Annotated in this window: 165 protein-coding genes, 8 tRNA genes, 1 other RNA gene, 13 pseudogenes and 1 riboswitch (1 of these 188 only partly in view); of the genes and pseudogenes, 80 read left to right on the forward strand and 107 right to left on the reverse strand. The window is 72.7% G+C overall.

Annotation, left to right across the window (positions count from 1 at the left end):
• Positions 1–154, forward strand: the final stretch of a protein-coding gene (locus BS72_RS14840; protein ID WP_051951126.1) for a sialidase family protein. The gene continues 1133 nt to the left of window position 1, outside the view; only the last 154 of its 1287 coding nucleotides appear in the window; its start codon lies beyond the left edge, outside the window; its stop codon occupies positions 152–154.
• A 76-nt stretch (positions 155–230) separates the two neighbouring features.
• On the opposite strand, the gene BS72_RS14845 is transcribed toward BS72_RS14840, so the two are convergent.
• Complete coding sequence (locus BS72_RS14845; protein WP_037911006.1) at positions 231–707, reverse strand: hypothetical protein; 477 nt, start codon at positions 705–707, stop codon at positions 231–233.
• 15 nt (positions 708–722) lie between these two features.
• Positions 723–1982 (reverse strand): helix-turn-helix domain-containing protein, encoded by a 1260-nt coding sequence (locus BS72_RS14850; protein WP_232792409.1) that lies wholly within the window; start codon positions 1980–1982, stop codon positions 723–725.
• 275 nt (positions 1983–2257) lie between these two features.
• Between BS72_RS14850 and BS72_RS14855 the strand changes: the two genes are divergently transcribed.
• Positions 2258–2713 (forward strand): ATP-binding protein, encoded by a 456-nt coding sequence (locus BS72_RS14855; RefSeq protein ID WP_078901377.1) that lies wholly within the window; start codon positions 2258–2260, stop codon positions 2711–2713.
• Between the two features lie 175 nt (positions 2714–2888).
• Here the strand turns inward: BS72_RS14855 and acs are convergent.
• From acs to BS72_RS14910, 9 genes and pseudogenes are all read right to left on the reverse strand, one after another.
• Positions 2889–4853, reverse strand: a pseudogene (acs, locus tag BS72_RS14860) (acetate--CoA ligase); the annotation flags it as partial.
• Positions 4850–5488, reverse strand: a complete 639-nt coding sequence (locus BS72_RS14865) for an acetate uptake transporter (RefSeq protein WP_037911011.1) — start codon at positions 5486–5488, stop codon at positions 4850–4852. The gene BS72_RS14865 and the pseudogene acs, both read right to left, overlap by 4 nt.
• Before the next feature lie 322 nt (positions 5489–5810).
• Entirely contained in the window at positions 5811–6443 is a 633-nt protein-coding gene (locus BS72_RS36520) for a PIN domain-containing protein (protein ID WP_157856238.1), read from the reverse strand.
• A 54-nt stretch (positions 6444–6497) separates the two neighbouring features.
• On the reverse strand, positions 6498–7721 hold the full coding sequence (locus BS72_RS34140) for a helix-turn-helix domain-containing protein (protein WP_198545896.1): 1224 nt from the start codon (positions 7719–7721) through the stop codon (positions 6498–6500).
• Positions 7722–7951: 230 nt separating this feature from the next.
• Positions 7952–9901 (reverse strand): sodium/solute symporter, encoded by a 1950-nt coding sequence (locus tag BS72_RS38300; RefSeq protein ID WP_063836076.1) that lies wholly within the window; start codon positions 9899–9901, stop codon positions 7952–7954.
• A complete protein-coding gene (locus BS72_RS38305) occupies positions 9898–10485 on the reverse strand; it encodes a hypothetical protein (protein WP_232792410.1) in 588 nt (195 codons plus the stop codon). Before BS72_RS38305 ends, BS72_RS38300 begins: the two co-directional genes overlap by 4 nt.
• Before the next feature lie 140 nt (positions 10486–10625).
• Positions 10626–11396: pseudogene (locus tag BS72_RS14900) on the reverse strand (LytR/AlgR family response regulator transcription factor); the annotation flags it as partial.
• Positions 11397–11511: 115 nt separating this feature from the next.
• Complete coding sequence (locus tag BS72_RS14905; protein WP_198545897.1) at positions 11512–12702, reverse strand: sensor histidine kinase; 1191 nt, start codon at positions 12700–12702, stop codon at positions 11512–11514.
• A 147-nt stretch (positions 12703–12849) separates the two neighbouring features.
• Positions 12850–13779, reverse strand: coding sequence for a PhzF family phenazine biosynthesis protein (locus tag BS72_RS14910; protein ID WP_078901822.1), 930 nt, complete (start codon positions 13777–13779; stop codon positions 12850–12852).
• Positions 13780–14348: 569 nt separating this feature from the next.
• Between BS72_RS14910 and BS72_RS14915 the strand changes: the two genes are divergently transcribed.
• The 5 genes from BS72_RS14915 (at position 14349) to BS72_RS14935 (ending at position 21507) form a co-directional block, all read left to right on the forward strand.
• Positions 14349–16100, forward strand: coding sequence for a TIGR03767 family metallophosphoesterase (locus tag BS72_RS14915; RefSeq protein ID WP_037911018.1), 1752 nt, complete (start codon positions 14349–14351; stop codon positions 16098–16100).
• Positions 16101–16518: 418 nt separating this feature from the next.
• Positions 16519–16593 (forward strand) — tRNA-Asp (locus BS72_RS14920).
• A 4-nt stretch (positions 16594–16597) separates the two neighbouring features.
• Positions 16598–16671 (forward strand) — tRNA-Phe (locus tag BS72_RS14925).
• 333 nt (positions 16672–17004) lie between these two features.
• Positions 17005–21075, forward strand: coding sequence for an ATP-dependent RNA helicase HrpA (gene hrpA, locus BS72_RS14930; protein WP_037911022.1), 4071 nt, complete (start codon positions 17005–17007; stop codon positions 21073–21075).
• Between the two features lie 357 nt (positions 21076–21432).
• Positions 21433–21507: transfer RNA gene (locus BS72_RS14935), tRNA-Asp, on the forward strand.
• 1042 nt (positions 21508–22549) lie between these two features.
• On the opposite strand, the gene bldC is transcribed toward BS72_RS14935, so the two are convergent.
• Both bldC and BS72_RS14945 read right to left on the reverse strand, forming a co-directional pair.
• Positions 22550–22756 (reverse strand): developmental transcriptional regulator BldC, encoded by a 207-nt coding sequence (bldC, locus tag BS72_RS14940; RefSeq protein ID WP_003949541.1) that lies wholly within the window; start codon positions 22754–22756, stop codon positions 22550–22552.
• Between the two features lie 593 nt (positions 22757–23349).
• Positions 23350–24195 (reverse strand): hypothetical protein, encoded by an 846-nt coding sequence (locus tag BS72_RS14945; RefSeq protein WP_037911024.1) that lies wholly within the window; start codon positions 24193–24195, stop codon positions 23350–23352.
• A 434-nt stretch (positions 24196–24629) separates the two neighbouring features.
• Between BS72_RS14945 and BS72_RS14950 the strand changes: the two genes are divergently transcribed.
• Together BS72_RS14950 and BS72_RS14955 are read left to right on the forward strand one after the other, a co-directional pair.
• Positions 24630–25787 (forward strand): Leu/Phe/Val dehydrogenase, encoded by a 1158-nt coding sequence (locus BS72_RS14950; protein ID WP_107498794.1) that lies wholly within the window; start codon positions 24630–24632, stop codon positions 25785–25787.
• A gap of 402 nt (positions 25788–26189) precedes the next feature.
• Entirely contained in the window at positions 26190–26450 is a 261-nt protein-coding gene (locus BS72_RS14955) for a DUF3073 domain-containing protein (protein WP_037911027.1), read from the forward strand.
• Between the two features lie 90 nt (positions 26451–26540).
• Here BS72_RS14955 and purM read toward each other — a convergent pair whose 3' ends face one another.
• The 7 genes from purM to purS form a co-directional block, all read right to left on the reverse strand.
• Entirely contained in the window at positions 26541–27614 is a 1074-nt protein-coding gene (gene purM, locus BS72_RS14960) for a phosphoribosylformylglycinamidine cyclo-ligase (protein WP_037911029.1), read from the reverse strand.
• A gap of 176 nt (positions 27615–27790) precedes the next feature.
• Positions 27791–29308: an amidophosphoribosyltransferase gene (purF, locus tag BS72_RS14965; protein WP_037911033.1), complete on the reverse strand. Its 1518-nt coding sequence runs from the start codon at positions 29306–29308 to the stop codon at positions 27791–27793.
• Positions 29309–29507: 199 nt separating this feature from the next.
• Entirely contained in the window at positions 29508–30320 is an 813-nt protein-coding gene (locus BS72_RS14970; RefSeq protein ID WP_037911034.1) for a sterol carrier family protein, read from the reverse strand.
• Positions 30321–30550: 230 nt separating this feature from the next.
• A complete protein-coding gene (locus BS72_RS14975; protein ID WP_037911036.1) occupies positions 30551–30754 on the reverse strand; it encodes a DUF4177 domain-containing protein in 204 nt (67 codons plus the stop codon).
• Between the two features lie 190 nt (positions 30755–30944).
• The gene (gene purL / locus BS72_RS14980) at positions 30945–33194 is read right to left on the reverse strand and encodes a phosphoribosylformylglycinamidine synthase subunit PurL (RefSeq protein ID WP_037911039.1); all 2250 of its coding nucleotides are present in this window, start codon (positions 33192–33194) and stop codon (positions 30945–30947) included.
• On the reverse strand, positions 33191–33871 hold the full coding sequence (gene purQ, locus BS72_RS14985) for a phosphoribosylformylglycinamidine synthase subunit PurQ (RefSeq protein ID WP_037911041.1): 681 nt from the start codon (positions 33869–33871) through the stop codon (positions 33191–33193). The genes purL and purQ overlap by 4 nt, the downstream gene beginning before the upstream one ends.
• Positions 33868–34113 (reverse strand): phosphoribosylformylglycinamidine synthase subunit PurS, encoded by a 246-nt coding sequence (gene purS, locus BS72_RS14990; RefSeq protein ID WP_037911043.1) that lies wholly within the window; start codon positions 34111–34113, stop codon positions 33868–33870. The genes purQ and purS overlap by 4 nt, the downstream gene beginning before the upstream one ends.
• Before the next feature lie 383 nt (positions 34114–34496).
• On the opposite strand from purS, the gene BS72_RS14995 reads away from it, so the two are divergent.
• The 4 genes from BS72_RS14995 to BS72_RS15010 all read left to right on the forward strand — a co-directional run bounded on the left by BS72_RS14995 (position 34497) and on the right by BS72_RS15010 (position 35924).
• Positions 34497–34814, forward strand: a complete 318-nt coding sequence (locus BS72_RS14995) for a histone-like nucleoid-structuring protein Lsr2 (protein ID WP_037911046.1) — start codon at positions 34497–34499, stop codon at positions 34812–34814.
• Between the two features lie 395 nt (positions 34815–35209).
• A tRNA-Gly gene (locus tag BS72_RS15000) sits at positions 35210–35281 on the forward strand.
• A 61-nt stretch (positions 35282–35342) separates the two neighbouring features.
• A tRNA-Gly gene (locus BS72_RS15005) sits at positions 35343–35418 on the forward strand.
• A 430-nt stretch (positions 35419–35848) separates the two neighbouring features.
• Positions 35849–35924 (forward strand) — tRNA-Gly (locus BS72_RS15010).
• 126 nt (positions 35925–36050) lie between these two features.
• On the opposite strand, the gene BS72_RS15015 is transcribed toward BS72_RS15010, so the two are convergent.
• The 8 genes from BS72_RS15015 to purD form a co-directional block, all read right to left on the reverse strand.
• Entirely contained in the window at positions 36051–36710 is a 660-nt protein-coding gene (locus tag BS72_RS15015) for a response regulator (protein ID WP_037911049.1), read from the reverse strand.
• Positions 36707–37996 carry a sensor histidine kinase gene (locus BS72_RS15020; protein WP_037915945.1) on the reverse strand — a complete coding sequence of 430 codons (1290 nt, stop codon included), beginning with the start codon at positions 37994–37996 and terminating at the stop codon, positions 36707–36709. Before BS72_RS15020 ends, BS72_RS15015 begins: the two co-directional genes overlap by 4 nt.
• 136 nt (positions 37997–38132) lie before the next feature.
• Positions 38133–38969, reverse strand: coding sequence for an ABC transporter permease (locus tag BS72_RS15025; RefSeq protein ID WP_037911051.1), 837 nt, complete (start codon positions 38967–38969; stop codon positions 38133–38135).
• Entirely contained in the window at positions 38966–39952 is a 987-nt protein-coding gene (locus BS72_RS15030; protein WP_037911053.1) for an ATP-binding cassette domain-containing protein, read from the reverse strand. The genes BS72_RS15025 and BS72_RS15030 overlap by 4 nt, the downstream gene beginning before the upstream one ends.
• 249 nt (positions 39953–40201) lie before the next feature.
• On the reverse strand, positions 40202–41104 hold the full coding sequence (locus BS72_RS15035; protein WP_037911056.1) for a phosphoribosylaminoimidazolesuccinocarboxamide synthase: 903 nt from the start codon (positions 41102–41104) through the stop codon (positions 40202–40204).
• A 185-nt stretch (positions 41105–41289) separates the two neighbouring features.
• Positions 41290–42795 carry a N,N-dimethylformamidase beta subunit family domain-containing protein gene (locus BS72_RS15040; RefSeq protein WP_037911058.1) on the reverse strand — a complete coding sequence of 502 codons (1506 nt, stop codon included), beginning with the start codon at positions 42793–42795 and terminating at the stop codon, positions 41290–41292.
• 718 nt (positions 42796–43513) lie between these two features.
• Positions 43514–45256 (reverse strand): hypothetical protein, encoded by a 1743-nt coding sequence (locus tag BS72_RS15045; RefSeq protein ID WP_037911060.1) that lies wholly within the window; start codon positions 45254–45256, stop codon positions 43514–43516.
• A 539-nt stretch (positions 45257–45795) separates the two neighbouring features.
• Positions 45796–47061, reverse strand: coding sequence for a phosphoribosylamine--glycine ligase (gene purD / locus BS72_RS15050; protein ID WP_037911062.1), 1266 nt, complete (start codon positions 47059–47061; stop codon positions 45796–45798).
• Between the two features lie 363 nt (positions 47062–47424).
• Here purD and BS72_RS15055 point away from each other — a divergent pair.
• A pseudogene (locus tag BS72_RS15055) lies at positions 47425–48218 on the forward strand (SLATT domain-containing protein).
• Between the two features lie 170 nt (positions 48219–48388).
• On the opposite strand, the gene BS72_RS15060 reads toward BS72_RS15055, so the two are convergent.
• A complete protein-coding gene (locus tag BS72_RS15060; protein WP_037915947.1) occupies positions 48389–49036 on the reverse strand; it encodes a hypothetical protein in 648 nt (215 codons plus the stop codon).
• A 245-nt stretch (positions 49037–49281) separates the two neighbouring features.
• Positions 49282–49968, reverse strand: coding sequence for a GntR family transcriptional regulator (locus BS72_RS15065; RefSeq protein ID WP_037911064.1), 687 nt, complete (start codon positions 49966–49968; stop codon positions 49282–49284).
• Positions 49969–50466: 498 nt separating this feature from the next.
• On the opposite strand from BS72_RS15065, the gene BS72_RS15070 reads away from it, so the two are divergent.
• Positions 50467–52191, forward strand: a complete 1725-nt coding sequence (locus BS72_RS15070; RefSeq protein WP_322942258.1) for a serine/threonine-protein kinase — start codon at positions 50467–50469, stop codon at positions 52189–52191.
• Between the two features lie 154 nt (positions 52192–52345).
• Here the strand turns inward: BS72_RS15070 and BS72_RS15075 are convergent, their stop codons facing one another.
• On the reverse strand, positions 52346–53629 hold the full coding sequence (locus BS72_RS15075; RefSeq protein WP_037911067.1) for an adenylosuccinate synthase: 1284 nt from the start codon (positions 53627–53629) through the stop codon (positions 52346–52348).
• A 134-nt stretch (positions 53630–53763) separates the two neighbouring features.
• Here BS72_RS15075 and BS72_RS15080 point away from each other — a divergent pair, with 134 nt between their 5' ends.
• The gene (locus tag BS72_RS15080; RefSeq protein WP_232792411.1) at positions 53764–54588 is read left to right on the forward strand and encodes a diacylglycerol kinase family protein; all 825 of its coding nucleotides are present in this window, start codon (positions 53764–53766) and stop codon (positions 54586–54588) included.
• Between the two features lie 187 nt (positions 54589–54775).
• Here the strand turns inward: BS72_RS15080 and BS72_RS15085 are convergent, their stop codons facing one another.
• From BS72_RS15085 to BS72_RS35525, 6 genes are all read right to left on the reverse strand, one after another.
• Positions 54776–56083 carry a cytochrome P450 gene (locus BS72_RS15085; RefSeq protein WP_078901379.1) on the reverse strand — a complete coding sequence of 436 codons (1308 nt, stop codon included), beginning with the start codon at positions 56081–56083 and terminating at the stop codon, positions 54776–54778.
• The gene (locus tag BS72_RS15090) at positions 56080–56817 is read right to left on the reverse strand and encodes an MBL fold metallo-hydrolase (protein WP_051951928.1); all 738 of its coding nucleotides are present in this window, start codon (positions 56815–56817) and stop codon (positions 56080–56082) included. Before BS72_RS15090 ends, BS72_RS15085 begins: the two co-directional genes overlap by 4 nt.
• Positions 56818–56931: 114 nt before the next feature.
• Positions 56932–57858 carry an NUDIX hydrolase gene (locus BS72_RS15095; RefSeq protein ID WP_107498795.1) on the reverse strand — a complete coding sequence of 309 codons (927 nt, stop codon included), beginning with the start codon at positions 57856–57858 and terminating at the stop codon, positions 56932–56934.
• Between the two features lie 74 nt (positions 57859–57932).
• Complete coding sequence (locus tag BS72_RS15100) at positions 57933–58259, reverse strand: DUF952 domain-containing protein (protein ID WP_037915958.1); 327 nt, start codon at positions 58257–58259, stop codon at positions 57933–57935.
• A 242-nt stretch (positions 58260–58501) separates the two neighbouring features.
• Complete coding sequence (locus BS72_RS15105) at positions 58502–58969, reverse strand: RidA family protein (protein ID WP_037911072.1); 468 nt, start codon at positions 58967–58969, stop codon at positions 58502–58504.
• On the reverse strand, positions 58966–59130 hold the full coding sequence (locus BS72_RS35525; protein ID WP_107498797.1) for a DUF4177 domain-containing protein: 165 nt from the start codon (positions 59128–59130) through the stop codon (positions 58966–58968). Before BS72_RS35525 ends, BS72_RS15105 begins: the two co-directional genes overlap by 4 nt.
• A gap of 277 nt (positions 59131–59407) precedes the next feature.
• Here BS72_RS35525 and BS72_RS15110 point away from each other — a divergent pair.
• Together BS72_RS15110 and BS72_RS15115 are read left to right on the forward strand one after the other, a co-directional pair.
• Positions 59408–60415: pseudogene (locus tag BS72_RS15110) on the forward strand (ArsA-related P-loop ATPase); the annotation flags it as partial.
• 302 nt (positions 60416–60717) lie between these two features.
• Positions 60718–62097 (forward strand): ArsA family ATPase, encoded by a 1380-nt coding sequence (locus BS72_RS15115; RefSeq protein WP_037911074.1) that lies wholly within the window; start codon positions 60718–60720, stop codon positions 62095–62097.
• Here BS72_RS15115 and BS72_RS15120 read toward each other — a convergent pair.
• Positions 62079–62411, reverse strand: a complete 333-nt coding sequence (locus BS72_RS15120; protein WP_037911076.1) for a WhiB family transcriptional regulator — start codon at positions 62409–62411, stop codon at positions 62079–62081. The genes BS72_RS15115 and BS72_RS15120 overlap by 19 nt on opposite strands.
• A gap of 634 nt (positions 62412–63045) precedes the next feature.
• Here BS72_RS15120 and BS72_RS15125 point away from each other — a divergent pair.
• On the forward strand, positions 63046–65445 hold the full coding sequence (locus BS72_RS15125) for a transglycosylase domain-containing protein (protein WP_063836079.1): 2400 nt from the start codon (positions 63046–63048) through the stop codon (positions 65443–65445).
• A gap of 223 nt (positions 65446–65668) precedes the next feature.
• Here BS72_RS15125 and BS72_RS15130 read toward each other — a convergent pair whose 3' ends face one another.
• The gene (locus BS72_RS15130) at positions 65669–66130 is read right to left on the reverse strand and encodes a GatB/YqeY domain-containing protein (RefSeq protein WP_037911080.1); all 462 of its coding nucleotides are present in this window, start codon (positions 66128–66130) and stop codon (positions 65669–65671) included.
• Positions 66131–66294: 164 nt separating this feature from the next.
• Here BS72_RS15130 and BS72_RS15135 point away from each other — a divergent pair, with 164 nt between their 5' ends.
• Positions 66295–67218 carry a metallophosphoesterase gene (locus tag BS72_RS15135; protein ID WP_078901381.1) on the forward strand — a complete coding sequence of 308 codons (924 nt, stop codon included), beginning with the start codon at positions 66295–66297 and terminating at the stop codon, positions 67216–67218.
• Positions 67219–67303: 85 nt separating this feature from the next.
• Positions 67304–67377, forward strand: a tRNA-Pro gene (locus tag BS72_RS15140).
• A 77-nt stretch (positions 67378–67454) separates the two neighbouring features.
• Here BS72_RS15140 and BS72_RS15145 read toward each other — a convergent pair.
• The 3 genes and pseudogenes from BS72_RS15145 to BS72_RS15155 form a co-directional block, all read right to left on the reverse strand.
• Positions 67455–68300, reverse strand: a pseudogene (locus BS72_RS15145) (tyrosine-type recombinase/integrase); the annotation flags it as partial.
• Positions 68301–68340: 40 nt separating this feature from the next.
• A pseudogene (locus BS72_RS15150) lies at positions 68341–69616 on the reverse strand (IS256 family transposase).
• Positions 69617–69991: 375 nt separating this feature from the next.
• Positions 69992–70219 (reverse strand): hypothetical protein, encoded by a 228-nt coding sequence (locus tag BS72_RS15155; protein WP_198546039.1) that lies wholly within the window; start codon positions 70217–70219, stop codon positions 69992–69994.
• Positions 70220–70295: 76 nt separating this feature from the next.
• Between BS72_RS15155 and BS72_RS15160 the strand changes: the two genes are divergently transcribed.
• From BS72_RS15160 to BS72_RS15190, 7 genes are all read left to right on the forward strand, one after another.
• Entirely contained in the window at positions 70296–70730 is a 435-nt protein-coding gene (locus BS72_RS15160) for a very short patch repair endonuclease (RefSeq protein WP_037911084.1), read from the forward strand.
• 275 nt (positions 70731–71005) lie between these two features.
• Positions 71006–73558: a Z1 domain-containing protein gene (locus BS72_RS15165; RefSeq protein ID WP_037911085.1), complete on the forward strand. Its 2553-nt coding sequence runs from the start codon at positions 71006–71008 to the stop codon at positions 73556–73558.
• Complete coding sequence (locus BS72_RS15170) at positions 73555–74580, forward strand: PD-(D/E)XK motif protein (RefSeq protein WP_037911087.1); 1026 nt, start codon at positions 73555–73557, stop codon at positions 74578–74580. The genes BS72_RS15165 and BS72_RS15170 overlap by 4 nt, the downstream gene beginning before the upstream one ends.
• A complete protein-coding gene (locus BS72_RS15175) occupies positions 74577–76541 on the forward strand; it encodes a hypothetical protein (RefSeq protein WP_037911089.1) in 1965 nt (654 codons plus the stop codon). Before BS72_RS15170 ends, BS72_RS15175 begins: the two co-directional genes overlap by 4 nt.
• Positions 76538–77437, forward strand: a complete 900-nt coding sequence (locus BS72_RS37260) for a hypothetical protein (protein ID WP_198545898.1) — start codon at positions 76538–76540, stop codon at positions 77435–77437. The genes BS72_RS15175 and BS72_RS37260 overlap by 4 nt, the downstream gene beginning before the upstream one ends.
• Positions 77434–79278 (forward strand): DNA cytosine methyltransferase, encoded by a 1845-nt coding sequence (locus BS72_RS39545; protein ID WP_322942259.1) that lies wholly within the window; start codon positions 77434–77436, stop codon positions 79276–79278. The genes BS72_RS37260 and BS72_RS39545 overlap by 4 nt, the downstream gene beginning before the upstream one ends.
• Before the next feature lie 9 nt (positions 79279–79287).
• Positions 79288–80646 carry a DNA cytosine methyltransferase gene (locus tag BS72_RS15190; protein WP_037911092.1) on the forward strand — a complete coding sequence of 453 codons (1359 nt, stop codon included), beginning with the start codon at positions 79288–79290 and terminating at the stop codon, positions 80644–80646.
• Between the two features lie 1052 nt (positions 80647–81698).
• Here the strand turns inward: BS72_RS15190 and BS72_RS36525 are convergent.
• From BS72_RS36525 to BS72_RS15235, 9 genes are all read right to left on the reverse strand, one after another.
• The gene (locus BS72_RS36525; protein WP_157856240.1) at positions 81699–81869 is read right to left on the reverse strand and encodes a hypothetical protein; all 171 of its coding nucleotides are present in this window, start codon (positions 81867–81869) and stop codon (positions 81699–81701) included.
• 456 nt (positions 81870–82325) lie between these two features.
• Positions 82326–83540: an SWIM zinc finger family protein gene (locus BS72_RS15200; protein ID WP_078901383.1), complete on the reverse strand. Its 1215-nt coding sequence runs from the start codon at positions 83538–83540 to the stop codon at positions 82326–82328.
• A 117-nt stretch (positions 83541–83657) separates the two neighbouring features.
• Positions 83658–86654 carry a DEAD/DEAH box helicase gene (locus tag BS72_RS15205; protein WP_232792616.1) on the reverse strand — a complete coding sequence of 999 codons (2997 nt, stop codon included), beginning with the start codon at positions 86652–86654 and terminating at the stop codon, positions 83658–83660.
• 297 nt (positions 86655–86951) lie between these two features.
• On the reverse strand, positions 86952–89507 hold the full coding sequence (locus BS72_RS15210) for a GmrSD restriction endonuclease domain-containing protein (RefSeq protein ID WP_037911097.1): 2556 nt from the start codon (positions 89505–89507) through the stop codon (positions 86952–86954).
• A gap of 185 nt (positions 89508–89692) precedes the next feature.
• Entirely contained in the window at positions 89693–94618 is a 4926-nt protein-coding gene (locus BS72_RS15215) for a DUF3320 domain-containing protein (protein WP_051951129.1), read from the reverse strand.
• 411 nt (positions 94619–95029) lie between these two features.
• Entirely contained in the window at positions 95030–95893 is an 864-nt protein-coding gene (locus BS72_RS15220) for an aldo/keto reductase (RefSeq protein WP_037911099.1), read from the reverse strand.
• A 78-nt stretch (positions 95894–95971) separates the two neighbouring features.
• Positions 95972–96883 carry an MBL fold metallo-hydrolase gene (locus BS72_RS15225; protein ID WP_051951130.1) on the reverse strand — a complete coding sequence of 304 codons (912 nt, stop codon included), beginning with the start codon at positions 96881–96883 and terminating at the stop codon, positions 95972–95974.
• 86 nt (positions 96884–96969) lie between these two features.
• Positions 96970–97935: a D-2-hydroxyacid dehydrogenase family protein gene (locus BS72_RS15230; RefSeq protein ID WP_232792412.1), complete on the reverse strand. Its 966-nt coding sequence runs from the start codon at positions 97933–97935 to the stop codon at positions 96970–96972.
• A complete protein-coding gene (locus tag BS72_RS15235) occupies positions 97928–99346 on the reverse strand; it encodes an MFS transporter (protein ID WP_063836080.1) in 1419 nt (472 codons plus the stop codon). The genes BS72_RS15230 and BS72_RS15235 overlap by 8 nt, the downstream gene beginning before the upstream one ends.
• A 189-nt stretch (positions 99347–99535) precedes the next feature.
• Here BS72_RS15235 and BS72_RS15240 point away from each other — a divergent pair, with 189 nt between their 5' ends.
• A complete protein-coding gene (locus BS72_RS15240) occupies positions 99536–100159 on the forward strand; it encodes a TetR/AcrR family transcriptional regulator (RefSeq protein WP_037911101.1) in 624 nt (207 codons plus the stop codon).
• A gap of 236 nt (positions 100160–100395) precedes the next feature.
• Complete coding sequence (locus BS72_RS15245; RefSeq protein WP_037915993.1) at positions 100396–101541, forward strand: glutathione-independent formaldehyde dehydrogenase; 1146 nt, start codon at positions 100396–100398, stop codon at positions 101539–101541.
• A gap of 142 nt (positions 101542–101683) precedes the next feature.
• Here BS72_RS15245 and BS72_RS15250 read toward each other — a convergent pair whose 3' ends face one another.
• Both BS72_RS15250 and BS72_RS15255 read right to left on the reverse strand, forming a co-directional pair.
• The gene (locus tag BS72_RS15250; RefSeq protein ID WP_037911103.1) at positions 101684–102313 is read right to left on the reverse strand and encodes an MBL fold metallo-hydrolase; all 630 of its coding nucleotides are present in this window, start codon (positions 102311–102313) and stop codon (positions 101684–101686) included.
• On the reverse strand, positions 102310–103395 hold the full coding sequence (locus BS72_RS15255; RefSeq protein WP_037911106.1) for an S-(hydroxymethyl)mycothiol dehydrogenase: 1086 nt from the start codon (positions 103393–103395) through the stop codon (positions 102310–102312). The genes BS72_RS15250 and BS72_RS15255 overlap by 4 nt, the downstream gene beginning before the upstream one ends.
• A gap of 497 nt (positions 103396–103892) precedes the next feature.
• On the opposite strand from BS72_RS15255, the pseudogene BS72_RS38320 reads away from it, so the two are divergent.
• The 3 genes and pseudogenes from BS72_RS38320 to BS72_RS15265 form a co-directional block, all read left to right on the forward strand.
• A pseudogene (locus BS72_RS38320) lies at positions 103893–104324 on the forward strand (ATP-binding cassette domain-containing protein); the annotation flags it as partial.
• 213 nt (positions 104325–104537) lie between these two features.
• Positions 104538–105674 (forward strand): annotated as a pseudogene (locus BS72_RS38325) (ATP-binding SpoIIE family protein phosphatase); the annotation flags it as partial.
• A gap of 326 nt (positions 105675–106000) precedes the next feature.
• Positions 106001–106801: a VOC family protein gene (locus BS72_RS15265; RefSeq protein ID WP_037911108.1), complete on the forward strand. Its 801-nt coding sequence runs from the start codon at positions 106001–106003 to the stop codon at positions 106799–106801.
• Between the two features lie 263 nt (positions 106802–107064).
• On the opposite strand, the gene BS72_RS15270 is transcribed toward BS72_RS15265, so the two are convergent.
• The 3 genes from BS72_RS15270 to BS72_RS15280 all read right to left on the reverse strand — a co-directional run bounded on the left by BS72_RS15270 (position 107065) and on the right by BS72_RS15280 (position 111766).
• On the reverse strand, positions 107065–108570 hold the full coding sequence (locus BS72_RS15270) for a hypothetical protein (RefSeq protein WP_157856241.1): 1506 nt from the start codon (positions 108568–108570) through the stop codon (positions 107065–107067).
• A 373-nt stretch (positions 108571–108943) separates the two neighbouring features.
• Positions 108944–110350, reverse strand: a complete 1407-nt coding sequence (locus BS72_RS15275) for a hypothetical protein (protein ID WP_051951132.1) — start codon at positions 110348–110350, stop codon at positions 108944–108946.
• 519 nt (positions 110351–110869) lie between these two features.
• The gene (locus BS72_RS15280) at positions 110870–111766 is read right to left on the reverse strand and encodes a phosphorothioated DNA-binding restriction endonuclease (RefSeq protein WP_037911110.1); all 897 of its coding nucleotides are present in this window, start codon (positions 111764–111766) and stop codon (positions 110870–110872) included.
• A gap of 479 nt (positions 111767–112245) precedes the next feature.
• Here BS72_RS15280 and uppS point away from each other — a divergent pair.
• Together uppS and BS72_RS15290 are read left to right on the forward strand one after the other, a co-directional pair.
• Positions 112246–112910: pseudogene (gene uppS, locus BS72_RS15285) on the forward strand (polyprenyl diphosphate synthase).
• Entirely contained in the window at positions 112907–114574 is a 1668-nt protein-coding gene (locus BS72_RS15290; protein WP_078901386.1) for an oxygenase MpaB family protein, read from the forward strand. Before uppS ends, BS72_RS15290 begins: the two are co-directional and overlap by 4 nt.
• Before the next feature lie 139 nt (positions 114575–114713).
• Here the strand turns inward: BS72_RS15290 and BS72_RS15295 are convergent, their stop codons facing one another.
• Positions 114714–118205: a hypothetical protein gene (locus BS72_RS15295; RefSeq protein WP_051951133.1), complete on the reverse strand. Its 3492-nt coding sequence runs from the start codon at positions 118203–118205 to the stop codon at positions 114714–114716.
• Between the two features lie 522 nt (positions 118206–118727).
• Here BS72_RS15295 and BS72_RS15300 point away from each other — a divergent pair.
• Entirely contained in the window at positions 118728–119966 is a 1239-nt protein-coding gene (locus BS72_RS15300) for a serine hydrolase domain-containing protein (RefSeq protein ID WP_407638977.1), read from the forward strand.
• Positions 119967–120025: 59 nt separating this feature from the next.
• On the opposite strand, the gene BS72_RS15305 is transcribed toward BS72_RS15300, so the two are convergent.
• The 3 genes from BS72_RS15305 to BS72_RS15315 form a co-directional block, all read right to left on the reverse strand.
• Positions 120026–120808 (reverse strand): methyltransferase, encoded by a 783-nt coding sequence (locus BS72_RS15305; RefSeq protein ID WP_037911114.1) that lies wholly within the window; start codon positions 120806–120808, stop codon positions 120026–120028.
• Positions 120809–121056: 248 nt separating this feature from the next.
• A complete protein-coding gene (locus BS72_RS15310; RefSeq protein ID WP_037911116.1) occupies positions 121057–121647 on the reverse strand; it encodes a GNAT family N-acetyltransferase in 591 nt (196 codons plus the stop codon).
• Between the two features lie 128 nt (positions 121648–121775).
• Positions 121776–122687, reverse strand: a complete 912-nt coding sequence (locus tag BS72_RS15315; protein WP_265736823.1) for an NAD(P)-dependent oxidoreductase — start codon at positions 122685–122687, stop codon at positions 121776–121778.
• Positions 122688–123144: 457 nt separating this feature from the next.
• Between BS72_RS15315 and BS72_RS36530 the strand changes: the two genes are divergently transcribed.
• Together BS72_RS36530 and BS72_RS15325 are read left to right on the forward strand one after the other, a co-directional pair.
• On the forward strand, positions 123145–123420 hold the full coding sequence (locus BS72_RS36530) for a hypothetical protein (protein WP_157856242.1): 276 nt from the start codon (positions 123145–123147) through the stop codon (positions 123418–123420).
• A gap of 568 nt (positions 123421–123988) precedes the next feature.
• A complete protein-coding gene (locus BS72_RS15325) occupies positions 123989–124561 on the forward strand; it encodes a TetR/AcrR family transcriptional regulator (RefSeq protein ID WP_037911121.1) in 573 nt (190 codons plus the stop codon).
• A gap of 339 nt (positions 124562–124900) precedes the next feature.
• Here BS72_RS15325 and BS72_RS15330 read toward each other — a convergent pair whose 3' ends face one another.
• Positions 124901–125350, reverse strand: coding sequence for a universal stress protein (locus BS72_RS15330; RefSeq protein ID WP_037916015.1), 450 nt, complete (start codon positions 125348–125350; stop codon positions 124901–124903).
• Positions 125351–126007: 657 nt separating this feature from the next.
• Here BS72_RS15330 and BS72_RS15335 point away from each other — a divergent pair.
• Positions 126008–127843, forward strand: coding sequence for a S9 family peptidase (locus BS72_RS15335; protein ID WP_407639041.1), 1836 nt, complete (start codon positions 126008–126010; stop codon positions 127841–127843).
• A 426-nt stretch (positions 127844–128269) separates the two neighbouring features.
• On the opposite strand, the gene BS72_RS15340 is transcribed toward BS72_RS15335, so the two are convergent.
• From BS72_RS15340 to ffs, 10 genes are all read right to left on the reverse strand, one after another.
• The gene (locus BS72_RS15340) at positions 128270–129205 is read right to left on the reverse strand and encodes an SURF1 family protein (protein WP_063836081.1); all 936 of its coding nucleotides are present in this window, start codon (positions 129203–129205) and stop codon (positions 128270–128272) included.
• 397 nt (positions 129206–129602) lie between these two features.
• Positions 129603–131153 (reverse strand): hypothetical protein, encoded by a 1551-nt coding sequence (locus BS72_RS32365; protein WP_051951134.1) that lies wholly within the window; start codon positions 131151–131153, stop codon positions 129603–129605.
• Entirely contained in the window at positions 131150–131701 is a 552-nt protein-coding gene (locus tag BS72_RS15350) for a SigE family RNA polymerase sigma factor (RefSeq protein ID WP_051951932.1), read from the reverse strand. Before BS72_RS15350 ends, BS72_RS32365 begins: the two co-directional genes overlap by 4 nt.
• A gap of 800 nt (positions 131702–132501) precedes the next feature.
• A complete protein-coding gene (locus tag BS72_RS15355; RefSeq protein WP_037911126.1) occupies positions 132502–133776 on the reverse strand; it encodes an aspartate kinase in 1275 nt (424 codons plus the stop codon).
• 377 nt (positions 133777–134153) lie between these two features.
• Positions 134154–134900 carry a DUF5063 domain-containing protein gene (locus tag BS72_RS15360; protein WP_078901825.1) on the reverse strand — a complete coding sequence of 249 codons (747 nt, stop codon included), beginning with the start codon at positions 134898–134900 and terminating at the stop codon, positions 134154–134156.
• Between the two features lie 91 nt (positions 134901–134991).
• On the reverse strand, positions 134992–135591 hold the full coding sequence (gene recR / locus BS72_RS15365) for a recombination mediator RecR (protein ID WP_037911128.1): 600 nt from the start codon (positions 135589–135591) through the stop codon (positions 134992–134994).
• A gap of 306 nt (positions 135592–135897) precedes the next feature.
• On the reverse strand, positions 135898–136236 hold the full coding sequence (locus BS72_RS15370) for a YbaB/EbfC family nucleoid-associated protein (RefSeq protein WP_078901387.1): 339 nt from the start codon (positions 136234–136236) through the stop codon (positions 135898–135900).
• 546 nt (positions 136237–136782) lie between these two features.
• Entirely contained in the window at positions 136783–136920 is a 138-nt protein-coding gene (locus BS72_RS38330; protein ID WP_232792415.1) for a hypothetical protein, read from the reverse strand.
• Positions 136921–137353: 433 nt separating this feature from the next.
• The gene (locus tag BS72_RS15375; RefSeq protein WP_051951135.1) at positions 137354–139306 is read right to left on the reverse strand and encodes a DNA polymerase III subunit gamma and tau; all 1953 of its coding nucleotides are present in this window, start codon (positions 139304–139306) and stop codon (positions 137354–137356) included.
• A gap of 176 nt (positions 139307–139482) precedes the next feature.
• Positions 139483–139579, reverse strand: an RNA gene (gene ffs, locus BS72_RS33205) — signal recognition particle sRNA small type.
• Positions 139580–139651: 72 nt separating this feature from the next.
• On the opposite strand from ffs, the gene BS72_RS15380 reads away from it, so the two are divergent.
• From BS72_RS15380 to BS72_RS36535, 4 genes are all read left to right on the forward strand, one after another.
• A tRNA-Ser gene (locus BS72_RS15380) sits at positions 139652–139739 on the forward strand.
• A gap of 241 nt (positions 139740–139980) precedes the next feature.
• Positions 139981–140781: a hypothetical protein gene (locus tag BS72_RS15385; protein WP_157856243.1), complete on the forward strand. Its 801-nt coding sequence runs from the start codon at positions 139981–139983 to the stop codon at positions 140779–140781.
• Complete coding sequence (locus BS72_RS15390) at positions 140778–141221, forward strand: hypothetical protein (RefSeq protein WP_037911132.1); 444 nt, start codon at positions 140778–140780, stop codon at positions 141219–141221. The genes BS72_RS15385 and BS72_RS15390 overlap by 4 nt, the downstream gene beginning before the upstream one ends.
• 27 nt (positions 141222–141248) lie before the next feature.
• A complete protein-coding gene (locus BS72_RS36535) occupies positions 141249–141896 on the forward strand; it encodes a hypothetical protein (protein WP_157856244.1) in 648 nt (215 codons plus the stop codon).
• A 396-nt stretch (positions 141897–142292) separates the two neighbouring features.
• On the opposite strand, the pseudogene BS72_RS15395 reads toward BS72_RS36535, so the two are convergent.
• Positions 142293–143668, reverse strand: a pseudogene (locus BS72_RS15395) (IS1380 family transposase).
• Positions 143669–144045: 377 nt separating this feature from the next.
• On the opposite strand from BS72_RS15395, the gene BS72_RS36540 reads away from it, so the two are divergent.
• The gene (locus BS72_RS36540) at positions 144046–148383 is read left to right on the forward strand and encodes a hypothetical protein (RefSeq protein ID WP_157856245.1); all 4338 of its coding nucleotides are present in this window, start codon (positions 144046–144048) and stop codon (positions 148381–148383) included.
• Positions 148384–148904: 521 nt separating this feature from the next.
• Here BS72_RS36540 and BS72_RS15410 read toward each other — a convergent pair.
• Entirely contained in the window at positions 148905–149666 is a 762-nt protein-coding gene (locus BS72_RS15410; protein ID WP_232792416.1) for a DUF4365 domain-containing protein, read from the reverse strand.
• 137 nt (positions 149667–149803) lie between these two features.
• On the opposite strand from BS72_RS15410, the gene BS72_RS39230 reads away from it, so the two are divergent.
• The 8 genes and pseudogenes from BS72_RS39230 (at position 149804) to BS72_RS15445 (ending at position 160420) form a co-directional block, all read left to right on the forward strand.
• The gene (locus tag BS72_RS39230; RefSeq protein ID WP_265736799.1) at positions 149804–149935 is read left to right on the forward strand and encodes a hypothetical protein; all 132 of its coding nucleotides are present in this window, start codon (positions 149804–149806) and stop codon (positions 149933–149935) included.
• 82 nt (positions 149936–150017) lie between these two features.
• Positions 150018–151109, forward strand: a pseudogene (locus BS72_RS15415) (IS630 family transposase).
• Positions 151110–151656: 547 nt separating this feature from the next.
• A complete protein-coding gene (locus BS72_RS15420) occupies positions 151657–152277 on the forward strand; it encodes a phosphotransferase-like protein (RefSeq protein ID WP_051951136.1) in 621 nt (206 codons plus the stop codon).
• A gap of 300 nt (positions 152278–152577) precedes the next feature.
• On the forward strand, positions 152578–153477 hold the full coding sequence (locus BS72_RS15425; RefSeq protein ID WP_037916033.1) for a helix-turn-helix domain-containing protein: 900 nt from the start codon (positions 152578–152580) through the stop codon (positions 153475–153477).
• A 198-nt stretch (positions 153478–153675) separates the two neighbouring features.
• A complete protein-coding gene (locus BS72_RS15430; RefSeq protein WP_037911139.1) occupies positions 153676–154641 on the forward strand; it encodes an SMP-30/gluconolactonase/LRE family protein in 966 nt (321 codons plus the stop codon).
• A 404-nt stretch (positions 154642–155045) separates the two neighbouring features.
• Positions 155046–156440 (forward strand): hypothetical protein, encoded by a 1395-nt coding sequence (locus BS72_RS15435; protein ID WP_157856246.1) that lies wholly within the window; start codon positions 155046–155048, stop codon positions 156438–156440.
• A gap of 428 nt (positions 156441–156868) precedes the next feature.
• Complete coding sequence (locus BS72_RS15440) at positions 156869–158107, forward strand: metallophosphoesterase (RefSeq protein WP_407638978.1); 1239 nt, start codon at positions 156869–156871, stop codon at positions 158105–158107.
• A gap of 615 nt (positions 158108–158722) precedes the next feature.
• A complete protein-coding gene (locus tag BS72_RS15445) occupies positions 158723–160420 on the forward strand; it encodes a choice-of-anchor P family protein (RefSeq protein ID WP_037911143.1) in 1698 nt (565 codons plus the stop codon).
• Positions 160421–160668: 248 nt separating this feature from the next.
• Here the strand turns inward: BS72_RS15445 and BS72_RS15450 are convergent, their stop codons facing one another.
• Entirely contained in the window at positions 160669–160950 is a 282-nt protein-coding gene (locus BS72_RS15450) for a hypothetical protein (protein WP_037911144.1), read from the reverse strand.
• Positions 160951–161708: 758 nt separating this feature from the next.
• Between BS72_RS15450 and BS72_RS15455 the strand changes: the two genes are divergently transcribed.
• Entirely contained in the window at positions 161709–162716 is a 1008-nt protein-coding gene (locus tag BS72_RS15455; protein WP_051951933.1) for a PucR family transcriptional regulator, read from the forward strand.
• Here BS72_RS15455 and BS72_RS15460 read toward each other — a convergent pair.
• From BS72_RS15460 to BS72_RS38335, 4 genes are all read right to left on the reverse strand, one after another.
• Positions 162647–167566: a DNA repair ATPase gene (locus BS72_RS15460; RefSeq protein ID WP_051951137.1), complete on the reverse strand. Its 4920-nt coding sequence runs from the start codon at positions 167564–167566 to the stop codon at positions 162647–162649. The two genes, BS72_RS15455 and BS72_RS15460, sit on opposite strands and share 70 nt — an antisense overlap.
• Positions 167567–167625: 59 nt before the next feature.
• On the reverse strand, positions 167626–169728 hold the full coding sequence (locus BS72_RS15465) for an SPFH domain-containing protein (protein WP_078901388.1): 2103 nt from the start codon (positions 169726–169728) through the stop codon (positions 167626–167628).
• 141 nt (positions 169729–169869) lie between these two features.
• Positions 169870–170586, reverse strand: coding sequence for a hypothetical protein (locus tag BS72_RS15470; protein ID WP_232792417.1), 717 nt, complete (start codon positions 170584–170586; stop codon positions 169870–169872).
• 520 nt (positions 170587–171106) lie between these two features.
• Positions 171107–171310 carry a hypothetical protein gene (locus BS72_RS38335; RefSeq protein WP_232792418.1) on the reverse strand — a complete coding sequence of 68 codons (204 nt, stop codon included), beginning with the start codon at positions 171308–171310 and terminating at the stop codon, positions 171107–171109.
• A gap of 19 nt (positions 171311–171329) precedes the next feature.
• Here BS72_RS38335 and BS72_RS38340 point away from each other — a divergent pair.
• Positions 171330–171719 (forward strand): annotated as a pseudogene (locus BS72_RS38340) (DUF4232 domain-containing protein); the annotation flags it as partial.
• A gap of 688 nt (positions 171720–172407) precedes the next feature.
• Positions 172408–173640 (forward strand): DUF4041 domain-containing protein, encoded by a 1233-nt coding sequence (locus tag BS72_RS15480; protein ID WP_232792419.1) that lies wholly within the window; start codon positions 172408–172410, stop codon positions 173638–173640.
• A 158-nt stretch (positions 173641–173798) separates the two neighbouring features.
• On the opposite strand, the gene BS72_RS15485 is transcribed toward BS72_RS15480, so the two are convergent.
• Together BS72_RS15485 and BS72_RS15495 are read right to left on the reverse strand one after the other, a co-directional pair.
• Complete coding sequence (locus tag BS72_RS15485; protein WP_037911151.1) at positions 173799–175271, reverse strand: MFS transporter; 1473 nt, start codon at positions 175269–175271, stop codon at positions 173799–173801.
• 573 nt (positions 175272–175844) lie between these two features.
• On the reverse strand, positions 175845–176894 hold the full coding sequence (locus BS72_RS15495; RefSeq protein WP_157856247.1) for a glycoside hydrolase family 16 protein: 1050 nt from the start codon (positions 176892–176894) through the stop codon (positions 175845–175847).
• 437 nt (positions 176895–177331) lie between these two features.
• Here BS72_RS15495 and BS72_RS15500 point away from each other — a divergent pair, with 437 nt between their 5' ends.
• Positions 177332–178522, forward strand: a complete 1191-nt coding sequence (locus tag BS72_RS15500; RefSeq protein ID WP_157856248.1) for a glycosyltransferase family 2 protein — start codon at positions 177332–177334, stop codon at positions 178520–178522.
• A 13-nt stretch (positions 178523–178535) separates the two neighbouring features.
• On the forward strand, positions 178536–178730 hold the full coding sequence (locus BS72_RS15505) for a hypothetical protein (RefSeq protein WP_037911156.1): 195 nt from the start codon (positions 178536–178538) through the stop codon (positions 178728–178730).
• A 205-nt stretch (positions 178731–178935) separates the two neighbouring features.
• Here BS72_RS15505 and BS72_RS15510 read toward each other — a convergent pair whose 3' ends face one another.
• Positions 178936–179601 (reverse strand): winged helix-turn-helix transcriptional regulator, encoded by a 666-nt coding sequence (locus tag BS72_RS15510; RefSeq protein ID WP_051951142.1) that lies wholly within the window; start codon positions 179599–179601, stop codon positions 178936–178938.
• Positions 179602–179671: 70 nt separating this feature from the next.
• Here BS72_RS15510 and BS72_RS15515 point away from each other — a divergent pair, with 70 nt between their 5' ends.
• Complete coding sequence (locus tag BS72_RS15515; RefSeq protein WP_037911158.1) at positions 179672–180886, forward strand: pyridoxal phosphate-dependent aminotransferase; 1215 nt, start codon at positions 179672–179674, stop codon at positions 180884–180886.
• Positions 180887–181068: 182 nt separating this feature from the next.
• Here BS72_RS15515 and BS72_RS39550 read toward each other — a convergent pair whose 3' ends face one another.
• Together BS72_RS39550 and BS72_RS39555 are read right to left on the reverse strand one after the other, a co-directional pair.
• Positions 181069–181284 (reverse strand): MBL fold metallo-hydrolase RNA specificity domain-containing protein, encoded by a 216-nt coding sequence (locus tag BS72_RS39550; protein ID WP_322942586.1) that lies wholly within the window; start codon positions 181282–181284, stop codon positions 181069–181071.
• Between the two features lie 66 nt (positions 181285–181350).
• Positions 181351–181509: pseudogene (locus tag BS72_RS39555) on the reverse strand (hypothetical protein); the annotation flags it as partial.
• Positions 181510–181918: 409 nt separating this feature from the next.
• On the opposite strand from BS72_RS39555, the gene BS72_RS15525 reads away from it, so the two are divergent.
• Positions 181919–182458, forward strand: a complete 540-nt coding sequence (locus tag BS72_RS15525; RefSeq protein WP_037911162.1) for an EF-hand domain-containing protein — start codon at positions 181919–181921, stop codon at positions 182456–182458.
• A gap of 96 nt (positions 182459–182554) precedes the next feature.
• Here BS72_RS15525 and BS72_RS15530 read toward each other — a convergent pair whose 3' ends face one another.
• The 5 genes from BS72_RS15530 to BS72_RS15550 all read right to left on the reverse strand — a co-directional run bounded on the left by BS72_RS15530 (position 182555) and on the right by BS72_RS15550 (position 187531).
• Positions 182555–183394: an ABC transporter permease gene (locus BS72_RS15530; RefSeq protein WP_051951143.1), complete on the reverse strand. Its 840-nt coding sequence runs from the start codon at positions 183392–183394 to the stop codon at positions 182555–182557.
• Complete coding sequence (locus tag BS72_RS15535) at positions 183394–184404, reverse strand: ATP-binding cassette domain-containing protein (RefSeq protein WP_051951144.1); 1011 nt, start codon at positions 184402–184404, stop codon at positions 183394–183396. The genes BS72_RS15530 and BS72_RS15535 overlap by 1 nt, the downstream gene beginning before the upstream one ends.
• A gap of 157 nt (positions 184405–184561) precedes the next feature.
• Entirely contained in the window at positions 184562–185452 is an 891-nt protein-coding gene (locus tag BS72_RS15540) for a DUF4097 family beta strand repeat-containing protein (protein ID WP_037911165.1), read from the reverse strand.
• Between the two features lie 134 nt (positions 185453–185586).
• Entirely contained in the window at positions 185587–186123 is a 537-nt protein-coding gene (locus BS72_RS15545; RefSeq protein WP_037911167.1) for a hypothetical protein, read from the reverse strand.
• Positions 186124–186559: 436 nt separating this feature from the next.
• The gene (locus BS72_RS15550) at positions 186560–187531 is read right to left on the reverse strand and encodes an alpha/beta fold hydrolase (protein ID WP_037911169.1); all 972 of its coding nucleotides are present in this window, start codon (positions 187529–187531) and stop codon (positions 186560–186562) included.
• 386 nt (positions 187532–187917) lie between these two features.
• On the opposite strand from BS72_RS15550, the gene BS72_RS15555 reads away from it, so the two are divergent.
• Positions 187918–188568 carry a DUF4241 domain-containing protein gene (locus BS72_RS15555; protein ID WP_157856249.1) on the forward strand — a complete coding sequence of 217 codons (651 nt, stop codon included), beginning with the start codon at positions 187918–187920 and terminating at the stop codon, positions 188566–188568.
• A gap of 115 nt (positions 188569–188683) precedes the next feature.
• Positions 188684–189058: a hypothetical protein gene (locus tag BS72_RS15560; protein WP_037911173.1), complete on the forward strand. Its 375-nt coding sequence runs from the start codon at positions 188684–188686 to the stop codon at positions 189056–189058.
• A gap of 55 nt (positions 189059–189113) precedes the next feature.
• Here the strand turns inward: BS72_RS15560 and BS72_RS37265 are convergent, their stop codons facing one another.
• Entirely contained in the window at positions 189114–189647 is a 534-nt protein-coding gene (locus BS72_RS37265; protein ID WP_198545900.1) for a hypothetical protein, read from the reverse strand.
• Positions 189648–189725: 78 nt separating this feature from the next.
• Between BS72_RS37265 and BS72_RS15570 the strand changes: the two genes are divergently transcribed.
• Together BS72_RS15570 and BS72_RS34160 are read left to right on the forward strand one after the other, a co-directional pair.
• The gene (locus BS72_RS15570) at positions 189726–190307 is read left to right on the forward strand and encodes a hypothetical protein (protein ID WP_037911175.1); all 582 of its coding nucleotides are present in this window, start codon (positions 189726–189728) and stop codon (positions 190305–190307) included.
• Between the two features lie 272 nt (positions 190308–190579).
• A complete protein-coding gene (locus BS72_RS34160; protein WP_078901391.1) occupies positions 190580–192442 on the forward strand; it encodes a discoidin domain-containing protein in 1863 nt (620 codons plus the stop codon).
• 170 nt (positions 192443–192612) lie between these two features.
• On the opposite strand, the gene BS72_RS15580 is transcribed toward BS72_RS34160, so the two are convergent.
• Entirely contained in the window at positions 192613–193356 is a 744-nt protein-coding gene (locus tag BS72_RS15580; protein ID WP_037911177.1) for a hypothetical protein, read from the reverse strand.
• Positions 193357–193501: 145 nt separating this feature from the next.
• Entirely contained in the window at positions 193502–193960 is a 459-nt protein-coding gene (locus BS72_RS15585) for an ATP-binding protein (RefSeq protein WP_232792420.1), read from the reverse strand.
• Positions 193961–194262: 302 nt separating this feature from the next.
• On the opposite strand from BS72_RS15585, the gene BS72_RS15590 reads away from it, so the two are divergent.
• The 3 genes from BS72_RS15590 (at position 194263) to BS72_RS15600 (ending at position 195646) form a co-directional block, all read left to right on the forward strand.
• A complete protein-coding gene (locus BS72_RS15590) occupies positions 194263–195090 on the forward strand; it encodes a helix-turn-helix domain-containing protein (protein ID WP_037916064.1) in 828 nt (275 codons plus the stop codon).
• The gene (locus BS72_RS15595; protein WP_037911179.1) at positions 195090–195299 is read left to right on the forward strand and encodes a DUF397 domain-containing protein; all 210 of its coding nucleotides are present in this window, start codon (positions 195090–195092) and stop codon (positions 195297–195299) included. The genes BS72_RS15590 and BS72_RS15595 overlap by 1 nt, the downstream gene beginning before the upstream one ends.
• 134 nt (positions 195300–195433) lie before the next feature.
• Positions 195434–195646, forward strand: coding sequence for a DUF397 domain-containing protein (locus BS72_RS15600; protein ID WP_037911182.1), 213 nt, complete (start codon positions 195434–195436; stop codon positions 195644–195646).
• A gap of 134 nt (positions 195647–195780) precedes the next feature.
• Here BS72_RS15600 and BS72_RS15605 read toward each other — a convergent pair whose 3' ends face one another.
• Entirely contained in the window at positions 195781–196851 is a 1071-nt protein-coding gene (locus tag BS72_RS15605; RefSeq protein ID WP_157856250.1) for a hypothetical protein, read from the reverse strand.
• Complete coding sequence (locus BS72_RS15610) at positions 196848–197438, reverse strand: RNA polymerase sigma factor (protein ID WP_232792421.1); 591 nt, start codon at positions 197436–197438, stop codon at positions 196848–196850. The genes BS72_RS15605 and BS72_RS15610 overlap by 4 nt, the downstream gene beginning before the upstream one ends.
• A gap of 264 nt (positions 197439–197702) precedes the next feature.
• On the opposite strand from BS72_RS15610, the gene BS72_RS15615 reads away from it, so the two are divergent.
• Entirely contained in the window at positions 197703–198503 is an 801-nt protein-coding gene (locus BS72_RS15615; protein WP_037911186.1) for a VOC family protein, read from the forward strand.
• Positions 198504–198623: 120 nt separating this feature from the next.
• On the opposite strand, the gene BS72_RS15620 is transcribed toward BS72_RS15615, so the two are convergent.
• Positions 198624–199115, reverse strand: coding sequence for a MarR family winged helix-turn-helix transcriptional regulator (locus BS72_RS15620; protein WP_232792422.1), 492 nt, complete (start codon positions 199113–199115; stop codon positions 198624–198626).
• 131 nt (positions 199116–199246) lie between these two features.
• Between BS72_RS15620 and BS72_RS15625 the strand changes: the two genes are divergently transcribed.
• The 4 genes from BS72_RS15625 to BS72_RS15640 all read left to right on the forward strand — a co-directional run bounded on the left by BS72_RS15625 (position 199247) and on the right by BS72_RS15640 (position 203615).
• A complete protein-coding gene (locus tag BS72_RS15625) occupies positions 199247–200191 on the forward strand; it encodes an amidohydrolase family protein (protein WP_037911187.1) in 945 nt (314 codons plus the stop codon).
• Between the two features lie 431 nt (positions 200192–200622).
• The gene (locus BS72_RS15630) at positions 200623–200991 is read left to right on the forward strand and encodes an SAV_915 family protein (RefSeq protein ID WP_037911190.1); all 369 of its coding nucleotides are present in this window, start codon (positions 200623–200625) and stop codon (positions 200989–200991) included.
• A gap of 308 nt (positions 200992–201299) precedes the next feature.
• Positions 201300–202643, forward strand: a complete 1344-nt coding sequence (lysA, locus tag BS72_RS15635) for a diaminopimelate decarboxylase (protein WP_037916071.1) — start codon at positions 201300–201302, stop codon at positions 202641–202643.
• A 414-nt stretch (positions 202644–203057) separates the two neighbouring features.
• Positions 203058–203615 carry a hypothetical protein gene (locus BS72_RS15640; RefSeq protein WP_157856251.1) on the forward strand — a complete coding sequence of 186 codons (558 nt, stop codon included), beginning with the start codon at positions 203058–203060 and terminating at the stop codon, positions 203613–203615.
• Between the two features lie 129 nt (positions 203616–203744).
• Here the strand turns inward: BS72_RS15640 and BS72_RS15645 are convergent, their stop codons facing one another.
• Both BS72_RS15645 and BS72_RS15650 read right to left on the reverse strand, forming a co-directional pair.
• Positions 203745–204695: a D-2-hydroxyacid dehydrogenase family protein gene (locus tag BS72_RS15645; protein ID WP_037911192.1), complete on the reverse strand. Its 951-nt coding sequence runs from the start codon at positions 204693–204695 to the stop codon at positions 203745–203747.
• A 209-nt stretch (positions 204696–204904) separates the two neighbouring features.
• Positions 204905–205720: a helix-turn-helix domain-containing protein gene (locus BS72_RS15650; protein ID WP_037911194.1), complete on the reverse strand. Its 816-nt coding sequence runs from the start codon at positions 205718–205720 to the stop codon at positions 204905–204907.
• Positions 205721–205821: 101 nt separating this feature from the next.
• Here BS72_RS15650 and BS72_RS15655 point away from each other — a divergent pair, with 101 nt between their 5' ends.
• Positions 205822–206730, forward strand: a complete 909-nt coding sequence (locus tag BS72_RS15655; protein WP_078901827.1) for an SDR family oxidoreductase — start codon at positions 205822–205824, stop codon at positions 206728–206730.
• 51 nt (positions 206731–206781) lie between these two features.
• On the opposite strand, the gene cobN is transcribed toward BS72_RS15655, so the two are convergent.
• On the reverse strand, positions 206782–210576 hold the full coding sequence (cobN, locus tag BS72_RS15660) for a cobaltochelatase subunit CobN (protein WP_037916075.1): 3795 nt from the start codon (positions 210574–210576) through the stop codon (positions 206782–206784).
• 54 nt (positions 210577–210630) lie between these two features.
• A riboswitch (cobalamin riboswitch) is annotated at positions 210631–210706 on the reverse strand.
• Between the two features lie 302 nt (positions 210707–211008).
• Between cobN and BS72_RS15665 the strand changes: the two genes are divergently transcribed.
• The 3 genes from BS72_RS15665 (at position 211009) to BS72_RS15675 (ending at position 214867) form a co-directional block, all read left to right on the forward strand.
• The gene (locus BS72_RS15665) at positions 211009–212520 is read left to right on the forward strand and encodes a hypothetical protein (RefSeq protein WP_232792423.1); all 1512 of its coding nucleotides are present in this window, start codon (positions 211009–211011) and stop codon (positions 212518–212520) included.
• A complete protein-coding gene (locus tag BS72_RS15670) occupies positions 212517–213158 on the forward strand; it encodes a precorrin-8X methylmutase (RefSeq protein ID WP_037911197.1) in 642 nt (213 codons plus the stop codon). The genes BS72_RS15665 and BS72_RS15670 overlap by 4 nt, the downstream gene beginning before the upstream one ends.
• A 155-nt stretch (positions 213159–213313) precedes the next feature.
• A complete protein-coding gene (locus BS72_RS15675; protein ID WP_063836179.1) occupies positions 213314–214867 on the forward strand; it encodes a precorrin-2 C(20)-methyltransferase in 1554 nt (517 codons plus the stop codon).
• A gap of 128 nt (positions 214868–214995) precedes the next feature.
• Here the strand turns inward: BS72_RS15675 and BS72_RS15680 are convergent, their stop codons facing one another.
• Both BS72_RS15680 and BS72_RS15685 read right to left on the reverse strand, forming a co-directional pair.
• Positions 214996–216075, reverse strand: coding sequence for a hypothetical protein (locus tag BS72_RS15680; RefSeq protein WP_037911202.1), 1080 nt, complete (start codon positions 216073–216075; stop codon positions 214996–214998).
• 116 nt (positions 216076–216191) lie between these two features.
• The gene (locus BS72_RS15685; RefSeq protein ID WP_037916082.1) at positions 216192–216965 is read right to left on the reverse strand and encodes a cobalt-precorrin-6A reductase; all 774 of its coding nucleotides are present in this window, start codon (positions 216963–216965) and stop codon (positions 216192–216194) included.
• Between the two features lie 26 nt (positions 216966–216991).
• On the opposite strand from BS72_RS15685, the gene BS72_RS15690 reads away from it, so the two are divergent.
• Together BS72_RS15690 and BS72_RS15695 are read left to right on the forward strand one after the other, a co-directional pair.
• Positions 216992–218212, forward strand: coding sequence for a cobalt-precorrin-5B (C(1))-methyltransferase (locus BS72_RS15690; protein ID WP_037911204.1), 1221 nt, complete (start codon positions 216992–216994; stop codon positions 218210–218212).
• A gap of 80 nt (positions 218213–218292) precedes the next feature.
• Positions 218293–218706: a hypothetical protein gene (locus BS72_RS15695; RefSeq protein ID WP_037911207.1), complete on the forward strand. Its 414-nt coding sequence runs from the start codon at positions 218293–218295 to the stop codon at positions 218704–218706.
• Between the two features lie 162 nt (positions 218707–218868).
• Here BS72_RS15695 and cobM read toward each other — a convergent pair whose 3' ends face one another.
• The 8 genes from cobM to BS72_RS15735 form a co-directional block, all read right to left on the reverse strand.
• Positions 218869–219612 (reverse strand): precorrin-4 C(11)-methyltransferase, encoded by a 744-nt coding sequence (gene cobM / locus BS72_RS15700; protein ID WP_037911209.1) that lies wholly within the window; start codon positions 219610–219612, stop codon positions 218869–218871.
• Positions 219609–220958 carry a precorrin-6y C5,15-methyltransferase (decarboxylating) subunit CbiE gene (gene cbiE, locus BS72_RS15705; RefSeq protein ID WP_407638979.1) on the reverse strand — a complete coding sequence of 450 codons (1350 nt, stop codon included), beginning with the start codon at positions 220956–220958 and terminating at the stop codon, positions 219609–219611. The genes cobM and cbiE overlap by 4 nt, the downstream gene beginning before the upstream one ends.
• Before the next feature lie 241 nt (positions 220959–221199).
• Positions 221200–221769 carry a dihydrofolate reductase family protein gene (locus BS72_RS15710; protein ID WP_037916087.1) on the reverse strand — a complete coding sequence of 190 codons (570 nt, stop codon included), beginning with the start codon at positions 221767–221769 and terminating at the stop codon, positions 221200–221202.
• Positions 221770–222001: 232 nt separating this feature from the next.
• A complete protein-coding gene (locus BS72_RS15715; protein ID WP_037911210.1) occupies positions 222002–222403 on the reverse strand; it encodes a rodlin in 402 nt (133 codons plus the stop codon).
• A gap of 133 nt (positions 222404–222536) precedes the next feature.
• Positions 222537–222920 (reverse strand): hypothetical protein, encoded by a 384-nt coding sequence (locus BS72_RS32385; protein WP_051951148.1) that lies wholly within the window; start codon positions 222918–222920, stop codon positions 222537–222539.
• A gap of 477 nt (positions 222921–223397) precedes the next feature.
• Positions 223398–223865, reverse strand: a complete 468-nt coding sequence (locus tag BS72_RS39560) for a chaplin (RefSeq protein ID WP_051951149.1) — start codon at positions 223863–223865, stop codon at positions 223398–223400.
• 136 nt (positions 223866–224001) lie between these two features.
• A complete protein-coding gene (locus BS72_RS15730; RefSeq protein ID WP_037911212.1) occupies positions 224002–224241 on the reverse strand; it encodes a chaplin in 240 nt (79 codons plus the stop codon).
• A gap of 385 nt (positions 224242–224626) precedes the next feature.
• Complete coding sequence (locus BS72_RS15735) at positions 224627–225037, reverse strand: rodlin (protein ID WP_037911214.1); 411 nt, start codon at positions 225035–225037, stop codon at positions 224627–224629.
• A 491-nt stretch (positions 225038–225528) separates the two neighbouring features.
• Between BS72_RS15735 and BS72_RS15740 the strand changes: the two genes are divergently transcribed.
• The 3 genes from BS72_RS15740 to BS72_RS35535 all read left to right on the forward strand — a co-directional run bounded on the left by BS72_RS15740 (position 225529) and on the right by BS72_RS35535 (position 230387).
• Positions 225529–226782, forward strand: coding sequence for a glycosyltransferase (locus tag BS72_RS15740; RefSeq protein ID WP_051951150.1), 1254 nt, complete (start codon positions 225529–225531; stop codon positions 226780–226782).
• An 80-nt stretch (positions 226783–226862) separates the two neighbouring features.
• Positions 226863–228815, forward strand: coding sequence for a sugar transferase (locus BS72_RS15745; RefSeq protein WP_407639042.1), 1953 nt, complete (start codon positions 226863–226865; stop codon positions 228813–228815).
• A gap of 162 nt (positions 228816–228977) precedes the next feature.
• Positions 228978–230387: an O-antigen ligase family protein gene (locus tag BS72_RS35535; RefSeq protein ID WP_051951151.1), complete on the forward strand. Its 1410-nt coding sequence runs from the start codon at positions 228978–228980 to the stop codon at positions 230385–230387.
• The last annotated feature ends 299 nt before the right edge of the window (positions 230388–230686 follow it).

The raw sequence follows: 230686 nt of genomic DNA on the forward strand, positions 1-230686 counted from the left end.
TACGGCGCTGACCCTCTCCACCGCCCCGGCCGGCTACAGCGACCTGGTCCAGCTCTCCCCGACGGAGGTCGGCCTCCTCTACGAGACCGGCACCTCCTCCCCGTACGAGCAACTGACCTTCGCCCGCATCCCGTTGTCGACCCTCACAGACTGAGGGCGCGGCCTTTGGCGGGAGCGGCACCGAAACCGAGGGAGCGGAGACCATGGCCGGTACGCGGCCGGGACCCCGCTCAGTCCCGGGTCGCTCCCTCGGGCCAGACGATCCTGACCGCGACCCCGACGCTCTCTGCGTAGCGAACGACATCGGCCGTACCGCCGTAGCCTCGCGCCGGCCGGCCGTCCCAGACGGCGATCACCTCGTCCACGAGGCCGACGAGGATCTCACTGGCGGCCATGTACGCCGGGTCGTCCGACTCCGAGAACCCCGTCGCGTGGACCTCTGACGCACGGCCGACGAGGCTGTCGTACACGGCGTCGTGCCACCGTGGGAGCACCCCGCGGTAGTCCTCGGCGGGGATGACCACCTCAAGCCGCCCCCCGTGGTCGAGTACCGCCTGCGCGAACCACGCGTCAGGGCCATCCGCGACGCACGACACGCCCGTGAGCTCCGCGGCGCGGTAGTCACCGACGATGGCGCGTAGTTCGGATCGGACCAAGGCAGCCGACCTCTCCGGCAACCCGCGATGCCCGGTGATTCCGACGCGCATGGGCAATCCCTCCTGTCACATATAAGCGTGGTGCAACCGTTCGTCGAAGTCGCGGACCACTCTCGGCGGCGTCTTCGAGGAGTACGCCCTACGGAAGCTCCGCGCCCGCTCGACAACACGACCGGAGCGATACCGCAGCCCGGTCTCGACTGCCCGGGTGGCGAGAAGGTATGCGACCTCCAGCCGCCCACTGGCCAAGTGACCCGCCGCAAGGTCGAGTTGCAGTATCGCGCGCTGTTTGGCATGGGCGGCCGCCGCGACAAGCATCGCCTCGTCTCCCGACTCGAAGACCCACGCGGGCAGACCGAGGCGCGCGCCACAGGCAAGCCGACACGCCAGGACCTTCGCCTCGTTGAAGGTGAAGACCCAAGGCCACGGAGGTGGCTCCTCTGCCGGAATGCGATTCACCTCAGAACGGCTTCGCACCAGGGCGCGGTCGCTGGAGCGCTCGTCTCCCGCTGCCGCATGGGCAAGCGCCTCCACGGTGCTCAGCCATGCGTCGGCGATCACGATCTCCTGCGGACCGACTTGGCTTCGCGCGAGACGAACGAGGTCGAGCGCTTGCGCGACATTCCCGGCGTCCGCCTCCATCTGGGCAAGGCTGCCCACCTGATACGCGACGAGCAGGCTGTTCCCGGAGCGCCGGGCCGCTTTGATCGCCGATCCGTACCACGTGCGAGCCGATCCGGCGTCACCCATGTCCCAGCTGAGCCAACCAGCCAGGCTGGCCACTTCGCTACCGACCGCAGCAAGCCGTAGCTTCTGCGCTTCCTTCGGCTCGTCCGCCGCAACCGCCTGCACAAGACCAAGGTGAGACCGGACGACTTCGGACAGTTGTCGGGACGACGTGGCGCCGTCCATCCGGCGGTACGCAGTGGTGGCAACCCTCAGCGTGGCCGCCTGACCTGTCTCGGCATGGTGCTTCGGTGCAGCCAGAGTTGCGAGTGCAGGTGTGGAGACAACAGCGGCTGCTCCTGTGAGAAATTCCCGGCGTTCCACGTGCTCCGTTCCGTCCGTGCGCGCCATTGCCGACGAGTCGGCGAGACCGACCAGCCGACGAGGCATGTCCAGATACGCCGCGGCCCTGGCCAAGACGGTCATGTCGTACGGGCCTGCTGAACGGGCTTCGAGCCTGGAGACAGCAGACTGCGTGACGCCGCATCCCTCACCGAGCTGGCGTTGGGTGACCCGTAACTCCCTTCGGGCGATGTTGATGACGCGGCCGTAGTTGCCCTCACGTGAGGCATCCAGGATCGCCTGCTTCGACCAGTTCATTCGTTCCACTTTTTCTGGACGGTACGCCAGCGGCCCACATGAGTGGGCCCTTCGTATCCGCAGCGCGCATGCGTGCATGCACTGCGTGCATCAAGTGTGGCCGATGCGAAGGCCGAACTGCTTTGGTCCGGTCAAGAAGACCTGGAAGGGGCCTTCCAGTTCACCAGAAGGCTTCGGTATCTCCGGGCGGACGGCCCGGCGTGGCCACGGCTTACAAGGAGCGCCGACATGCGCGAGCACCATCACCATCCGGTCGGAAGCCCGGGGGTCGAAAGATGACGACGCCGGCACCGATCGACGGGGAACATCCTTCCGTTGTCGTGAAGTCCTGGCCACAGGGACCGCGTTCGGTGGGCCGAGCAAGGCGCTTGCTGGTCCGCAACCTTGACGTCTGGGGCTTGGCTCATCTCGCGGACGCGGCGGCGCTGGTCGTCTCTGAGCTGGTGACCAACAGCGTCCGGCACGCGCGTGAGCCGCGCGGACACCTGATCCGCACACGCTTCGAGCGCCTGCGGGACGGTGTGCGGATCGAGGTGCACGATGCCAGCGACAGGAAGCCGGAACACCGTGAGGCGTCTTCGTACGCGGAATCCGGGCGGGGTCTGGCCCTGGTGGAACTGATCACCGCCGGTCGCTGGGGAGTGAGCGACCGGGAGGGGATCGGGAAGATGGTGTGGGCGGTGTGCGCCGACGGCAGTACGGATGTCGGCGCGGACGGGGCCTCGGCGTAAGCGGAGCCACTCGTCGTCCGGCCACGAGGAAACCGGCACCTGAGCTCGGCCCATGTGCCGTCCGCCCACCCCTGCGGCGCACGTCGGGCGGCCCGAGGCTCCGCGTCGGAGCCTCGGGCCGTCCGGGTCCGGCCGAGTCCGGCCGGGAGGGTGGGCTACTCCTCCTCGGCGGCGGGGCGCCGGACTGAGGGAGGCCGGCGCGGATCGCGTCCATCACCGTGGAGTCGGTGAGGGTGGTGACGTCGCCGAGGTCGCGGTTCTCGGCCACGTCCCGCAGCAGGCGGCGCATGATCTTGCCCGAGCGGGTCTTGGGCAGCTCGTCCACGCGCAGGATCTGGCGGGGCCGGGCGATCGGCCCGATCTCCCTGCCCACGTGGGCGCGCAGTTCGCGGGCCAGCCCGTCGCCGCCCAGTCCGGCCGCCGCCTCCTCGCCCTCGCCGCGCAGGATGACGAACGCGACGATGCCCTGCCCGGTGGTGGCGTCCGACGCGCCGACCACCGCCGCCTCCGCCACGAACGGGTGGGAGACCAGCGCGGACTCCACCTCCGTCGTCGAGATGCGGTGGCCGGAGACGTTCATGACGTCGTCCACCCGGCCCAGCAGCCAGATGTCGCCGTCCTCGTCCTTCTTGGCGCCGTCGCCCGCGAAGTACATGCCCGGGAAACGCGACCAGTACGTGTCGACGTACCGCTGCTCGTCGCCCCAGATCGTGCGGAGCATCGACGGCCACGGCTGGGTGATGACCAGGTAGCCGCCCGAGCCGTTGGGCACGGGGGTACCGGTGTCGTCGACGACGTCGGCGAAGATCCCCGGCAGCGCGCGCAGCGCCGAACCCGGCTTACAGGTGCTCGCGCCGGGCAGCGGGCTGATCATGTGCGCGCCGGTCTCGGTCTGCCACCAGGTGTCCACGACCGGGCAGCGGTCGCCGCCGATCGCGCGCCGGTACCAGACCCACGCCTCGGGGTTGATCGGCTCGCCGACGCTCCCCAGCAGCCGCAGGCTCCCCAGGTCGAAGCGGGCCGGGATCTCCTCGCCCCACTTCATGAACGTGCGGATCGCGGTGGGCGCGCAGTAGAGGATCGTCACGCCGTACCGCTGGACGATCTCCCACCAGCGGCCCCGGTGCGGGGTGTCGGGCGTGCCCTCGTAGAGGACGGAGGTGACGCCGTTGGCGAGCGGCCCGTAGACGATGTACGAGTGGCCGGTGACCCAGCCGATGTCCGCGGCCGTCCAGTAGACGTCCCGCTCGGGCTTGACGTCGAAGACCGCCCAGTGGGTCCACGCCGCCTGGGTGAGGTAACCGCCGGTGGTGTGCAGGATGCCCTTGGGGCGGGCGGTGGTGCCCGAGGTGTACATGATGTAGAGCGGGTGCTCGCTGTCGAACGCCTCCGGGGTGTGCTCGGCGGGCTGCGCGGCCACCAGGTCGTGCCACCACAGGTCCCGCCCGTCGGTCCAGTCCACGTCCTGGCCGGTGCGGCGGACCACGAGCACGCTGCGCACGTCGGGGCAGCCGGTCAGTGCCTCGTCCACGGCGGGCTTGAGCGCGGAGGGCGCGCCCTTGCGGTAGCCGCCGTCGGCGGTGATCACGACGTGGGCGTCGCAGTCGAGGATGCGGCCGCGCAGCGCGTCGGCGGAGAAGCCCCCGAAGACCACGGTGTGCGGGGCGCCGACACGGGCGCAGGCGAGCATCGCCACGACCGTCTCGGGGATCATCGGCATGTAGATCGCGACCCGGTCGCCGGCCGAGACACCCAGCGCTGTCAGGGCGTTGGCGGCCCGCGCGACCTCCCGCGCCAGCTCGGCGTAGGTGAGGGTGCGGGTGTCGCCGGGCTCGCCCTCCCAGTGGAAGGCCACCCGGTCGCCGTTCCCGGCCTCGACGTGCCGGTCCACGCAGTTGTACGCGGCGTTGAGCCGGCCGCCGGTGAACCAGCGCGCGAACGGGGCGCGGCTCCAGTCGCGCACCTGCTGCCAGGGCTCGGCCCAGCTCAGCCGGGAGGCAGCCGCGGCCCAGAACGCGTCCGGGTCCGCGGCGGCCTCCCCGTACGCGGCGGCCGTGACGTTGGCCTGCTCGGCGAGGGCCGCCGGCGGGGGGAACCGGCGGCCCTCGGAGAGCAGGTTGGACAGGGTCTCCCCACTCATGCGTGGGTCTCCGCGACGGGCCCGCCACGCCGGCCCGGCCCCTCGGGCAACGGGCCGACCGGCACCACGACCCGCTTCCAGGTGGAGTTGGTGACGACGGCGAACGAGGCGTACCAGGCGAGCACCGCGGTGACCAGGCCCAGCCAGCCGCCGATCTTGGTGGTGGCGGTGGACTGGGCGAACTCGCCCACGGCCAGCAGGATGAAGGTGAGCGACAGGGTGGTGAAGACCGCGAGCAGCGCCGCGTTGGTGCGCAGCGCGGCCACCGTCATGTACACGGTGAAGATGGCCCAGACCAGCAGGTACAGCCCGGTCGCCTGGTGGGCGGTGGAGGCCGGCAGGGTGGCGACGATCCACTTGACGTAGCCCGCGTACGACAGCCAGAACGCGCCGTACGAGGCGAACGCGGTCGCGCCGAACGTGTTGCCCTTGCGGAACTCCCACATGCCGGCGAGGAGTTGGACCAGCCCGCCGTAGAAGAGGGCGAGCGGCAGCACCACGGTGAGCAGGTTCTGGTCGATGAGGTGGGCGTTGAAGGCGCTGAGGACGAAGGTGGTGGCGGCGAAGCCGGCGAGGCCCAGCGGCCCGGGGTCGGCTATGCCGTTGGCGGCGGGGGCTGAGGTGGGGGTGGACATCTGCGGGTTTCCTCCTCGTCGAGGAAGGCAGTGGCTGGCGGTCCCGAGGACGCCCGCCCGCGCCGGCGCCTCACGGCCGACCCGGTCCGGGCCGAGCGGCCCCGCTCCACGCTAGGTCCACCTCTTGCCCTCATCCCCTCCACGGCACCTCGCCCGTCGCCCAACGGTCCCCCCGGATCGCCGAAGGGTCACCCGCGTGCGGCGGGCGGTCGAGCGGGAGGGGCAAGCGAGGGCTCTGGCGCGGCGGCTGCCGAGGACGGACCGCGGGTCGGTGCCACAGCGGACGCGCGTCGGGGATGCCCGCAACCGAGCTCCGGTCCGCCTACCGTTCCCGCCATTCCTTGAAGGAGACGCTCAACAGGGTGTGCTGGTAAGGAGGAAGACCGTCCCCGAATTGGCGCAGTTTTCCATAGACTCTCTTCAACTCCCCCTCGGATTCGAAGTGCCCGAACCGAATGGCCATCCCCAGAACATCCTCCACAGTGATCACCTGGAGGTCCCGTTGGGCAGCAAGGGCCTGGCCACCCTGATCATCGATGGCAACGAGCACCTCGTAGCCCAGATCCTGGTAGTGAACCCCGTGGGCGACCACGACCGCTTCACCAAGATCCTTCGAGTCCCGCAGCGCATCCTCCAGTTGACGCCCCCGCACGTCTGCGAACACTTCCACCACGCGAGGGGGCGCCGTCAGGGCCTCGATCGCCGGAAGGACCTGTACGTATCGGCTCCCCCGCAGTCGGTCCCAACGGAGTCCGAGGCCCTGGTACTTCCTGTCCTTCCGGGCCACCTCATCACAGACCTCCTGCGGTACGAGGAGGGTCAACTCGGCCTTCTGCAGTACATCAACAAGCAGGTGATGGAGGTTGGCCCCGACGAAGTGCACACAGATGACCGCGTCAAGGATGCAGACCGGTGCTTGCTGCTCCGCCCGAACACCTTCGTCGGATGCTTCCACGTGCTCTTTGGGCAAGCCCCCCCACCCTTCGGTATTCCCCGCGCGGGAAATACCCTACTCGTCGTTGGCCGGCCCGCGTGACTCGTCCTTGGCCAGCCCGCGGGCGACCAACCGCGAAAGGTCGGCACGTTTGGCGGTCGGAGGGGTGGGGACGATCCCAGCCGCCTTGAGCTTCGCCTCAGCCGCTTCCGGTGTACGCCCTTCGAGCATGGCCAATGCGCGCACGCCGATGAGGTTCCGCCGGTACGCCTCTACCGCTCGCTCCAGAATACGGCGAGGAGCCCGTACAGCTTGGGCTGCCTCCTGCTCCTGCTCGTATGCCGGCCCCCATCCGTATCGCTGAGCCAGCTGAACTCCCGTCGGCCCCCAGAGGTCCTTCTTCTGCTCAGCTGTGATCAGGGTCATCGACTCCAGCTGAATGAGGACCACCGGAAAGCTGACGCGAAAATGTCGGGCAAGCAACGCGGCGGTACGTTCGTCCACTCGGCCACGCCGAGGAAATCCCTCGCCTGAAAGCCACTCATTGATGCCTTCCTCCGGCGCCAGCAAGTGGCGGGCAAAGGCATCACATCGCTTCTCGCCCGGTGTTCTTCCATCGTCCAGCTCATGGACCTGGGCGCCGTCGCCCCAGAGCAGGTGCCCCAACTCGTGGGCGAAACTGAACCGCTGCCGCTCGGGCACGTCACATGCGCGAACAGCGATGAGGGTCGTCTCGCGCACCGGATCGGTGACCGTAAACCCCTCGGTTGTTCTCGGCCAGTTCAGGACCGCCGTGTCCACCCCGGTGAGCTGTTCGATCAACTCGTCAACATCAGCGATGGGCGCGCAGCCGAGATGAAGCACGGTCCGCACCCGATGAGCCAGTTCTTTCGCCTGCTGCTCCAGATCCAGGAACTCGTCCGGCAGGGGCAAGCGCCCTTCGGGTTTCCGTTGCTGAGCGGCACGCCCTCCCAGCTGATCCAGGCGGGCGTCCAATTCCAGCACTTCGAGGGTGTGCCGAAGCGCCGCCTCCCGCTCCGCCTCCACCACCTCGTTCATTCTCGCCGCGATCTGTACCCGCTGACGTACGGGATCACCGCAGGTCAGCAGCCGGACGGGAACGTCGAGTGAGATCGCGAGACGATCCAGCTCAGCGAGCGTCAATGAGTTGCGTACGCCATTCTCGATACGGGTCAGAGTCGGTTGGGAGAGCTGTGCGCGTGCGGCGAGCTCGCGCTGACTGAGTCCAGCGCGCTCACGTTCGCGGCGGATCCGCTCCCCCACAAGCACGAGATCCACTGAGCACCTCCTTCTTGAATCTAGTCTACTGACGTGATTCAGCATGGCCAGTGACAGGTGTATCACCGCCCACCGACAAGGGGTCGCTCGGCGTGATCGGACACGCGGCGAAAGCAGCTCGATTCACCTCTGACCTGGTCGTTCGCGGAGGATATTGGGCTCTGTAGGCCGTTCGGCCGACCAGGGGTCGAGGCCCGGTACCGGCGTCACCGACAGAGACGGCAGCGCGCCTACCGCGGCCTCCCGAGGCGGTGCTCGGCGGGGAGGTGCGGCCCGGGAGGGGCGCTGGGTTGGGGGAGGTCGGGGACGCGGGGGATGTCGGTGACCTCTTCCGGGAGGTGCATCCGCAGCATCGCGCGGTCCACCGCCTCGGGAACCAGGCGGCGACGGGTCGCCCAGGAGACCGCCACCATCACGCCGAAGGCGACCGGGACCGTCCAGGCGGCCGGCTCCTCCAGCAGCGCCGCCGGCCAGCCCCGGCCGGGCCCGCGCACGCTGGTGACCACCACCGCCGTGGCGGCCAGGCCGCCGCCCGCGACCAGCCCGGCCAGCGCGCCCCGGTCGGTCAGCCCGCGCCACCAGATGCCGAGCACCAGCAGCGGGCAGAAGGAGGACGCGGCCACCGCGAAGGCCAGCCCGATCGCGTCGGCGACCGGCAGCCCGCCGGTGACCACGGCCATGGCCAGCGGCGGCAGCACGGCCAGCAGCGACGCCCAGCGGAAGCCCCGGGCCGAGCCGCGCAGCAGATCCTGCGAGACGACGGCGGCCGCCGACACCGTCAGCCCGGACGCGGTGGAGACGAACGCGGCGAACGCCCCGGCCGTGGCCAGCGCGGACAGCAGCCGCCCCGCCTCCCCCGCCTGCGCGATCTGCGGCAGCACCAGTACGGCGGTGTCGGTCCGCCCGGTCAGCAGCAGTTGCGGCGCGAAGACCCGCCCGAGTGCCCCGTACACGGGCGGCAGCAGGTAGAAGCCGCTGAGCAGCACCAGGACGAGGACGGTGGTGCGCCGCGCCGCCCGCCCGTCGGGGTTGGTGTAGAAGCGGACCAGCACGTGCGGCAGGCCCATGGTGCCCAGGAACGTGGCCAGCAGGATCGAGTACACCGCGTACAGCGGGTGGGCCCGGCCGCCGGCGCCGGACAGCGGAGCCGCCCAGGCCGCTCCGGTGGCGGGGCGCAACCCCGTCTCGTGCGGGACGACCGCACCGCGGGGGAAGGCCAGTCGGGCCCCGGCAGCGGCCTCGTGGGTCCCCGGAGCCAGCCGCACCCGGGGCCAGCCGCGCACCGACGGCCCCGGCCCGCCCGTGTCGGCCCGCGGCCGCTCCGCCGTCCTGTCGCCCCCCGTCACGTCCCCGCCCGTCACGTCCCCGCCGACGGGGTCACCGGCCACCGGGGCCGCCACCGGGTACGGCGTACGGTCCGGCGCGGGGGTGTACGCACGGCCGTCCAGGCCGCCGCGGACGGCCACCGTGACCGGGGTGCGCACGTCGAACCGGACGGCGTCCTGGACCCGCACCACCGTGGCCCGGGGAAAGGTCGGCACGTCGGGGCCGGTCAACGCGGGCGAGCCGGCCGACCGCCAGGCCAGCACCAGGAAGACGGCGGGCACCGCGATCGCGGTCAGCTTCAGCCAGAAGTGCAGCCCCTGGACCAGCGTGACGCTGCGCATGCCGCCGGTCGCCGAGACCCCCACCACCACCGCGGCCACCACCACCGCCCCGACCCAGCGCGGCACCCCGGTGACCGTCTGCAACGTCAGCCCGGCGCCCTGGAGTTGGGGGACGAGGTAGAGCCAGGCCACGACCGCGACGAGCACGCTCGCCACCCTCCGCACGGCGACGGAGTCCAGTCGGCTCTCCGCGAAGTCGGGCAGCGTGTAAGCGCCGGACCGGCGCAGCGGCGCGGCGACGAGCAGCAGCAGGACGAGGTAGCCGGCCGCGTAGCCGACGGGGTACGCGAGCATGTCCACCCCGTACGCCATCACCAGCCCGGCCACGCCCAGGAACGACGCCGCCGACAGGTACTCGCCGCTGATCGCGGAGGCGTTCCACAGCGGCGAGATCTCGCGGCTGGCCACGTAGAAGTCGGACGTCGCCCGCGACAGCCGCAGCCCGTACGCGCCCACCCCGACGGTCACCGCCAGCACCACCGCGAGGGCACCCAGCCCGAGCCCGGGGTTCACCCGGCTCCCGCCTCTGGCCCTGGCCCTGGCCCTGGCCCGGTTCCGGGGTCAGTTCCGGGGCCGGGGCCGGGGCCGGGGCTGGAACCGGGGCCGGGGCCGGGGCCGGAGTCGGTTCCGAGGCCGGGTTCCGCCGCCGGGTCTGCCCCCTCGGACGCGGGCGCCGCCCGCTCGGCTCCTCCCGGCGCGGCGGCGGCCGGCTCCGGCCCGCCCAGCAGGTCGGTGAAGTCCCGCTCGACCCGTTCGGCGTGCCGGACGTGCAGAAGCGCCGCCCCCACCAGCACCGGGTACACCACCACCCCGAGCAGCAGCCACGCCAGGCGCACGCCCAGCAGCGAGGCCGTACGCAGCTCCGGCAGCAGCGCGAACGCGGCGGGCAGCCCTCCGAGCATCACCGCGAGAACGACCAGCACGCCCAACGCGAGCCTCAGTTGGTCACGCACCAGGGAGCGCACGTAGACCTGGCCCAGCCGTGGCTGCGCGTGCAGGTCGGCGACGGCGGTCCGGGCCGACCACTTCCCGGCCGCCCGCACCCTGCGCGGCGCGGTGACGGTCACCCGGCGCGGCGGGCCCGGGGAGCCGGTCACCACGCGCCGTCCCGGCCGGGCGGAGCGGGCGGCCCGGACGACGGCCGCAGCGGGAAGGGTGTCGCGGGCGGCGGCACGGGCGGCCGCGGGTACGGGTCCGGCGCGACGGACGGCGAAGGGGAGGACGAGGACGGCGACCAGCGCAGCAGCAGGTCGCGCAGCTCCCGCGAGTGCCGTCGGCTGACAGCGAGTTCAGCGCCGCCGACCCGTACCGTCCAGTGCCCGGCGTCCGAGCGCAACGCCTCGACGTGCCGCAGCGCCACCAGGTAGCTGCGATGGATACGGACGAAGCCGTGAACGGCCCAGCTCTCCTCCAGCACCGCCAACGGCACGCGCAGCAGCGGGCGGTGCGGGCCGGCGTGCAGCCGCACGTAGTCGCCCTGCGCCTCGACGTAGGAGACGTTGTCGCGGAGCACGAACCGGGTGACCCCGCCGAGTTCGACGGGTATGCGCTCGTCTGCCCGGCCGTCGGACGACTCGGCCGGCTGGCCGTCCGGCACGCCAAGGGCCGGGGCGCCGTGAGCCGAGGCGCCAAGGGCCGGGGCACCGCTGTCGATCAGCGCCGCCACCCGCCGCACCGCCTCGGCCAGCCGCTCCTGGCTGACCGGTTTCAGCAGGTAGTCGCAGGCGTTGAGGGCGAACGCGTCGACAGCGAAGTCCTCGTACGCGGTGACGAACACGACCGCCGGCGGGTGCGCGAAGCGGCCGAGCACCCGCGTCAGCTCCAGACCGTCCAGGCCGGGCATGCGGATGTCGAGGAAGACCGCGTCGACGCCGCCCTCCTCCAGCAGCCGCAGCGCCTCCGTGCTGCCGCCGGCCGCACGCACCTGGCCGACCCGGCGGTCGCGGCGCAGCAGGTACGCCAGCTCCTCCAGCGCGGGGGGCTCGTCGTCGACCGCGAGGACGCGCAGCGGGTTCACCGCGGGGCCGCCGTGTCCGTGGAGCCCGAAGGCGGCAGCCCCAGGGCGCGTCCGTTCCCGGGACGTGGCTCCGCCCGCTCTCGGCCTCCGTTGCCCAACCACAGCTTCACCTGGCGTGCACTCCGTTCCTGAACTTGGGCACGCGGATGTTGATCTTCGTCCCGGCGCCGCGCTCGGTCTCCACCACCAGGCCGTAGTCGTCGCCGAAGACCCGGCGCAGCCGCTCGTCGACGTTGCCCAGGCCCAGCGACTGTCCGCCCGCCCGGCCCGCGAGCTGGGCGCGGACCTGCTCGGGGTCCATACCCACACCGTCGTCCTCGACGCTGATCCGGCACTCGGAGCCCGCGTCCTCGGCCCGGATGGTGATCCGGCCGGAGTCCGGCTTGGGGCCCAGCCCGTGCCGGACGGCGTTCTCCACCAGCGGCTGGAGGCACAGGAACGGAACGGCCACCGGCAGCACTTCGGGCGCGATCAGCAGGTCGACCCGCAGCCGGGCGCCGAACCGGGCCCGCTCCAGGCGCAGATAGCGGTCCACGGAGTGCAGCTCCTCAGCCAGGGTGCTGAACTCCCCGTGCCGACGCAGGCTGTAGCGGGTCAGCTCGGCGAACTCCAGCAGCAGCTCCCGGGCCTGGTCCGGGTCGGTACGCACGAACGAGGCTATGGCGGTGAGGGAGTTGTAGACGAAGTGCGGGGAGATCTGGGCCCGCAGGGCGCGCAGTTCGGCCTCGATCACCCGGGTGCGGGACCGGTCCAGCTCGGCCAGCTCCAGCTGGGTGATCACCCAGAGCGCGACCTCGCCCGCAGCCCGCACCAGTCCGGCCGACGCCTGCCGGGCGTACACCGACAGCGCCCCCACCACCAGGCCGTCCACCACCAGCGGGACGACGACCGCGCTGCGCAGCGGGCAGTCCAGGTCCCCGCAGTCGACGGCCTCGGCCGGCACCACCCACGGCCGCCCGGAGGCCATGGCCTCCCTCGCGTGCTCCACCGCCTGCGCGGCGTGCCGCCGCCCCGGGCCCTCCCACGCGAGCAGGACCCCCTCCCCGACCACGGCGAGAGCGGGCGTACCCAGCAGGGCCCGCAGGTGGCGGGCGGCGCGGCGGGCCGACTCCACGCCCAGGCCGTCACGCAGCGGCGGCGCGGCCAGAGAAGCGGAGTGAAGGGTCTTGAACGCGGCCCGCTCAGCGGGGGTGTTGAACCCGCGCCGCCCCCGGACCAGCCAGAACAGGGCCGCCCCGGCGCCGGCGATGACCAGCACAACGGACACGACGGTGACAACCGACCCCATGGTGCGCATTATGGACGCCTCATCCGGCCCGGGACAGGGTGTTGCGCCCACCCCTCCCGAACCGCCGAGCAGGACCGACCAGCACTGATCAGAGTCGGTCGACACCGGTCGGAACTGGTCGGAGCCGGTCGGCACCGAGGCCGGAAACCGTAGCCGTCAGGCGTCGGCCTCCGCGCGCCCGGCGGGCCCAGCGGGCTCAGCGGGCTCAGCGGGCTCAGCGGGCTCAGCGGGCTCAGCGGGCTCAGGCCACGGGATCACGGCCGCGGTCCCGCTGACCCCGATGCCGCTTCCCGGCCGGGCGGGAACCCGGACGGTGATGGTGCTGGGCCGCCCCATGTCGTCGCCCTGGCGGACGGTGAGAACCGCCGGCACCTCCACCAGCCCGAGCTCGCGCAGGTAGCCGCCGAAGGCGGCCGCGGCGGCGCCCGTGGCGGGGTCTTCCACCACGCCGCCGGGCGGGAACGGGTTGCGCGCGTGGAAGAGGTCCGGCGCCTCACGCCAGACCAGGTCGACGGTGGTCCAGCCGCGCCGCTCCATCAGGGCGCCCAGCGCCGCCATGTCGTAGTCCAGCGCGGCCAGCCGCTCCCGGCCGGCCGCCGCCAGTACCGGGTGCCAGGCTCCGGCGTAGGCGGCCCGGGGCGGCAGCGACGGGTCCAGGTCGCCCGGCTGCCAGCCGAGCGCGGCGAGCAGCGCGGCCAGGTCCTCCGCGGCGATCGGCTGCGTGCGCGGTGCGACGCTGACCAGTTCGGCGTGCCAGGCCCCGTCCGCGGCCCTGCCGGTGGCCACGGTCACCACGCCCGCCTGGGTGTGCAGGACCAGGTCGCCGGCTCCGTGGCGTGTCGCCCAGGCCACCGCGGTGGCGATGGTGGCGTGCCCACAGAAGGGCACCTCCGCCCTGGGGCTGAAGTACCGCACGTCGAGTCGGCCGTCGGGCCGGGGTACGACGAACGCCGTCTCGGAGTAGCCGACCTCCGCGGCCACCGCGACCATTTCCGCCTCGCTCACACCCGTCGCGTCGAGCACGACCCCGGCGGGATTGCCGCCGGCGGGGTTCGCGGAGAACGCCACGTACCTCAGGATTTCCATGCCGTGCACGGTATCGACAGGCACCCGAGGACCGCTCTGCTCCGGCTCAGGATGTGTCCGGCGGTCCGGCAGTCCGGCAGTCCGGCAGTCCGGCGGTCCGGACGGGCGACGGCGACCGGGGAGCGGGGAGCGGGGAGCGGGGAGCGGGGAGCGGGGAGCGGGGAGCGGGGAGCGGGGAGCGGGGAGCGGGGAGCGGTAGGCGAAACGGTGCGACCGCGCGCCCGGTTCCCGTCCTCGGCCGGCAGGGCGGCGAGCCGCTGCCGCACCTCGGGGCCGGAGCGGAGGCCGTGGACGAAGACCGCGGGCACGTTCAGCCCCGGCACCAGCGCTGTTCGTCCGAGCACGTCCCCCTCCCCCACGCGCGGGCGGACGCCCCCACCGGGGATACGGCCGCCCCATCGGGGATACGGCCGCCCAGCCGGGGATACGGCCGCCCCGCCGTCACGGGCCCTTCATGTGGTGGCCGAACGGCCGTGGCACGCCTGCGCCACTCTGGCCGACGGGCGTTACCGGCTGGTAATACGGGAGCGCTCCTCGTCCGTGCCGGCCGATCGTCATCAGGAGACGTCATGCGTTCGTCGCACCACCGCACTCGACGACAGTTCCTCTCCGGGGCCTCAGCCGCGGCCGCGGCGGCCGCGCTCACCGTGGCCGACGGCCGCTACGCCTCGGCCGCCGAACGGGACAGCGCGGTGGCCGCCTCGGCCGCGCGGGCGGTCCAGCCGGCCGGCACCACGCTGGAGCAGGCCGCCACGACCACCGGCGGCACCGGGTACCTGCGGCTGACCGCCGGCCCCGGCTGGCCGCTCGTGGTGCGCCCCGAACTCGCCGCCGGCTCCGCCGGACGCGACGACCGCCGTACCGGCCTGGCCTCGTTCGTGCAGTTCACCGACCTGCACCTGGCCGACACCGAGTCGCCGGTGCGCTTCGAGTACCTGGCCCGGTACATCGACTCCGCCTACCGCCCGCACGAGGCGCTGACCGTACGGGGCGCCGCCTCCCTCGTCGACCGGGTCAACTCGCTGGCCGGCGGCCCCTACACGGGGTTGCCGTTCTCCCTGGTGATGGCCACCGGCGACAACACCGACAACCACGAGCAGGTCGAACTCGACTGGTACCTCACGGTGATGAGCGGCGGCGCGATCACCCCGAGCACCGGCGACACCGCCCGCTACGAGGGTGTGCAGAACTCCGGCTCGGCGCAGTACTGGAACCCCGAGTCGTCCTTCCAGGACACCTACAAGGCGGCCGGGTTCCCGCAGGTCCCGGGCTTCCTGGCGGCGGCCGGCCGGCCGTTCACCGCCACCGGGCTGAGCACGCCCTGGTACACCACGGTCGGCAACCACGACGACAGCATCGAGGGCACCCTGCCGGACCTCGGCCTGCTCTCCTCGCTCTACACCGGCGGCGGGAAGATCGAGGGCGTGGACGACGCGACCGCCGCGAAGCTCGCCGACGCGATCCAGCACGACCCGGCCGCGGCCGTCGGGCTGCTGCTCACCCTCCTCGACAGCGGACCGATCCGCCAGGTCACCCCCGACGCGCGGCGCGCCCCCTTCACCCCGAAGCAGTTCGCCCAGGCCCACCTCGACCCCGCCCGCACCGGGCCGGGCCCCTTCGGGCACGGCTTCACGCAGGCCGCGGCGTCCAGCGGCAAGCTGTACTACACCTTCCCCGTCGCCGAGGGCGTCCTCGGCATCAGCCTGGACACCACCAACCGCGCCGGCTGGGCCGACGGCTCCATCGGCTCCGCCCAGCTGAAGTGGCTGGAGTCGGTCCTCCAGAGCTACAGCACGCACTGGTACGACACCGCGGGCAACGTGGTGCGGCGCGGCTCGCAGGACCAGCTGGTCATGGTGTTCAGCCACCACACCAGCACCACCATGGGCAACACCCTGCCCGACCCGTACAACCTGCTCGACGGGCGGCACACCGGCGCCGAGCTGGTCGACCTCCTCCAGCGCTACCCCAACGTCGTCGCCTGGGTGAACGGCCACACCCACGCCAACCTGATCACCGCGCACGGCCACGCCGTTCCGGAGCGGGCGTTCTGGGAGGTCAACACCGCCTCGCACGTGGACTACCCGCAGCACGCGCGGGTGATCGAGCTGGCCGACAACGGCGACGGCACGCTGTCGCTCTTCACCACCCTGCTGGAGTCCGCCGCCCCCTACGCCACGGACTTCGGGTCCACCTCCGAGGACAACCTGGCGGCCCTCTACCGCGAGCTCTCCTTCAACGACCCCTACGCGACACCGGCGGCCAAGCTCGGCGGCTCGGCCGACCACAACACCGAGCTGCTCCTGCCCAAGCCCTTCTGACCGGCGCCGCCCAGAGCCGGCACCCTCCGTGCGCGCCCCCGGCCCCGGGCCGGGGGCGTCCGAGGGGGTGATCCACCGGGTCCTCCCGCAGGCGCCCGCGCCCCACCCGCGGCCGCATGCCCGCCCCACCCGCGGCCGTATGCCCGCCCCGCCCGCGGCCTTACGCGCGCCCCGGACGCAACCGTGTGCGCGCCCCGGACCAGGCCGTACGAGCACCCCCGGACCGGGTCGGCACCGCGCGCGTACGGGAGGCACCCGCGATTCTGATACGCTGATCCAGCGAAACCGGCCCACCGAAAGCCGCTCCGCCGGACGGACTCCCCAGGGACTCCGCCAGCAGGGGAGGGCGCGGCTCCGGTCCGCGAAACCCGTGCGAGAGCAGGGCACAGTATGTGTCAGAATGTTCTCGCACAAGCAAGGTCCTGTGGAGCAGTTTGGAGTGCTCGCCACCCTGTCAAGGTGGAGGCCGCGGGTTCAAATCCCGTCAGGACCGCTGCGGCTGGGTAGCTCAGTTGGTACGAGCGACCGCCTGAAAAGCGGTAGGTCGCCGGTTCGACCCCGGCCCCAGCCACCGCACGACGAAGGGTCCGTCTCCTCCGGGAGCCGGACCCTTCGTCGTTCCCGCTTCTCCACCGGTGTTCTCCCGTTCCCGCCGGTGTTCTCCCGTTCCCCGCCGGTGTTCCGGCCCTGTTCCGCCGTGCGCCACGCTGTGCGCCACGCCGTAACCGGAACCGCGCCCGGCCGCGGGCCGCCGCGACCACCCGGCGTCCCACGCCCTCCCCCGCGGGTCTCCCGCCGCCGGTCCCACGCCCCGCCCGCCCCACCCGGCCCGGGAACCCGCCGCGCACCACGCCCGTAAACCGGTTCGCCGCCGCTCCCCGCCAGGTGCGATGCTGGACGGCGTATGTCCACTCAAGCCCCCTCCACCGCCGAGCTGGCCGGCCGTCTGCCCCTGCTCTCGCTCCGCGACGAGCTGCGCCTCGGCCGCCGCCTCGACGGCGCCCGCCGCATCCGCAAACCGGAGGCGCGCGCGGCCGTGCTCGCCGAGATCGGCGCGGAGATCGACAAGGCCGAGACCCGGATCGCCGCCCGCCAGGCCGCCGTACCGCGGATCGACTACCCCGAGCTCCTTCCGGTCAGCAAGAAGAAGGACGACATCCTCGCCGCGATCCGCGACCACCAGGTGGTGATCGTGGCCGGTGAGACCGGCTCCGGCAAGACCACCCAGATCCCGAAGATCTGCCTGGAGCTGGGCCGCGGCGTGCGCGGCCTGATCGGCCACACCCAGCCGCGCCGGATCGCGGCCCGCACGGTGGCCGAGCGGATCGCCGAGGAGCTGCGCACCCCGCTGGGCGAGGCGGTGGGCTGGAAGGTCCGCTTCACCGACCAGGTCGGCGACTCCACGCTGGTCAAGCTGATGACCGACGGCATCATGCTGGCCGAGCTGCAGACCGACCGCGACCTGCGCGCCTACGACACGATCATCGTGGACGAGGCCCACGAGCGCAGCCTCAACATCGACTTCATCCTCGGCTACCTGGCCCAGCTGCTGCCGCGTCGCCCGGACCTCAAGGTCATCATCACCTCGGCGACGATCGACCCCGAGCGCTTCTCCCGGCACTTCGGCGACGCCCCGATCATCGAGGTCAGCGGCCGCACCTACCCCGTCGAGGTGCGGTACCGGCCGCTGCTCCAGGAGGACTCGGCCGACCCCGACCGGGATCAGGTCACCGCGATCACCGACGCCGTGGACGAGCTGCAGCGGGAGGGGCCGGGCGACATCCTGGTCTTCCTCTCCGGCGAGCGGGAGATCCGCGACACCGCCGACGCGCTGGAGAAGCACCTCAAACGCGGCGGCGCCGTCCGCGCCGCCACCGAGGTGCTGCCGCTGTACGCGCGGCTCTCCTCCGCCGAGCAGCACCGCGTCTTCCAGCCGCACGGCGGCCGGCGCGTCGTCCTGGCCACCAACGTGGCCGAGACCTCGCTCACCGTGCCCGGCATCCGCTACGTGATCGACCCGGGCACCGCCCGCATCTCCCGCTACAGCCACCGCACGAAGGTGCAGCGGCTGCCGATCGAACCGATCAGCCAGGCCAGCGCCAACCAGCGCAAGGGCCGCTGCGGCCGTACCTCGGACGGCATCTGCATCCGGCTGTACGACGAGGAGGACTTCCTCTCCCGTCCGGAGTTCACCGACGCGGAGATCCTGCGCACCAACCTCGCCTCGGTGATCCTCCAGATGACCGCGGCTGGCCTCGGCGACATCGCGAAGTTCCCGTTCATCGACCCGCCGGACAGCCGCAACGTCAAGGACGGCGTGCAGCTGCTGGAGGAGCTGGGCGCGCTCGACCCGGAGCAGAAGGACCCCCGCAACCGGCTGACCAGCACCGGCCGCCGCCTCGCGCAGCTGCCCGTCGACCCGCGGCTGGCCCGCATGGTGCTGGAGGCCGAGCGCAACGGCTGCGCCGCCGAGGTCATGGTGATCGCCGCGGCGCTGTCCATCCAGGACCCGCGCGAGCGGCCCGTCGACAAGCAGGCGCAGGCCGACCAGAGCCACGCCCGCTTCAAGGACGAGACCAGCGACTTCCTGTCCCTGCTGCACCTGTGGACGTACCTGCGGGAGAAGCAGCGGGAGCTGTCCTCCTCGGCGTTCCGCCGGATGTGCCGCTCGGAGTTCCTGAACTACCTGCGCATCCGCGAGTGGCAGGACATCTACAGCCAGCTGCGCGCGGTCGCCCGCCAGCTGGAGATCGAGGTGCGCGAGCCGGCGCCCGGCGCCGAGTCGGCCGACCCGCAGCGGGTCCACGTCTCGCTGCTGGCCGGGCTCCTGTCCCACCTGGGCCTGAAGGACACCGACAAGAACGAGTACCTGGGCGCGCGGTCGGCGAAGTTCGCGGTCTTCCCCGGCTCCGCGCTGTTCAAGAAGCCGCCGCGGTGGATCATGTCGGCCGAGCTGGTGGAGACCTCCCGGCTGTGGGCTCGGGTCAACGCCCGGATCGAGCCGGAGTGGGTGGAGCCGCTCGCCCAGCACCTGGTCAAGCGGAACTACAGCGAACCGCACTGGGAGAAGGACCAGGCGGCGGTGATGGCGTACGAGCGGGTCACCCTCTACGGCGTGCCGCTGGTCGCCCAGCGCAAGGTCAACTACGGCCGGATCGACCCGGAGACGTCCCGGGAGCTGTTCATCCGCAACGCCCTGGTGGAGGGCGACTGGCGCACCCACCACCAGTTCTTCCACGACAACCGCAAGCTGCTCGGCGAGGTCGAGGAGCTGGAGCACCGCGCCCGCCGCCGCGACATCCTCGTGGACGACGAGACGCTGTACGACTTCTACGACGAGCGGCTGCCGGAGCACGTGGTGTCCGGCGCGCACTTCGACTCGTGGTGGAAGCACAAGCGGCGCGAGGCCCCCGAACTGCTCAACTTCGAGCAGTCGATGCTGATCAACGAGAACGCCGAGGCGGTCACCAAGGCCGACTACCCCGACAGCTGGCGGCAGGGGCGGCTGCGGTTCCACGTCACGTACCAGTTCGAGCCGGGCGCGGACGCCGACGGCGTGACCGTCCACGTCCCGCTCCAGGTGCTCAACCAGGTGGAGCCGGACGGCTTCGACTGGCAGATCCCGGGCCTGCGCGAGCAGGTGGTCACCGAGCTGATCCGCTCGCTGCCCAAGCCGGTGCGGCGCCACTACGTGCCGGCGCCCAACCACGCGAAGGCGTTCCTCGCCTCCGAGGAGGCCGCCGCCATCCTGCGGAAGCTGGACGGCGCCGGCGACGGGACGGACGTACCGCCGCTGACCTCCGTGCTCGCCCGCGGGCTCCAGCGCTCGGTCGGCGTGGCCGTCGACCCCGAGGACTTCGACTGGACCAAGGTGCCCGACCACCTCAAGATCACCTTCCGGGTGGTGGACGAGCGGCGCCGCAAGGTCGCGAACACCGGCGCGAAGGGCGGCACCGGCGGGGCCGGCGGAAACGGGCGGGACGCCGAGGACAAGGACCTGGAGGCGCTGCGGCAGCGGCTGCGGCCGCGCACCCGGGCGGCGATCACCAAGGCCTTCGAGCGGTCCGCCGATCCGGCGCTGGCCTCGGTGGAGCAGCGCACCGGCCTGACCTCCTGGACGATCGGCGCCCTGCCGCGCACCTTCGAGACGCGGCGGGCCGGGCAGCCCGTGAAGGCATACCCGGCACTGGTCGACGAGGGCACCTCGGTGGCGGTGCGGCTGTTCGACACCGAGGCCGAGCAGGCCGAGGCGATGTGGCGCGGCACCCGGCGGCTGATCCTGCTGGGCGTGCCGGTCAACCCGGCGAAGTTCGCCGCCGACCGGCTCTCCAACCAGCAGAAGCTGGCGCTGTCCCGCAACCCGCACGGCGGGGTGCAGCCCCTCTTCGAGGACTGCGCCACGGCCGCGGCGGACCTGCTGGTCGCCGGGCGCGGCGGCCCCGCCTGGGACGAGGAGGGCTTCCGCAAGCTCTTCGACGCCGTCCGCGCCGACCTGGTGGAGCTGACCGTCCGGGCGGTGCAGCAGGTGCAGCAGGTGCTGGCCGCCTGGCACGCCTGCGAGCGGCGGTTGAAGGACACCGCGAGCCCGGCGCTGCTGGCCAACACCAGGGACGTACGGGAGCAGCTGGACGCCCTGGTGCGGCCCGGCTTCGTCACCGAGACCGGCCTGAAGCGGCTGCCGGACCTGATGCGGTACCTCACCGCCGCCGACCGCCGGCTCCAGCAGATGCCGACGGGCGTGCAGCGCGACGCCACCCGCATGGAGAAGGTGCGGGAGATCCAGGGCGAGTACGCCGAGCTGCTGGCCGCGCAGCCGGCCGGGCGGCCGGTGCCGGCCGCGGTGCGGGATCTGCGGTGGATGATCGAGGAGTTGCGCGTCAGCTACTTCGCGCACGCCCTCGGCACCGCCCACCCGGTCTCCGACAAGCGGCTGTTCAAGGCCCTGGACGACGCGTGGGCGGCCGTCCGCGGCTGACCGCGGACGGGGGCTCCGGCTGACCGCCGTTGACGGCAGCCGGTCCGTTGACGGCAGCCGGTCCGTTGACGACGGTTGACGGCGGCCCGGGTGGGCTGGCCAGGGGCCGTCCACCCCTCCGCCGAGGGCCGGGTGACCTCCAGGGTTCCCGGCCGCCCCTCAGCAGCCGCCAGAGACCCTGAGCGGCCCTCCTCAGCCCCTCACGGCCCCTGGCCAGCCCCTGGCCAGCCCTGCCAGTGCCCCGGGACGGCCCCGCTGCGGCGGGCGTTCCGGCGAGGTCCGGGGCTGCCCGGGAGGGGAGCTGGCCCTCAGTTCGACCTCACCCCCTGACCTGCGGTACAGTCATCACGCACACGAGGTCCTGTGGAGCAGTTTGGAGTGCTCGCCACCCTGTCAAGGTGGAGGCCGCGGGTTCAAATCCCGTCAGGACCGCAAGCGCGCAAGCAGCGTGACGACATGTGAGGCGGCCCGTCCCCGATCCGGGGGCGGGCCGCTTCGTCGTGTGCGACGCCCACCCGACGCCTGGCGTGCCCACCCCCGCACGCCGGCGGCGGGCGCCGCGAGCGACCTGGCACCACCGGGCGCCGTCGGGACAGGCACCGCCGGCGGGCAACCGGAACCGTCCGGAGACAGCCGAGCCAGCCGAGCCAGCCGGGGACCCGACCAACTCCCCTGCCCCGAGCGGGTGTTCGTGGCGTCCGCCGAACGGGTGTCCATTACCCCATGAGGGAGCGACACCTCAAGAGTCCGACATGTGACGGGAGTCACGTGAAAAAGTGGACAAGGGGCGGGAATGCGAGCCCTCCAGAGGGATCGCAATTTAATATGTGCAATGGTACCGGCGCATCCACGTGTGAGCGGGCGCACAACCGACGCCCCCCAGGGGGCCGCCAGACCCTCCCGCCGGCACACGATTCGGACATCGAGGCACCCCGCGGCACCGGGCGGGCACAGGATGCGCACAGAACCCACCGCCGGGCATACGCGTCCGGCACGCCGGGACGGCACCCCCGGGAGGGATATGCGGCTGAACCGCCCCTGGCGGCCCCGTAGACGGGCGGGACGGCCCGCGTGGCGGAAGGGTGGGGCGGGCGGGCCCGAAGGGCGGCAGAGGCGGGCAGCGGGCCGCGGCGCGCGGCGGAGGGCCGCGGAGGCAGGGCGGAAGGCGGCACGGAGGCGCGTGGCGGCACCACGGGCGCCGCGGCGATCACGTCCCAACAGGGCGCCGTCCAGCACCGGAACGGCACCGCGACGACACCGCGACGACACCGGAAGGAGCCCGGGGGCTGCCCCGGAGCGGCGCGCGAACGGTGTCGGGCACGCAAAAGGGCCGCACCGGACCCGGCGGAGTCCGGTGCGGCCCTCGTCAAGCTGAGGTGGTGCACCCTCGGGGCCGTCCGATGGGGGCGGCCGGTCCCTCAGGCGGGCGGTGTTCGCGGGGTGGGGGCCCCGACTACCGCCCGGGAAAGGGCTGTCAGGCCTCGCTGCGCTGCTGCGGGATGCCCGCCAGAAGCGCGCGGACCTCCGCCTCGCGGTAGCGGCGGTGCCCGCCCAGCGTGCGGATGGACGTGAGCTTGCCGGCCTTCGCCCAGCGCGTGACCGTCTTGGGGTCGACGCGGAACATGGTCGCGACCTCGGCGGGGGTAAGCAACGGCTCGGCATCAGGGGTGCGAGCGGTCATGAGCGGCCTCCTCGAGAGAACCGAACCAACGCGGTTCTTTCCTCTTAAATTCTGCACCTTGACCCACGTTGCCCGATATGGCGCAACGCGGGCCGAGTCGGTAATAGGACGAACGGCTTGTCCTCGGCACTACAACTACACCATCCGTCCAGCCGCGTCGGCCAAACCGATGGATTTGCCCTCTCAGGTGTTCAAGCTCGACGGAAGCCGATGGACCGGTCCATAGCGGACAGTCACACCTGCGATACGATCAGTCACAGGGCAACCACACGCCACATCCCCACCTTCGATGCGGGCCCGAGGCAGACCCGATGTCCCATTTTGGCATGACAGATGGTGATGCGGGCAAGGGTTCAGATACGTGCTCTGCGTCACGCTTGGGCCATGCATGCCGTATGAGCCCATGGCATCACCGGGAGTGGGGCCAACCCCACAACTCCGCGCAGGAGACAACACCTCACGTCGCGGAAGACAACAACGACGCCGCGCACCACAGACCGGCCCCCGCACCCCGCACCCCCGGGGCACCGTCACACCCCCGCGGCCCGCGCCCGGCGCCGCCACCCGACGGGCCGTCAGCCCCGTCCGCCCGGTCAGTTGGCGAACTGGAGCTCCCGCACCGCCCGCCAGCGCTCCGTCAGCCGCTCGTACGCCCGCCCCGCCGCCTCGGAGTCGCCCTCGCGCAGCGCCGCCAGCCCCTCCGCCACGTCGGCCGCCGAACGGTCGGCGGCCAGCCGGTCCGGGCCGACCACCTGCGTCAGCCCGCCGTAGTCGAGTTCGACCATGGAGCGCGGGTGGAACTCCTCCAGCCACCGCCCCACGTCGACCAGCCCGTCGATGAGCGGGCTCTCCTCCAGCGTCTCCTTGAGCACCCGCAGCCCCCGCGCCACCCGGCGCCGCGCCTGCACCATCGGGGTCCGGTAGCGCAGCACCGGCTGCTTGGACTCGCCCGCCCCGGCCGGCTCGTACTCCCGCTCGTCGTCGCCGACCAGGACGAACCAGCGCACCGGGACGTGCCAGACGGCCTGCCGGATCCACGGCCGCGCGTCCGGGTTCCGCTCCCGCCACGCCTCGAAGTCGGCCGCCGCCTGCCGGCGGACCACCGGCGGCAGCATCGCGTCGAGCACCGGGGCCGGCAGTTCGCCCTCCAGCCGCTCCAGCGCCATCCAGCCGCGCAGCCGGGTCCGCCACGGGCAGACGTGGACGACGTCGCCGATCACCGCCGTGAAGGCCTCCCGGCTCTCGTGCACCGGCACCGGCATCGGCGGCACGGGCACCAGGCCGGCCAGCGACTGCCGCAACTCGTCCTGCGCGCCCCGCTCACGGCCCGCCTCGGCGTACCGGAGCCAGTGCGCGCGCTCGGCTTCGGGAAAGGCCGCCAGCGGCTCGTACACGCGCAGATACGCCGCATACGGGACCAGTACCGGAGAACCGCTCACACCCGCTCCCTCGCCGCCTTCCCGACCCGACGATCGTCCCACGACCCCCGCCCACCCGGAGCCGATCCCGGCCACTGCCGCGCCGAATCCGCCCCCGAAGCACCCGAAACCGCGCGAACCGCGCCCCGGCCGCCCCGGCCGCGCGCCCTCACGCCCCGGCGCGCCGCCGGCGTCCCGAAGCCTCCCCGCGCCGCGCCGGGCCGCCACTCCCGCCCCGGTCCCAACCGGTCACCCCTGGTCACCGCCGGCCGTCCTGCCTCGCTCCGGCTCGCTCCCGCCCACCCCTACTCACCCCTGGAGCACCACAGGTCACCCCAGGCCGACGTGCCGCCGGTGCCGCCGCCCGACCCGGCAGGGCCTACGCTGTGGCCGACGGACCCTCCGCCACCCTCCGGGGGGCTCGGGCACCCCAGACACAGGGACCCATTCGACCTATGGGAGTCACCACCGTGACCGACGTACGTCAGACCGAAGCGATCGCCGCGCAGCCGGACGGCACCGCCGGAGTCGTCTCCAAGCTCTTCCGCTCCGACCAGGGCGGACACGAGCAGGTCCTGCTCTGCCAGGACCGCGCCACCGGCCTGCGGGCCGTCATCGCGCTGCACTCCACCGCCCTGGGCCCGGCCCTCGGCGGCACCCGCTTCCACGCCTACGCCTCCGACGAGGAGGCCGTCGAGGACGCGCTGAACCTCGCCCGCGGCATGTCGTACAAGAACGCGCTGGCCGGCCTGGACCACGGCGGCGGCAAGGCCGTCATCATCGGCGACCCGGACACCCTCAAGACCGAGGAACTCCTGCTCGCCTACGGCCGCTTCGTGGCCTCCCTGGACGGCCGCTACGTGACCGCCTGCGACGTCGGCACCTACGTGGCCGACATGGACGTCATCGCCCGCGAGAACCGGTGGACCACCGGCCGCTCCCCCGCGAACGGCGGCGCCGGCGACTCCTCGGTGCTGACCGCCTTCGGCGTCTTCCAGGGCATGCGCGCGGCCGCCACCGCCCGCTGGGGCGAGCCCTCGCTGCGCGGCCGCCGGGTCGGCGTCGCGGGCGTCGGCAAGGTCGGCCACCACCTGGTGGCGCACCTGCTGGAGGACGGCGCCGAGGTCGTCGTCACCGACGTGCGGCCCGAGGCCGTGGCCAGGGTCGTGGACGGGCGCCCCGGGGTGACCGCGGTGGCCGACACCGCCGCGCTGGTGCGCTCCCCGCTGGACGTCTACGCCCCCTGCGCGCTGGGCGGCGCGCTCGACGACGAGACGGTCGCCGCCCTCACCGCCACCGTGGTGTGCGGGGCCGCCAACAACCAGCTCGCCCACCCGGGTGTCGAGAAGGACCTCGCCGACCGCGGCATCCTGTACGCGCCGGACTACGTGGTCAACGCCGGCGGCGTGATCCAGGTCGCGGACGAGCTGCACGGCTTCGACTTCAACCGGGCCAAGGCCAAGGCGGCGCGGATCCACGACACCACGCTGGCGATCTTCGAGCGCGCCAAGGCCGACGGGGTGCCCCCGGCTGCGGCCGCCGACCGGCTCGCCGAGCAGCGGATGGCCGACCGCGCACCGGCCTCCCAGTGGCTGCGGCCGACCCTCGTCTGACGCCTGCCCGTCACCCGGCCGACGCCCGACCGCCCCTCGCCCGACCTCCGTCCGGCCGCCCTCCGGCCCCGATCCAGCACCGGTCCGGCCCCGGCCCGGCCTCCGTTCGACCCGCGTCCGGCCCCCGGTCGGCCGCTCGGTTGGGCCCTCGGCGTGACCGACAGCACGGCCCGATAGCAAGTTCGCGCTAGAAGAAGGTAAAATCGGGCTTGACCAGGCAGGACAGGGTCGCTCATGTCCCTTGTTCCGACGCGCGTCGTGCGGGCGGCGTACCGTGCGGCGTCGGAAGCAGGTACCGTTGAGGCCCTACGGACCGTCCTCTCCTCGGGGAGGCCGTCCGGGAATCATGAACGCGTGTCAAGACTCGGGGCCGTTGAGCCCCGCCGTTGAGGGGGTCGAGCCATGGGGCGCGGCCGGGCCAAGGCCAAGCAGACGAAGGTCGCCCGCCAGCTGAAGTACAACAGCGGCGGCACTGATCTCCACCGTCTGGCCGAAGAGCTGGGCGCATCGCCGTCGATGCCGGTTAATCCGCCTGTCGACGACGATGACGACGAGTTGGACGATGACCCGTACGCTCAGTACGCGGATCTGTACAACGACGACGAGGACGACGAGGACGAACAGTCCGAGCCGTCCCCCTCGTCTCAGCGCCGTCGCGCTTGACGCCGCCGACACCCTGACCCGGTCCTGGGCTTGCCCCGGACCGGGTCTCGTCGTGGTCCGGGGGCGTCACACCGGGTGACCGGGCGGCTCTCAGGCGCCCTGGCCGTGGTCTCCGACCAGCTCCACGGCAGGGGCGCCGCTCACGCGTGCCTGGACCTCGCCCATCACCCATGCCTCGACGTCGCGGTCGGCGAGCACGGTCAGCGCCGTCTCGGCCGCCTCGGCCGGCACCACCGCGACCATGCCGACGCCCATGTTCAGGGTCCGCTCCAGCTCCGCGCGGGCGACCCCGCCGACCTCGCCGACCAGGCCGAAGACCGGGTCCGGGGTCCAGGTGGAGCGGTCCAGCCGGACGGAGAGGTGGTCGGGCACCACGCGGGCCAGGTTCTCGGCCAGGCCGCCGCCGGTGACGTGCGCGAAGGCGTGCACCTGGGTGGTGCGGGTGAGCGCCAGGCAGTCCAGCGAGTAGATGCGGGTGGGCACCAGCAGCTCCTCGCCGAGGGTGCGGCCCAGCTCCGGCACCTCGCGCTCCAGCGCCCAGCCGGCCCGGTCCAGCAGCACATGGCGGACCAGGCTGTACCCGTTCGAGTGAAGTCCGGACGAGGCCATGGCGATCACCGTGTCGCCCGCCTGGAGGCGTTCCGCGCCCAGCAGCGCGTCGGCCTCGACCACGCCGGTGCCGGCGCCCGCCACGTCGAAGTCGTCCGGGCCCAGCAGCCCGGGGTGCTCGGCGGTCTCGCCGCCGACCAGCGCGCAGCCGGCCAGGACGCAGCCCTCGGCGATGCCCTTGACGATCGCCGCGACCCGCTCCGGCACGACCTTGCCGACGCAGATGTAGTCGGTCATGAACAGCGGCTCGGCGCCGCACACCACCAGGTCGTCCACGACCATGCCGACCAGGTCGTGCCCGATCGTGTCGTAGACGCCCATCCGGCGGGCGATGTCGACCTTGGTGCCGACGCCGTCGGTCGCCGAGGCGAGCAGCGGGCGCTCGTAGCGCTTGAGGGCGGAGGCGTCGAAGAGCCCGGCGAAGCCGCCGAGGCCGCCGACCACCTCGGGGCGGGCGGTCTTGCGGACCCACTCCTTCATCAGGGTGACGGCGCGGTCGCCGGCCTCGATGTCGACTCCCGCGGCCGCGTAGCTGGCACCGGGTGTTTCGGCCATGGCTGGGGGACCTTCCGTGTCGTTCCTGAGAGACCCTGGGAGAGGGGCTCCCGCGGGGGTTTCGCGGGGCTTCCGCGCGCGGTGCGCGGCTGCGGACAGCCGCGCACCGGGGTGGGGGGAGGCGGCCGTTCCCGGCGGTGGCGACGCCGCCGCCGGGCGGGGGAACGGGCCGGGCGCTACGGGCGGCGCAGCGCGTCGGCGGCGTCGCCACCGCCGGCCAGCTCGACCTCCAGCAGCTGCTTGCCGAGGAGCTCCGGGTCGGGCAGCTCCATCGGGTACTCCCCGTCGAAGCAGGCCCGGCACAGGTTGGGCTTGGCGATGGTGGTGGCCTCCACCATGGCGTCCAGGGAGATGTACGCCAGGGAGTCGGCGCCCAGCGACTTGCCGATCTCCTCCACGCTCATCCCGTTCGCGATCAGCTCGGCGCGGGTGGCGAAGTCGATGCCGAAGAAGCAGGGCCACTTCACCGGCGGCGAGGAGATCCGCACGTGCACCTCGGCGGCGCCGGCCTCGCGCAGCATCCGCACCAGGGCGCGCTGGGTGTTGCCGCGGACGATCGAGTCGTCCACCACCACCAGCCGCTTGCCGCGGATGACCTCCTTGAGCGGGTTGAGCTTGAGCCGGATACCGAGCTGCCGGATGGTCTGCGAGGGCTGGATGAAGGTGCGGCCCACGTAGGAGTTCTTCACCAGGCCGGAGCCGTAGGGGATGCCGCTGGCCTCCGCGTACCCGATGGCGGCCGGGGTCCCCGACTCCGGCGTCGATATCACCAGGTCGGCGTCGACCGGCGCTTCCTTCGCCAGCCGGCGGCCCATCTCCACCCGGGAGAGGTGGACGTTGCGGCCGGCGATCAGGGTGTCCGGACGGGCCAGGTAGACGTACTCGAAGACGCAGCCGCGCGGCTTCGCCTCGGCGAACCGGGAGGTGCGCAGGCCCTGCTCGTCGATGGCCACCAGCTCGCCGGGCTCGATCTCGCGGACGAACGAGGCGCCGCAGATGTCCAGGGCGGCCGTCTCGGAGGCCACCACCCAGCCGCGCTCCAGGCGGCCCAGCACCAGCGGGCGGATGCCCTGCGGGTCGCGGGCCGCGTAGAGGGTGTGCTCGTCCATGTAGACGAGGCTGAAGGCGCCCTTGATCTGAGGCAGCACGCGCGGCGCCGCCTCCTCGACGGACAGCGGGTTGCCGTCCTCGTCGACCTGTCCGGCCAGCAGGGCCGTGACCAGGTCGGTGTCGTTGGTGGCGGCCACCCTGGTGGTCCGGCCGGGCGTCTGCGGCAGCGAGGCGACCATCTCGGCCAGCTCGGCGGTGTTCACCAGGTTGCCGTTGTGGCCCAGCGCGATGGAGCCGTGGGCGGTCGCGCGGAAGGTGGGCTGCGCGTTCTCCCACACCGAGGCACCGGTGGTCGAGTAGCGGGCATGGCCGACGGCGATGTGGCCGGTCAGCGAGCCGAGAGAGGTCTCGTCGAAGACCTGGGAGACCAGGCCCATGTCCTTGAAGACCAGGATCTGGGAGCCGTTGCTCACCGCGATGCCCGCGGACTCCTGTCCACGGTGCTGCAGTGCGTACAGCCCGAAATAGGTGAGTTTGGCGACCTCTTCCCCCGGGGCCCAGACACCGAAGACGCCGCAAGCGTCCTGGGGGCCCTTCTCACCGGGAAGGAGGTCGTGGCTGAGTCGTCCGTCACCACGAGGCACGCTTCGAGTCTAGGGCAGGATTGCCGATCGGCCGAACGAGGGACCGCCGATGACCTGCGTCTACGCGCGTCACACCTTGGGGCGCGCAGAGTGTGACCTTCGCCGCCCCGGGCGTCCGGCGGCCCTCCCGCGGCGCCCCGGCCTCCGCGGAGCCCCGAACGGCCACCGAACACCCCCGGAACGGCCCCGCCAGGCACCCTCAGCCGAGAACGGGCAGGTAGGAGGCCAGGCCGGCGCGCTCGCCGCTCGCGGACACCCGGGCGTCGGCCAGCTCCCCGGCCCAGGACGCCCGCCCCGCGGCCAGCCGCAGCCAGGTGGCCGGATCGGTCTCCACCACGTTGGGCGGGGTGCCGCGGGTGTGCCGGGGTCCGGCCACGCACTGCACGGCCGCGTACGGCGGCACCCGCACCTCCACGGAGTTGCCCGGTGCCTTGACGGCCAGCGCGTCGGCCAGCACCCGCACCGCGGCGGCGACGGCGTGCCGGTCGGTGCCCACCGCCACGCCGGTCGCGCGGGCCAGGTCGTCACCGTGCACGGCCAGCTCCACCAGCCGGGTCACCGCGAAGTCCGCGGCGGTCATCGGCCCGAACGGCGCGGGCACCAGCCGCCCCTGCCGCACCGTCTCCTCGCGCAGCCCGGCCAGCTCCGCCGCCGCGGCCTCCAGCGCCGCCAGCGGGTCGGCGGTACGGGCCTCCTGCTCGCGGGTGCCGGCGTCCAGCTGCTCCGCCAGCGACGCGGTGGACAGCGCCCACGCGGCCGGGTCCACCAGCGGCGCACCCGGCGGCGGCTCCGGCTGCTCCAGCAGCGTCCGCACCGCCTCGACCTGCCGCACGACGTGCACCACCAGCAGCCGCACGTCCCAGCCCTCCAGCCCCGACGGCCACTTCCACTGCTCGCCGGTCAGCCCCCGCACCGCCGTCCGCAGGTGCCCGACCTGCGCGACCAGGGCGCCCCACGTCTTCTCCGGGTCGTAGGAACGGACACGGCGGCGGCTTTCCCGGGAGTTCGGCATGCCCCGAAGCTTAGGCGGCGCCGACGCGCCGGGTGAGGAGCGTCACAGCACGGCGGGCGGCACGCCGGGGCCCCGCCAAGCCGAAACACCCTCCGCCCCGCCAGGCCGAAGCACCTTCACCCCGCCAGGCCGAAACACCCTCCGCCCCGACGCGCCGCGGGCCCCTCCCGACGTGCGGGAGGGGCCCGAGCGAGCGGCAAGGAGCCGGCCTGGCGGAGCCGGCGCGGGGATCAGCCCTGGCGGGGGCGCTCGAAGGTGATCAGCAGGCCGTCGACGGCGCCGGGGCCGATGCGGCCCTTGACCTCGCCGGCGGTGAGCGCCTTCAGCGCCCAGCCCTCCTCGGCGTGCTTGTTCAGCACCTTCTCCAGCTTGTCGCTGTCGAGGGCGTCGCCGATCAGCGCCTCGCGGAAGGTGACGACCTTGTACTCGTACATGCACGGGCCTCTCGTGGTGGCGGAGGGGGTGGGATCTCCCTCGGCTTTCGAGGACGCACACCCGCCGCCCGCGGTTGCGCCGCCGCGCCAGGCGCCCAGGTGGGAAGGCCGCAGGGGCCGCCCCGGACGTCCCCGGGATGCCTCCCGGGGGCCCGGAACGGCCCCTGCGGCTTGTTCGTGAGCCGGCTGGTCAGCCCACCAGCGACGGCAGCACCGACTCGTGCACCTCGCGCAGCTCCGCGAGCGGGACGGAGAACTCGCCCTGGACGTCGAGGGTGTCGCCGTCGACCACGCCGATCCGCGTCGCCGGCAGCCCGCGCGCCCCGCACATGTCGGTGAAGCGCAGCTCCTCCGAACGCGGCACCGAGACGACCGCACGGCCCGCGGACTCCGAGAGCAGGAAGGTGAACGCGGACAGCCCGTCCGGCACCACCAGCCGCGCCCCGTGCCCGCCGCGCAGGCAGGACTCGGTGACCGCGGCCAGCAGGCCGCCGTCGGACAGGTCGTGCGCGGCGTCCACCATGCCGTCGCGGGAGGCCGAGATGAGGATCTCCGCCAGCAGCCGCTCGCGCTCCAGGTCCACCGCCGGCGGCATGCCGCCGAGGTGCCCGTGGACCACCTGCGACCAGGCCGAGCCGCCGAACTCCTCGCGGGTCTCCCCGAGCAGGTAGAGCAGCTGGCCCTCCGCCGCGAAGGCCATGGGGGTGCGCCGGGCCACGTCGTCGATCACGCCGAGCACCGCCACCACCGGGGTGGGGTGGATCGCCGCGTCGCCGGTCTGGTTGTAGAGGGAGACGTTGCCGCCGGTCACCGGGGTGCCCAGCTGCTGGCAGCCGTCGGCGAGGCCGCGCACGGCCTCCACGAACTGCCACATCACGTCCGGGTCCTCCGGCGAACCGAAGTTGAGGCAGTCCGAGATCGCCAGCGGCTTCGCACCGCTGGCCGCCACGTTCCGGTACGCCTCGGCCAGCGCCAGCTGCGCGCCGGTGTACGGGTCGAGCTTGGTGTAGCGGCCGTTGCCGTCGGTGGCGATGGCCACGCCCAGGCCGGTCTCCTCGTTGACCCGGATCATGCCGGCGTCCTCGGGCTGCGCGAGCACCGTGTTGCCCTGCACGAACCGGTCGTACTGGTCGGTGACCCACGCCTTGGAGGCGAGGTTCGGCGAGCCCAGCACCCGCAGCGCCTGCTCGCGCAGCTCCGCGCCGTCGGCCGGGCGGGCCAGCTTGTTCGCGTCGTCGGCCTGGAGGGCGTCCTGCCAGGAGGGGCGGGCGTAGGGGCGCTCGTAGGTCGGGCCCTCGTGGGCGACGGTGCGCGGGTCGACGTCGACGATCTTCTCGCCGTGCCAGAAGATCTCCAGCCGGTCCCCGTCGGTGACCTCGCCGACGACCGTGGCGATGACGTCCCACTTCTCGCAGATCTCCAGGAACCGCGCCACCTTGGCCGGCTCCACCACGGCGCACATGCGCTCCTGCGACTCGCTCATGAGGATCTCCTCGGGCGAGAGCGTGGAGTCGCGCAGCGGCACGTCGTCGAGCTCGACGCGCATGCCGCCCGAGCCGTTGGAGGCCAGCTCGCTGGTGGCGCAGGACAGGCCGGCCGCGCCGAGGTCCTGGATGCCGACGACCAGCTTCTCGGCGAACGCCTCAAGCGTGCACTCGATCAGCAGCTTCTCCTGGAACGGGTCGCCGACCTGCACCGCGGGCCGCTTGGACGGCTTGGTCGCGTCGAAGGTCTCCGAGGCCAGGATCGACGCGCCGCCGATGCCGTCGCCGCCGGTCCGGGCGCCGTACAGGATCACCTTGTTGCCGGCGCCGGACGCCTTGGCGAGGTGGATGTCCTCGTGCCGCATCACGCCGACCGCGCCGGCGTTGACCAGCGGGTTGCCCTGGTAGCAGGCGTCGAAGACCAGCTCGCCGCCGATGTTCGGCAGGCCCAGGCAGTTGCCGTAGCCGCCGATGCCGGCCACCACGCCGGGCAGCACCCGCTTGGTGTCGGGGTGGTCGGCCGCGCCCATCCGCAGCGGGTCCACCACGGCCACCGGCCGGGCGCCCATCGCGATGATGTCGCGCACGATGCCGCCGACCCCGGTGGCCGCGCCCTGGTAGGGCTCGACGTAGGAGGGGTGGTTGTGCGACTCGACCTTGAAGGTCACCGCGTAGCCCTCGCCGACGTCGACCACGCCGGCGTTCTCGCCGATGCCGACGAGCATCGCCTCGGAGTGCGGGGCCTTCTCGCCGAACTGCCGCAGGTGCACCTTGCTCGACTTGTACGAGCAGTGCTCCGACCACATCACCGAGTACATCGCCAGCTCGGCGCCGGTGGGACGGCGGCCCAGGATCTCCCGGACCCGCAGGTACTCGTCCTCCCGCAGGCCCAGCTCCTTCCAGGGCTGGTCGACCTCGGGGGTCAGCTCCGCGTTCTGCACGGTGTCGAGGGTCATGCCGCCACCAGCTTCTTGAGGACCGACGTGAAGAAGCCCAGGCCGTCCGTGCCGCCGGTACCGATCAGCGACTCGACGGCGTGCTCGGGGTGCGGCATGAGGCCCACCACGTTGCCGGCCGCGTTGGTGACGCCGGCGATGTCGTTGAGGGAGCCGTTGGGGTTCACGTCCAGGTAGCGGAAGACCACCCGGCCCTCGGCCTCCAGCTCGTCCAGGGTGCGGGCGTCGGCGGTGTAGCGGCCGTCGATGTTCTTCAGCGGGATGGAGATCTCCTGCCCCGCCTCGTAGTCCGCGGTCCAGGCCGTCGCGGTGCTCTCCACCCGCAGCTTCTGGTCGCGGCAGACGAAGTGCAGCGCGGTGTTGCGCAGCATCGCGCCCGGCAGCAGGTGCGCCTCGGTGAGGACCTGGAAGCCGTTGCAGATGCCGAGAACCGGCATTCCGCCGCGCGCCTGGGTGATCACGCTCTCCATCACGGGCGAGAAACGGGAGATCGCTCCGGCCCGCAGATAGTCGCCGTAACTGAACCCGCCGGGCAGCACCACCGCGTCGACCTGCTTCAGGTCCTTGTCGCGGTGCCACAGCGGCACGGGCTCGGCGCCGGCCAGCCGCACCGCGCGCTGCGTGTCGCGGTCGTCCAGCGTTCCGGGGAATGTGACGACGCCAATGCGGGCAGTCACGACTCCACCTTTACGCTGAAGTCCTCGATCACGGTGTTGGCGAGAAACGTCTCGGCCATCTCGCGAATGCGGGCGAGAGCCGCGTCGTCGACGGGGCCGTCGACCTCCAGTTCAAACCGCTTTCCCTGACGGACGTCGGAGATGCCGTCGAAGCCCAGGCGGGGCAGCGCACGCTGCACGGCCTGGCCCTGGGGGTCGAGGATCTCCGGCTTGAGCATGACGTCGACTACGACGCGTGCCACTGGCACTCCCGATGGTGTGGTGCGTGAGGTTCCCCCAGCCTACCGGCTGCCAAAATCTACTCGCATAGATATGACTCCGGGACGACTCGGACGAGTCCGGAACCCGCCCCTTCCGCCCCGGGTTCCGACCGCGCACGATCACGTTTGTATATCGGCTGACGAAATAAGTGGGGAAACCGCGCCGGAAATCATAGGGTCCCCGTGCGATGAGGCTTGGCGCGCGTGTTCCGCGGGAATTATCAGCAGCACCGGCCATCTCCGCCGCGCCGCCCATTACCGGCGCCCGGACACCGGCCGCCGCCCCGCGCCGGACACCGCCGGCGCAGGCCCCGTCGCAACCGCAGGCCGATGGCCTAAATGGCACAGGAAAGGACCGATTCCCCATGGCGCAACGCGTGCTGGTGACTCTGGCCGATGATCTCGACGGTGGCGAAGCCGAGGAGACGATCGCCTTCGGGGTCGACGGCCAGTGGTACGAGATCGACCTTTCGTCGGCGAACGCGGAGAAACTGCGCAAGGACCTCGCCCCCTACGTGGAGGCCGGCCGCCGCCGCACCCTGTCCGGCCGCGCCTACAAGCGCACCCCGATCGCCCCCACCCCGGCGACCGTGCGGGCCTGGGCCCAGTCGAACGGCTTCGAGGTGCCCGCCCGCGGCCGCATCCCGAAGAAGGTCTACGAGGCGTTCAACAAGGCGGGCTGACGGCCGGGCCGACTGCCGCGCGGGCGGACGCGCGGCACGGCGGCCCCGGTGACGGCCTATGCGAGCGGTCTATGCGGGGCCTGCGGGACGGCCCGCACGGGGGCCTGCGGGACGGCTGCGTGACGTCCGCCACGGCGTGCAGCGCCGGGTCGGGGCGGGCCCGGTCGGGCCACGCCGAGCCGCGTCGATCCTCGGCGGGGTCCGGGTGGCCGCCGGAAGCCGCGGACGATCTTCGGCGGGCCCCGACCGCGCCTGGCGGCCCGCGGCGGCCAACTCGCCCTGGAGAACGGGCCGCAGCACCCGGGTGTCGATTGGACAGACACCCAGGGGCGTCCGCTAGTGTGAAGGCACGCCAACGGCACGGGGGCCAAAAACCCCAGGCCGGCGGGGTACATGCGGGTGTAGCTCAGTAGCAGAGCGCCCCCCTTCCAGGGGGGAGGGGCAGTGTGCAATTCCTGTCACCCGCTCGGATCACCTTCCGGGTCGATCGTCCTACGGGACGGATCAGGTAGAGTGGTCGCAGCACCTGCGGACGTGGCTCAGTTGGTAGAGCATCACCTTGCCAAGGTGAGGGTCGCGAGTTCGAATCTCGTCGTCCGCTCCAGCAAACGAAGGCCCCGGTCACTCGACCGGGGCCTTCGTCGTATCCGGGAACCGCCGCACCGGGGAGGCGTGTCCGGAATCACATCCGCGCGGTCATTGCCCGATCACCTCCCGATCCGATCCCGATCCGAGCCCGGCCGGAGCCCGTTCAGAGAACGATCAGAGTCCGTTCAGAGACCGGCCGGGGAGTTCGATCAGAACCCGATCCCGAACGGCCGAAGCCGCGCCGCGAGACGATCAGAAGTCATGCCGGGATCGACGGGAAGTCGAACGGAAACACGCCGGAAGCCGTTCAGCAACGGTCCGTTGAGGAGCCGGACCGGTCCGGGGTCCTCCCGCGCGGCGGGACGGCGGCCGGGTGCGGCGCCCACCGCCGGGGATTACCGGTTTTCGCCCTGCCCAGGACTTCGGGTACAGTAACTGCAGCACCTGCGGACGTGGCTCAGTTGGTAGAGCATCACCTTGCCAAGGTGAGGGTCGCGAGTTCGAATCTCGTCGTCCGCTCCAGCAAACGAAGGCCCCGGTCACTCGACCGGGGCCTTCGTCGTATCCGGGAACCGCCACGCACACCGCGAGGGCCCCGCCGGCGCCGTGTTCCGGGCCCGGTTCGGAACCGGAGCGGAACCGGAGCGGTCAGTCGGCGCGCGGCCGGGCGAGACCGAGGTCGTAGGCGAAGATCACCGCCTGGACCCGGTCGCGGGCGCCGATCTTGGACAGGACCCGGCCCACATGGGTCTTCACCGTGGACTCCGACAGCACGAACCCGGCGGCGATCTCACCGTTGGTGCGGCCCTGGCCTATGGCGACCAGGATCTCGCGCTCCCGCTCGGTGAGGGAGGCCAGCCGGGGGTCGTCGCCGGGGCGGGGCGGCGCGTACCGGGCGTACTCGTCCAGCAGCCGCCGGGTGAGCGCCGGGGCGATCACCGCGTCGCCGGCCGCGACGGCCCGGATTCCGGCGAGGAGCTCCTCGGGACGGGCGTCCTTGAGCAGGAAGCCGCTGGCGCCGGCGCGCAGGGCCGCGTGGACGTACTCGTCGAGGTCGAAGGTGGTCAGCACCAGGACGCGGGAGCGGTCGCCCGCCGCGACGATCCGGCGGGTGGCCTCGATGCCGTCCATGCCGGGCATCCGCACGTCCATGAGGACGACGTCGGGCCGCAGTTCGGCGGCCCTGCGGACCGCCTCCGCGCCGTGCGCGGCCTCGCCGACGACCTCCGTCTCGGGGACGGAGTCCAGCAGGACGCGGAAGCCGTACCGCTGGAGCGGGTGGTCGTCCACGATGAGCACGGTGGTCACCGGCCACCGCCGTCCGAGGCGAGGTCCAGCACGGCCTCCACGGCCCACCCGCCGCCGACGGCGGGGCCCGCGCTCAGCGTCCCGCCGTAGAGCGCCGCCCGTTCCCGCATGCCCACCAGTCCCTGTCCCTCCTCGTTCACCGGCCCGGAGCGCTCGGCCGAGCCGCTGTCCCGGACCCGGACGGTCAGCCGGGTGTCCTCCACCACGACCGCCAGCTCCACCCGGACGCCCGCCGAGCCGTCCGCCGAACCGCCCTCCGCCGGACCGCCCGCGTGCTTGAGGGTGTTCGTCAGGGCCTCCTGGACGATCCGGTAGACGGTCAACTGCACCCCGCCGTCGAGGGACTCCACACCCCCGGCGGTGCGGTAGACGACGTCGAGGCCGGCCGCCCGCACCCCCTCGCACAGGGTGCCCAGGTCCGCTATGCCCGGCTGCGGGCTCAGCTCCGGCCCGGCCTGGCGGCCCCGCTCGGGCTCCCGCAGCACGCCCAGTACCCGCCGCAGCTCGCCGAGGGCCTGGCGGCCGGTGTCGCCGATGAGCCGCAGCGCCTCCCCGCCACGCTCCGGGGAGGCCTCGATGGCGTAGGCGCCGGCGTCGGCGAGGGTGATCATCACGGAGAGGTTGTGGCCGACGATGTCGTGCATCTCACGGGCGACCCGGGTCCGTTCGGTCGCGGCGGCCAGTCGGCTGCGCTGGTCGCGCTCGGTCTCCAACCGGGCCGCCCGGTCCCGCAGCGCCGCCAGCTGGGCCCGCCGGATCCGCACCATGAGGCCGAGGGCCAGGGCCGCGGTGGCGGTGCTGAGCAGGAAGAACAGCGCGTCCGAGACCGACACCTCCGCCGAGGCGCGCACGGCGACCAGGCCCATCGCCCCCGCCGTCACCGCGCAGGCCCACGGCAGCTGCCGCAGCCGCCCGTGCAGGGCGAGGCTGTACAGGGCGACGAAGAGGGCGAGGTCGGCACGGAGCACCGTGCCCAGCGCCCACTGGAGGACGAACGCGGCCGCGATGACGCCGAAGGCGGTGCCGGGCCGGCGCCGCCGCCACAGCAGGGGCAGCACCAGGCCCGCCTGGAGCGCCAGCATCCCCGCCGGGGCGAGCCGGGTGAACGCCATCCGGAACCGGCGCGGGCCGTCGCCGTCCGAGGTGAGGGCGTGCATCAGGTCCGGCACGCAGCACAGCGCGAAGACGAGCACCACCACCGCGGTGTCCAGCGCCCACGGGCGGGCCGCGTCGGCCTGCCGGAGCCGCTGGCCGGCCCGCGACAGGCGGGCGACCAGCGGCCCCATCACCCCGATGGCGTCCGCGCCGGGGTCGTCCCCGCCGAGGCCGTTCCCGGTGCGGCCGACACCACCGGGGACGGCGGGACCGGCGGTGGTGTCGGTGGAGGTCACGGTGGGGGTCACCCGTCCATCGTGCAGGACGTCAGACGTCGCTGCGCTTGAGGCGGTACGCCGCCCCGGCCAGCGCGAGTGCCGTCCAGCCGAGCAGGACCAGCAGCCCGGCACCGGGCGACAGCGTGTGCGCGTCGCGGGTGAGGGCGAACATCGACTCGCCGGCGTTGCTCGGCAGGTAGCCGTTGACGGCGTCCTTCCAGGAGCTGGGGAGCAGCGACAGCAGCCCCGGCACCAGCATCAGCGAGGCGACCAGCACCGAGATGCCGCCGGCCACCGACCGCAGCAGCGACCCCAGGGCGGCGCCGATCACCCCGACCAGGCCGAGGTAGAGGCCGGCACCCAGCAGGGCCCGCAGGACGCCGGCGTGGCCCAGGCCCATGGCCGCGGGCGTGCCCGACACGATCCGGCTGCCGATCACGCAGGCGACGAAGGCCCCGACGACGCTGACCACCAGCGCGACCAGCCCGAACACGGCCGCCTTCGACCACAGCACGGGCAGCCGGCGCGGGACGGCCGCCAGCGTGGAGCGGATCATCCCGGTGGAGTACTCCCCCGCCGTCACCAGTACCCCGAGGACACCAAGCGCCAGCTGGGCGAAGTTCACACCGAACAGGGACAGGCTGACCGCCGACGAGTCGGCGAGGTCCCTGTCCAGGTGCCCGGAGTGGAGGCCGGAGCGGTAGTGGGCGCACGCGATCAGCCCGAAGGCGATCAGGAAGAGCAGGCCCAGCCCGAGGGTGATCCACGTGGAACGCAGCGACCACAGCTTGGCCCACTCCGAGGCCAGTACCCGCCGCCCGGTGACGCGGTAGGCGGGACGGTCGGTGGCGCGCTCAGCGGCCGGTGCGGTGGTGACGGCGCTCATGCCGGCCTCCCTGCGGTCTCGACGGTCTCAACGTCCTCGGCGGGCACGGCGGCCCCGCCGGGCACGGACGGCACCGTGGCGGTGCCGTGGTACTCCACGGCGTCCCTGGTCAGGCTCATGAACGCCTCTTCCAGGGACACCGTCCGCGCCGTCAGCTCGAACAGCGGGATGCCGTGCTCCGCCGCCCGCAGCCCGACCTCCCGGGCGGTCAGCCCGGTCACCCGCAGCTCCTCGGAGCCGACCCGGCCGGTGACCTCGACGCCCGGCCCCGCCAGCACGTCCCGCAGCCGCGCGGGGTCGTTCGTCGCCACCTTCACGGTGTCACCGCCCGCCTCGCGGACCAGGTCGCCGACGGTCGTGTCGGCCAGCAGCCGCCCGCGCCCGACGACGATGAGGTGGTCGGCCACCAGCGCCATCTCGCTCATCAGGTGCGAGGAGACGAAGACCGTCCGGCCCTCCTCGGCGAGCGAGGTCAGCAGGTTGCGGATCCACAGCACGCCCTCCGGGTCCAGCCCGTTGACCGGCTCGTCCAGCATCACCGTCTGCGGGTCGCCCAGCAGCGCCGCCGCGATGCCGAGGCGCTGGCCCATGCCGAGGGAGAAGGCGCCCACCCGCTTGCGCGCGACGCTGCCCAGCCCGGCCAGCTCCACGACCTCGTCGACCCGGCGGGACGGGATCCCGTGGGTCAGGGCCAGCGCCCTGAGGTGGTTGTAGGCCGACCGGCCCGGGTGGACCGACTTCGCCTCCAGCAGCGCCCCGACCTCCTGGAGCGGTGCCCGGTGGTCGGCGTAGCGGCGGCCGTTCACCGCCACCGAGCCGCTGGTCGGGGCGTCGAGGCCGACGACCATGCGCATCGTCGTGGACTTCCCGGCGCCGTTGGGGCCCAGGAACCCGGTCACCGTCCCCGGCTTCACGACGAAGTCCAGCCCGTCGACGGCCGTCTTCTCCCCGTACCTCTTGGTCAGCCCTTGTGCGTCGATCATCCGCGTCCCTCTCGCCCGGACAGGACCTGGGCGCCTTCACCTCTGACGCCTTCACAGGAAACGCTAGGGTCCGGATCGCCCCGGTTCGGTCATACCGGGGGCTGAAAGGCGCCGGAAGGGTGGTACCGCGGTACTACGCCGGGTCCGTACGGGGGCACGCCGGGGGACGTAAGGGCGGACGCCGAGGGACGGCCGGGGGGACACCAGGGGACGGCCGGGGGGAGCCGGCCGTCCGGAGGGGACCCGGCGTCAGCTCCAGGTGGAGCCGGTCAGCCGCTCGTAGATCTCGATGTAGCGGCTCCGGGACTCCGCCACGATCTCCTCGGGCAGGGCGGGCGGCGGCTGCTCGCTGTGGCGGTCCCAGCCGGAGGCGTCCGAGGTGAGCCAGTCGCGGATCGTCTGCTTGTCGTACGAAGGCTGCCGGCCGCCCGGCTTCCAGGCGTCGGCGGGCCAGAAGCGGGACGAGTCGGGGGTCAGCACCTCGTCGCCGATGACCAGGGTGCCCTCGTCGTCGTAGCCGAACTCGAACTTGGTGTCGGCGAGGATGATGCCGCGCTCGCGGGCGATGTCCCGCGCCCGGGAGTACACCGCGAGGGTGGTCTGCCGCAGCAGCGCCGCGGTCTCGGCGCCGACCTGCCGCGCCACCTCCTCGTACGAGACGTTCTCGTCGTGCTCGCCGACCTCGGCCTTGGTGGCCGGGGTGAACAGCGGCGTGGGCAGCTCGGAGCCGTCGACCAGGCCCTCGGGGAGCGCCAGCCCGCAGACGGTGCGGTCGTTCTCGTACTCGGTCAGCCCGGAGCCGGTCAGGTAGCCGCGCGCCACCGCCTCCACCGGCACCATCCGCAGCCGCCGGCACACCGTGGTGCGGCCGGCCCAGTCCGCGGGCGCGCCCTCGGGCACCTCGGCGGACAGCACGTGGTTGGGGACCAGGTCGGCGATCAGGTCGAACCACCACAGCGACAGCTGCGTCAGCAGCCGGCCCTTGTCCGGGATCTCCGTCGGCAGCACCCAGTCGTGCGCGGAGATCCGGTCGCTGGCCACCATCACCAGCTCGCCGCGCTCGTTCCGGTACAGGTCGCGCACCTTGCCGGTGTGCAGATGGACGAGACCGGGCACCTGGACGGGCTCGGGCTTCTCGACGAATCCGGACATGGGTGGTCCTCCCCACTCGGTGGTTCAGCCACCGATTCTCCCGTACGACGGCGTGCGGGCGCGCAACGGGCCTGGCCGGGCGCGTTCCCGGGAGGCGCCGCTGTCTCCGGCACCGCCTCCAGCGCTGTCTCCGGTACCGCCTCCGGTACCGCCTCCGGTACCGCCCGCCTCCGGCCCGGCCCGCTTCAGTCCCGCTTGCAGATACGGTCCAGCAGATTGGCGGTGGCCCGCTGGACACGGGCGTCCACGTGGCCGGGCCGGTCCAGCGCGGGCGACCAGGCGAAGGTGCCCGAGGCGAAGACCCACGCCCCGCTGGGCGCCCGGTACAGCGAGGTCTCCTGGTGGCCGGTCCGGCCGTCGCCCGCCGGGTACGGGGAGTGGGCCAGCAGGATGCGCTCGGTGCTCTCCGGCAGCGGGGTGCGCGGGAAGTAGTGGTCGGCCTCGCCCGCGACCAGGCCGGGGATCTCGTCGCCCTCGCCGGCGCCGGTGGCCTCCCACAGCCAGTGGCCGGCGTTCCGCACCACCAGCGGGGACGGCTGCGCCACCCGCCCGGCGTACTGCACGCCCAGCATCAGCTGCTCCGGCTCGCCCTGGTCCCGCCACAGCGCGCTGCGGCCCTTCGGCGCCTCGCCCTGGCCGCCCTCGGGGCGGCGCTTGCGGCAGCCCAGCAGCCGGTCCGGGTCGCCGGAGGGCGAGGGGGCCAGCGCCACCTGCCAGTACATGGTGTTGGCGGAGAGGAAGACCAGCGAGGTGCCGGCCTCCCGGGCCCGCTCCACCGCCCGCCGCATCGGCACCGACCAGTACTCGTCGTGGCCGGGGAAGACCAGGCCCCGGTAGCGGGTCGGGTCCACCCGGCCGGCGTGCAGGTCGCGCGCGTCGGCGTAGGCGAGGTCGTAGCCGTACCGCTCGGCGAAGCGGACGAAGTCGTAGGCGTGCCCGATGTGCAGCGGCAGCCCCGCGCCGGCGTAGGGGCGGTCGAAGGAGACGGTGGTGGCCGCCTCCTCCTCGCCGAGGAGCCCGCCCTCGTCGTTCCAGGCGTGGTAGAGGCTGGCGCCGGTGCGGCCGTCCTCCGGATAGAGGTTGTACGCCTGCCAGGTGATGTCGGGCAGCAGGAGCAGCAGGTCGGCGCTGGCCTCCAGGTCGCGCACGGTGAACGGGACGTGGCTGCGGTAGCCGTCGACGGTGGTGAGCACGGCCACGTACGCGCCGGCCTTCCAGTACGGGGGGACCTGGAGCCGCCACGACTGCCACCAGTGGTGGCAGGAGACGGTGCGGCCGGCCGCCAGCGGCGCGGGCTGGGCGATGCCGGACAGCCGCGGGCTCGCGCTGACCTGCGCGGCCCCGTCACCCGCGTAGTGGCCGATCCGGTAGACGTCGACGGTGTACTCCTGCGGCGGGTCGACGGTGATCCGGAAGTCGATCGCATCGCCCGGCGCCACGGCGCCGCCCGCCGCGAACCCCTTGATCTGCCGGTGCACGTCGTCGGCGGGCTGCGGGCCGGGCAGGTGCGAGCGGCGCGGCGGTTCGCCGGTGCTCGCGGTGAGGTCGACGTACCAGGGCACGACCTGCCCGTCGTCGTCGAGGTATTGGGGCTCGCCGCGCATCCACGGCAGAGGCCCCTGGCCGAACGGGTCGGACACCCCGTGCGCCAGCGCGCCCGACTCCCACCGCCGGACTTCCCCCATGCCCATCGGCCTCCCTCAACACCCCGCGTCCGCGCCCTCGAAGCGACGACGCGGCCTCCTGGCGCCAGCACATCACAGAAAGCTCCGCCCCCGTCATGTTTCGTACGGCTTGCCTCCGTTTCTCTCCGGCACCGCCCGATGTGCGCGGGTGCGGGCCCATTCCCCCGCAGGGCGGCGCGCGCCCGCGCCGCCGCGGTCCGGTGCGGCGCGGTGGCACGGCCGGCGGGTGCGCCCGGGGTGGCCGGCGAGGTGCTCCGGCCCTGCCCCGGTCGGGCGTTCTCGCTGGCAGGAGGCTTGCGGTGCGGGACCGGACGGGCGCCGGGGCCGGCTCCGCGCGGGCCGGACGGGCCCACCCGCCAGGGCCGCCGCCCGGTCGCGGCGACTCCGGCGCGGTGCCACCGCGGGTCGGCCGGACGGCCCGCGGCGGCCCTGGAGCCGAACCTCCTCGGGGGCGACCCCTCGTACCCTTGTCCGCACCCTTGCCCCGGTCCCGCGGAGCCGTGTGCGCCCGCGCGCTCCTGGGTCGGCGCCCGTCTCCGGGCCCGGGCGGGGCTCCGCTTCCGGGCGGCGGCGCACGGCGCGAGGGGACGGAGCGGGCATGTGTGCGGCGTGTGCGGCATGCGCACGGAAGGGTCGCGGGATACCCGGGATGGAGCGGGGGCGCGGACCGCGGAAGGGGCGCGCGGGCCACCGGCCGAAGGCGGCGCGGCGCGCGGGTCCGGCCTCAGGCCAGGCGGAGGGGTTTTTCGGCGCGGACGCCCAGCTCGACGAGGCGGCGGCGCAGCGGAGTCGGGTCCCCTTCCTCCGTCAGGCGCAGCACGAGGGCCGACAGGTCGCCGCAGCGGGCGCCGTCCAGGAGCAGGACCGGGCCGTCGAGCCAGTCCATGCCGGCGGTGGCACCGGCGGTGTCGACGGCGGCGCAGCAGACCACGGCCACCACGTGGTCGGCCAGCAGCTCCCGGCCGGTGCGCGGCGGCAGCAGCGGCGGTATCTCCCCCAGGCCGACCGGCTCGGCGGCGGCCAGCCGGGCCGCCTCCTCGCGGGCCGTCAGCGCGGCGATCCGCCCGGCCAGCTCCTCGGCGCCGCCCGCCGCCAGCTGGTCCAGGACCCTGCCGAGGGTGGCGCCACCGGTCTCCTCGCGGAGCCGGGCCCCGGCGGCCGGGCCGCCGAGGAGCAGCCGGCCGCCGCGTCCCGCCCCGGCGCCGGGCGCGCATCCCCAGCCGAGCCGTTCGCCTCCGCCCTCGGGGGCGTCGGCCGCGATGCCGGAACCGGGTGCCTGCGGGCGTACCTCGTCCAGCAGCCGTACCAGGCGGGCGGCGTCGGTGCGCCAGAGCCGGTCGACGACCTCCTCGGGGTAGGCCGCCCAGGCGACGGGCTGCCAGCCGGGGGCCTGCCGGGCCGGGCCGCCGTGGAAGATCCGGGCGGCCAGCAGGGACACCGCCTCGTCGATCGTGCCGGGCTCCTCCAGCAGGTCGCAGGCGGGGCGCTCGCCCAGCCGGGACTCGAAGCCCTCGGCGAGCCGGTCCCGGCGGGACAGCTCGGTCAGCGCGGCCACCACCCCGGCGTCCAGCCGCGAGGGCCAGCGGCCCAGCCGCCAGGCGGGCAGCGCGACCCGGGTGAGCAGCCGGTCCCAGCCCGCGTAGGCGAGGCCGACCTGCTCCTGCGCGACGATCCGCAGCCCGTAGTCGACCGCCTGCGCCCGCTCCGACGCGGAGGCGGCCACGCCCCGCTCCATCTCGGCGGCGGGCGCCCGGCAGCCGCTCAGCATCAGCCGGGTGGCCGCGCCGAGGACGGCGTACCCGGGGCGCAGCAGCGCCCGGCCGACCCGCGACGCCCGCGCCTCGGGGCGGGCGCCGGGGGCGCTCGGGGTGCGCCGCGCGGCGACGGCCGCCGCGGCGTCCAGCCCGCGCACGAAGCGGCGGGCGGCGGCTATGCCGGGGTCGGCCGCCGGGGCGGTGCCGGCGACGACGGGGGCGAGCAGGGCGCGCAGCTCCGGCACCCGCATCCACCACAGGAACGGCGAGCCGATCACCAGCACCGGCGCGACGTCCGGGCCGCCGCGCGGGTGGGCGGGTGCGCGCTGCTCCAGCCAGCTGTCGCAGTCGGGGGTGAGCTCTATCGCCGAGGGCGCGGGCACCTGGAGGCGGTCGGCGAGGTCGCGGACCATCAGGTAGAGGTCGGGCGCGGAGGACTCGGCGACCCGGACCGTCGGGCTGACCGCGGGCCGGGCCCGGGCCACCACCGCGGCCACCCCGGCGGCGACGGCCAGCACGACGAGGGCCGCGCCGGACACCCCCCAGCGCACGCCGTCCCAGACCTGGCCCTGCCAGCGCCCGGTGGCCCGGCCCGCGTGCAGCACCACGGCCGCCGCGGCCGGCAGCAGCGCCAGCGCCACCGCGGAGCCGCGCACCCGCAGCACCGCCGCGGCACGGGTGCGCGCGACGGCCTCACCGAGCTCTCCGGCCATCGGCGGGCACCCCCTGCGCTCGTGGCGGCCGCCCCTGCGGCGGCCTCTCCCCCACTTTCGCACCGGCCACGGACATCGCAATGCCGTACGGCTGATTGCCGCAACGCCCCGCGGTGCGCTTCCCGGGCACCCTAGTTGGGCCCTCGCGGCGAGTCAGCCGTATGGCCGAGGCATCACTCCTTGGAGTGGCGTTTCCGGCGGAAGCACCCGCGCGCCCGGTCTCGTCCGTCCGTGCCCGGACGCGATCACGGGCGGCCCCGGACCCGACCGGTCGCGACCTGCTCCGGGCACTTCGGGACGGCGGCGCCGCGGCACGGCGGCGGCCATCCGGCGGCGGCTCCGGCCCCGCGCCCGGTGAGCGGGCGGCGGGTACGCCGGACGGGGGCCGGGCACTCCGAACGGTGGCCGGGAACGCCGACGGGCTCCGGGCACTCCGGACAGGGGCCGGGAACACCGACGGCCCCGCACCGGCGTGTCCCCGCGGGCGGGCGGGGTGGACGTCGGGGACGGGGCCGTTCGGGCAGCGGCGGCGGGGGCCGTCAGACGCGGGCGGCCTCGGCGGCGATGTCGGTGCGGTGGTGGCCGCCGTCCAGGCCGATCCGGTCCACGGCGCGGTAGGCGCGCTCGCGGGCCTTGGCCAGGGTGGAGCCGGTGGCCGTCACCGACAGCACCCGTCCGCCGGCCGTCACGATCCGCCCGGCGTCGTCGCCGCGCGTCCCCGCGTGCAGGACGTAGGCGCGCTCGTCCTTCTCGGCCACCTCGTCCAGCCCGGTGATCGGGTCCCCTGTACGCGGGGCGTCCGGGTAGTTGTACGACGCGATGACGACGGTGACCGCCGCGCCGTCGCTCCACCGCGGCGCCGGGTGGCCGGCGAGCTGGCCGGTGGCGGCGGCCCGCAGCAGCCCGGCCAGCGGGGTGCGCAGCCGGGCCAGCACGACCTGGGTCTCGGGGTCGCCGAAGCGGGCGTTGAACTCGATCACCCGCACGCCGCGCGAGGTGATCGCCAGGCCGGCGTAGAGCAGGCCGGAGAAGGGGGTGCCGCGGCGGCGCAGCTCGTCGACGGTCGGCTGGAGCACGGTCCGCTCGACCTCCTCGACCAGCTTCGGGTCCGCCCACGGCAGCGGCGAGTACGCGCCCATGCCGCCGGTGTTGGGCCCCTGGTCGCCGTCGAGGGCGCGCTTGAAGTCCTGGGCGGGCTGGAGCGGCACCACCGTGGTGCCGTCGGTGATCGCGAAGAGCGAGACCTCGGGCCCGTCGAGGTACTCCTCGATGACGACCCGTCCGTCCCCGGTCCCGATGCAGGCCAGGGCGTGCGCCTTCGCCGCCGCCAGGTCACCGGTGACGACGACGCCCTTTCCGGCCGCGAGCCCGTCGTCCTTGACGACGTAGGGCGCGCCGAACGCGTCGAGCGCCGCGTCGACCTCGGCGGCCGTGACGCACACGTACGACCGGGCGGTCGGCACCCCGGCGGCGGCCATCACGTCCTTGGCGAACGCCTTCGAGCCCTCCAGCTCGGCGGCCTCCCGGGACGGGCCGAAGCAGTCGATGCCGCGCGACCGCACGGCGTCGGCGACCCCGGCCACCAGCGGCGCCTCCGGGCCGACCACGACGAGGTCGGCGCCGAGCCGCTCCGCGAGGTCGGCGACGGCGGTGCCGTCGAGCGCGTCGACCGGGTGCAGCTCGGCCACATCGGCGATCCCCACGTTTCCGGGAGCGCAGTGCAGCGAGGTGACCTCGGGGTCGAGGGACAGGGAACGGCACAGGGCGTGTTCGCGGGCTCCGCCGCCGATGACAAGGACCTTCACGCGCACCAGGGTAGTGGGCCGCCGCAGGCCAGGCCGCAGTCACTCGTCCGGGTGGTTTCCGTCAAGCTCCTATACCTGATCACACGGGGTCTTCCTGGAGTTTTTCCGGACATCACGCCCTGTGGCTCAGCCGTTCGGCGGTAAGAAAGGGTCTTCGGTCGGAAGGACGGACGGCGGGGCGCGGGTCGGGGCGGGGCGTTCAGGATCAGGGCTGTGCCGTCAGGGGGCGGGGCGGCCAGGAGGTCAGCACGGTCCGGGGGCCAGGACGGTCGGGCCGGTCAGGGAACGGACCGGGCGCGCGCCATGGGGACGGCGCGGCGGAACCGGCGGCGCGGCGGCGGAGGAACGGCGAGGGAGTGGCGAGTGAGCGAGCCCGGGACAGCCCCCGAGGGGGACGCCGCGCGGGAGGAGTCCAGGCGGCGCGGGCCCGGCTCCCCGCCCGACGAGCTGCCGCGCGAGGAGCCTCCACGCGGGCTGCCGCCGGGGTGGCGGCAGCCGGCGGACCTGCGGCCGCTGCCCTTCCCGCTGGGCGACTGGGCCCGGCCCGCCCCGCTGCTCGCGGAGGTGTACCGCTGGTCGGAGGAGGAGGCGCTGCGCACCGCCGACTGGTACCTGCGGGACCGCGCGGGCAAGCGCCGGGGTGCGCGGGCGCTGCGGGCCGGGGCCGCCGCCTCGGCCACCGCCGGCGCGGCCCTGCCGCTGGCCCAGCTCGCGGGGGCAGGGCAGCTGGCGGGCTGGGGCTTCCTCGCGCTGCTGCTGGCCGGCGCCTGCGTCGCCTTCGACCGGGCGCTGGGCCTGACCGCGGGCTGGATGCGGGACGTGGCGGCGGCGCAGGCGGTACTGCGCCGGGTCGAGGCGCTGCGGTTCGAGTGGGCCGCCGAGAGTGTGCGGGAGGTGCTGGGCCCGGCGGAGGGCACGTCCGCCGAGGCGGCCGAGCGCTGCCTCGGCATCCTGCGGCGGTTCGGCGAGGACGTGGCGGACCTGGTCCGCGCCGAGACCTCGGACTGGATGGCCGGCTTCGGCGCGGGCGCCGCCGCCGCTCCGCTGCGCGCCCAGGCGCCGCCCCGGCGGGACCCCGCCCTGCCGCACCGCGCCAGCCGCAGTTCGGCGCCCGCCCGACCATGCCGCGCCAGCGCCCGCCGGAGTCACCGCGCTGACCGGCGCCGACCGGCGCCGACCGGCGGCGGGCACGGCGTCGAACGTCCCGGGACGCACCGGGCCGGAGGACGCGCGGGGCCGGGGTGAGCCGGGCCGGGGGTTGGACAGCCAGGGGTCGGACAGGCCAGGGGCGAGCCGGGTCGGGGCGGCGCCGGGGGGCAGCCGTCCGTCAGCTGAACACGATCATGGAGCCCTGGCCGAGCGAGCGGGTGGCGGCGGCGTGCAGGGCAAGCCAGACGTGGTGCTCGCGGGCGAACGGCCCGGTGAGCGCGGGCGCCAGGGCGGGCTCCTCCAGGCTGGTGTGCCGGGACGGCGGGGGCGGCGGCGCGGGCGGGTTGGCCGGGTTGATACCGATCACGGGGGCGACGAACTCCAGCTCGCGCAGCAGCCCGTGGCTGGAGCCCAACGGCCCGCCCCCGGACATCAGCTCGTCGTTGGCCACCGGGTGCGGGAAGTCCAGCGGCACGTAGGCGCCGGCGTGGTCGTAGTGCCACACCAGGTGCGAGGACTGGGCGGTGCCCTCGAACATCTCCAGCAGCTGCTCGTAGTCGCCGCCGAGGGCGTCGACCGGGGTCACCTCCAGCTGTTGCAGGGCGAGCAGGTAGGCGCGGCGCAGGAAGTGCAGGGCGTCGTAGTCGAAGCACGCCACCGGCGCCACGTCGCCGGACAGCCCCGGCATGTAGCTGAAGACGGGTACGGGCGGCTGGCCGGCCTCGGTCAACACCTGGTCGTAGCGGGCCAGTTCCTCGGCGAAGGGGTTTTCCGGGCTGTGGCAGAGCACGTCCACGAGCGGCACCAGCCACACGTCACAAGCCACCTGCACTCCATCCGTTCGTGGGCGATCGGCCTCGGGCCCGTGGCACGAGGCCCTTGGCGCGGGGTTCCGCGGCGCGAGGCTCCGCGGCACGGGGCTCCCCTCCACGGGGTTCCGCGGCGCGGAGTCCGTGCCACAGACCCTAGTAGTCCCCTGCCCGCCCCGACACGCCCGGAATCAGCGGGCGCCGCACCAGCGGGCGCCGGGCTTCCGGCGGGCACCCGGAGAGGCCGGGGCCGACCGCCGGTTCAGGGGCGGGCCGGAGCCAGCCGCTCCACCAGGGCCCGGGTGTGGGCGGTGCTGGCGCGGGTCAGCCGCAGGGTGCCGGCGGTGTCGCAGGCGGCCACGGCGTCGACCAGCGCCACGTGCTCCGACCAGCACAGGTCCGTCAGGTCCGGCAGCGCGCGCAGGTGCGGGACGGCGTAGATCCACGCCTGGGTGCGCACCCGGTCCAGGAACTCCACGAGGTGCGGGTTGCCGCCGAACCCGGCCAACTCCCGCCAGAACCGCAGGTCGCAGCCGACCAGTACGTCGAGGTCCCCGACCCGGGCGGCCCGCGCCGCCGCCTCGGCCCGGCGCCGTACGGAGGCGAGGCCCTCCGCCGGCAGGGGGCAGATCCCCTGCTCCCGCATGCGGTTGAAGGACGCCTCGACGACGAGGGCGCGCGCCTCCGAGAGCGAGTGGAAGTCCGCCGCGGTGAACCGCCGTACCTGGAAGCCGCGGTGCTGCTCGACCTCCAACAGCCCCTGGGCCGAGAGGTCGACCAGCGCTTCCCGGACGGGCGTCGCGGAAACGCCGTAGGTCTCCGCTATCTGACGGACGGTGAAGTGCCGTCCGGCCTGCATCCGCCCCGTCAGGATCTCGTCGCGCAGGGCGTCGGCGATCTGCTGGCGCAGGCTGCTGCGCCGTACCAGCGGCTCGTCGCCGTCCCGCATCCGGCCTGCCTCCAGTTATCGGTTCCGACGCCCGGCGGGAGCCCCGGGGCGGGGCCCGCCCCGGGCCGCCGCTGTCCGCCGCGGCTCCGCCACACGATAGGCGAGGTCCGCGCCCTCGTGCGCACGCAGGAGGGGTCGGGCGGCTGCTGGACGGGGTCGCGCCACGGGCTCCGGGACTGCCCCGGGGGCCGCCGGCGCCGGTGCTCCCGCGCCGTCCTCCCCCCGCCGTGTGGTCCCCGCGTCCGCTTCCGCTTCCGGCTCCGCCGGAGGAGCGAACCGGGCGGGCGGGGCAGAGCCGGGGCGCGGCCGGTACGCCCGGATGCCTGTGCGCATATTCTTCGCGCAGGCAGTCGTGCGGACAGTCGGCCGGTGGCCGGACGGGCGGCCGACGGCGGCTCGGGCCGCACCGGCGGGCCGGACGGGCGGGACAGGCTGGACGGCGGCGGACGCGGACGCCGAAAGGGCGTCGGCGGCGCGCGGACGGGGCGGTGCGGGGCGGTGACGGACGTGAACGGGGACGCCGACGGGGGCGCGAGCGCGGGCGTGGCCCGGTACGGCACGGGACGCGGGGCGGGCCTGGACGGGTTGAGGGACGACGACCCGCGGTGGATCGGCGGGTACCGGCTGCTGGGCCGGCTCGGCGCCGGCGGCATGGGGCGGGTCTACCTCGCCCGGTCGGGCCGGGGGCGGACGGTCGCGGTGAAGCTGGTCCGGCCGGACCTCGCCGAGGGCGGAGAGTTCCGCGACCGCTTCCGCCGCGAGGTCCGCGCGGCGCGGCGGGTCGGCGGCCGGTGGACGGCGCCGGTCCTGGACTCCGACACCGAGGCGGACCTGCCGTGGGTGGCCACCGGCTACGTGCCCGGACTGTCGCTGCGGCAGATCGTCAAGGAGTACGGCCCGCTGCCGGAGCCCGCGGTCCGGGTGCTGGCGGACGGCCTCGCCCGCGCCCTCGCCGACGTCCACGGCGCGGAGCTGGTGCACCGCGACCTGAAGCCCTCGAACGTGATGATCACCATCGACGGCCCGCGGGTGATCGACTTCGGCATCGTCCGCGCGCTGGAGACGACGGCCGAGGGCACGCTCACCGCGACCGGCGCGCTGGTCGGCTCGCCCGGGTTCATGGCCCCCGAGCAGGTGCGCGGCGAGCCCGTCACCCCGGCGTGCGACGTCTTCTGCCTCGGCCTGGTGCTCGCCTACGCGGCGGCGGGCCGGCCGCCCTTCGGCTCGGAGGGAAGCGGCGTGCACTCCCAGCTGTACCGGATCGCGCAGGAGCCGCCGGACCTGGAGCCGGTGCCCGAGGGCCTGCGCGCGCTGGTGACCGCCTGCCTCGTCAAGGCCCCGGCCGGCCGTCCCTCCCTGGAGGAGGTGCACGCGCTGATCGGGCCGCTGCCGCAGGAGGGCGGCGAGCCGTGGCTGCCGGCCGCGATCGTGGCGCGGCTCGGCCGGCACGCGGCACGGCTGCTGGAACTGGAGGCCGAGGCGGAGTCGGCTCCGGAGCCGGGGACCGAGCAGCCCACGCGCGAGCAGCGCCCTGCCCCGGAACCCCCGGAAGCCCGGGAAGCCGCAGGGCCTCCGGAGCCGTCGGACCGCGCCGCCACTGCCGCCACTGCCGCCACTGCCGTGACGCCGCCCCGACCGGCCCGCGAGGCCCGCGCGCCCGGGCGGCGCCGGGCCCTGGTCGCCGGACTGGCCGTGCTCGCCGTGGTCGCGGGCGGGACGGCGGCGTACGTCGCCGTCCACGGGCGCGGAAGCGGCGGCCGCCCGGCCGCGGGCGCCACCGGGCCGGGCACCGCCGCGCCCTCGCGCGCCTCGGCCGCCGCCTCGTCGGACACCTCGCCGACCTCGGCGCCGGGCGCCTCGGCCGGCCCGTCGGACGCCGCCGTGCCCGCCGACCTGGTGGGGACGTGGCGCACCTCGTTCAGCACCGTCCCCGCGGCCGGGACGGACGGCACCGCCGGCACCAACGTCCGGACGCTGACCATCGACGGCGACGGCGACGTCCGGCTGACCGGCACCGGCACGGCGTACGTCTGCGCGTGGCGGATGCGGGTGACCTCGCTCGGGCCGCCGGTCGCGCTCAGCTCCTCGTCGGTGGTGAGCGGCGACCCCGTCTCGTCCTGCTCGCCCGGCGCCCCGACCACGCTGGACCTGCTCGACTCCGGCCACCTGCGCCGGGACACCGAGGACGGCAAGGCGCCGCTGACGTACACCCGGGTCGGCTGACCCACCGGCCCCGCCCGCGCACGGGCCCGGCCGCCGAAACGCCGCCGGGCCCGGCCACGCCCCGTACGAGGGGAGCGGCCGGGCCCGGCGGACCGGACGGAGCAGGCGACCGGCCGGCTCAGCCGGTTCAGCCGGCTCAGACGGCTCAGACGGCTCAGACGAAGGGGTTGATCTCGATCGTCTCGTACCGCCCCGGGCCGACACCGATCGCGGAGATCGGCGCGCCCGACATCTCCTCCAGCGCCTTCACGTAGGCCCGCGCGTTCTTCGGCAGGTCCGCGAGGGACTTGGCCTTCGAGATGTCCTCCGTCCAGCCGGGCAGGTACTCGTAGACCGGCTTGGCGTGGTGGAAGTCGGTCTGGCTGTACGGCAGTTCCTCGACCCGGCGGCCGTCGACCTCGTACGCGGTGCAGACCGGGATCTGCTCCCAGCCGGTGAGCACGTCGAGCTTGGTGAGGAAGAAGTCGGTCAGGCCGTTGACCCGGGTGGCGTAGCGGGCGATGACCGCGTCGAACCAGCCGCAGCGGCGGTCGCGGCCGGTGGTGACGCCGTACTCGCCGCCGATGGTGCGCAGCTTCTGGCCGTCCTCGTCGAACAGCTCGGTGGGGAACGGTCCGGCGCCCACACGCGTTGTGTACGCCTTGAGGATGCCGATCACCCGGGTGATCTTGGTCGGGCCGACGCCGCTGCCGGTGCAGGCCCCGCCGGAGGTCGGGTTGGACGAGGTGACGAAGGGGTACGTGCCGTGGTCGACGTCGAGGAGCGTGCCCTGGCCGCCCTCCATGAGCACGACCTTGCCCTCGTCCAGCGCGTTGTTCAGCACCAGCGTGGTGTCGGTGACGAAGGGCTTGATCTGCTCGGCGTACTTCAGGTACTCCTCGACCACCTGGTCGGTGGTGATCGCCCGCCGGTTGAAGATCTTCACCAGGATCTGGTTCTTGTCCTGGAGCGCCGCCTCGATCTTCTGCCGGAGGATCGATTCGTCGAACAGGTCCTGCACACGCACGCCGACCCGGTTGATCTTGTCGGCGTAGGCCGGGCCGATACCGCGCCCGGTGGTGCCGATCCGCCGGCTGCCGAGGAACCGCTCGGTGACCTTGTCGATGGTCTGGTGGTACGGCGTGATCAGATGGGCGTTGCCGCTGACCAGCAGCTTCGAGGTGTCGACGCCTCGTTCGTTGAGTCCGCTCAGTTCGGACAGCAGGACCGCGGGGTCGACGACGACACCGTTGCCGATCACGGGAACACAGTCCGGTGACAGGATTCCGGAGGGGAGGAGGTGCAGTGCGTACTTCTGGTCGCCGACGACCACGGTGTGGCCGGCGTTGTTGCCGCCCTGGTAACGCACCACGTAGTCCACTGACCCGCCGAGCAGGTCGGTGGCCTTCCCCTTGCCCTCGTCGCCCCATTGAGCGCCGAGCACCACAAGTGCGGGCACAGGCGTACACCCCTTCCGGGCGGGGCATGTCCAACGTGCAGAGAGCCGTCGACCCTGCCCCGGAATAGACGAAGCCCCTGACGCAAAGGCGCAAGGGGCTCTTGCACCGAGATTTTACCTGAGGAAGGACCAAGGTGTCGGCTCACGTCCCGGCCGAGCATCCTCTGCTCGTGGTCATCGACCCCGCCGCCCGCGCCGCCGACGGCGAATCCGTCCGGATCGCCAGGGACGTGCTGTGTGCCGGGGCGGCCTCCGTGAAGATCGCCTTCCCCGAGTCCGCGGCGGAGGCCGAGCACCTGCTCGCCCACCGGGGCCGCCGCCATCCGGTGCTGCTCGGCGACGACGCGGCGCTGGTCCGCACCCTCCAGGCACTGCGCCGCGAGGGCGACCCGCGGGGCTCGGCGCTGTCCGTGGTGCCGATCGGGCCGCGCTCGGCGCTCGCCCGCGAGCTGGGCGTGCCCGTGCAGGTGCCGGCCGCCGCCCGCGCGGTGCTGGACGGCGTGCAGCGCGAGCTCGGGCTGCTCCGCGACGACAGCGGCGGCATCGTGCTGGGCACGCTGAGCCTGCCCTACGGCATCCCGCTCGCGCACACCGCGGCGCACTGGTGGACGCCGGTGGAGAAGACCGCCCGCTCACTGGTGCGCACCCTCACCGCCCCGGTGGCCGTGAACGGCAGCCCGCCGCCGCGCCGGCAGCGGCTGCGGGTGGAGGCCGACGGGGTGCTCCTGGCCGACCTCGACGAGCCGGTGCACGAGGTGTCGGTGCGGCCCGCCCCGGGCACGGCCGAGATCTGCGTACGGCGCACCCCCGAGGCCACCCAGCTGCGCACCCGGGCCCGCACCATCACCGTCTCCGGCCGGGACTTCCGCTACCGCGCCGACTCGGCCGTCACCGGCCCGGTGCGCACCCGCACGTGGACGCTGGAGCCGTCGGCCTGGCGGCTGACCGTCCCGCGCTGACCGTCCCGGAGCTCGCGCCCCGCACTGCCCGCCCCGCGCCGACGGTCCGCGCCGACGTCCCGCGCCGGACCGTCCGCGGAGCCGACCGCGGAGCCGACCGCGCGGGCTCCGCCGACGTCCCGGCCGGCGGAACCTGCGCCCGGTGGGGACCGTCACCAGGTGAGGACCCTCACCAGGGTGAGCACCGTCACCAGGTGACCCGCAGCTCCTCCACCCCGCGGATCACGTAGCCAGGCCGCCACGCCGGCTCCGCGGCCAGCCGCATGCCGGGGGCGTCGCGCAGGAACGCCTCGAACGACGCGGCCAGCTCCAGCCGGGCCAGCGGCGCGCCCAGGCAGTAGTGGATGCCCGCGCCGAAGGACAGGTGGCGGTTCCCGGCGGCGGGCCGGGTGAGGTCGAACCGGTCCGGGTCGGTGAAGCGCGCGGGGTCGCGGTTGGCGGAGCCGAAGAGCAGCGCCACCTCCGAGCCGCGCGGGATGACGGTGCCGTCGATCTCGATGTCGTCCAGCACCCACCGCTCGAACATCTGGAGCGGCGTGTCGTAGCGCAGCAGCTCCTCCACCGCGTCCCGCACCGCCGCCGGGCGGTCGGCGGCGGCGTCGAGCCGGGCGAGCTGGTCGGGGTGGCGCAGCAGGTGCAGCCAGCCCAGGACGGTGGTGTTGACGGTGGCCTCGTGGCCGGCGTTGAGCAGCAGCACGCAGGTGGAGACCATCTCCTGCTCGCTGAGCACGTCGCCGTCGTCGTGGGCGGCGATGAGGGCACTGATCAGGTCGGTGCCCGGAGCGGTGCGGCGGGCGGCGATCAGCTCGCGCAGGTAGCCGGAGAACTCCTCGCTGGCCCGCACCGCCCGGCGGGCGGTCTCCTCGTCCGGGTTGAGCTCGAACATCCCGGTGATCGCCGCCGACCAGGGCCGCAGCAGGCCGCGGTCGGCGGGCGGCACGCCCAGCATCTCGGCGATCACCGCGACCGGCAGCGGTTCGGCGACCCGGGCGAGCAGGTCGCCGCCGCCGTCCGCCCGCAGGTCGGCGACGAGTTCGCCGGCCAGCCGCCGCACGGTGGGCGCCAGGTCCTCGACCATCCGCGGCGTGAACGCCTTGGCGACCAGCCGCCGGATACGGGTGTGGACGGGCGCCTCCAGGTCCAGCAGACCGTTGCCGTTGAGGGTGGTGAACGGCTCGTGCCCGGCCGGCGGCGGGGTCTGCCCGAACTCCTCGTGGCTGAAGCGGTGCTGGTAGGAGCGGCCCAGCCGGCGGTCCCGCAGCAGGGCGCTGACGTCGTCGTGGTGGGGTATCAGCCACTGCCGGCTGGGCTCGTACCAGAGCGCGCGGCCGGCCGCGCGCAGCTCGGCGTAGGCGGGGTACGGGTCGGCGACGAAGGCCGGCGACCAGGGGTCGAAGCCGGTGCCGGCGGGCACGGCGGTGCCGGCGGGTGCCGTGGCGTCGGCGGCCGCTCCGGAGGAGGGTGCTTCAGAGGAGGGGGCGGGTGCGTGGTTCATTGCAGGTCGATGATCCCGTGTTCGTGCAGGTAGTCGAGCTGGGCGCGGACCGAGAGCTCGGCGGCCGGCCACAGCGCGGGGTCGGTGTCGGCGTAGACGCGGGCGACCACCTCGGCGGGGCCGCGCAGCCCCGACTCGACGGCGGTCTCGACCTGCGCCAGCCGGTGCGCGCGGTGCGCGAGGTAGAACTCGACGGCGCCCCGGGCGTCGGCCAGCACCGGGCCGTGGCCGGGCAGCACGGTGTCCACCTCGGCCTCCACCGTCAGGGCCTGGAGCCGCCGCAGCGTGTCGAGGTAGTCGCCCAGCCGGCCGTCCGGGTGCGCGATGACGGTGGTGCCGCGGCCCAGCACGGTGTCGCCGGTCAGCACGGCGCCGTCGGCCGGCAGGTGGAAGGAGAGCGAGTCGGCGGTGTGCCCGGGGGTCGCCACCACCCGCAGCTCCAGCCCGCCGGTGGTGACCGTGTCGCCGGCGGCCAGGCCCTCGTCGCCCAGCCGCAGCGCGGGGTCCAGGGCCCGCACCGGTGTGCCGGTCAGCTCGGCGAAGCGGGCCGCGCCCTCGGCGTGGTCGGGGTGGCCGTGGGTGAGGAGGGTCAGGGCCGTGCGCCGGCCCTGCCGCTCGACCGCGGCGGCCACCCGCGCCAGGTGCGCCTCGTCCAGCGGCCCCGGGTCGATGACGACGGCCAGCCCGGAGTCCGGCTCCGCAACGATCCAGGTGTTGGTGCCGTCCAGCGTCATCGGCGACGGGTTCGGCGCCAGCACGCACGTCGCGCGGGCGGTGGCCGGCCCGCCGACCGTGGGGCGCGGCCGGCCGGGGGCACCGCGGCGTCGCTCGTCCCGCTCACGTCCGGCTCACCGGACCTCCCGGCCCAGGTCGTCGCGGCCCGGCCAGGTCAGCACGACCCGTCCGTCGCCGTCCAGGTCGGCACGGGCGAGCACCGGCGCGAGGTCCCGCCCGGGTGCCGCGGCCAGCGCCTCGGCGGCGGAGCCGTACGGCAGCAGCGCCCGCAGCGTGGCACGGGTCGGCGGCAGCATCGCGAGCTCGCCGCGGGCGTGGCCGGCCAGCGCGTCGGCCGGGCGCAGCCACACCGTGCGGTCCGCCTCGCCCGACACGTCGCGGGCGTCCTGGCCGGGCGGCAGGACGGCGAGGAAGAACCACGTGTCGTAGCGGCGCTCCTCGAACTCGGGGGTGACCCAGCGGGCCCAGGGCGCCAGCAGGTCCGAGCGCAGCACCAGGCCGCGGCGGGCCAGCAGGTCGGCGAAGCCGAGCTCGTGCGCGACGAGGGCGGCGCGGTCGGCCTCCCAGGCCGCGCCGGAGGTGTCCCCCGCCACCCGGCCGGGCAGCGCGCCTGCCACGGTGCCGTGGCCCGGGGCCGTTCCGGCGCCGGGGCCGGAGCCCTGTCCTGTTCCGGGACCGGCCAGCAGCACGCCGGCCTCCTCGAACGTCTCGCGGACCGCCGCGCACACCACCGCCTGGGCGCGGGCCTCGGGGAGGCCGAGCAGCGCGGCCCACCGCTCCAGCGGCGGCCCGGCCCAGCCCACCGGGCGCTCGTCGCGCGGGTCGACGCCGCCGCCGGGGTAGGCGTACATGCCGCCGGCGAAGGCCATCGAGCCGCGCCGCCGCAGCAGGTGCACCTCGGGTCCGGGCGGCCCGCCGGGGACGGCGTCCCGCAGCAGCAGCACGGTGGCCGCGGGCCGGGGCACGGCGGGGGCCAGCTGGCCCGCGGCCAGCGCCCTCACCCGTTCGGCCCAGCCGGCGGCGGGGTCGGCGCCCTTCATCGACGTCATGGCCGGAGCCTACGTGGCACCGCCGATTTGTTCGAGAGGATGGCCGGACGGGAGCCCGTCCAGGATCAGGACGAGGACCAGGGCCAGGGCCGGACCTCGACCACGGCCTCGGTCCGCAGCGGCCCGTAGATGTGCGGGAAGTCCTCCGCCCCCGGCACCGGCGGCTCGAAGCGGAGCGGCACGTCCAGCAGCGCGGGGTCGATCACCAGGACGACCAGGTCGTCGCGGACGGGCGGGTCCCCGTAGAGCAGCGCGGCCACGGCGGGCAGCTGGTGCGGCAGGGAGCAGTGGATGAACCCGACGTCGCCGAGGGTACGGCCGCGGGTGGAGCTCTCGTAGACGCCGCTCGCCCTGGCCTCGTCCCACAGGGCGCGCTCGGTCACATGGAGCAGCGGGCCCTGGGGCGGCTCCTGATGCTCCCCGGGCTCCCCCGGCTCCCCGGGCTTCTGCGGCTTCTGCGGCTTCTGCGGCTTCTGCGGCGCCCTCGGCTCCTCCGGCCCGGGGGTTCCGGCGCGCCGGGCGCTCTCGTCGTCGGCCATACGGCCACGCTACGGCTCCGCGCGCCGGGTGGCACACCCGTTTCCCGCCAGGACGGACGGGCCGGGCGGTGCCGCCCGGCCCGTCCGTCCCACGGTCACTCCGACAGTTCGACGATCATCTCGACCTCGACCGGCGCGTCCATGGGCAGCACGGCCACCCCGACCGCGCTGCGGGCGTGCACGCCCCGGTCGCCGAAGACGGCGCCGAGCAGCTCGCTCGCGCCGTTGACGACGCCCGGCTGCCCGGTGAAGTCGGGCGCGGAGGCCACGAAGCCGACGACCTTGACCACCCGGACCACCCGGTCCAGGTCGCCGGCCACCGAGCGGACCGCGGCGAGCGCGTTGAGCGCGCAGGTGGCGGCCAGCTCCTTGGCGCGCTCCGGGGAGATCTCGGCGCCGACCTTGCCCGTGGCGGCCAGCCGGCCCTCCACGATGGGCAGCTGGCCGGAGGTGTGGACGTAGGCGCCGGAGCGCACCGCGGGCTGGTACGAGGCGAGCGGCGGGACCACCTCGGGCACCACCAGGCCCAGCTCGGCCAGGCGCGCGGAGACGGTGCCGCTCACGCGGCCTTCTCCCGCTTGAGGTACGCCACCAGCTGCTCCGGGTTGTTCGGGCCGGGCACCACCTGGACCAGCTCCCAGCCGTCCTCGCCCCAGGTGTCGAGGATCTGCTTCGTCGCGTGCACCAGCAGCGGCACGGTCGCGTATTCCCACTTCTTCGCCATGGCGCGACTCTAGTGCCTCTCCCGGCAAGGTCTGCCCCGGTCGCGGCACTGGCGCCCCCGCCCGCCCCCACCCGCCCCGGCCCGCGCCGCCCGCCGTCCGCCCGCCCGCCGCCAGCCCGGCGCGCCCGCGCCTCACCCGCCCCGGCCGTCCCGCGCCACGCCCGCCCGGCGCCCTCGGGTGGACGCGCCGTACCGTTCCTTCCGCCGCGCCACCACGTCCGGGCGGCAACAGGCGGCCGGGGCGGTGGGCGGGCCGCCGAATGGTTAGGCTCGCAAGGTGAGCCCTCAACAGTCATCAGCCGTCCGGCTCCATGTGGTGACCGGCAAGGGCGGCACAGGCAAGACGACGGTCGCCGCCGCGCTGGCGCTCGCCCTGGCGGCGGAGGGCCGCCGGGTGCTGCTGTGCGAGGTCGAGGAGCGGCAGGGCATCGCCCAGCTCTTCGAGACCGAGGCGCTGCCGTACGAGGAGCGGCGGATCGCCTCGGCCTCCGGCGGTGGCGAGGTGCACGCGCTGGCCATCGACGCCGAGCTGGCGATGCTCGACTACCTCGACATGTTCTACAAGCTCGGCCGGGCCGGGCGGGCGCTGCGCAAGCTCGGCGCGATCGACTTCGCCACCACCGTCGCCCCCGGCCTGCGCGACGTGCTGCTCACCGGCAAGGTCTGCGAGGCGGTGCGGCGCAAGGACAGTGCGGGCTGGCCGGTGTACGACGCGGTGGTCCTCGACGCCCCGCCGACCGGCCGGATCACCCGCTTCCTCAACGTCAACGACGAGGTGGCCGGGCTGGCCCGGGTGGGCCCGATACACAACCAGGCGCAGGCGGTGATGCGGGTGCTGAAGTCCGCGCAGACCGCGATCCACCTGGTGACGCTGCTGGAGGAGATGCCGGTCCAGGAGACCGTCGACGGGGTGGCCGAGCTGCGGGCGGCCGGCCTGCCGGTGGGAGCGGTGATCGTCAACATGGTCCGGCCGGTGCTGCTGGGCGACGGCGAGCTGTCCGAGGTCGCCGAGGCGGGCGGCGCCGCGGTGGGCCGGCGGCGGGCCGCGGTGGCCCGCGCCCTGTCGCAGGCCGGCCTGGGCGGCGCGCGGCGCGGCGGGGTGGCCGAGCGGCTGGTCGACCCGCTGCTGGCGCAGGCCCACGAGCACGCCCAGCGGGTGGTGCTGGAGCGCGACCAGCGCGCCGAGATCCTCGGCCTGGGCCTGCCGGTGCGGGAGCTGGAGCTGCTGGGCGACGGGGTCGACCTCGGCGGCCTGTACCGGCTGGCGGAGAGCCTGCGCAAGCAGGCGGCGGCCGCGGCCGGCCCGGGTGGCGGCTACGGGGGCACGGCCGCGGCGGACGGCGGCGCCGGCGGCCTGGACCCGGTCGCGTCCACCCCGCCCGCCGCGCACAGCGACGACCCGGCGGACGGTACCGACGACGCCTGGGTCGAGGAGACCGCCGACGGCGTCGAAGACACGGGAGACGTGGAAGGCGCCGAAGGCGCGGAAGGCGTAGAAGAGGACGGCCCGGGGAACGAAGGCCGAGGCGGCGCCGGGACCGGCTCCGGGGTCCCCCGAGGCGCGGCGCCCGATGGAGGGTCGGACGGATGAGCCTGCAAAGCCCCCTGCTGGAGGTCGATCCCCTGCTGGACGACCCCAAGACCCGCATCATCGTCTGCTGCGGTTCCGGCGGTGTCGGCAAGACCACGACCGCGGCCGCGCTCGGGGTGCGCGCCGCCGAGCGGGGGCGCACGGCGGTGGTGCTCACCATCGATCCCGCGCGCCGGCTCGCCCAGTCGATGGGTCTGAGCGAACTCGACAACACCCCGCGCGAGGTGGCCGGAATCGATCGGTCGGCCGGCGGCTCGCTGCACGCGATGATGCTGGACATGAAGCGGACGTTCGACGAGGTCGTCGTCCAGCACTCCGACCCCGAGCGGGCGCGGGCGATCCTGGAGAACCCCTTCTACCAGTCCCTGTCGGCCGGTTTCGCGGGCACGCAGGAGTACATGGCGATGGAGAAGCTCGGGCAGCTGCGGGCCCAGGACGCCTGGGACCTGATCGTCGTCGACACCCCGCCCAGCCGCAGCGCCCTGGACTTCCTGGACGCGCCCAAGCGGCTCGGCTCGTTCCTCGACGGGCGGTTCATCAAGCTGCTCATGGCCCCGGCGAAGGTCGGCGGCCGGGCCGGGGTGAAGTTCCTCAACATGGGGATGTCGATGATGACCGGCACCCTGAGCAAGGTGATGGGCGCCGGGCTGCTGCGGGACGTGCAGACCTTCGTGGCCGCCATGGACACCATGTTCGGCGGCTTCCGCAGCCGGGCCGACGCCACCTACCGGCTGCTCCAGGCGCCCGGGACGGCGTTCCTGGTGGTGGCCGCTCCGGAGCGGGACGCGCTGCGGGAGGCCGCGTACTTCGTGGACCGGCTGGCAGCCGAGGACATGCCGCTGGCCGGCATGGTGCTGAACAGGGTGCACGGCAGCGGGGCGGACCAGCTCACGTCCGAACGGGCCCTGGCGGCGGCGGAGGCGCTTGAGGACGTGCGGGCGGAGGCGCGCGCGGCGGCGGAGGGGGCCGCGGAAGGCGGCACAGCGGGTGCGGAGGGCACGGCGCGTACGGCAGCCACGGCGGGCACCGGGAAGGCGTCCGGCGCCGGGCGCGGCGCGGGCAGGGCCGGAAAGTCCGGGCGGGGCCGCATGGTGGATCAGCCGGACGGGCAGACTGACGGGGGCGGCGGAGGCAGCGCGGACAGCGCGCCGGACCCCGGGGACAGCGCGGAGCTGCTCGCCGCGGGTCTGCTGCGGCTGCACGCCGAACGGATGCAGGTGGTCGCGCGCGAGCGGCGCACCCGCGACCGCTTCGTCTCCGTGCACCCCGAAGTGCCCATGGTCGACGTCACGGCGCTACCCGGCGACGTACACGACCTGGAGGGGCTGCGGGCGATCGGCCTGCGTCTGGGCGGCGGTCAGCCGGCCGCGGCGTAGTCCTCGTCGTCCCCGAGCGGAAGCATTCCGGTGCTCCGCTCGTACTCCGTGCGCGCGGTCTCCAGGAGCCGGCGCCATGAGGTCACTGTCGGGCGGCGGCGCAGCAGGGCCCGCCGTTCACGCTCGGTCATCCCACCCCATACGCCGAACTCGACGTGGTTGTCGAGCGCGTCCGCCAGGCACTCGGTCCGCACCGGGCAGCCGGTGCACACCGCCTTCGCCCGGTTCTGGGCCGCGCCCTGGACGAACAGTTCGTCCGGATCAGTCGTCTTGCACGCTGCCTGCGTGCTCCAGTCGGTTACCCAGCTACTCATGCTGGCGCCGTCCTCTCCCGAATCGAGGCTCCCCCACGGCGGCAACCGGCATATTCACCGGTGCCAGTTGAGGACGTTACGGAAGGTAGGCGCGGCGCAACAGCCCTTTCAGGCCCAATCTTGCATGGCCCGAATGGACTATGTGTGCGCGGTAGATCACTCATCGGAGTGAGGGCGCCTTCGCCGCACGGAATCGGCGAAAAAGCGACGATCCACCCTCGGAGATCCCGAAGATCCCCGGCAAAAGTGCGAATTCGGGCAGTTCTCATCACTCACAAGAGTGATGAGACGCGACAGGCGTCGAGCGCGACCCGTCCGTTACACAGTAGGGGATGGGGTCCCCGCGCGTCCGGCAATTCACAACGTTCGCGCCCCCGCGCGCCCCCCGCCGTCGAACTTGGGTTCGGACTTGTTCGAACCGAGGGCCGGCCCGGGTCCCCACCCCGCGTCCGTCCCGGGACCATCCCGCATCAGTCCCGGGCTCGTCCCGCGTCACCCGCGAGCCGCTCCGCGGGGTCGGCCCCCGCGCGCGGCGGCCGGAGCGCACGCCGGAATGTCACGGTCTCGTACGCGTCCGGCCGGAAGCCCTCCCAGCCCTCCGTAACTCCCAGGTTGACGGTTTAGGCTGCCTTCCATGGCTCACAAGCGTTCCGGCGGGGGGCTGTCCTCGGCCCAGCAGGCCGCCAAGTTCCTCGGTGTCAGCGTGCTGGCCGGCGTGGTGCTCGCGGGTATCGCGCTGCCCGCGGCCGGCGCTCTCGGCCTGTCCGCGAAGGGCACCGTCAAGGGGTTCGACCACCTGCCCGGTGAGCTGAAGCAGCCTCCGCTGAGTCAGGCGTCCAAGATCCTCGACGCCAACGGCGGCCTCATCGCCACCGTCTACTCGCGCGACCGCACCGTGATCCCGATCACGCAGATGAGCCCGAACGTCCTCAACGCCATCGTCGACATCGAGGACTCGCGCTACTACCAGCACGGCGCGATCGACCTCAAGGGCATCCTCCGGGCACTGAGCCACAACGCCTCCGACGGCGGCACCCAGGGCGCCTCCACGCTCACCCAGCAGTACGTGAAGAACGTCTTCGTGGAGGAGGCCGGCGACGACGCCGACAAGGTCGCGCAGGCCACCGAGCAGACCGCGGGCCGCAAGATCAAGGAGATGAAGTACGCGATCCAGGTGGAGAAGGAGCTGGGGAAGAAGCAGATCCTCCAGAACTACCTGAACATCACCTTCTTCGGTGAGCAGGCGTACGGCATCGAGGCCGCCTCGGAGCGCTACTTCAGCGTCCACGCCAAGGACCTGAACCTCCAGCAGGCGGCCCTGCTGGCCGGCATGGTGCAGTCGCCGACCGGGTACGACCCGATCACCGACCCGAAGGCCGCCATCGACCGCCGCGACACCGTCCTGGCGCGGATGGCCCAGCTCAAGGACATCACCCCGGCGCAGGCCGCGGCCGCCGAGAAGGCGCCGCTCGCCCTGAAGCCCAGCACCCCCAAGAACGGCTGCATCACCGCCGTCGACGGGGCCGGGTTTTTCTGCGACTACGTCCGGGAAACGTTCCTGCAGAACGCCGCCTTCGGCGCCACCAAGGAGGACCGCCAGAAGCTCTGGAACACCGGCGGCCTGACCATCCGCACCACGCTCGAACCGAAGGCGCAGAAGTCGCTGCTCAGCGGGATCAGCGCGCACGTCTACCAGAGCGACACGATCGCCGCCGCGATGACGATGGTCCAGCCGGGCACCGGCAAGGTGATCGCCATGGGCCAGAGCAAGCCGTACGGCCTGGGCAAGAACGAGACCCAGATCAACTACTCCGTCAACCAGGACATGGACGGCGGCGTCGGCTTCCAGAACGGTTCGACGTTCAAGCCGATCACGGCCGCCGCGGCCCTGGAGGCCGGCTACAAGCCCTCGCAGACCTACCCGGCGCCGTACAAGATCCCCTACCCGGACGTCACCACGTGCGGCGGCTCCACGCTGCACAGCGACAAGACCACGCAGAACGAGTTGACCTCCGAGGTCGGACCGTTCTCGATGCCGGAAGCGCTCAAGCGGTCGATCAACACGTACTTCGTCGCGCTGGAGGCCGACGTCGGCCTCTGCCCGGTCCTGAAGATGGCGGACAAGCTGGGCCTGGTCCGGGCCGACGGCAAGCCGATGGTGGAGGGCGCGTCCATGACCCTGGGCACCAACGAGGTCTCGCCGCTGAACGTGGCCGCCGCGTACGCCGCCTTCGCCGACCGGGGCGTCTACTGCACGCCGATAGTGATCAACTCGGTCACCAACACCCAGGGCAAGCACCTGAAGGTGCCCCAGTCGATCTGCAACCGCGCGATGTCGGAGAAGACCGCGGACACCCTCAACACCATGCTGAAGGGCGTGGTCGACGACGGTACGGGTACCTCCGCCGACCTTCCCAACCGGGACACGGCCGGTAAGACCGGTACCACCGACAACCGCTACGCCGCCTGGTTCGCCGGCTTCACCCCCCAGCTGGCCTCCGCGGTGTGGATGGGCGACCCGGCCCACAGCCGCCAGATGATCGACGTCACGATCGGCCCCACCACCTACGCCAAGGTAGAGGGCGCCACCGGCCCCGCACCGATCTGGAAGGACGCCATGGAGGGCGCCCTGGACGGCCAGCCGAGCGTGCCCTTCAACACCGTGACGCTGGACGTCCCGGACCCGACGAAGACCGACCAGCCGCAGGACGGCGGCCAGGGTGGCCAAGGCGGCAACCAGGGCGGCGACGGCACCACCGGCTACTCCAACGGCAACGGCAAGGGCAAGGGCCACGGCGGCGGCCACGGCGGGTTCTCGGTGATGGGCGCCACCACGGGCGCGATCACCGCCGGCACCACGGGCGCCACCGGAGGCACCACGGCGGGCGACACGGTCGCCGGCACGACCGCGGGGACGACGACGGGCACGGTCGCCGGCGCGGCCGGCGGTACGACGGCGGGCGACGGGACGACCACGGGGGCGGCCGGCGGCATCCTCTCCCCGTCCGGCGGCACCACGGTGATCAGCCCGTGAGGCCCGCGACCTGAGGCCAAGAGGCCAAGAGGCCATGTGAAAGGGGGCACCTCGCTTCGGCGAGGTGCCCCCTTTCACGTACCCGCCGGAGGGTGCCGGCACCCTCCGGCGCAGGCCGGCACACGACGGCACAGGCCGGCACACGACGGCGCCCACCGGCCTTCCGCGGAGCCGCGTCCAGCCGGCTGGCCCAGGCAGGGCGGTTCCGCCGGACCAGGCGGCGTCAGCCCGCGAGCTGGCGCTTGACCTCGGCGGCCACCCGGCCGCCCTCGGCCAGACCGGCCACCTTCGGGTTGACGACCTTCATCACGGCGCCCATGGCCTTGGGCCCGGCCGCGCCGGACTCGGCGATCGCGGCCCGCACCAGGTCGGCCAGCTCCTCGTCCGACAGCTGCCGCGGCAGGTACGCGGCCAGCACCTCGCCCTCGGCCAGCTCCCGCTCGGCCGACTCCGCACGGCCGCCCTGCGCGAACGCCTCGGCCGCCTCGCGCCGCTTCTTGGCCTCGCGGGCGATCACCTTCAGCACCTCGTCGTCGGAGAGCTGCCGGGCCGTGTCGCCCGCCACCTCCTCCTTGGTGATCGCGCTGAGGGTGAGCCGGATGGTGGCCGAGCGCAGCTCGTCGCGGCTCTTCATCGCCGTGGTGAGGTCGTCCTTGAGCCGCTGCTTGAGGGTCGTGGTGGTCATGAGCCGATTTTCGCACCCCGGCCGGGCGAGTGCGCCGCATTAACGCCCCCGAGGCCCGACGCCGAGGTGCCGGCACGGGCCGTCCCGCGGCCAACACCCGTCACAGGACGGCTGAACGGCCACCGCGAGGCCCGTTCGCACAGCGGCTCTGACACGATGGACGCATGCTCGCGCGATACGGAATTCCCCTGGGTGTGACAGCGGCCGGCGCGGCCTGCGTGGCCTACGCGGCCGGTATCGAGGTGCGGTCCTTCCGCCTGCGCCGGGTGGAGGTGCCGGTTCTGCCGGCGGGTATGCGGCCGATCCGCATCCTCCAGATCTCGGACATCCACATGGTCTCGGGCCAGAACAAGAAGCGCCGCTGGCTCCAGTCGCTGGCGGGCCTGCGCCCGGACCTGGTGGTGAACACGGGCGACAACCTCTCCGACCCCACCGCGGTGCCGGAGGTGCTGGACGCGCTGGGGCCGCTGCTGGAGTTCCCGGGCGCGTACGTCTTCGGCTCCAACGACTACTACGCCCCCAAGTTCCGCAACCCCGGCCGCTACCTGGTGGAGAAGGCCCGGGGCCAGCACGGGCTGAACGGCAAGGAGCACGGCGCCCACGGCGTGGACCGCAACCCCTGGGGCGACCTGCGGGACGCGTTCGACGCGGCCGGCTGGGTGGGCGTGAACAACGCCCGCGGCCAGGTCAAACTGGCCCACGGCGAGGTCCTGGGCCTGACCGGCCTGGACGACCCGCACATCAAGCGCGACCGCTACGGCACGGTGGCAGGCGGCCCGGACACCGACTCGGACTTCACCCTGGCCGTGGTGCACGCCCCCTACCTGCGCGTGCTGGACGCCTTCACCTCGGACCGCTACCCGCTGATCCTGGCCGGCCACACCCACGGCGGCCAGCTGTGCGTCCCCTTCTACGGTGCGCTGGTCACCAACTGCGACATCGACCCGGGCCGGGTCAAGGGCCTCTCCACCCACACGGCCACCGGCCACACCTCGTACCTCCACGTCTCGGCCGGCTGCGGCACCAACCGCTACACCCCGGTCCGCTTCGCCTGCCCCCCGGAGGCCACCCTCCTCACCCTCACCTGACCCCACCCCCGAGCCCCGCCCGCCCCTCCCCCGATACCGGATTTCGTCTCTGGCCCCGGCTCCGCTAGAGTAATCCTCGTTGCACCGGGGTGTGGCGCAGCTTGGTAGCGCGCTTCGTTCGGGACGAAGAGGCCGTGGGTTCAAATCCCGCCACCCCGACTCCAAAGCAGCAGATCAGGGCCCTGATCCTTCCGAGGATCGGGGCCCTGATTCGTGCTGCGCGACCAACTGCGTGACTACGGGTTCGGATCGTCTCCGAAGAGGCCGTCCATGACCGTGGCACCGGTCTGGATCACCGGGCGGATCTGCTTGCGGTAGACCTCCTCGGTGACAGCCGTGCTGGAGTGCCCCACCAGCCGGGAGATCTCCTCCAGCGGCACCCAGCGATCCGACAGGATCGACACAAAGCTGTGTCGCAGCTCACGCGGAGTCCACTCGGCCGGATCGATCCCCGGAGCGGCGGCGAGGGCAGTACGGAGGGCCCGGCGGACGTGTGACGAGTCGAGCTGCCTGCCCACGGCGGAGTGGAAGACCAAGCCGTTCTCCTCCCACCTGTCGCCGGCCGCGTAGCGGTCCCAGCCCTGATCGACCCAATGATCTTTCAGTGCCTCGACGCACCGCGCCGGCAGGGCGAGGGTCCCGCGGGACTTCCGGGTCTTCGTGTCGCCGCTGGTTCGCACCGAGCGCCACACGGCGATGTGCGGCGGGACCGGCGGGTTCGTACTCGGACTGCCGTCGAGGAAGACGTGGTCCCAGGTGAGCGCCCGCAGCTCCTCGGTCCGGGCGCCGGTCAGAAGCGACACGACGATGTAGGCCCGCATCGGCGACTTCTCCGCCGCCAGGAGCACCGCCTCAGCCTGAGCGAAGGTCAGCGCCTTGGACGGTCTGCTGGGCTGCCCGGCGGGTACCGAGCAGAGCTCGACCACGTTGCGCTTCACCTCGTCCCGCGCCATGGCCCGCTTCACCGAGCGGTTCAGGCACGAGTGCAGCCCCTCCAGCATCCGCGTGCTCAACGTCTTCGCCTTCACCGCAAGCCACTTGTCCACGTCCTCGGCGCCGAGGTCCCGCAGCTTCCGGGCACCCGGGTGTGTCAATTTAACGGCTGATCTTGGTTGTTGGGGTTCAGTTGTTGGCCGGGGTGAGCCTGCCTTCGAAAGCGATCTGGAAGGCGTTCAAGGGTGCCTTCCAGCGCATGGTCCAGCGCTTGCGGCCCTTGCCGGTCGGATCCAGGCTCATCAGTGCCATGTAGACGCACTTCGAGGCGGCGGCCTCGGTGGGGAAGTGGCCGCGGGCACGGACGGCCTTGCGTATGCGGGCGTTGACGGACTCGATGGCGTTCGTCGAGCAGATGACGGTGCGGATCTCGACGTCGAAGGAGAGGAAGAGCACGAACTCCGCCCAGGCGCTCCCCCAGAGCCTGATGATCGCCGGGTACTTCTTCCCCCAGGCGTCCTGGAACTCTCCGAAGCGTTCGGCCGCAGCGCTCTCGTTCGACGCGGTGTAGACGGGCTTGAGCGCCTTGGCGATCTTGTCCCAGTCCGCGCGCGAGGCGTATCGGATGCTGTTGCGCAGGAGGTGAACGATGCACGTCTGCACCATGGTGCGGGGCCAGACCGTCTCGACGGCGTCCGGCAGGCCCTTGAGTCCGTCGCAGACCAGCATCAGCACGTCGTCCAGGCCGCGGCTTTTCAGCTCGGTGAAGACCTGCAGCCAGTACTTCGCGCCCTCGCCGCCGTCGCCGGCCCAGATGCCCAGGATGTCCCGGGTGCCCTCGGTCGTGACGGCCATGACGACGTAGACGGGCCGGTTGGCGACCTTCCCGTCCCTGATCTCGACGTTGATGGCGTCCACGAACAAAACGGGATAGACGCGGTCCAGCGGCCGGTTCTGCCATTCGGCCATGCCGTCCATCACCTGGTCGGTGATGGTGGAGATGGTCTGCTGGGAGACCTCGGCGCCGTAGACCTCGGCCAGGTGCGCGGAGATCTCCCCGTGGGTGAGGCCCTTCGCGGACAGCGACAGCACCCTCTCGTCCACGCCCGTCAGCCGACGCTGCCGCTTCCTGACGATCTGCGGCTCGAAACTGCCCTCCACATCCCGGGGCACCTTGACCTCGACCGGCCCGACATCCGTCAGCACGGTCTTCCCCCGGCTGCCGTTGCGGCTGTTGCCGCTGTTCCTCCCCACCGGATCGTGCCTCGTCATAGCCGAGGTGATCGGTGATCTCGCCCTCCAGGACGGACTCCAGCACCCGCTTGGCCAACTACTGCAGCAGCCCACCGGCACCGGTCAGCTGCAAGCCCTCACCCCGAGCCCGCTCGACCAACATCGCGATCAACTGCTCGTCCGACGTGGCCGCACCAGCCAGCTCAGGCACCGACTCCGGCTCGATCGACATCTCACTCACTTGACGTCTCTATGAGAGACAGATCCACCGTTGATTAGACACTCCCGATCCGCGCAAAGGGTCGCCGCTCGATACGCACCCACGAACCGCGATCCGACCGCGCCCCGATTGTGCGGCGCTTCAGGACGAGAGTGCCCCGGTCCAAGCAGGTCCGCAGCCCTCGCTCAAACCGCTCAAGAGCCTCGTCCACAGGTTCCTTGCGCAGGTCGATTGCACGAGCCGAAGACGCTGAAAGGGCCATAGGCGCGAACGTAGCGCCGCCGCGCATTCTCGGGGTGCACATGACACCGGAGGCAGGGGCTCCGACGCTACCGGTGGCAGTGGAGCCGCTGTCGCTCCGAGATGGTCGCCTTGATCACTCCGCCACTACCCGGCGGCAGACGATCCGTGACTACGCCGCCACCGCCCGTGAACAGAAGAAGAGCTGTCGCCTCGCGTGCAGTGCTCGAGCAAATCACGCATGGCGTCACTGTGGCGCTGCAGCACCAGCCGACCGTCTCCGTCGCTGAAGGCGACGATGTCGCTGCCCGGATCCAGTCCCGCTTCGGCCAGCGGCCCCAGGGGGATGGACACCCGCCCCTCATCGTCGATCACCAGTTCCGCGGGGGTCCTCGTCACACGGCCATTGCGCCCTTCCGGACCCGTGTTCCGCCGGTGGGAGGATGGAGAAATGTCCCCGACAGCATCGTCACCAGTCGTCGCAGCACGCATGAGCCGTCAGTCGTCCCGCGATACGGCCCAAGAACTGGCTGTTCGCCGACTGCTGCACGGCAGTGGGCTCCGCTATCGAGTGCACGTGCGCATTCCAGGCATGCCACGGCGTTCCATGGACGTCGCTTTTGGTGGACTTAAGATAGCGATCTTCTTCGACGGCTGCTTCTGGCACGGCTGCCCCGTACATGCCACACATCCCAAAGCGAACGCCGAGTGGTGGCGGACAAAGCTGGACCGGAACATGGCTCGAGATCAAGAGACGACGCAACACCTGCGCTCCGACGGTTGGGTCGTCCTGCGTTTCTGGGAGCACGAGGCGGCGGAGGATGTCGTGCGCCGCGTCGTGCTGGCCGTCGAGGCGAGGCGCTCGTCTCCCCCCGGCAGATCCTGACCGGGCACTCTGTGCAGCTCACGGTCCTGCTCGGAGCTTCCTCGTGGGACGGCTCCGGTCCTCGCTCGTCCGCCCCGCCCTTCCCGAAGCCTGCTGTGCAAGCATCGTACCGATTCATACATCGCCGTTCGGCTCACCCGAAAACCTCTCGACGTTGTATAAGTGACGCGTGTCCGTGGAGCTGAGGGGGCCGACCGGCACAGCGCCCAGGAGCGGGCGCAGGGGGCCGGATCCGAGCGGGAGCCGGCGCACGAGAGTGGGGGAAGCCGCATCCCATGGTGGACGAGTTCGACGACAACTACGACACGTTCAAGGCATTCTTGGATCTGTTCGCCCCGCCGGAGGCGGTCAAGCGCCTCGAACGTCTGGGCATCCCGCAGGACACCATCGAGCGCATCCGTGAGCGGCACGAGAAGGAGACCGTCCGGATCAAGGAGCTCGAGGAGCCGCACGCCGTAATACTCGGCAACCGGGACACCTGGTACACCGGACCGCAGACCAAGGACAAGTGCTGGCCGGCGATCGTCACGGAACTCATCAAGGACGGTTGGCCACAGACTCCCGCGATCGACGACCTGGACAATTCCTCGACCCGTGTCGTATCGCTGTTGAACCACCCCAAGGAGAGGTCATTCGCCACGCGTGGGCTGGTGGTCGGCTACGTCCAGTCCGGGAAGACGACCAACTTCACGTCCGTCATGGCCAAGGCCGCCGATCGTGGCTACAAGCTCTTCATCGTCCTGGCAGGCATCCACAACGGGCTGCGGCGCCAGACCCAGGCCCGTCTGGTGCAGCAGCTTGTGGAGCCGAATCCCGCGATGTGGTCGCAGTTGACGGGTCTGGACAAGGACTTCACCCCGACGGAAAATCCGGCTTCCTACTTCGGCAAGAGCAATCGGACGCACGTGCTGTGCGTGGTGAAGAAGAACGCCACGGTCCTGCGCAAGCTCGCCCAGTGGCTGGAGAAGGCGTCCGACTACCTCGGGGACTGCCCCGCGCTGATCATCGACGACGAGGCCGACCAGGCCACCGTGGCGACGAAGTCGATCAACCCCCTGATCCTCAGGATCATGAGCAGCCTGCCGAAAAGCGCCTACGTCGGGTACACGGCCTCCCCCTTCGCCAATCTGTTGATCGACCCGAGCGCCGAGGACCTGTACCCCAAGGACTTCGTCGTCAATCTGCCCAAGCCAGCCGGCCACTTCGGTACCGAGGTGCTGTTCGGACGCTACGCGCTGGACGGTGAGGACCCAGAGCAGGTCGATGACGGCCACGACATGATCCGGTCGATCCCCGAGGACGACGTTTCGTGTGTACGTCCCGAGACGAAGGCGGATGTCGACGGCTTCGAGCCCGTCATGATCGACACGCTCCGGTCTGCCGTCGAGTACTTCTGGCTGGTCACGGCCGCTCGGCGGGTTCGCGGGAACGGAAATCCGCACAACACGATGCTGATCCACACCAGCGTCAACACTGCGGTTCACAACAGCTTCAAGAGGCCGCTGGAGTTCCTGCGCGAAAGGGCTGCCCGTACCGTCGACGACCCCGGCTTCATCGCCCGACTGCGTGATCTGTGGGACCAGGAGACCGCTCGTGTCCCCGCTGCGGACTTCGGTGAGACCAAGGTGGAGTTCGAACAGCTGCTGGTCGAGCTGCCGGGAATTCTCCGCAGCTGTCGCGTCATCATGGACAACTCCAGCAGTGAGGATCGTCTGGACTACGAGAACGGCCCTGTCGTGGCCATCGCTGTAGGCGGCAACACTCTGTCCCGGGGGCTGACGCTGGAGGGCCTGTCGGTCAGCTACTTCGTCCGTGCCGTCTCCGCGTACGACACGCTGCTGCAGATGGGACGTTGGTTCGGCTTCCGGAACGGCTATGCCGACCTGCCCCGCATCTGGATGACCGATGAGCTGGCGGAGTGGTTCCGGCACCTGGCGACGGTCGAGACCGAGATGCGCCGCGACATCGACGTCTATATGACCGAGGACGAGGACCCGCTCACCTTTGCCGTACGCCTGCGCACGCATCCCGCCCTACGCGTGACCGCTGCGGCCAAGATGCGCGACGCTGTCACGGCAGCCTCGTCGTACGGTGGCAAGCGGGTCCAGACACACTACTTCCGCACCGATGCGGACTGGCTGCGCGGGAACATCGATGCCGCACGCACTTTGATCAAGGCATCCGCCGCGCACGGGAGCCGGGTGGACGAGCGCCCCGCCGAAGGACGGTACGTCTTCCACCAGGTGCCCCACGACCTCGTGATCGACTTCCTGTCGGACTACCGGTTCCACGAGAAATCACCCGAGAACGATGCGGACCTGATCAAGGGCTACATCCGCAAGCGCGTCTCCGCAGCCGGCTCGTTGCAGCGATGGAACGTCGCAATCGTGGGCAGCCCCCAGGGGGAGGACTTCACTTTCGCACCCGGCGTGACCGTCGGTCGGAACACCCGTGCGCGACTCGCCGTCACCAGCCCGACGCCGGGCTTCGCGGACATCAAGACCCTGATGAGCCGCCGCGACGCAGGTGTGGATCTGTCCGGGGATGTGGGCAGACTGACCGACAAGGCGATCATGGAACTGCGGCAGTCCGAATTCCCGGACACCGGCCTCCTCGTCCTCTACCCCATCGACAAGCTCTCGACCCCGAGCCCCTCGAAGAAGTTGCGTGACCCGCTGGACGCCGAGGAGCACGTCATCGGTGTCGGTCTGGTCTTCCCCGTGCCCGCGAACAGGGACAGCACGGTGGAGAAGTACATCTCCGCGAACCTTGCCAATGTACGGATCGAGGAAGAGGACTACAGCCTCCTCGACAGCGAGGAGGCATGAACGAGAACACTCTCCGTCGGCTTCTCGATGACAACTGGACCGCGCTCGACGCCGAGCCCGTATCGGGTGAACGCCGTCTCAGGGTGTCCCGACTGCCCGTTGTCGCGGATCAGGGTCCACTTGCCGTGGCGGTCGATCACGACGGTCACCGTCATCTTTTGGTGCCGATCCATGCTCACCGCAAGGTGCGCCAGGGGCTGGACGGCCCCGTCCTGCAAATGCGCAAGCGGCCCCTGGAAGACGCGGACACCTACCAGAACTACGTGGACCTCGGGTGCTTGCGGACCGACCTCGATGACCTGTTCACGAACCTGTGCATCGACGTACTCGATGCGGTCGAGGGACTCCCCGAGAACCCGGTCAAGGCTCTCTACGGAGTTCTCGATCGATGGAAGGCCCTTTTCCAGACGCAGAGCGCCCCGCTGGGCAGCGAACAGCTCGCCGGGCTCTTCGGTGAGCTGTCGCTGCTCAATCGCCTGCTCCTGAGCGACCCCAGCGCCCATCGACTCTGGCGGGGCCCCCGCGGGGACCGACACGACTTCTCTGCCGGGACCACTGCCGTCGAGGTCAAAGCAAGCATGGCCGGCGAGGGACGACGGCCGCGGATCCACGGCCTCGACCAACTCGAAGCACCTGCGGGCGGCGCACTCGGGCTCGTCTGGTTCCGGCTGCAACGCACCGGAGTGAACGGTCCCGGAGCTGCGTTCACGGATGCGGTGGACCTGGCGCGTCGCCTGTGCGACGACGAATTCGCGCTGCTCGGACTGCTCGCATCGGCCGGGTACCACCCCTCCGACGCGGACCGCTATCAGGATGTGCACTTCGTGATCGTCGAAGAGCGGTGGTACCGGGTGGACGAGACGTTCCCAGGTCTGACGAACCGGATACTCAAGGAAGCAGGCGTACCGGTGTCGGTGCTGGACGTCGAATACACCGTCGACCTGTCCGGCGAGATCCCGGCGCCCCTGTCGCATGACCAGGTGTCACAGATGATCGACGCGCTGATTCGGGAGCCCATGTGATCACGCCCGGCTGGTTCTCCCAGCCTTATCCGCCGGAGGGTGCGAGTGCGGCCGAGGGCATCCGCAATCAGCTCGGCCGCCCGGAGCTCGACCTGCTCACCATCCTGGTGCGGGAGTCCGCCCAGAACAGTTGGGACGCCCGGCTCCCTCATGCATCCGGCCCGGTCGATTACAGCCTCGACATGTGGACAGTGGGCGCGGGACACACCAACGCGTGGCGCGACATGCTGCTCAACGGTGCGCCGTCGGCTTCGGGAAATTTCCCCCTCCGCGATTGCCTCAAGCAAGCGACGATCCAGCTGCTCGCCGTCTCCGACCGCGGCACGCGGGGACTCGGTGGCCCGACCAGGGCCGACACCGCAGTCGGTCCCGATCGGGACTTCGTCTCCTTCATCCGCAACATCGGCGAGCCTCGGGAAACACCCTTGGGCGGTGGTACATACGGCTTCGGCAAGGGCATCTTCTACCTTCTGTCCAAGTCCGGAACGGTGCTCGTGCACTCTCGTTGCCGGACCGCGCAGGGCCACGAGACGCGACTCATCGGCTGCAGCCTGTGGAAGAGCTACGTCGCGAAGGAAGCAGACGACGGCCGGCGTTACACGGGCCGGCACTGGTGGGGTGACACGTCGGGCAGCGTGGTGGAGCCCTTGGTGGGTCATGCCGCCGAAGCAGCGGCTCAACGTCTCGGGCTCAGACCCTTCGGCCCCGAGGAGACCGGGACGACCGTCGTGGTCGTCGACCCCTTTCTCGACGGGATGGAACCACACGCAGCGGCCGAATACCTTGCCGAGACCATTTCCTGGCATCTCTGGCCGAAGATGATCTCCCGTGCCGACGCACCGCCCGCGATGCGCTTTTCCGTGCGCTGCAACGGTATTGCCCATCCGGTGCCCGACCCGCGCGAGACCCGGCCGCTCAGCTTGTTCGTCGCCGCCTACGAGAAGATGGCGGGCCAGGAGGGCAGCGACGTGGCGTGCCGAAACCCCAAACGCCACTTGGGTCGTCTCGGTCTGGTGAAACGGATCATGCCTGCGCTGGTGCCGACCCACGCATCCCGCATGCTGGGCATCGAGGACCTCGTCCATCACGTCTGCCTGATGCGGCCGGCCGAGCTGGTCGTCACGTACTTCACGGGACCGAAGCCTCCGAGTGAGAATCTTGGCTACGCAGGGGTGTTCCGGGCCGACGAAGCCATGGACGAGGTCTACGCCAAGGCCGAACCGCCCACGCACGACGCATGGAATCCGCAGTCGCTCGAAAGACCGGAAAGTACGTTCGTGCAGGTGACCTTCCGACGCATCACGGAAGCCTCGGAGGGCCTTCTCTCCCTCGGAGGAGTCGCTCGTTCCGGTAGCAGCAATGTCGCGCTGGGAGCAGCTAGCTCACTCTTCTCCGGCCTGGTCGGCGGCGCGTGGGGAATCGGCGGGGACACGGCGTACTCCAAACCCGGCAGCACCATCACGCGCAGCAGCCGGGCTGCCCGTGAGGAGGACGGCTCGGAAAGCTCGCCCGAACCTCGTCCCGGTGCAGGGGGAGCGTCCCGGGTTCGGGGCGAGTCCGACACGGGCGAGGCGTATCCGTACCAGGGCAACACCGACCACGACCGTTCGAGCACCCCACGACGTCGTCCGCGCGTGCAGTACGTGGGTGAGCCCTACTTCGACGACCGGGGTGACGACGCCGTGCTCGTCCAGGAGTTCCTGCTGCCGGTACCCGGGAGTCAGCGGGTGCGGATCGAACTCGCCGTCACCCTTCCCGGTACCGGAGGCCGGGAGACAGATCCTCCCGTGGGGGCCAGCATGCCCACGCTCATAGGTTGGGAGAGCGCCGATGGCATGGTAGATGCATCCGAGGCCTACGTGATCGAGGGAGGCGAGTCCGTCTGGCGTGCCCTGGTGCGCCCGGCTCCCGACACCATGACCGAGATAGCCGTCAAGGTCGAGGCGGTGCAAGCTCCGTGACCAAGCGGGTTCTTCCCTATCGGATTCCGTCGGAGGACGTCGTCACCGCCGGGTACTGGTCGCTGGTGACCGAGGACGGGGAAATGCTCCTGCCGGAAGCACTTCCGGACTGGGATTACCACATGGACCTGCACCTGCGCAGGAGCGTCCGGGTCGATCTCGACGGAGCACGCTCACAATCGGGGCTCCCGCCCGACGCGGCCCTCCAGCTTGCCGCCATGTGGACGGCCACCGGCTCCAATCTCAGCGGACCGGCCCAACACCTCCGTCTGGCAGGTGTCGGTACGACCGAGGTCGTTCTCGATTTCACGCTCCGAGCAGCGGACCTGGGTGGGCTCCTCCTGCTCGACACCGCGCTGTTGCTTGCCGAGCGACGTGTCGACGCCCGCCCGTCGTCGCCCCGAAGAGCAGGCTCGGTCCTGTGGAGCCGGCGCGACTCCCTACGCCTCCAGGGCGATGCTCCTCAGTTCCCCATGGCCGTGATCGACTTCTCCCTCACGTCCTTCCCGGATGACGCCGCCTGGCATCTTCAGATCAGCGGCAGTCTGGAGAGCGCGACCATGGGCTCGCTGCTCCTCCTGGTCAATGAGCGGAACACCGTCACTGCGGCGGCATTCCAGAATGCGGGCAAGCCTCGACCGATCGACCGGATCGTCCTGTCCGCCGTGTACGCCGACGCTGCCCGAAGCATGATCGAACACGCCCTCGGCATAGACGAGTTCGTCGAGGACGCAGACTTTCCCGAAGGATCTCTCGGCGCCACCTTGGTGAGCCTGTTCGACCGACTCCTTCCAGGACAGTCGATCACCGACATCCGCCTTCGCCGGAGACATTCGCCCGCCCTGTTCGCCTCCGACCTCCAGGCCGCGGTCAAGATATTCGAGGTGCCACGATGAGCTTTCTGTACCCCCGGCTCCTCGCCGCTCAGGCCCGCCCGCTCTACGAGGAATATCAATACCTCTCACCCATCGACCTCACCGGTCGGGTGGCCACCGCCCACGACTCCGCCGTGTATGTGGCAACCGGCGGCGATCGGGTCTCCACCGACCAGCTGATGGAATTGCGTGCCGCCGTCGTAGATCTCGCCAGGAGCGCCGGTTTCCCCTTCGAGTCCGACCGTGCCCGGAACGCCGAATTCGACCTTCGCATTGCTGCCCTGCTGCACGACCGGACGGGCATGGTCCCGGCCGAAGCAGCCTCCCGGGACGTCTGGGCATTCCTGGCGCTCGTGCTGCTCCCGGACGTCGCCTACTGGCGCTACCCGAACCCACCCAAAGACCGTGTCCTGGCCACGGACCTCACCCGACACGTCTTCGGACGACTGTGGTGGCGCGCACAACTCGTCCGGTCCCCCGACAGCACCGACCCCTACAGTGCCCTCAACATTCTGGGCGAGGCCGCCTTCGACCAGATCTACGCACGCCGCGCCGCACTCGGCGGCAGCCCCCACGTCGTACGCGCGATCCTGCGCGTGTGGAACGAACTCGATCTCACCGGCCTCAGAGAACGTGAGGCACTCCAGGACTTCCTCAAGCGACTGCTGCGCCTGGCGCCCTTCGTACTCTTCGACGGAGTGGAGGAGCAGCAACTCGACGAGGAAATGAGGGCGGTCGCCCAGGAATCGCTGGACGCCCAGCGCCGTGCCCAGTCCCCCACCGGCGAGGCCGGCTCGGAACCCCGCCAGGACACGTCGATCGGCAACACACCCGCCGCCGGCACACTCTCGACGGCATGGCCTGTCGAGGACGCGGTTCAGCCGAGGCGGAATGCTGAGCCTCTGGGCACTCGGCGGTTCCGGTCGGTCGAAATCTGCGCGGGTGGTGGGGCGCAGGCGCTCGGCCTGGAACGGGCCGGCTTCGATCCCGTCCTGTTGATCGACAGCAAGGCCGACGCGTGCTTCAGCATCGACCTCAACCGGCCGGACTGGGAGGTGGTCTGCATGGACGTGATGCAGTTCCGACCCGACATGCGCCCCGAAGCGCTCGGAGTGGATCTGCTCAGCGGTGGTCTGCCTCGTGTGGCTTCCGTGGCCGCGGCCGGGCGGACCGAAGACACGGAGGAGCGCAGAGTGCTCATGGCGGCTGTCGAGCTGGCCTGCAGCATGCAGCCGCGCGCTCTGCTGCTCGAGAACCTTCCGGATCTCGTTGAAAGCCCCCAGTTCGCCGCGGATCGCGCGATCATCGAAGCGCGACTCGGGGAAGTCGGATATCAGGTTCAGTGGAGAGTCCTCAACGCAGTCGATTTCGGGGTGCCGCAGAACCGGAAGAGCGGCTTCATGGTGGCCCTGCGGGACCCCTGGTCGCGCAGATTCTCCTGGCCCCAGCCGGCTGGCCTGCCGGCTCCGACTGTCGGCGAAGTCCTCGGCCCCTCGATGTCCTCACAGGGCTGGCCCGGCGCGGAACATTGGATCAAGAACGCCGACCATGTGGCGCCTCCCCTCGTCGGGGGGTCGGACCGGCGTGGGGGGGCTGACCTCGGTCCCACCGGCAGCAAGAGAGCATGGGCGGCCCTCGGCGTGAACGGGATAAGCCTCGGCGACACACCACCGGATGCGCTTTTCCCCGTGGACGGGGTTCCCAGACTGACCGTCGAGCAGGCTGCGATGATCCAGATGATCCCCGAGGACTGGAGGTTCTTCGGTGGCAAAACGTCCCGGTATCGTCAGATCGGACACGCAATGCCCCCACCTCTGGCGACTGCTGTCGGCCAGGCCCTCGCATCAGCTCTCGCCGGATAAGATCGCCCCATGCGCGCGCCAGGCCCCCTCGCCTCCGATCCCATCACAGTGGTCGATCTTTTCAGCGGCTGCGGCGGCTTCACGCAAGGGTTCCACGAGTTCCGGCTGGCAGGCGCCGACGAAGCCGGCCCCGTCTTCCAGAGCGTCGCCGCCGTCGAGCACAACCTGGCGGCCGCAGCCACATACGCGATGAACTTCGGAAGTGGCCGCCTCGACAAGGACTTTCCAGCCGCCCGTGTCCACTTCGGCGACATCGAGGAGTGGGAGCCGACTCCCGAAGCCCTCCACGCCGACGTCGTGGTCGGTGGGCCGCCCTGCCAGGGGTTTTCCGCTCTGAACCGTAACAAGAAAGGCACTGAGCGCAATCGCCTGTGGGAGGAGTACGTCCGCATCGTCGCCGGCGTCCGTCCCAAGGTCTTCGTGATCGAGAACGTCGATCGTTTCCTCAAGTCGGACGAGTTCCGGAACCTTCTCAACGAAGTCGAAGAGGGCGGCCTTCTGGCCGAGTACCGGCTCGTCGATCCTCCTGGCCATCAGCCGACGGACACGCACGAGACCAAGGTCAAGCGCTACCTCCTGAACTCGGCGAACTACGGAGCCGTGCAGGCCCGTCGGCGGGCCATCGTCATCGGAATACGCCGTGATGTCGACACCGGCCGCGCGATGGCGTATCCGGTAGCAACTCATGCCAGACGCCCTCCGTCCAAGCAGACCTCGGTCATCCCGGCCCAGCCGCTGGACGGGGTTCCCGCGGAACCTGCGTATTGGCAGGCCGTGGACAGTGTCTTCGAGGAGTCCTCTCGACTCACGATCCGGGGAACGGAGCTTCCCGACGACAAGGAGCACGTCGCCGCGGTGAATGCCGTGCTCCCCGGCGCGTTCACCACTGAGCAACTCCATATCGGACGCAACCCGGAACCGATCTCCCAGGCCCGCTACCAGGTGATTCCCAGGGGTGGGAACCGCAAGGACCTCCGCCGGAAGTGGTTCACGGTCACCGAACGCGGTGACATCAGGATCTTCGATGTCGAGAAGCCTGCCGGCGTGACCACCACGGTGAGGTATCTGTCCACCGCGAGCTGGGACAATCACACAACCGGCACGGGCGATGTCATGGGCCGACTCCGCCTCGGCGAGCCCTCCGTCACCATCCGAACCGAGTTCTTCAAGCCGGAGAAGGGCCGCTACCTCCATCCCACGGAGCCCCGCCCGATCACCCACTTCGAGGCAGCCCGCATCCAGGGCTTCCCTCTCGATTTCCGCTGGTGCGGCTCGAAGACCGACATCGCCCGCCAAATCGGCAACGCCGTCCCCATCCCCCTGGGGAAGGCGATTGCCTCGGCAATCCACGCGTACCTGCGTGGCTGACCCGATCCGCACAGGGAATCGTGTCCCCACCTGAAAAAAATAATGTAAGCGTAGAGCCGGTGGTGGCAGTTGATGGGGACGCTCCGACAGGGTCAGCGACAGTCGAGTTCTCGCGGGTCTTGTGCCTTCAGGTGCGTGCAGCGAAATCGGGCAAATGCTACTTTTTGCCACGAGTTGAGACAGGGGGTGGTTTCACGCCTGGGGGACTGGTCCCACCTCTCCGGGCCGATCCCCCCTGAGACATTTTGGACTGCTGATGAGCTAGATCTCGATGGCCTCGTGCGTGCGTTTGGCGGGAGCTGAGTTCACCATCGCCCCTGTACAGCTCGTAGTGCTGCCGAGCCCGAGCTGACCCAGAACGCGCTCCTGGAGCGGTTGTTGCCGCGGCATGAGCGCAGATCCCGGTATCCGGGTTCCAAGTCGATGCCAGGCCGGCACGTGCCGTACGGGACCCTGTACGTCTAACGCATCGGGATCCAGTGGGAGTACACGCCCGAAGAACTCAGCCCCGGATCGGGCATGACCTGCGTGCGACTCGTCACATTAGGACCACCAAGTCGACACTGGAGAAAACTCCGTCGGCGGCGATCCTCCCAGCGGTGAGCGTCGCCTGCCCAAGCGAGCTTCCAATCGATTGGGATGGCCAAGACCGTGACATGCGACGTTGACTGCACGCGCCCTGAAAATTGACCGCAATACCCGATCGGGCGTCGCCATTCCCTCCATGAGGACTTCGGCGTTATCATGAAAACTAGCGATCAAGTCTGCTTCGACGAGCGGGCCCGATGTCGGATTAACGGCCGGGACATCTTCCCCACTATGAGAGACTACAAGAACATCAAAGAAAGCCGTATTTCACGGCGAGCGCTCGATAGTCGTCAACAGGCCGACTGTGGGCGGATCAAGTGGAGGCTGTGACTCGCCGGGCCACCGTGGCGTCACCCAAGATCCGCCGGACGGATCCACGAGCGCGGCGGAACACGGGTGAGTTCTGTGGTGCCCACGTTCCCGGGCCCGCCGCCTGTGGGATCGGCGGCGGGCCCGGGAACGTGCTACCGGCGACGGCGGCGCAGGAGGACGCCGCTCATGCGGGTGAGTTCGCGTACGACGTCGGGAACGGTGACGGCGTCGGTGCGGCACAGCGCGAAGACGGCGACGACGATGAAGCCGATGAGTCGGACGAGAAGGATCGTGAGGGCGAAGAGCAAGGCGTAGCGGGTCATTGGTCCTCCAAGGGAACGGGCACACAGCAGGCGGCGCCCAGGGTGGTGGGACAGTCCCGGCCGGGATGTCCCGAAGCTTGGAGGAGCCGGGGGTTAGACCCGCAAGTCGTACATCTCCGCAGGTGGAGAAGGTTGGATTGGTCCGAGCGCGCGTCCGCACCGTTGTCTGGCTGGTCGCGAAGCCCCTGCGCATTCTCCAAGGACCCGCGCCGCCGGAGCCGATCTCTTCGAGCGGCTTCCAAGCCTGCACGGCCGCCGATCTTCAAGTGCCTGAGCCCACGCCTCTGTGTCCGCCGTCGCTGTTCACCGTTGACGCCCTCGGCTGTCGGTGCCGTGTCCCGGTGTGGGATCGCAGCGATCGGGTGAAGAGCGCCGGAGTCATGGTCGAGCGCTGGGACCCGTCTCTATGGCGTCGACCGTGTCGGCGGCGGTGCGGTCAGGGCTGGAGGAGGGCCGTCAGGATGACGGCGGGGTCCGCGTCCGGGGGCCGGCGGGGTACCAGGTGGCGCGGTCCCTGGTGTACGGGTACCACAGGCCCTCGCGGCTGAGGCGGAGTTGGGCGTTGTGGCCGTCGACGGTCCAGCGGTTGCGCCAGGTGCGGAGCCGGGGTGGGGTGGTGCCGGACCAGTCGGCTCGGAGTGCCTCACGGTCGCGTTCCAGGCGGCCGGCCGGCGGGTTCCAGGCGTTCTCCAGGACGTCGAGGGAGGCGGCTCCGCCGTAGCGCCAGGCGCGGGTGGCGGCGGCGAGTTCGTCGGGGGTGCGGTCGCAGTTCGCCGCGATACGGGCGAAGACCTCCACCGTGGGATGGGTGGCGGCCAGGCGGACGGCGTCACGCCACTCGGTGAGCGGGGCGGGTGGCGTGGTCGCGGCGTGGCGGGGGATGTCGAGGGCCGCGGCGAGCAGGTGGTGGGCGCGGGTCGCGGCGTCGGCGGCGAGGAGTTCGAGCCCGGCCGGGTCCACACCGGGCTCGGGGACGGCCGATTCCGCCAGCGCGGGGCCGCGGCCGGCCTGTGCGGGCAGCGGCGGTGCGGCTGGCAGGGGCGGCAGTGCGGAGCGGGCGGAGAACACCTGGCCGGCCGGGTCGCCGTTCCGGGGCGGCGGGACGACCGCGGCGGCGGCCCCGGTCGCCTGGGAGGTACCGGCCCCGGTCGCCGAGGAGGCGAGGGCGGCGGCTTCGGCGGCGGCGCGGGCGGTGTTGCGGCGGGTCAGTTCGTCGGTCAACTCGTGCTCGCCGCGCCCCCGGAGGAGCAGCAGCACGAAGGGGTCCCGGTCCAGCAGCCGGGCGACCTGGTAGCAGAGGGCCGCGGCGTGCTTGCACGGGTAGCCCCAGTCGGGGCAGTCGCATTCCGGGTCGAGGTCCCGGGGGCCGGGCAGCAGCGTGACGCCTGCGGCTTCGGCGTCGTCGGCGAGTCCGGGCGGCATCTCGCCGTCGAGGAGGGCCGCGATGTGGGCGGCCCGCTCGGCGATCACGTCGAGGAGGTGGTCCCACTGCTGGTCGGTGAGCTGCCGCACCCGGGCCGCGCTGCGGTAGGGGGTGGGGCTGCTGCCCCGCACGCGGGCCGTGGCGGAGCCGGCGGAGATGGTGACCGGGCCGACCGCGCCCCGTCGCGCGTACGTGCGTCCCCGTTGGAGGCGGCCGGAGTCCAGCGAGGACTCCTCCAGCGAGGTCACCCACGCCCTGCCCCACCAGGTCTCGGCGAACGGGGCGCGACTGCCCTTGGCGGGCGGGAGCGTCGAAGGTGAGGACGGTCTTCTGCCGTGCGGAAGCGCGCTTCCCCGTCGGCCGGGTCATCGCCGCGTCCCGCGCAGGGTGACCAGTTCGGCCAGTTCGCCGTCGCTCAGCTCGCTGAACGCCGCCTCGCCCGAGCCGAGGACCGAGTCGGCCAGTTCCCGCTTCTGCCGGAGCATGTCGGCGACCTTCTCCTCCACCGTCCCCTCCGCGATCAGCTTGTGCACCTGGACGGGCTGGGTCTGGCCGATCCGGTAGGCGCGGTCGGTGGCCTGGTCCTCCACCGCCGGGTTCCACCAGCGGTCGTAGTGGACGACGTGACCGGCGCGGGTCAGGTTCAGGCCGGTTCCGGCCGCCTTCAGGGACAGCAGGAACACACGTTTCTCACCGGCCTGGAAGGCGTCGACCATCTCCTCGCGGCGGCCGACCGGAGTGCCTCCGTGGAGGAACAGGGTCTCCACGCCCCGCTCCGCCAGGCGGCGTTCGATCAGCCGGCCCATCGCCACGTACTGGGTGAAGACCAGGACCGAGCCGTCCTCGGCGAGGACGGTGTCGAGGAGTTCGTCCAGCAGCTCCAGCTTCCCCGACCGGCCCGGCAGCCGCGCGTCCCCCGGCTCCTTCAGGTACTGCGCGGGGTGGTTGCACACCTGCTTCAGGCCGGTGAGCAGCTTCATCACCAGCCCGCGCCGGGCCATGCCGTCCGTCCCCGCGATCTCCGCCATCAGCTCACGGACCAGCGCCTCGTAGAGGGAGACCTGCTCCTTCGTCAGCGACACCGGCCGGTCGGTCTCGGTCTTGGGCGGGAGTTCGGGGGCGATACCGGGGTCGGACTTGCGGCGCCGGAGCAGGAAGGGGCGGATCAGCGCGGCCAGTCGGCGGGCGGTCGGCTCGTCCCGGTCGCCTTCGACGGCCTTGGCGTAGCGGTCCCGGAAGGACGTCAGGGTGCCGAGCAGTCCGGGAGTGGTCCAGTCGAGCAGGGACCAGAGTTCGGACAGGTTGTTCTCCACCGGGGTTCCGGTCAGCGCGACCCGTGCCCGGGAGGGAATCCGGCGCAGCGCCTGGGCGGTGTGCGCGTGCGGGTTCTTGACGTGCTGGGCCTCGTCGGCGACGAGCAGGCCCCAGGGCTGCTCAGCGAGGCGTTCGACGTCGCGGCGCAGGGTGCCGTACGTGGTCAGGACGAAGTCGCCGCCGCTTCCGTCGTCGACCCCACTTCCGTCTCCGCCGTCTCCGCCGTCTCGACCGCCCCCGTCTCCGCCGTCTCGACCGCCCCCGCCGTCGAGGCCGGCCAGGTCGCGGCCGGGGCCGTGGAAGCGGCGTACGGAGGCGGTGGGGGCGAAGCGCCGGATCTCGCGCTCCCAGTTGCCCAGCAGGGAGGCGGGGCAGACCACCAGGGTCGGGCCCTTGGTGGCCTTCCGTTCCTGGCGTCGCAGGTGGAGGGCGATCAGCGTCACGGTCTTGCCCAGGCCCATGTCGTCCGCGAGGCAGCCGCCCAGGCCGAGCGAGGTCATCCGGTGCAGCCAGTTCAGGCCGCGCAGCTGGTAGTCGCGCAGGGTCGCCGCGAGGGCCTTCGGCGGTCCCTTGGGTTCGCGTGCGGCGCATGCCTCGGGGTCCGCGATCCGGGCGCGGACCTCCTCCAGTACGCCGCCGGCGGTGACCGCGACCTGTTCGCCGTCCACCTCGACGCTGCCGGTCAGCGCGGCGCCCAGCGCGTCGATCGCGGTCAGCGACCGCTTCCCGGACCGGGCGGCCCGGCGCAGGCGGCGCACCAGTTCGGGGTCCACGACCACCCACTGGTCGCGCAGCCGCACGACCGGCTGGTGCGTCTCGACCAGCCGTTCCAGCTCCTCCGGGGTGAGTTCCTGGTCCCCGAGCGCGACGCGCCAGCGGAAGTCCAGCAGGCTGTCGGAGCCGAGGAAGGACGCGGCCGAGGACGTCGTCCCCTTGCGGGCGGGTTCCAGGACCCCGGACGCGGTCAGGCCGCGCACCAGCTCCTTGGGCCAGTGGACGGCCACTCCGGCCCCGCTGAGGCTCTCGGCCGCGTCGCCCAGCAGCGCCAGGGCCTCGTCGCCGGACAGCTCCAGGCCGGTCGGCGCGGCCGCGTCCAGCAGTCGGGCGGCCGGCGGCCAGGCACGCGCGGCCCGGCGCAAGGTGAGCAGGGTGTCCACGCGGGCCCGCGGGCCGAACAGTTCGGGCGCGGCGGCCCTTCCGGCCCACAGGTCCGCGGCGTCGGCGAGCACCGTCGGATCGGCCAGGCTGCGCAGCTGGACGACGGCCCGCAACGCGTCCTCCCCGTCGGACTCCCCGTCGAACTCCCCGTCGAACTCCAGCCGCAGCGAGACCTGGAGGCCCGCGTCCCGGCCGGCGGCGACCTCGGCCGCCCAGGCGCGCTGCTCCGGTACGGGCTGCGGCGCGCGGGCCGCGAAGGCGGGTCCGCCTGCCAGGTGGCGGGCGGCGGGGGTACGGGTGAGGGAGTCGGCGACGGCGTCCAGGAACGCCCGCAGCAGCGGCTCGGCCAGTGGAAGGGTGAGCGGCGAGAGGCCGGGCACCGCGACGGAACGGGCCTCGGGCGGCATGGCGGCGGCGAGGGAGGCCAGCCGTTCCTGATCCGCGACGTCGAGCGGGCCCACCCGCCACGCGTCGAAGCCCTCCGGCGACACTCCGGGCAGCACGCGGCCCCGGGCCAGCAGGTTCAGGCCCAGCACCGCCGCCGCACCCCAGAACGCCGTACTGGCCGACGCCCGACCGCCGCCCCCTGACGCCCCACCCTCGCCACCCGACGCCCGACCGCCGCCGCCCGCGCCGAGTGCCCGGCAGCGGGTCAGCAGCGCCATCGCCTGCTCCACCGGCACCAGCACGGCCGGCACCCGCGCCCGGCGCACGGACGACCCGTGCGGGCGGACCACCGTGAGCTCCTCCGGTTCCACCCCGATGTCCGGCGGCTCGCCGTCGGGCGCCCAGAACGCCACCCGGCCCAGCCGGGGCGGGTCCGCCGGAAGGAACACCGCCTCCCCCGCGGCCAGCCGCGGCAACGCCGCGAGCAGCCGGTCCCGGTCCACGACGGCCGAGCCGGACGGCAGGACGTCGTCCGAGCCACCCGAGCCGGCAGCAGAGCTCACCGCCGAAACCTGGACCCTCGCCACCGCACCCACTCCTGGAACCTGTGACCTCCGGCGGCCCGAGGTCCTCCCGGACGACGCACGCACCCTCAGCTGCCCAAGGCTATCCGCCCGCGTCGGCACGGCGCGGGCGCCGGCTTCCCGCACCCGTGGCCAGTATCGGGCTGGAATCCACGGGCCGCGCACGTGCCCGACGCGCAGGGGTCAGAGCGAGCCGGCGTTTTCCGCCTCCGCCACCTACCGGCGGTTGGTCAGGGCGACCGTATGCGCGAACCATTCCAGCACCGCGCGCAGCTCCTCGCCGTGCTCCGCGAAGACCTCCAGCGGGAAGGACGGGCGCAGGTCCAGTTTGGCCTCCGCGAGGCCGATGCCGTCGATGGCGTTGAGCCGGTCCAGCAGCTCGCGCCGCAGCGCCTCGTCGTCGAAGGGCGGCCGCCGCTTCAAGTACTGGAAGACGACCTCCACGGTCCCGGACACCGGGTAGATGCCCAGAGGCCAGGTCGTGCGGAGACCAGGTGCACCGTCCAACGGCGCGGTAGGGAAGCAACTCGTCTCGTTTGCACGGCCGTAGGCGAGGTCACCGCCCTGCCCCTCCCAGAAGCGCAACGCGCTCAGGACACCGTTCACGCTCTCCGCGGTCTGGTTGTCGCGCAGCTGCGTCTCGAAGCGGGCCGCCGCCGACTGCTGCCCCGCGCCGTCCCCCGGAGTGGGCGGCGCGGACTCCTCGTCGAGATCCCTGCCCAGGAGGGCCGCGAGGTCGGCGCTGGTCAGCCGGTGCGAACGCCGGGCTCGGCCGGCCGCGTCGAAGGGAACGCCCTCCGCTTCCAGGCGCGTGCGGGCGTCCCCTGACTCCGTTCCGGCGGGCCACCGGAAGCCCGGCGCAACGCGGCCGTCCGCCGTCAGCACCCGATAGGCGCCGTGCACTCCGGCCTTGGCCGCCAGATGCTGGCCGACCGGCATCGCGTGGGTGCCGATGAGCGCCGCGACATCGCCGTACGTCGTCCAGGTGCCGGCCGGCATCGCGAGGAGGGCGGCGCGCAGTTCCTTCCAGCCGGTCCACTCGTCGTCGGCGGGGACTGTCCCGGCGACCGGTCCGGGCCACAGCCGTACCGCCCGCGCGGCAAGGTCGTCGGCGCGATCCAGGATCTCTGCCCGTCCCCACCGCTCCCGTCCGGCGATGGCCTGGTTCATGCGCAGGGCGCTGGAGTCCAGGATCTCCTGCTTGCGGCGGAACGGATGGTTGGACAGCTTCGCGTTGTCCGCCGACAGCGTGAGGTTGCCGAGCGTGTGCACCAGCGAGGTGTGGAGCTCTTCCGGGGTCTGTCCGTCCTCGGCCTCCTCAGCGAGCAGGTCCAGCCACTGGTGGGCGGGGCGCTGCGGCAGAACGTGCTCGACCGTGAGGTGCGCCTTGGCGTAGTCGACCGGTTCGCTGCCCCCGTAGCTCTCCTCCAGCCTGCGCAGCACCTGGAAACGCTGGGTGCCGCGCCCCGCCTTGTAGAAGGGCCGGGCGCGGATCGCCTCGCGGACGGCGTCGTCATCGGGCCAGGCTCGGGCGCCGGTCCTGTTCTTCGACAGGAAGCGGCGCACTGCCTCCGCGGGGTCGTCGTCCTTCTCCAGTTCCTTGGCGATCTCCATGAACACCCTGTTGCTGCCCATCGTGGAGAGGCCGGCCAACAGCCTCCGCACCATGTAGCTCTCGGCGTAGATGAGCGCCTGGGCGGCCTGGCGAGCCGTGGCCTGACCGGTGTCCACACGGTCGAGCAGGTGGAGAGCCAGGGGATAGTGCGTCTGGCCTCCCCAGCGCGACAGCCGCTCCAGGACCTCGCGCAGATCCGGGTCCAGTTCCCGCTCGGGCCGCAGGATGCGGACGAGACGCTCGGCGCGTCGAGCGAGGGCCGCGATCTCGTTCTCGAGTGCCGCCTCGTCCGTGCTGATGGGTTCCAGGCGTCTCTTCTGGTCGCGGTAGATCTCGCTCTGCTTGGCGCGGCTGTTGCCGGCCACGATCAGGTCGAGCCACACCAGCAGTTCGAGGTTGGCGGGGCCGAGAAGCTCCTGCATGGGCAGCCAGAGGTTGCGGTAGACCGACTCGCCGCGGGTCCGCAGACACATGAAGACGTAGTTGCGCAGCAGATCGCTCTGGCTGAGCCCCACACCGGTGTTGTTGATCGACTCGAAGATCCGGTAGACGTTGTCGGCCTCGGCCGCGGTGATCTCGACGATCGACAGCAGATCGCTGAGAACGGTCTCCACTGCGTCCGTCCATGCCTCGCCCCCGCTCTCCTCGCCCTCGGTCAGCACCGTCAGGAAGAAGCGGTAGGCGGCGCCTACGTTGCCGGGGCCGCCCGCCTTGGGTGAGGTCTCGACGCAGGCGATGAACGCGTCGCGGTCCGCCTGCGTCGGCAGGAGGCGGTAGTGGTCCTCACCGCTCCGGTACTTGTTGACGAGTACCAGGTCGTGGATGCGGTCGGCCTTCTGTTCCGCTCCGCGGGCACGGTGGCGGTCACGCAGGGCGGTGAACGCGAGCATGAGGGTGGTCAGCCTCTGCTGCCCGTCGACCACGAGCCAACGCTGCATCCCGCCCGCCGTGATCCGACCGGGCGCCAGGACGACCGAGCCGAGGAAGTGCGCTGCAGGGGAACGGCCTTCGGAATGCTCCTCGACCAACTCCTGTACGTCGTACCAGAGCTGCTGGAGCTGCTCCCGCTCCCAGCTGTACGTACGCTGGTACAAGGGAACTTGGTATTGCTTCTCGCCCTGGACGAGCTTCGTGAACGTGGTCTCCTGAGCGTGCACGCGTGCCTCTCCCCGAGGTGTGTCGATCATCCCCATCGTTCCACCAGCGATGACCCTCACGGGCGCGTTCGGAACGTCGCGAGACCCGCCCGAGCCAGCTCGACGAGCCCCGCCCCGGCCCGGTCAGCGGTTCAGCGGAGCGCCCGGCCAGCGGCACCGAGCCGGCGGCCGGACGCCCCGTTCAGTCATTCGGCGGACCGCGGTGGCAGCGCGAAGCCGCCGGCAGTCTCGATGAGGGCGCCCTGTGCGAGCAGCGCGGCTATGTCCGCGTCCAGGGCCGACCGGATGTCCGGGCCCAGCCGCTTCCAGCCGAAGTAGTCACTGGTCTGACGGACGAGCTCGTCGCGGGACATGCCCGGGGACTCCGCGGTGAGCTCCCGCAGGGCGAGTCGGCGCTCGGTTGCCGGAAGATGCGCGCACTTGCGCGTCACGTCGGCCGCGGGACGGCGCGCGCGCAGCACCTGTCGACCGACGGCGTCGAGGAAGTCTCCGTCCGCGACGACGAGCCCCGCCTCGACCAAAGAGCGGACGACCTGGTGGATGTTGTCGCGGATACGGGCACCAGCGCGCCCGACGCCCCACGCCTCGCGGACCCGCAGCACGAGCAGCTCCTCGTGGACGGGGCCCTCCGTCTCGATCACCCGGGTGAGCAGCTTGCGCAAGGTGGGACGGGCTTCGGCGGTGTGCAGCTCGTGCCTCGGGTTGACTTCCAGCAGGCAGACCTCGTAAGCAGCGCTCCACGGCCGTTCCGGGGCGGTGTCGATCAGGACGCGCTCCGCCGCGGGAGCCGGTTCGGCAGCTGCTGGCACGGGCGCCGCGGGGGCGGCGGGCGCCTGACCCGCCCAGGCCGTGCGCGGGTCGACCGCCACCGCCCGCTCGACGGCGTCGCGCAGCCGCTGCTCAGCCGCCGTGCGGTCGCGGTACCAGTCCGTCCCCCAGATACGGTGCAGTGTCCAGCCCAGGCCGACGAGGACCTCCTCGCGCAACCGGTCGCGGTCGCGGGCCGCCTGGGAGGAGTGGTACATCGCGCCGTCGCACTCGATGCCGAGAGCGTAGGAACCCGGGACTGTCGGGTGCCGTAGGCCGAGGTCGATGCGGTAGCCCGCGACGCCCACCTGAGGCCGTACCTCGTAGCCCCATTCCCGGAGCACGTCGAGGACGGAGACCTCGAAGGGACTCTCCGGTTCGGCGTCGGGCTGCACCATGTCGAGAGCCAGCGACGCGGGGCCCTTCTGCGCGTACTCCAGATACCGCTTGAGGTGCTGGACACTGGGGTTGGTGCTCTCCCCGAGGCTGCCTGCCGAGAAGGAGGCGATGACCTCCATGCGGTAACGCGCCCGGGTGACGGCGACGTTGAGGCGCCGCCACCCCGCCTCCTTGTTGATCGGCCCGAAGTTGAGTCCGAGCCGGCCGTGTTCGTCCGGGCCGTAGCCGATCGACATGATCATCACATCGCGCTCGTCGCCCTGCACCGACTCCAGGTTCTTGACGAAGAAGCCGCCGAGACGGTCCTCGGTGAAGCAGTGGTCGAGGTCGGGGCGCATCAACCGCGCCTGCTGAACCTCCTGGTCGATGGCCGCCGCCTGGGCCTGCGAGAGGGCCACGACACCGAGCGTCCGTCCGGGACGGGTGTCGAAGTGGTGGATGACCCGCTCCGCGACGAGTGCCGCCTCCTTCCGGTTGTCCCGGCGGCCGCCGCGGTCGTAGACGCCGTCGGCGAGGAAGTAGGCGACCCCGACGTCGTTGCCCTCGTCCGTGGCACCGGGGAAGGTCACCATGGAGTTGCCGTAGAAGGAGCGGTTGCTGAAGGTGATCAGATCCTCGTGACGGCTGCGGTAGTGCCAGCGCAGGGGCAACTCGCGCAGCGCGCCGGCCTTGCACGCCTGGAGGAGCGACTCGAACGAATCCGGTGTGTCCTCGTCGTAGTCCTCGCTGTCTTCCTCCACCGAGGAGTCGAAGAACGACGTCGGGGGCAGCTGCTTCTCGTCGCCGGCGACGATGAGGCTGCGGCCGCGGTAGACGCAGTTCACGGCGTCCGCCGGCCGCACCTGGGAGGCCTCGTCGAAGATCACCACGTCGAAGGTGAAGTCCGAAGGGAGGAACTGGCTCACCGTGAGCGGACTCATCATGAAGCACGGCTTGATGCGGTGGACCACGTCCTTGGTCCGGGCGAGGAGCTCGCGCACAGGCATGTGCCGCCGTTGCAGCTCGGCCTGGCGCTTGATGACCGCGGCGGCGCCCACACCGAGGTTCCTCGGCCGGCGCTTGTTGCACGCCTCGACCACGGCGCCGCCCGCGGCCGCGATCAGGCGCCGGTCGGCCGTCTGGAAGTCAGCGACTCGAATGTCCAGTTCGGCGGAGCGCGTCGAGCGCAGCCGGGAGTCGGCTGCCAACTGGTGGTCGGCCCACGCGCGGAGGAGGGTGTACTCGACTGCGGACGGGAGCAGTTCGGGAGCGACACCGCGCTCGGCGGCCAGCGGCACGAGCTCCGCCACGCCGTGGCGCGCGAACACCGCCACGCCGTCCTGGTACGCCCGCCACTCCTCCGGCCCTCGCGGGTCGGCCAGGAGCAGGTCCACGGCTTGCCGGGCCTGCTCGAACGTACCGCGAACCGCAGCGGAGAGCTGTCCCCGCCGGGTGGCGCCGAAGAGGTCGAGGACGCTGTCCGCGGCGGACGTCCAGTTCGCGGCGCGCTGTTCCGCGGCTCGGCACCACTGGGCGAACGCGGCGCGCACACTCTCGGTCAGCAGGCCGGGCAGGGTGTCCGGCTCGGCGCCGTCCGCCAGGAGCGCCGCGAGCACGTCACGGCGCTCCACCTGGCGGCCGAGCGCGGCGACGCGGTCCGCCACGGCGAGCGCCTCGTCGAGCGCGCCGAGGTCCTCATTCGTCCGCGGGGTGTAACGCCCCAGCAAGGGGGCGCTACCGTTGATGTGACGCGCCACCTCGGCCGCGGCCTTCTGCCACGTGAGCGCCTGCTCCAGCCGCCCGGGCAGACTCTTGTGCCACACACCGTCCCGCGTGAGCAGCACTACCGCCTGCCGGTCCGCCTTGTAGACGCCCGAGAAACGGGCGGTGAGCCCCCGGTGCTCCTCAGCGAACCGTCTTACGAGTTCGGGCAGCTGCGGCGCTGTGAGGACCTGCTCGCCGAAAGCATCCGACGCCGCGGCCCGTGCGCGCGCTTCCTCGTCCAGCAGCACCCGTATCCGCTCGGCCGCAGCATGGGCGTTCTTCAGCCCCACCGGGTCGAACCAGCCGTCCGCCGGACGGTTGGGCACGCCGGTCAGGTCGGCCAGCGCGAGCAGTGCGTGCGCGTCAGTCGGCGTCTCCGGCTTGCGGGCGCCGAGGAGGTCGGCGAGCTGCGCGAGGCCGGCGGTCACGTCCTCGGGCAGCGAGGGCCCGCGCACGGTGTCGGCGGAGGCGACGCGGTCCTTCTCCGGGAGTCCTTCGCGGAGGGAGGCGACGACACGCAGCAGCTCCGGAACGGTGCGCGGCTCGGCGCCGTCGGTGAAGGGGCGCCGCTCGACTGCCTTCCGCAGCGCGTGGAGCGTGTCGTCCGCTTCCTCCACGGTGGCGACAGGCGAATCCCCCTCCAGGCCGCGCCACACGAACGTGTCCCCCTCCGCGACCGGCCGCCACGCGCGTCCGACAACGCCGGCAGCGGTGGTCAGGTCGAGGAGGGTCGCCTCGGTCAGCTCCCGCTCCGAGGCTCCCCGGGCCCGGCGCACGGTCAACTGCGGTGTGCCAGCGCGGTCGAGGAGGGAAAGGGCGCCCAGGACATCGTGCAGGGTACGGCCAAGGGGCTCGCGAGGCTGGTTCATCGCCGCCGCGTATCCCGTCAGCTCCTCGCGCAGCCGACGTGCCTGGTCAAGCTCGTGGTGCGCGGCACCCGTGCTGCGCACCTCGGTGGAGAGCACCCGGTGCAGCTCAGTCGCCACGGCCTTTTTCGAGGTGTCGCCGCTGTGCAGCGCCAGGACGAAGTCCCCCAGGCCCACGGAACCCAGGCGGTTGCGCACCACATCGAGTGCCGCGGCCTTCTCACTGACGAACAGGACGGTCCGTCCCGCGTGCATGAGCGCGGCGATCATGTTGGTGATCGTCTGGCTCTTGCCCGTTCCGGGCGGCCCGCTCACCACGAACGAGCGTCCGTCCAGCGCGGCGGCCACGCTCTGGCGCTGCGAGGCGTCGGCGTCCAGTACCAGGGGTGTGCTTTCGGGCAGTTGGATCTCGTCGATCCGATCGAGCGCCGGAGGCTCGAAGTCAAGAGCTCCCTCGGGCAGTCCGGCGTCAGGGCCGAGCGCCACGGCGCGCACCAGGGGGTGGGCCGCGATCAGCTCCTCGTTGTTGAAGAGGTCCTGGTACATGGCCTCCTTGTACGAGGCGAAGAGCGCCAGCACCACGCGCTCCTCGACCGACCAGCCCTCCTGCCTGGCGGCCACCCGGCGGGCCGCCGCCAGAACGGCCTGGGCGTCTGCCGGATCGGCCTCCGCGACGGGTGTCCAGTCCAGGCCCATCCGGGTCGCCTTCACCGCCAACGCGGCGTTCAGGGTGCGCTCCTGGCCTTCGGCGACGTGCAGCCGAAGGTGGCCGCCGCCGTCCCGGCGCAACTCGACAGGGACGAGGAGGAGAGGCGCGGCGCTCACCTCCTGCGCGCCGGGCTCGCGCCAGTTGATCATCCCGACTCCCAGCCACAGCACCCAGAGGCCGTAGTCGTTGAACGTCTGCGCGGTACGGCTGCGCAGCGTACGGAGCGCCGCGTCCAGCGACGCCTGCTTGACCTTCTGCGTGACGAGGCCCTGCGTGCCTGTCTCCGCTGTGGAGGCGGGCTGCACGGTCTCCTTGCGCAGGTCCACAGCGCCCCCGCTGCCAGGCTCGCGGACAGGTGCGAACTGCCACCCCCGCCCGAGGCGTTCCAGGACCGGCGCGTATCCGGGCGCAGCGATCTCCAGGGTGGCGGTCCTGGTGTGGCGGAAGTTCAGCAGCCGGTTGCGCCCGCCGAGGTCGAGGAGCGAGTCACGCCACTCGCCGAGAACCTTCTGCAGCTTGCCGTGCGCGTGACGGCCGTCTCCCTCTTCTTGCGCGGGGCCGGGACCGCTCGTGTACCGATCGGACATCACAGGGGCACCTCCGGGCGGGATCAGCGCACAGCACATGGGGCATCCCCGAAGACCCCCCAACGCGTACCTATCATCCCGGGCCGCACAAGACCCGAAATAGCGGCGTACTGTTGCGTGACATCGCGCACAACCGGAGCACCTTTGTCACGTTGAGTATCCGAGATCTCGCGAAGTCACCACGTCTGCGGGGGCCGACGAAGGCCGTGGGGACCATGCCGCATGGGCTCGGCGAGATGGCGGAGGCTGTTTCCCGGCGTGTTCGGCCCGGGACGACGGTGGAGGAGCGTCGCCTCTCGGACTCGGCCGACCGCCACCAACTACTCCCTCGGCCCGGCGCCACCGAAGCGCTCCGCGCCGAAACGGCACCGCTGGTGGCTCAGCTCCGTAGCTCGCCGAGCCCGCCCGGTGTCAGGCGGCCTGGGCCAGAGCGTCGGCGTCGGCGTCCGACAGGTCGAGGCCGGCGGCTTCGAGGTTCTCCTCCAGGTGCGCGACGGACGAGGTCCCCGGGATCGGCAGCACGGCCGGCGAGCGCTTCAGCAGCCAGGCCAGGGCGAGCTGCGACGGGGTGGCGCCGAGGCGTCGTGCCAGGCCGTCGAGCGGGCCGTCGGGCCGCGACAGCTTGCCGGTGGCCAGCGGGAACCAGGGGATGAAGCCGATGCCGTGGTCCGTCGCGTACTCCAGCAAGGGCTCGGACTTGCGGTCGGCGAGGTTGAAGAGGTTCTGCACCGACACGATGGAGGTGCTCTCCGTCGCCCTCCGGAGGTCCTCGACGGAGACCTCGGACAGTCCGATGTGCCGGATCTTGCCCTCCTGCTGGAGGAGCCGCAGCTCACCGAGCTGCTCCTCCAGGGGCACCTGGGGATCGATCCGGTGGAGCTGGAAGAGGTCGATACGCTCCAGGCCCAGGTGGCGCAGGCTCATCTCGGCCTGCTGGCGCAGGTACTCGGGCCGGCCCACCGGGAGCCACCGGTCGGGGCCCTGCCGGGTCAGCCCGGCCTTGGTGGCGATGACGAGGTCGTCCGGGTAGGGGTGCAGGGCCTTCCTGATGAGCGGTTCGGCGACGACGGGGCCGTAGGAGTCGGCCGTGTCGATGAGGTTGACGCCGAGGTCGACGGCGCGGCGCAGGACGCGGACGGCCTCCTCCGGGTCCTTCGGGTCGCCCCAGATCCCAGGGCCGGTCAGCTGCATCGTGCCGAAGCCGAGGCGGACGACGGGGAGGTCGCCGCCGAGGGTGAAGGTGCCTGCCGCTTCCGCGGGCTGGTTCGTTCCCATCTCAGTTCTCCGTGGTGATGGTGGCGGATGTGGTGGATGTGGTGGTCAGGCGGGCTGACCGGCGGGCGGGCCGAGGGCTCACCGCGCGTCCGTCGCGTCGTTCCAGGGGCGCCAGCGGCCGGAGCCGTCGACGGTTCCGAGCTGCTGGTCCGCGAAGTGGACGCCGTAGCCGAAGACCCCGTCCTGGGAGAGGAGTTCGACGAGTCGGCGGCGCGAGCGCTCGGCCTCGGCGCGGTCCTGGTCGAGGACGACGTCCCAGTCGGGGTGCTCGACCTGGACGGGTGAGTGCATGGCGTCGCCGAAGGCCACGATCCGGCGGCCGTCGCCGGTGTCGAGGATCCAGGCCGTGTGCCCGGTGGTGTGTCCGGGCAGGGCCCAGGCGCGGACGCCCTCGGCGATCTCCGTCCCGTCGGCCACGGCGGTGGTCCGCTCGCCCTGTCCGGCGAGCCGCGGGCCGGCCGCCGGGTCCAGGCCCTCCAGTTCGCCCTCCCCGACGATCCACCGTGCGTGGGGGAAGAAGCTGCGCGGGTCGTCGACCGCGTCGGGCCGGGCCCAGCCGGTGTGGTCGTCGTGCAGGTGGGTGAAGGCGACCGTCTCCAGGGTCGCCGGGTCGACGCCGAGGCGCGCCAGACCGTCGGGCAGGTCCTGCACGTGGTCGAAGCGGTGCTGGAAGTGCTCCAGCTCCTCGCCCGAGATGCGGCCGTGGCCGGCGTCGAGGAGCAGGCGGGTGCCGCGGCGCTCGACCAGCAGCGCGCCGCAGCTCATGGCCAGATGGCCCCTGTCCGTCATGTGCGGACGGTGCGGCGTCCAGTGTCCGTCCTCGGTGGCGGGGTAGACGCGCGTGGGGATCATGTGGACGCCGGCGTCGGGAAGGTAGCTCAGGGTGAGCTCCCCGACGGTACGGGTCCAGGGGCCCGGCATCCGGTACCCCGAGGGGTCGGTGCCGTCTTCCCGAGGGGTGCCTGTGGTGGTCGGCGGGTACGTGGCCATGGGGAGTTGGCTTCTCCGGTCTTGTTCCGATGGGTGGGGGTGGGGGTGGGGATGGGAGTGGAGGTGGGGGTGGGGATGCGGCGTGGTCACCGCGTGATGACGCGTATCGGGGTGCCCGCGGCGTGGGCGAGGACGTCGTCGAGCGCGTCGCGGTAGAAGGTCTCGTAGGTCCCGGCGCTGACGTAGCCGAGATGCGGGGTGAGCACCGTCCGCGGCACGTCCCGCCAGGCGGAGGCGGCAGGCAGCGGTTCGGTCCAGTGGACGTCCAGAGCGGCTCCGCCCAGGCGCCCGGCTTCCAGGGCGGCGCGCAGCGCCGGCTCGTCGACCAGGCGGGCCCGCGAGGTGTTGACCAGGAGCGCGTCCGGCCGCATGAGGGCGAGTTCGTCCGGCCCGATGAGCCCGGCGGTGCGCGGCGAGAGCTGGAGGTGGAGCGTCACCACGTCCGAGGTGGCGAGCAGTTCCCGCTTGCCGACGGGGGCGACGCCCAGGGCCTGCGCGTGCTGGACGTCGAGGTGGGCGCTCCAGGCGACGACGTCCATGCCGAACGCGAGCCCGACCTGGGCCACGCGGCTTCCCACGTTCCCCAGCCCGATGACTCCGAGGCGGGCCCCGTGCAGGTCGCGTCCGACGGTCTGCTGCCAGGCGCCGCCGCGCAGGCCGGAGTCCTCGGCGGGGATGGAGCGGGCCAGGGCGTGGATCAGGCCCCAGGTGAGCTCGGCTGTCGGGGTCAGCCCTGCCGCCCGCGTACCCGACACCACGATTCCCCCGCGCGCGGCGGCGTCCAGGTCGATGGCCGCGTTGCTCTGGCCGGTGGTGACCAGCAGGCGCAGGTTCGGCAGCGCGTCGAGCACCTCGGCCGGGAAGGCGGTGCGTTCACGCATGGCCACGACGACGTCGAACGGCCGCAGCGCGGCGACCACCTCCGCCGGGCCGCCCAGGTGCTCGGTGAAGACGGTGAGGCGGGCGCCGTCGGGCAGGGCGCTCCAGTCGGCGTACCGGTGGGCGGCCTGCTGGTAGTCGTCCAGGATTGCCACGCGGTGGATCTCAGGCACGAGCGGTCTCCTTCGAAGACGGGTTCTCCCGGTCGGCGCCCGCAGGGGTCTCGCCGGTTGTGGTCCCGCCGATGGCGGTCCCGTGGGCGGCGGTCTCGCGGACGTCGGACCCGTGGGCGGAAGTCCCGTCCGCGGGGGGCTCGTCCGCGGGGGTGCGGACGCTCTCGTCGGCCGACGGGTCGGCGAGCGGTTCCTGGGGGCTGGGGCTGCGGAGTTCGAGCACCCAGATCCCGACGCCGACCAGCGCGACCACGGCACCGAGCGCGCACACGCCTCCCCAGCCGACGAGCGAGTACAGCGTCGACGCCAGCGCGGAGGAGACGGTGCTCCCGGCGAACGAGGCGACCATGAGGGCCGTGGTCACCCGGCTGCGCGCGTGCGGGACCCGGCGGTAGAGGGCGCTCTGGTGGCTGATCAGCAGGGTCTGCTGGGCGAGGTTGAGCGCCATGATGCCGACGATCAGCGCGATCACGCCGCCCGCGCCGCCGGTGCCGGCGATGGCGAGCACGCCCCAGCTGGCCGTCAGCAGGACGAGTCCGCCGGTCGCCAGCTGACGGCCGCGGCCGCGGTCCGCCAGCCGGCCGGCCACCACCGCTCCGGCGGCTCCGGCCACTCCGGCCAGGCCGAACAGGCCGATGACGGCGGGGCCGAATCCGTAGCGCGGGCCGGCGAGCAGGAAGGACGACGCGGTCCACAGGATGGTGAAGCAGCCCATGCCGACCGCGGCCAGGCCCATGCGCCGGCGCAGCAGCGACTCGGTCCGCACCAGCGTCAGCACCGAGCGCAGCAGTTGGGGGTAGGGGGTGGTCACCGTCGGCGGCACCGGGCGCAGGACCACCCGCAGGATGACCGCCAGCGCCACCATCAGGACCGCCGCGAAGACGAACACCAGCCGCCAGCTGCCGTACTGGGCGAGGACTCCGGCGACGGTACGCGCGAGCATGATGCCGACGAGCAGCCCGCTCATCACCGTGCCCACCACCGACCCGCGATTGTGGTCGGAGGCCAGCGACGCGGCCATCGGTACCACGATCTGCGAGACGGCGGAGGTCACGCCGACCAGCGCGGCCGCGACGTACAGCGGGCCCAGCGAGGGCGACACGGCGGCTCCGACGAGGGCGAGGGCGCTCAGACCGAGGAGCACGCTCACCAGTCGGCGCCGTTCGAGCACGTCGCCCAGCGGCACGAGCAGCGCCAGCGAGACGGCGTAACCGATCTGGGAAGCGGTGACGACCAGCCCGCCCGCACCCTCCGAGACCCCCAACGCGCGGGAGATGACTGGCAGCAGCGGCTGCGCGTAGTAGATGTTGGCCACCGCTGCGCCACAGACGACCGCCAGCAGCAGCACGGTGGTGCGGCGCAGCGGGGGCTGGACGGCGGAACCGTCCCGCCCGAGTTGTGGATTGTTCATACCAGAACAATCACTCCACCCCCCGGGGCCCGTCAAGGACTTCCAGAAAGATCGATCCATAAGTGGCGCGCGTCACAGGCCGGAGGGGGTGGACCGCAGGTGAGACGGCGGGGCGGGCGGATCGAGGGGCATCGCCAACGACTTCCAGATCGGTTATTCTCGAATGCCACGCCATGAAGGAGGTCACCAATGCCCCGGACCGGAAGGCCGCGCGAATTCGACCTCGACGAGGCCCTGGACGCCGCACTCCTGGTGTTCTGGGAGCACGGCTACGAGGCGACGTCGGTGGGCCAGCTGCGGGAGGCCACGGGCTTGTCCTCGGGGAGCATCTACGGGGCCTTCTCCTCCAAGCAGGGCCTGTTCGAGGCCGTCGTGGAGCGCTACGCCACGACGTTCGGGCAGGTCACGGGTCCGGCGTCGTGTCCGGACCTGGCGCCGCGGGAGGCCGTCGAGCTGACCTTGCGCCAGTCGGTCCTGATGCAGACCGACACCGCCCACCCGCGCGGCTGCCTCCTCGTGTCGTCCGGCGCGCCGGCGCGGCCGGAGGACCGCCAGATCCGGGAACTGCTCAGCGAACGGCGGTCGAGGGACCGGCGCAACCTGATCGCGTGCGTGCGGCGTGGCATCGACCTCGGCGAGCTTCCCGCCGACCTGGACGCCGAGGCGCTGGGATCGGCGTTCCACACGTTCCTCGTCGGTATCTCGACGCAGGCGCTGGACGGCGTGCAGCCCGAAACGCTCGACACGGCCGTCGGCTACCTGATGGGCCTGTGGGACCTCCTCGCCGAACCCCAGCGATCAGCGGAAGCCTGAGACGCCACCGCCCACCGCCCACCGCCCACCGCCCACCGGGCACCGGGCACCGCCCACCGAGGCGCCGAGGCACCGGGGCGCCGGCTGCCGGCTCCGCTTGAGCGGGCGCCGGTGATGGGTGTTCGCTGGAAGGGACCGGTGGTGCGACGACGGAAGCCCCCGGACCCGTGGCACCCTGCCGCCGTACCGCGCCCCGCCCCACCGCGCCCCAGACGGACGTCACGGAAGTGGTGAAGATGAAAGCCGTCGTGTACGAGAAACCCTTCGCCGTCAGGGTGGCGGAGGTCGATGACCCCTCCGTCCAGCACCCGAACGACGTCGTCGTCCGCGTCACGTCCAGCGCGATCTGCGGCTCCGACCTGCACATGTACGAGGGCCGCACGGCCGCCGAGGCCGGCATCGTGTTCGGCCACGAGAACCTGGGCGTCATCGAGGAGACCGGCCCCGGCGTTGCCTCCCTGAAGGTGGGCGACCGGGTGGTCATGCCCTTCAACGTCGCCTGCGGCTTCTGCAAGAACTGCCTGGCCGGCAACACCGGCTTCTGCCTGACCGTGAACCCCGGGTTCGCCGGGGGCGCCTACGGCTACGTGGCGATGGGCCCGTACCGGGGCGGCCAGGCCGAGCGGCTGCGGGTGCCGTTCGCCGACTTCAACTGCCTCACGCTGCCCCCGGGCGAGCAGTTCGAGACCGACTTCGTGCTGCTGGCCGACATCTTCCCGACCGGCTACCACGGCTGCGAGCTGGCCGGAGTGGCGCCCGGCGAGAGCGTGGCCGTCTACGGCGCCGGGCCGGTCGGCCTGATGGCCGCGTACTCGGCGCTGCTGCGCGGCGCGGCGAAGGTCTTCGTCGTCGACCGGGTGCCCGAGCGGCTGGCCAAGGCCGAGCAGATCGGGGCCGTGCCGGTCGACTTCACGGCCGGCGACCCGGCCGGGCAGATCCGCGACCTGACCGGCGACGAGGGCACCGACAAGGGCGTCGACGCGGTCGGCTACCAGGCCCAGGGCCACGAGGGCGGCCGCGAGGAGCCCGCCGTGGTGCTCAACGCGCTGGTCGACACGGTCCGTCCCACCGGCCGGCTCGGCGTGCCCGGCCTGTACGTGCCCTCCGACCCCGGCGGACCGGACGAGCACGCCAAGCACGGCCGGCTCCTCGTCTCCATCGGCAAGATGTTCGAGAAGGGCCAGCAGGTGGGCACCGGCCAGTGCAACGTCAAGCGCTACAACCGGCAGCTGCGCGACCTGATCACCGCCGGCCGGGCCCGGCCCAGCTTCGTGGTCTCCCACGAACTGCCGCTGGAGCAGGCGCCGATGGCGTACGAGAAGTTCGACCAGCGGATCGAGGGCTACACCAAGGTGGTGCTGCACCCGGCCCTCGCCGCGTAGCCGGCACCCCGGCACCCCCGGTGCCCCCGACAGGTGGGGGCGGGCCGGAGCCGTCGGGGACGGCCCGGCCCGTACCGCTCAGCGGCCGTGTCAGCGGCTGCGTCAAGCAACCGCGTTCAGTGGCCGCGTTCAGTGGCCGCGTTCAGTGGCCGCGGGCGATCCACTCCTCCAGGTGCGGAGCCTCCGCGCCGATGGTGGTGGTCTCGCCGTGCCCGGTGCGCACCACCGTCTCCGGGGGCAGCGTCAGCAGCCGGTCCCGGATCGAGGCGGTGATCGTCGGGAAGTCGCTGAACGACCGGCCCGTGGCGCCCGGCCCGCCGGCGAAGAGGGTGTCACCGGTGAAGACGGAGTTCAGGCCCGGCGCGTACAGGCTCACGGCGCCCGGGGTGTGGCCGGGCGTGTGCAGCACGGTCAGCTCCTGACCGGCCACCGTGATCACCTGCCCGTCGTGCAGCTCGCCGTCGGGGACCACGCCCCGGTTGGTGAGCCGCCACACCTCCAGGTCGGCCGGGTGCATCAGGACGGGCGCGCCGGTCAGCTCGGCGAGCGCCGGCGCGGCGCCCACGTGGTCGTCGTGGGCGTGGGTGCACACGATCGCCAGCAGCTCGCGGTCGCCGACGGCGGCGGCGATGGCCTCGGCGTCGTGCGGCGCGTCCAGGACGACGGCCTCGCGGTCGTCGCCGATGATCCACACGTTGTTGTCGACGTCCCAGGAGCCGCCGTCCAGCGAGAACGTGCCCGAGGTGACCAGCAGGTCGATCGCGGCGCTCACAGCTGCACCACCGAACGCAGCACGTCGCCACCGGCCATCCGCCCGAAGGCCGCTTCCACGTCGCCCAGACCGATCGTCTCGCTGACGAAGGCGTCGAGGTCGAGCCGGCCCTGCAGGTAGAGGTCGATCAGCATCGGGAAGTCCCGGGAGGGCAGGCAGTCGCCGTACCAGGACGACTTCAGCGCGCCGCCCCGTCCGAAGACGTCCAGCAGCGGCAGTTCGAGCTTCATCTCCGGCGTCGGCACCCCCACCAGCACCACCGTGCCGGCCAGGTCGCGGGCGTAGAACGCCTGCTTGTACGTCTCCGGGCGGCCCACCGCGTCGATCACCACGTCGGCGCCGAAGCCCTCGGTCAGCTCGCGGATCGCCTCGACCGGATCGCCCGCGCCCGCGTCCACCGTGTGGGTGGCGCCCAGGCCGCGCGCGCCGGCGAGCTTGCGCTCGTCGAGGTCGACGGCGATGATCCGGGACGCGCCCGCCAGCCGCGCGCCGAGCACCGCCGCGCTGCCGACACCGCCGCAGCCGATCACCGCGACGGAGTCGCCGCGGCCCACGTTGCCGGTGTTCAGCGCCGCGCCCAGACCCGCCATCACACCGCAGCCGAGCAGCCCGGCCGCCGCCGGCGAGGCCGCCGGGTCGACCTTCGTGCACTGGCCGGCCGCCACCAGCGTCTTCTCCGCGAACGCGCCGATGCCGAGCGCCGGGGACAGCTCCGTGCCGTCGAGCAGCGTCATCTTCTGCGTGGCGTTGTGGGTGGCGAAGCAGTACCACGGCCGTCCGCGCCGGCAGGCCCGGCAGGTGCCGCACACCGCACGCCAGTTGAGCACCACGAAATCGCCGGGCGCCACCTCGTCCACGCCCTCGCCGACCGACTCCACCACACCGGCCGCCTCATGGCCGAGCAGGAACGGGAACTCGTCGTTGATCCCGCCCTCCCGGTAGTGCAGGTCGGTGTGGCACACCCCGCACGCCTGCACCCGCACCACCGCCTCCCCGGGGCCGGGGTCGGGCACCACGATCGTCTCGATCCCGACCGGCTGCCCCTTGCCGCGGGCGACCACCCCGGCGACCTGCTGTGCCATGTCCGTTTGCCTCTCCGTCGCTTGCTTCGTCGCATCTTTCCAGCTTCCTCCGCATCCTCCCTCCGGACGGTCCGCCCGCGCGACTCCGCCCCGCCGCACGGCGCCTCGGGCTCCTCCCCGCGGGGTTCCGCAAGCCGAATGCCGCCACCGAGGTCCGCCGCCGCGTGCCGCCGCCGAATGCCGCCACCGAGGCGCACCGCCGCGTGCCGCCGCCGCGCCGCGTGCCACGCGTGCCACGCGTGCCACGCGTGCCACGCGTGCCGCCGCCGTGTACGCCCAGCGCCCGGCTGGAGACGCCCGGAACCCGGGCGTACGCGGCGGGGCGCGCGGGGAGACACGAGGAGAGCGGGCGCGCGCCGGGACCGGGGCACGCCGCCGGTGTCGGAGGCGGGTCCCGGAGGACCGGCCGCGAAGGAGGTGTCACCGTGGTGGAAGACCCGCTGCTCAGGGTGTGCGGGGTCGCCAAGCGCTTCGGCGCCGTACAGGCTCTCACCGGGGTGGATCTGGAGGTCGGCGCCGGCGAGGTGGTCGGCCTGGTCGGTGCCAACGGCGCCGGGAAGTCGACGCTGGTCAAGGCGGTCGCCGGGGTGCACCGCCCGGACGACGGCAGGATCGAGTGGAAGGGCCGGCGGGTCGACCTGCGGCACCCGCGTGACGCGCAGCGGCTCGGCATCGCCACCGTCCACCAGGACCAGTCGCTGTGCGGCAACCTCGACACCGTCGAGAACCTCTTCCTCGGCCGCCCGCTGCGCCGCTTCGGCCTGGTCGACACGGTGGAGATGGAGCGCCGTTCCCGGGCACTGCTGGACTCCCTCGGTGTGCCGGTGCCCAGCCTGCGGGTGCCGGTCGCCTCGCTCTCCGGGGAGCAGCGGCAGGGCGTGGCCGTCGCCAAGGCGCTGGTCGGCCGGCCCGAGCTGGTGGTCCTGGACGAGCCCACCGCGGGGCTCGGCCCGGACCAGGCCGCGCAGGTCCTCGACCTGATCCGGCGGCTGCGCGAGCGGCGGCTCGGGGTGCTGCTGGTCAGTCACGAGATGGACGAGGTACGGGCGGTCTGCGACCGGATCGCGGCGCTGCGGCTCGGCCGCAACACGGGCGTGTTCGAGCCCCGGTACAGCACCCAGGAGCAGCTGGACGCGGCCGTCACCGGCAGCCAGGCGATGGCCGTCAGCCTCCAGCGGAGCCTGCTGCCGCACGGCCTGCCGGAGCAGAGCGCGCTGGAGGTCGCCCACCGCTACCTGCCGGCGCGGGCGGGGGTGGGCGGCGACTGGTTCGACGTGGTGCCGCTGCCCGGGACGCGGGTGGCGCTGGTGGTCGGGGACGTCGTCGGGCACGGCCTGCACGCGGCGGCCACGATGGGGCGGCTGCGTACGGCCGTCCACAACTTCTCGATGCTCGACCTGCCGCCGGACGAGTTGCTGGCGCACCTCTCGGAGCTGGCCGGCCGGATCGACGCGGACGCGACGGCCGGCGCCGGCAGCGTTCCGGTCACCGGCGCGACCTGCCTGTACGCGATCTACGACCCGGTCTCGCGGATCTGCCAGATGGCCCGCGCCGGCCACCTGCCGCCGGTCCTGGTCCGCCCCGACGGCACCGCGGAGATCCTCGACCTGCCGGCCGGGCCGCCGCTCGGCCTGGGCAGCCTGCCGTTCGAGGCGGCCGAGTTCGAGCTGCCCGAGGACAGCAGGCTGGTGCTCTACACCGACGGCCTGGTCGAGGACCGCCGCCGGGACATCGACGTCGGCATGGAGCTGCTGCGCGCCGCGGTGTCCGGTCCGGGCCGCGACCCCGGGGAGACCTGCGACGCCGTCCTGGGCGCCCTGCTGCCGGAGGTGCCGCGTGACGACGTGGCGCTGCTGGTGGCCAGGACCCGCGCGCTGCCGGCGCGGGACGTGGTGCGGTGGCGGGCGCCGGCCGACCCGGCGGCGGTCGCCGAGGTGCGCGACCGGGCCAGCCGGCAGCTGGCCGCGTGGCGGCTGGAGGAGCTGGCGTTCACCACGGAGCTGCTGCTCAGCGAGCTCGTCACCAACGCGATCCGCTACGCCTCGGGGCCGATAGAGGTGCGGATGCTGCGCGACACCGCGCTGGTCTGCGAGGTCTCCGACACCTCCAGCACCTCGCCGCACCTGCGGTACGCCGCCACCACCGACGAGGGCGGCCGCGGCCTCTTCCTGGTCGCCCAGCTCGCCGAGCACTGGGGGACGCGCTACACGCCCGGCGGCAAGATCGTCTGGGCCGAGCAGCGCATCCCGGTCCCTCGCGCGGAGCGGGCCGCCGGCTGATCGGGCCGTCGGCTGATCGGACCGTCGGCTGATCAGGCCGTCGGCCAAGAAGTCCCCCTGCCGATCGCACTCGGCCGTCCGACCGCTGATCGCCCTGGGTCGGCCACCGATGATCGCCCTGGGTCGGCCGACCGCCGGCCGAGCGGCGCCTTTCGTGGCGGAGGGCGTCCGGACCGCCACGCGGAGTGGGGTGCCGGGCGGGGTTCCGGGCGGCGTTCCGGTCCGGCGGGGGCTCCGGCGCGCGTTCGGGCCGCCGACTGACTACGTTGGGAGTACGGACGGATGTGACCGTGGTCACACCCACTGTCGAGCAACGGAGCTTGATCATGACCGAGTTCGCAGAGGGCCGGCCTTGCTGGGCTGTCGCGACCTTCCCCGACGTGGAAGCCGGCAAGCGCTTCTACTCGGACGTCCTCGGCTGGAGCTGGGGGGAGCCGGCGAGCGAGTACGGCGGCTACACGGAGGCCAGGTCCGACGGCAAGGCGGTCGCGGCCGTCACCCCGCCGATGCCGGGGGAGGAGGTCAACGCGGCGTGGTGCCTCTACCTGGCGACCCCGGACGCGGCGGCGAGCGCGGCCAAGGCGAAGGACGCGGGCGGCGAACTGGTGCTGGAGCCCATGCGGGTCGGCCCGTTCGGCACGATGGCGCTGGTGAAGGAGCCGGGCGGCGCGGGCTTCGGGCTCTGGCAGGCGGACCAGCACCACGGGTTCGAGAAGCAGGCGGAGGACGGCGCCTACGGCTGGGCGGAGTTCTTCACCCGCGACCCCAAGGCCACCGACTCCTTCCTCACCTCGGTGTTCCCGTACCGGGGCCAGAAGATGGCCGACGAGCACGTGGACTTCGCGGTGTTCAGCGTCGGCGACCCGGGCGAGCCGGTGGTCGGGCGGATGCGCATGGGCGAGGAGTTCCCGGCGGAGGTACCCGCCTACGTCAACGTGTACTTCGTCGTGCCGGACTGCGACGCCGCCGTGAAGACCGCCCAAGGGGCCGGCGCCGCCCTCCGCTTCGGGCCGATGACCAGCCCGTTCGGCCGGTTCGCGGCACTCTCCGACCCGCAGGGCGCCAACTTCACGGTGATCGACGTGAGCACGAAGGAAGGCGCGATGCCCGAGCTGAACGACCTCTGAGCCGACCGGCCGCTGAGCCGAACAGCCTCTGCGCCGGGGCTGAGGCTTAGCTGGGACTGAGGCTGAGCGCGCGGGAGCCGTCACCCGCACCCGCTGCCACCGGCGCCGGTAGCGGGTGAGGCTCCCCCCTTTGGACCTCCTGCGGCCCGTTGGCGCCTCCTTACGCGGGCCGCAGGGGCCGATGCCGCGCGGGTCGGGGGCACGCCCCTTGACCCGCACGGACGTTGGCGAACGTTGCTGCCCCGCAACGGAGTTCGGCGACCTCAGACCGCGGACGTGAGCGTGAGGCGGTAGAGCGCGGCGCCGCCGGCCGCCAGGCGCACGGTCACCTGACCCGCCGGGAGAGCCCCGTACGTCCCCTTGCCCGGGTCGAAGCCCGCGACCGCGGCGACGTTGCCGGCGTCGGGCGTGACGCGCACGGTGGCAGACCGGTCCGGGTCACGGTTGGTGACCAGCAGATACCGGACCTCGGAGTCCCGGGGATCACTGAACAGACCGACGATCGCCGCATCCCCCGCAACCGCCGAAAGGTAAGCACCAGGCGCGAACGCCGTGGTCCCGACAGGCAACGGCGCGTCGTTGGCATGCTGCACCGACTCCGAGACCAGCGGCTTGAGTTGCCGCCCCACCGGCTGCAACCACCCCGTATTCAGCACCGTCGCGGCATCGTAAAGCGGCGTACGACGACCGTCCGTCGTGATCAACGCCTCCGTATACCCCTCACCCCGAGCCGGATCAGGCGTCCAGTACGTGAAGTACTGGATACCCTTGCAGCCATACGCCAAGCTCGTGTTGACCTGCCACGCCAACTGCGAGGCCGTGGGAACCGGATGGTTGCTGAACCCGGTCGACTGGATGTACGTCCACGCCGGAATCCCGGCCTGCAGAGCCGCGGCACGCACGATCGCCCACGTCTCGAAGTACGCCGAGTCCAGACCCGTAGTGAGGAACGGATACCGGTCGAACGAGACCATGGACGGCTGAGCCGCGTCCAGGTAGTTCCGCACGAAGGTGCGGTAGGTGTCGCCGTTGCCGCGGTTGATGTTCGCGTACGGCAGCAGTGCGGGCGCCGCCGAGCGCATGAGCGCGGTCAGCGCGCCCACGTTCGCGAAGCGTGCCGGGGCGGGTTCGTCGTAGAGGTTGAACCCGGCGAAGGACGGGTGCGCGGTGTAGCCGTCGAGCGCGGCCCGCACCCAGGCGGTGGCGTCGGCGGTGGTGATGGACGAGGCGACGGAGCGGTCGTCGGTCACCGTGAGGTAGTGGGCCAGCGCCAGCATGCGCGGATCGGCGGCCACGAGGGCCTTGAGGCCCACCTGGTCGGCCAGGCCCAGCGCGTAGGCGGCCGAGCGGGCGTCGGAGAGGTAGTCGCCGGTGATGAAGAAGGTGAAGCCGGCGTCGGCGAGTTCCTGGTAGCGCTCCAGCGTGCTCGCGAAGGGGTGCGGTGGCCAGAAGGCGCCGATCGGGAAGTCGGGGCCGTCGACGAGCGGGAGGTCGGGGCCGCCGGCGGCGCGGGCGCCGGCGCCGGTCGCGTGGCCGGGTCCGGCCGCCGTGGCCGGTGTCCCGCGGGCCGCTCGCGCCGCGCCCGTGGCACCCGTGGCAGTCGAGGCCCCCGCCGCTTCCGCCGCTCCCGATGTTCCGGCTGCTCCTGCCGCGAGTACCCCCGCGCCCAGGCCCGCGGCCCGCAGCAGCGCCCGGCGGCCCAGCCCGCGAGCCGCCGCGTCCTCCGGCCGGCCCGGCTCCGGCGCCTCCACCCGTTCCCGTCGCTCCACGCGCTCCACCCGGTTCCACCCCGCTTCGTCGCCGGGTGCGGGCGTGCCGCCGTCCGCGCGTCCGGCCGAGCGGGGCGCGGGCACCGGCCCGCCCTGGAGTGCCGGTGCCCGGCCGCCGCCCGCCCTGCCCGGTCCACGTCGGTCCGCGCCCGATCCGCCCCGGTTCGTCTGGCAAGTCTGACGACGCCATGATCGGAGCCCGGCCCCGTTTCCGGCCGTCCGCCACGCGCGCCGCCGCCGCGCTTCCACCCGGGTGTGCTCTTCCGCCACCCACCCGGGGCAACACTGTCTCCGGCGTGACCGTACGACCGCGCCCGGCCCCCGACAGCGGCCCGGCGTCGAGCGTCCGGCATCCGGCATCCGGCGTCAGGCGTCAGCGCGAGGTGAGGCGGTAGAGCGCGGCGCCGCCGGCCGCCAGGCGCACGGTCACCTGACCCGCCGGGAGAGCCCCGTACGTCCCCTTGCCCGGGTCGAAGCCCGCGACCGCGGCGACGTTGCCGGCGTCGGGCGTGACGCGCACGGTGGCAGACCGGTCCGGGTCACGGTTGGTGACCAGCAGATACCGGACCTCGGAGTCCCGGGGATCACTGAACAGACCGACGATCGCCGCATCCCCCGCAACCGCCGAAAGGTAAGCACCAGGCGCGAACGCCGTGGTCCCGACAGGCAACGGCGCGTCGTTGGCATGCTGCACCGACTCCGAGACCAGCGGCTTGAGTTGCCGCCCCACCGGCTGCAACCACCCCGTATTCAGCACCGTCGCGGCATCGTAAAGCGGCGTACGACGACCGTCCGTCGTGATCAACGCCTCCGTATACCCCTCACCCCGAGCCGGATCAGGCGTCCAGTACGTGAAGTACTGGATACCCTTGCAGCCATACGCCAAGCTCGTGTTGACCTGCCACGCCAACTGCGAGGCCGTGGGAACCGGATGGTTGCTGAACCCGGTCGACTGGATGTACGTCCACGCCGGAATCCCGGCCTGCAGAGCCGCGGCACGCACGATCGCCCACGTCTCGAAGTACGCCGAGTCCAGACCCGTAGTGAGGAACGGATACCGGTCGAACGAGAGCACCGAGGGGCGCGCGGCGGCGACGTACGACCGGACGAAGTCGCGGTAGGCAGCGCCGTTGCCGCGGTTGATGTTCGCGTACGGCAGCAGCGTCGGCGCGGTCGAGCGGACCACGCCGTTGACGGCGCCGACGTTCGCGAAGCGCGAACGGGCCGGCTCGTCGTACACGTTGAAGCCGGCGAACGAGGCGTAGGAGGAGTACGCCGCCACCGAGTCGCGCACCCAGGAGGCTGCGTCGGCGGTGGTGATGGACGAGGCGACGGAGCGGTCGTCCGTCACGGTCAGGTGCTGGGCCAGCGCGTTGACCCGCGGGTCCCCGGCGACCAGCACCTTCAGTCCGACCTGGTCGGCGAGGCTCAGCGCCTGCCGGGTACTGGCCTCGTCCAGCTGGTAGTTGCCGGTGATCATGAAGGTGAAGCCGGCGTCGGTGATCTCGCGGTAGCGCGCCTCGCTGGCCTGGAAGGGGTGCGGCGGCCAGAAGATCCCGATCGGGAAGTCGACCCCGCCGAGCAGCGGCATCCGCGCGCTGTCGGCGACGTCCGTGACGTCCGCGGCCCCGGCCGTACCACTTCCACGGGTGGCCGCGGCCACTCCTCCGGCAGAGGCCCCGACGGCGACGACGCCGGCCCCGAGCCCGGCGGCCCGGAGCAGGCTGCGCCGGTCCATGCCCTGCGGGGCGCCGGGCGGCGGGATGCTCCGTTCCGACACGGTCCACTCCTTCCAGGAACCCCGAGCGGCGGTGCACGGACGTGCGGAGGCCGGACCGGGCCGGCTCGGGGGAGCCGCACCGGGCGCGGGGCCCGCGCGGACGGCCACGGTGTGGGAGGGCGCGCTCGACCCTGGGCCGGCCCGTCACGGACCACCCGGAAAGGTGCTTTCAGCGCACTTCGAGCAAGGTACGACAGTCCGGTAACAACTCCATAAACCCGGCGGTTGACCGAGGGGCCGCCCAGCCCGTCCGCCCTTCATGCCCCCGCACCGCCGTACCCGAAGTCCCCGCCGATCAGGCCGCCTTCAGGAGCCGCGAGGGCATCCCGCCTCCCGTCGACGGGTGACCGATCCCACAGGCGGGCAGAGCGGAGAAGGGCGGTCGAAGGTGGCAGACGTCACATAACGGGCAGGGCTGTGGGCGGACGGACGAGCAGGCGGACGTACGGACGGACGAGCGGACGGACGGACGAGCGGACGGACGGACGAGCGGACGGACGAGCGGACGGACGGACGAGGTCAGAGCGCCGCGGCCGACCTCGGTTCACCGTGGAAGACCTGCGCGGTGTGCCAGGCGCGGTGCCTGTCGGCCACGGGCGGTGAGCCCGGCTGCGGGCCGAGCAGCGGGCCGCCCGCGAGGTCGATGACGTTCGCCCGCGCCGCCGCGCCCCGCCCGACGAAGCTCCGGGAGACCATCACCCGGTGCCCCTCCGCCACCCCGAGGACACCCTTGTCGAAGAGCTTGTGGTGGAGGGAGCAGAGGCACAGCCCGTTGTCGACCTCGTCCGGCCCGTCCAGCGCCCACCACCGCACGTGCGCCGCCTCCAGCCCGACCGGCACCATGCCGACCGCGCCGTCGTACCCGCAGAACGCGCACCGGAACTCGTAGGCGGTCAGCACGATCTCCCGCATCCTGCGGTCCCGCTGCCGGCGCTTCCGGCCCACCACCGTCTCCAGCTCGGCGTATTCCAGCTCCAGACCGACGGCCTCGCACAACTCCCCGTGCAGCGACGGCGGGAAGTGCAGGTCGAGCAGCTTCCGGGCCATCAGCACCAGCAGTTCGGGCTCGCGACCCAGCGCCCCTCTGAGCTCCGGCACCAGCCGCCCGGCCGCGCCCGACTCCCGCAGCGCCCCCACCGCCGGGCCCGGACTACCCGGCCCCCGGTGGGTGCGCACCTCCCAGACCCCGTCGTTCACCAGGTGGTGGAAGGGGTAAGCGGGCGTCGTACGGCGGCCGGGTCCGTACTCGGCGAGCAGCCGCTTCAGGTCCGCCTCGACAGCGCTGTACGCCAACTCGCCCTCGGCGTCGCGCTGGAAGCAGCCGAGCGCGTACAGCAGCAACAGGGGCTTGTGGGGCGCGCGTTCACCGTTCGCCGCCCACTGCCGCAGCGCCCCCGCCCGCTCCAGCCAGTCCATGGGCCCGATCCTACGACCAGCCCCCGACAGCCCGGCCGGCGCGGCAACGGTCCGGTGCGCGGCCGTCGATCCCACCAGCTCTCCCCCGTCAGCCCCCGCCCCCTCGGCCCCGGCACCCAGGCCGCGCCGCACACCCGCTGCCCTTCCGCACGGATTCGGACGGACGCGCCACGGGTGAACCTGCGCCGATCACGGCGCGGCGGTGGCCCGGCCGGGGCACGCTGCTGCACGGGTTCGGAATCGGCGTCCGTGGAGGGGATGGGACTGTGACGGCTCCCAGGAGCACCAGTGGCGGCTGACCGGACCGGCGGCGCGTCCGCCCTCCCCCGCCCGCCGCGCCCGCGCCGGATCCCGCCGGTGGGAGCGGGCCCGCGAGCACCGCCGGGGGCAACGCCGCGCGCACCGTCCAGCCCCGGGCCCGGCGGCCCGTACCGCGCCACGTCGCGTGCGTGATGGACGGCAACGGCCGCTGGGCGGCGATGCGTTCACTACCGCGCACGTCGGGGCACCGCGCGGCGGAGGCGACGGTGATCGACGTCATCGAAGCCGCCAGGTCCGCCGGTGTGGAGTGGCTGAGCCTCTACGCCTTCTCCACCGAGAACTGGGGGCGGCCGAGCGACGAGGTCGACTACCTCATGCACCTGGTGCGCCGCGTGGTGCGCAAGCACGCCCCGCTGCTGCACGCGCGCGGCATCCGCTGCGGGTCCTCGGCTCCGCGGACGCCAGGATCCCCGCGCCGCTGGCCCGGAGCCTCGCCGACCTGATGACGCTGACCGGCGAGAACCGCGGCATGACGCTGACGGTGGCGTTCGACCACGGCGGCCGCCGCGACATCGTGGCGGCGGCGCGCTCCCTCATCCGCAGCGGGGTGGCGGCCGACGCCGTCGACGAGGAGAGCTTCGCCGCACACCTGCCCTTCCCCGACACGCCGGACGTGGACCTCGTCATCCGGACCTCGGGCGAACAGCGCATCTCCAACTTCATGCTCTGGCAGGTGGCCTACGCCGAGTGGGTCTTCCCGCCGGTGCTCTGGCCCGACTTCCGCGCGCCGCACTTCCTGGAGTGCCTACGCGCCTACCAGCGCCGCGACCGCCGCTTCGGCGGCGTGGCAGCCCAGCAGGCGAACGGAGAACCCCGACCGTGACGGACACCGGCAGTACCCGCCCCCGACGCACCCGGCCGCCGGCCGCCGACCTCAACGCCGACACCGACGCCGCGAAGGCCCGACCGGATGGCCGAGCCGAGGCCGTAGCCGGGGACCGGCCGGAAACTGGCCCGGGAACGGGAACGGGACAGGGAACGGGACCAGGGCCGGCGGCCCCCGCGCCCGGCACCCTCTTCGGCGAGAACTCGCAGTTCAACCGCTTCGCCGACGACCCGCGCTGGGCGCTGGCCCTGATCCGGGCCCTGGTGCTGGAGGCCGCCCATCCGCAGGTCGGCGGAGCCCTGATGGACAACTCGACGTTCGTCGCGCACCCCTGGCGCCGGCTGCGCAACACCCTGGTGAGCCTCCAGCGCATGTTCGGCCCCGACGAGCACGCGCGGCAGCGGGAGGCGGCCCGGCTCAACCGGCTGCACACGCGGCTGAGCGGTACCGACGAGCGCGCCCGCCCCTACGACGCGATGGACCCCGAGGTCCGGGCCTGGGTGGTGGCGACCCTGTTCGACAGCGCGGTCACCATGTGCCGACTGAGCGGACAGCCCTTCGACCAGGACGCGATGGAGCACCTCTACGCGGAATTCCGCGCCTTCCTGGCAGCGTTGGCGGGCGACGAGAGCTACCTGCCGCCCACCGTCACGGAGTTCTGGCCGTACTACGACCGGGTGGTGGCGGAGGAGCTGGAGAACACCGAGGCGGTGCGGATCATCCTCTACCGCCTCTTCGACCACCTTCCGGCGCCGCCGCTGCTCTCCGGCCTGCCCACGGTGTGGGCGGCGGGCCGCGCGCTCGCCGGGCCGGTCATCGGGACGATCACCGTGGCGTCCCTGCCCGAGCCGTTCCGGCGCAAGTCCGGGCTGCCGGAGGTCCCCGGCGCCCAGACGCTGATGCAGAGCGCCTACGTCGCCGCCGGTCTGGCCCGTTTCCTGCCCGAGGGCTGGCTGCGGGCGGAGACCGTCACGGACCTGCTCTACCTCTCCCCCGACAGCGACGACCCGCGCGCCGCGCCGCTCGCGGCGCTGCGGGGCCGGATGCAGCGGGCCGGCGCGCTCTTCCGGCTGGTCGCGCCGCTGCCGACGCAGCGCGGCCCGGCCGAGGACACGGCGGGGGCCGCCGGAGCCACCAGGGCTGCCAGGGCCACCGGGGCGGCTGGGGCTGCCGGGGACGAACCACCGCGTGCCGCTGGTGAGTTCTTCACCTCGGTGCTGGACCAGACCGGCGACGGCTACCTGGACTGGCCCGACCTCGCGGCGATGGCACGGGAGATCTCCTCCCGCCTGGACCTCGACGAGCCCGCCGAGACCAGGCTCTACACCGCCTGCGCCGACTGGTGGCGGGAGCTCCAGACGGCGCTCGACACCGACGGCGACGGCCGCGTCAGCAAGGACGAGTACGCCGCCGCCGTGCCCTCTCTCGCCGGCCCGGCGCTGATCCGGTTCGCCGAGGTGCTCTTCGACGCGACCGACGCGGACGGCGACCAGTCCATCGACGCGGACGAGTACCGCGCCCTGTTCCGTACCGGCTTCCGCCGCGCCGTCGACACCGCCGGCGGCCGCTACTCCCGCAGCGCCTTCGTGAACGACTTCCTCTCCTTCATGTCGGCCCGCCGCCCCTCCACCCCCTTCGAGCCGCTCCTCACCGAGCCGTAACCGTCATCCCCCATCCCCCATCGCCCGTCCCCATCGCCCGTCCCTGTCCCCGTCCCCGTCCCCGTCCTTCAGCCTTCCGCCCTTCGCCGACCCGCGACAGCCGCAACCCCGCGGTTGCCGCGGGTACACGGGTCGGGCGTCACTCCGTCGCGGTCGCCACCGCCAGTGCCGCGTCCCGGACATCGGGGTGCGGGTGCCGGCGGAGGTCTCGCAGGCGGGTACGCCATCCCTGCGACCACGTGGTTCGGGAGCCCAGCGCCTGGGTGATGGAGACGGCGAAGAGCCCCCCGGCGTGCCCGCCGCCCGTGGCGAGCCGGTCGACCACGGCCAGCAGGGCGAGCGGGTCACCGGGCCGGCTGCGGCCGCTGAACCGCCCCTGGAGGGTCTGTGCGGTGCGGGCGGCCAGAACCGGACGGTCGTCGTGGAGGCCCGCCAGCCGCTCCAACGCATGAGTCAGCGGGACGGTGTCGGCGTCGAGGTCGAGGGCCGCGACGAGCAGTTGCGCACTCTGGGGCAGGAACCCGTCGCAGGTGCGCAGGAGTTCGGAGGCACGCAGGGCCGCGGCCCTGGGGGCGTCGGCCTGCGGCATCGCCACGGCGCGGGACAGCCGCGTGACGAGGCGGACGATCCGCTGCCGCGCGGGGCGGTCCCGGTCGGCCTCCGCGTCGGGGCGGAGTGCGCGCCCCTCGGCCTCCGCGTCGGGACGGAGTGCGCGCCCCTCGGCCTCCGCGGCGGCATCCGCCAACGCCTCGGTCCCGGCTTCCACGGCGGCCAACCGTGCCAGTGCCTCCAGCAGCGGTCCGGCGCCACCGGGTGAGGCCGCCAGTGCCACGAGTCCGTTCGCCGACGCCTGCCAGGACGAGCGGTTCTCCAGGTCGACGGTGTTCGCCAGCAGCAGCTCGGCCGCCTCGGGATACCAGGGCGACCAGCCCGCCAGCAGGCCCGTCGCCCTGTCGGCGGTCTCCGTGTGGCGACTGCCCGCCACCTGGCCGACCAGGCGCGCGTAGCGGGGCCGGTCGCCGTCCCCGAGCTCGTAGGGACGCACACCCAGCACGGCGGCCTGGGTGACCGGCGGGCCGTCGGCGGCGCGTTCCAGCAGTCGCCAGGCCGCCGGGGCGCGCAGCAGGGCGGCGGCGACGGAGACGCAGGCCGCCTGCACGTCGGGGTGCTGCCCGGGGAGGTCGAAGGCGTCAGCGACGATCGCCGCGGCGGTGTGGACGGGCAGCCGGGAGGCTGCCAGCCGGACGAGCTGTTTGCGGCTGGTGACTTTGGCTGCCGGGGCGGGCGTACCGTCGTCCGCGGGCAGCAGCGCGGCGCGCAGGATCGCCTCCAGCCGCGACGGGGCGAAGAACGCGGTCACCCGGGCCGCCGCGTAGAGCGCCACCCTCGCCCGGTCGTCCGACGCGTGCGCGAGCAGCAGCGGCAGCGCTTCGACGGGACGGTCCGTCCAGACCACGGCCCCCAGGGCGGCCTCGGCGAGGACCGTGTCCGGCGAGTCGAGGTAGCCGCGGACGATCTCGAAGCCCACCTCGGGGAGGGCGGCCGCAGCGCGGATGTGCCCTGCCCGTGCGTACCCGGACAGCGAGGTGTCCGCCATCGCCTCGGCCAACAGGCTGGCGACTGCGCGCTGTTGACGCGGAAGCCAGCCTCGGGCGTCGTGAACGGGCGGCACCCAGCGGGACCCCGGGACGAGGAAGCGACCGTACGGCGGGGTGCCGGAGAGGACGGCGTCCAGCAGGTCGGTGCGGCGGCGCGTCAGGACCCGCAGGACCGGGTGGAGCACGGCGGCCGACGGTTCGAGCTCCAGCACCCTGGCGACGCGCTCGTCCCTCTTCGCGGGGTCGTCGAGCCACAGTTCGACGCCCCGGCGCACCGTGGCGCCGTCGCCGAACTGGATCGCCTGCCAGAGGAGTTCCTGGAGCTCCGACATGTGGCGGGCGCGACGCCCGAGCGCGCGGGCGAGGTCGAAGGTGAGGGAGTGGTCGACCCTGTCCGCACCTGCTTCCAGCCACGGGCGGAGCGCCTCGAAGACCTGGAACTCCTGCCCTCGGCGCAAAGTGGCGTCCAAGCGCCCCAGAATGGCTCCTCCGGTGTGTCCGGACAACTGCGCCAGGGTCGCCAACGCCCATGCGATCAGTGGCGGTTCACCGCTCACAGCGTGCTCGCGCAGCACCGCGACGGCCAGGTCCGACAGGGCCTGCCGGGTCCGTCCGGAGCTGTCGCGCGCCTCGACGGCGTCGGTGGCTATGCGGCTGAGCAGGGTCGTGTCCGCTCCGGCGAAGAGCGCGGGCGGCACCTCGGCGAGGGCGGCGAGCGCGGGCGACCGGACGGGCTCCTGCTCGTTGCGCAGCCGCTGCAGGTCGTCGAGGAGGACGGCGACCGCGGCGGTGTCACCGGACCTGGCGACGTTGTGGATCAGCATGGGGTACGCCAGCGCCCGGTCCTCCGCCGCCGGACGGCGCGTCGCGCCCAGCAGCCGCACCCGCGCCTCGGCGACCGGCAGATGGGACACGGCGGCCAGCACGGTGTTCCAAGGGCTCCCCCGCCCAGCGGCCTGTGCGGCCATCCGCCGTGCTTCCTCACGCGCCCGGCTGCGTGGCAGAGCGTCGAGGACGCTGCCGCTGAGCATGGTGTGGCCGAGGTCCTGGCCCGCGGTCACCGCGTCGTAGAAGGTGTTCCGCCGCGACGGCGGCAGGGCGCGGAGCAGCACCGCGAGGGAGGCCGGGTCATGGCTCCAGGCCCGGCCGAGGCCGGCGAACTCCTGCGGCGCGAGCCGCGCGAGCCGGCCCAGGGCCGAACGGGACACCAGATCCCGTAGCTGGTGGACGGCGCGTTGCGGCGCTGTGATCAGGCGGATCGTCCTACCCGGAGCCGCCTTCAGCAGGTGGCCGAGGCAGTCGCGAACCGGCCCGGGGAGGGACGGCGGGCAGTGCCGCTCCAGCAGCTCCAGCACCCGCAGCGGCCGCGCTTCGGCGGTGTCCGCGAAGATGTCCGCGTTCCGCTGCCACCAGGATGTGCTGGACTGCTCCGGCAGCGCGGCGAGCCGGCGGGCGGCCTCGTCGAGCACCAGGTCCGGATGGCGGCGGCCGAGCGGCCGCCACCGGGCCACGGCTCGGAAGAGCCCCGGGAGCAACCGCTCCACCGCCTCGGCTCCGCACCCTGGCAGCAGCCGCACGGCCTCCTCGTCCCCCCACTGCTCCCGTACGCCGACCATCAGCCGTTCCGCGAGGGCGGTGCGCCCACCGGCGACGACCACGGCGACGATCTGCCGCCGTACGACTTCGGGGGCGTCGTCCATCGCCCGTTCCAGGGCGGCGTCGCTGATCGGCAGGTGGAACGCGGACCTCAGCGCGTGGCCGCGGACGGTGCCGTCGGGGTCGGCGAGCCGGGCCTCAAGGAAGCCGGTGTCCCGTCCGATCGCCGCGGCGACCACGGCGAGCCGCCGTCCATGCCGGCCCCGCGTGTCCAACTCCGCCAGCAGGGCGGGCAGCCCACCGTCCGTGTCGCCGTGCCGGACCCGGTCCTTGGTCCACGCGGCCAGGGCGCGGGCCCGGGCGGGGTAGGCGAGCGGGTCGAGGTCGGCGTAGAGGTCGTCGACGGCGGCGCGGGCGGCGCGGAGGTCAGCGGGCATGCGCGTCATTCTGCTGCCGCCGGGCCCGCGCTCGTACGGGTTTTCCACCCGGGCGCGACGCGGGTGCGCCGGCCGGCTGCGGGTGGAGCGGGGGCGCTGGTGGGGACAGGCGGGGCGGAGGTGCGGAGGTGCGGGGGCAGGAGGCGCGGAGGTGCGGGGGAACGGGCGGCACGAAGGGGCGGGAGGAACAGGCGGCACGAAGGTGCGGTGGGAACGGGCGGCGCGGACGGCCTCGCCGGCGGTGTGAAGTGGCTGGGCGGCCGGACGTCGTTGTCGGTGCCGTCGCCGTCCGGGCCGCCGGGTCGAACGTGTCCGTCCACCTGCCGCGCACAGGGCTGCGGCCCGGCAGGCGGTGTGTGGCAGGGGGTTGCGCCCGTGGTCACGGCACGCCTCGTCCGTCAGCGGCGCCGTGCCGGTCACCGTCTACGACCACGGGGGACGGCCTCCCGCCCGCGTCCCCCCTTCGCGGGAGCACGGAACCGAGCCTGTTCCGTCGGGGAGCCGGGTGCCAGGATGGGCGTTATGACGATGATCGACGGTATCGGTGGTGCCGACGGCACCCACGGCATCCACGGCATCCACGGTGAGGTGGCGGCCGGGTTCGAGAACGTGCGCGACGCGTTCGCGGCGAACTTCGGCCGGGACGGGGACGACCGGGACAACGCGGACATCGGCGCCGCGCTGTGCGTGTACCGGAACGGTCGACCGGTGGTGGACCTGTGGGGCGGGGTGGCCGATCCCGAAACGGGGCGCCCGTGGGAGCGGGACACCCTGCAACTGGTCTACTCGGCGACGAAGGGGGTCACCGCCACCGCGGCCCACCTGCTGGTCCAGCGCGGCCTGCTGGACCCGGACGCTCCCGTCGCGCGGTACTGGCCCGAGTTCGCCGCGAACGGCAAGGCGGAGATCCCGGTGCGCTGGCTGCTGTCGCACCAGGCCGGCTTGGTCGCGGTGGACCGGCCCGTACCGGTGGCCGACGCGCTGGCCTGGCATCCGATGGTCGAGGCGCTGGCCGCGCAACGCCCGCAGTGGACACCAGGCACCGCGCACGGCTACCACGGCCGGACCTGGGGCTGGCTGGTCGGCGAGGTGATCCGCCGGGTGTCGGGCCGTACACCGGGCCGTTTCCTCGCCGAGGAGATCGCCGCGCCGCTGGACCTGGACTTCTTCATCGGTGTGCCCGCCGCCGAACGCGCCAGGGTCAGCCGTATGGCGTACTGGCAGCCGGCGGTGGACCCCGCCTCCGTGCCCCTCGAATCCGTCCCGGAGCAGTTCCGCGACGCCGTCGCCGCATGGCGCGACCCGGACTCGCTCAGCAACCGGGCGTTCGCCGTCACCGACCCGGCCCAGATCGACTTCAACTCGCCCGAGGTGCAGGCCGCGGAGCTGCCCGCCTCCAACGGCGTCGGCACCGCACGCGCGCTGGCCCGCATGTACGCCGCACTGATCGGTGAGGTGGACGGCGTACGCCTCCTCACCCCGGAGACCGTGGCCGCCGCGGCCCAGGAGCAGGCCGAGGGCCAAGACCAGGTGATGATGATGCCCAGCCGGTTCGGCTCCGGCTACATGCTGCCGACCGAGGCCAGCCCCCTGACCGGCCCGAACGCCTTCGGCCACCCCGGCCGCGGCGGCTCCCTCGCCTTCGCCGACCCGCAGCACGGCGTCGCGTTCGGCTACGTCATGAACCACATCGTCGAGGGGGCAGCGGACGTACGGGCCTCCTCGCTGGTCGACGCGCTGCGGGAGTCGCTGGCCGGCTGACGGAGCGAGCCGGCGGGGAGGACGGACCCGCTCCGTCAGGCCACCGCACCCTCCCTCGGTCAGGCGGGTACGCGCTCGTCCGGGGTGAGGGTGAGGTAGGCGATACCGAGGACGCCGCGGTAGCCGCGCAGCCACGAGCGGCGCTGGCGGTCGAGGCGGGTCCGGGTCTCGGCGGCGCGGGGGTGCTCCGGGTGGGTCGCGAGCCAGTCCTCGGCGTCGGAACGGTAGTCGGACTCGAACACGTCCCACTCCTCGGCGGTCGCGGCCTCGATGCCGGACGGACGGAACCCCGCCGCCACGGCCAGGTCGACGAGTCCGGCGAGGTCCGGGTGCTCATCGGCCGCCGCGCCGGGCCACATGGCGGCGAGCTGCCCGGGAGTCGGCGGGCGCTCCCAGAACCCTTCCCCGAGCAGGACGCGACCACCCGGGTTGACCAGCCCGCGCAGGGCCGCGAGTGCCGCTGGGGTGTGGTGCGGTGGCTGCTCGTCGCTGAGGGCGTGGCTCGCGCCGAGGCACAGCACGACGTCGGCCGGGCCGCGGGCCGAGCCGGCCCCGGACTCCTCGACGAAGGAGACGCGTTCGGTGAGGCCGCGGGCCTGCGCGGCGTCGCGGCCGCGGGCGAGGTCGTCCGCGTCGAGGTCGACGCCGATCCCGGTCGCGTCGGGTACCGCTTCGAGCAGCCGCAGCAGCAACTCCCCCCAGCCGCAGCCGATGTCGAGCACGGTGGACGGCCTCGTGGCGGCCAAGCGCCCGACCAGGCGGTCGGCTCGGGCGGAGGACAGCGGGCCGTGGAAGGCGAGACGGGTCAGCCGCGGCGGCCCGTCGGGGCTCTGTGCGTTCATGGCGCGGCACCGTAACGCGGAGACGCACCGCCGGAACACCGGGTTTCCGTGGCGGGCGCGGCGCCAGAAGACCGGTCGGGGTCGTCCGCCTTCCCCCCGGGGTCGTCCGCCTTCCCCCGGGGCGCGGCCGGAGGCGTGCGGCGCGGCCGGAGGCGGGCGGCGCGCCCGTCTGGTGGGGCCCGCCCTCCTGCCGCGGCCCGCCCCGTCTGCCCCGGCCCGCCCCCGGGGAGGGTGGCCGGTCGCGACCGCTACCCGCGCGGCTCGCGCCACATCGGGTACATGAAGGGACCGCCCGGGAGCTCGACCGGCGTGCCCATGAAGGCGAAGCCGAGCCGCTCGTACAGCGCGCGGCTGCGCAGACTGCTCGCTTCCAGGTAGGCGGGGAGACCGGCCCGGTCGCACTCCTCCAGAACGGAGTTGATGAGGGCGGCGCCGACCCCCTGGCCACGCACGTCGGCCGACACGGCGATCATCATCAGGTACGCGTGGGCGCGATCCGTGGGGTGGACCGCCGCGGTAAGCCGCGCGATCTGCTCGACCCGCTCGTTGTCGGGGTCGACAGCCTCGCGGAAACGCACCGGATCGTCGTCGTCGCCGTGCGCCCCGGCGGGGACGGACGCCCACAACGCGCAGCCGGTACCGTCCACGGCGAGGTCGACGTGGCCCTCCTCCAGTGCGATGGAGGTGAAGGCGTCCATCAACGCGGCGTGCCGCTGCCGCAGTCGCTCGGGGCTCGGGAAGACCCAGTTGCTCACCGGATCGGCGGAGAACCCCTGGTCGAGCAGGCGGACCACCTCACCGCGGTCCTCCTCGCCGGCCCTGCGTATCGCCACACCCATCGTGTCCGTCCTCCGCTCCGACCGGGCTCCGGGCCCAACTGGCCTGGCGTCCGGGGTGGTTGTCGACTCCTGTTGTCGAATCCTGTTGTCGAATCCTGTTGTCGAATCCTGTGCAGGAGGTTGGCAGCCTAGACCGTCAGCCCTCCCCGCGTACGGGCCTCCAGGGCCCGGAGGACCGCGACCATGTCGTCCTCGCCGTGGCCGAGCCGGACGGTCTCCTCGAAGAGCGCGTGGCACTCGTCGAGCAGCGGGGAGGCGGCCCCGGCCGCCCTGGCCGCCTCGGCGATCAGCCGGTTGTTCTTCAGCACGTCGGCCGCGGCGGCCTGCGCGGAGAAGTCCCCGTCGCGCAGCTTCGGCGCCTTCATCCGGGAGACACCGCTGGCCATCGGACCGGCGTCCAGCACCGCGAGAAGGCGTTCACGGCCCAGGCCGTGCGCGTCGGCGAAGTGGACGGCCTCAGCGAGGCCCGTGACGGTGGTGATGAGGAAGAGGTTGACGGCGAGCTTCATCAGCAGCGCACCCGGGGCCGGCCCGCAGGCGAACACCTCGTGGCACATCGGCCGAAGCATCGGCCGGACCTCGGCGACGGCGTCCTCCTCGCCCGCGAGCATCGCGACCAGTCGGCCCTGCTCGGCCGGGATCCGCGAGCCGGAGACGGGCGCCTCCACGTAACGGCCCCCGGCCGCGCGGATCTCGGCGTCCAGCGCGACGGAGTACGGCGGCCGGACGGTGCCTGCCTGCACGACGGTGCGACCCGCCACGCGGCGGGCGAACTCCTCCGTGCCACGGGCGAGTACGGTGTCGACGGCGGCTTCGTCGGCCAGCATCAGGAAGACGGTGGCGCAACGGCTGAAGACCTCGCCGGGGTCCGCGGCCACGCTCGCACCGGCTGCCAGCAGCGGTGCGCACTTGGCCGCTGTACGGTTCCACACCACCAACGGGGTCCCCGCGCGGGCCAGGTTGAGCGCCATCGGCCCACCCATGATGCCCAGGCCCACGAACCCTGCGGCCGAACGCTCCGTACGGGCCGCCGCGGAGATCTCCCTCCGGCTCCGGGGGGCGTCGGACGCTGGCGTCGAGTCCGGCTCCGCCCCGGGCGTTCGGCGAGGGTCCGCGTCCCGGCGGTCCCCGTCCCGGCGCTCCCCGTCCCGGCGGTCCGTGTCCCGGCCCTTTCGGATCCCCTCCCCCGGCCGGGCGCCGCCTGGTGCCACGCCCGCATCCGTACGCGCGTCTTCGTCCACGCCTCCGCCTTCCACGAGCCCTCATACCCCCTCGGCCGCACCCACGTCCTGGGACGGTCCCTCGGCAAGGGCACACTCCTGCCGTGCGCTTCGGTGCCGCGTTTGGGTGGCGTCTTTGCGCACCGGCTATGCGCTGCGGCTTCCCGTGCCGGGCTTGCCGGGCGGCCCTGCCGGTCTGACCGATGCGGTCGGACGCGTTGCAGTCGGACGCCACCCGCCCTTGCCGAGCTATGACGGCCGTCATAATACTGTGGCTATGACGAACGTCATAGCCACGTCCCGCCCATCGGCCCGTCGGCCCGTCGGCCCGGCAAAACTCGTCACCACGGCCACCACGGCCACCACGGCCCGGGACGTCCGGGACACGACTGCCCGCTACGTCACCGCAGGCGTCGCGGTCACCGTAGCGAGCGTGGTCACCGCAGCGAGCGCGGTCGACGGTCCGGGGATACGGCAGGAGACGCAGGAACCCGCCGAACGACGCACCCCGACAGGTCACGGCCGGCAGGTGTCAACGGGCCGCCGACGGTGATCCGCACCGGGCCGGCCGACAGCGCCCACGACGCCCCGGTGGGCTGGTTCATCGACACCGTGCGCCCGGACGACGGCCCCGCTCTCGCCACCCTCTCCCCGGGATGCTCCGCCGAGACGGTCCGCTCCCGTTTCTTCACCCGCGTCGCCACGCTTCCCACCGCCTGCCTGGCAGCGGTACTGACCGCCGCCTGGGACCCGACGGCGCCGCACGTACCGTCGACGGCATCACCGCCGTCTATAAGCTGACGTGAAACCGGCTCACTCAGCTGCCCCGGAACAGGGCGGCGCGCGGACCGGCACACCCGACACGGGCCGCGGCCCCAGCTCCCTGAGCCGACTGCCCCGGGCCCGCTGTCCGGCGCCTCCGACCACTGCCACCCGGCAACCGCGGACACCCGCCACCCGCCACCCGCCACCCGCAAGGAGGATTCGTGCCTGCCCCTGGAAAGGACGTACGGCCGGCCGGCGACGACCCGGCGTCCGACGCCGGGTGTCCACCGCCCGCCCTCCCCCGGCCGAACGGCGGGCCCCCTCCGCGGAAGCGTGAGTACGGGCCACGCGAGCGGATGGTCTTCAGCGCCGCCCAGCTGATCCGGCGGGACGGCGTCGGCCCCACGGGGATGCGCGAGGTAGCCGCCCACGCGGGCGCGCCACGCGGGTCCCTGCAGCACTACTTCCCAGGCGGGAAGGAGCAACTGGTCAACGAGGCAGTGGCCTGGGCCGGCCGGTACGCGGGCCGACGGGTGGCGCGCCTCCTCGCGGGCATGGCGTCCCCCACGCCGAGCGCCCTGTTCTCGGCGATGGTCCAGCAGTGGGCCGACGAGTACGAAAGCCCGGAAGGGCCCGCCGGCTGCCCTGTAGCGGCCGCCACTGTGGACTGTGCGCAGTCCGCCGACTCCACCCGGGCCGCCGCTGCGGCAGCGTTCACCACCTGGCGCGAACCGGTCGCCGAGGCTCTCACCTCCCTGGGCGTTGAGGCGCCCAGGGCTGAGGCACTGGCTGTCCTCATGCTCAGCGCGATCGAGGGCGCCATCATCCTCGCCCGCGCCGAACACGACCCAGGACCGCTGCACACCGTCGCGCGCGAACTCGGTCCGCTGCTGGACAGCCACGTCACCCGAGCCAACGTCCCGGAGTAGACACGCAGGGCCGTTTCCCGCCAACCCGGCACACCAGTGCTCCAGGAGGTGCCCGGGGGCGCAGCCGTTCGTGCCATTGCCAGGACTCGCGCGACCGTCCGAACCGTCAGAGCGCTGTCCAAGCCGCCAAGACGGACCAGGCCACCCGGACCACCCAAGACGCCAGGACGCCAGACGCCCGGACCGCCCAAGGCCACGGGCCGGTACCTGCCCCTTGGCCGTGAGCCGCCGTCCATTTCCCGTACCGTGGCCAGGCCGCGGACCGCCGCACCCGCCCGCCTGGTGCCTGTCCCGTCACCCCTTTGGCTCGCCTATCAGCCCACTCCACCGGTCCGCCGTTCAGTCCGCCTGCTCAGCCTCCCCTCGCACCACCACGACCGGGCAGGCCGCGTGCAGCGTCACCGTGTGGCTGACCGAGCCGAGCAGCGTGGCTCGGAAGGTTCCGAGACCCCGCGCTCCGACGACCACCAGCTCCGCGCCCTCGGCCCGGTCGAGGACGACCTGCGTGGGGTTGCCCATGGCGGTCACCGGGGTGACCGCAGCCGCCCGGTCCCGGGGCAGCGCCTGGTCGATCGCCTGTATGAGGGTCTCCGTGGCGATGGCTCCGATGTCGAGGTCCTCGGGCAGCCCTGGAACGGCACCCGCCCAGCCGAAGGAGGCGGGCATCTCCCAGGCCATGACAGCCTCCACCGCCGCGCCGGTCAGCTGGGCCTGGCGGTCGGCCCAGCGCAGTGCGTGGAGGGAGGGCTCGGAACCGTCGACGCCCACGACGATCCGTCCGTGGGCCATCGCCGACTCGCTGGTCGGCGCGGTCGCGGGTTCCCCGACGGAATCGGCTGCCGGCTCAGACATGAGGCTGACTCCTTTGCTCCGTGCTGCTTCTTTCCGTGCTGCTGTTTCCGTACTGCTTCTTCGATCCGATCCGGCTGCGTCGCCGCTTGCCTCTGGCCTGTGGTGTTCGCTCGCTCTCCTTCACGGTCTTCGCGGTCTTCGCTGTCTTTTTGGCTCCGCTTCGATCTCCGCCGCTTTCACCGCGCCCGTGCGCGCTCACCCGCGCACGCCCGCCCACGCGCACACGCTCGCCCGCACACGCACGTTTCCGCCCACCGCGCACGGCCGCCAGCGTTTCCGTATGGGCACGAACCACCCGCGGGCCCCGTACGCCAAAACACTAGGCGAAACGGAAATACCGCGCATGACCGCCTGTGGATAACTTCGCCCGCACCCGCTCTCACCAGCGCCGAACCTGACCGCGAGGCCCTGGTCCGAGCGGACGGGGCCAAGCGGACGGGGCCAAGCGGACGGGGCCCTGGCGATCAGCACCGCCGGACGGCGGAACCAGCCCGACGCGGGGGACTTCCGCACGGACAGATCTGGCCGGGCATCGCCAGAGTTATCCACAGGCCGCGCCGGGGGCCTCACAGGATGTGGGTGCGGCGGAGCATCATGGTGGACATGAACGAGATCACCGGGTCCGTCGTCGGGTCCATGTCGGAAGCCGGCTCCATGCCGGCGTGGGAGATGCGCTTCCGCGCGCCGCGGGTCGGGCTGCCGGAGTGGGCCGAGGACGCCCCGGACCACAGCCTGTTCGTATCGAACCTCACGGGCACGTACGAGCTGTACGCGTGGGACCGCGCCACCGGCAGTCGCCGTCAGGCCACCGACCGGCCGAACGGCACCACCGACGGCACGCTGAGCCGTGACGGCGCCTGGATCTGGTGGTTCTCCGACACGGACGGCGACGAGTTCGGCGTGTGGATGAAGCAGCCCTTCACGGGCGGGGAGGACGTCCCGGCCGCGCCCGGGCTCGCCCCCTCCTATTCGGCCGGGCTGGCCCTGGGCCCGGGCGGCCTGGCCGCCGTCGGCCAGGCCACGGACGAGGAGGGCACCACCGTCCACGTGGTCCGGCCGGACGGCACGTCGTACGAGGTCTACCGCCACCTGGAGTCCGCCGGCGTCGGGGACCTCTCGGAGGACGGCTCCCTGCTGGTCATCGAGCACACCGAGCACGGGGACGCACGCAACAGCGCTCTGCGCGTGGTCCGGGTCGCCGACGGCACCACCGTCGCCGAGTTGGACGACACCGAGGGCGGCAAGCGCGAGCTGGGGCTGGACTGCCTCGGGTTCGCTCCGGTCCCCGGCGACCCCCGGCTTCTCGTCGGCCACCAGCGGTCCGACCGCTGGCTGCCGATGGTCTGGGACGTCGCCAGCGGGGAGGAGACCGCGCTGGACATCGACCTGCCCGGTGACGTCCACGCGGAGTGGTACCCGGACGGCACCGCGCTCCTCATCGCGCACGACGTCCACGCGCGCAGCGAGCTCTTCCGCTACGACCTCGCCGCCCGCACCCTCACCCGGCTGGACACCCCCGCAGGGTCGGTCGGCGGCGCCACCGCCCGCCCGGACGGCACCGTGGAGTACCTGTGGTCGTCGGCCGAGCACCCGCCAGCGGTCCGCTCCACCACCGGCGCGGTCGTACTTGAGGCACCGGGGCTGCGCGCCCCCGACTCCGTGCCGGTGCGCGACGTGTGGGTCGACGGACCGGGCGGGCCGGTACACGCCCTGGTGCAGCGTCCGGCCGACGCCGGGGCAGGCCCACTGCCCACGGTCTTCGAGATCCACGGTGGCCCGACCTGGCACGACTCCGACTCCTTCGCCGCCGGCCCGGCCGCCTGGCTCGACCACGGCTTCGCGGTCGTGCGGGTCAACTACCGGGGCTCCACCGGGTACGGCCGGGACTGGACCAACGCGCTCAAGCACCGGGTCGGCCTGATCGAGCTGGAGGACATCACGGCGGTCCGCGAATGGGCGGTCTCCTCCGGCCTGGCCGACCCCGCGCGGCTGGTCCTCACCGGTGGTTCCTGGGGCGGTTACCTGACGCTCCTCGGCCTGGGCACCCAGCCCGACGCGTGGGCGGTGGGCGTTGCCGCCGTCCCGGTGGCGGACTACGCCACGGCCTACGCCGACGAGATGGAGCCGCTCAAGGCCCTGGACCGCGCGCTCTTCGGCGGTTCGCCGGAGGAGGTGCCCGAGCGGTTCGAGGCGTCGTCCCCGATCACCTATGTCGAGCAGGTCAAGGCGCCCGTGTACATCAGCGCCGGCACCAACGACCCGCGCTGCCCGATACGCCAGATCGACAACTACGTCGACCGCCTGCGGTCCCTGGACAAGTCGCACGAGGTCTACCGCTACGACGCCGGCCACGGCTCGCTGGTGGTGGAGGAGCGGATCAAGCAGGTCCGCCTGGAGCTGGCCTTCGCACTGCGCCACATAGGCGACTGACCACCGGTGCCCGGACCGGCCCGGCGCGGGCGGCGGTGCCCTGGCGGGCACGCGGCCCCTGCCGCGGGCACCACCGGGTCTCCTCAGGCTGCGGGCCCATCACCGCCCGATGGGTTCGCGGCACCTGGGCGGGCCGCCCCGGCCGAAACGTCCGGTCCACCCGCGGAGCTCACCACCGCGGGCACCGGGCCAGGCCGCGCCAGCCAGGCGCGGCGACCGCCGGAGGCTGGTCCGGGCCCTCCCGGAGGCCCCCGGAAGCAACCGCGTAAGGAACAGGTGCAGGGACAGAAGCAGAGCTGAGGCCACCCGGTCAGCCAGGAAGGGCCCCGAGGCCCTGGCCTGCGCCGCCGCGCCGGCCACGCGCGGCGGCGCAGGCCTAAGGGCCGAGGCAGTGAGGGCAGGACGGGAACGGGGAGAAGCTCTGCGTCAGCCGGCGTGGGCGGCGGCCGCGGCGTCACGGTCCGAATCAGAGTCCGGGTCCGAGTCCGGGTTTGGCTCCGACTCCCCACGCACCTGGGCGGAGTCCCGGCCGGCTCCGTCCGAGTCACCGCCCGACCCGTCACCATCCTCGTCCGCGAGGAGGCCGAGCTCCGCGTCCGCCCGCGCCTCGGCCTCACGCCGGACGAAGCGGAACCACATGAAGACCACGAAACCGGCGAAGACGAACCACTGCCCGGTGTAGCCGAGGTTCTGGAACGCCTTCAGGTCCAGGCCGCTGTCGGGCAAGGCGGCAGGCGGCACCGCCTTGAGCGGTGCCAACGGATGGGCTGCGGTGATCCAGCCGTTGTAGACGGAGTAGGGAAGGAGGTTCACGAGAGAGGCACTGCTGATCATGCCGAGCTGGTCGGCGGGCAGTCCGCCGCTGGTGTCCACGCCGGTGGTGTCGGTCGTCTCGGGGTACTGCAGGGCCCCGACGACGGTGACCTGCCCGGCGGGCACAGCGGGTACGGCGCCGGCGTGACGGTTGGCCGGAGCTGTTCCGGGCAGCCAGCCGCGGACCACGGGCAGAGCGGCGCCGCTGTCCACCCGGAGCGGGGTCAGCACGTAGTAGCCGTCCCGCCCGTCAAGGGTGCGGTGGGGTACGAGGAGCTGGTGGGCGCCGTCGTAGTGGCCGGTGACGCTGACGACGCGCCCTGAGTCGGCGTCCTTGAGCTGTGCGTCGGCGGAGGGCAGGGCACGGGCGAGCGGTACCGGGGGTGCCTCGGCGGTCTTGGCCGCCTCGTGCTGGGCGGTGCGGTGGTCGCTGACCCGCGACTCGAAGCGGCTCAGCTGCCAGCTCCCCATGAACACGCACACCGGAACAGCCAGCAGCGCGAGCAGGCTCACCGCGAGCCAGCGTGGGGTGAGCAGGAAGCGGTACACGCTTCCACGGTACGGGGCGTTCCCAGCGTCCCCTCACCCGCCCCCGGCACGCCTTGGCTGTTCCAGCTCAAGCCCTGTCTCCCCCTGGAAACGGCTCGGCTCGGCAGCCCCCGCGGAGTGCCGCCGCTCCACGCCCCGGGGTCGGGTCTCCGCCGGGCCAGGGGTGCCGGGACTCCCGCCCAGGCGCTCCGGCGCTGGCGCCTCCATCGGTCGCCGCGAACCGGTCCAGCACCGGTCCAGCACCGGTCCGGACCGGGGATGGCACAGTCATGCCCGGTCCGGCACCGGGGATGGCACAGTCAGGCCACGCCACGCCACCGCGCGGGGCGGCGCGGTGGCGCGCCCTGAGCGACGGCCGGGCTCCGGCCGCGAGGACGGCCTCCCCCCGTCCTGGCTCCTACGGGGTCGAGCCAGCGGTCACGGGGGCGGCGAGCTCGGAGGTCGTGTAGACCCTGCCGGCGCAGACGTTCTGGATCACCGGGCCGGCGACGAGGGGGCCACCCGCAGCAGGAGTGTGGTCGAGCTGGACGCTGCCGGCGGCGGTGCTGGGAGCGGTGTCGGTGGCCTGCTCGCCGACACCGTCGCTGCTGCTGCTGGTGCTGGCACCCTGCTGGTCGGCTTCGCCGGTGGGTGTGGCCGTCGGCGTGTCCGTGGGGGTGGCGGGGGGAGTGGTCGCAGTGACGCAGCCTCCCGGACCGCCGCTGTCCGGAACCCAGGCGAAGGCGACTTCGTAATCCTGGCCCGGCATGAGTTCGACGGACCTGGCCGTCACGGTCGGCAGTCCGGGGGCCGGGTCGCCGGCCGTGTGCGGGAGCACCTGCACGGCCACCGGGGCGGCGGGGTCCTGGACCACGGCCTCGATCGTCCCGGACGCCTCGACGACGCAGGCCGTGGTGGAGACGTTGGCGACACGGAACCAGCCGTAGACGCGGCCAGCGGCGTCCGGAGCGGCGGCGGAACCGGCGCCCTGGCCGAGCTGGCCGCTGGTACACACGGCAAGCGGCGGGACGGTCTCGCTCGGGGAGGCGGACTGGTTGTCGCTGGAACCCGGGTGGACGCTGCCGGAGCCGCGCTTGGTGGTCGGGGACTGACGCGACGGCGAGGTGCCCGCAGTGCTGGTCGGCGGGCTCGTGGTGTTCGGCGGCACGGGAAGCGAGGCGCCCGGACCTGCGGGCGAGGCGTTCGTACGATCCCCGGTCCGGGCCGCGTGGACCACGGCCGGCACGGCGGTCCCCACCAGCAGAACCGCGGCCGCCGCACCGAACGCGACCTGGCGGCGGCGCTGGCGGCGCAGCGGGACCGCCTTGCTCAGGTGCGCCAGAGCGTCCGGTGAACCGCGCAGGCCGCCGACAGCCTGGTGCATGAGGGCGCGGACGGCCTCCTCGTCGGCGGAGAGGTCTTCGAAGACGTCCAGGTCGTCGATGCCGTCCAGGTCGTCGATGCCGTCCAGGTCCTCGATGCCGTTGATGCCGTCGGGGCCGTCCGGTCCCCCCGGGCTCCCGGGGCCGTGTCGGCGCTCCAGTCCGTCCAGTCCGTCCAGTCCGTCCAGGTGGTCCAGATGGCCCAGGCGGGTGACGCCTGCGAAGGACCCACCGTCCGGGAACGGCCCAGCGGCATCGCGATCGTCGAGAACCTCACGCATGTCGCCGATCTCGCGAGGATCGCCGATCTCACGCGGATCGCGAACATCGCGGATGTCGTCGGACCCGGGACTGTTCGCTGCGGCCGAGAGAGCTTCGGGCACGACGGCCGCGGTGCCGGCGTCATGGGGGGCGGAGGGCGAGGGGGCCGGGGAAGCGGAGCTCGCGGGGGAAGAACCGGAGCCGGCTGCGGCGGCCTCATGCGCCTGCTCGTGAGACTCGCCGGACTCGCCGAGGTCGCGCGGGGCGCGGGAAGGGGTCTTCTCGTCCATACCGTCTGCGTCCTCGTAGGAGTCGGGGCGGGTCATGTCGTCGCCTTCATCGCGACGCGCAGGGCGGCCAGCCCCCGGGAACCGAAGGCCTTGACCGATCCGACGGAGATGCCGAGGGTCTCGGCGACCTGGGCCTCGGTCATGTCGGCGAAGTAGCGCAGCACCAGCACCTCGCGCTGCCGCCGCTGCAACCTGCGCATCGCGGCCTTCAGCTGGTCGCGTTCCAGCAGCTCGTACGCGCCCTCCTCCGCACTGGCCATGTCGGGCATCGGCTTGGCCAGCAGCTTCATGCTGAGGATGCGCCGCCGCAGCGCCGAACGGGACAGGTTCACGACGGTCTGCCGCAGATAGGCGAGCGTCTTGTCGGGGTCCCGGACCCGCTTGCGCGCGGAGTGCACCCGGATGAACGCCTCCTGCACCACGTCCTCGCAGGAGGCGGTGTCGTCCAGCAGCAGGGCCGCCAGTCCCAGCAGCGACCGGTAGTGCGCCTGGTAGGTCTCGGTGAGGTGGTCGACGGTGGTGCCGATCACCTCCGCGGCCTTGCCGTTGTCCCCTTCGGCCGGCTGCTCGGCGCCGACCCGCACCGGCCAGGGCGCGGTCACCGGGAAACCGTTCCCCGCGCCGGGCAGCGCCCCCGTCCGGGCCTCGCCCGTACCGGCTCCGGCCCCGGCTCCGGCCGCCCCGGCCGTCGGGCGGCCACCGCCGCGTGGGCGCGGGATGCGCACGGGTACGGCCCCGCTCCCCTGCCGTCCGAACGCCGACTCGATGCTCCACGCCTCAGCCACGCCTGTTGGACACGCATCCCCCCACGAGGGTTGTACGCGCTGGGTGATGCGTCGGACGGAGTGTGACCTATCCGATCTTTCGCCATGCATACCAGCTCTTCCTCGACGCCCATTGGCGCCGACGGCCCCCTCCGACCGGCGTCACCGGCCGCCCCGGGGCTCCTCCCCAACCGGCCACGTGCCGTGGAACCGGTACTCCCGCAGGTCCACGACAACGCGCTCAAGGCAGAGACGCCCCCCGGCGCCGTTCGGTTGCGGATCACGGGCACCCGGACCGGCAAGACCACGCATCCTCACCGCGTCGTCCCGGCAAAGCGTCGGACCGCCGGAGCGTCGGAGCGCCGGAACACCGGAGCGCCTTGCCAGGAAGTCCAGGTTCACGAAGTCCAGGTTCACGAAGTCCAGGTTCACGAAGTCCAGGCCCAGGAAGACCGCGCTCAGAAAGACCGAGCCCGGAAGACCGAGCCCAGGGGAAGTCCGCGCGAAGTCCCCGGCCAGGGAGGCGAAGCAGAGAGGGTCCCGCCCCGGGAGCCCGGGAGCGGCAACCCGCTGCCCGGGCCCGGAACGGGACCCTCAACCCGCCTCGCCGCGGTGGCGGTTCAACGGCCGGTGCCGCCGTAGACGACCGCCTCGTCGCTGTCGCTGTCCAGGCCGAAGGCCGAGTGGACGGCCTGCACGGCCGAGTTGACGTCGTTGACCCGGGTGACGACGGAGATCCGGATCTCCGAGGTGGAGATCAGCTCGATGTTCACCCCGGCGTTGGACAGCGCCTCGAAGAACGTCGCCGTGACCCCCGGGTTGGTCTTCATCCCCGCGCCGACCAGCGAGATCTTGCCGATCTGGTCGTCGTAGCGGAGCGAGTCGAAGGCGACCACCGACTGCGCCCGGGTGAGCGCCTCCATCGCCTTGTGCCCCTCGGTCTTCGGCAGGGTGAAGGAGATGTCGGTCAGGCCGGTCGCGGCGGCCGACACGTTCTGCACCACCATGTCGATGTTGATCTCGGCGTCGGCGATCGCCCGGAAGATCGTCGCGGCCTCGCCCGGCTTGTCCGGCACACCGACCACGGTGATCTTGGCCTCGGACGTGTCGTGAGAGACACCGGAGATGATCGCCTGCTCCATCGGCTTGTCCCCTTGTGGTGGTTCGTTGCTGACCCAGGTGCCAGGAAGTCCGGAGAACGAGGACCGGACGTGGATCGGGATGTTGTAGCGGCGGGCGTACTCCACGCAGCGGTGGAGCAGCACCTTGGAGCCGGAGCTGGCCAGCTCCAGCATGTCCTCGAAGGCGATCCACTCCATCTTGCGGGCCTTCTTCACCACCCGCGGGTCGGCGGTGAAGACCCCGTCGACGTCGGTGTAGATCTCGCACACCGAGGCGTCCAGGGCCGCGGCCAGCGCCACCGCCGTGGTGTCCGAACCGCCCCGGCCGAGCGTGGTGATGTCCTTCTTGTCCTGCGAGACGCCCTGGAAGCCCGCCACGATCGCGATGTTGCCCTCGTCCAGGGCGGTACGGATGCGGCCCGGCGTCACGTCGATGATCCGCGCCTTGTTGTGCACGGAGTCGGTGATCACGCCGGCCTGGCTGCCGGTGAAGGACTGCGCAGCGTGGCCGAGGCTCTTGATCGCCATGGCGAGCAGCGCCATCGAGATGCGCTCGCCCGCGGTCAGCAGCATGTCGAACTCACGGCCGGAGGGGATCGGCGCCACCTGCTCCGCCAGGTCGATCAGCTCGTCGGTCGTGTCGCCCATCGCGGACACCACGACGACAACCTGGTTGCCGGACTTCTTGGTGTCCACGATCCGGCGGGCGACCCGCTTGATGCCCTCGGCATCGGCGACTGAGGAGCCGCCGTACTTCTGCACGACAAGGGCCACGTGCGCTCCTCGCTCAGGGTGAATGCGTGTGGATGCGGTCGGCCCAGTTTAACGAGGCGGACGCACCTGCCCCGCCCATATCGCATGCTGAGACGACGGGTTCAGCGGGTGGTCCAAGCCCCGGACCTGCGGACTGTCCGGTCCCAGCCGCTGGCCGCACCAGCCGCCGGGGGCTCGCGCCGCCCGCTTCCGGAGCGCCCGGGGCGGACTCTGTACGCGGACACCATGCGCGGGCGCCCGACCCCGTCCGGAATCCCGTACGGAACCCCGTCCGGACACCCATCGGGGCCGCGTCCAGACGTCAGGACGCGGGCCCCTACGCCCCTACGCCCCTACGCCCCTACGCCCCTACGCCCCTACGCCCCTACGCGAGCGTCTCAGGAACGCGCCGCCCTGCCGCGGCGCATACCGATCCGCCCCAGCTCCGCCTCCATCACCCGGCCGGCCTCCACCGCCAGCTGCTCGTCGTCGGCACCGTCGCTGCCGGTGTCGAGACCGTCGAGCTCGTCCAGCGGGCTGTCCAGCCGCACGTGGGCCACCAGGGACTGGAGCGCCCGCAGCGACGCGCTCGCCGTCGGTCCCCAGTTGGACAGGTACGAGAACTGCCACCACCACAGCGCCTCCGAGACCCGGCCGGCCCGGAAGTGGGTCAGCCCGTGGGCCAGGTCGGCCACCACCTCGGCCAGGTCGTCGGAGATCCGGCAGGCCACCGGCACCGACCGCGGCACGTACGGGTCGAAGACCTCGGAGTAGACGTCGATCGGCTCCAGCAGCTCGGCCAGCCGCTGGCGCAGTTCGTCCTCGTCCGGCTCCGGACCGGCGTCGGGCTCGTAGCGCTCGTCCGGGACGAAGTCCTCGTGCGCGCCGAGCCGCCCGCCCGCCAGCAGCAGCTGCGAGACCTCCAGCAGCAGATACGGGACGGCGCTGTCCGGGTCGTCGCCCTTCGCGACCTCGCGCACCGACAGGATGAAGCTCTCGATCTGGTCGCCGATCTGGACGGCGAACTCGTCCGGCTCCTGGCCGGCCGCGGCGCCCGTGTCCGACCTTTCCACGTCGCCCGCGCCGACGCTTCCGGACCCGCCGCCGGACCCGCCCGCCGTTCCCGTCGTGCCCCGCACAGCCATCACGCCCTTCGCGTTCGTGCCCCTCGGGTACCCCGTGTCCAGCGGGTTCCCCGTCTGCATCGGGTTCTCCGCGTCCCTGTCCGCCACAGCGTCAGACATCGAGCAAACGCCTCCCTTCGAAGGCCCGCCCCAGCGTGACCTCGTCCGCGTACTCCAAGTCGCCGCCTACGGGGAGGCCACTGGCCAGCCGCGTCACCCGCAGGCCCATGGGCTTGACCATCCGGGCCAGGTACGTGGCCGTGGCCTCGCCTTCGAGGTTCGGGTCCGTCGCGAGGATCAGCTCGGTGACGGTGCCGTCCGCCAGCCGCGTGAGCAGCTCCCTTATCCGCAGGTCGTCCGGGCCGACGCCCTCGATCGGGCTGATCGCGCCGCCGAGCACGTGGTACCGCCCGCGGAACTCCCGGGTGCGCTCGATCGCCACCACGTCCTTGGGCTCCTCGACCACGCAGATCACCGCCCGGTCGCGGCGCGGGTCGCGGCACACCCGGCACTGCTCGTCCTGGGCGACGTTGCCGCACACCGCGCAGAACCGGACCTTCTCCTTGACCTCCGACAGCGCGTGCGCCAGCCGCCGCACGTCTGCCGGATCCGCCTGGAGGATGTGGAAGGCGATCCGCTGCGCGCTCTTGGGACCCACGCCGGGCAGTCTGCCCAGTTCGTCGATCAGGTCCTGCACCACGCCTTCGTACACGCCGCGCCTTCCTCGGTTCTGTGGTCTGCTGCTCTGGAACTGCTTGTCTGGCTGATCTGTTCTGTGCTGCTCCGGCCCGGCCTGGCATGACCTGCACCGGCCCGGTCCACTCCGGCCCGGTGACCCGGCGGCCCGCGGGTCGTCGGAGGGTGGCTGCCCGGAATCCCGGGTCTCAGCTCCTTTTCCCTCCGGCCTCATACTTCCGCTGTACGTGCCCGCCATCCCGGTGCCCGGGGCGGCCCGAGGGGCTGCGCGGTACGGTCAGGCGCCGAGGCAGGGACGATTCGGCAGGAGGGAACGGGAGGGTCAGAAGCCCAGGCCGGGGATTCCGCCGCCGAGGCCCTGCGTGAGCGGGCCGAGCTTCTCCTGCTGGAGCTTCTGCGCCGTGTCGTTCGCGTTCTGGATCGCCGCGACCACCAGGTCGGCGAGGGTCTCGGTGTCGTCCGGGTCGACCGCCTTCGGGTCGATCACCAGGGCACGCAGCTCACCGGCGCCCGACACCGTGGCCCGCACCAGGCCGCCGCCCGCCGAGCCCTCGACCGTGGCGTCGGCCAGCTCCTGCTGGGCCGCCGCGAGGTCCTGCTGCATCTTCTGCGCCTGCTGGAGCAGCGCCTGCATGTTGGGCTGACCACCACCGGGAATCACGGTTCGCTCCTGACTCGTCCTGGCCGCACCGGCCCACACCGACCGATCCGTCCGAACGACGGGCCGGACCGGCAATCGTCCGCGTTCGCGGACCACGGCCGCAGGTGCCGCGCTGTATTTTGCGTGACAGGGCGAGCCTACGTGCTCGTACGGCCCAGCGCTCTACGCCGTACGGAGGATCACCCCCTGGTACGACCCGGTCCCGGGCGGCCACCACGCTGGCTCTCCCGCCCCCGGCCCGGACCTGCCGCTCGGACCCCTTGCCCAGACCTATTGGCCGGGCTTTGGCCTGGCCTCTCCCTCGGTCTTTCCCCCGGTCCCCCAGGTCTCCCTCGGCCTTCCCTCGGCCTCGGAATCGGTCCGATTGCCCGTTCGAGTACCGGAGGCGGCGTCCGGTCCGGCGCCGGCTCCGGCTCCGAGGCGGCAGTGCACCACCTGCGGACCAGCCATGAGCCGATGGCGAACCTGCTCGGCACCTGCTTCGACCTCCGCGCCGGCCCAGGTGGAAACGCCCCGCCCGGACACCACCGACCCCGGCACCGAGGCTCAGTCGTGCGTGATCTCCTCGATGACGGTGGCACCGAGCCCGTTGATGAACAGGTCGTGGCCACTGAGCGCGGAATCCACGAGGTCCGCGTCGTCCTCCTCGGGCATGTCGTCCTCGATCGGCGGCGGCTCCGTCACCCCCGAGGCGTAAGGGGGCGGGGCACCGTACGACGCGCTGGCCGCGGCCCGCCCGCCCGTCTGGCCCGCGCCGCTTCCCGAGCCGCCCGGGGCCTGGCCCGCATGGCTGCCGGAGCCTCCCGGGCCGGGTTCCGCGCTGCCACCGGGCGTGTCGCGGTACGGAGCCGGTGCGGCCTGCGCAGACCCGTACGGGCTGCCGCCGCCCGGCCCGCCCTGGTCTGACGGGGGCATGCCTGCTCCAGCGCCGGGGGCAGGCGGTCGAGGAGCCCGGCCACCGCCGCGCGCACCTCCGTCGCCACCTGGGTCGACGAGGGTCTCGATCCGCCACGGCCTGCCGACGACGGTGCTGATCGCCTGCTTCAGCACCTCCTCGCTGTCGCCGTTGGCGAAGCTGTTGCGCGCGCCGGGGTTGTCGAAGCCGACCTGGAGGGTCTCACCGTCGAACCCGACGACCCGCGCGTTGTTGAGGAGCAGGATCCAGGTGAGGCGGCGGTGCTTGACCGCTTCGAGGATCTGCGGCCACAGCTCGCGGACCCGGGAAGGGTCGCCGATCGGGGGCCGCGCGCCCTGGGCCGCGGCGGGCTGGGCGGGCTGGGGGGCCGGCGGCGCCTGGGGGCAGGGCGGGGGCAGCCGCGGGGGCGGGCTGGGCCGCGCCGGGACCTGCTCCACCGGGACCGGCTCCAGGGGACGCGATGGTCGGCCACGCTCCAGGGCGCGCCTGCCCGGCGGGCGCCACCGGCCCGGGCGAGCCCTGGGGGACGGGCCAGGCGCCGGGACGCCCGGCCGGGGCACCGCCCGCAGCCGGTGCCCCGGCCGAACCGGCCGGCGCCTGCTCGTAGCCGTGCCCCGCCGACTCGCCCTGGCCCTGCCCTTGGCCTTGGTCTTGACCCTGGCCCTGGCCCATGTCCTGGTCCTGGCCTTGGTGGGGCTGCTGGCCACCGGAGACCGCCGGGGACTGGGGCTGGGCCGGAGGCTGGGCGTCAACGGGGGCAGCGGGAGCAGCGGGCTGGGACGGGTACTGGGCCGGAGGCGCGTATCCGCCGTCCGACGCGGGACTGCCACTCCCGGCACCGGCGCCGGAACCGGCACGGCTCAGCGCGGCCCGCGCAGCCGCCGCGCCCGTACCCGGCCCGCCGGAAGAAGACGCGGGCGGGCCGGGTACCGCGTGGTCGCCGCCGACCCCCTCGGCACCGCCGCCGTATCCGCCGGCCACCGGGACGGCACCGGAGGCGACGCCTCGCTCCAGCCGTTCCAGGCGTGCCTGGAGGGAACGCTCGTCACCGTACGCGGCCGGGAGCAGCACCCTCGCGCAGACGAGTTCGAGCTGCAGGCGGGGCGAGGTGGCGCCGCGCATCTCGGTCAGCCCGGTGTTGACGATGTCGGCGGCGCGGCTCAGCTCGGCACCCCCGAAAACCGATGCCTGGGCCCGCATCCGCTCGATGACGTCGCGGGGGGCGTCGATCAGGCCCTTCTCGGCGGCGTCCGGCACGGCGGCAAGGATGACCAGGTCACGCAGCCGCTCCAGCAGGTCGGTGACGAAGCGCCGCGGGTCGTGGCCGCCTTCCACCACCCGGTCGACGATCTCGAAGACCGCGGCGCCGTCGCCGGCCGCGAAGGCGTCGACCACGTCGTCCAGCAGGGCGGCGTCCGTGTACCCCAGCAGCGCGGTGGCCATGGCATACGTCACTCCGGCCTCGGTGGCGCCGGCCAGCAACTGGTCCATGACGGACATCGAGTCCCGCACCGAGCCCGCGCCGGCCCGTACGACCAACGGGAACACGCCGTCCTCGACCTGGATCGCCTCGCGCCCGCACACCTCGGAGAGGTAGTCGCGCAGCGTACCCGGCGGCACCAGTCGGAACGGGTAGTGGTGGGTGCGCGACCGGATCGTGCCGATGACCTTCTCGGGCTCGGTGGTCGCGAAGATGAACTTGAGGTGCTCCGGGGGCTCCTCGACCACCTTCAGCAGGGCGTTGAAGCCCGCCGAGGTGACCATGTGGGCCTCGTCGATGATGTAGATCTTGTAGCGGCTGCTCGCCGGGCCGAAGAACGCCTTCTCCCGCAGGTCGCGGGCGTCGTCCACGCCGCCGTGGGAGGCCGCGTCGATCTCGATGACGTCGATCGAGCCGGGGCCGTTGCGGGCGAGGTCCTGGCATGACTGGCACTGGCCGCAGGGGGTCGGAGTGGGCCCCTGCTCGCAGTTCAGACAGCGGGCGAGGATGCGCGCGCTGGTCGTCTTCCCGCATCCGCGCGGGCCGCTGAACAGGTACGCGTGGTTGACCCGGTTGTTGCGCAGCGCCTGCTGCAACGGGTCGGTGACGTGCTCCTGCCCGATGACCTCAGCAAAGGACTCGGGGCGGTAGCGGCGATACAGGGCGAGTGACACGGGTACGAGCCTATCCGCGCCCGCCGACACCCGGCCCCTCCCTCGCCCGCGCCCGGCCCCACCGCCGACCGCCCGCACCCCCGACCAGGTACCCTCCGCGCGCGAATCAATGCGACACAACGTCACGAACCCACTACGCGGCGACGCGACACGCCCCGCCGAAAACCACCCGGACATGCGAAGACCCCCCACGCACCCGCCAGAGCCCACCTACCCTTGCTGCCTTCCGGCCCTGGGGGAGTTCAGCGAGATAGCGCCACGTGAGGGGCTGGCGCCCACCCTACCCCAGACCCTCCCGGGGATCGAGTTCGCTCGCACCCCCCTGGACCCTGTAATGTCTCCCCCGGAGGATTCGCCTAGAGGCCTAGGGCGCACGCTTGGAAAGCGTGTTGGGGGCAACCCCTCACGAGTTCGAATCTCGTATCCTCCGCCAGTGCCTCACCGGGCACGACGTCGAAGGGCCCCACCGCTCGCGGTGGGGCCCTTCGACGTGCGTAGTTGCAGTTTCAGTTGCAGTTGCCCGGGTCAGGCCTCGGGAGGCTGCTGGTCGGACCGGGCCCGGCGCGGGTGGCTGACCTTGTCGGCGGTGCCCTGGAGCCCAGTGGCCGAGTCGCGTTCTATCGATGAACTTCCTGCTCCCATGAAGGGGGACGCCACCGAGCAGAGGGGGCTGCATGGGCACATCCACGCGCTGGGCGGGTCCGGGAGGCCGGTCAGGCATAGCCGCTGAGTGGAGCCGCGTAAGCAGACGGCTTTCCAGATGGAACAGCGACGGACCGCATGCACAGCAACTTCTCGACAAGATCCTCGATGACCACCTGGACGTACTGCACCAAACCATGCGCGAAAACCAGTCGGCCTTCGGCCTCGTGGATGCCGCGACCAAGGCCGGCTATCGCCTCGCCGACGCTATGGCGGCGCTGGCTGACGAGGGTCCAGCGGGCCTGAAAGACGCGGATGACTTCCTGACCCGTTTCACCAACGAAGTCGGCGGAGACGGCGACACGGTGACCGACGCGGCGATACGGCGGGCCGCGATGGATACCGCCGAGCGGTTACTGAAGCGGCAGAGGGCAGAAACGGGGGAAGTGGAGGCCGCGGGCGGTGGTCTCGCCGGCGACTTGCTGTGCCTGCTGTACCAGTGGTTCTTCGCCGACATCGTGACCGAGTTCCTCCGGTCGGTGATCGCCGAGAAGGTCAAGCTCGTGGCCCCGGTCCTGCCTGTCCTCGATCCAGGCGACCACATCGCTGACTGGGCCACCGACAAAGTGCTCTCCCTGGTGCCCAGCCCTTGCGAGGAGGCAGCCGAACTGGCGGAGGAGGCCAAGTTCGCGGAGTCGGCGATCGAGGATCCGGTCGGTTCACTGCCCGATATCGCCCGCCGTCTGCTCCCCGGAACGGTGGGCAAGGTGCTGGGTCTGGGGATGGAGGGCGTACTGGTACGCCAGGAAGACCCGGAGGGGGAATCTGCATGACCGCCACCCATCGTCCCTTCTTCTGGCTGGAGCCCGCCGGGTCAAAGCCGCCCGCCGGATGGCAGCACCGCAACTACTGGGAGGCGAATCATCGCGCCCCGCACTGGCAGCCTCTTCTGGCGCCTGCCCCTGCTTGGGCGGACGATCTGCACCGGATCGGCCGTGCGGTCTTCGCCGCGGACAAGCACGCTCTCCGTGACGCCGCCTTCGACCACTGGACCCGCCACATACAACTCTGCGTACCGGTCGACGCGTACGAGCGCTGGAACTCAGCCCGCCCCCTTCTCACCTCCCTGCTGCGAACCCTGACCGGTGACCACTGGGAGGTCGAATTCCGTGACTTCCACGTTGCGACCAACGTGCCCCTCACCTTCGACTCCGGCGCTGCGGAGGTCGCTCTCTTCTCCGGGGGCCTGGACTCCCTGAGCTGGGCGGCTTAGCGCGCGACTATCCCTACGTCCGAAGAGTTGCTGCTCATCACCTTCAGCGAACAGAACTTCGAGGACCTTCAGGAGGCCGCGTACGACAGCATTTACCGGCGCCGGGCCCGTCCAATTCGCCACATCACCCTGAGCCAGACCGTACACATCCAGAACAAGGAGCAGGCGGCCCTCGAACGTTCCACTCGCTCCCGTGGTTTCCTCTACGCGGCCACCGCTGTACGCGCAGCAGCCGCCGAGGGTGCACCCGTCGCGCACATCCCTGAGAACGGCCAGCTCGCCATCAATCCACCCCTGTCCCCTGGCCGAGCAGCCGCTTGCTCCACGCGCTCCGTCCACCCATGGACGCTGCACCTGCTGAACCAGCTGATAGCCGCTGTGGCCGGTGGCTCGGTCGTACAGGTCCAAAATCCGCTCGTCCACCTCACCAAGCGCCAGGTCTGCCAGTCCGCCCGCAATGTCGGCCTGAGCGCCGCCGACCTCGCCGCCAGCCTGAGCTGCGGCACACCTCCTCAGCGCCGCCCCGGCCGCCCTCCGACCTCGCCAACTGCGGTCTGTGCTACCCGTGCCTGGTGCGTCGCTCAGGCCTGCTCGGTATTGACGACACCCCGTATGGGTCAGACCCCTGGGCGCGAGGTCTCAGCTGGGACCAGTCGGAGCATTGGCGTGCCCTGAAGACCTGGCTCGACGCCCGCTACACCCTCCGTGATCTGACCGCCGACACCCCACTTCCCCCGGACACGGATCCGCACGCCACGCTGATGGTCATCACCAAGGGGCGCGAGGAATTGTCCGAATTGCGAGAAGGTGAGGTCAGGACTTGAGACCAATACCGATCTCGCCGACCTGGTCTCGGTGAGCGCCTTGTCGTCGGCCTGGACCACGATGCCGTCCAGGCCGACGACTCTAGCCTCGATCTTTCGTGGCGGTCCGTCGGTTTGCTCGGCGGACCGTTTCGCGTGTTCGGTTGGGTGGTGGGCATGCTGATGGCCCGACTGTCGCGTCGGGTGGGCGCCGGGTTCCACGGCTCCGGTCGGGATAGTGCTGCTCGCAGGGACGGGAACGTGCTGTTCAGCCGGGGTTCGGGAGGGTTTCGAGCCGTGCCAGGGCGTTGGTGATCACGTCGGTCCAGGGCCAGTGGCGTGCGAACCTCAGGTGCCGGCGGCGGGCGGTCGTGACGATCTGGGCTGCGGCGCAGAAGAGGCGGAGCCGGAGTCGGCGGGGTTCCCATCTGCGGGTTTCGCCGGTCAGGGCGAGCATGGGCATCCAGGCCAGCAGGTCCAGGGCACGTTGGACGATCTCCAGCCGGCTCTGGTTCTGCGCGGTGTCGTGCAGGGGTAGGTTGCGTAGGCCGGTGGCGCGGGCGGCTCGGATGCGGTCCTCGGCCCTGGCGCGTTGGCGGTGCCGCAGTTCCAGTGCGGCGATCGGCATGTCGGCGGTGTTGGTGGCGAACGCCGTGAGCCGCAGGCCGTCGGTGTCGGTGATCCGCAGTTGGGCGCCGGGGTGGGGCCGTTCCTTGCGGACGATCAGTCGCATCCCTTTCGGCCAGCCTTGAGGCAGTCACCGGCGATCTCGGCGACCCAGGCGCCGTCGCGGATGTCTCCGCCGGGCTCGACTGCCGGTGTCCATGCCGGGGCGGGGACCTTGAGGACGGCCTGGTGGACATGTTCGGTGATGGTCATGCCGACCGGGTACGACAGCCACCGGCCGCGCTTGGCGAGCCAGGCGACGAACTCGTGGGTTCCGCCTGCGGAGTCGGTGCGGATCAGGGTCTGGCGACCACGCCGATAGGTCTTCGGGAGTTGCGCCAGGGCGAGTTGGGTGGTGGTGATGTGGTCGGCGGCGGTGTTGCTGCCCGCGTTGCCCGCCCTGAGCAGGCCGGCCACCGGCTCCCCGCTGCCGCCGCTGCCGTGATCGACGAACCCCATCAGCGGGTGGTGGCCGAAGGTCTTCTTCCACGTCGCGGTCGCGTCCTGCTTGTCGGAGTGCACCTGGACGAGGACGCCGTCCAAGTCCACGATCACCTGCCCTGCGGCATCCGGCGCCGCCGGACCGGCCAGCTTCCACACGCGTTCACGGACCCGGGATCGCGCGGTGCGTATCGCGGTCAGGGCCTTGGGCCCTGCGACAGCAAGGGTGTCGATGAGGCCGGAGACGGTCGGGTCGCAGGCCACCGGCCCGAACACGCCCGGCTCTGCTCGCAGCATGGCGACGTCCGCGAGGCAGTCCCCGCCGAGCGCGACCGCGAGGGCCACATCCAGCAGGATCTTCCCCGGGTCGTGCACCGCCCGCGCACGTCGCCACGGCGCAAGCGCTGCCGATACCGCGGCGTCCAGACCGGACTTGCGGACTGTCTCGACCAGCAGCACCCCGCCAGCCTGCGAGACGACCCCGCGGCCACCGCCCCCGACACGAACACACCGGTAGGACCCGATACGCTTCTTCACCTGAGAAGTGCCTCCGACAGTGGCAGGAACAAGGACCTCGACAATCCTCATTCTTTCTGGTCAGAGGCACTTTTCGCTTACGCGACCATCACTCGGACAACCCGCTTCATGAAAGCCCGAGGCTAATCGGGCACGACGTCGTTGGCCCTCGCTGTTGGGGGGCCAACGACATGCCTGGTTGTAGTTGAGCGTCCGCCCTGGCACAGAGGAGTCTCCTCACGCTGTCAGGTGGCAGGTTGCCTCCATCGGACGACGGTAGTCGGGCAGCACAAGCTCCCCGGTACCATGCCGACCAATCCGCAAAGATGGCACCCAGCAGTCGCAACTCAACCTATGCTGTCTGTGGTCGATATGTCCGCAAAGATGGTGGTGCGCTGATGATTTCGAAGCGAAGCGATCGGCAGCAAAAGTCAGCGGCCCGCAAGCAGAAGGACGCCGCCGCGCCAGCAGCAAGCCTGCCCGAGCAGTTCGCAAGGCTGCGTTCAGGAGCTGCAAACGTCGCCGGAGTCACCTTTCAGGTTTCCCTCTCAGCGATGCTCCTGTCAGCCGGCCGCGCTGGAGATGTGCCAGGTCTTCCTGTGGATGCGGTGTGCCCCGAGGGGTTCGAGGACGTCGACTGCCGCCTCTCCGACGGTTCGAAACTGTTCGTGCAGAGCAAAGAGCGGGGGCCAGGCACCCAAAACATCGCTGCTTCCGAACTCGCGGAGATCTTGGCCCACGCAACCCAAACTATTCAGCTCACGGATCAAGCAGCTACGGCAGGGTCGGACTCAAAAAGCATCGGCTGGCATACCAAGAGGGATACTCAGGTTCACTCGCGTCTGGCAGTGGTCACCAACGGGAAGTTCGGCAGCTCGTTGCCGCACACAGGGTGGACCGAGACTTTGGACACCGCTCTGGCCCGTCTCCCCTCTGGCGATACAGCCCGGGTTAGTCTGCTGAAGGCGTTGGCGAGGCGCCTGTCGGAGGAGAACCTGGATCCGGCACTGGCGTCGATGGTGCTCTCGCGGACACATCTGGTCCAGGTGCACGAAGACCTCGGCCAGACCACGACTTCTCTGCTGGAAGTCGGGTTAGGTCTGCACCCGACGCTGGCCGCGCTACTGCGAAGCCGCCTGCAGTGTGACTTGGCCGACGTCGCCGCCGCGCAACGCCAGTCCGACTTCTCCGAAGCCCTAAACCGCGCTGTCAGTGATCTCGATGCGATGGCTGCGGCGCTGGGAAGAGAGATCGATGTCGAGAACCTGGAGGAGGCGGTCGCAGCGGGTGTGTGCGAACCGTTGGACTTCCTCGCGCCATCGCCGCAGGACGCTGGCGGGTTCTTCCAGGGTGTCAGCGTGCTGCCCAGCCATATCGCCGCTGGGCTGGACGTACTACGGCCGCAGGAGTCTCAGGCGGTCTTGGACGGGCTTGCCGAACGCGGACAGGCAGTTATTTCTGGCCCCAGCGGCAGCGGAAAGTCGGCCCTGCTGTGGCGGTGTGCTCGCCTGATCGAAGCTGGTCCGCGGCTGATACGAGTGCTGCGCGTGACCACATCCCAAGATGCAGAAATGCTCGTGCGTCATGTCCTACGAGCTAAGCCGTCTCGCGGGTGCCGGATGGTGGTCTGCATTGATGACCTGGGCCGGGCCCGTATGGCCGCATGGCCTGAGGCTCGTGACCGACTACTTGAGTTGCCCGGTGTCGCGATCATGGCTGCGGGGCGGCACGAGGACCTCACCCCGGGCCTGACCCGGGGCGCCGCGCTGGTAGACGCGGCGTTGACCACCAGCGCGGCTGATCAGGTTTATCAAGCGGTCCAGGCAAGCGGGTTGCCGATGGTCATGGCGCGTGAGGAGGCTGTCAGTCACGCGGACGGCTTGCTGATGGAGTTTCTTGCTCTGGTCACTACCGGAAGACGCCTGCGCGAGATCCTGGCCGAGCAGGTCGACGCGCTCGCAGACCCCCAACGACGACTCGACCGATCGGTACTGAGAGTAGTCTGCGCCGCTCACGCATTGGGCTTCGAAGTCCCCGCCGACACGCTGCCCACCGCGATGGACCAGAGTTACGACGTGTTGGATGAGGTGTTCCGTCGTTTGGTCGGCGAGCACTTGGTCACCGGCACGGATGCCAGCGGCTGGAAGGGCCTACACGATTTGCGCACCGAGGTTCTACTCGACCTCCTGCACACCAATGCACAGCCCTCTCTCACAGCGACTTACGCCACTGCAATCACGGCGCTTCCAGCGCCGGCCCGTCCCCAAGCTCTGCGCCGCGCAGCCGTGCGCGGAGCACAGGTCATCGCCCGTAGCCTGGGCCAGCTGACTGCGAAAGAGAGACTAGCCCGCATTCACTATGCGCTGCGCCCACTGGCGCAATGCATAGTCCAGCAATTGCAGCAGATAGCCGCCGGGGCGTCGGACTCCGTGGGCAATGAGGCTGTCTACACGGCCGGACTGCTGGAAGCGGCAGAACGCATTGACAGCGTCGCACACGTCTACGCAGCCCTCCCGCTGGTCGAGCGGGAACAGCCGCCCGGGGCGGACACTGCGACACTGTTGTGGATCGCCTGGTTGTCGACACAGATCAACCTCGATCTGCCGCAGTTCGAAGCTGTGGAAGCGCTCGGCAAGCAGTTGCCGATCCGGACCGAGGACGCGGCGCTCGCCGCCGGGGCGGCGCTTGGTCCCGAGTCTCTGCTCAGTCTGATCTGCGACGCGCCATTGGCCGTCGCCGTACGCTTGTGTGAGGCAGCCGAAGGGCTGATCACCTTTAGTCCCGCGCAGGCCAGCACCGTGTACAGACACTACGTCCCCGCCCTGCCAGATCCGCCCGGTAGCGGCGACAGCGTGGCTGCCGATCTGCGTGCCCAACTCACGGCATCCCTTACTGCTCTGGCCGGTCTGAGCGGAGAGAGCATTTCAGCGTCGTTCGGCGACGTGACAAAGCGCGCCATCGACGCCGTGGCCAGCGACCCGTTCGGCTGCCATGTGAAGGTCGAGTTCCTCCCCGTGGCCGAACTCGATCAGGACCCTGAAGGCCATGTTGGACCCGGAACCTACAGCAATGAATTGGCCTGCGTAGTGCATGCCGTTTCCTATGCTCGGCCCGATGGTTCACCTGCAGCTTCATCTGCATACGAGCCCGAGCCAAAAAGCGACAGGGCCTCGGAAAACGGGCAGGTCGTACTTCTGCTCCGGCGCCTGTTCGATGCATGTCCTGAGGCAGATTTGATCCACGCGGAGCTCTGGCACGCCAACAATCGTCCAAGACAGGTTGCAGGCGTAACAGAAGGCGTCAAACACATTAGGGCGGGTGTTCTGCGACGTGCCCGCACGACTAGTCGTAACGTCGCTCTCGAAGCGGCTGCCATGGAAAGTGCGGGAAGCGGGACATGGACAGAACGTTGCCGCGCTCAAGCCTTGTTGGCAACCGAGTTGCTCGAGCTGCTTGAGAAGACTCCACCACGATTGCGGCCAACGGATGCGGGCCGCGCCCGGAAGGAATGGAGTGCACGAGTCGACCGCGCCCATCAGGAGGCCATCGCCCTTCCAGGTCGTCCGGCGGAACCAGTGCGTCCCCTAGCCGCTGCAGAAGCCCTTTCCGTGGTTTATCAGGCCGCCCGAGAGGATGCGACGCTGCGCGAGGCCCCAAAGCTGGACACGGCCAAGAAAGCATTCATCAACATTGCTGCCAGTCTGCAGCAAGTCGCCCAAACGCGAGGGGTACGTGGTGCTGGAGCCAGACTCGCGGACGCCGTCCCTGATCTCCAGAAGGCCATCGACCAAGGGGCGCCAGTGCTGTCCGGGATTGGGGACACGCTGCCGACCGAGTTGATGACCTCCCTTCTGGACACAGCCAGAGTGCTGTCAGCAGTTGACGAGTCACCGGTTGCTGCGGCGCTGAGGCAGGGCACCCAAGATGCGGGTCGCCTACGCACGGCTGTGCGGGCGAGTCAGCAAGCAGTCCTGAACACAGGATTGCTTTCTGTCACAGCTCTACTCGTGACCGTAGGAGTGACTGTGACCAGCTCTGCGATCATGACTGATTGCGCACCCGCCGCCCCATGGCTCGACCGACAGTTGGCAATCAGCGTCCCGCTCGAGCAGTGGCCCGCGACCTGGGAGGCGATCCGCTGTTGGAGCGACGAGGATCGAGAAGAAGCCGGCGTCCGCTGCCGGATTGTGCTCGTACCGGTCGAAGACACTGAAGTTCTCCCGATGGGAATCAGCTTCCACAGCTTCGGGAAACCACTGCCCCTACTCGACCAACACTTGAGCGCAGTGGCCGATGCTCTAGGAATACCGCTGCGGACCAACAACACCCAAGCGGCCCTCCAAGAACCTACCGAAGGCCTGCGCTCCTACTCCTACGCCCTGGTCCGCCGTGCCAACCGCACGCCAGGTTGGGCACCCCACCCGGTCAACCTGACGTCACCGGAAAGTATCGGCGACACGTTCACCCGCGAGCATGCCGAAATTTTTACGCACGAGCAAAATATCGAAAGTCTCTCGGAAAGCGAAAAATTCCGACTGGCCGCTTTCGTAGCCCTACGGGAACTGTGCAGCATGGTTGATGAGGAAGACGGCACGAACCCAGGTCTGGCCGCAGGTTTAAGCAGTGTCGACGTGACCCGCCCGATGATTCCGGACGGCTACGCCGCTACTGCAAAACTCAACTTCGCCCTGACCGCAGCTATCGAAGCCGACCGAGGCAGTCAGCGACCGATATAGATGTAGCTAAGCGCCCGCAGGAGAGCTCCGACCAGTTGTAGTTTCAGTTGCGTTCACCCCCGTTTCAGCACGGTCCGAGCATCGACTGTATAGGCTCTCCAGTGCAGGTCAGAAGTTGACGGACTTGCGCGAACCCCCGGACGGGGAGTTGGAAAGCGTGTTGGGGGCAACCCCTCACGAGTGCGAATCTCGTATCCTCCGCCAGTGCCTCACCGGGCACGACGTCACTGGCCCCCGCTGCCCGCAGCGGGGGCCAGTGACGTTGAGGATTGCCGTTGGCCTGTCGTCGTCAAGATCACAGCCGACGCTGCAGCGTCGCCGCCCCGAAGCGGCCCGGGCCCGCGCCATCCGACTGTGGATAACCTCTGCCACCGGATTCGGGCGCTCCCGTGCCTGAACGTCACGGTGCGCGCGGGGGAATTTAACCAGCCCGTACCCGTCGCCGACCTGATCATCAAAATGCACAGGCACATCGTTCTAAAGGCATAGGAAATCCCCGCACGGACGGGAGTCAAATTTGTTCACAATGGTCGTTCGGTCGGCCGACGCCACCACCCGGTAGACTTAAAGCAGCCCAGCAACCAGTGTGCTTCCGCGTCATCCAGGATGATGTGGCCGACCGACGGAAGCGGCTGGAAACGAAGCATCTCTTCCTTGATTCGTATGGGTTCCCAATCCAAGTCGTGGTGGAGCAACACCGAGTACGGGTCACCGCGGCGCTGCCAGAAGACCATTGGTTCGAAGACCTCGTTCTCGAAGGGCTTAACGATGTCGTCCGGAGCGAATTCAACGTCAGCCATATCCGCCCATCGGCAGACCCCTTCGCGCTCCCGGGACAGGCGCCGTCGCATGGTCTGCACGAATGCTTCCAATCGGGCATCGTCCAACACAGAATCGGCGGCGACAACGATCGACCTCAGTGACTTGCGCAGCGCCTGAGCACGCCGCAGTTGACGAGTCGCGTTTGCCCAGAAAAGGCCACCGCGCTCCGGGTCGTGGACCACACAGAGGACCGGAAGACTGCCATCGCGCCAGTTCTCCGCGTGATCGCCAACTCTGACGCGATGCCCCCTTCTGGTCCGTACTGAGACCCCGCCCTTCACCTGCATGAGAACGGCGTTTTCTGTGCGTTGCCCCTCCTCGACGAAGGTGACGTGCAGGTCCTCGCCGTAATCGTTGCTGCCGTCGGTCTCTTGCACAATATGGCCGTGGCGCTCCAACAGCGCACGCACCTCGTTCACCGCCATGCGCCCGATACGCCGGCTGTCAGGCACCTTCGGCATCTAGCCCCCTCACAATGTGCGGGGAACAGATTATGGCCAGACACCGACACGGGGCCTACGTTTTCTGGAGTCGTGGCCCGGGATGTGATCCCCACGGTCACCACGATCGGCATCTTGTGGAACCCCGGCCCGGATGTTTGACCTCGCAACTCCTCCGGGTCGGAACCAGTTGGGACTGCTCGGCCGCCATCACCGACGCCAACTTCGACCCCGCCGCCGACTGGCAGGACGCGCAGTCGCGTTCCCTCACCCTTGAGCAGAGTCCATGACATCGCAGGTCAGACATGAGGTGGACAGCGCCCGGCTAGCGTTCTGAGTCTTGAGTTCTGCTCATAAATGTAGAGTGGGGTGGTGGCACGGACGGGTCGGCCGAAGGTCGAGTTGTTGTCGGATGATGAGCGGGCTGCCCTGGATGGGTGGGTGCGGCGTCGTTCGACGCCGCAGGCGTGGGCTTTGCGGTGCCGGATCATCCTGGGCCTGTGCAGCGGGTGCGTCGAACAAGGACGTGGCGGCGGAGGTGGGTTCGACGCCGCATGCGGTGGGGCGGTGGCGGGCCCAGTTCGTGGAGCGCCGGATCGCCGGCCTGGGTGACATGCCCAGATCGGGCGGCCCGCGCACGGTCACTGATGAGCAGGTGGCCGAACTGGTCGCCAAGACCTTGGAGCGCACTCCGAGGGATGCGACGCACTGGTCGACGCGGTCGATGGCAGAGGAGACCGGGTTGTCGCAGTCGACGGTGTCGCGGATCTGGCGGGCCTTCGGCCTGATGCCCCACCGCAGTGAGACGTTCAAGCTGTCGACCGATCCGTACTTCGTCGACAAGGTCCACGACGTCGTCGGCCTGTATCTGGACCCGCCTGAGAGGGCGCTGGTGTTCTGCGTGGACGAGAAGTCGCAGATCCAGGCTCTCTGGACCGTTCCCAGCCCGTGCTGCCGATGATGCCCGGCGTTCCCGAGCGCCAGACCGCGGATTACGTCCGGCACGGAACCACCACCTTGTTCGCGGCCCTGGAAGTCGCCACGGGGAGGGTCATCGGGTCCCTGCACGGCCGGCACCGGGCCGAGGAGTTCAAGAAGTTCCTGGTCAAGCTCGACAAGGAGGTGCCGGCGAACCTTCAAGTGCACCTGGTCCTGGACAACTACGCCACCCACAAGACCCCTGCGATCAAGACCTGGCTGCTGGCGCACCCCCGCTTCCACCTGCACTTCACCCCGACCGGTTCCTCCTGGCTGAACCTGGTCGAGCGATGGTTCGCCGAGCTGACCAACAAGCAGATACGGCGAGGCGTCCACAAGTCCGTCCACGCCCTGGAAGCCGACATCCGAACCTGGATCGCCACCTGGAACACCGACCCCAAGCCCTACATCTGGACCAAGACCGCCGACGACATCCTCGAACACCTCGCCGGATATCTGAAGCGAATTCCCGACTCAGAACACTAGTTGCAGTTCCAGTTGCGTTCAGCGCCGTTCAGCCAGGTCCGGCCCACGGCTGCACGCCCCTTCTACCGCAGGTCAGGACCCGGACGGACCCCGCCGAACCCCGGGACGAACAGTTGGAAAGCGTGTTGGGGGCAACCCCTCACGAGTTCGCATCTCGTATCCTCCGCCAGTGCCTCACCGGGCACGACGTCGAAGGGCCCCACCGTTCGCGGTGGGGCCCTTCGACGTTGGAGGTCGGACGCTTCGCCGGCGTTCGACCTGAGGTGGGCGAACCAGCATTTGCCTGGCCCGTCAGGGCACGGCTGCGCCCATCGGGCCCTCCACCAGGGCTGCGACGTTCTGGCAGAGTGCCGTCCATGGCTGTCTCCGAGACAACGCGCGAGATCATTTGGGCTGAGGCCGCCGGGCCGGGTGCGATCTGCCGGTCTGAAGACTCCCTCGTCGCCCGTGGACACCACAGCGGATCCGGCTGTGTCTCGACCGATCACCAGATCTTTGACGTCGCAGCGACATGGTGAGTCACGTCGATCGAGGCAGGGGGAGCACGATGCCCGCGTGCATCGTCATCAACGGCCCATCCTCCGCAGGCAAGTCGACGCTCGCTCGGTACTTGCAGGACGTCGCCCGGTGTCCCCTTCTCCGGTTCGGTGTGGACGAGCTCTACCGGATGGTGCCATCGGCCTGGTCCGGTGGTGAACAAGACGCACGGCATCGCGAGGCCGGGTTCCGGTATGTCGACCACGGCTTTTCTGCGGACGGATACGCTCTGCGCGGGATCTCCAACGGGGCCGACGCGCTGATGATGCTGCGCGCGATGAACGCAGCGGTCGTCGCGATGCTTGAGGAAGGTGTCAGCGTGGTCGTGGACGGCCAGGCCTTCGAGCCGGCCATTACCCACGACCTGCAGCGCCGGCTCGACGCAGCCGCCGGACGAGGCGAGGCGAGCGTGACCTACGTACAACTCGGGGCCCGCAGCGATGTTCTGTCCGACCGGAACGCACGGCACGCCCACCCCTCCCGCATCGGGGTCCACCAAGCCGCCCTGCCGGTACAGAACGCGCGGGTCGACCTGGTGCTCGACACCTCCGATCTCTCCACGTCAGAGGTCCAGGACCGTGTCGTCGCTCTCCTTGCGAGCCGTTCGCCCATCTTCGGAAGCGCACTTTGACGACCCACGACCTGTGTGGAGTCCGCGTAGCGCTCTCTCCGTGCTCCAGCAGTACTAGGCCGCCCCGGTGAGGCCGCCCCGGTTGCGAGGTCGCGGTGGTGTCAAAGCTCGTGGCCTCCGCGGAGGCCCTACCAGGTGGTGTGGTGGCAGGACTTCCCGGGTCGCTTCGGTGGATCTGCCGGGCCCGCTCCGCTCGCCTTCCCGGTGGAGAGCCGTACCCGGCGTTGGAGAGCCGTACCCGGCGTTGCCTATCCCTGATTGGGGCAGGCTATGCGCTCGGGGCGGGCACACACTTGGCTCATGACCGCGAAATCGCCCCTCGGGGACTTCCTGCACACACGGCGCTCCCAACTGCGTCCGGAGGATGTCGGGGTGGCCACCTACGGGGAGCGCCGGCGGGTGCCGGGGCTTCGCCGCGAGGAGCTCGCGCTGCTGGCGGGGGTGAGCGCCTCGTACTACACGCGGCTGGAGCAGGGGGAGTCGCTGAGCGCGTCCGCTGAGGTACTGGACGCGCTCGCCGGGGCGCTGCTGATGGACGAGTCCGAGCGGCGGTACCTGCACGACGTGGCCGCCGCGGGCAGGCAGCGCATCCGAGGCCAGCGGCCCGCGCCGGAGCGGGTGTCGGAGCCGACCCGCCAGTTGCTGGACGTGATGGGGGATGTTCCGGCGCTCGTTCTGGGCCGTCGCAGCGATGTGCTGGCGTGGAACCGGCTGGGTCACGCGTTGTTCGCCGGGCACCTGGACCCGGGCTCCCCGGACCGGCCCGGGGAGCGTCCCAACATGGCCAGGCTGGTGTTCCTCGACTCCCACGTGCGTGAGTTGTACGCGGACTGGCCGGACAAGGCCAGGGCGGTGGTCGGGAGTCTGCGCCTGGTGGCCGGCCGGAATCCGGAGGACACGGCACTGCACGCGCTGGTGGGCGAGTTGTCCGCGAAGAGCGGGGAGTTCGCGGCCATGTGGGCCGACCACCGGATCAAGGCGTGCGGCGTCGCCACCTACCAGATGCGTCATCCGCTGGTCGGTTCACTGACCGTCACGCAGCAGACCCTGAGCAACGGTCCGGGCCCAGCCGTCGTGGTCGCCACCACGGCACCGGACTCGTCCTCGCGGGCTGCGCTGGCCCTGCTCACCCAGGCCGTCGCGCGGTCCGGTGCTTCCGCCGAGCCGCTACGGACACGCTCCCGCGTCAACCAGGGCTGACCCGCGCGGGACGAAACCGCATCGCACAGCGCACGGCGCACTCAGCACGACGGCGCGGCCGACGAGGGCCCGCCGAGGTTCCAGGGGGCGACGCCGCCGCTCCACGGGAACCCCTCCGTCCAAGACCCCACATGCGTCAGCGTGCCGCCGCCGCATGCCCGAAACATGCCCCGAAATATCCCGAAACAGGAGAAACTCATGTCCAAGAAGCTTTTCCGGTCCGCCGTGACGGCGGGCATCCTGGTCGCGGCCGCCGCTTCGGCGCTCCTTCCCACCACGGCCTCGGCCGTCTCGGCGCCCCTGACCCGAGCGCGGATCGCCGAGCACTTCGATCTGGACAAGGGGCAGAAGCCGGAGAACATCGCCATGGCGCCGAACGGCGACGCGTACGTCACCTTCGCCTCGGGCCGACAGGTCGCCAGGATCTCCCCCACGGGCGCCGTCCGTATCCTCGCCACCCTGCCGATGCCCGCCGACGGCGGTGTCCACACCCCGGTCATGGGCTTCCCGCTGACCGTCGGGATCGTACGGGCCGACGACGGCACGCTGTACTTCCTGTACGCCACCGGCACCGCCGACCTCACCGGCGTGTGGCGGCTGCGCCCCGGCGGCCGTCCGCAGCGGATCGCCGCGCTGCCCGCGAACGGCCTGCCCAACGGTCTCGCCCTGGACCAGCGTTCCGGCACCCTCTATGTCACCGACTCCGCACTCGGCACCGTCTGGCGCGTCCCGGCCGCCGGCGGCACCCCCACCGCTTGGTCCACCGCCCCCGAACTGGCCTCCACCGGCTTCCTCGGCGCCAACGGCGTGAAGGTCCACAACGGTGCCGTCTGGGCCACCAACCTCGACAGGGGCACCGTTCTGCGCATCCCCGTCCTCCCCGACGGGCGCGCCGGCGCGGTCCGGACCGAGGCCACCGGCCTGACCGGGATCGACGACTTCGCCTTCACCGGCCACGGCGACCAGATGCTGGCCGCGCTCAACGGCCCGAGCGAGGTCGCGCTCGTCCAGCCCGACGGCAGCCACTCCATCGTCCTGACCTCGGCCGACGGCCTGCAGAACCCCACGTCCGTCGCCCTGCGCGGCGACACCGTCTACGTCCTGAGCGCCGCCTACGTCACCGGCCAGGACCCGAACCTGCTCCTCGCCCACCTCGACAGGTAATACGCGCCACCCGCCTCCGGCTGCTCAGCTGGGCCGCCGACAACAAAGCCCTCATGCTGCCTGCCCACTTCAGCGGCCGCTCCGCCCTGGAGGTCGAGGACACCGGCAACGGCTTCGCGGTCAAGCAGTGGGATCCGTTCCCCCGCTGCTTGACCGCGGCCCCCGGCACGACGCCGTCGCCCTTAGGGACGGTGGCGCGCCGGGGAAGCCGACCGGGAGCGCTGACGTGTGTTCAACCTGTCGTACCGGTGCGGCAACCGGAACGGTTCACGGGATGAGGACAGCACCCCGGCCGTGCGGCGGAATCCGGCGGACGGTGGCGAGCCGACCCACTGTCAGACCCCGTCCCTAGGATCTGATCACGCATCCGACGGAGATGCCGAGCACGTTGGGGGATGGAACAAGTGGAACTGCGTTTGGCGCGCCGTGCCGTGGCGGTGGCCGCGGTCTTGGGCGCATCGGTGGGGCTCACCCTGGCTCTGGGGGCGCCGGCCCAGGCCGACACTCCGGTGGTGACGCTGGAGCAGCCGGCTCCGGCGGCGGTCGCCCCGGCCGGCACGACGGGGACGGCGGACACGGTCCAGCCGTACTTCGACTTCCGTACGACGGGTCCGCTGGACAACGTCGAGGCCACGTTGACGATCGACGCGACGCAGCTCGCGACGATCGCCCACGTGACCTTCTCGGACAACTGCACCGTGACGCAGTACGTGGCCACGTGCGACGAGTGGCTCTACGACCCGCAGGGGTCGAGCTCCACCGTCGGCGCCGGGACCCAGATGACGATCGAGGCGCTGCCGGGCGCCACCGTGGGGTCGGCCGCCGACTACACGGTGAGCGGGACCTCCGACGGTGCGACGATCGTCGGTGCGCAGGGATCGGTGGAGATCGGTGGCCCGGCCTACAGCCAGGGGCAGCCGAAGAACCTCACGGGCCTCGCCGTGGGTTCGGTCGTCACCGTTCCGGCACGGTTCACCAACATCGGCGACCGGCCGGCGGACTCCACGCAGGTGCTGCTGATGGCGTCGCCGGGGCTGGGCTTCACGAAGCACTACGCCAACTGCGAGTACAGCACGGACGACAGCTCGACGGAGGTGGAGGAGGCGCTGTGCACGATCCCTGGCCAGGTGCTGCCCGGGGAGCGGGCCGCGGTGAGCCCGGCGCCCCGGGTGCGGGTCGAGTCGAGCGCGTACTACACGTACCTGGACACGATGATCGCGCCGACCGGTGACGCCGGCATACGGTCGACGACGGCCAGCCGTCAGTGGACGCAGGGCACGGGTGACGAGCTGACGCTGAAGGTCATCACGCCCGGCACCGCGACGGACGCGCCCTCCGGCACCGTGGCGCTGGCCATGACCGGGGAGCACTCCGACTACCGTTCCGCCAGCCTCCAGGCGGACAACACCGCCGACTTCGCGGTCACCGGCGACAGCGCGACGGCCGCCCAGGGCGACACCGTGACGATGCACTTCAGCATGGCGAACAACGGCCCCGCCACCATCTTCTACCGCAGCGGCGACACCATGGCGGTCACCGCCAGCATCCCGCCCGGCACCCACGTGGTGAGCAGCTCCAGCAACTGCAGGAGGACGTCCGGCAGCGCGTACACCTGCTACGGAGCCAGCATCATCACACCGGCCGGCACGGTCGCTGACTTCTCCATCACTCTGCAGGTGGACCAGGTCATCCCGGGCGCGCAGGGCTCGGTCGCGATGGCGTGGAGCCCCGACGGCAGCTACCGTCCGCCGTTCGACACGGACGCGTCGGACGACTCGGCCGCACTGACCCTCAACTGATCCCCTGATCCCCTGATCTCCCCTGGTCCGCTTCTGATCCGCTTCTGATCTGCTCCGGAGCCGCTCCTGGCCCGTTCTGATCCCTTCACACATCCGGTCGGCCTCCAGCTGTGGAGGCCGACCGGGACGGGCCCAGGGCCTGGTCCGGCACGGGTGGTCCGGTCCGGCACGGGTGGTCCGGTCCGGCACGAGTGGCCCAGTCGGGCACGGGTGGCCGAGCCGGTGCAGAGGAGCCGTTGCCGAGCCGCTGCTGGCGCCGGGCGGCCCTCTCCACCGCCGGGTGCCGGATGATGGGGACCGACGGTGGGGCAACGGATGTGAGGGGCGGCGCGGTGGCGGAGAGTGAATCCATTCGGTCGGAGTCGGATGTCCCGTCGGCCCGGCCTGCCGGCGGGAGGCCGGAGAGCGTCGTGGCCGACGCTCGGCCCGTGGCGGCAGCCGAGGCCGAGGGCGGGGGCGAAAGCGCGACGGAGGCCGAGGGCGGTACCGGGGCCGAGGACGGAGGTGTGCCGCCTCGGCGGTCACTGCGCCGGCTGCTGGGCGGGAGTGTGTTCTTCCTCGTCCTGGCGCTGCTGTTCTTCCTGCCCTGGTGGACGCTGTTCGCCTCCGGGGCAGGCTGGCCGCTGCCGGTCTTCGTGGCCGGCACGGCCGTCTTCGCCTGCGGGCTGGTCTCCTTCCCCCTCCTGATGGCCGCGGGCCACGGACAGCGGCGGAACGACCGGGCCGCCCGTGTCGCGGACAGCACCCTCGGGGTCGTCTGGGTGCTCTTCACCTGGTCGGTGCTGGGCGGCCTGGCGCACCTCGTGCTGATCGGGCTCGGCGTCGGCGGGGGCGACCGGGCCAGGACCGTCGCCGCGGCCGTCGCCGCGGTCTCCGCCGTACTGCTGGCCTGGGGCCACCACGAAGCCATGCGCGTGCCCCGGGTGAAGCGGCTGGACGTCCGGATGCCGCGGCTCGGCGGCGGGCTGGACGGGACCCGTGTCGTCATCCTGGCCGACACCCACTACGGGCCGATCGACCGGGCCGGCTGGTCGGCGCGGGTCGCCGAGGCGGTCAACGCGCTCGACGCGGATGTCGTGGTCCACGCCGGCGACATCGCCGACGGCACCCCCGTCCAGCGCCGCGAGCAGTCCGCGCCGCTCGGGTCGATCGGGTCCCGGCTGGCGAAGGTCTACGTCACGGGGAACCACGAGTACTTCGGGGAGGCCCAGGGCTGGCTGGACCGGATGGCGGAGCTGGGCTGGGAACCGCTGCACAACCGCCATGTCGTGGTGGAGCGCGGCGGTGACTCCCTCGTCCTCGCGGGTGTGGACGACGTGACCGCGGAGTCCTCCGGCCTGGCCGGGCACCGCGCGAACCTGGTCGGCGCGCTCGCCGGAGCGGACCCGGACCAGCCGGTGCTGCTCGTGGCGCACCAGCCCAAGTACGTCGGGCAGGCCGCGTCCGCCGGCATCGACCTGCAGGTCTCCGGGCACACCCACGGCGGGCAGATCTGGCCGTTCAACTTCCTCGTCCGGATCGACCAGCCGGTGGTGCACGGCCTGAGCCGGCACGGTGAGCGGACGCAGCTCTACACCAGCCGGGGCACCGGCTTCTGGGGGCCGCCCTTCCGGGTCTTCGCTCCGAGCGAGATCACACTGATCACCCTGCGGTCGGGCGGCGAGTAGGGCCCCGCGCCCGGTCAGCACGAGCCGCCTGGTCCGTCCGCCCCGTCGGCCCCGGTCAGCACGAGCCGCCCGGTCCGTCCGCCCCGTCCGCCCGGTCCGCACGAGCCGCCCGGTCCGTCCGCCCCGTCCGCCCGGTCCGCACGAGCCGCCCGGTCCGTCCGCCCCGTCGGCCCCGGTCCGCACGAGCCGCCCGGTCTGTCCGCCCCGTCCGCCCGGTCCGCACGAGCCGCCGTCAAACCTTCCCGGCCGCACGGCCTCGGCGGCGCCAGGGGCTTGTGGCAGTACGCACCGGCTTGTGCGGCGCGCGTACCCGTCCGTGCACCGACCGGAGCGCCGCGCGCCGATGTGCGCACCGCCGACGGCCGTGGACAGTGGCCGGAGAGGTCCGTCGCGCCACCACGGCGTGCCCTGCCCGCGACGCGATGCGGACCGCATACCGGCACATCCGCATGGAGGGGGCTCTGGATGAGGGGCTTCGGCACGGGAGACACCGGCACAGCGAGGACCCGTACGACGAGGACCGGCGCCACGTCACGGGGCGGGAGCGGCAGGCGGGTCGCCGGCCGGGAGGAGGGACGGTGGCGACACCGGACGGAAGGGCGGTGGCGGCGCCGGGTGGCCGCGGGGCTGCTGGGCGTCACCGTGCTCGCCGCCGGATCGCTGGCCGGGATCGGGCCGGCCGAGGCGAACGCGCCCGGCCATCCCGGCACGCCGAGCGCGCCGGCGGCGGTGTTCACCGAGGACTTCGAGAGCGGCCAGGGCGCGGCGGTGACCTCGCTCCCCGACTACACCGGTGCCGCGCCGTCGGCCGAGACCTACACGGCCGACCCGGCGTGGCTGACCTCCTGCAACGGCCTGCTCGTCTCCGAGCAGGCCCCCGACACTCCGCCGGCCGGCTTCAGCTGCGCCGGCTACTGGGCCCCGAACAAGCAGATGGCCGCCGCGCTGGGCACCTGGGCGGGCGGCGACGCGTCCACCAACCACGCGCTCACCGCCTACACCGCGGGCAATCCGGGCGCCGGGCGGACCGAGTTGCAGACCGTACGGCCGATCCCGCTGAGCGCGGACCACCGCTTCCTCACCTTCTCGGTGGACGCGGCGGCCCAGAACTGCTTCACCAACCACCCCTTGCTGGACTTCTACCTGCTCGACGGCGACACCGCGCGGGCCGCGTCCAGTTCCCCCATCGACCCGTGCCAGCACCCCGGCCAGGTCATCGGCGGCACCTCGGTGGGCACCTACGCGAGCGACGGCTCGGTGCTGTTCACCGGCGACTCGGCCGGCATCCGGCTCGTCAACGAGCAGGCCAGCGGCAACGGCAACGACGGCGCCATCGACAACGTGCGGCTGCTGGACGCCACTCCGCAGCTCGACCAGGGCTTCGCACCGGCCGAACTGCCGGTGGGCGCGCCCACCACGCTGACCTTCACGATCACCAACACCAGCGAGTTGGCCGCCAAGGACGGCTGGTCCTTCACCGCGCGGCTGCCCGCCGGCCTGCGGCTCGACGGCGGCAGCGCAGCCACCAGCTGCGGCTCCGGCACGGCCACCGCGGACGCCGCGGACGGCTCGGTGACCGTGCACGGCGACCTGGCCGCCGGGCAGCAGGACTGCACCGCCACCGTCAGGCTCACCTCCGTCAACGGCGGCACGTACCAGGTGTGCGGCTCGGCGATCTCCGACCCGGTCGGCCTCGACCTGCCCGGCTGTACCTCGGTGACCTTCACCGCGCCCGTCTTCGACGCACGCTCCCACGGCGTACGGCTCTCCGCGCCGCTGCTCGGCGTCGGCCCGCTGCCCGTGTCCGCCCACTCCTGCACGCCGCTGCCGGGGTACGACAGCCACTCCGTGCTCAGCGCCGGGCTCGGCACCGTCGGCGGCCTCGGCGCGCTGGCCACGGACGCCTCCGGCACGGTCGGTGACGACGGAACCCGTACCGCCGCGGCCCACGCCCGGATCACCGGGGTCAACCTGCTCGGCGGCCTGATCACCGCCGACCTCCTCGGCACCTCCGCCCAGGCGCGGCAGCCGCTCACCGGCACCGGACCGGGCGCGATCACCCTGACCGGCGCGACCGCGGTGACCAACCTCCGCGTCGCCGGGGTGGCCGTCTCCGCAGACGCCGCGCCGAACACCACCATCGCGCTGCCGCTGGTCGGCTCGCTGGTCGTCAACCAGCAGACCCCGGTGGCCGGAGGCAAGGGTGTCACCGTCACCGCGCTCTCGCTGACCCTCCTCACCGGCGTCCGCGTCACCATCGCCCAGAGCACGGCGGCTCTGCTCACCGCCTCCGACGCCTGTCCCGCTTCCTGACCCCTGCCCGCCCCTCTCGCACGACGTCGAAAGGTCCCAGGAGCCCAAGAGGCTCGAAGTGGGGCCCTTCGGCGCGGTAGGCGGCGCGGTAGCGCGGTAGGCGCCTTCGATGCGCTCATCGCGTTCGACGTGTGTGAAGCCGGACAGGCCGGCCGACGGCCGCACCAGCAAGGTTCCGTGGCGTGCCGCGCCGTCAACGCCGTTTGCCACTGCACCCTTTCACTCCGCCGTCCGACCCCGGCGGAGGCTTACTGCTTCGGCTGTCCCTGCTGCAGCCATGTGAGATAGGCGCGGCTCTGGTCGGAGCAGATGTAGCGGACCGCGACCGTCGTGATCGAGATGCTGTCCATGAGGCTGAAACCCCACAGCTGGTCGGGAACAGGATGCCCGTCGAGCTTGTGCTTGTTCGCCCGCCAGTTGCCGCACGTCTCCTGGGCGGCCAGCACCACGTCGGCTCGGGAGTGCTTCGTCAGGATGTCGGGTGCGACGAAGTCCAGTGCCTTGAAGAACGTGGTCGTGTCCTCGGTCACCTGCGGCGAGGCTGACGGCGAAGCGGACGCCGCAGCAGACGCCGAAGCAGACAGCGGGGTGTACGGGGAGGCGGACGGCGAGGCCGAGCGGGGCGGCGACGAGGACGGGTTCGCCCGTTGCGCCGAAGGGTGGGCGTCATGCCCTCCGCCGCCGCAGGCGGAGAGCCCTGTCAGCGCGCCCATCAGAATCGTGGCAGTGGCCAGCTCGCGTCTTCGCGGCCGTGCGCGTCCTCTGTTCAACATGCTTGCTCCCTTTGTCCGGGCGGAAGGCGGGCTTCGCTGGAAGGACAACGCCACGTCCACGTCGCGGCGTTGACTCGGACGGCTGGGCGTGGCGCGAAAGTACCGAAGGGCGTCGGCCGGAGGGGCCGGAGGGGCGTGGGCGCCTGTCATCCGACGCGGGGCGGTCAGGAAACCATGATCGTGCAGGGCCGGTCGTGCTGTCGAGCCGGTTGTCGGGCTCCGCCCCGACGCCGGTGTGACAACGGGAACCCGCGGGTAGAGGGCCTCTGCCGGACGACGGCTCGGCTTCGCGGGTCGGGGCACGGGGGCGCCGTGGGTGGACTTGACATGGCGGGCCGGGAAGGTCTCATATACCTGTTCTCACCGCGCGCGACGGGCCGGGCAGGCACGGGCGTTCGGGGCGTGGTCGGCCGGCCTGACGCTGCCGGCATGGGTGCTTCGGGGGGAAGCGGGAGTTGACGACCGTCGGTGCTGGGACGGAGACGTCCGAACCGGGCGAGGACGCCGCGTGGCGGCTGGCGCTGGAGGAGGTGGCGCGGAGCGGGCGGCGGTTGCGGCGCGGTGAGTTGGACGCGCTGCGGGACTACGGCGACCGGGCCGCGGAGGACGGGCGGGGCCTCGCCGAGCTGGTCGACGAGCGGCTGGCCGCCACCGGCCGGGTCTGGGCGGGCCAGTTGGTGGACGCGTCGTCGATGGCGGCCCTGCGGGCGGCTGTCGCCGCGCTCGCGGAGGGGCACAGCCGGGCCTACCGGGAGCGGCTGCGGCGCGAGGAGGCGGGGCGGCGGGAGTTCGTGGCGGACCTGTTGAGCAGCCGCAGCGACCTGGGGCGGCTGGCCGAGCACGCGGAGCGGTTCGGGCTCAACCTGGCCTGCTCGCACGTCGTCGCGGTGGCCGACGGCGACGGCTACAGTCTGGACGACCCGCTGGTACGGGCGTTGGAACGGCAGTTGCTGGGCCGCTTCGGCGAGCAGGAGGTGCTGCTGGCGGTCAAGCACGGGCGGCTGGTGTGCATCGTGCCGGCCGGTCCGGGTGAGGACGCGGCGGTGAAGGCCTTCGCGGAGCTGACCCAGGGGCGCCGGGTCGTGGTGGGCCGCTCGCACAGCGGGCCCGGCGGTGTCGTGCACTCCTACGAGGAGGCCCGGTCCGCGCTGGAGCAGGCCGAGCAGCTGGGCCTGAAAGGGCAGTTGCTGCATGCGGCGGACCTGATGGTGCTGCCCGTGCTGCTGCGTGACCGCGAGGCGCTGGAGGAGCTGGTGCGCAGCGTGCTGGGGCCGTTGCAGACCGCCCGGGGCGGGGCCGGGCCGCTGCTGGAGACGCTGACCGCCTACGCGGACTCGCGCTACGTCTCGGCGGAGGCGGCGCGGCGGCTGGGGTTGAGCGTGCGGGCGCTGGCCTACCGTGTCGAGCGCGTCGTCCGGCTCACCGGGCTGGACCCGGACGACGCGCTGCAGCGCTACACCCTGGAGACGGCGGTGTTCGGCGCGAGGCTGCTGGGGTGGCTCGACCATCCGGCGGTGCCGTAGCCCGCGCACAGGGCACGCCAGCGGGCGGCCTGCTCGGGGGTGGCGCGGTCGCGCAGGTGGGCGAGTTTGAGCAGGTTGGCCTCGGCGGTGCTGCCGAGGGTGCGGGCCTCGGCGAGGTAGTGGTCGTCGAGGAGGGCGTCGATCTCGGCGTCGCTCTGCGCCGGGTCGATCCGGGCCGCGAACTGGGCCATGGTCCGGTAGGAGCCCTGGAGCAGGAACGGGGGTTCGGTGCGGTCGGCGTCCTCCTGGGCGGCGGAGGCGATGTAGGCGCGGTTGACGGCGAGGACGGTGCGCTGGACGCGGCGGAGCCGGGTGAGCGTGGCAAGCGCCCGGTCCAGGTCCGGTACGGGGTGGGTGAGCTGGTCGGCCTGGGCCCCCGGGTCGCCGTCGGCGAGGGCGATCAGCAGCCGCAGGTCGGCCGGGTCGGTGCCGGCGAGCGGGGCGAGCACGGGGTTGGCGGCGAGGGTGTTCTCCAGGAAGGAGAGCGCGAAGAGGTCCTGGTGGGCGGTGAGCACCTCGCCGAGGTTCCACACGTCGGCGCGGTTGGCGAGCATGTCCGGGATGGTGAAGCGCTGCCCGTTCGCGGTGTGGGGGTTGCCGGCGAGGCAGACGGCGAAGCGGCGCCCGCGCAGGTCGTAGCTGCGGGCGACGCCGTCGCTGACGGCCTCGACGCGGCGCTGGGTGTCGCAGAGGGGGATGAACTTCTGCAGCAGTTCGGGGGTGACGTGCTGGATGTCGTCCACGTGCAGGAGCACGTTGCTCGCCGCCTCCAGGGCGAAGACGATCTTCTCGACCTCGCGGCGGGCGGCGGCGTCGGGGGCGCGGTCCGGGTCGAGGGAGGTGGTCCCGGTGCCGAGCGCGGGGCCGTCGACCCGGACCATGAGCAGGCCGAGGCGGTCGGCGACGTACTCCAGCAGGGTGGTCTTGCCGTATCCGGGCGGGGAGAGGAGCAGCAGCAGCCCGCTGCGGTCGGTGGTCCCGGAGGCCGTCGCGTCGAGGGTGCCGAGCTGCTTGGCCAGGTTGTCGCCGACGAGCGGCAGGTAGACCTGGTCGATGAGCTGGTTGCGGACGAAGCCGCTCAGCGGGCGGGGGCGGTAGTCGTCCAGTCGCAGCCTGGCCCGTTCGGCGGTCAGGACGTCCGCGCGCCGCTGTTGGAAGGCGCGGAAGGCAGGTGCCCGCTCCTCACGGAACACCCGCGCCTGGTGGGGGAGTTGGTCGATGCGTACGGTGAGCTGCCCGTCGCGGACCCGGGGGTGGTCGCCGAGCAGGCCGGTGACGGTCTCGCTGACGGGAGCGGTGACCTCGTAGCGCGGCAGGGCGGGCGCGCACAGGTGGGCGACGGCCTCCGCGAGGCCCTCGCCGTCGGCGCGGCTGCCGGCGTACGCGCCGAGCCAGGCGGTGGCGAGCTGGTGGCGGGCGGGCAGGTCGGCGGCCAGGGCCTGGAGGTCGGCGGCGAGGGCGGGAGCGGCGTCGGTCTGGTGGAAACCGTCCAGGAGGGTGCGGGCGGCCAGGCCGGAGGCGAAGCCCTCGTGCCGGTCGGCGAGTTCGGCGATCAGGTAGTCGCCTGCGTGCGCCACCCGGGGCAGGCCGGCGGCGGCGGTGAACTCCTCGACCTTGCCCGAGAGCTCGGCGGCGAGATCCGCATGGTGCCTCGTCGTCCCGTCCGGCCCGAAGCGGGAGCGGGCCAGGGCGAGGGAGCGGGCGCGGCGCTGCCAGGCCGCGCGCTGGGGGTCGGTGGCGCCGTGGGCCCAGAACAGCTGAGCGGCGGCGCGCACCTCCCCGGTGTGCTCCAGCAGCCCGGCCCCGGCGCGCAACCGCAGCAGCGCGGCCAGGATGCGGGCGGCGTCGTGGTCGTGGACGCCGCGTTCGTACCCCTCGTCGTAGGCGCGCTCGGCGGCTTGGCGGACCTGGTCGAGCAGAGTGCCGTGGTCGGCCGACGGGTCCTGGAGCAGCGGGGCGGTCCGGTCGGCCGACGGGTCCTGGAGCAGCGGGGCGGTCCGGTCGGCCCGCGTGCCCTGCGCGGCGTCGGCGAGCAGCGCGGCGGCGAGGTACTCGGCGCGGTAGAGCGTCGGTGCCTCGCTCACCAGGGGCTGGGTCCAGAACGCGCGGCCGGCCAGCAGCTCGGGCAGGTCGGCAGGTCGGCGGTAGCCGGTTCCGGTGACCAGGAAGGCGAGCCCGTCGCCCTCGGGCCGCAGGGTCAGTTCGACGGGTTCGCGGCGGACCGCGAAGCGGTGGCGGCCCAGCCGGACGCTGGCGCCGCCGTCGTCGGAAAGGTCGGCGCGGTCGCGCAGGTCGCGCAGCGCGGTGCGGACGGCGCCGAGCGCGGCGTCCGTCAGCTCCTGTGCCCGTACCCGGTCGTCGAGGCCGCGCAGCTCCTCGGCGGCGGCGCGGACCCGCACCGCCATCGGGTCGGCGGCCTGGGCGGCGTGGATGTCGGCCGCGGAGGTCAGTCCGGCGAGCCTGCGGCGCAGCGTCTCCAGAGCCCGCCGGGCGGAGGCCGCGACCCGGTCGGCGCGGGCGGCGGCCTCGTCCAGCAGGATCTGGCGGCGGGTGGCGAAGGCCTGCCGGATCTCCTCGCGGCGCAGCGCCAGGTCCGCGGCGAGCTCCTCGGCCTCGGCGAAGCGCGCCTCCAGCCCGTCGACCCGCAGCAGCAGCCTGGCGAGGTGGTCGTCGCAGGCGGCCGGGGTGTCGGCGGCGGCCAGCGCCGCGGTGGTCGCCTGGACGAGCAGGGCGGACTCCGCCGCGTGGGCGGCGCGGTGCTCGGCGTCGAGCAGGGCGCGGCGGCGGTTGGCCAGGACCGCGCGGGCGCGGTTGACGGCCGCCAGGACCTCGCCGATGGCCAGCAGCACCGCCGTTCCCAGGGCCGGGTCGGCTGCGACGGCGCCGGTGACCAGGTCGGTCACCGTCATCAGGGCGTCCGCCTGCTCGCTGAGCTGATCGGCGAGCCGCGCGGCCTCGGCGGCGGTGGACACGGCCTCGGCGTCCTCGGCGGCGCCCTGCGCGGCGGCCAGCGGCGCGGCGAAGGCGTCGGGGCCCACGAAGAAGGCGAAGGCGCGCTCGGTCGCCGCCGCCAGCTCGGCGTCCAGATCCGCCTCGACCCGCTCCAGCGCGGCCAGGTCGAGCCGGGGCAGCTCACGCAGCGTGCGGACGCGGCCCTGGGCCCGGCGCAGCTCGGCGAGCAGTCGCGTCCACGCCTCGGCGTCGGTGGGCGGCTCGCCGTGCGAGCGGCGGACCAGCGCGGCGGCCTCCTCCCGCGCCTGCTCCAGCGCCTCGGCGGCCCGGGCGGCCAGTCCCCTGATCCGGGCCTGCTCCGCGGCCAGGTGCTCGGCGGCCCGCAGCAGCTCGGTGAGCGGTTCGAGCAGGCCGGTGTCGGCGAGCCAGTAGTGGCGGTCCGCGGCCTTGGCGCAGGCGTCCAGGACCAGCTCCGGGGACGCGGCCGGCCGCTCCTGCCGGGCGGGTTCCTGCCGGGCGGGCTCCTCCGCGTCCGGCTCTCCCGGGTCGGGCTCCCCCGGGGCGGGCGCCCCCGGGCCGTGCTCCTGCTGGACGGCGGTCGCCGTACGGACCACGTCCAGCAGGTCGGCGATCCCGCGTACGAGGTCGGCGTTGCCGATCCGGGCCAGCGGGCCGTCGCCGACCGGCTGGGCGGCGGCGTGGTCCGCGGACTGGAACGGGGTCTGCCACAGCTGGAGTTCGTGGGTGCGGACCGGTTCGCGGTCCGGCTTGAGGAGCGCGAGCGTGCCGTCCGGGAGGAGGGCGTACGCGGCGCCGTGCAGCGCGGCGGCCGCCTCGCGGCGGACGGTGTTCCACGGCAGCAGCAGCACCTGGGCGTCGCCCGGCCGGCGCAGGACGTAGAGCAGGTCCTCGCCGTTGGGCGAGGGGAGCACCGTGTCGAAGCGCAGGGCGCCGGAGCCCTCGCCGGCCTCGGTGCGGAAGGTGCGGTGGGTGCCGTCGGCCAGTTCGTAGCCGCGGGGGAAGAGCAGGCCCTGCTCGGCCGGGAGCAGCCGGGCGCCGTGGCCGAGCGAGTCCTGGCGGCGGACGGCGCCGGTGCGGGTGTTGACGACGAGGTAGCGGTCGGCCTGCTCGTTGTAGGGGCGTACCCGCAGGAGCAGCAGCGGGCCCGCCTCCGCGTAGGCGACCACGGCGTCCGCCAGGCTCTGCAGGGGATCGTCGACGGGCTCCTCGTAGAGCGGCCGGTCACCCGGGACGGCCCGCACGGTGAGGGTGCCGCCGGTGGTCGCGAGGGTGATCGCGCCCTCCCCGCCCTCGACCCTGATCCGGCCGTGGTCGTGGTGCTCGCGGCCGGTGGTCGTCCAGGGCAGCTCGAAGACGGGCGGCTGCGGCAGGTCCCGCTCGCCGTGGTTGCCCAGGTACTCGACGCGGCCCTCCGCCAGCTGCCAGCTCAGGACGCGCTGGTCGCCCTCGTTCCCGCCGGTGCGGAAGACCGCGAGCAGCCGTCCCGCCGCCGTCCGCACCAGGTCGGCGAGCCGGGCGTCCCGGAAGTAGCGCAGCAGCTCGGCCAGGTCGCGGTGGAACCGCTCGTCGTCCAGCAGGCCGGGGACCGCGCCCGAGTCCAGCGGCGAGCCGTCCAGGGCGTGCAGCGAGAGCAGGCCCGCTTCGAGGGTCGGCGCGGTGGTGCCCAGCAGCAGCACGTCGGGCCGGACCGCGACGACGCCGCGGGCGGCGCCCTCCCCGGCGGTACGCGGCCGCGCCGCGCCCGCCAGCTCCAGCCCGCGGGAGCCGAACGCCTCCTGGCGCCGGGTGTTCAGCTCTGCCGCCTGCCGTCCCAGCTCCGCGGCGCGCTCGACGAGCCGCGCCCGCAGGATCTGGTAGGTGCCGTCCGCGACGCCCATGACTACTTCCCGTGCTTCCTTGTCCGGCCTGGTACGTGCTGCTGTCGGTGGGGCCCGCGCTACTTGCCGGCGGCCCCGGTGCTCCCCGTACTCCCCGTACCGCCCACGCCGTTGCTGCCACTGCTGGCGGTGGTGCCGGTGGTGGTGCCGTTGACGAGCCGGGCCGGGTCCAGGGGCAGGGCGCCCTCGGGCGCGCCGCCTTGGAGGAGCTTCAGCAGCAGGGCCAGGTTCCACGGGCCGCCGGCGGCGAGGCCCTTCAGGACCTCCGTGGCGTCGTCGCCGAAGCTCCGCCCGCCGCTGAGCCACTCCGCGCCCAGCGCCTTGACCGTCTCCGAGCTCTGCACGGCGCCGTCGATGGACCTGCCGAAGGACACCGCGCCCACCAGCCGCTCCAGGAAGACGCTGTCGCCGCCGACGATGTCGATGTCCGCGCTCTCCAGGCCGGCGGCCAGCACCGCGGCCTGCGCCTCGGCGACCTTGCTCTGGACCTCCAACGCGGCCAGCCGGACCTCCTTGTCGGCGGCCAGCCGCAGCCGGAACTCCTCGTGGGACCGCGAGACCTCGTCCAGCGCGGCCATCGCCGCCGCCTTCTTCTCCAGGCCGGCCGCCTCGCCGAGCAGCTTCTCGCGGATGCCCGCGGCCTCCGCGTTCGCCTTGCTCTCCGCGACCGCGGCCTCGGCCAGCCCCACCTTCTCGATAGCCGCCGCCTTCTCCTTCATGCCGGTCGCCTCGCCCTCCAGCCGGGCCCGCGTCCCGGCCGCCTCAGCGAGGGCCAGCCGCTCCGCCACCTCGGCCTGCGCCAGACCGGCCGCGCCCGCCAGCGCCCGCTCGCCCTCCGCGCGGCGCACGTTGGCGGCGGCCTCCAGCTCCGCGCTCTTCTGCGCCGCCTCGGCCAGCACCACCTGCTCCTTGGCCCGCAGGTGCGCGGCCTGCTCGGCGGCCTCGGCGGCCTTGATGTCCTTGACCAGCTGCTCCTGCGCCGACGCCTCGGCGGCGATGATCACGCTCTGCCGGGTGCGCTCCGCCTCCTGGACCACGCGGACCCGCTTGATCTCCTCCTCCTGCTCGGCGACCGTGCGGTCCACGGCGATCCGCTCGCGCACCACGTCGGACACGCCGCGGCGCTCGATCTCGACGTCCTTCTCCATCCCCGCCCTGGCGAGCTGGACCTCGCGGTCCCGGTTGACGACCTCCAGCAGCCGGTCCTTCTCGATCCGCTCGGTCTCCACCGCGAGCACCCGCTCCCGGTTCTTCGTCGCGACCGCGATCTCCCGCTGCTGGTTCTCCCGCTGCACACCGAGCAGTTCCTCGGTCCGCAGCAGCGCGCCGTGCGCCTTGAGCCGCTCCTCCTCCTGGACCATCGCGGTGGCCGCCTCCTCCTGCGCCCGCAGCGTCTCGATGCCCTTGCGCTGCCGGATCTGCGCCTCCTCGCCCCGCCGCTCCAGTTCGAGGACGGCCTCGCGGGCGTCCACGTCCTGGCGGGTGATCTCCATCTGCTCGTTGCGCTGGAAGTCGTTGGTGCGGATGTGCTCCAGCGCGGTCAGCTCGGTGATCTTGCGGATGCCCTGGGCGTCGAGGATGTTGGTCGGGTCCAGCTGCGACATCGGCGTCTGTTCCAGGTGGTCGATCGCGGCGTCCTCAAGGTGGTAGCCGTTGAGGTCGGTGCCGATGGCGGCGACGATCCGGTCCCGGAACTCCTCGCGGTGGGTGTAGAGGTCGGCGAAGTCGAGCTGCTTGCCGACGGTCCGCAGCGCCTCGGCGAACTTCGCGTTGAACAGGGTCTGCAACGTCTCCTGGTGGCTCGCCCGCTCGGTGCCGATGGCCTGGGCGACCTTGATGACGTCCTCGACGGTCTTGTTGACCCGGACGAAGAAGGTGATCTGGATGTCGGCGCGGATGTTGTCCTTGCAGATCATGCCCTCCCGGCCGGTCCGGGAGATCTCGATGGTCTTCACCGAGATGTCCATGACCTCCGCGCGGTGCACCATCGGCAGGACCAGCGCGCCGGTGAAGGTCACCGTGGCGCCCTTGGGGCGGGAGATGATCAGGGCCTCGCCCTGCACCACCTTGCGGAACAACCGGCCGAAGAGCAGCAGCGTGCCCAGACCGATGAGCAGAAGGACGGCGACGAGCACACCGACACCGATGGTGACCACAGACATGGCTGTTCCCTTGGACTGACCTGGCCGCGAATGATGTGAACGATCGAAGGAAGAGGCGGGGGCGGGTGGGGTGGGGGCTGGGACGGGGGAGACGCGACTGGGAGGCGCGACGCCGCGTCCGCCGCTCGACGGGGGCGGGTCTCAGCCGATGGCGCCCGGCGGAGCGGGCATGACCCAGAAGAACTCGCCCTCGGCGTCGTAGTCGTAGAGGAGTGCGGACACCCCGGCGCGCAGGACGCCTCCCGGCCCGGCCGCGTCGTCGGGGCTCTGCCGTACCTGCACCAGCGCCGAGGACCCGTCGACGGCGCGGACCTCGGCCTGTCCGAAGTCCGGCCCGACCCGGCCGGTCCGGATCACGCATCCCAGGCCCACGAAGTCCCGTCGGGAGGGCGGCGGCAGCGGCTCGGGCATCAGCCGCCGCAGCGGCCACACGAGCAGGCGGGCCCCCAGCCACCCGCCGGCCAGGGCCACCGGCAGCAGGAACCACCGCGCGCCGTCGCCCAGCCAGGCCCGCCCGGCCAGCGCGGTGAACCAGGCGAAGGCCACCACGAGCGACACCGCCACCGTGATCGGCACCCCGCCCAGGCCCAGCACCCGCGCCAGCCCGGTACGGACGTGCCGCCCCGCGCTGTGGCCGTGACCGGTGTCCCCTCGGCCGGGACCGTGGCCCGTGTGACCGTGACCGCTGTGGCCGTGACCGGTGTGGCCCCCGCCGTGACCGCTGTGGCCGTGACCGGTGTGCCCTCCACCCTGACCGCTGTGGCCGTGACCGCCGCGGGCGCCGTGCAGATGCGCGCCCCCGACGAGCACCAGCACCCAGTAGCCCACCACCACGACCAGCGCGAAGCTGAAGATCACGGTCGGATACCCCGTGACCGCCCCCACAAAGCCGCGCACCGCGCTCGCCTGCCTCTGCATCCCCGTGACGGCCACGCTCCCCGTGAACCGCAGCCGTCAGAGTGACACCCCGTCCGCTCCCGCACAGTGCCTGATCCCGGCAGTTTTCAGGGGCGCTTCACGTCCGGGAACAGCTCACACCGCGTACGCCCCGCACGGGCGCCGCCAAGGGTCGGGCGTCCTGTCCGCCGCCCCTGAGCGCCTACCTGACGGGCCGTCAGCCAAATGACGTGGAGGAGGGTCCGCCGGTGAAGCTGTCGCCGGGACGGGAAGATCGCGTTACCAATCGGTGAAACAGCGCGGGAAAGATAGTGGGTACCAGACGCAACCACGTGCAGAATGACATGAGGTACACCATGCCGATCAGCAACCGACGAACCGTCGTCGCCGCTGCCACCGTCGTTGCCGCCTGCGCTCTCACGCTCACCGCGTGCGGGTCGTCCGACGGGTCCTCGAACGCCGCGGCCACGACCGCCGCCAGTCAGACGACCGCGCCCGCGGCCACGAGCACCATCCCCTCCTCGTCCTCCACCGCTGACACGGCAGGCACCCAGGGAACACCCGCGAACGCCTCGGGCTCCTCGGGCTCTTCAGGCTCCTCGGGAGGCTCCTCCGGGTCCGCGAACTCCTCGGGAGGCTCCTCGGGGTCCACCGCGGGTTCGTCCAGCGGCGGGTCGACGGGCACCCCGCAGTGCGCCACCTCGGACCTGACGATCTCCTTCGAGACGGGCGGGGACGCGGCGCCCGACGTGACGTCGGACGAGCAGCAGACGACGGGCGTCGACCTGCACAACCGCAGCAGCCACGCCTGCAAGGTCGGGGGCTTCCCCGGCGTGGACCTCAACGGCGGCTCCACCAACTGGTCGCTGGTACGCAAGAGCCAGACGTACAGCGCGATCACCCTCAACCCGGGTGACGACACCGACTTCTCGATCTACTTCGCCCCCGAGCAGGGCGGGACGTGGACCCCGCAGACGGTGACCATCACGCCCCCCAACCAGACCACCAGCGTGACACTGAAGTGGCCGTGGGGTCCGGTGACGCTGCAGAACGGTGCGACGCACCCGGCCACCTACGTCGGCCCGATCGGCTGACCCGAGCAGCGCCCGGGAGCAGTACCCGCACGGGACACCACGGTCAGGACCATCCGCCCACGGTTGGTCCTGACCGGCGTACGGCCCCGACCGCAGCCGTCCGCCAGGCGGTCAGGACGTCCCATCACGACAGGGTCACGGCTGTCCGGTTCCTCCCCCCTCCCGCCAACCTCCTCCGGCAGGATGCTGCTTTCTGCATCCACCGGACCACCCGACGTCCCGGAACGGTGGGGACAGTCGAGCGATCGCGTCAAGCGAGGCCAGGCCAGAGGGGCTTGCGATGAACCACCGTTTCAACCCGCCGCCGGGGTGGCCGGCGCCGCACGAGGGCTGGGTTCCGGATGAGAACTGGCGACCGGACCCTTCTTGGCCGCCGCCTCCCCCTGGCTGGCAGTTCTGGGTACCCACACTGCCCCACCCCGGCCTGCCGGGTCCCTCCTGGGCGTCCCCGCCGCCCGGTGCCGCTACGGTCCCCATCGAGTCCGCTCCGCCGCAGAGTTCGGGCACGGTCGCCCAGACACCGCAGAACGAACCGGAGGCCGCGACACCCGGGGGTCTGCCGCCCCAGCGCGGCGGCCTGTTCGGTCGCCGCCATCGCGACGAGACACCCGAAGCGGCCGAGCTGCGTGCGTGGATCGAACGGACGCAGGGCGCGAGTGCGACGCGGGTCGCCGGACTCATCCACCAAGTGCGCTCCGAGGCCGCCGCGTTGCGGAACCAGGCCGAGACGGAAGCCGCCCAGATGGTCAAGGAAGCCCGGGACGTGGCGAAGGAGATCCTGGACGACGGGCGGAGAACGGCGAAGGAGACCCTTCGACTCCAGAAGGACGCCGAGAAGTTCCGCCGGGACATCCGCGAGGCCCAGACGACGCTCGCCGCCGTCCAGGCCAGGATCACCACCGCGGACGAGGCCGCCCTGCTCCAGGAAGTCGGGATCTACGCCTACCGGCACCAACTGCACGACGCCATCGCGTACCGAAGCCGGCTCGAATCCCTCCAGACGGAGATCAAGGATCTGGCACGTACCAACAGGGCGGTGCTTGCCGCCACGGACTGGACCGTCAACGGATCGAAGCGCGAGGGCCAGAAGATGGTCCGCGACTTCTCCAAGCTCATGCTGCGCGCCTACAACGCCGAGGCGGACTACGCCGTGCGAACCATGCGTCCGCACCGCCTCAACTCGCTGATCGACCGCCTGTACAAGAGCCGGGAGACCATCGCGAAGCTCGGCGCGACGATGCACATCCGCATCTCGGACAGCTACCACAACGCCCGGGTACGGGAGTTGGAGCTCACCTCGGACTTCCTGCAGAAGAAAGACGAGGAGAAGGAAGCCCAGCGCGAAGTCCGGGCCCGCGAGAAGGAAGAGGCCGCCGTACAGCGGGAGCTGGATCGCGAGCGGGAGAAGCTACACAAGGAACAGGGCCACTACGAGGCGGTCATCGAACGTCTCAGGGCGCGCGGTGAACACACGGCGGTCAGCGAGATGCAGGCCAAGCTGGTCGAGATCGAGGACGCCCTGCGCAGCGTGGAGAGCAGGGCCGCCAACATTCGGACGGGGTACGTGTACGTCATCTCCAACGTCGGCGCCTTCGGTGACCGGATGGTCAAGATCGGCCTGACCCGCCGCCTCGAACCTCTGGAGCGCGTTCAGCAGCTCAGCGGCGCGGCCGTTCCCTTCCGCTTCGACGTCCACGCGCTGATCTTCAGTAAGGACGCTGTCGGCCTTGAAACCCAGCTCCACCAGGAGTTCGCGGCACGCCGGGTGAACCGGGTCAACGGCCGCAAGGAGTTCTTCCACGTCACCCCCGCCGAAGTGCGGGACGCGCTGCAGCGCTACGCCGGACAGCACCTGGTCGAGTTCACCGAGGAACCCGAGGCCCTGGAGTGGAGGGCGAGTACGTCCGAGCCCAGCGCGTGAGTCGCCGAGCCCGACCGGTTCTTCACGTGTGACGGGGCTTCCGGCTCGTCGGCGTCGCGGCCGGGCTCCGTGAAGGGGCGGACGGGTAAGGGCGACCGTGATCGGACGCCACACCCGCGCCCGCCGGGGGCCCGGCCCGTCAGGACCGCGCGGGAGCGCTACGGGCAGGCGTCTTCCTGCTGCTTGCCGCGGGTGAGGCGGGCGAAGAGGGGTGGGGAGTCCCAACCCGTCCGTTCGCCGCTGAGCCAGCCCTCCACCGACGGCGTCGGCGGGCGCACCCGGCCCAGAACGTAGAGGGCGACGCCGACGACCGCGCCCGCGACGGCGATCGCGAAGCAGATCCACAGCGCCGTCCTCGTACCGTCGTCGAGGCCGTGCCCGACCGTGCCGGCGACGTACAGCAGCACCGGCGCGACCATGAACGCCGCCACCGCCCGGAGCAGCTCGATGATCGCGAACACGCGCTGCACGTTGGTGGAGCGCAGCGAGAAGCCGGCGATGAACAGCGCCGGCACGACGGAGGAGCCGACACCGACGCCGACCAGCCCGGAGCCCACGGCGGTGAGGACGGAGGTGGGCGGGGCCGCGGCGTTCATGACGAGGATGCCGGCGGTGAGGAAGCCCAGGCCGACGAGGACGTAGTAGTGCAGCAGGCGGGTCCGGAAGACGCTGCCGAAGACGACCGCGGTGAGCACCGCGCCGCCGAACTCGGGGAGGTAGAGCAGCCCCAGGTGCAAGGGGGTGTGGTGGTGGGAGAGCGAGGTCAGGGTCAGGGAGATCGCCGACACCGAGGCGGCCGCCGCGCAGATCGCGGCGACGATGCCGGCCACCGGGAGGGTGCTGAGCAGGCTCGACACACACAGCAGCGGCCGCTTGGAGGTGTACTCGTGGACGAAGAGGGCGACGATCAGCAGCAGCCCGCCGAGCAGCGGTCCGCACGTGGCGGGGTCCAGGAAGGAGTGGGTGAGCAGCCGCGAGGCGCCGAGGAAGGCCGCCACGCAGCCGGCGGTGGCGAGCCCGAGCGCGAGGTAGTCGACGGGGGCGCCGGGATCGGCCGCCGGGGTCTCCTGGAAGGTCAGGGCGGAAAGGACGAGCGCCGCGACCGCGATCCCGGCGATGATCCAGAACAGCGGCCGCCAGCCGTCGGCGTTCGCCTGGACCCCGCCGACCACCGGGCCGAGGGCGACCGCGCCGAAGATGCACACGTTCATGATCACGGCGGTCGAGCGCAGCCTGGCGGCCGGATATCCGATGATCAGCGGCGGGACGGCGGCGATGAGCAGCAGGCTGGTGCACAGCCCCTGAAGGACGTGTCCGACGATGAACATCGCCGGGACGGTCGCCGCCGCGGTGAGCACCGAGCCGATCACCAGCAGGGTTCCGTAGACGAGCAGCATCCGCCGCTGCGGCAGCAGCTGGGCGAACTGGACGGCCAGGACGGTGCCCACGGCGTAGCCGGCGTTGGCCATGCCGGTCGTCACGTTCATGGCCTGCGGGCTCATGTGCAGCTCGCGGGCGATGAGCGGCGTGATGGGCCCCAGCGCGGCCGAGAGGGCCAGGTACGGGACCAGGGCGAAAACGACCATCGCCGCCACCGCGGGATAGCGGCCGGCGAGCGGACCCTGTCGCATCGGTCGTTTTCTCCTTGATCGGTAGGAAATCCGACATGCCGTCACCATGGTGAACCGCCGACGGGGCGCGCGGAGGGCGGCACGCCGCGCCCAGAGGGGTGCACCGGGGCCTACCAGGTCACACCGGGTCGTCGACGGGGGCCGAAAGGGTCCGCTGGAGGCTGACGGAGGCCGAAGGAGGCTGACCGGGACCGATGGAGGCCGATGCAGGTCGATGCAGGCCGATGCAGGTCGATGCAGGCCGATGCAGGCCGATGCAGTTCGATGGGGGCCGCTTGACGAGGCGCCGGGCGTTGACGAGGCGCCGGGGACGGCCGGGGCGGCGGCGGAGGAGGTGGTGGTGGTGCTGGTGGCCGTGCGGACCCGCGTCCAGCGTGGCCGCGGGTCCGGCGCCTCCGGCAGCGTCAGGCCGGCGCCGGACATGCCGAAGCCGGCGCGCACTCGGCGCGCCGGCTGACCCACCGGGCTCAGGCAGGCCGGGGGCGGTCCGGCCGAAGCAGTCCGGCCGGACCCCGGGGGCGGGCGAGAGGCACGGCGGGGCTGGGCGGGGCGGGAGAAGGAACCGCTACCGGATTACCGGGTAAGAGAATTGACGTAGTGCGTGCCGGCCGAGTAATAGGCGTTCACGGACTTGTTCACGTCGTTCAGCGTGAGAGATTTTCCGGCCTGGTAGTAGAACCAGTTCACCTGCATGTTCCAGGTCCGCTGTCCGGTGAAGGGAAGGTCGATCAGCCACGTGCTGAAAGCCACGTTGACGGGGCCGCGCATCGAGTAGTCGGCGCCGCTGGTGAAGATCTTCTCGCCGTCGAGGAAGTAGGTCGTCTGCCCCTTCACCGCGACGATCATCACGGTGTGCCAGCCGTGAAGCCGCTGGTAGGAGGGCTGGTAGACGCGGTCACCCTCCTTCTCGCTGTGCCAGCTCGTCGCGTCGAGCTCGGGCTTCGGGGACCCCCAGCCGCCGTTGGGCATGTACTCGTAGTCGAGTTCGCTGTAGTTCTTCTTCTCGGTGGACGGCGAGATGGCGTAGAACGACTCGTTGATGTGGTCGCCGTTCTGACCGGAGACGGGCCCGTCGGTGAAGTAGATCCGAGCTGCGTAGGTCCCGGTGAAGAATTGCGGCTCGGCAGTCGTCAGCTCGGTCTGGTGGGTGGTCGCCTTGGTGCCGCCGCTGGTGAGTTGCAGTTGGAGCGCCTTGCCGCCCTGGGCGTCCGACGCGGACGGGAAGCTGACGCCGTCCGTCGTCCACGTGTCGTGGACGCCCGGTCCGCCGCCCTCGGTGCGGATCGTCCAGCCGTGCGCCCGCAGCGACGGATCGTCGCCGCCCGTGTAGTGGAAGTCGTCGAACAGGAGCCCGTCGGGCCGTAGCGTGGTCGACTTCGGCCGAGGCGTGGTCTGTCCCGCCTGGACCTGGCCCGGCGATGCGCTCTGTCCCGGGGAGGCGCTCCGCCCCGCCGCCGAGCCCGCCGCCGCATCCGCCACGGGACTCGCGGGACTCGCGGGATGCAGGTGGCGGTACAGCGGGACGACGAGTACGACGCCGCCGACCGCCACGACCACCACGAAGACCAGCAGGTTGAACACCCTCCTGCCCCGGCTGAGGGGTTGGCGTCTGGAAGACGGCACGGAAACTCCTGATCGCAAAAGAGAAAGAGGGTGCTGAAGATAACCTCTGTGCCCGTCATTTCCTATGGGGAAATAGCGGCGGCCCGCCGATCCTACTCATGCTCTTACCCGTTCCCCCGGGGCCCTTCCGGGCGGCCTTCACCCTCGCGGTCCGATTTGCCCGCTTTACAGACTATGCGGCGTTCGTCGGCACTTTGACTCCGCGTCCGGACGGAAGCATTCCGCTACCACGCACCCTTCCGGCCTTCCCTCCGGACGAACTCGGATTGTGTTCAGGGGCACATCAGCTGTGTGTATTACGTGAGGGAGGTGTGTGGCATTATGAGCCGACGTCCGGCTGGGGAGCCGGACACGCATCGGCGCGCCTTTACCAAGGCGCGCCGCCTCAGTGCACGGCGTCTCCGGGGACAGGCCGTGGTTCAGTCAAGGGGGGAAGGTTGTCGACCACGCGTGCGCGACGCGCACCGGCCGACGAACAGCGCGTCACGCGCAGTCGGCACCGCAGAAACCGCGCCAGGTTCGCGCAGGACCAGGACGCAGTCGCGCCCGTCGTCGACACCGTGGCCCTGGTGCCCGCCCGCAACGAGGAAGTCGGCGTGCTCACCGCGCTGCACTCGCTCGCCCGGCAGACCCGGCGCCCGGACATGATCATCGTGGTGGTGAACAACTCCACGGACCGCACACTGGACTTCGCGCAGGGGTTCGCCGCCGAGCCGGACTCGCCGCGCACCGTGGTGCTGAACCTGCAGAACAACCCGCACAAGAAGGCCGGCGCGCTCAACTACGGCCTGCGCTGGCTGCGGGAGCAGATCGGCGGCCGGCTGACCACCTCGGTCGGCCACGTGCTGGTCATGGACGCCGACACCGACCTGCACCCGAAGTTCATCGAGCGCGCCCGCAACGTCATCGCCTCGGACCCGGAGCTGGGCGGGGTCAGCGCGGCCTGCCTGGGGCGCACCAACCTGTGGCAGAGCCCCTGGCAGCGCTTCCTGCTGGGCATGCAGATCATCGAGTACGGCCGGGCCGCCAACGCCCGCTACCGGCGCAGCATCCACACCATGTCGGGTGCCGGGTCCTTCTACCGCGGTGAGGCGCTGCAGAACCTCATGGACTGGCGGGGCGAGGTCTTCTGGGAGGACCACAGCAACCTCGTCGAGGACTACGAGACCACCCTCGCGCTCAAGGAATCCGGCTGGAAGGTCACCGCCAACCAGCTCTGCATCGCCTACACCGACCTCATGCCCACCCTGCGCGAACTGATCCACCAGCGTGAGCGGTGGACCCGCGGCACCGTGGACACGCTGCGCGGGCGCGGCATCACGAAGTTCACCTGGCACTCGATCATCACGATGGCGATGGGTGTCCTGGGCGCCGCCTACATCCTCGGTTTCGGCACCGCGCAGCTCTCCCTGTGGGTGAAGTACGGCTTCAACTCCCAGCCGGTCTTCATGGTCCTGATCGCCTTCTGGATCGTCTATCCGGCGCTGCGGGTGACCAATCTCGGGTGGAAGGCCATGCTCGTCGAGGCGTCCCTCCTTCCGGAACTGGTGTACACGGTCGTGCGCCTGTACTGGATGGTGTCATCCGTCGCGAAGTCGTACCTGACCCGGGTATCGGCCTGGAAGTGAAGTAGGGAAACCAGTGAATCCCCTCAAGGGGGCGGGAATTGTTCTCGCCCTCGCACTCGTCGCTGTTCTCGTGACCGGCGTCTCGGACGTCTCGAAGCTGATTCTCTGGATCACGTGCGCCATTGTGGTGTTCTCCCTCTCCACCATGATCGCCTCCGCCAGGCGCCGCCGCCAGGACCGCCGGACGGCGGCCGGACGAGGCCGCTGAACCAGTCGGCCCCACATGCCGGTTCGGCTCAGCCAAGCGAGGCGTCCCGACCGGGCGGGCCGGCTCAGCCGAACCTGTCGACTCAGCCAGCGGGCTGAGCGGGCTGAGCCAGCGGGCTGAGCGGGCCGCTCAGTCGAACAGGCCGATCCGGCGCGGAGAGCCCGGCCGGCCGGGTCCGACCGGCTGAGCCAGAAGCGGCCGCCGGCTAACCGCCGGCCGGTACCGGTCGGCGGTCGGCGGGCCGCGCGCGCAGCGCCCGGGCCAGCGCGCCGTCGCCGGCCAGCACCGCGGCGCCGTCGGCCAGCAGTTCGGCCGGCGGCCGGCGGCCCTGGATCAGCTCGACGCACACGTCGGCGGTCAGGGCGAGGCGGGCGTCGGCGGCGGGGGCTGGGCCGTCGGCGTAGGAGAACTCCCCGCCGGAGCGGACGAGGTGGAAGCCGCTCTCGTCGACGCGGACCTCCAGGACGCCGTCGGGCAGACCGTCGAGGCGCTCCAGTACACCGATGAGCGGGACGGCGAACCAGTGCGCCCGGACGGCGTCGGTGGGGCGCGGTTCGCCGAGTCCGTCGGCTCCGAAGGCGGCGAGGGCGGTCAGTACCGGCGTCAGCCGCCGCCCCCGCGCGGTGAGTTCGTAGACCTGTACGGAGGCTGGAGCGGGCAGTCGGCGCCGCTCCAGGAGTCCGTCGCGCTCCAGGTCCCTGAGCCGGGTGGCGAGCATGTCCGTGCTGACGCCCGGAAGGTCGGCGTGCAGGTCGGTGTACCGGCGGGGTCCGGCGAGCAGTTCGCGGACGACGAGCAGCGTCCAACGGTCCCCCACCGTGTCGAGAGCCCGGGCCACGGCGCAGTACTGGTCATAGCTTCGGCGTGCCATGCGCCATAGTGTAGAGGTGTGGTAGGAATTTCCAAGGTGCTACTTGGAATAACCAAGGGGAGGCCGGGGCATGGAGTTCCGCCAGTCCAACAAGCTGAACGGTGTCTGCTACGAGATCCGCGGCCCGGTGATCGAGCAGGCCGACGCGCTGGAGGAGGCCGGGCACAGCGTGCTGCGGCTGAACACCGGCAACCCGGCGCTGTTCGGCTTCGAGGCGCCGGAGGAGATCGTCCAGGACATGATCCGGATGCTCCCCCGCGCGCACGGCTACACCGAGTCGCGCGGGGTGCTGTCCGCGCGCCGGGCGGTGGCCCAGCACTACCAGGCCCGGGGGTTCCACGAGGTCGACGTGGACGACATCTACCTCGGCAACGGGGTCTCCGAGCTGATCTCCATGTCGGTCCAGGCCCTGATCGAGGACGGTGACGAGATCCTCATCCCGACGCCGGACTTCCCGCTGTGGACGGCCGTCACCACGCTGGCCGGCGGCAAGGCCGTGCACTACCTGTGCGACGAGGGCGCCGACTGGTACCCGGACCTGGCCGACCTGGAGTCGAAGATCACCGACCGCACCAAGGCCATGGTGATCATCAACCCCAACAACCCCACAGGCGCCGTCTACCCGCCGGAGATCCTGGAGGCGATGCTGGAACTGGCCCGGCGGCACGGGCTGATGGTCCTCTCCGACGAGATCTACGACAAGATCCTCTACGACGACGCCGTCCACCACAGCCCCGCGGTGCTCGCCCCCGACCTGGTGGTGCTCACCTTCAGCGGACTGTCCAAGGCGTACCGGGTGGCGGGCTTCCGCAGCGGCTGGCTCGTCGTCAGCGGGCCGCGGAACCTGGCCAAGGACTACCTGGAGGGCCTGACCATGCTGGCCTCCATGCGGCTGTGCGCCAACGCCCCCGCGCAGTACGCGATCCAGGTCGCGCTGGGCGGACGGCAGAGCATCCGGGACCTCGTGCTGCCCGGCGGCCGGCTGCTCCAGCAGCGGGACACGGTCTGGGAGCGGCTCAACGAGATCCCGGGCATCTCCTGCGTCAAGCCGAGGGGCGCGCTGTACGCCTTCCCGCGGATCGACCCCGAGGTGCACAAGATCGTGGACGACGAGCGGTTCGTCCTGGACCTGCTGCTGCGGGAGAAGATCCAGGTGGTCCAGGGCACCGGCTTCAACTGGCCCCGTCCGGACCACTTCCGTGTCATCACGCTGCCGCGCGCCGACGACCTGGAGGCGGCGATCGGCCGCATCGGACGGTTCCTCGCGGGCTACCGGCAGACCTGAGCGCCGCCTGCCCTGCCGCCCGTATCCGGCGGGCACCGGGGTTCCCCGGCCGGATGCGGGCTGGGCAGCCCGCTTCGGACGCGGGAGGACGCTTCGGGCGCGGGGGATGTGGACCGGCTTCGGGCGCGGGGGATGCGGACCGGCTTCGGGCGGCGGGACGCGGTGCGGGTTCGGGCGGGGGGTCAGCCGCCGTCGGGCGGAGGCCAGGCCGCGGTCTCCACGGGCCGGTCACCGCGTTCCCGGAGCCGCTGCCGGAGCCGCTGCCGGAACCGCCGCTGGGCCTCGGCGTTACCGTGGACCAGCATCACCTCCCCGGGCCTGACCTGGTCGACCACCTTCAGCAGGCCGTCCCGGTCGGCGTGCGCGCCGAGTTGGAACTGCCGCACCGCGGCCCGCACCTCGACGGGCCCGTCGGGGAGTTCGAGGGTCGAGCCGCCGTGGGCCAGCCCGAGCAGGCGGCGTCCCGGCGCCTCCTCGTCCTGGTACCCGCAGATCACCAGGGCGTTGGCCGGGTCGGGCAGGATGTCGCGGGCCCACTCGACGGCCGGGCCGCCGCGCAGCGTGCCCGCGGTCGAGATCACTCCCCCGCGACGGAACGTCAGCCGTTCGGCGCGGCGTTCCCGCCGTCGCTCGACGGCCTGCGTGACATGGCGGCTGAGACCACAGGGCCGACCTCCGAGCGGATCTCCTCGGCCGGCTCCCCTGCAAGGTCACGGTGTACTTCTTGGTTGCCCTACCGTCCGGCCGACGATGCGGCCCCCGCACTCGCGGACAGCCCGCCGGACACCCGTCGTACGTCAACGGGTACCCGCTCCCCTGGCCGCCGCTTCGCGGGTGAACACTCGCGCCTGTGTGCCCGTGGAGGGGTGCGAGCGCCTCGGCCTACCGTGATGTGTCGACGGCTGCTCCTCACGGCGGCCGTCGGTGGTGCGCGGTTCGCGGTTCATGGTTCGCGGTGCGCCCTTCGTGGGTCGTGCGTCGCGGGTGGCGGTTCGTGTTCGTGGTCCGGTTCGGCGTTGAGGGAGACCGCTCATGGCCAGCGCGTTTCAGGAGCGCAAGCTCAGGGGGATGTTCGACGCGTTCGACGCGGACGGAGACGGCTGTCTGCGCGAGGAGGACTTCAGGGCGCTGGTGGCCCGCTGGAGCCTACTGCCGGCGGTGGGGCCCGGGACGGAGGTGCGGGCGCGGGTGGAGACGCTGCTGATGGGGTGGTGGGCGACGCTGCTGGAGGCCGGGGACGCCAACGGTGACGGGGCCGTGGACTGGGGCGAACTGCTCGCTCTCGTCGACCGGTTGCCCACGATGGTCGCGGATGTCACCGCGACCGCCGACACCATCTTCGACGCCGTGGACGCCAACGGGGACGGAGTCATCTCCCCGGAGGAGCACCGCACGCTGGTCGAGACCTGGAACGGGCAGCCCGTGGACACCTCGGGCGTCTTCGAACTGCTCGACCTGAACGGCGACGGCCACCTCAGCCGCGAGGAGTTCGCCCTGCTGTGGCGCCAGTTCTGGATCAGCGACGACCCCGCAGAGCCGGGAAACCTGCTCTGCGGTCGCTTCCCCGGGTAGGCCCGGCCGGTACAGCCGGCGACCGCTCGGGCGCCCCTCCCCTCGGTGGGCCGGTCCCGTGGTGATGGGACCGGCTGGCCGAGGCGGGGGGGGCGGCTACCGCTGGGGGCCGGCCTTGAAGGTGCGGCGGGCCCACAGGTAGCCGACCAGGGAGAGCCCGGCGCACCAGGCGAGGGCGATGGCGGCGTTGCTGCCTATCCCGGTGCCGAGCCACAGTCCGCGCAGGGTCTCGATGATCGGGGTGAAGGGCTGGTACTCGGCGAACCAGCGCAGGCCGGTGGGCATGGAGCCGGTCGGCACGATGGCGCTGCCGAGGAAGGGCATGAACGTCAGCGGCATCGGGATGTTGCTGGCGGACTCCGGGTTCTGCGCGATCAGGCCGATACCGGCGGAGATCCAGGTGAGGGCCAGGGTGAGTACGGCCAGCAGTCCGATGGCCGCGAGCCACTCGACCGGCGTCGCGTTGGGACGGAAGCCCGTCAGGAGGGCGACGCCGATGACGAGGGTGGCGCTGGTCATCGTCTGGAGCACGCCGCTGACCACGTGGCCGGTCAGGAACGCGCCCCGGGAGATCGGCATCGTACGGAAGCGGTTGACGATGCCCTCGGTCTTGTCGACGCACACGCTGATCGCGGTGGTGAGGGCGCCGGAGGTGACGGCCATCAGGATGATGCCGGGCGCCAGGTAGTCGATGTAGTGGCCGCCGCCGGTGGACTGGGTGCTGATGCCGGCGCCCAGGGCCCTGCCGAAGACGTAGTTGAACAGCAGCAGCACCATGACCGGCATGATGACGACGGTGAGCGTCAGGGACGGGTAGCGCAGCGCCTTCTTGAGGTTGCGCCGCAGCATCGTCCTGGCGTCGCGCGCCGCGTAGGACACGGAGGCGGAGACCGCGGCGGGCGCGGAGGCGGGCACGGTGGCGGGCGTGATGGCCATCAGACGTTCTCCTTCTGCGGTGCTGCGAGGTCGGCCGTGTCGGCGGGACGGGGGCGGCCGGTGAGGGTCAGGAAGACGTCGTCCAGGTCGGGCGTGTGCATGGTGAGCGACTCGGCCTGGACGGCGACGGACTCCAGGACGTCGAGCACGGCCCGCAGGTTGGGGATGGAGCCGTCGCTGGGGATCTGGAGGGTGAGGGTGTCCTCGTCGCGGGTGGCGACGCCGAATGCGCTCGCTGCGGTCCCCAGCCCCTCGGGATCGGCGAACCGGACCTTGATGTGGCCGCCGGGGATGAGCCGCTTCAGCTCCTCGGGGGTGCCCTCGGCGATGAGCCTGCCGTTGTCCAACACGGCGATGCGGTCGGCGAGCCGGTCGGCCTCGTCGAGGTACTGGGTGGTCAGGAAGATGGTCACGCCGCCGGCGACGAGGCCCCGGATGATCTCCCACATGGTGCGCCGGCTGCGCGGGTCGAGCCCTGTGGTGGGCTCGTCGAGGAAGATGATCCGCGGGTCGCCGACGAGGGTCATCGCCAGGTCGAGCTTGCGCCGCATGCCGCCGGAGAAGGTGGTGGCGGTCTTGCCCGCCACCTCGGTGAGGTCGAAGCGGCGCAGCAGTTCCTCGGTGCGCCGCCTGCCCTCGCGCCGGTCGAGGTGGTGCAGGTCCGCCATGAGGAGCAGGTTCTCCTCGGCGGTCAGCAGGTTGTCGACGGCCGAGAACTGGCCGGTCACGCCGATCGCGGCGCGCACCCCGTCCGGGGACGCGGCGACGTCGTGGCCGGCGACCCGGGCCTGCCCGGCGTCGGCGCTGAGGAGCGTGGACAGGATCTCCACCGTGGTGGTCTTGCCGGCACCGTTCGGCCCGAGCAGCGCGAAGACGGTGCCCTCGGCGATGGTCAGGTCGATGCCGTCGAGCACGAGCTTTTCACCGTAGGACTTGCGCAGGCCGGTGGCGGTGATCGCCGGCACCGGCGCGTTCGCGGCGATCGGCGCGGACGTCTGGGGTGCGGTCATTGCCGCTTTCCTTTCAACGGTGGAGATACGGACGGGGTTGGTGAACCGGAGTCGGGGCTGAGGGGCAGGGGTGCCCGGGGCCGGAGCCCGGAACCCCGGGGCCGGCGGTCGGAGGCCGGCCCCAGGCAGGTGCTCGGGGTGCTCGGGGTGCTCGGGGTCAGGAGCGGCTGATGACGATGTCGCCGGCCGAGGTCCGCGCACGCACCTCGACGGTCTCGTCGGAGTCGGCGGGGCCGTCGGAGGCGCCGAGCGAGTTGCGGATGGTGCCGTACTTGGTGTTCACGTCGAGCCAGGCCGCGGTGCCCTCGTGGATGCCGACTTCGAGGTTGCCGACGGCGGTGCGCAGGTCGACGCGGCCGCGGGTCACGTCGCCGACGCGGATGCCGCCGTTGGAGGAGGCGGCTTCGACCCCGGCGTGCGCGGTGCCCACCTCGATGCGTCCGTTGGCGGACTTGGCGCCGACGTTGCTGTGCGCGATGCCCACGGAGATGTCGCCGTTGGCCGCGTTGGTCTTCAGGTCGCCGGTGACCTCGCCGATCTCGGTGGTGCCGTTGCCGTTCTTGACGGTCGCCGCGCCGGTGACGGTGCCGATCTCGACCCGGCCCATGCCGACGATCTCGACGTCCCCGGTGGAGCGGGCCAGCCGGATGTTGCCGTGGTCGGTCCTGAGCTCGGCGCCGGCCACCTCATCCAGCTGGAGGTCGCCGAGCGAGGTCCTCAGCACGACCTCGCCGAGGCGGCCCGCGGCGAAGAAGCCGCCCATGCCGGAGGTGCCGCGGACGTCCGACCCGGCGGGCAGTTCGACGCTCACCTCGACGGCGCCCGGCATGCCGAACAGGGACCGCTTCTTGGGCGTCCGAACGGTCAGGTGGCCGTCCGCGAAGGTGACCTGGGTCTGCTGCACGGCGCGGACGTCGTTGTCGTCCGATCCGTTGCGCGGCAGCACCTCCACGACGGTGTCGGTGCGCTTGCCGGCGGTGATGCGAGCGGTGCCGACCTCCAGCTCGAAGGTGGCGGAGATGGGCTCAGGGGTCTCGAAAGCAGGCATGACGGTGCCGTCCTCTTGGCTCGGTTGAGCGAGATCCCGCCGCTGCGGCGGGTGATGGGTGACGTCGGTACGTCGGACGGATCGGCGATCCGCCGGTGAAGGTGGAGGTGGAGGTGGGGCCGGGGCCCCGGCCGCTAGCGGACCCAGCCGGTGAAGCCCCGGCTGCCCGCGCTCTTGCCGCGGCCCGGCGGGCTGACGCGTTCGCCGCCGTCAAGGGCGGTGGACACGGCCCGTACCAGCCAGGCGTTGACCGACAGGCCCTCCGCCGCCGCCGCGCTCTCGGCGCGGCCCTTGAGGTGGGCGGGGAGGCGGAAGTTGATGCGCGCCATGGCGCCGTCGTCGGCCTCGGCGTCCGTGGGCGGGGTGGGCGACGCGGGCGCGGCGGGGGCGCTGGCCAGCGCCTGCGTCTCGTGGAACAGCTCGGGGGCGGGCGGGGGGGTCACCACGAACTCGGGGTCGAGTCCGCGGAGCCGCACGTCGACCGAGCCGGGCGCCAGCTCCCGGGTGACCTCGCTCATCGCGGCGGACAGCGCGTTGAGCAGGGTGAGTCGGAAGGCGGACTCCAGCGGCGTGGTGAGCCGCTCGGCCAGGGCGCGGGCTTCGTCACCGCCGGCGTCCGCCGCGACGGCGAGTTCTTGCCGGAGGTTGTCGACGTAGGGCGTGAGGTTCATGACGCCATCATGGCACATCCATGGCGCCATTGCGAGCCATCGTGGCACTTTCATGATGCCACCCACTCTGACCTGCTGCTTCATCGGAATATTTGCGCGCCGCGGCAGGACTCGCACACGAAAACGGCCCACCATGACGCCAAGATGGCACCACGACGACACCACTGCCGTTCTAGCGTGGCACCATCCCGGCGCCCGTCGACACCAGACCCGGCCGACGCGCTCCGTCCGGCCGGCCGTCACGACGAAGCCCCCCGCAGCTCCCGGGAGTGGGGGCTACGGAGGGCATCGTCCGGCTTCGCTCGGCGTCTCTTCCTCGGTACGTCGTCCTCGGCGTCTCTTCCTCGGTACGTCGTCCTCGGCGTCTCTTCCTCGGTACGTCGTCCTCGGCGTCGCTTCGGGGTCGAAGGGCTTGGAGGGCCTTCGCAAGGTGGGGTCAGTGCTGCGCCGCGACCATGCTCTCGATCTCCTTGAGCACGAGGTCGGGGCGGTCCTTCGGGACCTCGTGGGAGCTGCCCTTGGCGGTGACGAGGGTGCGGTGGGGGCCGGCCTTGACGAACGAGGCGGCGGCGTCCCGCCAGCGCTGGGCGTCCTCGGGGGAGCCGTCGAACGGGGTCTTCTCCGACACGATGACCGTCGCCGGCACCGCGTCCGGCCACGTGGCCTTGTGGTACGCCTTGCTCGTCGCGACGAAGCTCTCGGCGGTGGAGATGAGCTGGCGGTTCTGCGGCGTGTCCGGGTTCTTCTTCGCCGCCGCGACCTCGGGCTGGTCGAAGGCGTAGAGGCGGGCGGTCTCCGCGTCCGTGAAGAGCTGCGGCAGGTTGGCGTCCACGAGGACCGCGCCGGAGAGCATCTTCGGGTTCTGCTCGGCGAAGTAGGTCGCGATCTCGCCGGCCTGGGAGTGGGACACGAGGGTCACGTTCTTGGTGATGCCCAGCTGCTGGAGCCCCGTCGTGAGGTCGCTGACGGCGTCCTGGACCTTCCAGGGACCGGCCACCACGTCGCTCTTGCCGAGCCCGGACCGGTCGTAGGTGACGATGGTGGCGCCGGTGGCCGCGTGGAGCTTGGGGACGAGGTCGTTCCAGTACGACGCGTCGTTGCCGCCACCCGAGTCCAGGACGATGGTGGAGCCGTTGCCCTGCGTGACGTAGAAGGCCAGACGGTGACCGCCGTTGTCGATCATGTGCAGCTTCGCCTGTCCCGCCTGACTGGTCCCCGACGAGGCGGAGGCCGAAGCCGAGGCCGAACCCGAAGTCGAGGCCGAGGCCGAAGCCGAAGCCGACGTCGAGTGCTTCGCGGTGGAGTCGTGGTCGCTGCAGGCCGTGACAGCGCCGGCAGCCACGACCAGCAGGGCGAGGGCCGACAGAGCGCGGTTCACGGACCGGCGGTTGGGTGTGGTGCGGGACATGGCTGATCCTTCGGGCTACGGGGACGGGGGGGACGGGTGCTGTTGACCGCCCTATTCATCATTCGGGCAATCGGTTGATCGCAGAATGTGGCTGGCACGCGTCTCCGTAGTGCGGCTGAGGCGAGTGAGCGCGGTGGGGTTAACCCCCGCACGGCGCCGGATCAGTGCGTCCCACAGGGACGACGCGAGGCGGGCGAGGTCGGCGACGGCCCGCGAAGGCCCGCGAAGGCCAACGTCGGCCCGCGAAGGCCCGGCGAACGGGAGTCCCCCAGCGGCCGGCCGGAGGGCGGACGGATAGCCTCGGCGTCCTGCTTTCCGTTGAACGTGCGCCGGACGGCGCACCGTGCGATTGTGAGTGCGACTCCATGCCGCTGATTGCCCCTGACGTGAACCGCCTGTTCAGCGCGGGCAGTTCGTACCAGAACGCCGACGGCGACCGGATGACGGTGGTGTCCCTGCCGGAGGCGGAGCTGACGCTGCCGACCGGGCAGGTGGCGGCCTGCGACCCCGACACGGCGCTGGGCGAGGAGATCGAGGCGTTCACCGACCAGGTCTCCCCCGGCGCCTACCGGGTGGTGCTGTCGGTCGTGGAGGTGGTGCCGGCCCGCCACTCGGACGTCCTCTCGCACGCGGTCGCCGCGGCCTGGCTGCAGACCGCCGACGTCCCGACCGCCCGCTGGAGCGTGGCCCTGCTGCCGGAGCAGAGCCACGAGGACCTGTCGGACACCGAGTTCTACGGCTACGGAGTCGACGGGGGCACCGGCTGCTTCGTGGACGCCTCCGCCGCCGAGTCGCTCGGCTCCCTCGTGGACGGCTTCAACTCGCCCATCGTCGAGGCCCGGTTCGCCGAGGGCGCCGAGAACCTCCCGATCAACGTCACCGATCCCGACAGCGGCCTCGGCGTGGTCGCCTTCTCCTCAGGCTTCGGCGACGGCCACTACCCCACCTGGGTCGGCCACGCCGAGGACGGAACCGTCACCGGTTTCGTCACGGAGTTCTTCGTCGTCCCCCAGCCCGGCCGCGACAGCGACGACTAGCGGCTCTCCCGGCACCAGCCGGGGCACGTCCGGCGGATCGCCCGACTCCTCTGCCGCAGGCGGGGTTTGCTGCCTACGGTGGTAGCCGGCACATCGGCGATGGGGAGGGGACACCGTGATCACCGGCTGCGTCGTCGGAGAGAGCCTGCGGTCGGGCGCGGTACTGGAACTGACCGGTCTGCGGGTGTGCCGGGTGACGCGCATGGACCTGGCCGGTTCGGCGCGCGGAAGCCAGCCGCCGGTGTGGACGGTTCTGGAGTTCGAGAGTGACGCGGAGGACGACGCGCCGCCGGCCCAGGCCCTGGCGGACGGACTCTCCCCTGACGGGGGCTGGTACGCCGACTACCGGCTGGACGACAAGGAGCGCGTGGTGGTGTTCGCCGGGCGGGTCTTCCGCTACGCGGGCGCCGACGACCCCCGCCGCGCGGAAGCCGTTGCCTACGGGGCGAGCGTGGGCGTTCCGGAGCACCAGCTCGACTGGAGGGACTGAGGCGCGTTCGAGCGTTCGGAGCTCGCTGGTGCCGCTCCCGGCAAGGTGTGCCGGATCAGAGGATCGGCCGCGGGCGGTGCACGACCATGGCGTCGCGAGCGTCCCGCCACGATGACCACGTCGACGGCTGCACCCGCTCGTCGTAGACCCTGGTCTCGGCCGGCCTGAGTCGGTGGATCACCGTCCAGGCTGTCCGCCTGGTCAGCCCTTGAACCCACGCTTCGAGACCGTCTCCAGCGTCGTGGAAGAACCACGAGTTGAAGCTTCCCAGGGCCTCCAAGGCGGGCGCGCATCCGTATCGAAGCTCGCAGTGGACCTGGACGTAGTGGTCGTGGTCACCGTCGTTGTCGCAGACCTCGAACTGCCGAGTGAGGTCCAAGGTGAACGTCGGAACACCGTCGAACGCGTACGTCCCGTACTGGAACAGCAGGCCGTCCGCGTCGGGCACCTCCGGAACGAGGAAGGGCCGTCGGCCGAAACGGAGGAAGGCGAGCCAGACGTCCTCCGTGACCGGATCGGCGAACGCCCGGGATCGCAGTTCGCCCTTGAGCAGTCCCACCGCCTCATCGGTCGACCGTTTCCGCGTCACACCCACCCTCCTCCCGGGCGGCCGGGATGAACGTACCCGGCGGACCTTCCCCTCAGAGCGCTCACTATCGTCCACACCATGACCTCACGTCACCGTCTGCTCAGCCTGGTCCAGAACGCCCCGGAGATCGGTCTGCTGCTGCGCTCGTCGTTCCATTTCGACATCGGGCGGAAGCACCACGGAGAGGGCATGCGGCTTGCCTCGGGTGCGCCGCTGGAGCCGATAGCCGGGGAGTCCGCCGGTGGGGCCTACTTCCTGTGTGCCGAGCAGGACGGTCGCCGGCCGGTGGTGTTCGCGAGTTCCGAAGGGGAGGGCGGGCTGATCGCCGATGACCTGGCGGACGCGCTGGAGATCATCATCGGGCTGGAGTGGCACGACTGCCTCTCGTTCTCCGGTGGGGGCGAGGTGGAGGTCATGCAGGAGTCCGCTCGACACCTCCATCGCCTCCGTGACCAGCGCAACCCGGGTCTCGGCAAGGACGCCGCCCGCGTGGCTGCGGCACTGTCGCTGCGCGTCGTGCCCGTCCCCGACCTTGTCGTCCGGCTGCACGCGGCCGCCTCACGAACCGAGCCGGACCACGTCGTGGCCGACGACCAAGGGCAGGCGTTCGACCCGCTTTTCGGCGAGTACACCGAGCCCCGCCAGGGCGGCTGGCGCTGACCCTGACCGACCCGCGTGTCCGGCGTCGGTCGAGCGCTCACCGGGGGCGCGGTCGGCAGGTCCGCCCGGATCGCCGCGGCCGGGCCCGCCGCGTGCTTCCGTAAACGTTGCCGGGACCCTTGACACCCCTGTGGCGAAGCCCGATTCTCGCTGAGAGCGCTCTCAGTCCCACGTGCACGCACCGCCCCCGCACCGCCCGGCGAACCGGCCGCCCCACAGGTCGGGACACGGCCCCTGCCGGGTGAACCCCCCACGGAGACAAAGGAGTACGCATGTCACCCGCAGGCACGCGCGTACCACCGCCGGCCCGTCGCAAGCGCCTACGGGACGCGCTGCGCGGCGGCCGGAGCACTGTCGCCCTCGTCGCGGCGGTCGCCTCGTTCGGCGTCCTCGCCCTGGCCGGCTCGGCCTCGGCGTCAGCCTCGGCCCCAGCAGCCGCGGCCCCGGCAGCCGCGGCCCCCGCAGCCCGGACCGCGGCCCGACCCGCCGCCGCGCCCTCGGCCGTGCCCGCCGCGCCGTCCGGCTTCACCACCACGTGGAGCGACGACTTCAGCGGCGCTGCCAACACCGGCCTGGACACCGGCACGTGGCGCTACGACGCCGGCGCCGGCTCGTCCTTCGGGACCGGCGAGATCGAGACCATGACCAACAGCACCAGCAACGTCTACACCGACGGCAACGGCCACCTGGTGCTCAAGGCCCTGCACTCCGGCACCGACCCCAACTCCGGCTGGACGTCCGGCCGGGTGGAGACGCAGGCGGACGGCTTCGGCGCCCGGCCCGGCGGTGTGGTGCGGGTGCAGGCGTCGATCCAGCAGCCGAACCTGACCACCGCCAACGGCGCCGGCTACTGGCCCGCGTTCTGGATGCTGGGCTCGCCGCTGCGGGTCGGCGTCGGCTGGCCGGGCTCCGGCGAGGTCGACATCATGGAGGACATCAACGCCCGCAGCTCCGTCTTCGGCACCCTGCACTGCGGGGTCGGCTCGGGCGGGCCGTGCAACGAGACCTCCGGCCTCGGCTCGGGTGAGAGGGCCTGCTCCGGCTGCCAGACCGGCTACCACACCTACGCGGTGGAGATCGACCGCTCCACCTCGCCCGAGCAGCTGCGCTACTACCTCGACGGCTCGCTCTACTTCACCGTCAACTCCTCGCAGGTGGACGCCACCACCTGGGCGAACGCGGTGGACCACAGCTTCTTCGTCATCTTCGACCTGGCCATCGGCGGCGGCTTCCCCGCGGCCTTCGGCGGCGGACCCAACGCGGCCACCGCGTCCGGCGGGCAGATGAACGTCGACTACGTGGCCGTCTACAACAAGCAGCCGGACTACGGCACGAACATCGCGCTCGGCAAGACCGCCACCTCGTCCTCGAACGAGAGCGCGTCCTTCCCGGCCTCGAACGCGGTGGACGGCGACATCTCCACCCGCTGGTCCAGCGGCTTCTCCGACCCGCAGTGGCTCCAGGTCGACCTCGGCCAGTCCTACAACCTCACCCACGCGAGCCTGACATGGGAGGCGGCCGCCGCATCGGCCTACCAGCTACAGGTGTCCCCGGACGGTACGAACTGGACCACCGTCTACACCAACAGCAACAGCCCGCAGGACCTCCAGGACACCGCGCTCAGCACCACGGGCCGGTACGTCCGGGTCTACGCGACCGGCAGAGCGAGCCAGTACGGCGACTCGCTCTACGAGTTGGGCCTGTACGGCACGCCGGCCAGCGGTGGCGGCGGCACGAACCCGGGCACGGGCACGCTGCTGTCGCAGGGGAAGACGGCCACCGCGTCCGCCAGTGAGAACAGCAGCTTCACCGCGCCCATGGCCGTCGACGGCGACCTCGGCACCCGCTGGTCCAGCGGCTTCTCCGACCCGCAGTGGCTCCAGGTCGACCTCGGCGCCGTGCACACCCTCAGCCAGGTGAAGCTCGACTGGGAGACCGCGTACGGCACGGCTTACCAGATCCAGACCTCCACCGACGGCTCCACCTGGACCACCGTCTACTCCACCACCACCGGCACCGGCGGCAACGAGACGCTGCCGATCACCGGCTCCGGCCGCTACGTACGGCTGTACGGCACGGCCCGTTCCACGCAGTACGGCTACTCGCTCTGGGAGTTCCAGGTCTACGGGAGCTGACACCGACCGCGCCCTGGTGCCCGCTCCCCGCCGCACCAGGGCGCCCGACGACAGGGCTGTGCGGGCCGGATGTCAGGACCGGCCCGCACAGCTCGTCGTTTTTCCGGGGGCCGTCGACCGCGATGGCGCCCGCATGGGTCGGGTCCGCGCGGCCGGCTGGTGAGGCGGGGTCAGCCGAAGGTCTCGGCCAGGCCGGAGGAGAGGATCGTCGTACGGCGGTCGTTCACCGTGCCCGCCCACGGCTTGTCGATTTCGAGGAGGGTGCTGGTCCTCGGGTCGATGATCAGCTCGGTGGTGCCGACGGTTCCCTGGTGGGTCAGCTCGGTGCCGCTGCGGCCCGTGGCGTCCTTGACGGTGCCGGCGACCTTGACCCCCTTCATCTGCGAGAGGGCCGCGACCAGCCCGGCGCGCTGCCGCTGGCTGGTGGGGGCTTCGGCGAGCAGGGCGGCCGCGTCCTCGAAGGCGGTCGTGCCCGCGTCCTCCCCGTGCCCGCCCCGCCGCGTGGTGGCCGTGATCCGGAGCAGCGCCTCCGGGTCGCTGGTCAGTCGGGCGAGACCGTTCCAGTCGAGCACCCGCGTGCCGAGCCGCCAGCCCGGGAAGCCCACCTGGCGCTGCGGGTTGCTGCCGTCGCCGAGGTGCGTGAGGCGCATGTCCCGCGAGATGGAGAAGGCACCGTGGTCGGTGTCCACCCAGTAGCTCTCCTCGCCGTCCGGCTGGGCGGCGGCGGCGTCGGCCGTGTCCATCAGGAGCGGCGTCGCGGAAGGCGGCCGGACGCCGTCCTGCGAGCGGCTCAGTCCGCCGGTGGCGGCCGTGGCGGCGAGGCCGACCGCGACCGCGACGGCGGCCACGAGGGCGAGTGCCCGGCGGCCGCGCCGGAACGGCGCCGCGACGGTGTCCTGCTGCTCCGATTCCACGGGCGTCTCCGCATCCCGACCGTCGGACGACGGTCCCACCTGGTACTTGTCGCCCGGCGCCGTTCCCGTTCGCGCCGGGCGGCCCGGCGGCGAGGAGACCTCCCCGCCAGGGCGCCCGGTGCCCGGTGCGGTGCCGGGCGTACGGTCAGCCGACGGTCACGGTGGCGGCGTCGGGGTCGGCGCCGGTGCACTCGGCCCAGACCATCTTGCCGACGCCGTCGCGGTCGCCGACCCCCCACCGCCCCGACGTGACGGCGTCCACCAGGGCCAGGCCGCGCCCGCGCTCGGCGTCGTCGGACGCCTGGCGCAGCTCGGGCCTGGCGGTGTTCGCGTCGTGCACCTCGATCCGGACGCCGCCGTCGAGCCGTTCGAACCGGGTGGCGATCAGTCGCCCGCTCGGCTCCCTGGCATAGCGGACGCTGTTGGTCACCAGCTCCGACACGACGAGTTCGGCGGCGTCCGCGAGGTGTTTCAGGCCCCACACGTCGAGGCTGCTGACGAGCAGTCTGCGCGCCTTGCCGACGGAGCGGGGGCCGTGCGGCCAGGACTGGACGACGACGTCGGGAGGCTCGCTGTCAGTGGCCGAAGACGTGCTGTCGGTCACCATATGATCCGACCCTCCGGCCGGCCGGTGGTTATGATCGCGCATGGTCGTTCCAGCTTCCGATTGGCTGATCGACTGAGCCCCGGCGACCCGGTCGCAACGTGTGCGCCGGGGCTCCTTCCTCGTTCACCCCGGCTGTGCGCCACCGGGAGCGAGGGTCGTCCGCAGTGCCGTAGGGGGGCGCGCGACCGACATCGTTCACTCCTCTCCGTAGCCAAACCACTACCGAGGAGGTTCAGCGTGACGTAGAGTCAGAGGTGACGCAACGTGTCGAGGAAGAACGGAAGGTCGGTGACTCCCCCTTGAACGTCAAGGAGTTGGACCCGGACAGCTCTCCACAAGCGGCCTTCGGAGCCCGTCTTCGCCGGATACGCTGCGAACTCGGCTTGACGCAGGACGAGTTGGGCGACCGGATGGGGTATTCCAGTACGCATCTCTCGTCCGTGGAAACTGGTCGCAAGATGCCGACCTTGCGCCTTTCGCGGCGCGCGGACGAGGCGTTGGGCACCGCGGACGCGTTCGAGCGCGAGTGGCGCGAGATGCGGCACGGCCTGCTGCTGGAGGGTTTCCCCGAGTTCCTTGAGTACGAGGCCCGCGCTGCGGAGATCCGGCTCTACGAGGTGGGCGTCATGCCGGGGTTGTTGCAGACCCCGGAGTACGCCGCTGTACTGGCCGACAGCGCCGTCAAGCGGGGGGCTATCACCTCCGACCAGGCGGATGAGCGGGTGGCCCTGGTCGCGGAGCGGCAGGCGTCGCTGATCCGCACGCCCCCGCCGGTGATCTTCGCCGTGCTGGACGAAGGCTGCGTGCTGCGGCCCGTCGGTGGGCCCGAGGTGGTGGAGGCCCAGCTCACACGGCTGCTGGAGTTCGCCGACCAGCCCAATACCGTGCTCCAGATCGCCCCCTTCACCATGGGGGAGCGACGCCCGTTCAATCTGCCGATCACGGTACTCACGATGCCGAACCGCTCGCTGATGTCATATGCGGAGTCCGCGCAACGAGGTGACCTCGAACGGGAAAGCACGTCCGTGGTCCCCCAGTTGACGGCCTACCATCAGCTACAGGCCGAAGCGCTGTCTCAGGCGGATACCGTGGCCTTGATCGAGAAGGTACGAAAGGGCACCTCGTGATGACGACCGACTCCCCCCGCTGGTTCACGTCCTCCTACAGCGACAACGGCGGCCAGTGCGTCGAGGTAGCTGCCAACCTTGCCCCGACCCAGGGCGTCGTCCCCGTCCGGGACTCCAAGGACCGCTCCGGCCCCTCCCTGGCCTTCACGGCCGAGGCATGGACGGCCTTCGTGTCCGGCGTCCGCGAGGGCGACTTCCCCGCCGTCTGACCCCACCCCGAAGCTCGCACGGCAGGCGGACTCTGGCGGGAAAACCCCCTCCACAGCGCTTCAGCCCGCACCTAACGTCAGGCGCAGGCTGAAGCGCTGCCCCGCCGTGGGCAGCCACGGAAAGGGGCACCCGCATGACCGCGACCGCATCCCCCCACTGGTACACGTCCTCCCACAGCGACAACGGCGGCGCCTGCGTCGAGGTAGCTGCCAACCTTGCCCCGACCCAGGGCATCGTCCCCGTCCGCGACTCCAAGGACCGCTCCGGCCCCTCCCTGGCCTTCACGGCCGAGGCATGGACGGCCTTCGTGTCCGGCGTCCGCGAGGGCGACTTCCCCGCCGTCTGAGCCCTGGGCGCCGGGCGCGTGCGGGTTCGCGGCGGCGATCGGTTCGGGGCGGCCTCGGTCAGCGAGGGCGCGGCAGAACTGCCGAGGGCCCACGACCCCCCTCCGGGGCCGTGGGCCGTGGGCCGCGGCTCACATCACCACTTGGGCGTGTTCTCCTGCGGGTTCGAGCCGGTCAGGCCGGCCGACAGGATCGTCGTCCGCTGGTCGGACTTCGCGCTCGTCCACGGCTTCTCGATTTCGAGGAGCCTGCTGGTCTTCGGGTCGATGATCGCTCCGTCGGTGCCGACGTTGCCCGTGTAGGTCAGCTCCGTGCCGCTGCGGCCCGTGGCGTCCTTGACGGTACCGACGACCTTCACGCCCTTCATCTGCGACACCGCCTTGAACAGCCCGGCACGCAGCTCCGGGCTGGCCGGGGAGTTGGAGAGCAGGTCGGTCGCGTCCTCGAACGCGATCATGTTCGCGTCCTCCTCCCACTTGCCCTGCTTCGTGGTCTTCATGATCCCGAGCAGCGCCTTCGGGTCGGTGGTCAGCTTGGCCAGACCGTCCCAGTCGTACGACTGCGTGCCGAGCTGCCATTCCGGGCTCTTCATCTCACGGTGATTCTTCGCACCGGGGAAGGCGAAGGTCATGACCATGGACTGCGACGTGTACGAGGTGCCGTGGTCGGTCCGCATCTCCCAGTACTTCCCCGAGCCGGCCGACTGGACGGCGGCGACCTCGGCGGTGTTGTTCAGGAAGGCCGACGCGCTCTGCGCCTGCGTCGCGTGCCCCGAGCCGGAACCCACGCTCGCGACCGTCGCCACGGCACCGGCCGCGACCGCGGCGGCGGCCACGAGGCCGAGCACCCGGCGGCGCTTCCGGAACGGCGTCACCACGGCGTCCTGCTGCATGTTCTCCACGTCCTGCTGCATGTTGTCCTCCATGTCGTTGTCCGCCTTCACCCGCGGGTCCATCCGCGCGACCCCGCGCACTCCCCTGCGTGCGTCGATCCGCGTGACCCTCCGCGCGTCGGTCCGGGCTTCCACCCGCGCGATCCCGGCCGCCTCCACCCGCACGGCCTCCTCGACCGCCGCCAGCGCCCGGGCCACGACCTGCTCCGACGGCGGCTCGACCCGGCCCGCCGCCTCCAGCGCCTTGGCGCCCGGGAAGTCCAGGAACGCCTGTCGCTCGGTCATGCCCGTCTCCTCCTCGTCACGCGTACTCATGCCAGGTCTCCCGTCACGGCCAGGTTTCGTCGGGCGAGGCGGGGCGGTGTGAGCCGCTCGCGCAATCTGCGCCGGGCCCGGTGCAGCCGCGAACGGGCCGTCCCGCTCGGGATGCCCACGGCGTCGGCCGCCTCGGTGGGGGTCAGCTGCTCCCAACTGACCAGGAGCATCACCTCCCGCTCCTCGGCGGGCAGCTCGGCCAGCGCCTGGCGCAGCGCGGGTGCCATAGCCGCCGCGTCCAGCCGCTGGTCCACCGCCTGCCACGGGTCGCTGACACGCGCCTCCGGCAGTGCCTCCACCCGCTCCGCCCGCCGCAGATGGGCGGCGAGAACGTTGCGGGCCACCCCGAACAGCCAGCCGCGCGCCGATCCCCGCGAGGGGTCGAACGTGCGCCGCGCTGCGAACGCCTGCAGCCACGCCTCGGACAGCAGATCGTCCGCCGCGCCGGGCACCCGCCGCGCGAAGTAGCCGTGCAGGGCGGCCGAGTACATCTCGACCAGGGGCGTGAACGCCGCAGGATCACCGGCCGCCATGGCCAGCTGGGCGTCAGCGCCGCGCTCGCCACTCAGGTCGTGCTCGGTTTCCACGGATTCTCCGTCTCCGACCGCCGAGACGACGGTCTTACCCTCTACTTGTCGCGCGGCGGGATCCGCGTTCGCGGCACTGCCCGGCGGTGTACGACCTCCCCATGCTCCGCACGGCACCCGGGCGCTCACGGGGCAGGGACACGGTGCGCCTCCTGCCGGGGCGTGGCGCACCTCGCTAGGTTGCTCTTCGCGTCTCTCCGATCACGGTGCGTAGTTCCACTGCGACGGAAGAGCACCACGGCCACGCACAGAGCGGAGAACCCCATGCCCGTACGCTCCACGCCCTGGCCGGAGGGAACCCCCTGCTGGGTGGACTGCCAGGTGGACGATCCGGTCAAGGCGAGCGCGTTCTACTCCGCCCTGTTCGGCTGGGAGATCCGCAACGGCCCGCTGGACTCCGGCGGGCACTTCCGGGCGGTGCGGGACGGCCGGGTCATCGCCGGGATCGGCCCCATTCCGCGACCCGGGATGCATTCGGTGTGGACCACCTTCTTCGCCGCCGAGGACGCCGACGCCGCCGCCGGACGGCTGGTCAGGGCCGGGGGACAGCTCCTGGCTCCCCCGTTCGACGTACGCGACCAGGGGCGGATGTCCGTCGGCGCGGACCCCACCGGTGGAGTGTTCGGGATCTGGCAGGCCCACGCGCACAACGGTGCCGCCGTCTACAACGAACACGGCGCCTACTGCTGGAACGAGCTGCACACCCGGCAGCTCGACACCGCGAAGCGGTTCTACGCCGAGGTCTTCGACCTCACCTACGCCGACATCGGCGACGACGCGACCACGAAGTACACGATCTTCACCCCGCCGGGCGAGGAAAAGCCCGCCGGCGGCATGCACGACGACACCCTGACCCCCGGCGAACCGACGCCCAGCCACTGGCTCATCTGGTTCCAGTACGACGGCGTCGACACCGCGGTCGAACGGGTCGTCGAACTGGGCGGCACGGTGCTCACGCCTCCGGCCGACTCGCCCTTCGGCCGGATGGCGGTGGTCACGGCACCGCAGGGCGAGAGGTTCGGCCTCATCGACGCCAACGTGAAGACGGGGGAAGTGCCGCAGTAGCGGGCGGAGGCGGGAGCGCGGGCGGAGGCACTGGCGGGGGCTCGTTCACGGGCGCGCTCCCGGATTGGCCGAGGTAGTTGTCAACCTTGCCCCCCGTTCCCCACGGGGCTCGGCGCTTGATCACGCTCCGTGTTCGTCGCCCTCGGAGGTGGCAGCTTCGGGTGCACCGTCGGAGGCGGCGATGAGTTCGCTCAGCCGCCGGGTCAGCGTCACGAGCTGAACGCGCTCGCTCGGCGTGAAGGCGGCGAAGGCACGCGCCTGCCGTTCGCGCAGCCGCCCTTGCAGGTGGGCGAGCTTGACGGCGCCTTCCTCGGTGAGGCTGACGAGGACCTGCCGCTCGTCGCGCGCCGAGCGCTCACGCACCACCACCCCCTTGCCTTCGAGCTGCTTGAGCATGCGCGTGGCGGTGGGAACGCTCACGTCGGCGTTGGCCGCGAGCCGGCTGACGGGGATCTCCCGCTCCCGGGCCAGGGGTTCGAGCAGCGTCAACTGCGCGAGCGAGATCCCACCGTCCTGGTGCGTGGCCGTGGTGCGGGCCCGGCGCATGGCGAAGAAGAGCGCGTCGGCGGCCTGCGCCAGGTCCTCGGCGGCCACATCCGCCACGTCTTTCACGTCTCTCACTTCTTTCACGTCTGCCGCCCGTTCCGGGCCCGGACCCTCGCCCTTGATCTCGTTTCTCACGAGTGCTAGCTTACCAACCAAGCAAACAGTTAGCACGCTAACGATTAGGGAGCTTGGTAATCATGACCACCAACGCAGGCCGCATAGACGTCCACCAGCACCTGATCCCCGCGGCCTATCGCGCGCTGCTCGACCAGCGCGGGCTGACCGCCGGGGGCTGGCCCACACCCGACTGGGACCCGCAGTCCGCGATCGGGATGATGGACCGGCGCTCCATCGCGACCGGGGTCCTGTCGATCAGCTCCCCGGGCGTGCACCTGGGCGACGACGCCGAGGGCCGCGCCCTGGCGCGGAGCGTCAACGAGTTCGGCGCCGAACTGGTCAAGGACCGGCCCGACCGGTTCGGCCTCTTCGCGTCCGTCCCGCTGCCGGACGTCGACGGCGCCGTCGCCGAGGCCGTGTACGCGCTGGACGAGCTGCACGCGGACGGCGTCGTACTGCTCTCCAACGCCCACGGCCGCTACCTCGGGGAGAAGGAGTTCGAGCCGCTGTGGGCCGAACTCGACGCCCGTTCCGCGGTGGTGTTCATCCACCCGACCGCCCCGCAGCTGCCCATGCTGGACGGGCTGCCCAGCCCGCTGCTGGACTTCCCCTTCGACACCACCCGCACCGCGCTGCACATGGTGGCCAACGGCGTGATGAGCCGCCACACGCAGCTGAAGGTGATCCTCTCGCACGGCGGCGGCTTCCTGCCCTACGCGGCCGTCCGGTTCGCCGGTGCCTCGCAGTTCGTGCCCGGCACCACGTCCGAGGGCATCCTGGCCGACCTGCGCCGCTTCTACTTCGACACGGCCCTGTCCGCCACGCCGTACTCGCTGCCGTCCCTGCTGGCCTTCGCCGAGCCCGGCCACGTCCTCTACGGCAGCGACTCCCCGTTCGCGTCCGAACCGTGGGGCGTGGAGTTCGACGCCGGACTCGACGGCTACTCCGGCTGGCAGCCCGGCCAGCAGCACGCCGTCAACCGCGGCAGCGCCGAAGCGCTCTTCCCCCGCCTCGCGCGCCCCTGACCCGGCGCCCCGGCGCCGCGGCGACCCGGCGGCCTCGGCAGCACGACGGCCTCGGCCGATCCGCCCGGCGCCCTCGTCGGTCCGTCTGCCTCGTCGGACCGTCTGCCTCGTCGGACCGTCTGCCTCGTCGGACCGTCTGCCTCGTCGGACCGGCGACCTCACAGGCCCGTCGCGGACCCGCTCACCGGAGCCGGTCCGCACCCGCCTGAGCTGCCGCGTCAAGGGAACGTCAGGAAGCGGGACGGAGCGTCAAGCGCGTGTCAGCGGCCGGCGGAGGCCGCCGGGGGCCGGGCATAGCGTCCTTGCCAGGACGCCTCTCGCGACCGCCGTCGCGGCAGCCCGCGTGAAGCGGCCCGGCCCGCACCCTCCACGGGTGCGGCGCCGAAGACCGCCCGGCCCAACGGCCGGGCCACCCGTGAAGGAGCCGCGCCATGTCCGCACCCCTGGCCGCCGAGGACCCCGAGCCCCTTGAACCCGTCCCGGCCGGAACCGCGTTGTACGTCCCGGTCCGGCCGGGTCCCACCGGGCCGACCGCCCGCTTCTTCCGCACCGCCCTGGGCGGCCGGACGGCGGTGGCGTTCACCACCGAGGAGCGGCTGCGCGCCACGCTCGGCCGGCAGCCGTACATCCGGCTGGCCGAGCCGGCGCTGCGGGCACTGGCCGAACCGCTGGGGGTGCTCGAACTGCGCCTCGACCCCCGGCTGGCCGCGCCCGCGCCCGCCCAGGTGCCCGACGTGCCGCACCCCGCGCCCGCCGGCCTGGGGCTCGCCGGCCACCCCGCCACGGGAGGTGTCCGATGACGCGTCCTGCCGTACACCCGCCCCTCCACGGAGCCGTCCGGGAGCCCGCGGGTCCGGCCCTGCGGAGGTCGACCGGTCCGGGCCCGGGTACGGCGCTCGTCGCCGGCACGGGCACCCCGCGCCCCGCCATCGGGGTGCGGCAACCGCAGCGCGTTCAGGACGACCTTCGGGAGGACGTACTCGTGGACGCCCCGCAGGACACCCCCCAGGACATCCCGCTGGACCTTCCCCAGGATCTTCCGCGCGACATTCCGCTGGACCTTCCCCAGGACCTTCCGCGCGACATTCCGCTGGACCTTCCGCGCGACATTCCGCGCGACCTCACCGAGACCGTGACCGTCCCGAGGGCTCTCGGCGCCGACCCGCTGTCGGTGTGGCCCGCCTCCGCCCGGCCCGCGCCCGGCGGGGACGTGGCCGTCGGCGGGGTGTCGCTGGCCGAGGCGGCGGACCGCTTCGGCACCCCCCTCTACGTACTCGACGAGGCCGAGGTGCGGGCCCGCTGCCGCGGCTACCTGGCCGCGTTCCCCGACGCCGACGTCGTCTACGCGGCCAAGGCGTTCCTGTGCCGGGCGGTGGCCCGCTGGGTGCGCGAGGAGGGCCTGGGCCTGGACGTGTGCTCGGCCGGCGAGCTGGAACTGGCCGTGACCAGCGGCTTCCCCGCCGAACGGATCGTCCTGCACGGCAACGCCAAGACCCCGGAGGACCTGCGGGCCGCCGTCCGCCTCGGGGTGGGCCGGATCGTCATCGACAGCCCCGCCGAGATCGCCCGCATCGCCACCCTCGTACGCCCCGGCGACCGGCAGGCGGTGATGCTGCGGGTGGTGCCCGGCGTGGTCGCCGGCGGCCACCAGTCGGTGCGCACCGGCGGCGAGGGCCAGAAGTTCGGGCTCTCCCTCACCGACGGCTCCGCGCAGCACGCCGTGGACCGGGTGCTGGGCCAGCCGGGCCTCGAACTGGTCGGCCTGCACTGCCACATCGGCTCCCAGATCGCGACCGTGAAGCCGTACCTGGCGGCGGTCCGGCGGCTGGTCGGGCTGCTGGCCCGCATCCGCGACCAGCACGGCGTGGCGCTGCCGCAGCTCGACATCGGCGGCGGCCACGCGGTCGCCTACCGCCCGGGCGAACCCGCCCTGGACGTCCCCACGTTGGCCGCCCGGGTGCGCGCCGAACTCGCCGACGGGTGCGCCGGCAACGGCCTCCCGGTACCCCGGCTCACGGTGGAGCCCGGCCGGGCGGTCATCGGGCCCGCCGGGGTGGCGCTCTACCGGGTGCTGTCTATCAAGCACGGCGGCGGCCGCACCATGGTCGCCGTGGACGGCGGCATGGGCGACAACCCGCGCCCCGCCCTCTACGGAGTGCGGTACGCGCCACTGCTGGTGGGCCGGGCCAGCACCGCCCGCCCCGTCCCGGTGGACGTCGTGGGCCGCTACTGCGAGGCCGGCGACATCCTCGCCGAGGACGTCGCCCTGCCCGAGGACCTGCGACCCGGCGACCTGCTGGCCGTACCCGTCGCGGGCGCGTACCACCTCTCGATGGCGGCCGCGTACAACATGGTCGGCCGCCCGCCCGTCGTGGGCGTCGCGGACGGCACCGCACGCCTCCTGGTGCGCCGCGAGTCGCTGGCGGACCTGTCCCTGCGCGACGTCGGCTGACGCACCGCCGGGACCGCCGGACATCGACTGACGCACGGCCGGAACCGGCCGGCATCGGCTGAGACCGTGGCAGCCGACGTCGGCGGACGTCCGCTGCCACCGGGCCGGGGCGCCTGCTCATCGCCCCGGCCCACCCCACGCGGGCCCGTACCCGGCCGTCCAGGCCCGGGTACGGGCCCGCCGCCGTACCGGCTCCTGCCCGCGCCGTACCGCGCGAAGGCGGGCCCCAGAGGGTCGGACGGCGGGCTTCGGAGGGTCGGACGGCGGGTTCCGGAGGGTCGGACGGCGGGTTCCGGAGGGTCCGACGGCGGGCTTCGGCGTCGGTGTCAGGGGGGTGTCAGGAAGGGCTCGGGAGGCGTCAGGGCGGCGTCAAGGGCCCGTTCAGCGAGGCGGCCGGTGCCTAGCGTCGGAGACATGCAGCGCGGCGACTTCCCCACCACGGCGTCCCGTCCCCCGGCCGGAGCGGCGGCCCACCCTGTGCCCGCGCGGGACCGCGAATGGCCGCACAGAATGCGTACCGCCTACGCCTCCTCGGTCAGCGTGCTGGCCCTGGCGCTGGTCTTCGACGGCTGGGACGGCTCCCTCACCTGGTGGCGCGCCCTGCTGTGGACGGCGCTCGCGGCGACGCTCTTCGCGATCCTGCTGCCGCCGCGCACCACCGCCGGCGAGGGCTGGCTGGCCGTACGCGGCCTGCTGCACACCGAGCGGGTGCGCACCGACCGGCTCGTCTCGGCCCGCCTCATGGGCACCGTGGACCGGCGGCTGATCCTGCGGGACGCCTCCGGCGCGCTGGCCTCCGTCGACGTGACGGTGCTGATCGCCAACCCGTTCCTCTGGCACGAGCTGGACAGCGGCGCCCGCCGCGCGCACGCCGCCGGGCTGCTGCCGGACCGGGGGGCGCTGAACGAGCTGGCCAAGGCCGTGGACGCCGACGAGGCCCGCCGACTGCTCTCCTCCGCCGGCCTGTCCTGACGCGTCAGCGTCAGCGTCAGCGGCCACGACCGCGTGCACGATCTCGTCCACGACCTCGTCCGGACGCTGACGCGGCCCGTCCCTGACGCTGCTCGTCCGGAGTGCTGACGCAAACGCCGAGGAGCCGGCTCAGATCACGCGGACGGGGTCGCCCGCCAGGAACGCGGCGATGTCCTCGACCACGTCCCCGAAGAAGATCCGGTAGGTCCGCTCCGTCACGTACCCCATGTGCGGGGTGAGCAGGGTGCGCGGGGCCGTGCGCAGCCAGTGGCCGGCCGGCAGCGGCTCCTGCGGGAAGACGTCGAGCCCCACCCCGGCCGGGCGGTCCGAGGCCAGCGCCCGGCGCAGCGCCTCCTCGTCGAGCAGGCCGAAGCGCGAGGTGTTGACCAGGTACGCGTCCGGGCGCATCACCGACAGCTCCGGGTCGCCGACGACGCCACGGGTGCGCTCCGAGAGCACCAGGTGCAGCGTGACGACCTTGGCCGTGGCGAACAGCTCCTCCTTGCCGACCAGCCGCGCGCCGTGCTCGGCGGCCCGCTCGGCGGTCAGGTTCGGGCTCCACGCCGCCACGTCCATGCCGAACGCCGACCCCACCGCGGCCACCTTCGACCCGAGCCGGCCCAGCCCGGCAATGCCCAGCACCTGCCCGTCCAGGTCCGGGGCCAACGTCTGCTGCCAGCCGCCGGACCGCACCCGCCCGTCCTCGGCCGCCGTGCCCCGGACCAGGCCCAGGATCAGCGCCCACGTCAGCTCGGTGGTGCCCGAGGGGTGCGAACGGGTGCCGCAGACCGTCACGCCGGCCTCGGCGGCGGCTTCGAGGTCCACGGCCGCGTTGACCATCCCGGTGGTGACCAGCAGCCGCAGCGCGGGGAGCCGTTCGAACAGCCGGCGCGGGAAGGCGGTGCGCTCGCGCATCGCCACCACCACCTCGGCCTCCGCCAGGGCGGCGGCCAGCGCGTCCTCGTCGGCGATGTGCTCGGGGAAGAACTCCACCCGCGCGTCGGGCAGCCGTCCCGCCCAGTCCGCGAACTCCCCGGCGACCTGCTGGTAGTCGTCGAGCACGGCGACCCGGATCGGCACGGCGGCCTCCTCGTTGGCGATGGACGAACAGGTGGGCGGCCGGACACGGCAGGTCCCGCCGACACCCGATCCTAGGCGCCCCGGCCGGAGAGGCCGTCGGTGCCCGGGGCGGCGGGTCGGCCCGGCGCCGTCCGGGACGCGGCCAGGCCCCGACGGGCTGGTCCCCACCGCCCGCTCGCAGCTGTCGACTGACACGGCCACAGCCACGGTCAGGAGGGAACGTCGAGTGTGGCAAGGAGCGCGAGGGCGTCGGCCGAGGGCGTGCCGGGCCTGGCGTGCAGGAGCAGCGCTTCCAGGCCGCCGGAGCCGACCACCTGGAACTTCTCGGCGAGCAGTTCCAGGGCACCGACCCGTGGGTGCCGGAGGCGGAAGGTGGCGTCGTGTGCCGAGCGCACGTCGTGCCGTGCCCAGAGCACGCGGAACCTCTCGCTCCTGAGTGACAGCTCGCCGATCAGCGCGTGCAGGCGCTCGTCGTCGGTCTCCGTGCCGATCTGGGCCCGCAGGTGGGCCACGGCGGTGGCGGTGTACCGCTCCCAGTCGGCGTTGTACTCATGTGCCGCCCGGTCGGTGAACAGGACGCGCAGGCGGTTCCTGCCTGGAACCATGTCGGGCGACAGGGCTCGGGCCAGCCGGTTGGCGGCCAGTACGTCGCTGTACTTGTTGAAGACCAGGGCGGGCACGTTGAGGGTCCGCAGCAGCGATTCGAGCCGGGCGGGCACCCGTTCGTCGGGCTCTGCGGGGCCGCGGCGCGGCTTCGGGCGGGCGAGGGACGTCAGGTAGGCCGTGCTCTCCGCGTCCAGTCGGAGGACGCGGGCGAGCGCGTCGATCACCTGGGCCGAGGGGTTGCGGTCACGTCCCTGTTCGAGGCGGAGGTAGTACTCGACGCTGATCCCGGCCAGCATGGCCACCTCCTCGCGGCGCAGTCCGGGCACCCGGCGCAGTCCGTGGCCAGGTGCCAGGCCGACCTCGGCGGGGGTGACCAGTTCCCGCCGCGCGCGCAGGAAGTCTCCGAGGGCCTTGTCCACACGTCCAGCCTATGAGGGGGCAGCACCCGGTGGGTGCCCCTGCCACTACCAGGAACACCGGGAGCTGGCAGGGCCGGTTCGCAGCCGTGAACGTGGGCGGCATGGCAACAGACACATGGTTCATCACCGGCGTCAACAGCGGGTTCGGTCGCGAGCTGGCCGAGCAACTCCTCTCGCGCGGCTGCCGGGTCGCCGGCACGGTGCGGCGGGAGGGCTCGGTCGACGACCTGCGGGCCACGTACGGTGACCGCTTCCGGGTCGCTCACCTCGACGTCACCGACCTCTCGAGGGTCCGCGAGGTCGTCGACGCCGCCTTCCGCGACCTCGGTCGCATCGACGTCGTCGCGATCAACGCCGGCTACGGCCTGTTCGGCGCCGCCGAGGAGCTCAGCGACGAGCAGATGCTCCACCAGATCAGCACCAACCTGCTCGGGTCGATGCAGACGGCGCGGGCGGCGCTGCCGCACCTGCGCGCTCAGGGCGGCGGCCGGCTGATCCAGATCTCCTCGGTCGCCGGGCTCGCAGCCCATGCCGGGGCCTCGCTCTACCACGCGAGCAAGTGGGGCTGCGAAGGCTTCATGGAAGCCCTGGCCCAGGAAGTCGCCCCGTTCGGGATCGGAGTCACGCTCGTCGAGCCGGGCGGCGCGCGTACCGCGTTCGCCCGCGGCAGCCTGCGGCTGGGCGAGCCGCTGCCCGCCTACGACGGGACGCCGGCGGCATTCGTGCGCCGGTTCAAGGACGCCCCGCCGCCGCTCCTCGGCGATCCGGCGAAGATCGCCGCCCGCATCATCGACAGCGCGGCACAGCGGCCCGCCCCGATGAGGGTCGTCCTGGGCAGCGACTCCCACCAGGGGGTCACCGCCGCTCTGCGCAACCGCCTCGCCCAGGTCGAACCCCAGCAGGCCACCGCCGCCGAGACCGACACCGGCACCGGCACCGGCACCGACACCGGAACCAGCACCGGAACCAGCACCGGCACCGGCACCGGCACCGGCACCGACGAGACCTGAGCCGGCGCCCGGCCTACCCGGTGGCCCGGTGGCCCGGCACCCGGCCGCCGGTCACTCCTCGCCCTCCAGCTCCCCCTCCGTCTCCAGGTAGAGGCGGCGCAGCTCGGCCAGGGCCGCCGGGTCGGGCTCGGCCCACAGGCCGCGCGACTCGGCCTCCAGCAGCCGCTCGGCGATGCCGTGCAGCGCCCACGGGTTGGCCTCGCGCAGGAAGTCCCGGTTGACCGGGTCCATCAGGTACGTCTCGGTGATCTTGTCGTACATCCAGTCGGCGATGACGTTGGTGGTGGCGTCGTACCCGAACAGGTAGTCCACGGTGGCGGCCAGCTCGAAGGCGCCCTTGTAGCCGTGGCGGCGCATCGCCTCGATCCAGCGGGGGTTGACCACCCGGGCCCGGAAGACCCGCGAGGTCTCCTCCAGCAGGGTGCGGGTGCGGACCGTCTCCGGCCGGGTGGAGTCGCCGATGTAGGCGGCCGGGGAGCTGCCGGTGAGCGCCCGCACCGCCGCCACCATGCCGCCGTGGTACTGGAAGTAGTCGTCGGAGTCGGCGATGTCGTGCTCGCGGGTGTCGGTGTTCTTCGCCGCCACCGCGATCCGCCGGTACGCCGTCTCCATCTCCGGCCGGGCCGGCCGCCCGTCCAGCCCGCGCCCGTAGGCGTAGCCGCCCCACACCGTGTAGACCTCCGCGAGGTCGGCGTCGGTACGCCAGTCGCGGGAGTCGATCAGCTGGAGCAGCCCGGCCCCGTACGTGCCCGGCCGGGAGCCGAAGATGCGGGTGGTGGCGCGCCGTTCGTCGCCGTGCTCGGCCAGGTCGGCCCGGGTGTGGGCGCGTACGTGGTTGGCCTCGTCGGGCTCGTCCAGCGACGCGGCCAGCCGTACCGCGTCGTCCAGCAGCGCCACCGCGTGCGGGAAGGCGTCGCGGAAGAAGCCGGAGATGCGCAGCGTCACGTCGACGCGGGGGCGACCCAGCTCGTCGGCCGGGATCGGCTCCAGGCCGGTGACGCGGCGCGAGGCGTCGTCCCAGACCGGGCGGATACCGAGCAGCGCCAGCGCCTCCGCGATGTCGTCGCCGGCGGTGCGCATCGCCGAGGTGCCCCACAGCGACAGGCCCACCGAGGCCGGCCAGGTGCCGTTGTCGTCGCGGTAGCGGGCCAGCAGCGAGTCGGCCAGCGCCTGCCCGGTCTCCCAGGCCAGCCGCGAGGGCACCGCCTTGGGGTCGACGGAGTAGAAGTTGCGGCCGGTGGGCAGCACGTTGACCAGCCCGCGCAGCGGCGACCCGGACGGCCCGGCCGGGACGAACCCGCCGGACAGCGCGTGCGCCACCCGGTCCAGCTCGTCGGTGGTGGCCGCCAGCCGGGGCACCACCTCGCGCGCGGCGAACTCCAGCACGGCGGCGACCTTCCGGTCCACGCCGTTCGCGCCGTTCACGCCGTTCACGCCGTCGGCGCCGTCCGTGCCGTTCACGCCGTCCGGTTCCGCGAGGGGTTCGCCGAGGACGCGCGTGACGGTGTCCGGCACCGCCGCCGGGTCCCAGTCGGCCGCCTCCATCGCCTCCACCAGGGCTCGGGCCAGGGCCTCGGCCTCGTCGGCGGCGGTCCGGCCGGCGGCCGACTCGTCCAGGCCGAGCGCCTCCCGCAGGCCGGGCAGCGCGTTGGTGCCGCCCCAGATCTGCCGGGCGCGCAGGATCGCCAGCACCAGGTTGACCCGGTCCCCAGCGGCCGGGGCCTTGCCCAGCACGTGCAGGCCGTCGCGGATCTGGGCGTCCTTGATCTCGCACAGCCAACCGTCGACGTGCAGCAGGAAGTCGTCGAAGCCCGCGTCGTCGGGGCGGTCGTCCAGGCCGAGGTCGTGGTCGAGCCGCGCGGCCTGGATCAGCGTCCAGATCTGCGCCCGCACGGCCGGCAGCTTCGCCGGGTCCATCGACGCGATCTGCGCGTGCTCGTCCATCAGCTGTTCCAGCCGGGCGATGTCGCCGTACGAGTCGGCGCGGGCCATCGGCGGCACCAGGTGGTCCACGAGGGTGGCGTGCGCCCGGCGCTTGGCCTGGGTGCCCTCGCCCGGGTCGTTGACGAGGAACGGGTAGACCAGCGGCAGCCCGCCCAGCGCCGCGTCGGGCCCGCAGGAGGCCGACAGGCCCGCGTTCTTGCCCGGCAGCCACTCCAGGTTGCCGTGCTTGCCCAGGTGCACCATCGCGTCGGCGCCGAAACCGCCCTCCGCGACCGGCGCCGCGATCCAGCGGTAGGCGGCCAGGTAGTGGTGGGACGGCGGCAGGTCCGGGTCGTGGTAGATCGCGATCGGGTTCTCGCCGAAGCCGCGCGGCGGCTGGATCAGCACCAGCAGGTTCCCGTACCGCAGTGCCGCGAGCACGATGTCGCCGTCCGGGTCACGGCTGCGGTCCACGAACATCTCACCCGGCGGCGGTCCCCAGTGCCGCTCCACCGCCTCCCGCAGCTCCGCCGGGAGGGTGGCGTACCAGCGGCGGTAGTCGGCGGCCGGCACCCGCACGGGGTTGCGGGCCAGCTGCTCCTCGGTCAACCAGTCCTGGTCGTGGCCGCCGGCGTCGATGAGGGCGCGGATCAGCGCGTCGCCGTCGTGTCCGTCGGGGCCGTGGTGTCCGTCGGGGCCGTCGGGGCCGCCGCTCGCGGCCTCGTTCCCGCCGTCGTTCCCGCCGTCGTCGTTCCCGCCGTCGAGGCCGGGCACCGGCTCGGAGCCGAAGTCGTAGCCGTCCGCCCGCAGTCGGCGCAGCAGCGCCACCGCGCTCGCGGGGGTGTCCAGGCCGACCGCGTTGCCGATCCGCGAGTGCTTCGTCGGGTACGCCGACAGCACCAGGGCCAACCGCTTCTCCGCGTTCGGCACCTGCCGCAGCCGGGCGTGCGCCACGGCGGTGCCGGCCACCCGCGCGGCCCGCTCGGGGTCGGGGACGTAGGCGGGCAGGCCGTCCTCGTCGACCTCCTTGAACGAGAACGGGACAGTGATCAGCCGCCCGTCGAACTCCGGCACCGCGATCTGGCTGGCCGCGTCCAGCGGGGACACGCCCTCGTCGCTGGCCAGCCAGTCCGCCCGCGAGGAGGTCAGGCACAGCGCCTGGAGCACCGGAACGTCCAGGCCGGTGAGGGCGCCCGCGTCCCACGCCTCGTCGTCGCCGCCCGCGCCCGCGTCCGCCGGACGGGTGCCGCCCGCCGCGAGAACGGTCGTCACGATCGCGCCGGCGGCACCGAGTTCGGCCACCAGCTCCGGCTCCGGGGCGCGCAGCGAGGCCACGAAGTACGGCATCGCCCGGCCGCCGGCCTCCTCGACGGCCGTGCAGAGTGCCTCCACGAACGCGGTGTTGCCGCTCATGTGGTGGGCCCGGTAGTACAGCACGGCGACGGCCGGGGCGTCCGGCGCGGCGGTGGCGTGCGAGCGCTCCAGCGGTCCCCAGGACGGCGCAGGGGCCGGCGGCTCGAAGCCGTGGCCGGTCAGCAGCACCGTGTCGGACAGGAAGCGGGCGAGCTGTTCGAGGTTGGCCGGGCCGCCGTGCGCGAGGTAGGCGTGCGCCTCGGCGGCGATCCCGACCGGCACCGTGGAGGCGGCCATCAGCTGGGCGTCCGGGGCCTGTTCACCGGAGAGCACGACGACGGGGCGGCCGTCGGCGCGCAGCACGTCGAGGCCGTCCTGCCAGGCCCGCACCCCGCCGAGCAGCCGCACCACGACCAGTCCGGCGCCCTCCAGCAGCGCGGGCAGCTCCTGCGCGGACAGCCGCGAGGGGTTGGCGAAGCGGAAGCCGACCGGGCCGGCGGCGGCGCGGGCGCTGAGCAGGTCGGTGTCGGAGGTGGAGAGCAGCAGGATCGGCTCGTCGGCGTAGGGCATGCTGCGGCTGGCCTTCCTCGGGGTGTCCGCGCCCCGGGCGGTGTCGGACGGCGGGAGTTCCTGGCTCACCCGGCTTTTCAGGCCGGGCTCACAGTGGCGGGACCGCGCCGGATTCGCACCGGGCTTCCTCCCCTGTCGCCGTCTGCGGCGGTCGCGGGCCGGTCGGCCCGCGCTGCGAGCATCTTAGGCGGCAGGGGGCCGCCTTGGGCCATCGGTTCGCGCCAGGAACGAACTGCCGGCCTTGAGGGCGACGACGGAGGCGGCGGGGAGGCGGCGGGGAGGCGAAGGGAGGGCGGCGCGGAGGATGGCGGGAGGCCGACGGGGAGGATGGCGGGAGGGCGACGGGAGGCCGACGGGGAGGGTGTTCCGCGTCCGCAAGGGCCGTCGCAGGCAGATCATCCGATTTGTGGTCCGGTCGGTATGCTCGCCGCCATGCCCTCCGCCCCCGGCCAGCCGTTCCGCTCCGGCCCCGTCCCCGCGCGGGACCGCGCGGACGCCTGCCCCGGCGCCCTGCGGCTGCACAGCGCGGACGACGGCGCCCTGGCCCGGATACGCGTCCCCGGCGGCGTCCTGACCTCGGCCCAGGCCGCGGCACTCGGCGAGGCCGCGTCCCGGCTCGGCGACGGCGACCTCCACCTCACCTCGCGCGGCAACGTCCAGCTGCGCGGCCTCGGCGCCACCTGCGGCGGCGCGTTGGAGGAGCTGCTCACCGCGGCGGGGCTGCTGCCGTCACCCGCTCACGAACGGGTGCGCAACGTCGTCGCCTCGCCGCTGTCCGGCCTGGACGGCCTCGGCCACGCCGACATCCGCCCGTGGCTGCGCGCGCTGGACGCCCTGCTGTGCGGCAGCGGCCCGGCCCGCGCGCTCTCCGGACGGTTCCTGTTCGCGCTGGACGACGGCCGCGGCGACGTCGCCGCGCTGGCCCCCGACGTCACGCTGCGGGCCGCCCCCGACAGCTCCGCGCTGCTGCGGCTCGGCCGCGCCGCGCCGCTCGGGCTGCCCGCCGCCGAGGCGCCGCGGGCCGCACTGCTGGCGGCTGAGGCCTTCACCGACGCGGCCCGCACGGAGCCCACCGGCGAGCCCGGGGTGTGGCGCGTCACCGAACTACCCGACGGTGGTGCTGCCCTGACGGAGCGTCTGGCGCGCCTACTCGCCGCCTCGGGCGTCCCCGTCACCTGGCCCGCCCCCACCCCTGGCCCTGGCCCCTGGCCGGCTGGGCCGGCGCCCCGGCCCGGCCTCGTCCGGGACCCGGCCGCGCCCGGCTCCGCCGCCCTCAGCGTGCTCGCCCCGCTCGGCCGACTGACCCCGGACCAGTGGCGGGCCCTGGCCGACGCCGCCTCCCGCACCCCGGCCGGCGAGCTGCGGCTGACCCCGTGGCGCGGCGCCGTGGTCCCGGCGGTGCCCGCCGACCGGGCCCCGGCCGAGCTGGCCGTCCTCGCGGCGGCCGGGCTGGTGACCGACGAGAGCTCCCCCTGGGCCGGCGTCGGAGCGTGCACCGGCCGGCCCGGCTGCGCGAAGGCGCTGGCCGACGTGCGGGCGGACGCCGCCACGACGGTCGCCGACCACGCCGGTACGGACCGGACCGCCACAGACCGGACCGCCGCCGACCGGACCGCCACAGACCGGGCCGCCACAGACCGGGCCGCCACAGACCGGGCCGCCACAGACCGGGCCGCGGGCCAAACGGCCTCCGGCGGGCGGTTGTTGCCGGTGTACTGGTCCGGCTGCGAACGCGCCTGCGGGCGGCCGCGCGGCGACCGCGTCGACGTCGTCGCCACGGCCGAGGGCTACCGCGTGGACCTGGTCCGGGGCGGCGTACCCGTGACCCGGGGTACCGCCGTCCCGTCAGCCCCCACCGACCCTTCAGCCTCCACCGACCCTTCAGCCCCCTCCGACCTCGCCGCCACCGTGGCGGCGGCGCGCCGCGGCGCGGTGAGCAGATGAGCGAGACCACTGTGTTCGACTACGAGAAGGACGGCGCGGCCATCTACCGCCAGTCCTTTGCCACCATCCGGGCCGAGGCCGACCTCGGACGGCTGCCGGAGGACGTCAGCCGGGTCGCGGTGCGCATGATCCACGCCTGCGGCATGGTCGACCTCACCGCCGACCTCGGTTGGACCCCCGGCGTGGTGGCCGCCGCCCGCGCCGCGCTGCGCGACGGGGCGCCGATCCTGTGCGACGCCCAGATGGTCGCCAGCGGCGTCACCCGGCGCCGGCTGCCCGCCGCGAACGAGGTGGTGTGCACCCTCGGCGACCCGTCCGTACCCGAGCTGGCCGCGAAGCTCGGCACCACCCGCAGCGCCGCCGCGCTGGACCTGTGGGGCGACCGGCTGGCCGGCGCGGTCGTGGCCGTCGGCAACGCGCCCACCGCGCTGTTCCGGCTGCTGGAGCTGGTCGAGGCGGGCGCTCCCCGCCCGGCGGCGGTCATCGGCGTGCCCGTCGGGTTCGTCGGCGCCGCCGAGTCCAAGGACGCGCTCGCCGCCCACCCGGCGGGCCTTGAGCACCTGGTCGTCCGCGGCCGGCGCGGCGGCAGCGCGATGGCCGCGGCCGCCCTGAACGCGATCGCGAGCGAGGAAGAATGAGCACCGCCCGTCCCACCGACACCGCCGACCCGGACCCGTCCGACACCGGAAGCACCGGAAGCACCGGAAGCACCGGAAGCACCGGAAGCACCGAACGCACCGAACGCACCGGACGGCTCTACGGGGTCGGACTCGGCCCCGGCGACCCCTCGTTGATGACCCTGCGCGCCGTGGAGGCCATCGCCGAGGCCGACGTCGTGGCGTACCACAGCGCCCGGCACGGACGGTCGATCGCCCGCTCCATCGCGGCCCGCCACATCCGGCCGGACCACGTCGAGGAGGCGCTGGTCTACCCGGTCACCACCGAGACCACCGACCACCCCGGCGGCTACCAGGGCGCGATGGACGAGTTCTACGAGCAGGCCGCCGCGCGGCTGGCCGCGCACCTGGACGCCGGGCGGACGGTCGCCGTGCTCGCCGAGGGCGACCCGCTCTTCTACGGCTCCTACATGCACATGCACAAGCGGCTGGCGGACCGCTACCCGACGGAGGTCGTGCCCGGCGTGACCGCGATGGCCGCGGCGGCGGCCCGGCTCGGCACCCCGCTGGCCGAGGGCGACGAGGTGCTGACCGTCCTGCCCGGCACGCTCCCGGAGGAGGAGCTGGCCGCGCGGCTGGCCGCCACCGACGCCGCCGTGGTGATGAAGCTCGGCCGCACCTTCCCCACCGTACGGCGGGCCCTGGAGCGCGCCGGCCGGCTCGACGAGGCCCACTACGTGGAACGGGCCACGATGCCGGGCGAGCGCACCGCCGACCTCGCGTCGGTCGACCCCGGCAGCGTCCCGTACTTCGCGGTGGCCCTGCTGCCCAGCCGGGCCGGGGCCCTGCTGCCCGGCCAGGATCGCGCGGGCCGCACGAACCCCGCTGACCCGATGGACGCTGCCGCTCCGGCGGACGGGTCCGCCGCGCCGGGCGAGGTGGTGGTGGTCGGCACCGGGCCGGCCGGGCCGCTGTGGCTGACGCCGGAGTCGCGGGGCGCGCTGGCCGCCGCCGACGACCTCGTCGGGTACGCCACCTACCTGGACCGGGTGCCGGTACGGCCGGGCCAGCGCCGGCACCGCACCGACAACCGGGTGGAGGCCGAACGTGCCGAGTTCGCCCTCGACCTGGCACGGCGCGGCCGCCGGGTCGCGGTCGTCTCCGGCGGCGACCCGGGCGTGTTCGCGATGGCCACGGCGGTGCTGGAGGCGTCCGCGCAGCCGGAGTACGACGACGTACCGGTGCGGGTGCTGCCCGGGGTGACCGCGGCGAACGCCGCCGCGGCCCGCGCGGGCGCCCCCCTCGGCCACGACTACGCGACGATCTCCCTCTCCGACCGGCTCAAGCCGTGGGAGGTCATCGCCGAACGGCTGCGGGCGGCGGCCACCGCTGACCTGGTGCTGGCCCTGTACAACCCGGGCTCACGCAGCCGCACCTGGCAGGTGGCCAGGGCGCGCGAGCTGCTGCTGGAGCTGCGCGCCCCCGAGACGCCGGTCGTCGTGGCCCGCGACATCGGCGGCCCGGACGAGCGGGTCCGCGTCGTGCCCCTCGTCGACCTCGACCCCGCCGAGGTCGACATGCGCACGCTCCTGATCGTCGGCTCCACCCAGACCCGTACGATCCCCCGCCCCGGCACCCACCCCCTCGCCTTCACCCCCCGCACCTACCCGGCGCCCACCGGCGAAAGCCCGCCAAGGGACGGAGCCGCCACCGCCCCGGACCCCGCCTGAGGCCCGGGCCCACGGCTTCGCGGACGGTCCCCCAGCTCACTCCGGCGGGCGGGGGACCGGCAGCGTAGAGCCGCCGGCTCAAGAGGGCCTGCGGCTCAGGAGGGTCCGCACCTCGGAGGGCCGGCGGCTCAGGAGGGCTGGCGAGTCCCTTCGGCGGGTGCCGTGCGGGCGAACCAGGTGCGCGTCTCGTCAGCCGTCAGGACGCGGGTCAGCTCGGCGGTGCCCGGGAGGTGCGGGAAGAACCGGTCCGCGTTCCAACTGCGCTGGTACGCCGGTTCGTCGAGCACGAGGAGGCGGCGTCTCTCCACCACGGGGATGTCGTCGGGCAGCCCTTCGTTCCACAGGGGCGTGCCGTCCGGGGCGAGGAGTTCGAAGGCGCCGGTCGCGACGGTCTGGGTGCGCCCCCGGGCGGGCTCAGGGTCCGTGGCCAGGCGGACGCTCTCCGCCGACGGCGCCGTGCCGGGCAGGTGGCCGCCGCCGACGAGGACGTGGGCGAGCAGCGTGTGCAACTGGAAGTTGTCCCCGATGCCGCCGATGCGCACCTCGAACCCCGTTCCGCTGGGCCGGTGCAGTACGACCAGGGGCTCGTCGTCCAGCACCGCCAGCGCGTAGGCCAGGCACTTCAGGTCGTGCCGCCCCAGGGCCTCCACCTCCTGGCAGGCGGGAAGGAGCCCGGACGCGTGCCGACGGCGCACCTCGGCGCTGCGGCACAGCACGGCCAGCGCGGGCGGCTGCCACTCCTCGACCGAGCACCAGGCCAGTGCCAGCCGCGTGGCCTCGCGTTCGTCGCCGCCGAGGCGCGCCAGCAGCGCGTCGTCGATGATCTTCACGTCCGGCTCCGGCAGTTCGTCCTCGGCCCCGCCGGCGGCGGTCCAGCGGCGGGCGAGCTCCAGGGCGTCGACGAGGTCCCGGTGAACGCCGCCGAGGACCGGCTCGGCGCAGGCCACCGGATCGGCCCCGTGCTCGACGCAGAATCCGGCCGCCATCGCCAGCATCGGGCGCGGCCCGGTGGGCGGGAAGGCGGGGATCAGTGCCGCCAACCGGGGCCCTGCCTGGACGCGTTCGCCATCCGACGCCGACTGCACGACGTTCATCACGGCGGTGAAGGCGCGCCCGGTGCGGTCGCCGTCGCGGGCGGCGACCCCCTCCTCCAGTTCGGAGACGGCGGCGGCGAGCGCCGAGCCCTCCTGCTTCCTCTTGAAGATCATCGGCACACCTTAGGGCCGAGGTCCGTCAGCCGTCACCGGGCATCGAACCCGGTGTGCCCGGTGTACCCGGTGTACCCGGGCGCGTAGTGCGCCCAGTCCGCCCGGTGCCCTGTCGTTCAGGCGTCGGTCGGAGGGCGTGGGTCGTGGAGCCGCTTCCGTACCCACTCCAGCGCCCCCGGCGCGTCCACCACCGAGGGGACACCCGGTGACGGCACGGGCCGCCGTACGACGACCACGCGTACCCCCAGGGAGCGCGCCGCCGCCAGCTTCGGGGCCGTCGCACCGCCGCCGCTGTCCTTCGTGACCAGCACGTCGATCCGGTGCGCCCGCAGCAGCTCCCGCTCGCCGTCGAGTGTGAACGGCCCCCGGTCCAGCAGCACCTCCAGCCGCGCCGGTACGGGCAGGCCGGGCGCCGGCGGGTCCACCGAGCGCAGCAGGAACCACAGCGGGTCGAGCCCGGCGAACGCCTCCACGCCGGTGCGCCCGGTCGTCAGGAACACCCGCGTGCCCAGGCCCGGCAGCACCCGGGCCGCGTCCGCCAGCGAGTCCACCCGGTGCCAGTCGTCCCCGGGCTCCTGGACCCACCCGGGGCGGCGCACCGCGAGCAGGGGAACATGGGCCTGCGCGGCAGCCTCCGCCGCGTTGCGGCTGATGGTCCCGGCGAAGGGGTGGGTGGCGTCGATGAGCAGGTGCACGGCGTTCTCGCGCAGCCACGCCGCCAGCCCCGCGCTGCCGCCGAAGCCGCCCACCCGCACCTCACCGGACGGCAGCCGGGGCGCGGCCACCCGCCCGGCGAGCGAGCTGGTCACCTTGAGCGAGGGCAGCCGCTCGGCCAGCAGCCCCGCGAGTTCGCGCCCCTCGGCCGTACCGCCGAGGATGAGCACGTGCACGGAAGCCATGGAAGCGCGGTCCCTTCATGAGTGACAACGGAGGCGGAACCGGCCGCCCCGCGGCCGAGGGCGGCCGCAGCGCCCAACTCAAGCACACCGGTCTGCGCTCGGGCTGGACCACCGGGGCCTGCGCGACCGCCGCCGCCACGGCCGCCTACACCGCCCTGCTGACCGGCGAGTTCCCCGATCCCGTGACGATCACCCTGCCGCGCGGCCACACCCCGGCGTTCGCGCTGGCCGTGGAGAGGCTGACCGTCAGGGAGACGGCGAACGCGGAACCTGCGGACGGCGCCCCGGCCATCGACGGGCCCGGCGGCCCGTACGCGATGGCGGGCGTGGTCAAGGACGCCGGGGACGACCCGGACGTCACCCACGGCGCCCTGGTGCGGGCCACCGTCAGGGGCCTGCCAGCGGGCTCGGGCGTCGTCTTCCGGGCCGGACCGGGCGTCGGCACCGTGACCCTGCCGGGCCTCCCGCTGCCGGTCGGGGAGCCCGCGATCAACCCGGTACCCCGGCAGCTGATCCGCGATCACCTCGCCGAGGTGGCCGGCCGCCACGGCGGGAGCGGCGACGTCGAGGTTACCGTCTCCGTGGACGACGGCGAGGAGATCGCACGTTCCACGTGGAACCCCCGGCTGGGCATCCTCGGCGGGCTGTCCATCCTCGGCACCACCGGCATCGTCGTGCCCTACTCGTGCTCGGCGTGGATCGACTCCATCCGGCGGGGCGTGGACGTGGCCCGCGCCGCCGGCCGCACCCACGTGGCGGGCTGCACCGGCTCCACCTCCGAGCGGACCGTGATCGCGGAGTACGGGCTGCCCATGGACGCCCTGCTCGACATGGGCGACTTCGCCGGGGCCGTGCTGAAGTACCTGCGCCGCCATCCCGTGGACCGGCTCACCATCTGCGGCGGCTTCGCCAAGCTCTCCAAGCTCGCCGCCGGCCACCTCGACCTGCACTCGGCCCGCTCCCAGGTCGACCCGGCCCACCTCGCCCGGCTGACCCGCGAGGCCGGAGGCGGCAGCGAGCTGGTGGCAGCGGTCACGGAGGCCAACACCGCGCTGGCCGCGCTCCAGCTCTCCGCCGCGGCCGGCGTGCCGCTCGGCAACCGGGTGGCCGAGGCCGCCCGCGACCAGGCCCTCGGCGTCCTGCGCGGCGCCCCCGTGACCGTGGACGTGATCTGCGTCGACCGGGCCGGGAACGTCGTCGGCCGCAGCAGACCGGAAGCCTCCATTCCTGCTCCGTGAGCCACCGACTCCCCCTACGATCGGGCGTGTTGGACCCACCGGTGCGCAGGGGGCGCGCCGGACGACGAGGGGGGACCACCATGTCCGCGATCTCCAGGCGCGCCGTGCTCGGCTACACGGGGACGGCTGCGGCCGGAACGATCCTCGCGGGGGCCGGCCAGGCACACGCCGCCGAACCCGCGCAGCAGCCGACGGCCACCCCGCAGGCCCAGACGCAGGCCCAGCCGGAGGCCCGGGCTCAGCAGGCCGACGCCTCGACCCCGGACTTCCCGCAGGGCACCCAGTTCTCCGGCGGGACGTACACGACCTTCCCCGGAGCCGACGACGGCACGTCGATGACCATCACCTTCTCCGTCCAGTGGGACATGGTGGCCCCTGGCACCCACGCGGTCACGCCCGCGGAGATCGCGCAGGCGCTGTCGCAGCTCGTGCAGTCCAAGGGCTGGCCGGCCATCACCTTCTACGGCGCGCCGGCCCCCGTCGCGGTGAACTGACGCCGCCTCCAGCACGGCCTGGCCCGGCTTCCAGCACCACCGGCACGGCTTTCAGCACCGCCGGCACGGCTTCCAGCACGACCCTCGGGCCGGAACGGCAGGGCGGGCGCCGCCCACCGCTCCGGCCCGCTTCTGCCTTCGCTCCCGGCCCTGGCGCGGGTGTCAGTCGCGGCAGCGGGCCGACGAGTACAGGTGGCTGTCCGGGAAGGACTCGGCGGCCAGCGTGCGGCCGACGATGATCACCGCCGTGCGCCGCACCCCCGCGGCGTGCACCTGGCCGGCGATGTCGGCGAGGGTGCCGCGCAGCACCACCTCCTCGGGGCGGCTGGCGTAGGCGACGACCGCGGCCGGGCACTGCGGCCCGTAGTGCGGCAGCAACTCCTCCACCACGCGGTCCACGTAGCCGGCCGCGAGGTGGAGCACCAGCAGCGCGCCGCTGCGGGCGAGCGAGGGCAGCTCCTCACCGGGCGGCATCGGCGTCGCCCGCTGCGCTATCCGGGTGAGGACGACGGTCTGGCCGACGGCCGGCACGGTCAGCTCCCGCCGCAGCGCCGCCGCCGCGGCGGCGAAGGCCGGCACCCCCGGCACCACCTCGTACGGCACCCCGGCAGCGTCCAGGCGCCGCATCTGCTCGGCCACCGCGCTGAAGACCGACGGGTCGCCGGAGTGCAGCCGCGCCACGTCGTGGCCGTCCCGGTGGGCGCCGACCAGGGCGGCGGTGATCTGGTCGAGGTCCATCCGCGCGGTGTCGACGAGTTCGGCGTCCGGCGGGCACTCGGCCAGCAGCTCGCGCGGCACCAGGCTGCCCGCGTACAGGCACACCCGGCACGCCGCCAGCAGCCGGGCACCGCGCACGGTGATCAGGTCGGGGGCGCCGGGCCCGGCTCCGATGAAGTACACGGTCATACGCCGTCAGCCTCCTGCGTCGCGCGCGGATCGTGGTGGGGGTCGGGCCGAGGTGCGGTTCCGGAGGCTTCGGGCCCGCCGGGACCGCTCGGACCACCGGGCTCGTCGGGCTCTTCGGGCTCGTCGGGCTTGGTGACCGACCACTGGGTGACCGGCATGGCCTGCCGCCAGCCGGTGAAGCCGCCCACCGGCACCGCGTGCGCGACCGCGAGCCGCACCAGCTCCCCGCCGAGCCGCCGGTACCAGGCGCCCAGCAGCGCCTCGGACTCCAGGGTGACGGTGTTGGCGACCAGCCGGCCGCCAGGCGGCAGCGCGCCCCAGCAGGCGTCGAGCAGGCCGGGAACGGTCAGGCCGCCGCCGACGAACACCGCGTCGGGCACCGGAAGCCCGTCCAGCGCCTCGGGGGCCCGCCCGGTCACCACGCGCAGCCCGGGGACGCCGAGCCGCCGGGCGTTCTCCCCGATCCGGGCCGCCCGGACCGGGTCGCGCTCGACACTGACCGCCCGGCAGGACGGGTGGGCACGCATCCACTCCACGGCCACCGAGCCGGAGCCGCCGCCGACGTCCCACAGCAGCTCGCCGGGGGCGGGCGCGAGGACGGCCAGCGTGGCGGCCCGCACATGGCGCTTGGTCAGCTGGCCGTCGTGGTCGTAGGCGTCGTCGGGCAGGCCCGGCACCGCGCCCAGCCGCAGGGCGTCCCCGGCGCGGCGGCACTCCACGGCGACGACGGCGAGCGGATCTCCCGGCGGCTGGTCCCAGCCGTCGGCGGTGCCCTCGGCGCTCGTCCGCTCGGCCGGGCCGCCGAGCTGCTCCAGCACCCGCAGCCGGCTCGGGCCGAAGCCGCGGTCGCGCAGCAGCGCGGCCACCTCGGCGGGCCCGGCGGCGTCCGGGACGAGGACCAGAAGCCGGCGGCCGTCGTGCAGGGCGGCGGCCAGCCGGTCGGCGGGCCGGCCCACCAGCGACACGGTCCCGGTCTCCTCCGCCGGCCAGCCGAGCCGGGCGCAGGCGTAGGCGAGCGACGAGGGGTGCGGCAGCACGCGCAGCGCCCCGGGGCCCAACTCCTCGGCCAGCGCCCGGCCGATCCCGTAGCAGAACGGGTCCCCGCTGGCGAGCACGGCGACGCGGCGCCCGGCGTGCGCGGCCAGCAGCCCCGGCAGCGCGGAGCGCAGCGGCGACGGCCACGCCACCCGCTCCCCCGGGCACTCCGGCGGCAGGTAGCCGAGCTGTCGGCGCGCCCCGAGGAGCGTCTCGGCGGCGCGCAGCGCGGCCCGCGCCGGACCGGAGAGCCCCTCCCACCCGTCGGCGCCGATACCGACGACGGTCACGGGGGCGGGCCCGGCGGTCACGTGCGCTCCATCGTCATCTTGTCGTCTCGTCACATCGACCGGCTCGTACAGCTCGTACCGGACGGCGCCAACCGGCGGACCGGGCCGTGCCGTCCAGGAGACGCACCGGACGAGTGACCCGGTCAGCGTCCCGGTCACCATTCCGGTCAGCGCCCGGTCAGCGGTTCCAGCCCGTACGGGCCGAAGGCCGCACTCTACTGACCGGAGCCGCACGAACAGCTCCCCGGGTCCCGCCGGCAGCTCAGCCGCGGCCCACGGCGTAGCGCAGGTAGGCGAACTGGCCGCGCTGCTCCACGGAGGTGAGGGTGAGGACGGAGGAGGTGAGCCGGCGGGGCAGCAGCGGCGCACCGGCGCCGAGGGTCACCGGTGCCACGCCGAGGACGAGTTCGTCCAGCAGCCCCTGGTCGGCGAAGGCGCCGGCCAGCTCTCCACCGCCGACCAGCCAGATCCGCCGGTCGCCCGCGGCCTCGGCCATCGCCCGGTGCACCGGCGCGACGTCGCCGCGCACGAAGGTGATGTCGGCGCCCGGCACGGGCGGCAGGTCGTCGCGGTGGGTGAAGACCCAGCAGGGCACGTCGCCGTAGAAGGTCTGCCACTTCTCCGGGTGGGCGAGCAGGTCCTCGTGCTCCAGCAGCCACCGGTACGTGGTGGCGCCGCTCACGAACGCGCCGACGCCGGCGAAGAAGTCCGGGAACGGGTTGCCCGCCCCCTGCTCCCCGTGCTCCACCTCGAACAGCCAGTCCAGGCCGTTCTCCTCGTCCGCGATCCATCCGTCGAGGGTGGTGGCCGTGTAGTACGTCGTCGTCGCCATGGCACCGAACGTACCGGCGGCCACCGACATCGCACCCGGAGACGCCGGCGCCCCCCGCGAGAGGTCAGCGGGGGGCGGAGAGGTCGGGCGTCGCCGGCACCGGGCCCCGGGCCCCGGGACGGCGAAGGTCCGGGGGGCGAAGGTCCGGAGCAGCGAAGGTCCGGGAACGCCGAAAGGGGCCGCCGGCGAGGGGGGAAGGCCGACGGCCCCTTGGTGCGGGGTCAGGCTGCGGTCAGCTGTTGGCAGCGCCGTTGCCGGAGAGCACCGGGATGTTGCTGAGGATGTGCGACAGCGGCTCGTCACCCTGGGCCTGGGTGGAGTTCTCGGCGCACTGCTGGTTCTGCGGCGAGGTCAGGACGTTGACGTCCTGGACGGTGATCGGGATCAGGCCGATCAGCGAGCCGACGTTGGCCTTGACCGGAACGCCGAGGCAGGGCTTGTTCAGGGTGCCCTGGATCAGGCCGATCTGGGGGCTCTGGACGCCGCCGGTGACGGTGTTGCCGTACGCCTGCGTGGAGCCGTTGCCGTTCACCGTGGTGGTGCCCGTGTCGTTGCCGATGGCCATGGCCTGGGGGGCGGCGACAGCGGCGACGGACGCGGCGAGCGCGGCGCCGGCGAGCATCTTCTTGATCATTGGATGTCCCTTGTGTGGTACTTGGTGCACGGTTCTGGAAGATCCGGAACGATCTGGTCAACCGCTCCGGGGGAGTTTGGTTCCGGCCATTCACTCCGATGGAGGAGTACGGCCGGAGGGGCTGACGCGCAGGTCAGCCGAGGCCGCCCAGCAGGCTGCCGAGCGGCAGACCGCCCAGCAGCGAGCCGCCCGGCAGACCGCCCAGCGCGGAGCCGGCGGTGTTCTGCACGCCCTGGAGGCCGCCGACGCTGTTGAGCGCGGAGCCCGCGACGCCCTGGACCTGGTCCGCGCCGCCCTGGACGGTCTCCAGCGCGTCCTGGACGTGCGTGGTGTCCGCGACCTTCTGCAGCGGCTGCTCGGCGAGCGCCTGGTCCACCCCGCCGTTGATGCTGGTGGGCATCGTCGACATGTTGTCGGGGGACACGGAATTGGCGGCGGTCTCGGCAAAGGCCGGCACGGCCATTCCGGCCGCCATCACCGAGCCGGCCAGAACCGCCGCCACCTTCGAGTACTTCATTGCCACCCTTTCCTTAGCCAGAGCCGGCGGCCGCCCGTCGAGGGGGCCGACCACCGCTGTCACCGTCGGACCGTCGGTCCGTCGATGTGCACAACGACCAGGCGGACCAGCGGAAACGTGACCGTCACCCGCCGTTCGGCAATCACCCGTACGGGAGATACCTGGTGTGTTCGTCGCACTATGTGTTTTGCCGGAGGAGCCTCGCCCGCCCGTGCGCGCGGCACACGAGGCGCACCCAGGGCACGCGGAACACGAGGGCGGGGTCTCCCGCGCTCGTGTCCCGCACCCGGCGGGTGCGCGTGGGGGCGCCGTCCGGCCGCGCCGTTCTTCAGCTCTTCGGTGGGCCCCGTCGGACTCCTGTGGAGACCGGCGGGGTCCGCCGGACCCCACCGCGACGCACTGGAGCGAACCGAGGCACCGGTCGCGGCAGTTGACGGCGGCGGGGTCAGAGCGGGGGTCAGTGGGGGGTCGGACGGTTCAGCGGGTCCGCGCGGAGGCGCGGGACGAGCGCCGGTAGAGCAGCGCACCGCCGAGCAGCAGCGCGGCGCCGGCGGCGGAGGCCGCACCTGCCTCGCGCACGTTCAGGCCCGTCTCGGCCAGTTGCGTGTGCCGGGGCGCGGGGGGCGCCTGCCGGACCGGTGGGGTGGTCGTGGGAGCGGGCGGCGGAGGCGTGGTCGGCGCCGCCTGGGCCGGCGGGGCCCCAGCGGTGTTCTGGCAGTTGTTGCCGAACGCCGGGTTGAGGACGCCCACGGCGTCCACGGTGTTCCCGCACGCGTTGACCGGGACGTTCACCGGTACCTGCACGCTGTTGCCCGACAGGACGCCGGGCGAGCCGGCGGCGTTGCCCGTGGCGGTGGAGTCCGCGTGCGCGGCTCCCCCGGTCGCGGCGAGGACGCCGCCTACGGCAGCGACCGTGAGCAGGCTCCGGCTGAGGATCTGTCGCATGACTCTTCTTTCCGCATCTGTGGTCCGGGGCCGGACGCCACTGCGCCGGCCCCCGCCGGGACGCACCGCCCGGGGCCGCCGCAGTGGCGGCCCGGGCAGCACCCGACCTGGGCACCAGGGCCCCGTCAGGTAGGCGTCAGCTGTCGGCGTTGATGCAGGTGTTGCCGAACGCCGGGTTGAGCAGCGCGATGATGTCGATGGTGTTGCCGCACAGGTTGACCGGCACGTGCACCGGGACCTGGATGACGTTGCCGGACAGCACGCCGGGGGAGCCGGCGGCGACCGCGCCCGCGTCAGAGCTGGCGAACGCCGGAACGGCGGCACCCGCGGCCATCAGGGTGCCCGCGGCGACGGCCGCGATCTTCGTGTACTTCACGGTGTGGACTCCTTTTCCGGAAGCGGCGACTGGGAACCCCCACGTCGGTCGTGGCGGCCGGGCGCGACCCTTGCGCCCACGCACCGCTGCCGCCCGGTCCAACGACCGGGCTCGACGCGAGGAAACTCCCTCTTTGCCACTATTTATTGCGATTCACCCGTAAGGCTGTAGCCGACGGGCAGGCGGAACCGCCCACGAGCGCTCCGGCCCGGCTCCCGCGGCGAGCCGCCCTGCCCCGGCCCACCGGCGCGGGGCTCGGCGGACGGGGCGGGACGGGCGGCCCGGCGGTCGCGGGACAGCGGACGCATGACAGCGGACGCGGGTCAGCTGACGCCGGTGGCGGGCCGGTGGTCGCCGAAGGCGGGCCGGCGGTCGCCGGTGGCGGTCAGTGGTTGCCGGTCCCGTTGCCGGACAGCAGCGGGATGTTGTCCAGGATGTGGGAGAGCGCCCCGTCACCCTGCACCTGCGTGGAGTTCTCGGTGCACTGCTGGGTCTGCGGCGAGCTCAGGACGTTCAGGTCCTGGACGGTGATCGGGATCGCGCCGATCAGCGAACCGAGGTTGGCCGTCGCGGGCAGCGCGATGCAGGGCTTGTTGAGCGAGCCCTGGATGAGCGCGAAGGACGGGCTCATCACGCCGCTGGTGTAGGTGTTGCCGTAGCTCTGCTCGGAACCGTTGCCGTTGGCGGTGGTGGTTCCGTGTTCGTCGCCGATGGCCATCGCGCCCGGGGCGACCGCGGCGGAGACACCCGCGAGGGAGGCGGCGACGGCCGCGGTGGCGAAGAGCTTCTTGATCACGGTGGGTCCTTCATCAGGGAACGGGGGAACGCAGGGACCGCCGGAACGACGGGACCGCGGGAGCCTCCTTCGGCCGGTGCTCGGCCCCGAGTTCCCGCGCCGCCCTGACCAACACCCGGGAACCGCCGCCGGTAATGAACCTTCACCCGAATGGATAACGACCGTCGCGACGCACGGACAGCCCACCCGCGAACGGGTGAATTCACGGAGCGCCAGATTGACGTTCCCTACATCCCGACCTTCCGATGGTCATAAGAAAGTGCAGTTCAGGGGGGTGGAAGCGACCCGCCGCGCGTCGTCCGCCGTATTCCGCACACGGTCTGGGACGGTGCCGGAGGAGCGCGCGGGGATTACCTGGCCGCCACCGGACTCGTTGAGTGCACACGACCCGTTGATCACTGTTGGTCCGCAATGTTCCATCACCGGTCACCGGGTCGCGGAACCGACCAGACTTCGCACGTCTCCGGCCACCGGGGAGAGGGAACGGCGCGATGCGGCAAGAGCAGAACGGCGCGGAAGACCGGCTGTGCGGGCTGACGGTGATGCACCTGGCGCAGCCCGTCGAAGGCGGCGTCGCCCGCGTCGTCGCCGACCTGGCGGACGCCCAGGTGCGGCAGGGCGCCCGGGTGGTCGTCGCGTGCCCGCCCGGCGGGACGCTCGGGGCGGAGGCCGCCGCCCGCGGCGCGCGGGTCGTGCCCTGGGCCGCCCGCCGCCCGCCCGGGACCTCGCTGGCCGCCGAGACGCGGGCCGCGGCCCACGTACTGGGCTCGGTCCGCCCCGACCTCCTCCACCTGCACAGCGCCAAGGCGGGCCTGGCCGGACGGCTGGCCGCCAGGGGCCGGGTGCCCACCGTCTTCCAGCCGCACGCCTGGTCGTACGAGGCCGTACGCGGTCCGGTCGGCGCCGCCGCGGTGCGCTGGGAGCGGTACGCCGCCCGCTGGGCGCACCGGGTGCTGTGCGTCAGCGCGGCGGAGCGCGACCGAGGGCTGCTGCACGGGGTGCTGGCCGAGTACGCGGTCGTCCCCAACGGCGTGGACACCGAACGGTTCCGCCCGCCCCGCGACCGCGTCGCCGCCCGCGCCGCGCTGCCCGCGCTCACCGCCTTCGCCGCCACCCCGCTCCCCGTCGGCCCCACCGTCCCCGGGCAGCCGCTCGGCCACCCGCGGCCCGGCGCCACCGGCGGCGCCCGCGACGGGACTCCACTGGTGGTGTGCGTCGGTCGGCTGTGCCCGCAGAAGGGGCAGGACGTGCTGCTGCGGGCCTGGCCGCGGGTCACCGAGCGGCTGCCCGCCGCCCGGCTGGCCCTCGTCGGCGACGGCCCCGACCTGCCCCGGCTGCTGCGCGACGCACCGGACGGCGTGCTCTTCGCCGGCCCCGCCGCCGACCCGCTCCCCTGGTACCAGGCCGCCGACGTCGCGGTGCAGCCGTCCCGTTGGGAGGGGATGGCGCTGGCCCCGCTGGAGGCGATGGCCTGCGGCGTGCCGGTCGTCGCCACCGACGTGGCCGGTGCCCGGGAGAGCGCCCCGCCGGACGGCGGCGGCGCGATCGTGCCGCCCGGCGACCCCGCCGCGCTGGCCGCCGCGCTGCTGGTCCTGCTCACCGCCCCGGCGCGGCGCGCCGCCGCCGGACGGCGGGCTCTCGACCACGTACGCGCCCACCACGACGTGCGCGCCGCCACCGCGGCGGTCAGCGCCCTCTACGCCGACCTGCTCCCCCGCCCCATCTCCGAGGCATCCGCCCGATGACCCGCACCGCCGCACCCCAGCCCGCCGAGGAGCCGCCCGCCGCCGGCGCGGCGCCGGCGCAGCCCTCCACAGCCCTGTGGATGGACAACGCCTTCACCCCCTACAGCGCCTCCGCCGCCCACGGCCGCCTGGTCCAGCCGCCGTTCGCCCCCTCAGGCCCGTTCGCCTCATCCGGTCCGTCCGGCCCGTTCGCCTCGTCCGGCCCGCTCGCCTCGTCCGCCTCGACCGGCCCTCGGCCGGAGGCGGCCCCGCCCCGCGTCCTGGCCGGCGGTGCGCCCGGCACCCACCCGCTCGCGGAGGGCGGGGCCTCCCCGCCGGCCGCCCCGGGCACCGGGCCCGTCCCGGGCGCCGCCCCCGCGCCCGCCGGCTCGACGCCGCCCGCGCGGGTGCCCGGGGCGGACGGCCGGGTCGCCGTACTGCCCCAGGTCCAGCCGGAGGCGCGGCTGGACCGGACGGAGCCGCGGCCGGACCAGAAGGAGTCACGGCCGGCGGTGCCGCCGCCGGGCGGCGCCGCGCGCACGGCGACCGAGGCGGAGTCCGGCACCGAATTCAGGGCGGAGTCCAGGGCGCCGTCCGGCGCCGAGTCCGGTCCCGCTGCGGCCGGTCCCACGGCGGCCGGCACCGCGGCCCGCGGCCGACGGCAGGGCCGCCCGAGCGGCTGGGCGGCCGCCCTCGCGGCGGCCGACGGCGCCGCGGCGCTGCTCGGCCTGGCGCTGGTCGGCCCGCACGGCGGCCCGGTGCTCCCCGTGGTGCTGCTCGCCGTCCTGTACGCCGCCCAGCGTCGTACCGGCCTGTACCGGCCGCTGCTCGCCCCGGCCACGCTGGACGAGGTGCCGTCGGCCGCCCTCGGCACCGCGCTGGCCTGGGGGCTGGCCGCCGCCGCGCTGGCCGCGACCGCGCCGCGCCGGGCGCTGGACTGGTCCGACCTGTTCGGCGCCGCCGCGCTGACGCTGCTCGGCTGCGTGGCGCTGCGCGGGCTCGTCCACCGGCTGCACCGGTGGCGGCGCGGTCGCCGGCCCGAGCCCGCCCTCGTCGTCGGCGACGCCCCGGCGGCCCGGCACGTCGCGGAGGCGCTGCGCGCCCACCCCGAGTACGGGCTGTACCCGGTCACGGTCAGCACCGACCCGGCCGACCCCCACACGCCAGCCGACCCGGCCGACCTGACCGACCCGAGCGGCCTGACCGACCTCGTCCGCCGCGCCGCCCGCGAGGACGTCCGGCACGTGCTGCTGGTCGGTCCGCACCCGGCGCACCCCGCCGACGGCCCGTCACCCGCCGCGCCCGGCCGCCGGACCGGGGCCGGTGCCCGGGACGCGGTGGGCACGGCGGTCGCCGCGCGCCTCGCCGGACTCGGCTGCCGCACCTGGCGGGTGGAGCCGGCCGGGCGGGCGGGCGAGCCCGGGGGCTCCGGGGCGCACCACCTGTGGGCGTACGCCTGCTCGCCGGTGGAGACCGCCCGCGCGCGGGGGAAGCGAGCCACCGACGTGCTGCTGGCCGGTACCGCGCTGCTGGCGGTCTCCCCGGTGCTGGCCGGGTGCGCGCTGGCCGTCAGGCTGGCCGACGGGCCCGGCGTCCTCTTCCGGCAGGAGCGGATCGGCCGCGGCGGCCGGCCGTTCACCCTGCTGAAGTTCCGCACCCTGCGCCCCCGCGACGAGGACGAGGCGGCCACCCGCTGGAGCATCGCGCACGACGGGCGCGTGAGCGGAGTCGGCCGGCTGCTGCGCAGGACCTCCCTCGACGAGCTGCCGCAGCTGTGGAACGTGCTGCGCGGTGACATGAGCCTGGTCGGCCCCCGTCCCGAACGGCCGCACTTCGTCGAGGAGTTCAGCCGGACGCACGCCGGGTACGCGGACCGGCACCGGATGCCCGCCGGACTCACCGGCCTCGCCCAGGTGCACGGCCTGCGCGGCGACACCTCGATCGCCGACCGGGCCCGGTTCGACAACCACTACATCGACTCCTGGTCGCTCTGGCGGGACGTGGCGATCATGCTGCGCACCGCCCTGGCGCTGCTCCGGCCGGGCGGCAGCTGATGGCCGCCCCGACCGCTCCCCCGGCCCGCCCCCGGCCGGACGCCGATCCGCCCCGCCGCCGCACCCGCCCGGCCTCCCCTGCCTCCCCGGCCCCTCCGCTCCTGGTGGCGCGGGCTCACCCGTCCGGCCGAGCTCGCCCGCTACGCGTACCTCGCCCCGGCCGTGGCCACGGTGCTGCTGCTCGCGCTGCCGGTGCCGCCCGGGAACGTCAGCTCGTCCGGCAAGGTCACCCCCGCCGACGCGGCCTCCGCCGTCCTCGTACTGGCCTGCGCGGTACGGCTGCTGCGCGACCGTCGCCGCCCGCTGCGCCCGGCCGCCGCGCTGCTGCTCGGCGCACCGCTCGTCGCCTTCGCCGCCTCGGCGGTCGTGACGCCCGATCCGGGCGCCGGGGCCACCGGGTTCGTCCGCTACGCGCAGGTGTTCGTCCTGGTGCCGGCCGCGGTGGTGCTGCTGCTGCGCGACCGGCGGGACTTCGCGGTGCTGGCCGGCGCCGTGGTGGCCCTGGCCCTGGTGCAGGGCGGCGTCGGGGTGTGGCAGTACGCGACCGGCGGCGGCGCCTCCTACCAGGGGCAGGACGTCCGGGCGGTCGGCACGTTCGGGCCCTCGGACATCATGGGCATGGCCACCGTGGTCGCCTACGGGCTGCTGGTGGCCGCCGGTTACGCGCTCGCACCGGGCCGGCGGGGGGTGCGGATCGGCGCGGGCGCCTGCGCGGCCGTCCTCCTCGTACCGCTGACGGTGTCGTTCAGCCGGGGGACGTGGATCGCGACGGCGGTGGCGCTCGGCGCCGTCACGGTGCTGGCCGGACGGCGGCAGGCCGTCCGGGTGCTGGGCACGGCGGCCGCGTGCGCGGTGCTGCTGGTCGGCGGGGCCGGCGTCGGCTCGCAGATGATCACCGAACGGCTGACCAGCATCACGCAGGTGACGGACGCGCCCGACCCGTCCGTCACCGACCGCTACACCCTCTGGTCGGCGGCGGTCTCCATGTGGCGCGAGCACCCGGTGCTCGGCGTCGGCCTCAAGCGCTTCCCGGCGGAACGCGACAGCCACGCCTCGCTCGCCCTCGACTCCGGCAGCGACACCGACGGCGCCGGCCAGGGCTTCACCCGTGAACCCCTCCTCTCCCCGCACAACATGTACCTGCTGGCCCTCTCCGAGCAGGGCCTGACGGGCTGCCTGCTGCTGGGCGGCTCCTGGGCGGCCCTCCTCGCGGCCGGCACCGCCCGGCTGCTCCGTACCCGCCGGACGGCGGCCGGCACCGCCCGGCTGCTCCGTACCCGCCGGACGGCGGCCGCCGACCGCTCCCGTCCCACCGCGCCCCTTCCCGGAACCGGAACCGGCGGCGGTACGGCGGCCTCGTCCGGCAGTACGGCGCCACGGCCCGGCGGTACGGCGGTCCCGCTCCCCGCCGGGTCCGTCGGCCCGGGGCTCGCGGCCGTCGGGCTGCTGCTGTGGACCTGCGTCGACTTCCTCTACGCCGACATCGGCGGCCCGGTGACCCCGCTGACGGCCGTCGTCCTCGGCCTCGCGGCCTGGTGGGCCCTCGAACCCTCGGACGGGCGGCGCTCATGACCGCGCCCCCGCGCCCCCTCCACGCCCCGGCAGCGCCCCACCGCGACCGGGCTGCCGCGGCCGTACGCACGAGCCGTCGGCACCCGCACGCCGGCGACGCCCGGCCCCGCCGCCACGGCCACCTCGCACCGCCCCGGCCACCGCGCCGGCCCCCTACCCGCACCCGTCCGCTCTGCGGCGGCCCTCCGCCGCGCACCCGAACACGGGGACCGCCATCAACCACGCGAACCCCCAGGAGCCGGCCGCCCGAACCCGCGGCGAGGGCACGGCCCACGACGTGTGGGCCCCGCCCGCCGACC

Source organism: Actinacidiphila yeochonensis CN732, from assembly GCF_000745345.1.
Taxonomy (GTDB): domain Bacteria; phylum Actinomycetota; class Actinomycetes; order Streptomycetales; family Streptomycetaceae; genus Actinacidiphila; species Actinacidiphila yeochonensis.

What these genes read in the sequence shown, in the direction of transcription:
- BS72_RS15390 (WP_037911132.1), top strand. Translation starts at nt 140,778, where the DNA reads ATGACCGCCACCCATCGTCCCTTCTTCTGGCTGGAGCCCGCCGGGTCA.
- BS72_RS14995 (WP_037911046.1), top strand. Translation starts at nt 34,497, where the DNA reads ATGGCGCAACGCGTGCTGGTGACTCTGGCCGATGATCTCGACGGTGGC.
- BS72_RS15330 (WP_037916015.1), bottom strand. Translation starts at nt 125,350, where the DNA reads ATGGCCCACGGACGGATCGTCGTGGGCGTCGACGGTTCCGAGCCCTCC.
- BS72_RS15265 (WP_037911108.1), top strand. Translation starts at nt 106,001, where the DNA reads ATGACCGAGTTCGCAGAGGGCCGGCCTTGCTGGGCTGTCGCGACCTTC.
- BS72_RS15030 (WP_037911053.1), bottom strand. Translation starts at nt 39,952, where the DNA reads ATGATCGACGCACAAGGGCTGACCAAGAGGTACGGGGAGAAGACGGCC.
- BS72_RS39560 (WP_051951149.1), bottom strand. Translation starts at nt 223,865, where the DNA reads ATGCGACAGATCCTCAGCCGGAGCCTGCTCACGGTCGCTGCCGTAGGC.
- BS72_RS14855 (WP_078901377.1), top strand. Translation starts at nt 2,258, where the DNA reads ATGACGACGCCGGCACCGATCGACGGGGAACATCCTTCCGTTGTCGTG.
- BS72_RS15235 (WP_063836080.1), bottom strand. Translation starts at nt 99,346, where the DNA reads ATGAACAATCCACAACTCGGGCGGGACGGTTCCGCCGTCCAGCCCCCG.
- BS72_RS15675 (WP_063836179.1), top strand. Translation starts at nt 213,314, where the DNA reads ATGACCCTGCGCGCCGTGGAGGCCATCGCCGAGGCCGACGTCGTGGCG.
- BS72_RS15420 (WP_051951136.1), top strand. Translation starts at nt 151,657, where the DNA reads ATGCCCGCGTGCATCGTCATCAACGGCCCATCCTCCGCAGGCAAGTCG.
- BS72_RS15535 (WP_051951144.1), bottom strand. Translation starts at nt 184,404, where the DNA reads ATGACCGCACCCCAGACGTCCGCGCCGATCGCCGCGAACGCGCCGGTG.
- BS72_RS15670 (WP_037911197.1), top strand. Translation starts at nt 212,517, where the DNA reads ATGAGCGAGACCACTGTGTTCGACTACGAGAAGGACGGCGCGGCCATC.
- BS72_RS14850 (WP_232792409.1), bottom strand. Translation starts at nt 1,982, where the DNA reads ATGAACTGGTCGAAGCAGGCGATCCTGGATGCCTCACGTGAGGGCAAC.
- BS72_RS15065 (WP_037911064.1), bottom strand. Translation starts at nt 49,968, where the DNA reads ATGCGGGACGGCGACGAGCCGCTGGTACGGCGCAGCAGCCTGCGCCAG.
- BS72_RS15710 (WP_037916087.1), bottom strand. Translation starts at nt 221,769, where the DNA reads ATGGCGACGACGACGTACTACACGGCCACCACCCTCGACGGATGGATC.
- BS72_RS15245 (WP_037915993.1), top strand. Translation starts at nt 100,396, where the DNA reads ATGAAAGCCGTCGTGTACGAGAAACCCTTCGCCGTCAGGGTGGCGGAG.
- BS72_RS15410 (WP_232792416.1), bottom strand. Translation starts at nt 149,666, where the DNA reads ATGCCGAAGGTGCCTGACAGCCGGCGTATCGGGCGCATGGCGGTGAAC.
- BS72_RS15095 (WP_107498795.1), bottom strand. Translation starts at nt 57,858, where the DNA reads ATGAAGGGCGCCGACCCCGCCGCCGGCTGGGCCGAACGGGTGAGGGCG.
- BS72_RS14950 (WP_107498794.1), top strand. Translation starts at nt 24,630, where the DNA reads ATGGGAGTCACCACCGTGACCGACGTACGTCAGACCGAAGCGATCGCC.
- BS72_RS14845 (WP_037911006.1), bottom strand. Translation starts at nt 707, where the DNA reads ATGCGCGTCGGAATCACCGGGCATCGCGGGTTGCCGGAGAGGTCGGCT.
- BS72_RS15255 (WP_037911106.1), bottom strand. Translation starts at nt 103,395, where the DNA reads ATGGCACAGCAGGTCGCCGGGGTGGTCGCCCGCGGCAAGGGGCAGCCG.
- BS72_RS15115 (WP_037911074.1), top strand. Translation starts at nt 60,718, where the DNA reads ATGAGCCTGCAAAGCCCCCTGCTGGAGGTCGATCCCCTGCTGGACGAC.
- BS72_RS15625 (WP_037911187.1), top strand. Translation starts at nt 199,247, where the DNA reads ATGACCACCAACGCAGGCCGCATAGACGTCCACCAGCACCTGATCCCC.
- BS72_RS14865 (WP_037911011.1), bottom strand. Translation starts at nt 5,488, where the DNA reads ATGTCCACCCCCACCTCAGCCCCCGCCGCCAACGGCATAGCCGACCCC.
- BS72_RS14905 (WP_198545897.1), bottom strand. Translation starts at nt 12,702, where the DNA reads ATGCGCACCATGGGGTCGGTTGTCACCGTCGTGTCCGTTGTGCTGGTC.
- BS72_RS15655 (WP_078901827.1), top strand. Translation starts at nt 205,822, where the DNA reads ATGGCAACAGACACATGGTTCATCACCGGCGTCAACAGCGGGTTCGGT.
- BS72_RS15130 (WP_037911080.1), bottom strand. Translation starts at nt 66,130, where the DNA reads ATGACCACCACGACCCTCAAGCAGCGGCTCAAGGACGACCTCACCACG.
- purL (WP_037911039.1), bottom strand. Translation starts at nt 33,194, where the DNA reads ATGACCCTCGACACCGTGCAGAACGCGGAGCTGACCCCCGAGGTCGAC.
- BS72_RS15165 (WP_037911085.1), top strand. Translation starts at nt 71,006, where the DNA reads ATGGTGGACGAGTTCGACGACAACTACGACACGTTCAAGGCATTCTTG.
- BS72_RS15545 (WP_037911167.1), bottom strand. Translation starts at nt 186,123, where the DNA reads ATGAACCTCACGCCCTACGTCGACAACCTCCGGCAAGAACTCGCCGTC.
- BS72_RS15360 (WP_078901825.1), bottom strand. Translation starts at nt 134,900, where the DNA reads ATGGCTGTGCGGGGCACGACGGGAACGGCGGGCGGGTCCGGCGGCGGG.
- BS72_RS15280 (WP_037911110.1), bottom strand. Translation starts at nt 111,766, where the DNA reads ATGGACTGGCTGGAGCGGGCGGGGGCGCTGCGGCAGTGGGCGGCGAAC.
- BS72_RS32365 (WP_051951134.1), bottom strand. Translation starts at nt 131,153, where the DNA reads ATGACCCGCCCCGACTCCTACGAGGACGCAGACGGTATGGACGAGAAG.
- BS72_RS15600 (WP_037911182.1), top strand. Translation starts at nt 195,434, where the DNA reads ATGACCGCGACCGCATCCCCCCACTGGTACACGTCCTCCCACAGCGAC.
- BS72_RS15225 (WP_051951130.1), bottom strand. Translation starts at nt 96,883, where the DNA reads ATGGCCACGTACCCGCCGACCACCACAGGCACCCCTCGGGAAGACGGC.
- BS72_RS15570 (WP_037911175.1), top strand. Translation starts at nt 189,726, where the DNA reads ATGACCTCACGTCACCGTCTGCTCAGCCTGGTCCAGAACGCCCCGGAG.
- BS72_RS15615 (WP_037911186.1), top strand. Translation starts at nt 197,703, where the DNA reads ATGCCCGTACGCTCCACGCCCTGGCCGGAGGGAACCCCCTGCTGGGTG.
- BS72_RS15085 (WP_078901379.1), bottom strand. Translation starts at nt 56,083, where the DNA reads ATGAACCACGCACCCGCCCCCTCCTCTGAAGCACCCTCCTCCGGAGCG.
- BS72_RS15300 (WP_407638977.1), top strand. Translation starts at nt 118,728, where the DNA reads ATGACGATGATCGACGGTATCGGTGGTGCCGACGGCACCCACGGCATC.
- BS72_RS15540 (WP_037911165.1), bottom strand. Translation starts at nt 185,452, where the DNA reads ATGCCTGCTTTCGAGACCCCTGAGCCCATCTCCGCCACCTTCGAGCTG.
- BS72_RS35525 (WP_107498797.1), bottom strand. Translation starts at nt 59,130, where the DNA reads ATGGCGAAGAAGTGGGAATACGCGACCGTGCCGCTGCTGGTGCACGCG.
- BS72_RS15515 (WP_037911158.1), top strand. Translation starts at nt 179,672, where the DNA reads ATGGAGTTCCGCCAGTCCAACAAGCTGAACGGTGTCTGCTACGAGATC.
- BS72_RS15640 (WP_157856251.1), top strand. Translation starts at nt 203,058, where the DNA reads ATGCAGCGCGGCGACTTCCCCACCACGGCGTCCCGTCCCCCGGCCGGA.
- BS72_RS15240 (WP_037911101.1), top strand. Translation starts at nt 99,536, where the DNA reads ATGCCCCGGACCGGAAGGCCGCGCGAATTCGACCTCGACGAGGCCCTG.
- BS72_RS15525 (WP_037911162.1), top strand. Translation starts at nt 181,919, where the DNA reads ATGGCCAGCGCGTTTCAGGAGCGCAAGCTCAGGGGGATGTTCGACGCG.
- BS72_RS15305 (WP_037911114.1), bottom strand. Translation starts at nt 120,808, where the DNA reads ATGAACGCACAGAGCCCCGACGGGCCGCCGCGGCTGACCCGTCTCGCC.
- BS72_RS15125 (WP_063836079.1), top strand. Translation starts at nt 63,046, where the DNA reads ATGGCTCACAAGCGTTCCGGCGGGGGGCTGTCCTCGGCCCAGCAGGCC.
- BS72_RS15045 (WP_037911060.1), bottom strand. Translation starts at nt 45,256, where the DNA reads ATGGCCGGAGAGCTCGGTGAGGCCGTCGCGCGCACCCGTGCCGCGGCG.
- BS72_RS15385 (WP_157856243.1), top strand. Translation starts at nt 139,981, where the DNA reads ATGGGCACATCCACGCGCTGGGCGGGTCCGGGAGGCCGGTCAGGCATA.
- BS72_RS15630 (WP_037911190.1), top strand. Translation starts at nt 200,623, where the DNA reads ATGTCCGCACCCCTGGCCGCCGAGGACCCCGAGCCCCTTGAACCCGTC.
- bldC (WP_003949541.1), bottom strand. Translation starts at nt 22,756, where the DNA reads ATGACCGCTCGCACCCCTGATGCCGAGCCGTTGCTTACCCCCGCCGAG.
- BS72_RS14915 (WP_037911018.1), top strand. Translation starts at nt 14,349, where the DNA reads ATGCGTTCGTCGCACCACCGCACTCGACGACAGTTCCTCTCCGGGGCC.
- hrpA (WP_037911022.1), top strand. Translation starts at nt 17,005, where the DNA reads ATGTCCACTCAAGCCCCCTCCACCGCCGAGCTGGCCGGCCGTCTGCCC.
- BS72_RS15595 (WP_037911179.1), top strand. Translation starts at nt 195,090, where the DNA reads ATGACGACCGACTCCCCCCGCTGGTTCACGTCCTCCTACAGCGACAAC.
- BS72_RS15120 (WP_037911076.1), bottom strand. Translation starts at nt 62,411, where the DNA reads ATGAGTAGCTGGGTAACCGACTGGAGCACGCAGGCAGCGTGCAAGACG.
- BS72_RS15460 (WP_051951137.1), bottom strand. Translation starts at nt 167,566, where the DNA reads ATGGGCGTCGCGGACGGCACCTACCAGATCCTGCGGGCGCGGCTCGTC.
- BS72_RS36530 (WP_157856242.1), top strand. Translation starts at nt 123,145, where the DNA reads ATGACGAACGTCATAGCCACGTCCCGCCCATCGGCCCGTCGGCCCGTC.
- BS72_RS36540 (WP_157856245.1), top strand. Translation starts at nt 144,046, where the DNA reads ATGATTTCGAAGCGAAGCGATCGGCAGCAAAAGTCAGCGGCCCGCAAG.
- BS72_RS15335 (WP_407639041.1), top strand. Translation starts at nt 126,008, where the DNA reads ATGGTGGACATGAACGAGATCACCGGGTCCGTCGTCGGGTCCATGTCG.
- BS72_RS15745 (WP_407639042.1), top strand. Translation starts at nt 226,863, where the DNA reads ATGGACAACGCCTTCACCCCCTACAGCGCCTCCGCCGCCCACGGCCGC.
- BS72_RS15690 (WP_037911204.1), top strand. Translation starts at nt 216,992, where the DNA reads ATGAGTGACAACGGAGGCGGAACCGGCCGCCCCGCGGCCGAGGGCGGC.
- BS72_RS14970 (WP_037911034.1), bottom strand. Translation starts at nt 30,320, where the DNA reads ATGCCGAACTCCCGGGAAAGCCGCCGCCGTGTCCGTTCCTACGACCCG.
- BS72_RS15695 (WP_037911207.1), top strand. Translation starts at nt 218,293, where the DNA reads ATGTCCGCGATCTCCAGGCGCGCCGTGCTCGGCTACACGGGGACGGCT.
- BS72_RS15530 (WP_051951143.1), bottom strand. Translation starts at nt 183,394, where the DNA reads ATGGCCATCACGCCCGCCACCGTGCCCGCCTCCGCGCCCGCCGCGGTC.
- BS72_RS15510 (WP_051951142.1), bottom strand. Translation starts at nt 179,601, where the DNA reads ATGGCACGCCGAAGCTATGACCAGTACTGCGCCGTGGCCCGGGCTCTC.
- BS72_RS15680 (WP_037911202.1), bottom strand. Translation starts at nt 216,075, where the DNA reads ATGATCTTCAAGAGGAAGCAGGAGGGCTCGGCGCTCGCCGCCGCCGTC.
- BS72_RS15425 (WP_037916033.1), top strand. Translation starts at nt 152,578, where the DNA reads ATGACCGCGAAATCGCCCCTCGGGGACTTCCTGCACACACGGCGCTCC.
- BS72_RS14975 (WP_037911036.1), bottom strand. Translation starts at nt 30,754, where the DNA reads ATGTACGAGTACAAGGTCGTCACCTTCCGCGAGGCGCTGATCGGCGAC.
- BS72_RS15190 (WP_037911092.1), top strand. Translation starts at nt 79,288, where the DNA reads ATGCGCGCGCCAGGCCCCCTCGCCTCCGATCCCATCACAGTGGTCGAT.
- BS72_RS32385 (WP_051951148.1), bottom strand. Translation starts at nt 222,920, where the DNA reads ATGAAGTACTCGAAGGTGGCGGCGGTTCTGGCCGGCTCGGTGATGGCG.
- BS72_RS14910 (WP_078901822.1), bottom strand. Translation starts at nt 13,779, where the DNA reads ATGGAAATCCTGAGGTACGTGGCGTTCTCCGCGAACCCCGCCGGCGGC.
- BS72_RS15465 (WP_078901388.1), bottom strand. Translation starts at nt 169,728, where the DNA reads ATGTCTGTGGTCACCATCGGTGTCGGTGTGCTCGTCGCCGTCCTTCTG.
- BS72_RS36525 (WP_157856240.1), bottom strand. Translation starts at nt 81,869, where the DNA reads ATGACCCGCTACGCCTTGCTCTTCGCCCTCACGATCCTTCTCGTCCGA.
- BS72_RS15220 (WP_037911099.1), bottom strand. Translation starts at nt 95,893, where the DNA reads ATGGGAACGAACCAGCCCGCGGAAGCGGCAGGCACCTTCACCCTCGGC.
- BS72_RS15170 (WP_037911087.1), top strand. Translation starts at nt 73,555, where the DNA reads ATGAACGAGAACACTCTCCGTCGGCTTCTCGATGACAACTGGACCGCG.
- BS72_RS15665 (WP_232792423.1), top strand. Translation starts at nt 211,009, where the DNA reads ATGCCCTCCGCCCCCGGCCAGCCGTTCCGCTCCGGCCCCGTCCCCGCG.
- BS72_RS15090 (WP_051951928.1), bottom strand. Translation starts at nt 56,817, where the DNA reads ATGACGCTGGACGGCACCAACACCTGGATCGTTGCGGAGCCGGACTCC.
- BS72_RS15310 (WP_037911116.1), bottom strand. Translation starts at nt 121,647, where the DNA reads ATGGGTGTGGCGATACGCAGGGCCGGCGAGGAGGACCGCGGTGAGGTG.
- BS72_RS15160 (WP_037911084.1), top strand. Translation starts at nt 70,296, where the DNA reads ATGTCCCCGACAGCATCGTCACCAGTCGTCGCAGCACGCATGAGCCGT.
- BS72_RS15295 (WP_051951133.1), bottom strand. Translation starts at nt 118,205, where the DNA reads ATGCCCGCTGACCTCCGCGCCGCCCGCGCCGCCGTCGACGACCTCTAC.
- BS72_RS15485 (WP_037911151.1), bottom strand. Translation starts at nt 175,271, where the DNA reads ATGCGACAGGGTCCGCTCGCCGGCCGCTATCCCGCGGTGGCGGCGATG.
- BS72_RS15040 (WP_037911058.1), bottom strand. Translation starts at nt 42,795, where the DNA reads ATGGGCATGGGGGAAGTCCGGCGGTGGGAGTCGGGCGCGCTGGCGCAC.
- BS72_RS15135 (WP_078901381.1), top strand. Translation starts at nt 66,295, where the DNA reads ATGCTCGCGCGATACGGAATTCCCCTGGGTGTGACAGCGGCCGGCGCG.
- BS72_RS15740 (WP_051951150.1), top strand. Translation starts at nt 225,529, where the DNA reads ATGCGGCAAGAGCAGAACGGCGCGGAAGACCGGCTGTGCGGGCTGACG.
- BS72_RS15215 (WP_051951129.1), bottom strand. Translation starts at nt 94,618, where the DNA reads ATGTCCGATCGGTACACGAGCGGTCCCGGCCCCGCGCAAGAAGAGGGA.
- BS72_RS15035 (WP_037911056.1), bottom strand. Translation starts at nt 41,104, where the DNA reads ATGTCCGGATTCGTCGAGAAGCCCGAGCCCGTCCAGGTGCCCGGTCTC.
- BS72_RS34160 (WP_078901391.1), top strand. Translation starts at nt 190,580, where the DNA reads ATGTCACCCGCAGGCACGCGCGTACCACCGCCGGCCCGTCGCAAGCGC.
- BS72_RS14955 (WP_037911027.1), top strand. Translation starts at nt 26,190, where the DNA reads ATGGGGCGCGGCCGGGCCAAGGCCAAGCAGACGAAGGTCGCCCGCCAG.
- purM (WP_037911029.1), bottom strand. Translation starts at nt 27,614, where the DNA reads ATGGCCGAAACACCCGGTGCCAGCTACGCGGCCGCGGGAGTCGACATC.
- BS72_RS15605 (WP_157856250.1), bottom strand. Translation starts at nt 196,851, where the DNA reads ATGAGTACGCGTGACGAGGAGGAGACGGGCATGACCGAGCGACAGGCG.
- BS72_RS15430 (WP_037911139.1), top strand. Translation starts at nt 153,676, where the DNA reads ATGTCCAAGAAGCTTTTCCGGTCCGCCGTGACGGCGGGCATCCTGGTC.
- cobM (WP_037911209.1), bottom strand. Translation starts at nt 219,612, where the DNA reads ATGACCGTGTACTTCATCGGAGCCGGGCCCGGCGCCCCCGACCTGATC.
- BS72_RS39545 (WP_322942259.1), top strand. Translation starts at nt 77,434, where the DNA reads ATGAGCTTTCTGTACCCCCGGCTCCTCGCCGCTCAGGCCCGCCCGCTC.
- BS72_RS15715 (WP_037911210.1), bottom strand. Translation starts at nt 222,403, where the DNA reads ATGATCAAGAAGATGCTCGCCGGCGCCGCGCTCGCCGCGTCCGTCGCC.
- BS72_RS15020 (WP_037915945.1), bottom strand. Translation starts at nt 37,996, where the DNA reads ATGGGGCCGCTGGTCGCCCGCCTGTCGCGGGCCGGCCAGCGGCTCCGG.
- BS72_RS15025 (WP_037911051.1), bottom strand. Translation starts at nt 38,969, where the DNA reads ATGAGCGCCGTCACCACCGCACCGGCCGCTGAGCGCGCCACCGACCGT.
- BS72_RS15325 (WP_037911121.1), top strand. Translation starts at nt 123,989, where the DNA reads ATGGTCTTCAGCGCCGCCCAGCTGATCCGGCGGGACGGCGTCGGCCCC.
- BS72_RS15550 (WP_037911169.1), bottom strand. Translation starts at nt 187,531, where the DNA reads ATGTCCCGCACCACACCCAACCGCCGGTCCGTGAACCGCGCTCTGTCG.
- cobN (WP_037916075.1), bottom strand. Translation starts at nt 210,576, where the DNA reads ATGCCCTACGCCGACGAGCCGATCCTGCTGCTCTCCACCTCCGACACC.